We start from the raw sequence: 230,686 nt of genomic DNA on the forward strand, positions 1-230,686 counted from the left end.
GAAAGCGATTAATCAAAGCCGAATTACCGAGATAGATCAGCATATCGGCAAGCAGGTTTCGGAGATCTTAAATATAGTGCAAAATAAAATACGGAAGTTATGATTGCTATCCAACAAGTACACAGCTTCGCTGACGCACTGAAATACAATGAAAAGAAAATGAATTTGCAGGATGTAACCCAGCGCGCAGAATTATTGGATCATAATTTTTTAGACCCGACGAGTGAAGCTGTTTTGAAAGAGGTCAAAATGATCAACAGCCTGCATAGCGGTCGTATGAAGAATGACGGATATCACGTTGCCTTGAGTTTTTCAGAAAATGACAAAGTTTCGGACAAAATGCTTAAATCCATTGCAGATGATTATAAAAAAGGAATGGGATTTAGTGATGATCATTTGTTTTTGCTTTACAAGCATAACGATGGTGAGGATCATAAACATATTCACGTTCACCTTTTACTGCATCGGCTCTCCATTGATCCTGAAACGGGTAAAACAAAATTGGTCAGTGACTCAAATAATTATCAGCGTAGCGAGAAGTTGTCTCGGCAAATAGAGCAAAAGTATGGACTAGAGGTTGTGAAGTCATCAAAAGAAGCACAGGATCGAGCGCCAAATAAAGATGAGCTGGAAATGATCGAGCGTACTGGAAAACTTTCTGATCGGATGCTGATACAAGCGAAGGTTAAGATAGCTTTATCCGATGCCAATTCTTTGAATTCTTTCATCCATAACTGCGCTGAAAATGGAGTTTATCTACTGTTCAATCAGTCTACGACAACTGGCTTCATAAGTGGTGTAACCTATGTAATGGACAATGGATTTATAGCAAAAGGGCAAAAACTGGGAAACCAGTACAAATGGAATAACTTAAAAGACAGAATCAACTATGAACAAAGCAGAGATGGCGCAGCGGCTCGCTCAGCAAACAGTGAAACAAGAGCAAGATTTAAAGATATACTTGAAAAATCAAGTCGAGGAGCTGAAAATCAGCATCAAGAAATTATCAGAACTCCAAATAACGGTAACGGAGAACCAAGCCGTATTACATCAAAAGATGAATACGATGTCCAAAATGTCTACAACGGTAGATTTGACTCCAATTCTGGACGAAATGACAGAAGTGAAGAAACAGAACAAGAGATTGAAGAGGCAGTTTCTAATCAATTTTCTATTGGTGCAAGTGCCGTTATTAGCGGTCTTAGCGGCTTACTTGGTAGTGTTGGCGGTGACGAGGTAGATGAAGATGAAAAACGGCGAAAAAGAAGATTAAAGCGTTAAGCAGTACATAATTATATAATGCTATCATTATATAATTATATCATTGTAACACTATATAAATATATAATGTTACAATGATATTTTGAAGGTGTTTATTATTTAGCTTTCAATAAGTTCGGAGGGATTAGACACTTCAAAAATGAGAACTTTTGCAGCAGAATCGTTTGGTTGGAATGAAAGTGATTTTTCAACGGTTTTTTTGCCATCAATATAGAATTCAAACTTAGCCGTCAGTGGCGTGGCATTTTCGGTCAGATTGGTCGCTATCGTGGCAATGGAGAAAGTGCTAACAGGTGTTGATGTTTTAATGCTTTGACCGGAACTGCTAATCGGTGATATTTCCGCCTGGTGAATAATGCTTGCATCATGAACGATGGAAGGGGTTGAATTGATCCCTTCAAATCTAAAATTGTTAGGCAATCCGCCATCTATGCTGGCTACTTGTAACCCAAAGTTGGCACCATAGCTAGCGTAATTTGTTCCAAAGTTGATCTTTATTTCTATCACTTTTTTGACTGACTTTTGATCTTCAACTTCAGGATTGTCTTTTCCGCAAGCACTGAATAATAGGATCGTTGCAATAATTAGTAATTGATTGAATTTGTTCATATGAATTGAATTTGATAATATAGTTCTGTTTTATGATTTAGCAGCAGTAGCTACAGCCACTGCTTTTGTCCATGTAAAGTGGTCTGCCTCGAGTTTGAAAATGTATTTTCTGATGATTTGTGACTTAACGTTAATTGGTAAATTCGCAGGTCGATTAAAATCTTTGATGATGTGCTGATTGTCTTTCTTTTGTTCTGCCATATCCAGTATTTTAGTAACCAGATAGTTTTTCAGAACTTTTTCTTTCGGTTTTTTCTGCACTTGAAAACGTAATGCAGAACTGATCGAGAAATAAATCAAATTGAATGCTTTGGAGAGCGGATATGCTTCTGCTAAGTATTCAGATATTGAAAGGATTTCAAGATCGGTCAATGCTAGGTTTAGGTTTTCCTTTGCTTGATCATGTACATACTGGGATAGTTCATTATGGTATAACTCTAACCAAAAGAGATTGAGCTCATCGGCATTATAGATGCGTTGTGAAATGCAAGTTTTAATGTATTTACTGACCGAGTCTACTGTATCTTCTAAATTAAATCTCCATTTAGGTAGGTAAAAGGGGATTTTCGAAAGCTTGTCGTATCCTTTTAGTAGACGCACTCTTGTAGCAGTTAAGTCCTCGACAGGAACGAGGATATGTCGATCGATAAGCGCGTGTATTGATGCCAGGAGCTCAGGATTAAAGCTGCTGACATGTAATAATTCACTACGATTATTATAAGACGTGTGAACAAGATCAAAGCTAATTTGATTATCGCTGTAATTCATTAAATTATCATTATCAAATAGAATTAGCAGGTCAATAATGTCATTTAAATCGAGGGAAGTGATCTTTCTCTTTGTTGTAGCAAACGAATCGCAGTAGAATTTCCACCGCTCCAAAAACTCACTATTTTCTTTTTTCTCAGCATTAAGACGTATTTCGGTGCAATATTGGCACTCGCACAACTTTTGCTGTTCATCGTGCCAACAGTTTGGACATATGGCAACATTTTCTTTGTACGACGTTCTCCCTGGAACTTTTCGGTAGATATGGTGACCACAGATACATTTTTCGTTTGTCAGTTCGTATGGAAGGTTAACATATAGACTATTGTTGATCGGAGCATCAGGGAAATCCGCTTTTATTTTTTCAACCTGATCACCTCTTTCATAAGCTTTGATAATCCGCTTAACAATTTGTTGATCAATATATTTTAGCGCAATGCCGTTATGGGGATAATAAAATTGTTCCTGTGCCATATTCTGGTTTATTTCGAGAAATAAAAAAGGCGTGAAACTAAAATCGATCATAGACTGAGGCTTGCGACGGCCTGACAACCAGAAAGACTTAGCCCACGCCCATATAAGGCACGGGCGTAAGCCTATCGAAAGTTGGTTGTCAAATGAAGGTCGCAATTTCAGTCTAACCAATACGATAGCTTACGCTATTTCGTTCAAAAAATTAATGGTATAAATATACGGATTTACGGACATATTGGGGATTTTTTGTTGTCTTAGACGGTATAATCCATAAATTTGGAGATGCAAATTGTCGCCATTTCTGATACGCACGGAAAACATCGAGATCTAAATATCCCTGATGGTGACATTCTTATTCACGCGGGCGATGTTACTCGAGGTGGAACAAAAGAACAGGTCGTAGATTTTCTAAAGTGGTTTGCTGAACAAAAGCATACACACAAAATATTTATTGCAGGGAATCATGATTTCTTTTTTGAAGAGTCGGAGTCAAAAAAGATTAGCAGGATAATCCCTAAAAATATTATCTATCTAAATGATTCCGGTGTGGAGATTAATGATCTAAAATTCTGGGGTTCACCTATTACGCCGTGGTTTAATAACTGGGCTTTTAACCGTAATCGGGGTAGTGAAATTAAGAAGCATTGGGACTTGATTCCGAATGATACAGATGTGCTGATTACACATGGTCCTCCTTTTGGTATTTTGGATGAAACGGTTTATGGAAAAAGGACTGGATGTGAAGAATTACTTTTACGAGTCTATCAAGTGAAACCCCAATATCATATTTTTGGTCATATACACGAGGATTACGGAAATTTCACGAAGGGAGAAACAATATTTATCAATGCCAGCGTGTTAGATGACTGGTATGAGATGAAGAATAAACCAGTAATTTTAGATTTGTAAGGATGATAGATAAAAAAGAACCTATTTCAATGGTCGACGTTCAGTTTAAGAGTTTTGTAGATGCTAAGCGACCCCAAAACGAGGAAGTGCGTAAGCAATTGGATTTTGGTTATTCTTGGGATGGACAAACGGCTTTACTCTTTGAGATCAGACCCCAATGGAATAATCCAACAAATATTTTAGAACTACCGTTTGCCAAACTTCGCTTCATTAAATCTTCTAAAATATGGAAACTCTACTGGATGCGTGGATCAGGTAAATGGGAATCGTATGAACCGAATCCGGACAGCAATAGCCTACAAGAATTGCTTACAGAAATAAAGAATGACGCCTACGGATGCTTTTTTGGATAATAGACGTTAAAAAAAACTACCTCCGCATATCCTTTTTTGTGGCCTGACGATAGTATCGTTTACCATCTTTCGCGCCATCCCAAACGTCTGTAACGCCTTGGATTTTGATTGGAGGGTCTTTCTCTAGACGGATTAATTTTTTACAAACTTTCCTGAATGTTCTGTTCCATCGCCTTTTGTCTTGTTTTTCTGTTTCAGCTGTAGTGATGCCGAATATTTTAGTTTTTCTTACTGATCGAGACATGGTTGTTTTATAAGTTTTAAATCGTAGTCAAATGTATCAATGCAAAGATAAATATGCTTGATAGCTATCCAAATTTTATGCAATACCTCTAATCATAAATACTATCTTTCTTGTAACAAATATTTGCTAAATCTGTTACAGTACAATGGGGTTGTAAATTCTGTAAGTCTCTAAAAATAAGATAGAAAACAAAATTTCAAGATGATCACGTGGCGAGTTGTTTTTCGCTGGGACTGTAAGAATTTTGTAACCCTAAAAAATTCCTATGTCCAAGTTTCACGCGCTCATTTACAATTCGAATAAAGAAACATAATCTAAAGTATGTATATTTACACGAAACGCAGATTATTATGCCGAAGAAACCAATAAACAGATTGAAAGTGGTACTAGTAGAACAAGGCAAAACCAGCAAATGGCTTGCCCAGACGCTTAACAAGAACGAAACAACCGTTTCTCGTTGGTGTACGAATGAAGTACAACCGAGTTTGGATACTTTGTTGCAAATTGCTGCTTTATTAGAAGTTGATATTAAAGAATTATTGAATTCGAGTAAATAATGAGTTCCAAATCGAAAATAACACAGTCTCAATTAGAGCAATACCTGTCCAAAGCTGCCTGGATCCTGAAAGGTCCGGTAGACGCTTCGGACTTTAAAGTTTATATATTTCCCTTGCTATTTTTTAAGCGGATATCCGACGTCTATGATGAAGAGTTTGCTCTGGCGATGGCCGAGTCTGACGGCGATACTGAATACGCATCACTTCCCGAGTTTCACCGATTCGTTATTCCTGAAGGCTGCCATTGGAAAACCGTACGAGAAACCACAGACAATGTAGGGTTGGCTATAGAAAAGGCTCTGAGAGGAATAGAACAGGCCAATCAACAATACTTGTACGGAATATTTGGCGATGCACAATGGAGTAATAAAAGTAAACTATCTGACCGTTTATTAATTGATCTTATTGAGCACTTTTCACAATACGAATTATCTAACTCCAATGTAGAAGCGGATATACTTGGGAATGCCTATGAATATCTCATCAAGCATTTTGCCGACTTGACCAACAAGAAAGCTGGAGAATTCTATACGCCACGGTCTATCGTCCGTTTATTGGATCTCATATTGGACCCCAAAGCCAGTGAGTCGGTTTACGATCCGGCTTGTGGTACAGGGGGCATGTTGTTAGAATGTGTCGATCACTTACGCGAAAAAGAAGAAGATTACAGAACGCTTAAACTGTTCGGACAAGAGAAAAACCTGACATCGAGTGCCATTGCTCGCATGAATATGTTTCTACACGGTATGGAAGATTTTAAAATTGTACGTGAAGATACCTTACGAAATCCTGCTTTCTTTACCTCTGACGGTTTGCAAAAATTCGATTGTGTGATCGCCAACCCACCATTTTCTTTAAAGGATTGGGGAGCTGACAATTGGACAAATGATCCTTATGGCCGAAATATCGCGGGCGTTCCACCGAAAGGAAATGGCGATATGGCATGGGTGCAACATATGATCTCCTCCATGAACGATAAGGGTAGGATGACGGTTGTGTTACCTCATGGTGTTCTTTTTAGAAAAGCCTCGGAACAGCGGATTCGGAAAGCGCTTTTGGAAATGGATCTGCTGGAGGCCGTTATTGGGTTAGGACCGAATATTTTCTACGGTACACAGTTGGCCGCTTGTGTGCTGGTCTTCAAAAAGCAAAAGGAAACTAACAAGCAAAACAAGATTCTATTTATCGATGCTTCGGATCAAATCCGTGTAGGCAGGGCGCAAAACTTTTTGGAAAAGGAACATGTACAACAAATTTTTGATTGGTACCGTAATTTTCAGAACGTAGAAAACTATGTTAAAGTAGTCGATATGGAGCAAATTAAGGAGAATGATTACAATCTGAATATACCGTTATACATAGATAAGATCATAGAAGATAATCTGCCATCCGTAGAGGAGGCTATGCAACAGCTAAAAGAGGCTTGGGAAGAGAGTCAAGTGGCTGAAGAGAAGTTTAAAATACTATTAAACCAACATTTATCCTAAATTATGAATTCACATTTAAATGTATTCAATACATATACAAAGAAAGAACGTGTATATCAACTTGAGAATGACCTTACACGTGCTTTTGCTATTTGTATGCAAGAAGATGTTTTGTTTTTTTACGAAGTATTAAAAGCAGTACTCAATGATGATAAACAGCTTGATCTACTTTTAAGTAATACAGAAGTTGAAAATAAAGTAAATATTAACATACAACAGAATTCTTCAAACATAAATTCATATGAAAAAATTATTGCTGTATCATTATCTGAGTTCGAAATGAATGTGAATCATTTTTTCAATCAAACAAATTTGCATGAATACGATCCTATCTGTGATATAGTAATTGAGTTAAATGATATCGTTATAATAATAGAAGCTAAGCGTGATGGCGTAGATTGCAAAGCACAATTATATAATCAGGCTTATAATGTTGTTAAAAAGAGTAATGATATATCTAAGTTTAGTGAAATTGTAGAATCACGAGATTTAAATTGGAAGAAATTGATGCAAATAGCATCAAAGGTGTCTTCTTTTCAAAAGACAGTCGGTCAAATTAATCGTTTTACTTTAGATTTTATTAATTTAGTTAAAGGCCATAATCCTAATTGGTTACCAGAGACTCCGATTGCAGCCTTGACAGCTAATCAGGGGTTTGCTATTCGTAGAAGAATAGAGTCGGCTATAAATTATTTAGAGGTCAATGATGGTATTAAAAAATTAACCTATAATGATCGGTTAGGTATGGTTTTTACTAAACCTTGGGCTCAAGAGATATTATTTCATATTGCAGATGAAGGTCAATTGGTAGTTACTGTTTATGCAGGAAATACCAAGGCTCAGGGGTGGCATCTTTTCTCTAGGGAAGTAGAAATAGCGAAAACCTTAAATATTGAAGGTAAGGACTATGAATTACAGCAAGGTTATCATATAAAATTAACTTCATTTCAAAAATTCTTTACGGGTTTATGGTTTCGTGATACAGAGTTTAATAAGCCAGGTCTATATTCGAAAGAGAACTATTTTAACTTTACTGGTAGAAGTATTAAAAGTAAAGGGCAATGGACGGCTTTAGAACAACTATTTGATGAATATTTTCTGAGTAGTTACGATTGGAGAGCAAAACTAAATTGGGAGGAGAAGGTAATTAATACAAATAAATCACAATTCGATATTTCTTTTGGATATGAATTGTTTGTAGTTATTCCTTTTGAAGAATTAAAGATGATGGATGACTCAGCGACTAAATTAGATGGACTAGTGAATTTGATTCGAGCGAGTTACAAAGCTTTTGAAGAAGACTTAATTAAATAATGACACAACAACAATTAGAAAAATATTTGTGGGGTGCGGCCACCGCTTTGCGGGGTACGATTGATGCCGGGGACTACAAGCAATATATATTTCCGCTCTTATTCTTCAAACGTATCTGCGATGTGTATGATGAAGAATTTCAGCAGGCGTTAGCCGATTCTGACGGTGATTTAGAGTTTGCTGCTTTTGCGGAAAACCATCGTTTTCAAATTCCGAAGGGTACCCATTGGAATGATGTACGAGAAACCACTACCAATGTAGGTATGGCCATTCAACACGCTATGCGTGGTATAGAAAAATCTAACCCGGATGCATTGGATGGGATTTTTGGAGATGCGAGTTGGACCAATAAAAACCGTTTGTCGGATGCTACGTTGATTAATCTCATTGAGCATTTTTCGCAGCATACGCTCAATCTGGCGAACGTATCCGACGATAAATTGGGCAATGCCTACGAATACTTGATAAAGGAGTTTGCAGATGATAGTGGGCATACAGCAGCGGAGTTTTACACGAATCGGACAGTGGTCAAGCTGATGACTAAAATTATGGATCCGCAACCCGGAGAGTCGGTGTATGATCCCACTTGCGGCTCAGGAGGGTTGCTGTTGAATTGTGCCTTGCATCTGAAAGAAGAAGGAAAGGAATATCGCAACCTAAAATTATATGGACAAGAAATCAACCTGATCACCTCGGCTATTGCCCGGATGAATATGTTTATGCATGGGATTGAGGAGTTTAAGATTGTGCGTGGTGACACCTTGGCAGAGCCAGGATTGATTGAAAATGACCAGCTCAAAACGTTCAATGTCATCTTGGCCAATCCGCCATATTCCATTAAATCTTGGAACCGCGATGCCTTTGTTAACGATCCTTGGGGACGTAATATTTGGGGAACACCACCACAAGGATGTGCGGATTATGCTTTTGAACAACATATTCATAAATCTTTAGATCCAGAAAATGGAAGATGTGTTCAATTATGGCCACATGGTATTTTGTTTAGAGATAATGAGAAGAAAATTCGTATTAATATGATTAAAACGGATACTGTAGATTGTATAATAGCTTTAGGTAAGAATTTATTTTACAATTCCTCAATGGAGTCTTCTTTGTTAATTAGAAATACCAATAAACCTGCGCATAAGAAAAATAAAATTCTTCTTATCAACGCTAGTGAATTCATTATTGAGGAGAAATCAATTTCTTTTTTAAGTGAAGAACACATAGAAAGTATCTTTAAACTATATAAGGATTTTAAAGATGTAGATGGATTAGCTAAAATAGTTGATAGAGAAGATGTTTTGAAAAAAGATGGTTCTTTGTTAGTTTCTCATTATATAGATAATCATAGGGTTTCAAAGGTCCAAAATGATGAGGATTTTGAAACGCTTTATGAAAATTGGTTAAATTCTTCGGTTATTATGAATGATAACTTAACTAAACTTTTTAATGAGAATGCTTAATATTGATAAATCAAATTGGAAAAAAGTGTCGTTGTCGGATGTTATATATAAAACTGAAAACAATGATAAACTTAATGCTAAAAACTTGTTTAAAAAGTTTATTAAGGCTGAGCATTTAGATGCAGAATCTTTAAATATAAAAAACTTTGGCGACCAAGATAATGATGAATTGCCACCAACATTTTACAAAATATTTAAATCAGGTCAAATTTTATATCCTACCAGAAACCCACATCTACGAAGAGCTGCATTAGCACATTTTAATGGGATTTGTGGTGAAAAAACATTGACCTTATCAGTTAATGAAGATGTAGGTGATTATAGATTTATAGCTTTTCTGTTTCATTCTAATTCTTTTTATACACATACAACAAACTGTATTGTAGGCTCAACAAATCCGCATGTTAGATGGCGGGATGTAGCCAGCTACGAACTCCTTCTCCCTCCCAAAGAACAACAAGCCGAATTAGCTGATTTACTTTGGGCTATGGATGAGGTGATTGAAAAGGATTTGTCGCTAATGGAAAAGTATAAGGCTTATTATTTTAAATCCATTAATGAATTAACTTCAAGGAGAAACCAGTACTGTAATAAAGAATATGTGTTGTCTTCTTTAGGTGAAACATATAATGGTCTAAATGGAAAGACTAAGGGTGATTTTGGTGAAGGCGAAAGATATATTAACTATTTAAACGTCTATAAAAATTTTGAAATTGATGAGAATGAATATGATTTAGTAAAAATAAGTGGCTCTGAAAAGCAAAATCAAGTACGGTTTGGCGATATAATATTTACAGGTTCATCCGAGACACCAGATGAAGTTGGAATAACAGCAGTCGTTTTGAAAGACTTGAAGAATTATTATTTAAATTCGTTTTGTTTTGGCTTTAGGTTATTTGATTTTAAAAAACTGGATCCTCGATATGCCAAATTTTTATTCAGGAATAGTGAAATAAGACATTTTTTGAATTTAAGAGCTCAGGGCTCCACTAGATTTAATCTTTCTAAAACTGATTTAAAAAATAAATTAACTCTTTTCTTACCAGATATAGATAAACAGACAGAGATATTTAATCATTTGAATGATTTAGAGTCTAATATTTCTTTGTTAAGATCAAAGCTTACATCTTCAAAGACGCTCCAAAAAACCTTAATCAATCAAATCTTTTAAACCTTTAGCGTATGAAATTTGAGATATATTGTGATGAAAGCGGATTAGAAGCATTGAGCAACAAAGAAGCTCACGCGTATACGGGGATAGGCGGGATTTGGATACCCGCTGACCAACGTGTTGCGTTGAAAGAAGGTTTGGGCGCTATTAAAGCCAAATACAATATCCACGGAGAACTGAAATGGCAAAAAGTGTCGCCGGCTTATTTGAGTATGTACAAAGAGATTGTCGACTTTTTCTTTAATGCAGGCTATATCCGGTTTCGTGTTATTCTAGTTGAAGCAGAAAAGGTGGATCATATTCGCTTTAACAGCGCAGATGCGGAGTTGGGCTTTTATAAATTTTACTATCAGTTGCTACAGCATTGGATTTTTGATTTCAATGAATATGTTGTCTTTGCTGATTTGAAGCAAAATCGCAATAAGGGTCGGTTGAAAGAATTAGAAAAAGCTTTGGATAATTCTAATTACACGTCAGATATTACACAGGTACAGGGCTTGCCGTCACACGAGTCACTAGGTATCCAGTTAGCCGATATCCTTACCGGAATGGTAACGGCAAAGTTTAATAAGGAGTATAAGCCAGAGGCTGCAAAAGCGCAACTCATTCAATACTTGGAAGAAAAGTATCTTTCGCGCGAAATAGCACCTACGGCCAAATGGGAGGAAAAATTCAATGTATTCAAGATTAATCTTCAGGGAGGTTGGTAATGCGTTATAGGAAGATTAAATCATACAACATGACCGAGGAAGAATTGCGAGAGATATGGCGCATTGAATATTGCGAGTGTCTGATCAAGACGTTTGATGATATTGTCGTCCAATTTTTCGCCTCGATGTTTGATCATTGTTTTTTTGAAAGTGCCAACCGACAGGCAAAGGACAAGTCGCTAGTGTCATTGAACAGACTGGAGAAAATCTATTGGATTAAGGATGCGCTGCAGGATCCTGACGCGATACTGAAAGTAGGTTGGGACAGCAAAACGAAATCTTATGACGATAAAAGAAGGGTAACTTTGGTGAAAGGAAATTACATTGTTGTTATTGTCATATTCGCTTCCAAAAAAGCAAGGTTTATCACGGCCTACGAAGTGAATAATGATGATAACTTGAAGAAGATAATCGATGGACCTGATTTTGGGACATAAAAAAAAACGTTGATTTGCTGGTTCAACGTTCAAGACCTTTGTAGATTCCCTACCGATGGTAAAGAACAGTACAAAGATATATACTATATTGCATATATCAAAACATATACGTGGAAATATATAATTAAATTGGGATGTTTAACGAAAGTAATACCGTAGAAGCCTTTGTTCTTAATCAGTTATCTGGCGCTAAAGCTGGTTCAGTCGGTGTGCTGCAAGATCCAGTTATTTCTTATGGTTCAGGTTGGCAGTATATTGCGCCAGATGAGCTGAAACGTGGTGTCAGCGAAGTTTTGCTGGAAGATCGATTAATTGATGCACTTAAAAGACTGAACCCTTCGATTGACGAAAATCCGGAATTGGCGGATGAAGTGATTTATAAACTGCGGGCGATATTACTTTCGGTGGGACAAATTGGTTTGGTCCGCGCCAATCAAGCCTTTCAAAAATGGATGTGCGGCGATGAGTCGATGCCTTTTGGCAAAAACAACCAACATATCCCTATTAACCTGATTGATTTCGAAAACATCGGAAACAATGATTTTGTCGTTACCAATCAATTACGTGTTTATGCCCGGGAAACCAAAATACCCGATATCGTTTTGTTTGTAAATGGTATTCCAGTGGTTGTAGGTGAACTTAAAACACCTATTCGACCATCGATATCTTGGCTAGACGGTGCTCATGAGATTGTGGAAGTTTATGAAAACTCGATTCCACAATTGTTTGTGCCTAATATTCTCAATTTTGCTACCGAGGGAAAATCCTTTGGATACGGTGGAATACGTACTCCATTGCAATTTTGGGGACCTTGGCGTATGGATCTGGAAGAAGATCGCGTAAGTAAATTTCTGGGGATTGGTGATGTAGCCCTTGAAATGAATAATCTTCTGAAGCCAGCGCGGTTATTAGATATACTACAGAATTTTAGCCTGTTCAGCACCAACAAAAGAAAACAGCTGATTAAAATTTTACCACGTTTCCAGCAATACGAAGGTGCTAATAAGATTGTTGAGCGCGTATTGGACGGAAAGGTTAAGAAAGGATTGATTTGGCATTTTCAGGGATCCGGAAAATCCTTTTTGATGGTTTATGCGGCACAGAAGTTAAGAAATACGGCGGAATTGAAAAGTCCGACCGTACTTATTTTAGTGGATCGTACAGACTTGGATACACAAATATCGGGTACATTCAATGCCGCAGATATTGCCAATGTCGTGACAACGGAAAGTATAAGTGATTTGCAACGTTTATTGGAACGCGATACCCGTAAGATTATCGTCTCCATGATATATAAATTCCGGGATGCCAAACCCAATATGAATACACGCGAAAACATTATAGTACTGGTTGATGAAGCCCATCGTACGCAGGAGGGTGATTTAGGCCGACAGATGCGTGCCGCTTTACCAAATGCATTCTTATTTGGGCTTACGGGGACGCCGGTCAATCGAGCGGACAAAAATACCTTTTGGGCTTTTGGATCAGAAACGGATAATGGCGGTTATTTATCACGATATACCTTCCAAGACTCTATTCGGGACGGCGCTACATTACCGTTACACTTTGAACCTCGGCTGGTTGACGTACACTTGAATAAGGAATTATTGGATGAGGCTTTTGAAGCACTCAAATCAGCAGCGGACTTGACAGACGAAGATGCTGATTTACTCAATAAAAAGTCTGCACGTATGGCAGCCTTTCTAAAGGCACCTGAACGTGTAGGCAAAATTGTGGAGGATATAGCTAAACATTTCCGGGAAAAAGTAGAACCTCATGGTTTCAAAGCGATGATCGTAACACCGGATCGATATGCTTGCGTGCAATATAAGGAAGAATTGGACAAGTATTTTCCGGAGGAAGCCAGCAAGGTTGTTATTTCGACCACTGCAAACGATCCGAAGGAGTTTAAAGATAAATGGGCGGTGGATAAATCGCAGCAAGAGAAAGTTGTCGAGGAGTTTAACAAGCCTGAGTCGCCCTTAAAATTCATCATCGTCACAGCAAAGCTTTTGACTGGATTTGATGCGCCTATATTACAGACACTTTATTTGGATAAATCAATCAAGGATGTCACGTTATTGCAAGCCATCTGTCGAACAAACAGGCTATATCCGAATAAGCATTTTGGCAGAATCGTGGATTACTTCGGAATTTTTGATGATGCTGCAAAGGCTCTGCAATTTGATGATAAAACGATGCAATCCATCGTGACGAATCTGAATGAGCTTAAAGACAAATTACCCGGTCTGATGCACAACGCGCTTACTCATTTTGAAGGTATAGACCGCTCTCTGGAGGGGTTTGAAGGTTTGGAAGCGGCTCAAAATGCTATTCGAACGGATGAATTAAAAGATGCTTTTGCGAACGATTTCAAATTGTTGATGAACGTCTGGGAATCGCTTTCACCTGATCGAGTGTTGGATCCCTATCAAGCAGATTATCGTTGGTTGTCGCAGGTATATGCTTCTGTAAAACCAGCCTCGGATCATACCGGTAAATTGCTATGGTTGACTTTAGGTGCTGAGACGACAAGATTGATACACGAAAACTTCACCGTCGGAGAGGTACATGATCTGGAAGAATTTGTGTTGGACGCTGACGTAATTGATAACATCTTCAACAATCCCGATCCAAAGGATGCGAAGAAAATTGAAGAGATTCTTGTCAATCGATTTAAAAAGCATGGTGGAGACCCCAAGTTCCGGAAATTGAGTGAACGTCTGGAAGATTTACGAGCAAAAGCCGAGCAAGGTTTAATTACCTCCATCGAGTTTGTTAAAGAACTGTGTAAACTAGCAAAAGATACGCTTCAAGCTGAAAAGGATCATGAAGCGGAGTTGCTGGAGAAGACACCACAAGCTGCATTGACAGAATTGTTTATCGAGCTTAAAACTGATCAAACTCCCGCTGTAGTGGAGCGTATTGTTAAAGATATTGATGATATCGTTCGTGTCGTTCGATTTCCGGGCTGGCAGACAACAGCCGCTGGCGAAAGAGAAATACAGAAATCGTTACGTAAAGCATTGCTGAAATACCAGCTTCATAAGAATGAAATGCTGTTTCAGAGAGCGTATGAGTATATCAAGGAGTATTATTAATATGATTTGTTAACTAAGTGTTTATTAATTGCTTGTCCAATGATTTGTTTTTTCTTTTTTAACTGACGAGAGAATGAATTTGAACCAAATTGTCTTTTACAACGCTTAATATAGGAAAGATAATTGGATTGTTGTTTAATTGGGATATCACGCGAGGCAAACATAAAATCGCCTCGATCATCAATAATCAACGAGTATCCTCTGCGGAAAACTTGTTTGTTTTCCAGTTTATTAGCATACTTAATCGGGGCATTATAAAGCTTTTTTACCTGGTTAAGATACACGGCGCGCGGTATGGTTGGGTTATGAGATGATAGCCGTGCGGCTCTTCTCGCACGCCGTTTTATAATTTCGATTACTCTGCGGTAGTATTTTGCAATATTCGTAGACTTGATCAGCGTATTGTAACCTCGAAATTCAAATCCCAAATAGGTGAGAGGACTATCTATTATGCATCTGTCACCCTCTATAATTTTAATCGCAGTTATCCGTTTGTCGCCATTTTTATTGTACACCATTTTCCTAAAGATAAATCGTTCGGTTTTCTCTGTACTGATCTTGACATGAAACCGCTTTATTAGTTCATTAACATAGTCGTCAATACTTGTGATTTGATCAGGCTTGCATAATATCAATATATCGTCCGAGTATCTTCGGTAATGTACTCCCAACTTACTTGAAAGTTCATTGATGATCGTTCTATCAAAATCGATTAAATAAAGGTTGGCCAAGACGGCACTGATGGGAAGCCCTTGGGGTATACCGATTCGCTCTTTTTTGCCGTTCTCGTCTTTGTCACTGAAGAAAGGATTTTTGTATACTGGGAGTCGCCCTTCTTTAATTGCTTTCCGGAAATCACTATTCGATTCAAAAAAGCATTTGAAACCTTTTGTCTTTCTAATTCTTGCCAATCTGGATTCATCGAAATGACGTTTACCTTTTTTCTTCAGGTCATTGTACAGCACGTAGCTAAAATTGGTACAGGATCTGAATACGTTAAGGTGATCTTTCGGTAACTCATCTTCGCCCAATATAGAAGCCCATACTTTATAGAGACTGGGATGATGCAAAGAGGAAAAGAAGTTTTTTAAATCTATGGCTAATACTGCTACTTCGCCATCTGCATCTACTCTTCTGTTGACCTCCTCGAATACTTCATGAGCGAAGTGAATATTGCTTTTTCCTTTTTTGTTTTCATCACTTATTGGAACCGTACGGTAGGCCAAGACCGCTTTATCTAGTTCGGGATCTTTTTTTAATTTAGCTTCATACTTTTTGCCTAGTGAGTGCGCATAATATGCATAGATCAAGGCATCAAAGTGGCTTGCGTAATGTAATGGCCTTTTTTTGACAGTTTTGACAGTTCCTGATCCATCGAGTTTCTTGTGACTATGTGCTCTGTACTTTACTGTCTTAATATGATGTTTTTCAGGATTTGGCTTCTTATACTTTCTATCGGAAAGAATGCGGTGTATCAACGGAAAGAAAGCGTAGGTTTCAATATATTGTGGAGAGGTTATCTTCCGATAATAGTCTTCCCAATTACGTTCCATACTAAGTGATGCTGTAATATGCATATAGCCTTTGCTCTGTAGCCAGTCTGGTTTTCTTTTCATAATTTTAATAAGCTTAGCAATGGGCTCTCAATAATGTATTAATGTTTACATAACCACCTTGTCGGTGCGGACCAGGACCCAATAACTGAGTCATTGTAATTGCGATAAATGTGAAAACAAATTCGTATATTGCATGATAACTGTATTAACAGCCACCCTGTCAATGATCGTTGGCTTCGAGCCTCTGATTGAAACATTGTTCTCTTATATGGTGAACATCTGGGAAATCTTACGAGAAGATGACAAAGATATTTGTAAACCATAACCTACTTTGATCTAAAGTAGTAAAGCCATCTTTGGCTCTATGATCCTACCTAATTGTAAACTACTGTTTATCCCATTACTAAGCAACTCAAATCTACTATTATTTATTCATATCCAATGATATATTGCTTATAATTGTATTTGAAATTATAAACCAAAATATGGAAAAAATTACTCGGATCGCAGATGTGCAGGTCGATCCTCAATTGAACGAAACACAATTAGACCTAAATGATTCAATTAATGTGGGTGATCTTGTTTCTACACATGCACATCCGTTTGTAGAAACAAACACTGATGTTAGCGTCACAGTGTATGCACATTTTCTACCACCTATTATGATAGTCGCTGAAAAACATTATAGTCATGTTAAATATGACGCTTCTACAGGTGATAAGGAAAATAATACAACATATAGGTGTTTTTATTATTCAACTCTTTCTGGTGGCTATGAATCTAATTGGTTTAAGCTTAAGGAAATCAAACGAATAGCGATAGAAAAGCAACATTCTTCATTCTTTAATGAAAACAAATCCCTACAAGGGCTCAAAAAACAGCTTTTAGAAAAGAAGGCTATTTTATCAAGCGTCGATCTGGAATTAAACAAAAAGAAATTATGGTCGGATGATAGTAATCCCTCTAAACTAAAAGCAAATAATTTATTGGATTATTTACCACCGTTATGCAGCATTATTGACGTCAAAGAGAATACAGATCATAGCAAGTTTAATGAAAAAACGGGTGCCATAATTCAGAAAAAATCCAGATTCTTAATAAAGTTAAGATGGCTGAACAATACAACCCAGAAATACAGTGAGGAGTATCTTCCACTAGAAACTTTGAGGTTTATCGATGAAGAGCTAACGCTCAGGGATTTTAATGCTAAATCCCATTATATACTTCCTTATCGCTTAAAGTTAGAAAATGATCCCGCTACAGTTGTTGGCAATCAACCTATCATGTTAAAACAAATAGTTTGGAAGCACTATTTCTATGTGTATAAATTTATCAATTTATTTAACAATCAAGTATTTGAATTGGATGTCAAACAAACTCCTTCAATTATTGATCTTTCGCATATATTGAATGTGGAGGAGTTTCAAAAGGATTCATTTAATCTCTTTGATATTGAAAATTTGGACCAACTAAAAGGAGAGTGGTTTGAGATTCAATATACTGATCGGAATGAAAAATACACAAAACGAATAATTCGGTTGAATAATATATATGAAGAATTAGAAGAAGAAGGTAGGAAAAAGAGATTTATAGAAGCGAATTGCCTGTTACGAGACGGAAGAATACGAAACTTTAAAGTATCTAGAATTAGGGGATATCGAAAACTATCTGAGGATTTTTCTAAAACTTTTATTTCGTAGTGTTCGTTATCTGTATTTTTTAAAATTTAATCACCTGAAAATCAATATATAGTACTTTTTGTATTGGGAACTAGTTGCGTACAATTGGAAAACTCGCTATTGATTGTTAGGCCTTAGTGTTAACGTAATTCATCATCCAAATTTCGCTTGACATCCATCAACATAAATACTATTCCCTTTGTCACAAATACTCACTAAATTTGTGACAGTAAAAAAAGTATAAATAGTTGAAAACATCTAAGAGTCAGATAGAAATAAGGATTATAAAAGCTCGATCGGGAGAATTATTCTTCGCTGATGATTTTGTAAAATATGCCTCTTCTGATAATGTTAGAAAAATACTTTCTCGTTTAGAGCAAGATGGTCTTATTGAAAGACTGGCACATGGTATCTATTTCAAATCAAAAAAAGATTCTTTGCTCGGCACCATATATCCTAATATCGGAAAGATTGATATCTTACAAACAAAAAGAGTTGCATTGCTGCAACCCTTACGCTATCCATCTAGCCAATACTTAAATAAAGATACCGCCGGAAACTTCGATCCGTTGCGCATTGATCCATTTGGATTCGTCGCTGCACAAGAAAGCAATTACGCTACCAATATCATCTGGCAACCCCACCCTTCCTAATGCCGTTAGCGAGGCTATTTGCTTGTTTATTTCGGCATTGTCTCGTGTGGCACCGCCCCCGAAATCCGTTGCTATAGCACCTGGAGCTACGGTGTTAACGCGAATTTTGCGGTGGCCCAATTCCAAAGCCTGATACCGTGTTAAACTTTCAATTCCTGCTTTCATAATCGCGTACGCTGCGAAATTCGGGAAACTAAACCGGGCTAATCCTGAAGAGATGTTGACAATGCTGCTACCATCATGCAGCAGAGGAAGCAATTTTTGTGTTAGGAAGAAAGCCGCTTTGAGGTGTATGTTGACCATTTGGTCGAATTGTTCTTCCGTGGTCGTTTCAAAAGCTGCGTGAATACCCGTTCCGGCATTATTCACCAGAGCATGCAGGTGAAGGGTGTCAAATTCTGACGTTAATTTGTCTTGAACGCTGTGTACGAATTCGTCATACGTGTTGCTTTTTGCCACATCTAACGGCAAGGCAATTGCTTTTTGTCCGATGGATTTGATCGCAGCGACAACCTCCTCTGCGCCAACTTTGCCGCTTTGATACGTCACGATGACATCAAAACCTTTTTTTGCTAATGCTATAGCCATGTCTTTACCCAATCCGCGGCTGCTGCCGGTTACGAGTGCTACTTTGTTATTGCTCATTTTATTTTCCTTTGAAGTTGAATTACAAAGTTCATATAGAATTAGCGTAACAGTTTGCAAATAGCAATCCGTTATTTACTAAAATCAATCAATTTCTAAATTTGACGGGCGAAAGCGTGGTGTGTTTTTTAAAAAAGTTGGAAAAATGAGCCACTTCATCAAATCCCAAGGCGTAGGTGATTTCAGAAATATTCCACTGCGTTTGTTTTAATAAGATTTTGGCCTCTTCCGCAATTCTGGCATGGATTATTTCAGTCGTACTTTTGTTGGCGATTTCTTTAAGCACCTTATTCAGGTGATTGGTATGTATGCCGAGTGCATTGGCAAAATCAGTCGGTTTCTTCAGCTGTATCGATTGCCTGTCACTATCTATCGGAAACTGACGTTCCAAAAGTTCGATAAACAGCGTTGATATTCTACTGGCTGCATTCGTCGTCGCATTCGTATCTTTAATTGGCTTTAGTTTTTGCCCAGTATGAATAAGTTCCAGTACGTAGGTGCGCAACAGATCGTATTTATACACGTAATCCGAAGAAAGCTCGGCGTCCATTTTCTTGAAGACAGCTTCAATTTCAATAAATTGACTATCATTCAATTCATAAACAAAATCGCTTCCGGGTTGGTATATCGGCAATTCCTCAATGTTTAGGCCCGTTTTGGATTTGGACAAAAATTCTTTGGTGAATACACAAAACATACCCGATTGGTTGGTGTCTTGTGGTGTGTATCGGTAAGGTATTTTTGGCGAAGCAAATAAAATCCCTTGTGTCTCGATGCATGCAGTTTTGTCTGCGTACTCTACAAAATTTCGACCTTTAATTAAGCTGATCTTATAGTATAAGCGTCGATCATAATTCATTTCACATTTAGGCTTGCTGTCGAAATAAAACTTCGCAATATCAAAAAGATTGATGTGTCCAAAATCGGTATTGGTTTTATTGTCGAAGAAATAATCCAGCTGGCAACTCGTATCGCCAATGATCTGCTTATAAAAATCTTTGATCTCTATTGCGTTCATATCTTGCAAAATTCAAATAAAACAAAGATGCAAAGTTAATTTCATTTGATCAACTAGGGGTGAATTGGATTTCAGCTGTTGAGAAGTGTCTATACCTAATTTTAGCAGATTTTAACAGAAAATGTTTGAGCACGCAACGATCTCAAAAAGATGGCAGGATATTTTTTGTAGATTCGTTTGGATAATCAACATACCTATGGAAATTGCAGCAAAAATAGTTATCGTGATCGTGGCACTTGAACACCTATACATTTTATGGATGGAGATGTTTGCTTGGGAAACCCAAGGCAAGAAGACATTTAAGTCCTTGCCAAGTCATTTGTTTCGAGAAACGAAAGGATTAGCAGCCAATCAGGGGCTTTATAATGGCTTCTTAGCCGCAGGCCTTATCTGGTCTTTAATCATAAAGGATCCAACATGGCAGCACCATATAGCCTTATTTTTCTTGGGGTGTATTATCGTCGCTGCCCTATTTGGCGCGATTACTGCCGAACGAAGTATCTTTTTTAAACAAGGCGTTCCCGCGCTGATAGGATTTATCCTCGTCCTGTTTACATCATGAGCGTTATGCACCGCATAAACATTCAGATTCCCTCAAGACCTTCAACAAAATACGAAGCTATTTGAACCATCATCGCTGTTGCTCGTTCATCATGAACAAACAACATAAAATGAAAAAACTAGTTTACGTATTAGCAATAAGCGCAGCAGCTTCGGGTCTGCACGCGTGTAGTAGCGGTAGTGCTACAGCTAATAATCTATCCGACTCCACGGCCATGTCGACCGATTCAATGCATATGCATACAGATTCCATGGCAATGGACTCTATGACCATGCTGTCTAACGCCATGGATACCAGCTTTGTCAACAAGGCTGCGATCGCTGGTATGGCCGAGGTGCAAATGAGCGAATTGGCGCAGCAACAGGCCAGCCATGCAAAAGTAAAGGAATTTGCCAGCATGATGGTGACTGACCACAGTCGTGCCAACACCGAGCTTAAGCAAATAGCAGGCTCCAAAAATTTAATGCTGCCTGCAAAATTGGACAAAGCCCACATGGACAAACTCGAAATGCTTAAAAAGAAAAAGGGAGCAGAATTCGATAAAGCATACGTGATGGCTATGGTAGAAGGCCATGAAAAAACAGTGGCCTTAATGGAACAAGGAAGCATGTCATTAACCGATGCGGACCTAAAGGCATTTGCTACGAAAACAACACCTATTGTTAAGTCTCACTTGGAAGCTATCAAAAAAATAAAGTCTGAAATGAAATAAGTGACGAAAGATGATAGCCCGCGGCTTGCAGTCACGGGCTATCGTATTTTTCAGTGCTAGCAACCCTTTCCCTCCATGGCATCTATTCTTCTTGCATTCCTGTTTATCTTTTTCATGCTTCAGTTAGTCGTAGCTGCGTATAACTATTACCGGAAACCGCTTCTCCCCCATTGCGCAGAAACATCTACAGATAAAATCTCCATCCTCATCCCTGCTCGCAATGAAGCTAAATCCCTGCCGATTTTATTGAAATCATTAACGCAGCAATCGCACCGCAACTTTGAAGTTATTGTGCTTGACGATGAATCCGATGATGGTACGGCAGATATTGCGTCGCAATACGCAGCCAGCTTCGATAGCTTTTCCGTGGTAAAGGGTGAGCCACTTCCCGCCGGATGGACCGGCAAGAATTTCGCGTGCGCGCAATTGGCAAAAAAAGCATCTGGTGACTACCTCTTGTTCCTCGACGCTGATATCGTCACGCGACCGCATCTGCTTTCCAGTTTAGTAAACGTGATGTCTCGCGACGAACTCACCCTATTGAGTGTTGTGCCGCAACAGCGATTAACGACGTTGGGCGAGAAAGCTACCGTGCCGCTCATGAACCATATGTTGCTAACTTTGCTGCCGCTACCTCTTATCTCGGAGCACGAAATGCCTGTTTTCGCAGCAGCTTGCGGGCAGGTGATGTGCTTCCAAGCAGCGGACTATCAGATTTACCAATATCATGAACGTGTTAAAAATGAGGTGGTGGAAGATCTTCGTATTATGCGTAGCGTGAAAGAGCTTTCTCAAAAAGGAAAGACGCTGATGGCCAACAAGCTGGTGCAATGTCGAATGTACAGCGGTTATCGTGACGCCGTGAACGGGTTTGGAAAAAATTTCTTAGGCCCTTTTTATAATAAAATTGCCTTATTTCTAGCCTATATGTTGCCTATGGTGTTCGGCCCGTTATTCGTATGGAATGCATCAGGGCCCGTTGGTTTACTTATTTTATTGACCATAGTGGGCTGCACCCGCGTATTGACCTCTTTACTGGCGAATGAACATGTATGGTACAACCTCTTGCTATTCCCTTGTATCCTATTAAACTTGTTGATAATTGGTAGCAGAGCCATTTATCTTCATGTCAGCGGAAGAGGAAAATGGAAAGGGCGCACCATCGGAAAACCAACCGTACTGCGCTATCCCAGCGATGGAAAATTATCCGCGTAATACCTGCAAGCACGTGCTAGTAATAGACGATTCGCTACAACGACTGAACCAAAAACAAATTATTGCTATACACCGGGTATGATGGTCCCTTGCCGCACGTATTTCTAATGGCATAGCACGTATCATCCTCAAACCGTAATAATAATAAAATGGTTTTGTTGCTTAACATGAACAAAAAAATTAGGTACACCTGAAAATAAAAATGTCTTTGGATTAGGTGCGAATTTGTATCTCAACGGCAACAATTCCAAACTCACCTTGGAGTACATGCGTGAAAAATTTCGAGACACAAAACGGGATGTGTTAACCCTGCAAGCAATGATTTACTTATAAAATAAACACTAGCTACGATGGATAACGGAAACACAAGAAGCATCATCATCCATGCTTTCTTCGCGTTGTCTGGAGCCGCGCAAACGTTTAGCTGAATTTTAGAAAACCAGCTAAACGTTTGTGCGTAAAATAAGTTGTATACGTTGCCAACACATGAGCAACATCCGTCGATAACCGATCAGCTCCCTATTTTGCTACCGCTTCCGTGTATAGTGCAATTGCGCTAATCCTGTATCAAAAGTTTTCATTTGAATAAGTTGGAGAAGCTTTTCGGTATTTCCATCTTGAAACAAACGCGTACCGCTACCGAGTAAAACTGGAACAATCGAAACAATCAGTTCGTCAATTAAGTCGTGACGCAGAAACTCGTTTATAACGTCCGCACCACCATCACAATAAATTCCGCCCCCGTCTTGGGATCGAAGCGTAGCTATTAGATCGGTGAGCTGACCAGCGAAAAAAACGGTTCGACCAATAGCAGGTCTTGCTGTCCTAGTCATCACATAAACCTCCCGCATGCCGTTATCGTAATGAGTAGGTCCAACTTCGTTAAGTACATATTCGTAGGTTTTTCTGCCCACAATAATCGTATCGATCGTATCGGTAAATTCTTTATAGCCATAATCTTCCCCTTCTTTTTCTACAAGCTTCAGAAAATCAAGATTATCGTTAGGTTGTGCGATGTAGCCATCTAAGCTTGTCGCAATAAAAAGAGATATTTTCCGCATAATTTTCATTTTTAAATCTATTACAAAGTTAACGCCTAATCGTATGTTCCCTTCAGAAAAAAAAACAAAACCCATTTCGTCTGCCCATGGTCCGTTAAGCGGGCATCACCCACTCCCCCCCTTAAATCGGCACAACCATCTGGGAAAAACCCATTCCCGATTAGCGTAAGATTGTCGCTACATAGTTTCCGTTAGGAGTTTATACAGGAATTTACCGCTACGGAAGGTTTAATATGGCTATCGCTTAGGGTGGTTTGCGCGGTCGTATTAAATTTAGTAGCGCAAAAAAATATAACAAAATTTGATACGTCGCCCCTTCCTCCATATTGGATGAAGGGGGTTTGGGATGCTGATGGTCCTCCGAAAATAAGTAGACAGATCCAGTATTGTACCTAAGCAAGATTTCGCTAGCATACACAACAATGTTTCGTGTTTCTTCTTCATTTGAATTAAAAATACCTGAACCAAAACCGCATTTATCGCCCCATTCCGCCATTCATTTCGTCTATTCAAAAAAAATGCGTTCAGATGCTCGAAAAGAAAGAAGCAAACTACGTAGCGTGTACGTAATTTTTGAATGCCACTTTATCTCCATTTTTCGCCTCTTGATGTTTGGCAATCTGCGCATTGTTTTTGTGCCCCCTCCATAGCATCAACTAAAACATAGATATTATGACAAGCAAAGATTTAACATCCGCCATTCAGCAAAACGCTCCAATTTTAAAGAGTATTGCCCTGAAATTCACGAAAGATCCTGAAGAAATACAGGAACTCGTACAGGAGACTTTAGCGCTTTCGCTTAAGTTCTATGAAAAATATTTTAACAATCCGCGTCTGGTGGCTTGGCTATACGTTATCATGAAGAATGTTTACATTAACGGCTACCGTCGCCATCAAAAGAGGGTGCGCTACGAGAACTTTCAGGTCAGTGGGTTTAAAGAAGATGGGTGCATGGAGCCGTCCACAGAAAATCTTGCCGATAAGAGCTTCCTGGAAAAAGATGTAAAAACACTGTTGAGCAAATATCCGGGCGAATACTACGCGCTTTTTTTGAGTTACACCGAAGGATATAAATACCGGGAGCTTTCAGAAATTTATTCCCTGCCGGAAGGAACCGTTAAAACCCGAATTCACCATATGCGTAAATACCTGCAAAAGCAGTTAGCCGTTTACAGACAAACCGCCTAAAAGGCTTCGCTTTGGCAATGACTATAGCATAAGATCGGTCTGCATCGCGTGTGAGGGCCAATCTTATGCTATAGCAAGATGACACATACCCAACGTCGCGGCTTTCAAAAGTATGCAAAGAGCTTTTTTTAACCGTATATGCGGCAATGTAAGGCATACAGTTTTGCCGTCAGCTATGCGCGCACGGATTGCATGTACTTGGGCTACCTATACTGCCCAGCAACATATTTTACGCGACAAACAATTTGTCCTTAATCGTGTTTCTCCATTAAATCGGGTACGACCAACTTATATACCTTCCCGGTATCGAGGGCGTCTTACAAAGAAATACGATATGAGAACATATTATTACCCCACTGCTATCGCTTCGTTTATCGCTGCGATGCTTTCCGTCGTCTGCTTTCTATTGCTCAGGTTTAATGCTGTCGCGTGGATCGAAGAGCTATTGATAACATCCATTATGGTATCAGCCTTAGCGGTGCTTACCGGACTTTACAGCGTGACTATTAAAAAAAGTTGGCAAGCGCCGACCGAACTTCTCATCGGTTTGCTCTTTTTTATATTGTATGTTGCACTTCATTACTCCTTAAAACATATGTGTGTCATTTGCTAAAAGCAAGTGTCAAACGCAGCATCTATCAAGTCACGAGATGGGCGCCCATGAATACATGCGTATATCACCATGGGAAACTCGGACTACTGCCCTACGCCAAATTATCAGGTATAAGAGATTTAGTCCATCCCTTAAGCTGTCCGATGCTGTAAGCGACGTGACGCGTCGCTTGTTGTCACCGCTTCCTGCGCGTTACTTCCTTTTTCTTTTCGCTTCGAATAACGACAACAATGCAAATCGCGATAAATACAATTCCGAATACTATAGGTAATATCATAATCTTATCTTTTGCATCGAACGAGGCTGTGTATGGATAGTTCACGCACGCGCTAAAAAAATGGCTTATCTAATACCCAACCACGATGGGTAATCCTAAGGGCAGGGACAGTGGTGGTATGATCAGCAGCTATTTGCGAAAACCTGCGCTAACGGGTTAATTCCAGAACCCGCTATGCTCCATCTGCTGCTATTATAGAAGGATCTCCGTAGATTTTCGAATTTGTATACCGTATCTCTCGCGAAGCCTATTGAACTGATGTTTCGTACTTTCTTCAAAGCCGCCTATCGGCGACATACAGTCTTCCAATAAGGTAATGCGCGAGGTGACGGATCGATCACTTTCATAATGCGCAAGGATCTGTTCTGCTGATGCCAGCACACAGTGGCTTGACGCTTGCCCTGCGATGTAGATGGCGTCATACTCGCGAATGGCATCAAGCACTTCTTGATTGACGAAGCCATCCCTATCATACTCCGCTTGAATAATGCCATACATTTCGCTATAAGGATCTTGCCCCTTGTAAACCAATTTAGGCGTTACACGACGCGCTGCTGCATGGAAGTAGAGCATTTTTGTAAATTCGCTTTCCAGTTTAGCGCCTGCGGTTCCTTCCAGACAGTGGTATGGCCAGATACAAAGTTGCTTTTTACCGGAAGACTCGAGGTTGAATAGGTATTCCAGCGAACGGTCTGTTTCGCCATTGGCCGCCCGCCACATGCCTCTTGCCACAGCCTCATACGTAATGATGGTGAACGGATCTGGATGTTTATTATCTTGATCAAGCCACCAGGCCGGATGAAAGATCTGCATGATAGCGTGGCAGTCGAGGCTACAAATAACCTGCGACAAGGCGTTTAGATTACGATACATCCATTGGGTTAGCCGTTGAACATCAGCCCTCGAGCCTGGAACGGCAAGACTTCCGATCCCCTCCATAAAGTCATTTTGCACGTCGATAGCGAGCAGCAGTGTTCGTCGGGCTTCCTGCGCGGCTGGCAGACTGCCAGCTGCCTGCCCAAGTGCGAGAATCTCGCCCATCTTTTCGTTACTATCAAAACTAGCGATGTGCTGTACATCCACGATATCGTCGTATGTTGCTTTCATATGGGTTATGCCTATAATTTGTGTTTTGCATGCATGACGATCTGCTCTTCTTTTGTCATACCAAGACGCGTCAGATTTAGTTTATGCCGATCGTCTTCTCCAACCTAGTCCGTAAATATAGGTACTGGGGCGAACTTATGCGCCGATAATGCATAGCGTTGTTTTATTTTTGCGTCGATATCCGCATCACCGGAAGAGCCGTTTAGGATAAATGCATCAATCTGAGCATAGCTCATTCCAAGTTCATCTTCATCAGTTTGCCCTTCCCATAGCCCAGCCGATGGCTTTTTATGGATGATGGCATCCGGCACACCCAAAAATTTTGCTAAGGTATAAACCTCCTGTTTTGTTAAGCGACCTAGGGGGTTCAGATCCACGGCGCCATCTCCCCATTTGGTAAAATACCCAACGGTTCCCTCGGCCATATTTCCCGTCCCGATAACGAAACGGCTGCCTAGTTGAGCAAGTTGGTAAAGGTATGTCATGCGCACGCGTGGGCGGATATTGGCTAGGCTTAGCCCCACATTCGCCACATCAGCCTTCGCTAAAAAGCTTTCGTCTGTAATTTTCAGTGCATCGGCTGCTGGTTGGATATCATAGATATGGTATGGGAAATTAAACTTATCAATAAGTTCCAATGCATGCTGATAACTCTGTGAATTGCTCATATCATTACCATAGGGCATCATCACCAAATAAGTATCTACTTGAGCGAGGTGGCAAAGGCAGGCAACGACGCTGCTATCTATACCGCCGCTCATCCCCAATACAACACCTTTACGATTGGCTCCCTGTACTTGCTGGGCAATCCAACCCGCAATTGTCGTTGCATACTGTTCGACATTGTCATCCTTGATGACAAATGACTTCGTCATTCTATTTTCCATCAATACGTTTTAATTCTATTGTTACTCGTTCTCTTATTTCCTCCAATATTGGGGTTCGCATACATCTCCCGTTTACATAGCTCAAATTAGGCAGATCCCCCCTGCAAGCCCTGCCTCTCTCGGCGGACAATCGCTCCACCTTCTTGATGAACGACAAAGCTTCTAAATAGTTGGGTATTCTTTACTTCCTGCAAAAAAGAATCTTTAATTCCAGTTAGCATACCTTCAATTAAACCTACCCTAAAGCGTAACCATTTTCTCCTCTTCACTTCCCTCCTAATTTTGGTATATTTGTTAGCCAGAGCAGATGAAATGTTTTATTGAAAACGAAGTCCTTGAAAATTATAGCCATTTCTGATACACATGGGCAGCATCGTTCATTAACGTTGCCCAAAGGGGACATGATTATCCATGCGGGTGACTTCAGCCAAGCGGGTCGCCCAGCAGAGGTGATCGACTTTTTAGCTTGGTTTTCCCAGCTAAAATTCCGGCATAAAATATTTATTGCTGGTAACCATGACTTTTTCTTTGAGTCTGCCCATCCAGATGTCATTAATGAGATGATCCCAAAAGGCGTTACCTATTTGTATGATTCGGGCGTCGAAATAGCGGGTGTTAAGATTTGGGGATCTCCTGTCACACCGTGGTTTAACAACTGGGCATTTAACCGGAATCGCGGAAATGACATGAAGAAACATTGGGATTTAATACCGGATGATATTGATATCTTGGTTACACACGGCCCACCTCTTGGTATTTTAGATGAAACTGTGTATGGAAAGCGAACGGGATGCGAAGAATTATTATTGCGGATTCAGCAAGTAAAACCAAAATATCATATTTTTGGGCACATCCATGAGGATTACGGTAATTTCACAGAAGGAGGTACTACATTTATTAATGCCAGTGTGGTAGATCATCGCTATGATCTACGGAACCTACCCGTGGAAATAAACGTGAACCGATGATGGGCAACGTGGAATGTAGATGCCATAGCACGTGCACGAAACTACAACAGCGCAAGCGACTTAATGAGGAGCGCATAGGCAATGGCCATTCCAAACGTAGGCAGACGCATGCAACTCATCATTGCTTTCGATCGCCGAATAGGAAACTAAATATAATAACTAACGCAGTATGATCACATCATTTATAAACATAGGCAGTATCGAAGCGACGATTGTAGCAATAGTCGCATGTACACTCTTGATTTATGCCATTTATCTCATTGTGCAGAAAGAAACCGGCTGGTCGTTATTCTTTTGGATGGTATTTGTCCTTTTCGTCCCACTGGCTGGTGCTATGATTTATTTAGCAAAACACTTGCTTTCTGATCGTCGAAGCACAAATTCTACGCTATAGCAATACGCGCAATTGTTAGTCCACCGCTTGAAGGAGATAGCAAAAGAGCGCATTCCAACCTTTCGAAAATCAATAGGATGTCGGTTACCAATAAAGACTCTTGCTAGGCCTTGTAGCTTTGCCAGTTTGTGGGTGTACGATTGAGTCCAAAAATGTCTTCTGTACTCCATTAATCTTTATGAGCGGTTACACAAATTTCAATACATTTTGAATATTAAATACTAGCCTGTTAGCCCCGGTATGCGTAAAGTTTGCCGTATTTTGTGGGTTTAATCGATCTGGTTCAGCTGACCGAGAGCAATCCAAAGTGCGCAGTGCTGATCAGCAATGAGGGTAGCTGTAATCGATGGCTAGTAATAAAGAATTAGGTTAAAAATCTTTTCCCAATAATTTGAAGCTTCTTATATAACTCCTTATGCTCCTTGATATCAATATGTTTGTCTAATGCTACTACTTCAAAAGTTCCTCTTCTTTTCGTGACATGAAACTTTGCTCGGAAGCCATTGAAGCCGTTTAGTAAGACCGATATAAAACCCGTACTCTTTGCAACTTCTACGGAGTACCACGATTGCGTACCGTCTTTACCGGAAATGGTCATTTGCAGATTTTCTTTCATAAGTCTTGATTTGGTGGAGCAAATTTACGAATTTACTACGGATAGCCTTTACGGTTTTCCTGAACTATTGATTTATATCAATAGCTAATGGCGAAATTTAATGATTTTTTGGAATGAGGATGCCGAGGGTAATTTACGCTCGGATTGTAGCTAGCGGAAGGAAAGATCCTCAACATAGCGTACCGAAATAGATTTTTTTCCGGTAATAGATGTGCATTATCCGGTTTTGTTCGTCGTTGGGTAACGGATATGAATAAAATTTTGTGTATCTTTGTAACCTCATACATAACTGGGGTCGACCGGAATTGACAGGATAGCGATGGTTATGTAAGCATGCAGTGCATTGTTAGTCTAGCACTATAATCTGAACTTTCAACTTTATAATTGGCGAAGAAAACTACGCCTTAGCTGCCTAAGTTAGACTTAGCATAGCTATTTGTCCCGCTGGATCCTGTTCTTTGGTTTAGCAATCGGGGCATCGAACGATAGAACTGGCTGATGTGATTTTACTAAGCATCGGTAAGAAACAGTAAATACGGAGCATGGTATAGGTAAGCGACTCACCTTCCACCTCCCGACAATTAAAGAGAAGCTAAGCATGTAGAAAGCGTAAATCATACTATGTTTGGACGAGGGTTCGAATCCCTCCGGCTCCACAAAAAAGAGACATCGAATAGATGTCTTTTTTTGTGCCCAGAGGATTCGAACTTGTGCTGGGAAGGGTTCGAACAATCTCTTTGCGGACTGGAGTCTGGCGCTGTGGGACGCAAAATATCCCTCCGGCTCCACAAATAAAAGCTCAACTTTCGTTGGGCTTTTGGTATTTACAAACCATGTTGTCTTTATCTTGAACTAAATAACACATAACGGAACTCTATTTAGAACTGCTCGAGCGTTAGTTTATAAGCAGTTTTAATGCCCTAAAGTCAGTCGGTTACGGTAAACCGTAGTGAATTAAACTTCACAACGTATTTATTTGCAATTCACAAATAAATAATCTTATGGCAAAGACAGCTGCATTCCATTCTGTTAAACAGAATGTTTACCACGACAACACAGCTTGTACGGAAGGTAACAACATTGAGAGCGAAAATCGCAGATCAGGTACTGGTGGGAAACCGAAATGTTCTCATTGCGCTCGACTTACATAGAGCGTTATTTTACAGTCTCCTATTAATAGGAGACTGTATTACAACTTTTCACCGAAAAATATCTTTTTTATTACATCCAGCTTTATCTCTATATAACATTACTCATTAAGATCTTCTCTCGACAAAAATTTCATCGTATTTATTCAAACATTTCTATTATCTAAGAAGGATAACAGCGCGATCAAGCTTCCATCTGGAATCCCGCCAACTCCACAAAAAAGAGACATCGAATAGATGTCTTTTTTTGTGCCCAGAGGCTTCGAACTTGTGCTGGGATGGGTTCGAACAATTTCTTTGCGGCCTGAGTGCGGGATTGTGGGACGCAAAATATCCCTCCGGTTTTGTAAAGTCAACGCTGCAACAGATAATCACGTATAGAAAACGAGACTGCGTCATTTTCTATCGAAAACGGTTTATTCCTGTTAAGAAATATCTGGGGATCAATAACGGCGAAACATTATATTCGTTCAAGCACACTAGGTGCATCTATTTAGCCGAAGATGGCGAAAAGCTTCACAATATCATTAAACTGACACGACGGAGGACACTTGCTGAGCTCATGGATTATTTGAAAGATATGGGCGTAATCCTCGGTGATGAGATCAAGTTTAAAAGCAGGAGTATTTGACAAGGAGGCAAAAAGGCCACCCAGGCCGCAATTAAATTAGCTAACGAAATTTATAATAAGAAAGTATGCCCATAGACTACAAACAATATCATCCTTAATGGAAGCTTATTAGCAGATTGATACGATTCAAGCGCGCTAAAAACCGTTGTGAGCTTTGCGATGCTGAAAACTACCAACCTCATCCGGTTACAGGTAGCAAGGTGGTACTGACAGTAGCGCATATGGATCACGACAAAACGAATAACCGCTTCTGTAATTTGAAAGCATTGTGTCAACGATGCCACTTGAATCATGACCTTCCTCAGCACATTGAAAACCGGAGGTACGGTAGGAATTGGAAGGTTAATCAGACGAGATTGGATATTTGATATAAGAACCAATAGTTTAATAAAACGAAGTTACACATGATTTAAAAAATGGAAAGGTAGCCAAGTTCGACCTTGACTACCTTCTGCGGGGGGAGGGGGATTCGAACCCCCGGATCAATTTCTCGATCAACAGGTTTTCAATCTGCCGCATTCGACCACTCTGCCATCCCTGACAATCTATATTTTCATTCTCAGCGATGATTTTGCAAAGATAACGTAATTTTGATATATTCATTAAAATTACGTTGTAGCTATAATGCTAAAAAATCTATTTTGTAAGTAATTAGGCATAAAAAAAGGGAGTGTTACCTCCCCATAAAAGTTAAAACTTGATTTTAATATCAATTTCTACACCTTTTAATACTTCCTTAACGAAGTAATAAGCAGCTACTAAAAGCGAGATTTCTGTCATAATATATTAAATTATGCGAAATGGCACCATTGCCAGTCGCTTCTATGCAGAGTGTGTCTTTCGACACAGCGTCTTTATATCAGCAATGTCATAGTAGCTAAAGCAAATATAGCTAATTATCAGACTGGTGCAAATTAATGTTAGAAACAAAGGAAGGCCTACTGGCCATAGGTTTCAAACATTGATTTGAAAAAGGCTAGCATTATCTGCTAGCCTTATATTTTACAGAAGAAACTTGATATACTCTGTCTTCTTCAACACAGATGAATTCGAAATAGCGATTTAAAACTTTTAATTCCCGATGTGTGTCTTTGTGGTTTCCAGCGAAATAATATGATGAAAAGTCAAATGTAGCACCATGCCAACTTTTATCCGGTTCAAATGCATCAATTTCTATGTCATACATATACTTTTCAATGTATATATCTCCAAAATCCATCGGGCGCTTTTTGCCTTGCGGATAGGTGTTTAAATATTTTTTCATGCCACAAACATAATCGCGAAATCTACGATTCTCAAAATAAATGTAAAATAGTTAGTTATGGCTTTCCGTAAACATCTAACATTAAAAAATCACATCTTACCCCCATGACATTTACACGCATATCTATAACAGATCGATTACCGACTGCCGATCATTTCAGGCATCCACTCGATACTGTCCTATTCTACGTTGTCAATGGCGTAAAGTTCCTGTTTGGTAAGAGCAAAGTACTCTCAACTTCTAAAGAGGAATGGATCGACAAAGGCTTTGTTAACTGGATGGAAGAAACCGAATAAAGCACACTGCCTATTACTTCCTACCACCGCCATATGCCTGCCTTATTTCACTCACATCAAGCCAAAGCAAATCACGACCGGCCACTATACTTATTGGCACATAAGCGCCGATCGGTTCTTCGGATTCGTTTATTTCGTCACCGGCCTCGCAGTCACTCATGATCTTAGCGGTGAAGATGGTATCCGGATCAGAAAATGTTAGGTCTGCCACTAGCGCGACTATCCCATGCCGTTTGAAAAAATCGGCAGCTTCCGCACCTGACACCTGCGTGGTATCTGCTATGACACTATCGAAGCTCGCAAGTTCGGCATCGGCATCATCAGGATAGCGCTCACGAAGAAAGGCTTCGTAAAGTTCTTTATTACCCGTTCTTATTGCTTCGTTACGGATAATCATTCGCTCTGGACTAAAGCTGAAGTGAAATTGATCCGGAAATTCCCAATTGTATATCTTCCTTAGCTCTTCCATCTCAGATATGGAGCAAAAATGCCAATCATCGTAATGCTCTAACAATAGCGGATCACCATCGCTATCCAGCACAATAGCAGTTGTGCAATACTTATTACTTGACTGAAAAAATGCTACGCCAATCGGCTTTCCTCTATAGCTTACCAATGCGTATTCCGAAATAGGAATATCGAAAGAGTTATACTTCACTTTAATACTATCCCCAAATTTGACCAGTAATTCCCTGTTCATTAGTCAAATCTAAAGGATTATTTATCGAATTACATTAAATTGAAATTAGAGAATTAGGGTAAGCGATTGCATTAAATGAGACAATCGTTTGTGTGTAAAATATTGGAACAAATTTGTTACTTTACAATTTCATAGTAGATAACTTCTTCCCCCAGGAGTCCTTTCCCTTCGGATAAACGCGAAGGGGGTTACTAAAAAAATAATTTTTGACTGATTTTTTATAATAGTGAAAGGTGTCTAATTAGGGCATCTTTATACTTTAAGTTTGAACACAATTGTTACAAATAATAAAATTCAAAAATATATGAACGATCAAAAACAAGTGATATATTAGGGAATTAATTTACCAAAATGATATTATGAAAAAGAACCTATTATTATTGCTGGCCGCAGGGCTAGCGCTTACTGCTTGCGAAAAGGAAAACGAGCCAAATTCTATTGAGAAAAATACCAATTTAGAGATGATCAGTATTAAAGGAAATTTATACCCCAAAGATTCCATTATGGTAGAATTTTCAAAAGGCCTTGGCATGGACACGAAGGAATTTGATTTCGAGCAGGATCGAGAATTGTTCGTGTTAAAAAACTATTACTTAGAGCTAACTCCAGAAACATACCTAATCCTAAAATAAAGATGAGAAAACCTTTTATTTTCCTGTTATTCAGTATTTTGATAAATTCAAGGATGGCGCAAGCGCAAACTTCCTTCGAGGATGTAACTAACACCCGAACAACTTTTCTTACGTCATTTTTTGAAACAATTCCTGGATACGAAAGAAGACAATTTATAATGCCAGATGACGGCAATGAGCTAACATATCACGGAATCACTGGTTTCACCCGAACTCCAGAATTGATTCCTTACGCCGTGCAAATTATAGCGACTCTTGTTTACACTGATTTATCTAGGACAAATATTTTAGCGGAAGGGCTCCCTATAACTCTCAACTACCTAGATTTTGCTGCACCAGAAGGAAATGCGACTGTCAGTAAAGGTAAAAGTATTGGCATAACCATACCTGCAACTGTCAACAAAGTTGATGGGTATTTCATGACAAAATACCAAGTTCAACTTCTTCCAAATGGAGCCTGGTCAAATTTTATGTATTCAACAGAAGAACAATCTGTTCCTATTTTCGCTTCATCTAGAATTACCGGACCAAATGCTATCTGTAGCGATGGAGTATTCACTATAACTAACCCTAGAACGGTAACATTGGAGAACGCCAGCGGAGTAGCGACCCTGACTGCCTTAGAAAATAATCAATGGAAGGTTACACGAATTGGCAATGGAAGCGGTAAAGTGCAACTAAAATCGGCTGTGGGATCAAAAGTTTATGTGAAAGACATTAATGTCGGCACGCCTCCTTCCGTATTAAACGGACCATCAATAATAAGAACCAATGGATTGTTTAACTTTTCAATAAGTGAAAGCACAATAGGAGCGAGTATCGAATACACTGTAATGGCTCCGAATGGCGTTGAGTTCACCCCAATAGACGACAAGAACTTCACGCTGAATGTCACAACTACAAGCACGGGCGGTTCTACTCTGATGGTTCGAGTTACGATCAAAACCACAAATAGTTGCGGAACAAGTCAGTATGTAAAAAATATAGGCATACAGATATAGCGTCGCTTAAAACTAAAACAAGAGTTAAAAATCCCACCGAACAAGTGGGATTTCTTGTTGTACCTTCGCGCATGACGATCCCCGAGCTCAAATCATTCTTCGAAGGCAAGACCTTCACGCCCCCAATCCAGATTAGCCCTGACCAAATAGTAGAAGATCCAGTGCAATTTCTCCATACCCAATTCATTATGGTTGATCAATGGTCAGACAAAAAGCCGCGGGATAGATGCCCTGCTTATTTGAGGTTGATGAAGTTTTGGGAGGTGGTGAGGTAGATCGCCGTGCGACAATCCATAAGTAGGAGTTTAAAAAAAATAAAAAATATTTTATAGTCCGTCATTCATATTTTAAACCACTTTTGCGCTCATTTCTGTACCAAGTACACCGGAGATCGTATCTTTAAGCAATATGATCGCCTTGAGCCTAAAATTTGGTTTAAAACAAATTTTTAAAGGTGAATCGATAAGTAACTTTGTTCGCTAAGGTGTGACCCTCCGATTTGTGAGCGGAATTTTGTATAATAAATTATAAAACTTATAATTGCATCAGTCTATTTTTAAGAGGGGTGCAAAGGTAAAAACCAAAGACTAGCAAACAAAAGATTCTTTACACTAATTTTAAACTTTTTGTGGGAAACTTGGTTAAAATAAAAAACTGAATATAACTTTAAATACTTATGAGCGTTACACTAGATGTAAAAGAAACCAATATTTCTGATCTGTGGGAAATCCAACCCTCGAGAGAAGGTAAGTATACGGAGAATGATGTAATAGATGCTTTTTTGAAAGGCAAAAAAACTGGACTAGAAAGTTATCAACGTACGTTAGTAAAAGCTCTTAATGAAAATGTTGACAAATGTGGATCTTACACAGAACAGATTTTGCATCATTTAAAAGAACTTGGCATCGAATCTAAAGACTCCTTCCTTCGAATAAATAAATTTGATCTATTTAACGTCTTAATATGTGTATCTGAAAGAGACTTCTTGAAGGAAGAATTTTTTAGTGTTTACGATTTTGTTACGGATTTTGAGGACGAGAAGAACACCTCCGATAATACATTTGCAATTCAGTTTTCATTTTTAGACTTTCAGACTGACTATTGTATTAATACGATAAACAGTGATGGTTACATCTTAAAATTCAAGAAATAGTAATGAGATTTGAACACGGGGAGCACAACGAGTCTTTATGCGATCATTTGCTTACAAATACTCCTGGAAAATTTAACGACTGGGTAGTAACAACGGCTTTCTACGCTTGCATTCATTTTGTGGAACACAAAATTTTCCCCTCCACAATCGATAGTGAAGATTTTGAAAATTTCGAAAATTATTGTGACGTTCAGCATAATAAGGTCAAAAATCCTTTATCAAAACACGCGTTGAAAGCTGAACTAGTAAAAAAACGTATTCCCTCAATAAGCTCTCAATATCGTTGGCTGAAAGAGGCCTGTATGAATTCTAGATACACCAATTATTCAGTATCAGATGAAAAGGCACGAAACAGCAACCTAATAATGAAAAAAATAAAAGAGGCTTGCAGTAAAGATAGGGCTAAAGCTGCTTAGGCTAATAAACACCATTGTATTACAAAAAAGTCGAGATTATATATCATAATTCTTTTCTGTAATACATCCACGGAATGACTATTTAATTTAAATAATTCACATCTTTTTCCCTCTACCAAAAAGCCACCAAGCTAACCCAATCACTACCAGCAATATAGCAATCGCCCCGCCTATCCAATTCCACAGGATCCCTGTGCCGCTTGGCTGCGAATTGCTCACCGAAGTGGATGACTTCTCACTACGCCTGTGCTCGCTCGTCACAGCAACCTGCTTTTCCTGCTTTTGCTGTTGATTTCCCTCTTTGTTAGTTGTCTGATCCTTATTTTCGGTAATCTTCTCTTTTTCCGTTTTGGAGGTCGTCTCCCCTGGCTGATAAAATTGGACGCGCAAAGTACCTTTCAATGTATCTACAATCATGTTGACCAGCAATCCTGCGCTATCCTTAATAAAGTTATCACCATGCTTTAAATCTTTTTGGTTTACTGTAGCATCGAGTTTGGTTGCTGGTTTGGTTGTAATGGTAGTCGTCTCGCGCTCGGTTAAGATAGTTCCTTTATTAACCGTTTGTATCTTGACTTCTACGGAAGAAGTCGAAGTGGACAATGCTACGCTATCTCGTTTAACCACTTCTTTCAGTTCGTGCGATTGCTTTTGCTTATTCTTTCGCAGCACTCCACAGGAAGCAAAGGTCATTACTATAACGACAAGTGCCAATAATTTACTTACATTTTTCATCGATCACCGTATTAATGTGCTCTAAACTAAAAACCAAGCTGTCAGCGTTTTTACTCAAATCGTCTTGAGGGTTGCCGACATCAATGTCGGCAACTTCCGGTAGCGCTCGCTGTTATACGACGATGTTGCCACACCGAGTGACAACACCGATATCAATATCAATCTTCTTTTCATGGCAACTTATCGTTGATGTTTTTAAACGTTGAATCAGCCTTTTGCTTTATCGTATCTACTTTCTCGGCAATAGGCTGAATTTGGTTCGTAATTTCTGCTTTGTTCTGTAGTCGAACTTTTCCAATTATACGATCGTAGAGCACGTCCTTGTCTTTTAGCCTGTCATCTTGGATTTGAAAAACCATTCTTGCAAGCCATATGATCCCCCCAAGCATAATTGCCATTATACCCGTTACCAGTCCAGTTCTCAATTTACCTGTGAAGCCGAGCATCTTCAGCTCTTTTTCTTGCTTACTTTCTTCTGGCATTGTTTCTCTTTATTGAAATATTAACCGGTGTTATACTGATAAACGATTATGAAGAAGGCAACGCAAAAAGCCAATGTTAGGACGATATGTATTATAGGAGCTTAACATGCACGCATGACTGTTGCATAAAATTCCTGGCATTGTTTTAGGTAAGTAATTGCGCCATCACCAACATAAACGACATTATTAACGGCATTATTATTGGTAAGTACCCATCAATAAACAAATTATAAGACGTATGAATATATTGAGTAAATTATCTATAGTTATTTTTTGTCTATTATCGGTAGCTGCCTGCAGTAAGGGTGATGAGGAAAGTAGTACGGGCGGTTCGAGAATTAAAAACTTTGGGAATAAAGAACAGGTTGTTGCGGCAGTTGGTACGTTCGTACAGGGCTACACAGAAGGGGGAATAAATAATACTATTTTCTACATGGGCGAAGACTACCCAACTGATATTGCCGGTACGTATTATAATATCCCATTTAACCGTGAGGCAGCAGGTTACCGGTATTCTAAAGAAGTAATGGGCCGTACCACCTCAACGTACGAAAGCTATGAATATGTCACTTCTGAAACCGCTTTTAAAGGATATATAGAGGTTTTGGATAATAGACTCAGTAACGATGCCTATAGCAATGTGCGAATAGCAAAATCTCCTCATAATAATGATCGATCGCAGACATTCATTGCGCATATCGATTTAAAAGAAAGATACGATAAGGCGCAAATCCTGATGTTGCATACGATACGAAGCGGTTTTGAAGGTGATCCGAACAATGCGCTTCCGGCGGTCGATGATAACACAGCAGTAACGCACCTACTCGCACAGTTAGAGGCACTTTGATTGAGGACACTGGACGAAAGATGATGTACACGTCATTGTTCCTAACGACGGAGCTAAACAAATGCCAAAAGGTCTCGAGCAAACATGGAGAAAGGAGATCGGGATATAGGACCACGCTTTTACATAGAGCAGTTTGTGTAAAATAAAGATATAATGAAAGCGGTAAAGGTATTGATCAAAAAATGACGACAGTTATCATGCGCATACAACAACCCTACCTACCATCAATAGGTATGGTTGAAACGGTCGGCATACCTAGTGGGAGTTACGGCTATGGTTGATTCTATCGATCAATGCAAGAGCGAACGTAACGAGTGCGGCTAATACAATTATATATTCAGGGAGCTTCTCCATATAATCAAGATTAAGTGACTATGCTTTTGTGCAATTTACATACCAAAATATTACGGCCATACGCCCATTGTATGGACACCCTATTTTAAGACAAACCATTTGAATATAGAGTAGATACATAAATTGCATTTTACGGTAATCCGTAAAATTTGTAAAAGTTTGATTCATACCTTTCACTCACGGAAGAAGCGTTATTAAGAATGACTCAAGCTCCCCCCCTGAGAATCTATAAGATAAGCAATAAAATTACCCACCCTTGTATGAAGAGCATGGTAGATGATTTAATACAAAAAGATATATCATTTGCTGCAAATAAGAGTCTGCAATCAATTTTTGGCATTGACGGAAGTTATGATCTTGTTTTCGATCAGTCTACTACATTATCGAATTCGACCCATGGAACAGCTGCTACTACCGGAGGATATTGGGATAATGATCAAATAGTGGATCTAACAGTAGAAATAAAATTAAATTTAAACACTTTAGCGGGATCCAGCCGGGAATATATAGCTTTGGTTATTATAGACGAGGCTACACATGCATTTCTTTATTCTCAGGGATTTGTTAAAAATTCCACTATATTTCACCATGAGCACATGTGGGTAAATTATACCGATCTTATTTCAGATTATTTAACGACGAACTATAATACACCTGCTGCAGACGCTTATGCAATGGCAACAGAAGGTTTGCGAGAGACTTTTGGCTCTCGACTTTGCGAAGGTATTTATCAAGCAGTTACGAACCGTAAAAATGATCCGAGTAAAGACAGAGCAGAATTGGCAGCTAAATATAGAAAAGGCAATAAGGTGACATCTTGCAGTACTCCATAAATTAAGTTATGAAAAAAATACATATTTCAGTAACAGTAGTAATGTTATTGGCTTCTTGTTCTGTGAACCACAATAAACAAAAAAAAGTTGAAGGCGGATATTCTACAGACTATAGCAAGCAACGTTCAGTACCTAAAGACAGTGTAGAAGTTGAAATTCATATATTCAATGCGGAGGATAACAGTGCTGTGAATTTAGACGGGTCTCAATTTTCATTGAATGAACACGCAAACAAAGTAATCGATGAGAATAAATGTGTAGCAACCTTTGCTGTTAGAGAAGTCCCTTCAATAATATTCTTGCGCGTACGTCGACCAGAAGATAAATGGCCTATGTACTTTAAAATAGAAAAAGCGAAGCTCAAGAAAAATAATAAAGTTTTCTTTAAAGGGTATTTGGAGAATAATACGGGTGCTATCTTATAATTTTAAAATCAACATAAACGGCTGAAAAGAACTAATGATAAAAACACATACTCACTAACTTATATAACACTAATCACAGATATCCACTACGTTGAAGACTCTATTAGGAAACTCTGTTGCTGCAATAATTGCGAAATTTTCATGTCAAAATACCAAATTACAAGCCTTCATTTGAAATGATACATAATAGCGATCCAATGATTTCAGGTTATGGTACAACGGCTGCCGGTGATCCGGTAATCTACTTGAATAGCAACGAACCGACTATCGCTCACGTACCTGACATAGCTATTGTAGCGACTATGCTGCACGAAGCGATTCACGCATACTTACTCGTGTATGATAAAAATGATCCGTCCGCAGCGAAATTGAAATATCCCGAATTATTTACTAACTATCAAAAAAATGAGCGTAACTTTAATAAAACTCATCATACTATTATGGCGAGAGATTTTATATCAGATTTAGCAAAGGCTTTAAAAAGCTTTGGAGAGGCTAATAAATACGATATAGATAAGCAGGTCTACGACGATTTAGCATGGAAAGGGTTAACGAATGGCGATGCAGAAGGTTTCAACTCGTTGAGTGAAACGGATAAATACCGAATTAATAGAAGAATACTTGCTGAGCAATACGGCATTCCAAAAGATGAAATAAACATAGAACAAGTTGGAAAAGCTTTAGGTTGCAAGTAATTTCTTAATTGATGTTATGTTAAATTTACAAACATCAGAGTTTATAAAAGGATATATAAGGAGCTTAAATCCATTGTGAATCGTATAGAGAGAAAAAATTATCAGAAGAATAATAGCGGAACGATATGAAAATTCAGACACAACTAACATCAGACTACATAGTAAAAAACTGGAGTGCTAAAATAATAATACTGGCATTTGCACTCGTTTCATGTCGATCTAACAAATACTCAAATGATTTGCCAAGTATTGATCAATATAATGGAAGTAGCTATACACAAAAGGGATTTGATCACGCAGAAACTGGCGATTCAGCCATTGTATCCGGTCGAATTAGATATTTTGGCAGCGAGAAACCCATTTCCGAAGCTCGAATTGTCTTCATAAATATTCGAAAGGATACGGTGATCAGCGTTAAAACTGATAAAAACGGGAAATTTAAGGGAGGCCTGTCATTTCTAGGTTTCAGCGGAAAGGCAGTTGTCGCCCGTCGAGATATTTTCTTTGAGATTCCTAATATTACAATTTATCCAATTTATAAAAATTATTCGATTGACATTAAAATCCCTAGACCTCTGGAGATAATTAGTCCGGATAAATATTCAAAGAAAGATATGAAAGAATTATCAAAGTATTTTAAAGAACAGAAAAAAGCTAAATAAAAGACTTAAAAAACTGAAGGTTAGATACGATAAAATCCCACCTAACACGTGGGATTTTTTGTTATACCTTCGCGCTTGACAGTACCCGAGCTTAAAGCATTCTTTTAAGGCAAGACCTTCACCCCTCCAATCCAGATCAGCCCTGACCAAATAGTAGAAGATCCAGTGCAATTTCTACATACACAATTTATAATGGTTGATCAATGGTTTTTGGAAAGAAAAGTCTCCCAAGAAACTTCTTATAGATAATCTTGCACAAGATTATCAAAAACAGTTTCCAAATTTGTTATCCAATACCATCTCTAAGGTAAGGGCGAGATATCCCAAGCTAGACATATGTAGATATACATATTTTATTTCAGAAGATCGTTGTTTCACATTTGAGATTCATTTACCAGATTCGGTAACGGTCATATTCGCCATTAGCATCTTTGCGTATTTTCTGGCTTGGAGAAATGATGTTTATCAAAGTGGTTTTGAAAAATATATTTCAAAAGGAGATTCCCCTGTATTGGATAGTATATTTAACGAAGTAATAAATCCGGAAGTAAACAACATGCTGGAATGGGCATCGAAGGAATTTCTTGCTCAAGAAATTGATAAATTTAATCTTGAAAGAATCCTAGGGATCGGCGACTCTCCCATATATGTAGCAAATCTTTTAAGTAGATTTCATTAGGTAAATAAAATAATTTTTTGCCTTCATAAATGATCAATATTGGAATGACCTAAAGAGTCATACGCTATCGCAATACTACCCCCAACGTAATCAGCAATTCCCTGTACATCAACCGGAAACCATATTTATTTTAGCGTGTTAGGTCCGAAACGAAATTAAAGTTGGAATTACAAGCGGTTGCACATTTTGAGCAAACGTTTGCGTTTAAAATAAGTGACGAATTATTGAAACAAATCTGTTACTTTACATCATCTTTAAATAGTAGGTCACTCCCTCCCCGGGAATACCGCCCCCCTTCCAGTAAATGCGAAGGGGGTTCTTAAATGAATAATTTTGGTTGATCGTTTACATAGGCTTAGGGTCGTCGGATTCGACATTTTTTTACTAAATAAACATTATTGCATGGAGTAAATTCAAAATGTTATGAAAAATAATGAACATTCTCAATTACCACCGACTCCCTTACCATAAAAGTAAGGTATGGTGAGGTGGCTACTGCAACGACATTCCTAAAATATCGCCTAACAAATGGGATTTTTAGCGATACCTTTACGCGTCACAATCCCCGAGCTAAAATCGTTCTTTATCCTCTTTCTTCGCATCATTTTGCCATACAGCGGCCAACTCTTCATCTGTCCAATACAAAAGTTCTTCAAGCAGCAAAACATTATCATGTTGAGTATCCAGCCGGTTCAGCCGATTCCATAAATGTCCAAAGCTTCGGTGCGGCACAGCGTCCATTAGTATAGTATATCCTTGAGAAATCCATTTAAATACCTGCTCCCTCGTCAATCCCTGCATAACCATTTCGTACCAGGCGAGACTTTCAGCAATCAATTGCGGATAATCCTTTAACGATCCTTTGATCAAGGATCTCCCCTCTTCTATAGCACCCGTGGAGCGTGCTACCACCACAGCTTGTGTCCTGATATGCTCTAAAATAGCGATGTTCATACCTTTTTCCCGTTTCTCGATAAATAACATTTTTAATAATCAAATATAATATTAATTACTAATATTTTTAGTAAAATTGCATTATGATTCCGCTCGAAGTCCATCTAAAAGAAAAAGTGCTGCACATTGCATATACGACAAAAGACAAACCTTTTGGCGGTAAGGAAATTACATTGTTGGGAAAGAATGGCGTGTCTATCTATATTTTTCGAAAGGAAATGGGTTTTTGGAAACTAACCTACGGCGAATTGTCCGAAGACCTACGTGAAGCATGTATTGATGCGATTATACTCCGCTTTGACCAAGCCGTGGCAGAAATATGCTATCACGAGGGCATGAGGCTGGTTGTCGAGATAAGACCTAAGCCTAAACGATTATGGCATGTATTTATCAATGACGCGTATGCTGCTAGCATCAGGCATGATGGCAGAAACTGGGAATTTCATTTTGATGAGCAATCCTTCCTCGATAATAACCGAATGACTAAATATGTCGGCATGATAGCAATGGGTAAAATTAGGTGGATCGATCGGGACGGACGTGGGTAGATGCGTTTTTAGTAGCCTACACGCATTTTATGTAGCAACATCGATGTGCCATATAAGGACACTTCAACTGCCGAAAACAGATAAACTATTAAAAGCGATCAAAAGATAGTATGATGGGCATAGATTGGCAAGGAAATTGTAAATTCTATACCCAGAAGCCCTTCCCAGGGGCACTATTTCATAAGCAGGCTCTCCATGGTGACATGGAGGGTCATTGAAAATTATTCAATGGCGCACGACTCAAGCCCAACGGCACTCCACTTTTTTATCGAACAACGATATATTTCAAGAAAATATTCAAATGTATTTGCTTGAATAAAAATTAAGACTTAACTTCAAAACATAATACCGCATTTGCTATGAAATAGGAATATAATACCTAAAATTCCAAAAATGAATGTTGAAAAACTGCTTATGAAAATGTTCTGGGAGAACGATTAGTTGATGATCCCTTCGTCACCCGGCGGGGGGATTATTTTATCTTTGTTTATATCAACCTCAATCCAAAACTTCGTAGTTGGTAAAAAAACCAACAGACGGCAGTTTACAAATAAAATCTAGAAATAGTTACATGGCAAATAAATCGCTCCAATGCTGAGCGCATTCCGTCATCCGGAAAGCAATTGACCTGTGTAATAAAAAAATCCCAGAACATTCATCTAAGCATACAGCACGCTATTGTCGCATATTTAGTAATTTAGAATTCGAACACAGGATATAAAAAACACATATGGACTGGAAAAACATCCTACGCAGTCACATCGAGCGCAAGGTAGACCTCGCTGATGAGCAGTTTGATTACATCGCATCGTTCTTCAAACCCATGTCATTCCGAAAGAAAGACAAATTAATACGGCCAGGTGAGCCTGTTCACTTTGAATACTTTGTTTTGAATGGATGCCTTTCAACCTATGTTATAAACGACCAACAAAAGACGCACATCTTACAGTTTGCTATGCGCACCTGGTGGGCATCAGACTACAACGCGCTTTACAATCAGGGGCAAGCCTCATTACATGTCGATTGCGTGAGCGATGCCGAGGTATTGTGTTTAGCCAATGAGGATCGCGAGAAACTGTGTCGAGAGTTGCATAGTATGGAGAGCTTCTTTAGGTGGCGATCCAATGGCGGCTACGTAAGCTTACAGCGACGAATACTATCTCTGTTGAATAACGACGCACAAAGCAGGTACGAGGAGCTGATGCAGCAATACCCAGAGCTCTACAACCTAGTTCCCAAGCATTTGATTGCTGCATATTTGGGTGTCTCGCGCGAAACCCTAAGTCGATTTCAAAGCCATTAACACCGTGACTTAGATCACAAAATCTTTCCATTCAACGATTGTGATCTAGATCACCTATACTATTTGCTGCAAATGCGCAACTTTGTTTTGTATAAACAAGTAAATAATAGCAAAATGGAAAATCAACATGTAAAAGTATTATTTGTCTTAACCTCGCACGAAGAGCTGGGTAATACTGGATTGAAAACCGGATTTTGGGTCGAAGAGTTTGCCGCGCCCTACTATGCGCTGGCTGATGCCGGTGTAGAGATCAGCATAACCTCGCCAAAAGGAGGCCAGCCGCCTATCGATCCCAAAAGTGCGCTCCCAGAATTCCAGACGGAGGCCACCAAGCGCTTTGATGACGACAAGGTATTGCAGGAAAAGCTTGCCAATACGTCCCGCCTAAGCACGGAGAACCAAGAGGACTACGATGCCGTATTTTATCCGGGCGGCCATGGACCACTTTGGGATCTCACCAACGATCAAGCATCCATAAAACTTATCGAAGCGTTTTGGAAAAACGGCAAGCCGATCGCCGCGGTATGCCATGCACCGGGCGTCTTGCGATTCGTTAAAGACAGCGCTGGAAACGCCCTCGTCCAAGGCAAAAACGTAACTGGATTTTCCAATACCGAAGAGGCGGCCGTCGAGCTGACCGATATTGTCCCGTACCTCGTTGAAGACGAATTAAAGAATTTGGGTGCCCGCTACAGCAAGGGAGAAGACTGGGGAAGCTATGTGCTGGTCGATGGGAAACTAATTACCGGACAAAATCCAGCCTCATCGGAAGAGACAGCCAAAAAACTTATGGAGCTGCTTCGGAACAGCTAATTCAACCCAGGCCTCGATGAAAAGAGGCTATCCCACAAAATGGCACACAGCGCATCTAAGTTTCAGGGCAGCGTCGCCGGTGCTGCTTCCTTTCCACGATGAAGCGCTGTTTGGATGGCGAAGACATACTGCAAAAGCATACAAGGGGCTGTTCGAACACCGATGTGGTGTTCGAACAGCCCCTTGCAGAAAAGTATCTCCGTGAAGTTCGGTGCTCGCTAGGTGCAGTGGTTAATGTGCATGGTCGCTACCGGCATGGATTTCAAACTTCAGTTCCAGGATATCGGTACCCGGAAAAGCAGTTTTGTAATCCGAACGGTTCCAATCCACACGCTCTACCTTAGCCTTGACACCAGGTTCTAACTTCCGAAGGATAAACGAAACCTTCTTGGTTGCGCCTTCGTTTTGATGTCCCGCCGTGAAATAAGATACAATACCCGTCATCTCATACTTACCGTTGACGGCCGTTCCATCCACATAGGTGGATTCCCGGGGCTGAAATATGGCACCCGTTTCATTCGACGTATTCGGATTTAAAACAAAATCTCCACCAATAAGGAATGCTTTGTAAAGATCAGCAGTTGCTTTATTCGTGATAAATTGGTTCTGCACTTCCGCACCTTCGTAATTCCAAGCTTTTAGTTCTACTTTGTAAGCCGCGTCAGACGCTAAATGGATATGGCCATTTTGCGTAGCATTCCCCTCCGCATCGAACTGGATGACTAACTTCTCCCCTTCGGTCCCACCGTCGAGCCCGTGAAAATGATCGCCATGTGCTTCTACCGACTCGCCGCTGACTTCGGTAAGCGTTAGCGTGGAACGCTCGATACCTTCTTTGAGCGGTTCAATCTCATTGCCATCCTTACAGGAGCTGGCGACACCCGTAAGAAATGTAATCGCTAACAGGGCCACGGCCAATCTTTGTAGTTGTTTGTTTTTCATGTTGTCTTATCGTTATGATTTATGTAGAGTTGATTCCCATTACTTCGCTATTGCTTCCCATCAAACCCCAAAAACAAACCTTCAAACGCAACAATATTGCAAAAATAGGTAAATCAATTTTTAAATGCAATAATATTGCATTTAAAAGTTTAATAACGGTAACTATCCACATCCCGAGCGCTACACTGCTAACGTGGTGTCAAAAATGGTCGTATCCGTTCAGCATGTCAAAAAGTCTTTTCACCCTTCTTTATTGCAGCTTCGCCCACTTTTCATATGATGAAGAGACCGCGAACGCTACCTTTGCGCAAAAAGTTTCGAACGAAAGAACGATAGCACGCTCTTTCATCCGGCGCAGCCGAGCTACCAAGGTTTTGATGTGTCTGATTGTTGTAGTGAACAGAATTTGGATAATATGCCGCAAGGCACATGATATGTAAACAGGTGTTGACGATGAATTACGATTTAGTATTAGCAGAAATGGAAGACTTTATTGGTCTTTTTTTTGACAAGCATGCGCATCAGTCACATGCCTTCCACAACCGCGCTCATTTGGATGAGGTTGTAGCGGCTGTCGAAGAAATTGCAGATTTTTATAAATTGGCTGCCGAGCATCGATTCATTTTAAAAAGCGCGGCCTACTTTCATGATATAGCTTACATTGCCGAGGGACCGGATGGTCACGAATGGAAAAGTGCCAGAATGGCCAAGGAGTTTCTCGCCTCCTTTTCACTCCCCACCCCTGTGGTGCAAAGCGTTGAAAATTGCATTATGGCGACCCGCAATAAACAACATCCAAACACATTCCTGGAAGCTATTTTATGCGATGCTGATCTTGTGCATATAGGAAAGGAAAATTTCGAAGAGTGCAATCTGAACAGGTATGTCGAGATTTTAAATCTTCGCCATCGAGAATTTGATAGTGGAGTATGGATGGCTATTTCGCTGCATTTCCTGCAGCAGCATCAGTTCTATACCCACTATGTAAGGGCCAAGTATGAAAGCGGCAAGCAAAAAAACATCAGATCCTTGAAACAAAAATTGCAATACGATACCGTGTAACCGCTCAGCAAATCGCGCTTTAATTTACGATACATTTCTAACGTAAACAACGCCCACTATAGTAAGAGCGAGCGGTGTTTTCTAATCTTTTAAGCGGATACGCCACCAACGATGGCCATAATTTGATCGAGATCGAAAGGTTTCGCAATAAAGATATCGGCCCCGGCATCCATGGCCACCTGCTCGCCATCCCTGCTTGCAGACATGCAGGCTACATAGACATTTTCAAGCGTTGGGTCGCTCTTGATCTTGCGTATCAGTAAATCGCCGGAAACAACCGGCATCCATAAATCGACAAGCACAACCTGCGGCTGTATTCGCTTGATGCTATCGTATGCATATAAACTGTTATTCTCCACGACCACACTGTAATCCGCCAATTCAAAAACCATTTCCAACATCTCTGTTATCCCCCGATCATCATCGCAGATAAAAATCTTATTAATCGCCATCAATTCTCTATTTTTCGGTATGTGGTAGAATAAAACTAAATGTAGCGCCCTCACCCGCATCGCTGTCTACCCAAATGGTACCGCCGTGCTGCGTGATGATTTGCTCGCTAATGTAAAGGCCAACGCCTAGCCCTGCAAATTTTTTCTGGATACTATCTACCCGGTAAAATCTGTCAAATACTTTCTTCTGATCTTCCATATTGATACCAAATCCGAAATCTTTTACGGAAAATTTGATATGGTTTTTCAAGGTAGAAAGATAAACCTCGACCCGATCTTTACCAGGCGAATATTTAATAGCGTTTGAAATTAAATTACCAACAACTTGGCTTATATGCGTTTCATCGCCGTCATATTGCGCATTGGTTTCTCCGCGGAGCACGACTTTATGCGAGTCACTATTTAACTGAATATTCTCAATAGTATCCCGCACCATCTTATCGAAGTCGAATGTATCGTGGTGGATATCCAATTTCCCAGACTGTATCTTCGAAACGTCCAGTAGCTCTGCGATCAGCTTTTGTAACCGTTCTATCTGATTGTCGGACTTCTCAATAATATCGGTTAGTTTTGGATTATTCTCGGGCATAAACCGTTTGATCAGTTGCATATAGCCTTTCACCGCCGTCAACGGCGTTTTCAGCTCGTGGCTTGCGATAGAAAGAAAATCATCTTTCCGTTTTTCGATAGCGCGACGATCTGTTACATCTTCAATCGCTAATAAAATTCGATCCTTGAACTTGCCCTGCAGTTCAACGCGGTGGGCATTCAACATCATGATTTTGTGCCCGATGTGCGGAAATTTGTGCTCCACTTCAAAACCGAGCACGGGGTTGCTAGACGGCAACACCTCTTCAAGAAGATTTTTCAACTTTGCAATATCCCACTGTCTGTTTCCCAGATCATAGAGGCGTAGGCCAATAGTTTCAGAACGAGTGACTTTAAAGGTCCGTAAAAACGCTTCGTTGACCGTCAGCACATTCAGGTTTGGATCCAATACCACTAAACTTTCTCGAATAGTTTCCACAATACTATTGAGATACTCTTCACTCATGCGTAGATTCTCCGTACGTTCTGCAACTTTACGTTCGATGGATTCCTTTTCGACAACAAGCTGCTCTTCTACTTTCTTTCGCGCTGTAATGTTGTTTTGTACACCGATAAAATGCGTTACCTCGCCTTTTGCATTCGTAATGGGCGAAATATATAACTCGTTCCAGAACAAGTCATTTTTCTTGGTGTAATTCCGGATTTCAATCCGGATATCCTCACCGTCCTGCAAAGCTTGCCTGATCTGCTCGCGCGCTTCCTGCGACCGATCCCGCCCTTGAAGAAACCTACAGTTATGTCCGATGATTTCGGTAGTGTTATAACCGGTAATCGTTTCAAATGCTTTGTTATGATAAATGATAGGGTTGTCAGGTAGGCGATTGTCCGTAATGATGATGCCTGTCGAACTAGCATCCAAAGCCGCATAAATCAAGGATGTCATCTCTGGATCATCGAAATACGCACTATTTTTTAGAGGATTGTCTGTCATTTTAAACTATCGTGAAAAGGCTTTTAAACTATTAACAACTAGTTGGCCTCAAGTAATAACCCTTGAGGCGAGAAATAGTTTAGGTAACAGCGGTATTTTCCCACAAACACTTTATTCAAAAAAATTTGATATTTAAGAAAGTTTTGTTTTCAAAAATATTAAAAAATATGATATTGTTATTGCCTATTTTTCAAAATCAATTTTCTAACAGCACACGATCCAACACGGACAAAATTTGACCAATATCAAAAGGTTTGGCCAAGAACTGGTCAGCTCCGGCTTCCATCGCGATTTGTTCGCCATTCAAACTTGCCGAGATACATAGGATATAGAGATCATCGAAGTGAGCGTCTGCGCGTAGCTTCCGAATGATAGCATCTCCAGGATAATTAGGCATCCATAAATCGATAATCAGCAGCTTAGGCACATCAGTTTCCAACTGCAGCAATAATTTACTACTATCCACCTCCGTCCATACAGATACACCCACACTTTCTACAATCATTTCTAGCATATCTAGAATCCCCCTATCGTCGTCGCAGACGACCACTTTCTTATTGCCTGTATCCATGGTATTCGATTTAACATTCATTCAAAATTAAAAGCACATTAAACTTCTCTGTATGGTTTGATGATGTAGCAACCGAAAAGTTTAGTGTGGCTGATTTTCAATTCCATGTTATAGTATAATGCGTCTTAAATTTATCTACGCGCCACAGCATGTTCTGGATTTCCCAAACCACAACATAGCCATAAAGGGGTATATTTTGATAGCACCTAGGTATATCGCGCGATATGACCTGCTGCACCCTATCCTCCACCGACACGAAAGCAAAGTAAACAACTTGGAATCCTAAGCCGGACTCCCGTAAATAAACATATAAAGATTTTGAAAGTTGCAGGTCTACAATTTTCGAGAAGCAGGAAACGACGAAGCAATCTAACATGGCTAAACATGCAGATTGCTTCGTCGAACTTTCGCATAAGGATGCTTTTTTATACTATTGCACGGCCTTTTTAGCCACATTTCACAAGGAGAGCTCCTTAATGATATACTATTCGGCTGAACTGTTGCACACTCTACAAAGCAGCGTTTCTACCTAACGATGTTATCATCAGCCTTTACCTCATCCTTAGCTGCTGATGGAGGTACTACAGCAACCTCACGTTCGGTTTCCTGAAGCTCCACATGCACTGCAAACTCCGAAGGCTCTATAGGCACGCCCTTATATGCTGCATATTCCCGGGTGTAGGTAGCGCCCAAATAGAGAATGGCTGCTGTATAATAGACCCATAGTAAAATCAATACAATAGAGCTCGCCGCACCATATGTAGACTCCGTGCTGGAGCTTTCAATGTATAGCCCAATAGCGAATCGACCAATCACAAAGAGTAAGGCTGTGAAAAGCGCACCCGACCGAACGGTTCGCCATTGTATATTGACGTCAGGCAAAACTTTGAAGATAACCCCAAAAAGGATGAAGATAACCCCAAAAGATATAAAAAAGTTAATCGAACTAAATAGGAACACGGTAATATCGGGGAAAAAGCGTTGCAGTCGATCTGTGAAGGCCAAAATAACACCGTTGATAATTAAAGTTACGACAAGTAAAAAGCCCAGCCCTATGACCAGCGACGACGATAAAAGCCTATCTTTCACCAATTTTAGCCAGCCTTTTTTAACCTTCGGCCTTACTTGCCAAATTTTATTGATCGAGTTCTGGATATCTCCAAACACGGTAGTTGCGGTCAGCAGTAGCGTTACAGCACTAATGACTAGCGCGATATTTGACTTTCCAGAAAGCGAAAGATTTGCAATAACTTCCTGCACTTGCTGTGCCGCTGTTGCGCCAACAAATCCTCGTAACTCTTCATACACTTTACCCTGAATGGCATCTTGTCCTAAAAACACCCCGGCAAGCGATATAATTAAAACCAACATAGGCCCTAGCGAGAATACCGTGTAATACGCCAGGGATGCACTATATTTAAGACTATCTTCGCCCATAAAACCGGTTACGGCATTTTTAAGAATGGTAAAATGCGCTTTTAATTTTTCCTGAAATTTTTGCTTTGCCATAAGCTTGTCGTTACTTTTAGTTTTATTAATAACCCAATTTTTAGCCGAAAAGTTTACAAAAAATCTTTCCATCCCAATAAACAATGTACTTTTGGGCATTAAAAATGCAGCGCAGATGTATAATTTTAAAAACGACTATGCCGAAGGCGCACATCCAAGAATTTTGGAACGGCTCGCCACAAGCAATTTCGAACAGGCCTTAGGCTATGGGGACGACCACTATACGCAAGCCGCCAAGCAGCTACTCCGCGAACGTATGGGAAACCCGGAGGCTGCAATCTATTTTGTATCGGGTGGCACGCAAGCAAACTTATTGGTTATCTCGCATCTGTTGCGCCCTTACGAAGCCGTAATAAGTTGCAGAACCGGCCATATTTATGCCAATGAAACTGGTGCTATCGAAGCCACAGGCCATCGAATCATTCCGGTGGAAGGTATAGATGGTAAAGTAAGCCCTGCCTCGGTTGAGGAAGTTATGGAGGCCCACAAGCTAAGGCCCCACGTCGTCAAACCACGCATGCTGTATCTATCTAACGCTACGGAGCTTGGGACGATCTACACCAAAAGCGAGTTAAGCGACCTAGCACAGATCTGCAAAAAATTTGATCTCCTATTGTTTATGGACGGTGCACGCCTCGGTCATGCTTTGAGCGCAGCGGGTAATGACTTGTCCCTAGCAGATGTTGCTGCCAACGTTGATATTTTCTATATTGGAGGCACGAAAAATGGTGCATTACTGGGAGAAGCGATCGTTTTTCCGTCTGACGAGCTGGCTGCCGACTTCGACTATACGCTGAAACAAAAAGGAGCCCTACTGGCTAAAGGAAGAATATTGGGCATTCAATTTCTGACACTTTTTGAAGACCATCTCTATTTCGATTTGGCCGCAAAGGCCAATAAAATGGCTGCGCAAATAGCCGAGACAATCGCGCAGCAGGGATTTCATTTTCTTACAGCACCTTATACCAATCAGCTTTTCCCCATCCTTCCGAAGCAACTTATAAAAGAGCTTTTAAATAATTATGCGTTCTATGTTTGGAAAGAAGTAGATCAGGATCATCAAGCGGTTCGCATCATTACCTCGTGGGCAACGGACGAAAGGCAGGTGGATCAATTTTGCAGTGATTTTAAACAGCTAGCAAGCACCATCCGCTAAATTCATATGCTAAACGCGGCCGCGCTCCTCGTCTCCCACTCTTACTATCGCTGGTTGGTATTGTTGGCTATGTTGACCCAATTAGGATGGCTCATCTTCCACACGAAAAAAGGCTCCCAATTTTCTAAAAAACATTACTACGTCTTGTTAACGTTTACCCTGCTCTACGATGTACAACTTATTATCGGCTGGTTGTTGTATTTGCATAGTCCCTTGGTTGATGCCTTTTTAGACGATGTTAGCGCGGGCGTTAAAAACAGGCAGCTTCGTTTTTTTGGATTAGAGCATGTCAGCGTGATGAGTATCGCTATCCTACTGTTTAATATGGTGACCATACGGGCTTTCAAAAAAATTGGGCGACCAAACATGTTCAAAAGCCTGTTGAAATGGCACGTCTGTATTTACCTACTCATCTTAAGCTCGATTCCTTGGTCTTTTTCCCCGTTAACGAGTCGACCCAACTTCCGCTAGCAAATAGATCAGGCCGCTACATTTTTGACCTGAAAATGTCCTTAAATTTTTACAAAAAATGTAAGCGTATCGCTACGAGATTTCTGTACTTTAGCGCATCAAATGACTAACTCCAATATGCGAAAACTCTGCACAATACTACTGGTCGGCATATCGTTCATCGCGCCAGCACAAGAGCAAAAAAAAGATCATCACAAAGCAAATTATAGCTTGGCGGCAAAATTTTCGCCAACGAAATTGCAAAACCTTATTTTTTCGACGGATGTAAAACCAAACTGGATCAACCACAGTGACCGATTTTGGTACGAGTACCGCAGCCCTTCAGGTAAGCGTTGGTATCTGGTTAATCCACAAACGAAATCCAAACAGCTGCTTTTTGACAATGCTGATGTTGCCGCACAGGTAACGAAAATTGTTAAAAATCCTTTTGATGCGCAGCATTTAAATCTGGAGAACCTCAACTTCACAGACGATGAAAAGAAGATCCGGTTTGAGGTTAAAAGCACCAAAGACACCATAAAAACGAAGGAGGAGTTAGCCAAGCTGAAAAACAAAGCAGACAGCATCAAGAAAAAAGTTTTTTTCCTGGAGTATGATCTTGCAACGAAAAAAGTTACGGAGCTTGATGAAGCGCTAAAGGAAAAACAAAAACCAATGTGGGCGAGCTTTTCTCCGGATACCAGCCGCATTTTCTTTGCCAAGAATTATAACTTGTATTGGATGGATCGGCAGAACTACGATAAAGCCGTCAAAGATGAAAAAGATTCTACCATCGTCGAGCATCAATTTACGACAGACGGTATACAATATTATGCTTGGGGGGGCGATCAATACAGCACAACGACTGGCGGTAGTAAGGAGGACGACGAAACAAAGAAAAGACAGCCTATTCGCCTGATGTGGTCGCCAAACGGACAGCACTTCGCATTGACAAGAAAGGACAATCGCCATCTTAACGCACTGTGGGTTATCAATAATGTGGGGCAGCAACGTCCAACCTTGGAAACCTACAAATATGTGATGCCCGGAGAGACAGATTCTGCGGAAGCAGAACTTTACCTATTCGACAGCAATACGCTCACCTTTAAAAATATACCTGTATCATCTTTTAAGAATCAGACGATAAGCATCTATAATAAAGACGTTGATAAAAGCAGTTACAAAGGAAAGCACTACATCAGCTATTGGCTAGGTGACGATCAGGAATTTTACATTAACCGTTCCAGCCGAGATCTAAAGCGTATCGATATTGTCGCTGTACAGCTCAATGGCCAAACAAGAACGGTTGTGGAAGAACGCTCGAATGTTTATCAAGATATCAAAAAGCCTTATTTTATAAAAAATGGCAGCCAATTTATCCATTGGTCACAACGGGATGGATGGGGTCATTTCTACCTATACAATAAAGATGGCAAATTAGTCCGTCAGCTTACTACAGGAGAGTATAATGCAAATGATGTGACAGGTTTTGATGCGACTACGCAGCTATTTACCTTCACGGCAAACGGCAAGGAAAAAGATGAAGACCCGTACTACCTACACCATTACTCGGCCTCTTTAAACGGTGGTGCGCCGAGGCTGTTAAATAAAGGTAATTTTGATAACCAGATCGAAGTGAGCGAGAGCGGTAAATTCTTTATCAACAACTCTTCACGCGTTAACTCTACGCCGGAGTCCAATCTATACAATTCATCGGGTGGGCTTGTAATGGCGCTGGAGAAGGCCGATCTAAGCCAATTGTTTGCTGCTGGCTACAAGTTTCCCGAACCGTTCACGGTTAAAGCCGGAGATGGCATTACGGATTTGTATGGCGTGATGTACAAGCCGTTTGATTTTGATTCGACCCGCACGTATCCAATCGTAGAATATGTTTATCCGGGACCGCAAACAGAGGCCGTAAACAAAGCTTTTGGTCGTAGCATGGATCGTATCGATCGATTGGCGCAAATGGGCTTTATCGTAATCACGGTGGGCAATCGCGGCGGACACCCTGACCGCTCGCAGTGGTACCACACCTATGGCTATGGCAATCTGCGCGATTATGGTTTGGAAGATAAGAAGGTGGCCGCCGAACAGCTCGCGAGCCGTTACCCGTTCATTGACATCAATCGCGTTGGCATTACCGGTCATTCGGGTGGCGGGTTTATGTCGACCGCGGCCATGTTGGTGTACCCGGATTTTTTCAAGGTTGCCGTATCCGGGGCTGGAAATCACGAAAACAATATCTACAACCGATGGTGGAGTGAGCGTCACCATGGCGTTATGGAAAAAGTGAATGCTAAAGGCGATACGACCTTTACTTACCAGATCGAGAAAAATACCGAACTGGCAAAAAACCTGAAAGGCAAACTCCTTATTGCTACTGGCGATATTGACAACAATGTGCACCCGGCCAACTCCATCCGGATGGCCGAAGCGCTTATCAAAGCCAATAAACGTTTTGACTTCGTTCTGCTGCCCGGGCAGCGCCACGCTTTCGGAAACATGACAGAGTACTTCTTCTGGAAAATGGCAGATTATTTTGCGGAACATCTCCTCGGCGACTCCAATCGCGATGAAGTAGATATAACCGAGATAAATCGCGAACAACCGCTAAAAAAATAAAAAAGGTTAGCAGCATAAAAAGCTGCTAACCTTTTTTATTTTTTTGTAGTGAGTAGTGGGTAGTGGGTATTTAGATTTTAGTATGTAGATAGTAGTACTTAGATTTTAGTATGTAGATAGTAGAAATTTTGACTTTTTACTTTTTAATTTTGATTTTTTAATTTTTACTTTTCACTTGCACCTTCCCCCATTACCGGCATATGTCGCCTTATTTCTGTTGCGTATGTAGAAAGTTGCCTCGGCACTACCCCACAGGGATGCAGCAGAAATTCAGCGACGATTTTTTTGTTTCCTTTTTAAAAAAAAAAGGAAAGCCCTGTCCTGGCAAGGACGGAAAGGTGGTGGGGTGGAATTTGGTATGGGGTAGTGCGAATTGAGTAATGCGTAGTCAGTAGTGCGAATTGAGTTGTAGATATTAGTACTTAGATATCAGTACTTAGATATTGGAAATCTTAACTTTTGAATTTTAACTTTTCACTTGCACTCACTGCTCATTAACAGCATATGTCGCCTTATTGCTGTTGCGTATGTAGAAAGTTGCCTCGGCACTACCCCACAGGGATGCAGCAGAAATTCAGCGACGATTTTTTTGTTTCCTTTTTTTAGAAAAAAAAGGAAAGCCCTGTCCTGGCAAGGACGGAAAAGTGGTGCGGTGGAATTGGTAGTGGGTAGGAAATTCCAAAATTCTAAACTAACTTTGTCATTATCAATTCCTATAAACTTAATCGTCATGAAAATCGTAAAATTCATTTTCAGCCTACTGTTCGGTCTGATGTTTATCAACGCCGGACTCAACAAATTTTTAAACTACATGCCTATGCCGGAACAAACACCGGAACAAATGGAAATATTTCAGGCTATGGCCAAACTGCAGTGGATCATACCATTGGTAGGATTGGTGGAAATTATTGGTGGACTATTATTTATCTTCCCGCGAACACGGGCACTTGGAGCCATCGTTATTCTTCCTGTGATGGTAGGCATCGTCATACATAACTACACATTCGATTCCAGCGGATTAGCTATCTCCGTTCCCCTATTGCTTATAAATATTTGGATGATTATAGACAATCGCAGGAAGTTTATGCATCTGCTCGACAAAAACTAGTCAGCATATAATAGAGGCTGCCGATTGTCTTTGATTAGGCAGCCTCCTTATTTTTATTCGTACCGTTGCGTATCCTGCTGAAGCTGTATCTCCATGCGGACATACGTTATGCCATTTTTTAAAAACGGCTGTCCCGATACCCGCATACCACACTTCGTGTAAAACATTGCAGCCGTTTCGCGGGCGTTGCACCACAAGCTATCGCGATTCCACGTTTGTGAAAAGGCAAAGACATGTGCTAAAATTTTGCGACCAACGCCTTGCCCCTGGTAATCTGTGCGGACGGCAAACTTTCGAAATTGAAACGATTCTTCGTCCGGGAATAGCGAAATTACAGCAATCAACACGTTATTGTGGTAAGCTCCGAAATGAAAAGCATCAAAATCATCAGCTATCATCACATCTTTCAGCGATCCATTTGGATACAGCACTTCTTGCCGCAAGCGCCAGGTGACAGCCGCAGTAACCTGCTCTATGCGTAAATCTTCCAACATCGCGGTAACCCGTACTACGATTTATAGGCGTTGAATAGCGCCATTACCTTAGCTTTATCATAGCCTTTCCCGGCTTCCAAAGATCCGCTGTCGCGTATCCCAAGTACTTTCGCCTGTTCATCCAAGATGATAAAGAAAGGATAACCAAGTTTTCCACCTTCCGGCGCATAACGGTTGAAAACCGCTTCGTTTTTATTTTCCTTCGAATAATTAAGATGGTAGTATACAAAGTTGTCGGCTACCAGCTTAGCTATCTCTTTCTCTTCCTGAATGTAGTTGTTAAAACGTAAGCACCAGATACACCAGTTGCCGCCAGCCTGAATAACAACGCGTTTCCCCTCCTGTTTTGCGATAACCAATAAGCTATCAATATCGGCTTGGGCATCCGCCTCCGGATGGTAGGGTTTTTCAAGAACCACGGTGGCTTCCGTCGGCGTCTGCGCTAGGGTTGCCGTAGAAACGGCAACCATCATAAGTATCCATAGATAAGATAAAAACTTCTTCATAGTATTGCATTATTTATGCATCCAATATAGCAAAAATACGCCGTCCATCCTAAGTTAGCCGCGATGCAAGCAGGCTAATCTTTTCTGGCTTTTTCCAGCTCCTTCACAAAATCTCTGCCCCAGTAGTGGATGTCATAGTACTTCACTTGGTCGTACAATCTTTTTATTCGCGCCGAGCGTTCGTCCTCTGGCATCAAAAGTGCCTTTAGTAAGCTTTCCTTCATGCTTTTTGTATCGTAAGGATTTGTCAGGATAGCATAGGGCAGCTCGACCGATGCGCCAGCGAATTCCGAAAGAACAAGTGCACCGTCTCCTTCTATAATCCCCTGCACAGCAACATATTCCTTGGCCACGAGATTCAGCCCGTCGCGCAGCGGTGTGATCCAGGCAATATCGCTTGTCGCATACAAACTCACGACCTGTTCAAATGGCAACGAGCGGTAAAAATATTGAATAGGCACCCAGTCCATCGTTGCAAAACGGCCATTGATCTCGCCTACTGCCCGATTCACTTCATCGCGAATGTCATCATATATCTTCATTCCCTGCGAAGGTGGCGTACAAATATTGACCAACTCCACCTTTCCACGGTATTCCGGATATTCTTCCAGAAATTCACCAAAGGCTTGAATTTTCTCCAATGGCCCTTTTACATAGTCTAACCGTTCGACAGAAAGAATGGTGCTTATCTCCTGCTCCGATTTTTTCGCTAAGGTAGCTTCAATCTTTTTCCGGATATCGCTTTTCTTCAAAATGCCCTGTACCTTCTCCATATTCACACCGACTGGTTGTGCGCCAAGGCGGATCTGACGACCATCTATTTCGATAACCTTTGTCATTTGATCCACGCCAAGTGCGCAGCTGTAAGTCAGGAACTGCTTAGCGGCATTGATTTTCTTCACGACCTTGAACGGTGTATGGCTGCGCAGTACATCAATAAAGTTTTCTACATAGCGCGGGATATGGAAGCTGATAAAATCGCAAAGCAACAAGCTCCCGATAATTTCCTTTCGCCAAGGAATGATATTAAAAATATCTGCTGCCGGGAATGAGGTGTGATGGAAGAACCCAATCCGAAGATCAGGGCGCAACGACTTAAGGTAAGCCGGTACCATCCATAAATTGTATTCGTGGATCCACACCAAAGCGTCTTGATCAGCCTCTTTTGCGATACGCTCAGCGAAGATTCTATTGATCTTGAGGTAGTGCTCCCAATCGTCGTGATTGAATTTCGCTTTGTCTACAAACGAGAAAATTGTCGGCCAAAAAGCTTCCTTGGAAAATACCCGGTAAAATTGATCGATATCCTCCTTCGGCAGGCTAATCGTCGACGCTACCAAATTGGAATATTTCTCTTCATCGATCAATTCATTGGGCACCTCAGGACGATCTTTCTGCTGCACTTCCTCACCTATCCAAATGCCTGAACGCCCTTTCTCAAATAAACCCAATAACGAGGGAATGATACCATTCGGACTTTTAGGCGAAACCCGAATAGATTTCCCGTTCACCACCTCTTGCTCAAACGGAAGTCTGTGGTAGACAACCACCAGTTGATTGGTTCCCTTTTTTGTTTGCGTAAGCTGCCTTTTACGGACTTGATCAGCGTATTTTTTGAACGGGGCAAAATGCGATAACGACTCGATAATCCCGCCCGCCCCAGGTTCGAAAGCCTGATAAACGAGGTCATCTTGAGCCGTTTGGTCGATCAGACCTTGCTCCGCCTGTCCGACGACCACACCCTTATACCCTGTTTTATATAAAGACAGATCATTTAATGTATCGCCCGCGACGAGTACCTGTTCCGGATCAACGTGTAAATGTTCGACGAGCGCTTTCAATGTACTTCCTTTGTTGACGCCGCGGGGCAAAACATCTAAATATTTATCAACCGAGGTGATGATATCACAATCAAAACTCTCTGCTACCTTATGGATGGCTTCTAAATTTGCATCGCCATCATAGAAGAATGAGCAGCGGCGTTGCTGGGGAACTTCTTGAAAAGTGACGGAAGCCACTTCAAGCACTTTCGAACGGATTGCGTAGGTGGATGGCCATCGCGCTTCAATATCGCCCTGTATAGACTCTACCGATTCCAAGGTCAAGCCATTCACTACGGTCGCGCCCACATCCGCTATAATATAATTGGGTCGAGGAATTAATGGATCATTTAACAGGGGTATAACCGACTCGACACCTCTTCCCGTTACAAAGACGAGCTGTATATCAGTGTGCTGCTTGATAAGTCGGTATAAGCGGAGCCTGTTTTCCATGCTTCCACCTAAAAATGTTCCATCTAAATCCGTCGCTAATAGCATCATATAATATTCCTTTCTAATAATTTAAATTCTGAAGTCACGGCCATATGGTTGTAAAGCACCCTATATGCCGTATTGATAATGGGCATATTTAGCCCTAAGTCTTTTGCCGTCTGATAAAGTCCTTGCGTTGCGGCATAACCCTCTGCCACCATAGACATAGCATTTTGCGTTTGCTCGACGCTATAGCCACGGCCTATGAGTTCACCAAAGCTTCGGTTTCGGCTGTGCGGCGAATAAGCCGTCACGAGTAGATCGCCCAGATAGCTGGAACAGGCTATGCGGTTTTCTGAAACATGCAGTGCTTCCAGTAGCAGTTGCAACTCATAAATAGCGTTAGATACGAGCACAGCCATGAAATTATCTCCATAATTCAATCCCTTAGCCATACCGCACACCAAACCTACCACGTTTTTATAGATCGCAGCATACTCGATACCACAAAGGTCTGTATGCAGATTAATGGCCAAATACCGACTCGAAAAACAAGGTCGAAGCTGCTGAAGAAACGAATCGTTTGCTGAGCAAATGGTCATATAGGTTTTTTTACCCATACCAATCTCCTCGGCATGACATGGCCCCGCGAGTACCGCTTGCCGATAGGCTTCTACACCGAAATGTTGCGCGACAAAAGCGGATGGCAAAACGTTATCTTCACCAACGGTTCCTTTTATGGATGTAATTATTTTTTTCCCTTGAAGAAGGTTGGGGTCAATGGTAGAACAAAGCGAGGGAAAATGTGCACTGGGCACTACGAAGAGTATGGTGGAAGCTTGCTGTAGAACGAGGTTCAAATCCGTTGAAGCTTGTAGATAATTTGTATCTAATTTTACAAAACTTAAATAATCCGGATTGATTCCTTCGTCATTTAAGGCTTCGACCTGCACCTGGCGTCGCAGGTACCAAAATACCCTAACTTTATTCTCTGTCAATATTTTCACTAATGCGGTGGCCCAGCTACCTCCGCCTATTACACTTATTTCTGTCAAATCATCGTTGTTTTTGGGCTAAGCATAGGTTTTTAAATAAGCCCGTTATCTAATACGATACAAATATAGTAAAAATAAACTAATAAGCAAAATAAAGATCAGTTTTGATGGCCAAGGCCGGCATAAAGTTAGCTATTATGACAATCAGCCAACACAAAAGTACCCTATCAAAACCTATGGTATGGTGTAATGGACACTATGTGGCCATCATGCTGTAAAACAATTATTTCACCGCTTTGACAGTAAGCTTAATCTTACGTTTTTGTGCTGCTCGTTCCGGATCGCCCTGCGCGGGGTATGGCGTCAATGCCGTTAGTCGAAACGTATAACGATGGAAAACAGCGGCCTTCGCGTACCCTTTGTCGGGCAGATCGGCCGTCGCAACGACGAGCGTTTGCGGACGGGTAAATGTGCCCATCGCGGTGAGTTCTGCGGCGGCGACTCCGGCCCAAACACACTGTACGCCCTCGGGACAACGACTATCTTCCAGAAGTCGCGCAAAAGTAAGGTTTATCTGTTCACGTTCCAGAAATAGATTTTGTCCTTCTTCTAAAACCAGCATAGTACTATCTTTCGTGGATACGACGCCTGTTGTCGATCGCGGTGATCGGCAAGCCAGTAATAGCATGGCAGTAACGAAGAGAAGGAAAAATCTAAACATAATCAATAGTACGACTATTTACCTGTACTTGCTACATTTTTTTATACCGTATGGTCTTATCTCTTACGGCTATATACCCCCTATCGGAGTGCTAAGGTTCGAAAAGAAAGATCAAATAAATTCATATTTCAAATATATATACCTATACTTGTATCGTATACTTTAGGGGTGTCTGCAATAGCAGGCTGAGATTTTACCCTTGGAACCTGATCTAGTTCATACTAGCGTAGGGAAAAGTAGGACCACTTCTTTTGGGCTTTCTTTAGCCTGTCGTTGGCATACCTAAAGTATTTTTTCTCATAAAAAATAGGTAGGCTATGCAAATTAAAATCAACAATCAGCACCATCAATTACGCGAACCCTTCCCCGCCTCACTACAAGAAGCGTTGGATTTGTTGGTTCCCGATCTTAAACCAAAAGGCGTTGCCGTCGCGTTAAATCAGCGAGTTGTCCCTCGGCCACTTTGGGCACAAACCGAAATTTCCGATCAAGCAGAACTCTTAATAATCACCGCTACCCAAGGCGGCTAACCCCATAAACTATGGATCAACAAACACACATATTATCAACTGCCCCATTCCCTAAATCACGCAAGGTATATGTCCAAGGGGAACTTTTTCCGATAGCAGTTGCCATGCGCGAGATCAGTCTTGATGCCACCAGATTGAGTAGCGGTAGACAAGAAGAGAATAAGCCCGTCACCGTTTACGACACATCGGGTGCCTATACCGATCCGGACGTCGCAATCGACATCCGAAAAGGATTGCCGCGTTTACGCGAGCAGTGGATTATCGACCGGTCCGATGTGGAGCAGTTAACGGAAGGCACATCCGCCTACGGCAGAGAAAGACTCCAGAATACAGCTATTGACCATCTCCGATTCGATTATTGCCATCAACCTAAACGCGCTAAAGCCGGTCGCAATGTGAGCCAGCTTTATTATGCCAAGCAAGGGATCATTACCGCAGAAATGGAATATGTTGCGATCCGTGAAAATCAACGCATCACCGCTACGATGAGTACGGAAGATCCTTTATCTGCGCAACATGCCGGGAATAACTTTGGCGCCAATACACCAAAGCATTGGATTACGCCAGAGTTTGTGCGGCAGGAAATTGCTGCCGGGCGCGCTATTATCCCCAACAACATCAACCATCCGGAAAGCGAGCCCATGATTATCGGCAGAAATTTTCTGGTCAAGATTAACGCCAATATCGGGAACAGCGCGGTAACGTCAAGTATTGAAGAAGAAGTTGAAAAGGCGGTGTGGGCATGCCGCTGGGGCGCGGACACCATCATGGATCTTTCCACCGGAAAAAACATACACGAGACTCGAGAATGGATCTTACGCAACTCGCCCGTTCCGATTGGCACAGTTCCTATATACCAGGCATTAGAAAAGGTTCAGGGTGTAGCGGAAAACTTGACATGGGAAATCTTTAGGGACACCCTTATCGAGCAAGCTGAACAAGGCGTTTCCTACTTTACGATTCACGCCGGCGTACTGCTCCGCTATATCCATCTAACAGCAAAGCGCGTCACGGGTATCGTGTCCCGGGGCGGATCCATTATGGCGAAATGGTGCCTCTTCCATCATCAGGAAAACTTCCTATACACCCATTTCGAAGAGATCTGCGCGATCATGAAGCAGTATGATGTTGCGTTTTCGCTAGGCGATGGCCTCCGTCCCGGCGCTATTGCAGACGCGAATGATGCCGCGCAGTTTGCCGAACTGGAGACCTTGGGCGAGCTCACCAAAATAGCCTGGAAGCATGATATTCAGGTAATGATCGAAGGGCCTGGACACGTACCCATGCATCTTATCAAAGAAAATATGGAGAAACAGCTGGAAACCTGCGACGAAGCGCCATTTTACACCTTAGGTCCCCTAACTACCGACATAGCCCCAGGCTATGATCACATTACCTCGGCTATCGGTGCCGCGATGATTGGCTGGTATGGCTGCGCCATGTTGTGCTATGTAACGCCAAAGGAGCATCTGGGCCTACCGAATAAAAAGGATGTGAAAGATGGGGTGATAACCTACAAGATAGCCGCCCATGCGGCAGATTTGGCAAAGGGACATCCCGGCGCACAATACCGGGACAACGCACTGAGCAAGGCACGTTTTGAATTTCGATGGGAAGATCAATTTAACTTATCGCTAGACCCCGACACAGCACGCGAATTTCACGACGAAACGTTGCCTGCCGATGGAGCAAAAATTGCGCACTTCTGCTCGATGTGCGGTCCGAAATTTTGCTCCATGAAAATAACGCAGGAGATACGCGACAGCGTCGCTGAAGGGCTGCAGGAAAAGTCCGCAGAATTTATTGAAAAAGGAAAAGAAATTTATCTCTAGCCTATGCGAATCATCACGTTGCCCACCTTTCAAAGCGGAGAAATAGCTATTCTCCGCCAACTGTTAGCATGGCCAGATGTATATGTACATGTCCGGAAACCCGATTTATCGGAAACGGACTACGTCAATTATCTATGTGCTTTTTCTGTTGACGAGCGCAAAAAGCTCGTCGCACATCAAGCGTATGATCGAGCAGCAGACTGCGGCGTAGAGCGTATACACTTTTCTACGCTTAGGAGACAGACGTTAGGGCTAACCAGCGCAACAAAGCAGCATATCAGCACATCCACACACAGCTGGGATGAGTTTAACGGCCTTGCGCCTGTTTACGATGCCGCTTTTGTGAGCCCGCTTTTTCCAAGTATTTCCAAACGCGGGTATGGCTTGGAAAATACTATTCCCGAAAGCGGGCGTCGCAACCGCGCTATTAAAGCCATTGCTCTAGGCGGCATATCATCGGCACGACTTGCCACCATGACGGCACATGAATTCGATGATTTTGCTCTATGTGGTGCCCTATGGGAAGCCAACGACCCCCTACGCGAAGCAACATCCTGCCTCGCACTCGCCCAATTATTTAGCGATAGAAGTATACAAAAAAACAACGCATAATGAAGATAAGCCCTATACAATACATTTCCTCGGGAGCTACTGCCGAGCAACATTTTGAAAATATACGGCAAGCACTTGAGCAAGGCGTTGATTGGATACAGCTTCGGCTAAAAAACGCTAAAACCGCCGAGCGGGTTGCGCTTGCTCATCGTATTCTGGATTTGAAGAAACAGTATGCCTTTACCTTGATCATCAACGATGATGTGGAAGCTGCTGTGGAAACGGATGCAGATGGCGTACACTTGGGTCTGGACGACATGGGTATTGCAGAAGCAAGGAGAATGCTGCATGCAGAAAAGATTATTGGCGGCACGGCCAACACATTGGCTGATGTACAATTGCGCATCAGTGAGGGCTGCCATTACATCGGTCTGGGACCGCTTCGCCATACCAATACGAAACAAAAACTGAGCCCTATACTCGGCTTTGAGGGTTATGCCACTATTCTAGATGCCTTAGATCCGGCAATAGCACCACCTATTTTTGCTATCGGCGGTGTCGAAGAACGCGATATCGCTCCACTTAAAAAAATCGGCCTCTATGGCATCGCCCTCTCCAAACATATTCAAGACAACTTCGCCAATCCACACTACATAGTGTATTTAAACAACTTAATTCATGAACACGAAACTAAACATTAGCGGTAGGCTATTTGACTCGAGACTATTTCTTGGCACTGGCAAATTTGGCTCGGCAAAGCTGATGGAAGAGGCTATCCGCACATCAGCTACAGAAATGGTTACGGTCGCGCTGAAACGCATCGACATGGAGACCAATACCGACGAGATACTTAGCCACATACCGCAAGACAAGGTACAGCTGCTACCGAATACCTCGGGCGCACGAACTGCGCAGGAAGCCGTGTTGGCCGCTCAGCTTGCGCGCGAAGCGATGGAAACCAACTGGGTGAAGCTAGAGATACATCCAGACCCCAGGTACCTGCTACCCGACCCCATAGAAACATTACGGGCCTGCGAGGAGCTGGCGAAAGCTGGCTTTATCGTTCTGCCCTACATCCATGCAGACCCCGTACTGTGCAAACGCCTGGAAGATGTGGGCACAGCGGCCGTCATGCCTTTGGGATCGACTATTGGAAGCAACCAAGGGTTAAAAACCATTGATTTTTTAGCAATCATCATTGAACAAAGTACCGTGCCGGTTATTGTAGACGCGGGAATCGGCTCGCCTTCCGACGCGGCCAAAGCCATGGAGCTCGGAGCTGATGCCGTATTGGTCAATACGGCTATTGCCACCGCAAAAGACCCGGCCTTGGTTGCAGAGGCTTTTGCACTAGCCGTTCAAGCAGGAAGAATGGCTTACCAAGCAAGCTTGAGGGCGCCCGCAAACCAAGCGTCTGCAAGCAGTCCGTTAACCAGCTTTTTAACCAAAACATAACGTCATGAACACGACTTTTAGCGATGTCTTTTTGCAGTACCAGTGGGATGATATCAAACAGCAAATCGAAAACTGTAGGGCGGCGGATGTGCAACAAGCGCTATCGAAGAACAAACGGAATCTGCACGATTTTCTGGCACTTCTATCGCCCGCGGCGAAACCCTTTCTGGAGGAAATGGCACAACGTTCTCATCAGTTAACGGTGCAGCGCTTCGGCAAAAACATCCAGCTTTATGCTCCGCTCTACCTAAGCAATGAGTGCCATAATATTTGTACCTATTGTGGTTTCAGCATGGATAATAAAATAAGAAGACGAACACTATCCGGTGGCGAGATCCAGCTGGAAGCGCAAGCACTTCGCCAAATGGGTTTTCAACATGTGTTGTTGGTTTCAGGAGAAGCGAACAACAGTGTAAATACACCTTACTTTTTACAGGCAATAGCACAGATCAAGCCGCTGTTTCCACAAATATCCATCGAGGTGCAGCCTTTGGATCAGGAAGACTATGTCGCGTTACGCCACGCTCAAGTGAATGCCGTATTGGTTTACCAAGAAACCTACCATCAGGAAGTCTATAAAAACTATCATCCAAAAGGCAAAAAATCGAACTTTGATTACCGCCTTGCCACACCCGATCGGATTGGAGCTGCTGGTATGCATAAGATCGGCCTAGGGGTATTGTTGGGTCTGGAAGACTGGCGCGTGGATAGTTTTTTCAATGCGCTCCATATCGACTACCTACAAAAGCGCTACTGGCAGACCAAGTATTCCGTCTCCTTCCCGCGATTGCGTCCGGCAGAAGGTGTAGAGGCACCAAATTTTATGATGGATGATGCAGATTTACTACAGCTCATCTGTGCCTATCGCCTTTGGAATGCTGATCTCGAAATATCCCTATCCACCCGGGAGGAAGAAATTTTCCGTAATCACGTCATTCCATTGGGCGTAACATCCATGAGTGCTGCATCCAAAACAAATCCCGGTGGTTACGTCGTTGAACCAAGCTCCTTGGAGCAATTCGAAATCAGCGATGAGCGTCCGGTAGCTGCCATCGTCAGTCAGATTAGGCAAGCTGGATATCAACCGGTCTGGAAAGATTGGCAGCCTGAATTTATAGGAAATTAAACGTATCAACGATCCATGATGGCCAAACACAAACACGCAAAAAAAAAAGAGAATATGCGATATGGTCTTTAAAAAACATACGATTTATATATGAAACTGACGAAGGAACAAATAATGCGCTATAAAAAACATATATCGTTGCCCGGCATTGGTATGGAAGGGCAATTAAAAATTAAGAAAGCGCGCGTATTGGTTGTTGGGGCGGGCGGCCTCGGTAGCCCACTTTGCTTATACCTTGCCGGCGCCGGCGTAGGCCATTTAGCCTGCGTTGACTTTGATCAAGTAGAAATTCACAACCTGCATCGCCAAGTCGCCCACACCGAACGTACCATCGGCATGCCAAAAGTGTATAGCTTGCAGAAGCAACTCATGCAACTTAACTCTGACATTGTTTTCGTGCCTATTCAGCAACGCGTCTCTGCCAGCAATATTCACGAGCTCATTCATGATTACGATATCGTTATTGATGGATGTGACAATTTCAATACGCGCTATATCGTGAATGATGCTTGTGCTAGCGAGCAAAAGCCGCTTGTTTATGGTAGCGTGTTAAATTACGAGGTACAAATGGCTCTATTTAACCACGAGGGATCGAAAGACTTACGCGCCATATTCCCAGAACCGCCCCATCCGGATGATGTGCCCAGCTGCGACCTAAACGGTGTGCTAGCGACTACGCCCGGTATTCTAGCTTTGATGATGGCGCAGGAAACATTGAAGGTGTTGCTCGGTTTGCCGGTGCTACACAACCAATGGCTTATCATGGACACCCTAAGCTGGGAATGCACGAAAATTTCCTTCTAAAATGGATAAATTGCGTCCCAATCCACATTTAAAAAGCAGATGATTTAATTGAATTAAAAAAATTGTATATTTAGGCTACCATATTAGCTTTAAGATGTTTGCCAAACTAATCGCCATAGACTCGCAAAAAATAGGCACGGTATATTTCCATGCTTTCGTTGTTAAAATGGATAAGGAAGAAGTCGGATTTGCTATGTATATAAATGATCTACCCGTTCCTCTTTTATACTTCTCTAGAGATCAACCCGATAGTATCACCTTCAAGATCAACAACGAGCAGTTTCTATCGATTGTAAAAAACAGCAAATTTAATCGAGACGAACGGAAATCTTTGTACAAAGATTTCGAGTTTTTCCTCCGTATCATGGAGGAACGCGCTACCGCTTATATTTTCAAAACCGCTACGGTCAAGTATATCACCAACTCCAGGGACATTATTCGCTATAAAAATTACTATATCGCCGGCCGTGTAGAGATGTTGTAATGTGCCTTCGCAGGACTTTCTTTTTGTATAACAGGGCTTTGTTTTTTACTTGGATTGTCCAACTTACATCCCATCCGCCGCATGCCGCGGCAAGGCATTACTTTTATAGGCCAAAAGTAACAAAAGCCCGTCGCTTGAAACCTTTGCAGGGAAAGCTTGTGCGGGGGCAAATGTCTACATATTGCAAAGCTTTCGATGCGACATTTTGGTCAATAGTGGAATGTGCAAGTGAGAAGTTAAAAGTCAAAAGTGAGAAGTTAAAAGTCAAAATCCAAAAGTGAAAATTTCTAAAATCTAAGTACTATCATCTACATACTATTATCTAAATACTACTATCTAAGTACTATCATCTATCTACTACTATCTAAGTACTATCATCTATCCACTACTATCTAAGTACTATCATCTATCTACTACTATCTAACTTACATACGCAATACTCATTACCCATTACTCAATACTTTTTATTAAATTTGACTGGCTTTGGGGGTATTCTGAAAAGAATTGAGACAGTCCCTTTGAACCTGATCCGGTTAATACTGGCGTAGGGAAAAGCGTTTGCGATATCTATCTATAATCGACGTTTTCCTATTCCATGCTGTTTCCCCAAAAGCCTGCGGACATTTAACATTATTGTCATGGAACAACAGATTATTCAACAATTACATCAGCTGAGGCAGCAATCGCCATTGGTGCACAACATTACCAACTTTGTGGTGATGAACAATACGGCTAACGCCTTACTGGCCATCGGTGCATCGCCGGTGATGGTTCATAGCTCTCGGGAGGTCAAAGACGTCGTTACCATTAGCGGCGCATTGGTTATTAACATTGGGACACTCAGTGAGGAATGGGCAGACGCCATGCTGATCGCGGCAAAACATGCTGCTCAAATTGGCTGTCCATGGGTGCTGGATCCTGTTGGCGCAGGCATATCACCCTTTCGGAATGAGGTTTTAAAGGAACTGTTAGACCACAGGCCTACCGCCATACGCGGGAACGCTTCAGAGATTATTGCACTGGCAAGCTTTGCACAGACGGGCGGAAAAGGTGTTGACAGCATAGCCCGTAGCGCTGACGCCGTCTCCTCGGGCAAAGTGCTCCAAGAAAAATACGGCGCGCAGGTGTGTATATCGGGCGAAACAGACTACGTTATCGGAAAGGATAGTTGGGCCGAAGTTAACAATGGAAGTATACTGATGACGAAAGTTACCGGCTTGGGGTGCACCGCATCGGCTCTTGTGGCGGCATTTCTTGCGCTGCGTCAAGATCCTTTCGCTGAAGCCTTGGCAGGCGTAAGCCTCTGTAGCCTGGCGGGCGAGTTGGCAGCACGGCAATCCATTGGTCCGGGAACCTTACAACTCAACCTCTACGATACGCTCCATAATCTTAGCGATGATGAGATTCGCATTCATCTAAACGTAAAAGAGCATGCCTATTAATTCGGGCTTTCCCTATCCGCTATACCTTGTTATCTCGGAGCGAGACTGTGCAGGCCGTCCTCTACTTTGGGTAGCCGAAGAGGCTATCCGCGGCGGGGTGGACATCATACAGTTACGTGAAAAAGAGATGTCGAACGATGCTTTTTTAAAGCAAGCCCGTGCCTTAAAGAAGCTGACCGATAAATTTGGTATCCCCTTGGTAATTAACGACGCTGTCGACATCGCTATCGCGGTAGAAGCCTGGGGCGTTCATGTCGGCCAACAAGACAGCGCCCCCTTAGAAATTGCCGAGAAATTTGCAGATCGCCTGCATATCGGATGGTCCTTGGAGGATATTGCCCAGCTGGAGAGCGAGCAGATGGCAGCCGTAGACCACTTGGGTCTTAGCCCCATTTATGCAACAGCAACAAAAACGGATACGATCACAGAATGGGGTATCGACGGAATCAGCGAGGTAAGAAAAATGACCGATAAACCGTTGATCGCAATCGGCCGGATGCATGCAGGGAATGCCGTTGCCGCGTTGGCGGCCGGTGCCAACAGCATCGCCGTGGTATCTTCCATTTGCCAAGCCCCTGATCCGAGAGCTGCCAGTCAACAATTAAAGAATTTACTATTATGATAGATAGGAGAACACAGCGAGTTCCGACGGTGCTAAGCATCGCTGGATTTGATGGAAGCGGGGGTGCCGGTATTCAGGCCGACACCAAAACAATATCGGCGTTAGGCTGCTATGCGATGAATGTACTTACGGCCCTCCCCGTTCAAAACACACAAGGTGTTCGCAACATTTATGACATCCCGACCGATGCGGTGCGGGAACAGTTGGATGCTATATTTGACGATATCCCACCAGATGCCATCAAGATAGGCATGGTACATAGCGTCGCCTTGGTACGCTGCATCAGTGATTACCTGCACGCGTATACGGGTCCGATCACGTTTGATCCGGTTATGGTATCGACCAGTGGACATCAATTGATACAAGAAGACACCATACAAGCATGTATAGCGGAACTTTTTCCGAAAGCGACCGTTATCACCCCCAATTTAGATGAAGTCTCTGTACTCGTGGGGCGCAGTATTAACACGCCGGAAGCCATGCAAGCGGCGGGCACCACGCTGTTGTCTATGGGCTGCAATGCTGTTCTTGTAAAGGGCGGACATTTAAGTAGCGACACGCTTAGCACCTTCCTTATGCAACAATCCGGCCTCACGACGCGATACGAGTCCTCGCGTATAGCAACACAAAACACCCATGGATCTGGATGTACCCTATCGTCGGCCATCGCTAGCTTTATGGCGCAAGGGAAAACGTTGGATGACGCTGTTTCAAGCAGTTTGGACTATGTACACCAAGCAATTCAGGGTAGTAAAAACCTTCGTATAGGAAAAGGCAACGGACCTTTAAATCATTTTTTTAATCCCCAAAAACTCATTCACTATGAAATGGACTGATAAAGCTTGGGAAAGCATACAGCCCCTACTGGATACTATCTTTCACATGCCATTTATTCAAGAACTTCAATCGGGAACATTACCCCTTGCAAAGTTTCAATTTTATATGCAGCAAGACGCTAAATACCTGGAACATTTTGGTCGTGTGCTGGCGGTGCTAGGCAGCAAATCACCGGACAATGTTCAAGCGTTGGATTTTTTTGACTTTGGCAAAAATGCATTAGTTGTCGAAAAGCTGTTGCATGAAACTTATTTCACGCAATTCGGCATGGCAAGCGACCAGGAGATCGTGATGGGGCCAATATGCCATCATTATGTACATTATCTGAAAAGCGTGGCCGCCTTTGAACCTTTGGAGGTCGCCGTGGCCGCCGTGCTACCGTGCTTTTGGATCTACAAAGTGGTGGGCGACACCATTTTTGCAAACCAATCTACCTCGCAAAATCCCTATGAAGCTTGGATCGCGACATACAGCGGAACCGATTTTGCAGACGGCGTAACTTTGGCCAAACATTACGTCGACACAATGGCCGAGCAAACGACCGAAGCCATGCAAACGCGTATGTTCGAGGCTTTCCTCTCCGCTTCACGCCTAGAATATATGTTTTGGGAAGCTGCCTACTTGCAGAAAGGCTGGTGAGACCAAACGCCATCCCGCCAAAACTACAGCGAGCACGATGAACAAAAAAAACCGTCGTAAGCCTTTCAGTAGGGCTTACGACGGTTTTTAACATGTTGGACCGTGTTGTATTAGTTTAATATCACTATTTCGACACGTCTATTCTTCTGCCGGCCTTCTGGCGTTTTATTATCCGACACGGGCTTGCTTTGCCCTAGGCCTTTTGTCGCGATGCGAGCCCCACTGATACCGGCGTCTTCCAAGAATTTTTTGACAGAAGCCGCGCGCTTATCAGACAACCACTTGTTGTAGTTTTCTTCACCAGTAGAATCCGTATGTCCATCAACTCGAAGTTTTTTGGAGGTATCATTCTTCAATAATTTAGCCACTTTACTTAGCTCTACTTTCGCCTTGTCGGTCAAGTAGGATGAATTAGTGGGAAACAATAGGTCAGATGACAATGTAAACTTTATGCCCTCGTCTGTACGGGAAGCATTTTCAAACTCGCTTTTCACATTTTTTAAGCCGTCATCTGTTCCATCTTTGGAAACCACGGCGCCCGGATTAACCATAATCGCTTTTTGCTTGCAAGCGCTAGCAGCAACAGTCAGTGTAAGAAATAGGGCAGCAGTACGTATATGTTTCATGAAATCTCCTTTAGTCGTGCCGTAAATATAATGATTTTACACTTTTTCAGGCATACTTAATTGTTTTTTTGGATGTTTGCCGACAATTTAGACAGCAATTGTTTGATTTCAGGGATCTCTTTGTAAAGATTCCAGATCAATCCCGATCGCGCATTTTCAATACAGACAGCAACAGCGGCTTGGTTTGTTGCAAAATATTCATCCGATACATCATTATCCCGAAGATCTAACCACGCTCGAAATCCATACTCGGTGAAGAAGTTTTCGCTATTATTTTCATAAAGGGCCAACACCGATTTACGACCTTCATTAGGCAGCAAAAACATCGATGCCGGAGCAATTGCCGGATTGACGCGGTAGCTTCCTACACTATCTGTCAACTGATAGAAGCCCCATATATCGGAATCTGTAGAGCCCACTCCTATTTCATTATCTCGACGTTTACGAACTTTGATATAATCGCGAATCGCATCTTCATAGTTGATCTCGGCGTCGGGTAATATCTTTGGGTCTATGGTAAAGAAGGGTTTGTAAAATTCTAATAGGCTGCCCCTCGCATTTCCGAATAGCAAGCGCTCCCCATACATCATGGTATCCTGCAATATCGAAACACGCTCAGCAGAATCATCTACCTCATTTCCCAACGGGTTAAACGCTAATCTAAATGTCTCACGGACCAACGACAGCGTGTCTTTAGCTAAACTATCCATTTTGCTATACGCCGAAGCATACCGCTGATCAATGTTTTTGACGCCATTTTCATAAGCGGACAACGGAATAGGATGCGTGGGAGAAGCCATCGCCAACATATAGGCATTGATCGATTCGTTTACGCCACCCAATGTCGCATATTGCTTGTCAGCATCAACCCCGGAAACACGTTCCTGCAATACATCTTCGTAACCACTTGCCAAAAGACGATCCCATTGCACCGCATCATAAAGCTTAGAGATTTTATCCCGAAGGTTGGTTTCATTCTCGCGGTCGTTATTGAAAAACTGCCGCGCAACCAATAATGACTCAATAAGCGATGATGTCGCTAGCACGTCATAAGTAGGTTCGCTTTCCCTATAGTCCGGCAAACCTGTGCGCCCATCGAAATAAGTAGGAAAAATACCGTAGCGATTTTGGGCCTTTGCAAGAAAGGATAAAATACTATGAATGCGGCCTACAGCCACTTGCCTATTAAGGCGTTCACGCTGCACCCCCACAATTAAACTCAATATAGCATTTCCGCTTTCTTTCACGGATACCAACGCCCGATCTTTCATGCCAAAAGGCAGATACATGCCACTGTTGATATCATAGTTCTCCGTAAAATAATTGACGTGTGCGCCCTGCACAAGATCGAGCAATTCATTTTCATCCAGGCGCTTGGTCTTAACCTCTTTAATTGCTGAAAATGGTGACTCAACGTAGTTATAATCTATCCATGCTATTTTGTAGTAATACGTTTTGTTTAGGTCTGACACATAATCCAAGCAGCTTTGCATCGAAATGGGCCGGATGCCTACGGGTGTGAATGCTTTGCCATCTTCCGAGCGATAGATTTTAATATACCGAATGGAAGGCGTCAGCGGAAGTTGCCATTGTAAATGCACCTGCTTATCATAAGCTACAGCAGAAGACAGGATCGCGGGAGAGGACAACCTAACCTGCGATACGCTTTTAGGAAGAAACTCCATTTGATCAATAAAGAGCTGATGGGTCTTATCCGAAGCATTGTTTTGTAGCAGGCGAACCGCAGTGATGGGCTCGCGCGTCATCAGATTTTTAAACTTTGCTATGGGTATCTTTACGCGCGTCCAAGTATTGTAGTCGAAATCCTCCATATAGGGCAGCAATTCCAAATAATCGGTTTCGTTATGCCGTTGTTTAATACCAATCTTTGGTAAGTCGCCCCGCTGCGTGTGTTCCGTTTTAACAAATAGTTGGAACACCAAAAAATCAGATTGATTAACCTGATAGGTCAATTTCTGCCGATTGTATTGCAAATCCACCTTCCAATCGCCCGCCGGAGCCGATTTGTATTGTAAGGAGAGCGCGTTGCCCGGGGTGAAAAACAGCGTATCGGAAACCAACAAATGCCTATTTAAATTTTCTACCCAAGATTGCCCTTGGTATTCCACTTTGCTCTTTGCATAGATCCCCCTAACGAGGCTATTATCAAACACGACTTCTGGATAGGTATCTGCCTGCACATGCGTAATCGTGCTCGCAAAAGAAATTAATGAGAATATGAATGGATAAAAATACTTCATAGCAACTATTGATTTACGGCAAAAATAAGCAAATATTGAACCATTCGGAGGAAAAGACAATAGCGATGGGAAATGGTAAGAAAAATATTACGCACATTCCTAGAACGTTATCATAACAAGCCTCAAAAAACCTACAAATAATTTTTAGAATAAAGTTTTCTCTCTATATTTGCATCATCGCAAGCGAAAGTAGCTCAGTTGGTAGAGCACAACCTTGCCAAGGTTGGGGTCGCGAGTTCGAATCTCGTCTTTCGCTCAGTTGCCTAGGTGGTGGAACTGGTAGACACGCAGGACTTAAAATCCTGTTCCCGTTAAGGGAGTGCGGGTTCGATTCCCGCCCTAGGTACAAAAAAGAGCAGGCTCAAAAGCTCTTCAAAAAAGATCCCCGATTCTTAAAAAGTGTCGGGGATTTTCGTTTTAACGGATTTTTTGTCGATATAGGATTATTCGATTATTACATTTGAAAATTCGCCAGTATATATATTCAGTGTACACTTTGCATAAGATGTAATTATTGCGTTGAAAGAATTTGTACCTCTATATTTCATTATAATTATCGCCGTTCCGTCGGAATTATCGACATATCGAGTTTCAACATGCTCAAAACTGGAAGGATTTTTCAAGTTGTCCTTTATATATCGTTTAAATTTCGGACACGACCCATCCAACTCCGACAAATGTTTTTCTATCTCGTTTTTCGGATCTTCCGTTTTAGTAGTGTCATTGCTTCCGCTAATGCTTCCAATAATATAAAGGAATGCGATTCCGCCCATTAAGAAATATAAAATCGTTTTCATAGTTGTTCGTATTTTAAACCAGTCTTCGTGTATTTATATAATAATAGAGGGTTCCATAGTTATAGTATGTTGTCTGATATAGAAGATTACGGCACCGGCTTGTAAAATGCTATATTTCAAAAGCTCTAATGCATCAAATTATTCGGAAAAGAATTATTCGATTCCGGCTTTTGCGAGTAGTACAACCTATAAAAACATCTCATGCCACTAAACTAGCAGGCTTATGTATGACATTAATACGGCTTACCGTAAAAGATGGAAATAAAAAATACGCAAAATGAATAGCTCTAAAAGCCAACCGTGGTCTATCACCTTAACTCATCTATCAGTAAGCATCGACTTTACCAAAAAACAGGATGATTACATTATTCTCTTATTGAAGAGATCTGTATCTAAACCGGTTCTTTCCACAAACTGACAACTTGCTCTTCTAATTCAAAGGTCTATCTGTGCACTACTAGCGCCAAATAAAAATGCTAGGAACGTAGTCTCCAAAAGCTTCCTTTTCTGGGTTTGCGCAGGCGTTCGCGAGCCTCAAATTGAAAACTTTTTACGAAGAGGCGCTATTGAACAAAAATATTACCGTTAAAAGATTTGTAATACGGTATATTACATATTACATTTGTATAATGATTCAGACATTCCGGCATAAGGGATTGAAGCTGTTTTGGGAAAAGGATGACAAGTCTAAATTGCCAGCCAACCATATTTCCAAAATACGCCTGATTTTAACGTTGCTCAATGCTGCGAAAGTTGCCGAAGATGTTAACTTCCCAGGATCGGATTTTCATGGATTAAAAGGAGACTTGGCGGGGTTTTATGCTGTCAAGGTCACGGGAAATTACCGCATCATCTTTCAATTTTCGGACGGAGATGCATTCGACATCGGATATGTTGATTACCATTAAATAAAAAGGAGACACACCATGGGAACGCAAGAAATGGCTCCCGCACACCCGGGAGAAGTATTAAAGGGGCTCTATCTGGAACCTTTGGAAAAAACAATTACACAGGCTGCGACAGATTTAGGCGTATCGCGTCGGACGTTATCTATGCTAGTCAACGGGCATTTAGGTATCAGTGCGGAAATGGCATTACGTTTGAGTAAGGCGCTTAGCACCACTCCGGAATTATGGCTGAACATGCAGCAAAGCTATGATTTGTGGGAAGCCAAACAAAAAATAAAAACGCTTAACGTCCATGTTATGCGTAAGCCAAACACGGAAACAATTGCTATCTTTTAACAGGAAAGCCAATACAATAATAACTACAATACACCCTCTATGCCCCTCTGCGATGCACACTCGGGGGGCTTTTCTTTCAAAAGATTATTCTAAAGAAGTCGTACAAAAACAGTCTCGCGGAACCTGAGCCCTTTTAAACGGTTTGATAGCATCTTAAAGCGCATTATATAAGGTGAGGTACTTATCAATAGCCGTACGTTTCTCCGCCGTCAAGCGGAAATCCAGATTTTCGGTCAGGTACTTTTTGTAGTCAAAGTTAGGGTAAATGGGCAGGCCTGCTATGACATCTTCCGGTCTGGAAACACCATCTGCCAAAGCTTGATTGAATGCCTCGATAAAGCTTTCTGGTAATTTTTTATTAGCCACCCAAACGGCATATGCGAACGGTAACCCTGTCATTTCTTTCCAGTAATGGCCCAGATCATAGGCATAAGGAACGGTATCTTTCTTGCCAAATGTCCTGTCACCAATCAAAACATAGGCATCAGCGTCGCCCTCCGTCACGATATCCACATCACGTTGCCAATAGTGTTTCAGTAGGATTCGCGCCAATCCATTCGAGGTGCGCGACTGTACATCAAGCCGCAACGATGTAATCGCTGAGATAGGTTTCTCGGCAAATATAAATACCGAATCCACCGCCCCATCACTGCCTATGCAATAATCACTGATGATATGGTATTCCGAAAGTTTAGTAAGTGCAGCGACCGGAATAATGCCCATATCGACCTCGTCGTCGATAACTTTTCGGGCACACTCGCTAGGATAGTCTACGGATAAATCAAGCTGTTGCATAAGCGCCGAATGTCGGATGCCTTGCAAAAATGGTAGGGTATTCGTATAGGAAACCGCAGACACGGCTATTTTATTCATCTACAAATTTTCTAAGTGTTTAACGTTGTAGTGGTCGACAATGGTAAATCGTTCACCGTCATATTCCAGTACGTAAAGAGCCGTATTGGTGTGCGGAAAATCATCCATCAAGCACACATCCACATCCGTGAGGTGGCACAGCATGATGCGTAACGCGCGTCCGTGCATGCAAACCAGAACGGTCTGTTCATGCTGTTGCGTGAGCATGTGCGCAATCGCTTCCTTCTGCCGCGCGACCAACGTATTGGGCGATTCCCCTTCTTGGATGCTGAGATCAAGCTCGCCATTTCTCCAAGAGGACACTACTTTTTCAAAGCCCGACATAATGGTTTCATCTTGCTCCTTTCCTTCATAGATACCCCAGGAGATCTCGTCTAGACCGATCAGTTCCTCGGTGGGGATACCTTTATCAATAAATCCCTGTACGGTTTGCCGGGTGCGCAAAAGCGTCGAGATATAGATCTTGTCAAATGGCACGCTATTAAACGCATTGTAGAAGGCTTCAGCCTGCTTGAGGCCGGTTTCGTTTAGTGGTGAATTTACGCCACGGCCTTGTACGATACCTCTCAAATTGAGATCTGTTTGACCGTGACGAATAAAATAAAAAGTTTTCTTCAATGTATTGTATGGTTACTCCACTACGGGTAAAGAATAATAGTTTGCTTTGGTATCGGTTTCAAAGACAACGTCTTTATAATCCGTTACCACATTATAAAGCGTATCGCGCTCGATCGGATGTCGACCCACATTTTTAATTAACTCCACAACTTGCTGCGTGCTCATTCCGGGATGTTGTTCTTCCGCACCCGCCATCGAGTAGATCTTCGTGGTATCATCCAATGTACCGTCGATATCGTCTACGCCAAAGGCCAGTGATAGTTGAGCCGTATCGCGCGAAATCATTGCCCAGTAGGCTTTGATATGATCAAAATTATCCATGTATATGCGGGCAATAGCATAGTTTCGCAAATCTTCAATCACGGACACTTCGGGAACGTCCGACATTTGATGCCCTTGGTTACGAAACTTTAAGGGAATAAAGGTTTGGAAACCGCCCGTCTTATCCTGCAACTGTCGCAACTGTTCCATATGATCAACGCGGTGCCAAAATTCTTCAATATGTCCGTAAAGCATGGTTGCGTTGGTGCGCATGCCCAGATTATGCGCCTGCTCGTGAATGTCGAGCCATTGCTCGGCCGTGCACTTATCGCCCGCTATTTTCTCACGTACCTCGGGATGGAATATCTCGGCTCCCCCACCTGGCATAGAATCCAGACCACATGCTTTTAAATACTTCAGCCCTTCGTAATGCGTGAGCTTAGCCTTTTTAAAAATGTAGTAGTATTCAACCGGCGTAAGGCCTTTTATGTGGAGATCAGGACGATGCGCTTTACAGCGTTTGAAAAATTCTGCATAGAAATCGAGGTTTTGCTTCGGCACCACGCCGCCGGTAATGTGTACCTCCGTCACAGGTTCATCATCGTATTTGCGGATAATGTCCATCATGCCATCGACATCCATCTCCCAGCCTTCTTCGCGTTGTTTGATCAGCCGCGAATAAGCACAAAACTTACAATCGTATACACATACATTGGTAGGCTCGATATGGAAGTTCCGATTGAAGTAGGTATAATCGCCGTGCTTCTTTTCCCGGATGTAGTTAGCCAGCACGCCGAGGTAGCCAAGCTCACCCCGCTCGTATAATAAAATGCCTTCTTCCACACCGATACGCTCACCTTCAGAAACTTTAATGGCTATGCTCTTCAAATCAGCATCCAAGTCTTCATTTTGAATTAAAAAATCAAGTTTTTGCGTTGCATTCATTTCTACCTCCTAAGTAAGCAAATGTACCAATTAGCAAAGAAAAAAGCGACCTTCCAATCGCTTTTCTATGTTAATCAATAAATTGCTGCATATCTATTAATCGTTTATATAAACCTTGTTTGTTGATGAGTTCAACATGCGTACCTTCTTCGACAGCCTGTCCAGCTTCGATCACGATAATCTTATCTGCATTTTGGATCGTGCTCAATCGGTGGGCGATAACCACCGTTGTTCTGTTTTCCATGAGTTTATACAGCGAATCTTGAACCAGCTTTTCCGATTCGGTATCGAGGGCAGATGTTGCTTCGTCCAAAAGCATAATAGGTGGATTACGAAGCACCGCCCGCGCTATACAGATCCGTTGCCGTTGCCCGCCGGATAGCTTTGCACCACGATCGCCGATATTTGTTTCGTAGCCGGCCTCAGTTTTCACAATAAACTCATGCGCATTCGCTATTTTGGCCGCCTGCACCACCTCTTCCATCGTCGCTTCGGTATTCCCAAATGCAATGTTGTTAAAAATGGTATCGTTGAATAAAATGGACTCTTGATTGACGGTACCTATCAAGCCACGAAGCGAATCCTGCGTAACGTCGCGCAAGTCGACGCCATCCAATGTAATCCGCCCTGCCTTAACATCCATAAAGCGGGGAATAAGATCTATCAAGGTAGACTTGCCACCACCCGATGGCCCAACCAAAGCAACGGTTTTTCCTTTCGGAATCTCTAAATTAATCTGCTTCAAAATCTGTTTATCCTCGTAAGCGAAGTCAACGTCGTGAAACACGATAGATTGCTTAAATCCGCTGAGTGATATAGCATCCGGCTTATCCGTGACTACGCTACGCTCGTCGATAAGATCCAGTACACGTTCGCCGGCTGCGATTCCATTATGAATGCTCGAGAAAGCATCTGTCAATGCTTTGGCGGGGCGCATCACTTGCGAAAAGATCGCGATATACGTGATAAACTCCGATGCTCTCAAATCACCCTCGCCATCCAGTACCAAGCCCCCGCCGTAGAGGAGAATTACCGCAACCATCAGGACGCCCAGCAGCTCGGAAACGGGTGAGCCCATTTGCTGTCTGCGCACCATCCGACGCATAATTTTTGAATAATATTCACTTTCACCGTTGAAACGATCTTTCACAAAAGAAACAGCGTTAAAAGCCTTGATAATTTTAATTCCGGACAGGGCCTCGTCCAGGTACGAGATCATATTGGCATACGATTTTTGCCCCTCACGAGCTTGCTCGCGCAATTTCTTCACAATCCTAGAAATGAAAAAGGCCGATACGGGTATTACGGCCATGGAAAAAAGGGTGAGCTTGGCCGATAGGGCAAATAGCACAACGATGTAAGCGATTAACTGCAAAGGTTCTTTGAAGGCAACCTGCAAAGTCGAAGTAACCGAAAACTGCACGACCTGTACATCTGATGCGATCTTGGAAATAATGTCGCCTTTTCTACTGTTGGTGAAGTAACCCAAATGCAGATCCATCACGTTGTTAAACACCGATTTTCGCAGATTCAGCAACGTATGGATACGCAGGTTTTCCATAATACGCTGCGAGAAATAACGAAAAACATTGCTGATGAAAACTGAAGCCACGATAACGATGCAGACGTATTTTAGGGCTTCAAAAGGTCCAATATCGTAGTAGAGCTTATCTGCATAGTAGGTAAACCAGCCACCGATATCATCAAAACCATCCGGCTTTTCAGCAAGTTCAGCCGGCGCCAGATTAGCATCTCCCGTTCCTTTAAAAAGAACCTGCAACAGCGGCGCCAACAGCGCTAAATTGAGCGTACCAAATACCACGGTTACGATCGTACAAATGATGTAAGGTATAGCGTATTTTTCAATAGGTTTCGCGAAGGATAACAGTCTAAAGTATGTCTTCATGTATTTTAATCAGGCTACAAAAGTAATAAAAAAGAATGAGGGCGGGGAAATTGGCTTATTTAGGTGCCTTATTCTTGCACAGGCATGATAAATTAGCATTCGTTAAGTAATTATTGCTTTTAATCTGTAATTTAGGCGGTAAATTTCAACATTTACAGCATGCATATTGAGGTAGCCGGCAGGCTAAAACAGACACAGGAATATTACTTTTCGACAAAATTGCGCGAGATAGATGCGATGAACAAAGCTGGTGCCGACGTGATCAACTTAGGTATAGGAAGTCCAGACTTGCCACCGCACCCAGCCGTGATCGAGGTTTTACACGAAGAAGCCAGTAAACCAAATGTCCACGGATATCAAAACTACAAAGGCGCTCCGGCATTGCGGGAGGCTATGGCCGCTTGGTATGCGCGCTATTATAACGTGACGTTAGATCCGCAAACAGAAATCTTGCCGCTGATAGGCTCGAAAGAGGGTATCGTTCACATCTGTATGACCTACCTGCAAGAAGGCGATCAGGTATTGATTCCAAACCCCGGCTACCCGGCATATAGTAGCGCCGTTAACGTTGCGGGCGCTACAGCGCTACCTTACGAATTGAAAGCCGATAAGAATTGGCAGCCTGATTTTGAAGAACTGGAAAAGTTGGATCTTTCTAGCGTCAAGATGATGTGGATAAATTATCCGCATATGCCCACGGGTGCCTTGGCGACAACTGCATTATTTGAGCAACTGATTGCCTTTGCAAAGAAACACCAGATTTTGCTCTGCCACGATAATCCCTATAGCTTTATCCTTAATGAACATCCACAAAGTATTTTGGCGGTAGACGGAGCAAAGGATGTCGCGATAGAGCTGAATTCCTTGAGTAAATCATCCAATATGGCCGGTTGGCGGATTGGCATGTTAGTTGGCGACCAAGCGCGCATCAGCGACGTTTTGCGTTTCAAAAGCAATATGGATTCGGGCATGTTTCTGCCGATGCAACTGGCTGCGGCGAAGGCGCTTCAGCTCGATCAAAGCTGGTATAGAGAGCTTAATGAAGTCTATGCGCGTCGGCGTGAAAAAGTGTATGCCATTATGGATCAATTGCAATGTGCATATGATAAAGCACAAGTTGGTCTTTTCGTATGGGCAAAAATACCGACGACCTATCAAGATGCATATGCATTAAGCGACGAGATACTTTATAATGCTAAGGTGTTCATTACACCTGGTGGGATTTTTGGTGAGGCCGGTGATCAGTACATCCGAATCAGTTTGTGTGCCAAAGAGGAGGTACTAGTTAAGGCATTAGCACGAATAGTAAATGCACAGGCACAACGTTAGTGGTCTTCACGAAGCACGAAAGATCGCTTCGTCATGCGACCTGGCGATGATGAGCGATAAATGATTGATGCAGGGTCTACTGGCGATCACGAGAAAGATCGCTTCGTCCTGCGTTCTCGCGATGACGAGAAAATTGATTTTAAATTTCGACTTTTGACTTGTCACTTTTGACTTATCACTTTTAAATTTTTACTTTTTACTTTAAAAATGAACATAGCCATAGTAGGTATCGGTTTGATCGGCGGATCAATAGGCATCCGATTAAAAGAAACAGGTTTCTGTAAAGAGATCGTTGGCGTAGAGAAAAACGAATCGAACCAAAAAAAAGCTTTACAGCTGGGTTTGGTAGATCGTATTCTTTCTTTGGACGAGGCGTTAGCTTCCTGCAAAATTATTGTACTCACTATTCCGGTTGATGCGATTTTGACGCTGTTGCCTAAGCTTTTGGATCAGGTTACCGATCAGGTGATCATTGATATGGGGTCTACCAAGACAAACATTCTCAACCTCATTGCAGATCATCCCAATCGCGGACGTTACGTAGCAGCACACCCCATGGCCGGAACCGAATACTCCGGTCCGGAGGCGGCCATTCCTAATCTATTTAAGGACAAGGTAATGGTATATGTAGAAGCGTTTAAGACCGATGAAGACGCGTTTGAGCTCGCTGATGCGCTCACCGACCAACTGGAGATGAAAACCTCCTTTATGAACGCCGATGAGCACGACATGCATACTGCCTATGTGTCGCATATTTCTCACCTCACTTCCTTCGCTTTAGCCCTTACCGTGTTGGAAAAAGAAAAGTCGCAAGGTAGGATTTTTGAGTTAGCGGGCTCCGGTTTTCAATCAACTGTTCGTTTGGCGAAATCGTCTCCGGAGATGTGGACACCAATTTTCAAACAAAACCGTTCCAATGTTTTGGAGGTGCTTGAAGAACACATCAAGCAATTGCAAAATCTATACAACAAGATCGATGGCGAAGACTATGAAGGCTTGCATAAATTGATCAAACGATCGAACAAAATTAAACGTATTATCAAGTAGCATGAAATTTCAAGCTTTACAAAATACAGAAATAGCGTTGGAGCCATTACAAGCGGGCGATTTCGACCGCTTGTTTCAAGTCGCGTCGGATCCCGAAATCTGGGCGCAGCATCCCGATTTCAACCGCTATCAGCCCGAAGGCTTCCGCCCCTATTTTGCGAAACTCATGGCAACGGACATGCCCTACCTCATTATCGATAAACGAAATCAAGCTGTTATCGGCGCCACCTCGTACTATCAGTATAATGCAACAGCAAATAGCATAGCCATTGGTTTCACGTTCTTGGAGAAGGCCTATTGGGGCGGTTTCACGAACCGCATGGTCAAAACGCTAATGCTGAACTATGCGTTTCAGTATGTAGATACCGTCATTTTCCACGTGCGCGAACATAATTTCCGTTCACAGGGCGCCTTAGCAAAGCTCGGTGCGGTAAAAACGAAAGAGTACCCTGCCCCCGCCGATCTGAAGACCCTACAGTTTGAATACGTGCTTTCCAAAGCAACGTGGGATAGTAAGTAAAGCGGATCGAATCTTTTCAAAAAATTAAGCCTAGTAATTTGTAAAACATACAACAATACCTTACTTTTGTTACGTTATTAATAAACAATGACTCATTTGTTCACACATCACATCCATGTTCATCATCGCCAGATTGGCGATATGTAATGTTATGTGTTTCTACGTGAAGCAAAGTACCCCGAGTTATACTTCTTTTATTAATAAACGTTATACAACAAAACCCTTTTATTTTGAAAAACCTTAAGATAGCTATCCAGAAATCAGGTAGATTAAACGAAAAATCCGTACAGCTGTTAAAAAACTGTGGCCTTGATTTCGAGAACTATAAAAGCTCCCTCATCACCACCGTCAATAACTTCAATCTGGAAATTCTGTTTTTGCGCGACGATGATATTCCCGGTTACGTAGCGCAAGGTATTGCTGATCTCGGCATCGTGGGTGAAAATGTGATCGATGAAAGCCAAGCACAGGTTACCTACCTCCAACGTTTAGGCTTCGGCCGCTGCACGTTGAAAATAGCCATTCCAAAAGATTCCAACGTACAGGATCTGGCAGATCTAAACGGCAAAGCCATTGCAACCTCCTACCCTATTATTCTACAACAGTTCCTTGATGAATACAAGATCCAAGCGGATATCCGCGAGATATCAGGATCGGTAGAGATTGCGCCGGGGCTAGGGCTAAGTGATGCCATATGCGACATTGTTTCCACCGGTGGAACGTTGAAAAGCAATGGTTTAAAGCCATTCGCGGACGTACGAAACTCCGAAGCGATCTTAATCGGCCGCGAGGGTTTATCGGAAAACCCGATCCTTTGCGAACTGCTACAGCGTATCCAATCTGTGCTACGTGCAAAAGAGACAAAATACGTGGTATTGAACGTCGAAAAGATAAACTTGCCGCAGATTACGGAATTGCTACACGGTGTGAAAAGCCCCACCGTCGTTCCTTTGGCAGAAGAAGGTTGGGTAGCCGTACATACTGTCATTACGGAGGACGACTTTTGGGATAAAATAAACACATTAAAAGCGGCAGGTGCACAAGGTATTGTGGTCATGCCCATTGAGAAAATCATTCTGTAATGTTAAAACAGTACACGTTTAAGGATCTATCGACGCCAACGTTAGAAGCGTTGATAAGGCGCAACGCAGATGACACACATGCCATTCAAGATGCCGTGCAGCAAATTATTAGCGATGTGCGCCAAGATGGCGATGTTGCGCTGCGTAGTTTTGCCTCAAAATTCGATAAGGTCGATCTAGGTAAACTTTACTTGGATAAAGACGATATCGAAGAGCTGGCCATGACGATCACGCGCGATCAGCAGCGGGCATTAGAAATCGCTTTCCAAAATATCCATAAATTTCACAGCAGCCAGTTGCGTCGCGAGCGCACCGTGGAAACGATGCCCGGCGTAAAATGCTGGCGCGAAATCCGTCCAATTGAGCGCGTAGGCTTATATATCCCGGGCGGATCGGCGGTATTGCCGAGCACATTACTTATGCTGGGTGTTCCGGCACGCCTTGCTGGATGTAAGGAAATCATCGTTTGTTCGCCGCCGCAACAAAGCGGTAAAATCAATGGGTTTGTGGCCTACTGTCTGCAGTTGTTAAAAATAGAGCGAATTTATTTAGCTGGCGGCGCGCAGGCCATCGCGGCCATGGCGTTCGGCACCGAAAGTATCCCTAAGGTTGACAAGATATTCGGCCCTGGAAACCAATTTGTTACGAAAGCAAAGAGCATCGTACAAGGCATGGCCAATGTTAGCATCGATATGCCGGCAGGCCCTTCGGAAGTGCTGGTGATAGCGGATGAGACCGCAAACCCGGCCTATGTGGCTGCCGATCTGCTGGCACAAGCCGAACATGGCCCAGATAGCCAAGCCGTGCTGGTGTTTACGTCAGATCCAATCCTCGTAGCAGTGAATACCAAGCTAGACGAGCAACTGCAGATTCTTCCCCGCGCGGAGATTGCGAAAATGGCCATCGCGAATTCTTACGCCGTGAAAGTCGACGACCTGCAAGAAGCTCTGCGATTTTCAAACCAGTACGCACCGGAACATTTGATTTTAGAAACCGACCAGTGGGAAAGCTTGACTCGCCACATTAGCAATGCCGGATCTGTATTTCTGGGACACCTTACACCGGAAAGTGCGGGAGATTATGCCTCGGGCACTAACCATACCCTCCCTACCTCGGGCTATGCCCGCTCCTACTCGGGGGTATCGGTCGATTCTTTCGTAAAAAAGATAACCTTTCAGCACATCAATACAGAAGGTTTAAGCCAGATCGGCTCTACCGTAGAGATCCTCGCCGAGCTGGAGGGGCTACACGCACATAAAAACGCGATCAGCGTTAGAAAATAAAACAAAAAAAGGGCTGCACATTACTGTAGCCCTTTAATTTTAATATATTTGCACCTTCATTTGCGAACTGTAAGATCAACTTTATCGTTCTGAACCTGTTGGCAAATATTAAATCAAACGAATAGCTCATTATGGCAAACAATAAAAAACATATTGTCGTTGTAGGTGGTGGATTTGCGGGAATTAACTTTATCAAATCTTTGGGAAACAACCTGGATTATCAAGTCACTCTCGTAGACATCAACAACTACAATTTCTTCCCGCCGCTTATTTATCAGGTTGCTACGGCGTTTATCGATTCTTCCAACATCAGCTCCCCATTTCGGAAGATGTTTAAAAGACACCGTAACTTCAATTTCCATTTAGGAAAATTGCTAAACATCGATAGCGCTAACAATACGGTGGAAACGGACACTGGCTTGTTGCATTACGATTATCTAGTTTTGGCATTGGGTACCGAAACCAACTACTTCGGTATGGAAAGCGTAAAAGCAAATGCTTTTCCGATGAAGAATATCACCGATGCCTTGGCTATTCGTAATAAGATCCTCGTCAATTTGGAAGAATACATCCAACGCAAAGACGATCCAAACCGCGATGCTTACCTCAACCTTGTTATTGCGGGCGGTGGACCATCGGGCGTGGAAATTGCGGGAATGATAGCTCAACTGAGTGAGCGAATCGTTAAAAAGGAATATCCCGAGCTTCAGGGCCTGACACCAAAGATTCACTTAGTAGATGCGGCACCTGTCTTGCTAGGGCCAATGAGCAAAGTCGCACAGCAGGAAGCAAAAGACGTGTTAGAAAATTTGGGCGTTGAGATTACGTTGAATGTGGCGGTTAAAGACTATAAAGATGACCTGGTCGTCCTCAGCGATGAAAAAAAGATATTGACAAAAACGCTGATTTGGACTTCCGGAGTTATTGCGCGCGAGTTACCGGGCATACCGGCAGAGAAATTTGGCCGCGGCCGTCGGGTGTTGGTTGATCAGTTCAATGCTGTTCAGGGCTACGACAACATCTTTGCTATTGGCGATATCTGTTTCCAAACAACCGATGAGAAGTTTCCAAACGGCCATCCGCAGCTAGCGCAGGTCGCTATGCAGCAGGGTACATTGTTGGCAAAAAATATTGTGGCTAATGATAGCAACAGACCGCGGAAGCCTTTCGCTTATTGGGACAAAGGCAGCATGGCCGTTATCGCGCGCTACAAAGCCGTGGCGGATCTTCCTAATTTCTCTTTCAAAGGTTGGTTTGCTTGGCTCACGTGGTTATTGATACACCTTATCCCAATAGCCAGCTTCCGCAATAAATGGCGGTTATTAGGCAACTGGATTTGGTCTTTCTATTCCGCGAACTCCGGTCTTCGCCTGATCATCCGCAGTGAACGAAAGCGAGACGCAAAAGAGGTACGCACCAATATCACCGGTTAACTCGGTACACATACGATAAAAGGTCGGGCGTAGAGCCCGACCTTTTATTATATACCTGCCTCAAGGCATTTTCAGAATCGCGAAGCGAACTTGACACTGCTCACAGCACGAAGTCTCGCCCTGCGGCAGAGGTTTATTTCTTCTTTTTCTTTGGTTTCTTATCCATTTTTTTCATCACCCCTTCTACAATCTTTTTCACTTTCGACTTTAAACCCTCGTCATTCTTTTTAACCTTTGGCTTTTTCTCTTTTTTGGCATCCACGGTCTTTGCTTTCGATTTTACCTTTTTGGTCTCATTTTTCGCTTTTGCCTTTTTCGTCACCTCCTTCTTCTTCGCCTTTTTCCCGGCAACCGCAGTCCCCTCTTTTACCTTTTCCTTAAAGTCTTCTTTGTAAGCTGCCTCCTTTTCCAGTTTTTTTGTTTCCTTCGTTGATACAGGAGCTTCCTTACTTCCTAGCGAAGCGCTGTAAGTTTTCTTAGCGGTGGAAGCAGCCTTCGGCGTTTCTTTTTGTGCTGCTGCAATATTCTTTGGCGACTCCGTTTTGTCGCTTTTCGCAGCTGATTTAGCTGGAGCGGCTTGCTTTTTACTAGCCGCGGATGCAGCTTTCGGTGCGCTTGTCGATTTCGCAGCCGATGACGGCGTACTTGAAGTTGCTGCTTCCTTCTGAACGGGGTTGCCATTTTTTACTGTTGACGACGTGGTCGTAGCTGTTGTACTGTTTTTTTTGGCAGCAGCCGTTTTAGAAGTATTGGTTGAATTTGCCTTGCTTGCCGTAGTAGCCTTCGCAGGACGTTTACTGGCCGCAGAAGACGTACCGGTCGGCGCAGCCTTTGTCGCTGTCTCTTTAGCTGCTGAATCGGCACCGTCTGCAGGGCTAGGTTTAGCCGCTGCGCGCCTTGCCGGCGTCTTGGCAGGGGTACTAGCGGCTACTGGCTTTGCCGAAGATGCTTTGGCAGCAGCGGGTTTGTCGGCAGCGGCTGCCCGTGCGGATGATAATTTCGCCGCGGGCTTTACTGCTGTTTTTTTAGCGGCGGTCGTACTGGAAGAAGCCGCTTTCGATGATGTAGTGGCTTTCTTAGGTTCTGTCTTTTCGAGCGATGGCGAGGTCGACGTTACTTGTTTTCCTTCCGAGGTTTGCACATTGTCCTCTTTTTTTAAGGGTGTGGTTTCCGTGTTAGCGTTATTTTCTGTAGCCATATCCGTGGTATGTTTAATGAGTAACAGTAAATCAATGAGGTTTGTTTGCGTTAAACTTACCTAAAATCTGCAACAGAAGCAACACCGTCCGCTTTCTACGACCGGCAGGCCATGGTGTTTAAACCCAGTGGTTTCAAATAACACCGCGCCTGCTTCGTGCTGCTCCGCGGCAGCGTGCTCGCTATTATGTTAATACCTTCTTAATATTATTATTATATTTAGGACATATTGCGCACCTATATTTAAAGCTTCAACGAACGTGGTAAAGAAGAAAATGACAAAAAAATTTAATCCTCGAGATATCAGCTGGTTAAGCTTTAATGGGCGCGTATTGCAAGAAGCCGCCGATGAAGATGTTCCACTCTCCGAACGCATTAAGTTTCTCGGCATTTTTTCCAATAATTTAGACGAATTTTTTCGGGTACGCGTTGCTGGGCTTAAAAGGGCGCTGGCATTCAATGAAAAAGAAGCCAAAGAGATCTTTTTTGAGCATCCGCAGACCATTTTAGAAGAACTGCACGATCTGGTCATTAAACAGCAACAAAAATTTGATCACACATGGCGAAAGATCCAAGTGGAGATGGCCAAACAAAAGGTTTTTATTAAAACGGATTTGGAACTGAACGAAGCACAGCAAGCGTTTGTCAGGAATTACTATGAAGAAGAGGTCGAATCGAATGTGATCCCGCTGCTGCTAGACGATGCAAGGTCGATGCCCTACCTTCGCGACAAGAGCCTATACCTCGGTATCGCCATGCGCAAGACAGACTGGGAGTATGAAACGCGCTTTGCAATCATTGAAAATCCGACGCGTACAAATGGCCGTTTTCTTTTACTCCCTTCGCCAAAGGGCGAAAAACATGTGATGCTGCTCGAAGATGTGATCAAATTCAACTTGCCCTATATCTTTTCTTATTTCGGCTTCAACAGCTTCAGTGCCAATGCCTTTAAAATAACGAAAGATGCAGAGTTTGATATCGATAATGACATCAATACCACCTTGGTAGAAAAAATAGAGAAGGGTATAAAAAACAGGCGTAAAGGGAAACCGACACGTTTTGTTTTCGACAAGGACATGGATCCGGCTTTAGTCGAGTTCTTGATAAAAAAATTAAATCTCTCCAAAAAGGACAGCATCATTCCCGGACAAAAGATCCACAACTTCAAGCATTTTATGGGCTTTCCGAAAATCTTCAAATCGGAAAATCACCCCAAAGAACGCACCTCATTTGAGCATCCCGATTTAACAGGACGCCAGCGCGTCAGCGATGTGTTGGCAAAAAAAGATGTGCTTCTCTCCTTTCCTTACCACACCTTTATGCCGGTGATAGATCTCTTGCGGGAATCGGCTATGGATCCTGATGTAGGTTCTATACAGATCACGATCTACCGCATGGCGGAGAACTCGAAAATCGCCAACGCATTGGTTAATGCTGCGCGAAATGGCAAAGAAGTTACTGTTATGTTGGAACTGCGTGCGCGTTTCGATGAAGAGCACAACCTCGAGTGGAAAGAGCGCTTTGAAATGGAAGGCATTAAAGTGCTACTGGGCATCCCCGACAAGAAGGTGCATGCCAAGCTGTGCATCATTAAAAAACGTGTGCACAACAAAACGATCCAATATGGCTTTGTCAGCACCGGTAATATCAACGAAAAAACCGCTAAAATTTATGGAGACTATTGCTTGATGACGAGCAACAGGGCTGTCATGGCAGATATCAACAAGATTTTCGCCGCCCTCAAGAAACCTAAAGTCGATATTTATCAAAGCTTAAAGCCTTGCAAAACACTGTTGGTGTGCCCCACAGATATGCGCAATGCTTTTATCGAGCATCTGGATAAAGAAATCGTGGAGGCCCGTAGCGGTCGAAAAGCCCATGTCATCATCAAGGTAAATTCGCTAAGCGACAAAATACTGATAAAAAAACTATACGATGCTGCGGATGCGGGTGTCAAGATTGAGATGATCGTAAGAGGAATATACTGTGCGATAAACCAGAAAAAATTTAAAGAGCCACTACACGCGATCAGCATTATTGATGAATACCTGGAACATGCGCGCGTGATGTATTTCCATGCCGCCGGCAAAGAGGTTGTCTACATCTCCTCCGCCGACTGGATGACACGAAATCTTGACCACAGAATCGAGGCGGCCATACGGATCAATAACAAAAAAATAAAGAATGAGCTGATCGATATGCTAGCCATTCAATTGAAAGACAACGTCAAAGCCCGCATATTAAATAATGCACTCGACAATAGTTACGTCAGCAATAACAAAGCACCGCACCGCTCACAGGTGGAGCTGCATCGCTATCTCAGTAAAAAAATGAAGCAAGATTAATGCGTTGTTTACGTAGAAACAAGGCTAGATCCTTACCTTTATGCGATGGAAATTACCAAGCGCTTTCACCGTATTATAGCTATATATTTTCAATTGCAAGCCCGGTCTGTTCTTAAAGCGCAAGACTTGGCTGACCGATTTGATGTAAGCCTGCGCACCATCTATCGCGATATGCGTTCGTTGGAACAAGCGGGGATACCTATTTATGGCGAAGCCGGCACGGGCTATTCACTTAGTGAAGGGTATCGCCTACCGCCTACAAGCTTTACGCAGGAAGAGATTATCAGCTTGGTTGCATCCGAAAAACTGATGAAAAAGTTTGTCGACCCACATATGTTTAGACATTTCAGCACGGCGATCGGGAAAATTCGTTCTTACCTGCGCTACAGTGACAAATTAAACATGATGCTGCTGGAGGAAAACACATGGATGTCTTCGCCCGGTCTTACCTTTAACGAGCGCGTTCCAGATGCATTATCTGTTCTGTTCGAATCCATATCTATGCGCAAAACGATCGTTATGGAATACCGCGCCATTTACCGCGATCAAGCTAACACCCGGAAAGTTGAGCCCGTCGGCATCTATCATGAGGGTAATTTTTGGTATTTTGTGGCCTATTGCCAGCTTCGCAAAGCATACCGTCAATTTCGGATTGATCGCATACATAAAGTCAGCAGAACGGACGAGACATTCACACGTGAACATAAGCCGCTAAGCTACTACCTCGACAAAAAAGAAAGCCAGCCCGTATGGAGCATACGCCTACGCGTAGAGCTGGAGTATGCCAAATATTTGCAATGGGATCGATCCTATTATGGTTTCGAAAGCGAGCAAATTGAAAACGAAAGTGTAATCATGACCTTTCAGAGCAGTAACCACGAACAAGAGTTTGCGCGCTGGTATTTACGTTTTGCAGACCATGCCGAAATTCTAGCGCCGGAATCGCTAAAGACCTGCGTTCGTGGCATCGTAAAAAACATCAAGATCTAAAGATCTCTGCCACATTTTTGAAACATCTTTCGTTTGCTAAAAGGATTTTTCTATATTTATCACAGCCTAACGAAAAGAGCATGATCAAAAAAACAATAACCCTAAGCTTGATGTCCCTGTTATTGGCATCCGCAAGTTTTGCACAGAAAAACCCGGTAATTCCTGGTTGGTATGCAGACCCTGAAGGAATAGTATACAACAACGAATACTGGATATTCCCCACTTACTCCGCACCCTACAAACAGCAAATATTCTTCGATGCATTTTCATCGAAGGACTTGGTCAATTGGAAAAAGCACCCGCGCATTATAGATAATAAGGAAGTAAAGTGGGCTCACCAAGCGATGTGGGCGCCCAGTGTGATAGAAAAAGATGGGAAGTACTATTTTTTCTTTGGTGCGAACGACGTGCACGAGGGCGAAATTGGGGGGATTGGGGTAGCTGTGGCCGATCAACCACAAGGTCCGTACAAAGACTTATTGGGTAAACCGCTCATCAATAAGATCGTTAACGGAGCGCAGCCCATTGACCAGTTCGTGTTTAAAGATAAGGACGGCCAATACTATATGTTTTACGGTGGATGGAAGCATTGCAACGTCGTGAAATTGAGTGATGACTTCACAAAATTAGTACCGTTTGAAGATGGTAGCGTATATAAAGAAGTTACACCCGAGAACTACGTGGAGGGCCCATTTATGTTTATTCGCAATAACAAATATTACTTTATGTGGTCAGAAGGGGGTTGGACTGGCCCAGATTATAAGGTAGCATACGCCATCGCAGATAGTCCATTTGGTCCGTTTAAACGCGTGAATACGATATTGGAGCAGGATCCAAAAATTGCTACTGGCGCGGGACACCACTCTGTAATCAAAGTACCTCATGAAGACAAATACTACATCGTTTATCACCGTCGTCCGTTAGGCAAAACGAGTGCACACGAGCGCGAAACCTGTATAGAAGAAATGACTTTTGACGAAAATGGCTTCATCAATCCAGTTAAAATGACGTTTGAAGGCGTAAAGCATGTCTTAAAATAAGGAGAAATTGCAGCCTCCTACATTTGCCCATACAAACGTAGGAGACTGCTACTCATTTCCGAAATATTATCTTTCCATAGTCGTTCTCAGCGCGTTGAAACCTGTAAACACTTAAATTAAAGCGATCGCTACGAGTAAGACAGCCAGGATGAGCAATCGAGCAAGCTCGATCGGCATATGGCATTGATTTTTTATTTGATGCTTAGCGAACATGATCATGGTATAGCAGGTCCACTAACCTCTGTCCCAGAAGAAAGGCGGTTCAATACCCAGCGCTCGCAGATAGACAAAGCCTTGTGCCCGGTGATGTATTTCATTGTCTACGAAATACAATATATTGCTATAGATCGGGAATTTATATTCACCAAAAAGATTGTAATCTTTATGGAAGTCGTCTTCTGGAATCTGATTAAATAGATCAATAATTTTAGGCGTGTCTTCATCCCAGCGGGCTAACAATTCGGCTTTGTTATTTAGCGCGATATCATGATTGTAAGGTTCTTCCGTTTGCTGCACGATGCCACGAAGACCCGGCTCAGCGATCGAAAGCAATTCCTTTATGAGGTCGGCGAAGGTGCGCATCCCTCCTATGCTGAATGAAAAAAGTTCGTTGTCCGGAAATTTCTCGATGGTGCGACGCGTAAGTGAACGATGGCCTAACCAATGCTCCAAAAATTCTGCTTTTGTTAAAATGACTGTAGTGCTCATAAGAATTTGTATTAAGTTGTTAAAAAAGTACATTCTCCGCAGGGCTTCCTAACCCTGTTTCGTTATGATACTTCAAAATTACGAGCAAAAATGACAACAGCTTGTCAGCAGGGTTTTACTTTTTTTAAATAAACTTTTTCGTTACCAGGGCAGGTGCAAATTCGCTTTAAAAGTATGGCTGTTGCTATTGAAAAGAAGCGTTGGTCTATCGGCGTAGGAAGTAAACACCCGGCTTTTAAAATGGTCTATAAGCGGCATCCGTTCCTGCGATGTAATATGAGGATTAACATGGTTGATCACCTCGAGTTGCAATGCCGTAGCAAACGTCCTTACCTTAATCTTTAAGGGAAATTTCTCCATGGAGTTATAGCCCTCTTTCAGTGCATGTAGTACCAAGGGAAAAAGAAAAAATACAGGTATCTCTTTGTCCGCCTCCATTTTTACATCAAACTTGAGAAAGAGTTTATCCCCTAGAATGCGTTTATAAAATGTACTGTATTCTTGCAGTAACGCTATTTCTTGAGATGCCGACCAATATTGATCTTCCTCGACAAGCGACACTCGCGCTAGATACTGTGCGAAATCCTGTTTTAATTGGGCATCATCCTGTTGGAAAATAGCGGAAGCCAAATGGCTATCTAATCGAGATTCATGGAAACACAGCTTTGCTTCCAGATCTATCCGAACCAAATCGACCTCAATCTTGCTGCCGAAAATCTTATCTAAAAAGTTTCCCATAGCACTATTCTATGCCGCTGACCCCGCCGGAGACCACAAGTTTCATCGCATCGGTAGCCGTCATATTCAGCTTTTGAACCTGCGTAGATTTAACCACGACAACCTGCCCGGCTACAGAATATGAATAAGGGAAGTACACAATAACTTCGTCCGGCAAACCTATTTTACCCAAATCACGCTGCGTTAGGAAGCCAATTTTTTTTAATCCGGTTTCGTTAACCAACACGAGGACCGGCTCGTTGAATTTTTTTGCATCGCCTACAAACGCCTCTGTAAAATCTTTGATGGAGGAATAAAGCGTGTTGAACAATGGAATTTTGTTGATCGATCGTTTTAGCCAAGCACGAATAGGTTCGGTGACCAAGTTGGTGAAGATTAGCCCAACCAAAATAAGCATGCATAATACCGTCAGAATACCGATGCCCGGTATGTATAGCGGATGACCTTCTTCATCTTGCAAAAAATGAGAGGTCAAATTCAACGCGTTATCCACGGCAGCAACGGCCCATATAATCAGAAAGACGGCGCCGGCCACAGGCACAACAACCAACGCGCCCTTTATCAAATAATACAATAGTTTCTGAGAAACTTTCTTTATCATAGCTAATCCTTTAATTATCCGTAAAAATACACTCTTTTTACTCGTGATGAAATATTTACCAGCAACTCATACGGAATGGTGTCAATAGCCGATGCCGCTTTCATCACATCCGGAAACACAACAACTTCATCGCCTTCGTTAGCGATGACATCTGTGACATCGAGCATACACATATCCATACAGATAGAACCCACGGTGTGGACGAGCTGCCCGTTGATGGACATCGTACCGACCCCCTGGCCAAACCTTCTGTTATATCCATCCGCGTAGCCAATCTTTACGGTGGCTATCCGGCTGTCTCGATGCAGCACACCTTTGCGGTCGTAGCCTACCGTTTCTCCCGCGGGTAGACGCTTCACCTGCGTGATCGTCGTCTTCAAAACACTCACCATTTCCAGATCCAGTGCATTGCTCATGTCTACACCATAGAGGCCAATCCCCAATCGAACCATGTCCATATAGGCTTCTGGCCAGCGTACAATCCCGGATGTATTGGCAATGTGCCGTAGCGGTTTAACGCCTAGCCGCTGCTCAAGGGTATCGGCACACTGATCAAAGACTGCAATCTGTTGTTGGGTAAAGGCATCATGCTGGCTATTGCCAGATGCCACCAAATGCGATAAAACACTGACCGGAACGATCTCTACCGAGTCGCGCAATATGCTGATAAGTTCCTCGATTTCTGAAGGCATAAAACCCAAGCGGTGCATGCCCGTGTCTATTTTTATGTGAACTGGATAGTTAGCCACCTTCCGCCGCTTCAGGAAATGTATAAAGGCTTGCAACACGCGAAAACTATAAAGCTCGGGCTCTAAACGATGCGCCAATAACGACTCAAAGATCTGCTCATCCGGACTTAATACCATGATAGGAAGCTCAATGCCGTGCTGACGTAGCTCAACCCCCTCGTCCGCAAAAGCGACCGTGAGGTAATCCACCTTATTATATTGTAATAGATTGGCGACTTCATAACTGCCGCTACCATAGGAAAACGCTTTGACCATCACCATTAACTTTACCTCTTGCGGCAGTTTTGCGCGATAAATCTGTAGGTTATGTTCGAGTGCATTGAGGTTGATTTCTAGAACAGTCTCGTGCGACTTCGCTACCAAATGCTTACTGACGTCTTCCAGGTGAAACACACGTCCTCCTTTTATTAGGATAGATTCGTCCTGAAAACGCATACTTTGCAGGGCCAGCAGCAAGGCTTCTGTAGAAGCAAAGAGCTCTACAGCACCCGACAACTGATCCAGTAGGAAGGATAAACCTGCGCCCACCAAAATAACTCGGTCGAGTTGCTGCTTTTGTAAGAGCTGTACGAGCTTCTGCCGAAGCTTATCGTCCAAGCCTTCCATATCGGAAAGGATCAAGGTTTTTCTCCGATGTTGCTGCTGTTGGAAAAGAAAGTCTAAAGCGATCTGCAGAGATGCCAGATCGTTGGAATAGGTGTCATCGATGATAGAACATCCGTTTTTACCCGTCTTCAATTGAAGGCGCATGTCCAATGGGCGCAGTTGGGCCAATTTGTGAGCGATAGCATCTAACGAATAGCCGAAAAAAAGCAACGCCGATAGGCAAATCAAAATGTTTTCAATAGATGCTTTGTCGCGAAACGGGATCGTAAATGTCGCAATTTCGTTTCGGTAAGCAATCTGCATCCTAGTATCCAACCGGCCATGGTCTTCCAGGCGAAGAATCCTCACTTCATCGTGATCTTCCGAGCCAAAACTAAAATGTGCAACCATCTTCGGCAAAAATGCACCAATGTTATATCGGGAAGGAAAGATCACCTGCTTGGATCTCTTAAACAATAGCAACTTCTCCTCGAGCTTCTGTTGTTTTGAGGAAAAACCACTTGCATGGGCTGCGCCAATGTTCGTAAATATGCCTACATCCGGAATAATCATATTTTCCAGCAAAGACATTTCGCCAGGCAGGCTTATGCCTGCCTCAATTAATGCGATATCGTAATCGTTAGATAAGTTCCAAAGCGCTAAAGCCACGCCGAGTTGCGAATTATAGCTTTTCGGGCTTTGATACACACGCTTATCCTTTTGCAACAACTGTGTCAACCATTCTTTAACCACCGTTTTTCCATTGCTACCCGTTATGCCTATAACAGGTTTGCGAAATTGCAAACGATGGAAACGAGCTAACTCTTGCATGGCGTGCAGCACATCGTGCACCCAAATAAAATTTGCCTCTGGAAAACTACTTGTGTCGATCTGCTGCTGCGATACCACAAACGCACGGACTCCTTTCTGATAAGCATCCTGAAGAAACAGATGCCCATCCCGAACGTTTTTCAACGCAAAGAAAAGGCTATGTCCACCGTTGCGTATTTTACGCGTGTCATACGCCAGGTCGACAATTTCGAGTTGTGGATCTGCGATTTGTATGCGTTCGTGTCGAACAGCCGAATAGATTGTCGCTATTGTGTACATAAATAAATGATGCAAACAAATTTCATCAATATTTTCAAGAAGTGCACCATTTTTTCAAGATTTGCAAGATGGACGAATGGAACAAGGAAAAGAAGAAGTTTACACCACAGCAAGCGAGGCAAAAGGCCGAGGGCTACTGCGCCTACCAAGAACGTGCACAGCAGGAGGTTCGCGATAAATTGTATGAGTGGGGACTACACCAAACCGATGTCGAACACATCATTTCCACATTAATAGAAGAAAACTTTCTGAACGAAGAACGATTTGCAAAGGCGTATGCGTTGGGAAAATTTAGAATGAAGGGTTGGGGAAAAATCAAAATTAAGCAGCATCTGAAAGGAAAACGCGTATCAGATCCGCTTATTCGCATCGCTTTACGAGAAATTGGGCCCGACGAATATGAGGAAAAGATCAAGGAAGCAATAGCGAAGCGAATAAAAACAGATATATCGAAGCTATCCTTCGCTGAAACTGTGAAATTAAAGACTTTTTTGCTATCAAAAGGGTTTGAAATCGATGTAATAAATAAAATAATATCAACTTATGAATAGATAAATTACAAAAAGGACATAAAAAAGTATATTTTTTTGAATTTTTTCAAATAAAAACTTGTTTTTATAAAAAATAGACCTATTTTAGCATCAATTAATCAAATGTCTATCTAACAACAAACGTTTTTATGAAAAAAAACAACTTTTTAAAAACAATTTTAAGCATCACAGCACTTTCTGCCTGTGTATTTACCACAAACGCGCAAGATAACAGTGCAACGTTCTCCCTAAGCCTAACTTCCGACCAATTTTTCGGCGTAGCGCCGAGTGCCGGCGTAGAATACAAGCTTTCTGATAAGATTGGACTATCTGCTTACGGAATTTTTTGGGGTGCTGGTACCGCAGCAGCTTGGGGTAACTGGACAGAATTCGGTGGTGGGGTAAATCTTTACTTAGCGGACGGGATCACGTTGAACCCTAACATCGGCTTCACTTTTGGCGATTTGCTATCCAAAGGTGCTACTTCAGGACAGCTCGGCGGAATCGCGGGTGATGGTATTGTTCCGAATTTATTTTTCAACGTAGACAAACCTAAATTCGAGAGTGAAATCTATGCCGGATATTACGCGCCGCTGCGTGATGAGGCTCCGGAAGGTGCTTCGACATTAGCTTACCTCCACTATTGGGCAAATGCCGGCTACAAAGTAAGCCCTAATTTCTCCGTAGGTGGACACTTTGAACATTTAAGACGTACCAAAGATGATGTAAACGGCGTAGCAGACTATTATCAATGGTTAGGTCCATACATCCAGCTGAATGTGCCTCGTGTGGCAAGCTTTATCAGATTTTCTGCCGGACCAGAATTGAAAAATGATCTGCAGGCTAAAGATTCCTTCTATAAATTATCCACTGGCTTTTCGTTTTAGCCATCATACTCTTTGTTTTACAAAACAGGAAAGCGGATTCATTCCGCTTTCCTGCTATAACGACACTCCATATGATAAGGGATATGCCGGGCAAATCCCGCCACCCGGAAACGTAAGGCTTGACAACCGCCGGGTGGCATTTTTTATATATCAAAAGAGCTGCGTATAGTCCGATATATATACGGAGTGAAGAGCCATGAATGGCTATAACAAAGCGCATGATTTTTTTTAAATATATTTTGCTGCACTCCATAATTCTTCTATATTTGCACCACGTTAAGCGAAAGTAGCTCAGTTGGTAGAGCACAACCTTGCCAAGGTTGGGGTCGCGAGTTCGAATCTCGTCTTTCGCTCAGTTGCCTAGGTGGTGGAACTGGTAGACACGCAGGACTTAAAATCCTGTTCCCGTTAAGGGAGTGCGGGTTCGATTCCCGCCCTAGGTACTTCAAAAATCTTGACAGAAGAAGCTTATCGTTTCTTGCTTCAATAGTCTGAGCGAGAAACACATGTATTCTCTTTGACAAGTATCATTTTTATCTATTTACCAACCGGTTTTCGGGATGTAGCGTAGCCCGGTATCGCGCCAGCATGGGGTGCTGGAGGTCGTCGGTTCAAATCCGGCCATCCCGACATAAAAATACCATTTATTTAAAAGCCTCTTTGATCTATTGAGGGCATTGAAAAAGTCCCTTTAGAAAAAGGCTAAAAAAAAGGAGTAGAGAATATCAGTTTTCTGCTCCTTTTTTCGTATCTTAAAGTAGCCTTTAACGGACATCAGGATGCTCTCTACCCAACAGAAATTACAGTTCAGTTCCTATTCAGGATTGTACGATATCATTGTTCCAAAAGACAATCTACTTCGAAAAATCAACGATCTTATCGATTTCAGTTTTATCCATGAGGAGCTTTTGGAGAAGTATTGCCTGATCAATGGGCGTACAGCGGAGAGCCCTATTAAGATGTTCAAGTACCTTTTGTTAAAGACGATCTACACCGTTTCGGATGTTGATGTCGTTGAGCGTTCCAGATACGATATGTCTAAATACTTTCTGGAAATGGCCCCTGAGGAGGATGTGATCAATCCAAGTTCGCTTACCAAATTCCGTAAACTACGATTAAAGGATATGGATCTATTGAAGCTGTTGATCAACAAGACCGTAACGATCGCTCTTGAAAAGGGTATTATCAAATCGAAATCCATCATCGTAGACGCGACCCATACCCATTCCAGATCGAACCCATATACAGCATTGGAAGTACTCAGGGAGCGCTCCAAGTTATTAAGAAAAGCGATATATCAGATTGATGAGGATTACAAGGAGAATCTGCCAGAGAAGAACGAATCGAGCGACTTGGAGCAAGAGCTTGCCTATTGCAGGGAATTACAGAGGGTGCTGGATCAGGATCAATCTATGAGTGAAATACCGGCTGTAAAGGAAAAGTTGAACCTGTTGAAGGAAACTATTGATGACACAAAAGAATACTATCTGCTCTCTAAAGATGATCAGGCTAGGCTTGGACACAAATCAGTGGACAGTAGTTTCTTTGGTTATAAAACGCATCTGGCGATGACAGAGGAACGCATCATCACAGCAGCGGTGGTTACCACGGGCGAGAAAGGTGATGGACCGGAACTACCCCGGTTACTGGAGATCAGCCAGCAAAATGGAATGCAAGTGGACACGATAATAGGTGATGCCGCATATTCTGGAAAAGACAACCTTCGGCTGGTAAAAGAGCAGGACATTGATATCATAGCTAAATTAAATCCGGCAGTCAGCAAGGGATTCAGGAAAGAAGGCGATCACTTTCACTACAATAAAGATGCAGGAATGTTTGTCTGTCCAGCAGGCCACCTGGCAATCAGGAAGGCCCGTCAGGGCAAAAAGAACATTGGTAAAAATCAAGCAGACACGTATTACTTTGATGTGGAGAAATGTAAAGTTTGCCCTTTCAGAGAGGGATGTTACAGGGAAGGCTCAAAAACAAAGACCTATTCAATAACCATTAAATCCGAACTCCATAAAGAACAGATGGCTTTCCAGCAAACCGATCATTACCGGAGCAAGTCTAAGGAAAGGTATAAAATTGAAGCCAAGAACAGTGAGCTCAAGAATGTCCATGGTTATGGCAGAGCTGATTCCTATGGCATCCAAAACATGGAAATGCAGGGTGCAATGGCCATCTTCACTGTAAACTTGAAAAGAATCCTGAAATTGATCTAAAAAGGAGGAATATTACCTCAAAAAGAGCCTAGATGGGATGCTAAAAACTCAAATAGCAAGTCCTATCCGACTAAATCTTCAGCAAGGCAATTAAAAAACAAACTTCCAGAAATCCTTTAAACAAAAATGACCGAGTAAGGTAAACCCTGTACTCAGTCATTTCTTTAGGACTCATTAAAAACTTGAGACTTTTTCAGTGCCCTCGATCTATTCAAGAGGCTTTTGTAATTAAGCGAATCTTTTTTGGGAAGTTCGAAAGGTAAATCCTAACGATTTATTTGATTCGTGATCTTTTCAAATAATTTAATATCAATTTTTTAATTTTCAACAGTGGAGATATTCGTTTTAAAATGATATCTTTATGAAAACCTCAAGAATGAAATTAGCCGCTGATAGCCTTGAATACTTACATGGTCAAATCGACTCCTTAAATAAGGTTGCCGAAAATCATAAAGTCACATTAAAGTTGAATGAGGTATCCGTTCAAACTGCCTTGATCGCAGCTACTACAGCTCTCACCACTTTATTTTTGGGCTTTTTGATTAAAGACTATCTAATCCCTTTGATAGTAGAAAACCGTGTAAAAAGAAAAAAAGGGCAAGAACTATTTATAAAATCCAAACGAAATCTTTTTTCTTCAGCAAACTCTTTCAATCACAGGCTAAAGGAGATTTTCCAAACAAGATCTCATTATTTATGGCAGCAAACGCCACTGATAGGATTTTATGATTATAAGTACCGTAGTACAGTGTTCAGGCTTTGCACACTATTGGGGTGGATTCGTATTTACCGCATCCAAGAGCCGAATATTGTTATCAAAAAAAAAGCCAAAACAAGCCATCAAATTATCGAACGGATACGGGCAATTGAGTCCAGCCTTGCTGATGGACAGCGTGTCGAAATGTATGTTGTTAAAGCTATATTTCAGCATGTGAGCAAAGACACCAATGCAGTCCCACAAGTAGATTTGGAAAATTTCGCCGTAGAAATTGACCACCTTGTTCATGCAACATGTAGCATGAAAAATATTCTCCGGCTTAACCAAGGCGACAATGCTACGAAAGACAACTTTATTGAAGACCTTTCCAAATTAGCACAACCTGTCAATATTGCTTTGACTGAACTTCAAACTGTCAAGGATAAAATTGTTGATGAGGTATCTGTAAAATTGGGACTTATTTACCGTGACTGGCAAGATGCTATTGGCGATCTAATGCTGTTGAAAAATGGGGAAGAATATCAAACGATTAGTTATAAAACATTCGAAACCTATTGGGATCAGGCTAATACGACCCTCGAAAAGAAATGGCTGAAACGAGCTGAAGTAATGTTTGACAATCTTAATCTTACTGCAAATACCAAAAGCGATTCCCGAATTGAACAGATACCGTTAATCTATTCGTCGATATATGAACTCCAAAAAACTCTTTACGATATTAAAATAGGCTCTGACCCAATTAGTAAAGCGAATTTTGAAAAGATAAGCGCTACAATAAAGTAAGATGGAAGAAATGCCAGAACTTAACAAAGAGGCTATAGAAAATGCTATCCGGGCTATTGAACAAGCTGATTTAGGCACAATAACCATAAATGAGCTTTCTAAAATACTTGAGCCTTTATTTATAGGTTATCAGACTACCGTACCGATATTTCATCCACCGATTCACATCTTTCGGGGCAGAGCTTGTGGTAAACCAACTAATCTGAAAGATTTAGTTTACCCACCATTAGACGTTATTACAACGATGGGAAGAGCAAATGATATTGGCGAACAAGTATTTTATGGCAGTGTTGGTCGTGGTGTGCCAATAGCGGAACTGAACTTAAAAGTTGGAGACACTTTCATGTTATCGTTCTGGCGAACAACAGATCAAATTTTATTAAACCACATCGGCTTTACAATGCAGGCATTTGCTGAACTGGATAGCTCGAGGAGCATAGATGATCTTCATCAAGTTTACACCTTCGTCGAACAAACCGGCTCTGCTAATGAGTTAAACCAAGTAGTTTATAATTATTTGGCCTCAGTTTTCACCAAAAGTGTTGAAAAATTAGGTTTAAACTATTATAAACTAAGTATCGCTATCGCTAAACATTTGATGGACGCTGAGATTTTTGACGGGATTATGTTTCCGACTGTAGCAAGATCTGCTAAAGCCGAAAACGTAGTACTCAAACGTACGACGACGGACAATAAACTCAAGCTTGTTTATGTTCAATTCTGTGAAATGACAAGCATTTCACAAAATGGAGATTACAATTTTGATCTTTTGGATACTGCAACGGAATATGATAGAGAGGGGAGCCTTCTTTGGACAGGAAGATCATTGTCATTTTCTTCATCAGGTAACGCCTCATTTAAATACGATAATGATGATTGGTTTGCGACAGACTCACAAGGCAATCCACTTTACCCTACCGCTGACGGAGAGCTGCTTGTTCCCTTGTCTCCTTTTGAACGTCTGCACAGTGGTCATATGTCAAAGTGGATTGCCTTAAGTATTAATCATAAATATAGTAGTCAAACTGAAGTTAATATTCCCGTACGAATAATTATCGGATTTGATTTGGAAGCGGGTGAAAGGTATTTTTCCTGTTATGTAAGTGAAAATCAAAACCCAATGGGGCTAGTTCATTGTATCATCCAAAATCATGAAAAATATACCACGCTCAATCCTGAGAATGCAGAACTTTTTTTGAACGATAATCCCAAAGGAACAAATCAGTTACCCTTTAAAAACAAGTTTATAATTTTTTCCTGCTCGAATTTTGATGCAGACGAATTACGCAATAATTTCCCTAATGATTATCAAATCGATGTATACTTTGATAACAGCCAGGTTTAGAAAAAAATCATCAAGAAAGCAGACTAATAAAGCTTTCTAGCGTAAACATATTCGATCAGAAACTTCGTAGCCTTCGCCTCTTGCGCGTTGCAAAAAGAATTTAGCAAACAGATGCTTTGAAACTGATCCGTTTTAATTCAATCAATTCTTCTTCGGGCAGATCAACGGAAAACAACTTTAGAAGTTCCACTTGTAGATTGCTCAATGGCGGATTTAACTCTTTGCGCCGTCAAAGAAATAAACGATCAACATCAATGCGGGTACTTTTCCTGTGTTTCGCGGTGTGTGCGACACTCGCCCATCAAAGAAAATGGAATCTCCGGCAGCGAGCGAGACTACCCGATCCGGGAAAACATACTCCACCTCACCCTGAATAATATATTTGTACTCAAAAGCCTCCGTTTCTACCATTGGTCGAGACGCATTTGGGGCAAGCTCTAACAACACAATGTCTAGTGTAGATTTTTCAATCGAGGAGGCGAAAATGCGGCTGTAATGAAAACCCTCCGCCTGCTCCTTTTCAAATGCCTCGTAGTTTTCTTTCTTACGGACGATGATCGGACCTTCGTTTGCAGTAGATTTAAAATCCTTAAAAAATTCATTCAGATCGACTTCTAACGAATTTACGATGTTAATAAGTACGAAAAGCGATGGCGCTGTACGATTATTTTCGATCTGGGAAATTAAACCTTTACTCACTCCTGCTCTATCCGCAAGGTCTTGAATGGTGATTCCCTTTTCTTTCCGAATCTCTTTAATTTTAGAACTGATTTTAAATATGGTATTGTCTTCCATGTGTAAACGGCGGTCAGGTTTTACTGTTGATAAACTTACCAAATATAACATTTTTGGCAAGAAATCGCTATACGCCAGATCGACACCTCACTTCCAAACCGCTTATAGAGCTATCCGCATTTTCAACTCTCCTGATTAATACGGCGATAGATCAAACTAGCCCGTCTGATCTATCGGATGTGACGTGAAAATTTACGGTAACTTTATAATGCGGATATCATCGTGAAGCGCTGTTCGGCGCAGGATATTATCTGTCGTGATAACATGACCAGCACTATCCTTTCCTGCCTCGCGATACACGCCCCATTTGATATATCCTTTCTGACCTTTATCGAGCTGTACCCCTGTGAACGTCGTCGCATTTAAATTTTCGAATTGCAAGGTGTAGGTGCTTTGTCCAGGTAGCCGGGTATATACCTTCATCCAGCCATCACCTTGATCGCCCCATAGCACGTCTATTCGAAAATCTATCCATTTGTTAATATGCTGCCGAAAATCTGGTACGATAGTCGCTTGTCCTTTCGCACCGTAGCGAGCCACAATAGCATGTCTTTTTGTAAGAAACCGAATAGGAACGGGATCTCCACCAGAAACTTTAAGCTGAAAGATGTTGTCACCATAGGGCGTATTTGCCGGATTCCACAATTCCCACTCTACCAAATTCACGCTAAATTCATAACGTCTTTTGTCTCCCGGAAAAAATAGTGCCGCTGGCATATTTATCGCATCCGACTCGCTCCGATAGGCTTCGTTGGAAAAATATCCAGGATCGCCTAAAACCACCTTGTGTGCAATGGCGTAATTGCCGCTACGACCTGGCGATGCAATAGATGCAGCATCTGTTGCGGGCGCGTTGGTCGGATTTATCCACGCAAAGCCACCATTTTCCTCCTGCGTTTCGTAGTCAATTTGTAAAATCGTGTCTGATACTGAACCTGCTATCAAACCAGCCGTTACACCCTTAAGCGTCGACGGCTCCGTTTGGTTTGGAAAATTAAATGTGGAGGTTTGCTTGCAGGATAGCAACAAGACGGCAAGGAAGCAGGCTTCCAAGGCGAACATTAATGGTTGATTCTTTTTCATATTCGTTTTATTTGGTTGTGTGTGGGTAGACGCTGATTAAATCCGCATCAATAACCGGGGTTATTTCGATTTATATTTTTATTGACATCTGTTTCATTGGATGGAAAGGGCCACAACTCGTGCTTACCCGCCCTGAAATTTATACCAGCCTCGTAGGAATAGTTGGCACGGATCGCTCTCAAGGCAGCGGTTGTTTCTTGAATTTTAAATGCAAGAAGATTCCAACGAATTAGATCTGCACGGCGCATCCCTTCAAAACAAAGCTCCCAGCCCCGTTCGCTTACTACGGCCTGAAAAAATGCATCCTTGGAAAGTCCTGCCTGCAGCTCTACACTAGATGCCGTTGGTTTGGGAACCAATCTTGCTACAGCAGTTGCGCCTCTACCGCTCCCATTTACACTCCTCACGGTAACGGTCGGTGCTGCTGTGTAGCCTTTGCCGGCATTCAGCACCACCACGTTGCCGATGGCTCCTGTGCCCGCGACAAGGGTTGTTGCGGCAATGGAAGCATCGCTTCCCCCACCGCCTTCCACACTAAACAGCACATTTATTGGCGATCCATACCCCGTGCCCGCATTGGTCATCGCTACGGAAATTTGTGATCCGGCATTATCAATACCAAAGGCCCGCCTCCGAACTTGGTTGATAGCCTCATAAGCTACCGCATTCGGCCCGTCATTCAATTCGTTTTCGACCTCTGCACGCAGAAGAAGTAAATCTGCGTAGCGCATAACCACCCAGTTGATGTGCGTATAGGCTCTTTCTAGCGGGCTATTGGTTTGGTACTCCCGACTCCATTTTCCGGGAGCCCAAGTTTCATCTTGCCTTGCAGTAAACAAAGGAACACGATTACCTAAGGCGTTGATGGAGTAGCTGGCGATAGAAAAGTCTCTGCGCAGATCGCCTGCGTGGAAACTGGCATAAAAAGGTTTCATGGCACGCCATCGCGGGTTTGTGCTGCCGTAGACACCGTTTGCGGTGATAGGCGCATTGTAATGGCCCACCCAAGAAGCGTTGCCACGCTGTCCGGCAGGATTGTAAAAAGCGATTTCGAATATATTTTCCGTGGGATCAAAAACGTGCTGGCTTTGGTTTTTGAATATTTGCGAATACACCGGGTTCAGCTTGTAAACTTGGGCGGCTATAACCTCGTCGATCAGCCCCTTCGCCAGCTCGTAGTATCTTCTGTAATCTGCGGGGCGTTCCATTTGCCCATTAGCTCGTAGCGAATACCCGCCCGCAAGAAGGGCTACTTTTGCCAACATCGCTTTAGCTGCCCATCTATTCACGCGCTCATCCTTTGGCAGTTCGGCGGGCAGCAGCTCCGCCGCCTCCTGCATGTCTTTAATAATTTGAGCATATATTTCATAGCGATCCACTAAAGCTCCCCGTAACTCATCACCCGCTTGCGAACGCTGCGTTTTAAAGGGCACGTCGCCCCAAAGACGGACCAACTCAGCAGCGTAAAACCCGCGCAAAAACTTGGCCTCGCCCAGCATACGATTGAGGTTGTTCTTCGCTGCTGCTGAGCCCGAATTAAACTGCTCCATCTGCGGTATTTTTTCGATAACCACGTTCGCCCGGTCTATTCCGTTATAGAGTTTGGACCATACGGTGTAAAACGTAGGATTTTGGCTTATCCCTAAATAATGACCAATATTTCGATAGTCGTCCGCGCCAGGGGCCATTTGGCCGACATCGGTCGCTGCATCAAAAACCAGGGGAATGAACCAACCGTAGGTGTCTAAACTTGACATAATTTCATACACGCCCAATGTGGCCATATAGGCCTCGTCTTCGTTTGCAAAAAAAGTGCTGCTGGTAAAATAAGAGTAAGGATCTACCTCCAATGTTTTTGTGCAGGCCGTAATAGAAGCCGCGGCAGAAAGCAGTAGGCTCCAAATGTAAATATTCAATCGATTGGAAAAGCGTTTCATAGTTGGTTTTGTTTGAATTATAGAGAAAGATTTAAGCCGGCAACGAACGACATAGCGCGCGGATAAGCGCTAAAATCTACGCCCGGCGTTAACGCCGTCCGAATCACACTTACCTCAGGATCGTAACCTGAATATTTGGTGAAGACGTGCAGATTGTAAGCCGTACAATAAAGCCGAGCGTTAGACAATTTCACTTTACTGACCCAAGATTTTGGAAACGTATACCCTAAGCTGACGTTGTTGATACGCAGAAAGGAGCCGTCTTCGATAATATCATCGTACAACCGTCCCGTATTATTCCCATTCCATGCCGGATTAGTTTTGCCTTGGTTCACCGTAGCCAATTGAACGGGATCTGTAATACGATTACCATTTCTATCAATGGTCGTCCATCGATCTGCAAAACGTGCAAACCGGTTGGCATACTCGGTTTGCAGATTGGCATTGTTCAATACATTCGCATTGTAGATGTCATGCCCAACGGTAAAGTTGATGAAAATGCTCAGATCAAACCCCTTATAGCTAAATGTATTGTTTAGTCCGCCGCTGTATGCAGGGTTTGCATTGCCAATAACCGTTCGGTCAAGCTCATTAATTAGCCCATCAGGTTGCCCATTAGGTCCGCTGATATCTTTAAATTTTATGAAACCGGGCTGCACGGCTATATTATCGCTCACCACGCCATCTCTTAGCGTGTAGGTGCCGGCAGTAGGGTCAAAATTGAAATCTTCAACCTGGTAAAGGCCGTCTCGCTGGTAGCCATACATTAATCCCACAGGACGACCCACCTCGAGGATATAATCCGATATTGTCGTGTAGCTATTCGTTAATAAAGAGGTTTCCCCATCACTTAGGCTGAGCACTTTGGTGCGGTTAAATGCGATGTTGAAGCTTGAATTCCATTTAAAATTACCGCGATCAATATTGGTGGTATTCAGGGTCAATTCCAAACCTCTGCTGGATGTTGTCCCGATATTTTGAAACTGCGTCACAAACCCCGAGCTTGACGGTATACGGGTGTTATAAAGCAAATCTCTCGAACGGTTATCGTACAACTCAGCTGTCAACGTGAAGCGCTGTTTAAGAAATCCGATGTCTAAGCCTAGGTTTTTGGATTCAACGGCTTCCCATTTCAGACCGGGGTTTGGCAAATTGCTCTGAAAGGCTGCTGCCACGACTTCATTGCCCAAGGGATAGAAGCCTGAGGTAAAGATGCCTAGCGCAGCGTAGTTTGCAATACGGTTATTCCCTGCCATACCGTAGCTTAGCCGTAACTTAAGATCCGAAATCGCTGTTAGGTTTGTCATAAACGCTTCGTTGATAATGCGCCACGAAAACGCCGCTGAAGGAAAAACACCCCATTTATTGGCGGTGCCGAACTTAGACGATCCGTCGGCCCGTAGACTCCCTGTGAATAAATATTTATCGCGTAGCGTGTAATTAGCCCGGCCAAAGAAGGATAGCATCTTATCATCCTCAGCGAAGGTTTGCGGAAAGCCGGCAACGGTGCCTAGGCCTAGATTATCCCAACCTAAGTTTACGCTTGGAAACACCGAAGCACTAGCTAGCAGCCCTTCGCTGTAATTGTAGATATATTCTTGCCCTACCGTAACGTCCAACCGATGGATATCAGCGAACGTATCTTTGTAATTTAAGGTGTTATTGTAGTTAAACCGTCGATAAAGATTATGCGATACACTGCCAAAAGGCCCGCCGCTACGCAGAGCAGCGATTCCTCTGGCATCGTTAAATTGCTTACTCTTTACCCCCCGGTCTGTATAGCCAACTAAGCCTTTGTAATTAAGCTTGTTATTAAAATTATATTGGAGTGTGAAATTGGCATTCAACGCCTTACTTATTGATTCCCGCAACTGTGATTCAACTGTGATTAAGGGGCTTTGAAAAGCTGGAGATTCTGGATTATCCAACGGATCCGTCTCGAAATCCAGTAAGCTTTCATCATTTCCAAATCGCCCGATAACGGGCCTGTATTGTAGCAAGGTCTGTAACATACTCAATCGTGCGTTGCCTCCCTCCTGCGTTCCCATTCCGGTGATTTTCTGATCGGAATAATTAATAATTCCATTCACCAAGATCTTGTTGTTTGCATTATGACTTAAGGTCAGCTTGGCGATATTTTTTGTGGAGCCGCTGTTACGCAAGAGTCCCTCATCATCATTCAACGCATAAAATATATTGAACTTGGTTTCTTGGCTTCCGCCACTGACGCTTACTTTATGGTATTGATTCACGACGGCCTGCCCAAAAAGTTCGCGTTGCCAATTTATTCCAGCACGGTTTCCATACAACAGCTCCAACGAATCGAAGCTACCATAGTTTGTGGTGAACCGTTCCAGTAGTAACGGATCACGGAGTGCATTTTCATACAACAAGGTGGTATAATCGTAGGGATTCATAACGGCAATTTCCTTGCTTATCTTTTTAGCACCGATGTAATTGTCGTAATTGATTTGTAACCGCCCGCTTTTCGCCTTTTTTGTTGTCACCAGAACAACTCCATTTGCGCCTTGCGCTCCGTAAATTGCTGTTGCGGACGCGTCTTTCAATACATCAACAGATTCAACATCCATCGGATCAAGAAAAGCGAGTCCTTCGGTTTGGGGAATCCCGTCTACCACGTAAAGTGGCTCGTTGCTTTGTGTAATAGATGTCCCACCCCTGATTTTTATCGATGGTTCCGCACCGGGTGTTCCGTCAGACATAGCCACCTGGACGCCGGCCAGACGTCCCTGCATCGCTTGCGCAACACTCTGGACCGGAATCTTTGCAATTTCCTCACCTTTTACTGAGGATACAGCGCCCGTCAGATCTTTCCGTTGTACTTGTCCATAACCAATGACAACGACCTCGTCCATCGTATTTTCAGTCTCCTGTAGCGCTACATCTATAATCCGCTTACCATTTACAGATTCCTCTGCTTTGTTATAGCCTACAAAAGAGAACAGCAACGTAGCTGTGGATGAAACTTCGATCGCATATGTCCCGTCTTTATTCGTAACCGTCGACGCAGCTTTTCCATTTTCCTGCACTGTTGCTCCTGCAATGGGCAGGCCATCACTCCCTGTTACTTTTCCACGAATGTTAACCAACTGCTGCGCATGCACGCTAACATGGAGACAAATGATCACGAGTAACCAAACGTATCGTTTAACCATAATAGTAGATTTTTTTAAGAATTGGCATTTTAGCTTATCCCACAAAGATATAGCCCCGCGTAAAAAAGCACCTTCAATAATGAGTGAGAAACTTTCAATATTGTGTTAATTTAAAAGCTGCGATCCAGCGAAACATAGATACATAGCCGCTTTTGAACCATCATCAAATGGCTGAGCAGCACATTCTTCCTAGCAAACCGATCAATACAAAACTGAAATAGATTTCAACAAAATTGAAACTAAACAAATGCCGAACACCCTAACTTTATCGAAATCTAAATTTTGTAGCTAACGCATATGAACAAATCATTATCCCTCTTTTTTAGGCGAACGATTGTTGCTTTTTCTGTAAGTACGGTATGTTACTCGCCTGCCTTCTGTCAAAATCGAAAAACGGAAAACAATTGGGTTTCCGACGCAGAACAACTCGCCGTATACCAATTAAAAAAAGCAGCATCTATTTACAACATCCATCAGAATCCACGGTCCATCAATGCAGATGGCAGCGTTCGTTTGGTAACGATACGCGACTGGACAAATGGCTTTTTTCCCGGCAGCCTCTGGTATGGGTATGAGCTGTCTCAAGAGCCTGATCTCGCTGCTGACGCACGACGCTTTACTTTAGCGTTGGATTCTGTGCAGCATATCACCAATACACATGATCTGGGTTTTATGTTATACTGCTCCTATGGCAATGCTTACAGGCTAACCGCTGACTCGACCTATTTACCTGTACTGCGGCAAGGCGCAAAGCATCTCTACGCGCGCTACAATCCGCATGTTGGCGCCATTCGCTCCTGGGATTTTGGCCCTTGGGAATTTCCCGTAATCATTGATAATATGATGAATCTGGAATTCCTGTTTTGGGCATCTCAACAATTTCATGTAGCCAGTTACTTCGAGGCGGCCAATCAACATGCAAAAACCACGCTTCGACACCACTTCCGACCGAATAGCAGTTCGTATCACCTCATCAATTATGATGCAACATCGGGAAAGGTAATCAGTAAGGAAACGCACCAAGGTTTAACCCACGAATCTTCCTGGGCACGGGGGCAGGCTTGGGGTCTATACGGCTATGTCATGGCTTACGAAAATACGAAGGACCCATTATTTTTAAAACAGGCGGAAAAAATTGCTAAATTTATCATGCAGCATCCTCGTATGCCTGACGACAAGATTCCTGCTTGGGATTTTGATGTGCACAACGCGTTGGAAAAGCAAGGCGCCCCTCGTGATGTATCCGCTGCCGCCGTCATTGCATCCGCACTCCTTCAATTAAGCAAGCAAGCACCCAACGGGCAGCTTTACATGCGCTATGCCGAAGATATTCTTCGGACATTGTGCTCGGAAAAATACTTGTCAAAAAAAGACGAAAACGCTTACTTTATATTGAAGCACAGCGTAGGAGCTTTTCTATACAACTCTGAAATCGACACCCCTATAAACTATGCCGATTACTATTTTTTGGAAGCCCTTGTGCGTTACAAAGCGCTAATAAACCGACAAGTTACCTTTATAAACCAGGTTGATAACGGATTAAATCCAATGGTATGAAATATAAGATTTGTATAGCCGCATCCCTAACGGGTATGATTTCTTTCGGTAAAGCAGAAGCACCCATTCAGAAATGGCAATCGATAACATCGCATAGCTCACCAAGCGCGGACTCGGCAGTCTATAACATTACGGCTGCAGACTTCATGCATATTGATCTGGATTATGCGGGACTAGAGGAAGTAAAAAAATATGTAACAAAAAAGCACTATGGAAAAGCAGCAGAAAAACTACTGCATTACTACAGGGAGCGTCACTCGGTAAACCATATTCGGTACAATCGAGAAGATAAAACTAAGTATGCTGGTAAACAACTTTCTACAGAGAATCAAACAATAGCAGATAACGCACTTGTCCATAAACTCAAGCCCCATAAAGGATATCCGTACTACGATTATGGCCGAAATGATATCAACTGGCAGTATCAACCGGTACAAGACCAACTTATTCGCACCTTTTTACATCGAACAAACTGGTGGGAACAACTGGGTTTAGCCTACTGGTCATCGGGCGATGAAAAGTATGCAAAAGCCTGGATGAACCAAACGACCAGCTGGATAGACAATAACCCGTTGGGGCGGTACCCGGATGAAAAAAACTTTGCGTGGAAAGCCTTCGTGGTTTCCTTCCGCTTGAATAACTGGTCAGCCTATTTTAACATGTTTATAGATTCCCCTAGCCTAACGCCGGCTTTTTTAATGGCTTTTCTAAATAGCTACCAGCAGCAGGCGGACTATGTAAAAGCAAACTATACCGATATTGGCAATCATCTATTATATGAAGCTTTGCATATGCTATATGCAGGATGCACATTCCCTGAATTTAAGAACGCTAGCAAATGGCGGGAAAGTGGCATACAGGTGCTGAATACAGAAATGCAAAAACAAGTGTTGGCTGATGGTGTACAATTTGAGCTTTCAACATCCTATCATATTGGTGCGATCGAGATCTTTACAGATGCCCTCCGTATCGCACAAAGCAATGGCATGGAACACGAGTTTCCAAAACGCCATCAAGAGAAAATCAGGAAAATGATTGCAGCGGTCGCGAATTACTCATTCCCGGACTACACCTATCCTTTGTATGGAAATTCATTTGAACCTACAAAATCAGTCATGTTGGCACGCTACCAAGACTGGTTAGCGCTTTTCCCGAACGACCCTGAACTTCAGTACTTTTCGACCGAAGGCAAGCGGGGTACACCCCCAAAGCACTTATCCTTTGCAATGAAAAATTCAGGATTTTACAGCTTTAGAAATAGCTGGCTACCTACTGCAACCGTTATGCAAATAAAAGCCGGCCCTCCTGCCTATTTTCATGCTCACCCGGATAACGGCACCTTTAATCTTTGGGTAAAAGGGCGAAATTTCACGCCCGATTCAGGAAGCTATATTTATAATGACAATGCTAAAACCAATAACAAGAAAGATTGGTACAGGCAAACCCGGGTTCACCAGACACTGACCTTGAACAACGAAAACATTCTTAATGATGCTCACTTACACCGATGGGCGACGCAAAAGGACTACGAAGTGCTATCTTTTACAAACCCCAGCTACCCGACATTGGCCCATCAACGGACAATCTTCTTCATCGATCAACACTTCTTTTTAATTATTGACCGTGCTATGGGGGAGGCCGATGGCGTGCTAAATATTCATTTTACACTGGCGGAGAAAAGCAATCCGCTGGTCGATCAACAAAGAAATAAGCTGGTCACGCGATACGCTGATGGAAACAATTTACTTATTCAGTCGCTCGACTCTACCTCGGTTAAGCTGACCACGGAGAAAGGCTTTGTGTCGTATCGCTACCAAGAAGAAATCGAGCGACCAGCATTTTCCATCAATAAAAACAAAAACAAACGGACAGCATCCTTCATGACTTTAATGCTGCCGTTTGACGGACAACAGGCACCGGCTACCGTTGTCACGGCAAACGCCGGGCATAGTACAGATAGTGGAAAGATCGATTTGTCGGTTAATATCCATGGTAAGATTATACATATCCAAGAACAACTTTAACTCGCCTAACATCATGAACAAACCAAGTTTTATATACATCTTCCTTCTCTTTCTGTGCCCCATATTTGTGTTGGCACAGTCACGTGTAAGCAAAGAAAGCTTCTCCGCAATTGATCTCACCTACCCGGGATTAGAAAAGGTTAATGATCATTATAAAAACGAAGAATACGATAAAGCGGCGATGGCCCTACTATCGTATTTTCGTAATCGACCGTTGAAGGGCCACCCAACATTCGGTAGCGAAGAGCTTCAAAAACTGAAAGAGAACCCTCTGGAAAAGGCTGATCTGCAAAGGGCCGATAACGCGCTCAAGCACCACTTTCAACCGCATAAGGGTTACGATTTTTTTGATTATGGCACTGATATCAATTGGCAATATTGGCCAGTAAAAGATAATGAAGTGCGATGGCAACTCCATCGCGTAGGCTGGTGGGAATCCATGGGCAGAGCCTATCAAGCGACAGGTGATGAAAAATATGCAAAAGAATGGATTTATCAGTTTAGCGATTGGGTGAAGAAAAACCCGCGCGGTCTATCAGAAGACAACGATTTTTACGCTTGGCGGCCGTTAGAAGTTTCTGATCGTATAAAAAGTCTTCCCGTCACGTTTTCCTTATTTATCGAATCACCAGCATTTACTTCCGAATTTCTGATGGAATTTCTAAATAGCTACCAGGAGCAAGCGAACTATATACCTGCACATTACTCGGCTATCGGCAATCACTTGTTGTTTGAAGCAGAGCGTATGGTATTGGCGGGATGTTTCTTTCCGGAATTTCGTCAGGCGGCCGATTGGCGTCTGGGAGGCATCAGCGTATTAAATACCGAAATTAAGAAGCAGATCTTTGACGATGGCGTGCAGTTTGAGCTATCCCCCACCTACCACACGGCAGCAATCGATATCTTTCTTCGTGCACTCTACACAGCACAACTAGCCGGTTTAGGGCAGGAATTTCCTAGCGATTATCGCAACACTGTGAAAAAAATGATAACGGCCACCATCAACTTCTCGTTTCCCGACTACAGCTTCCCTATGTTTGGTGATAGCTGGCTAACAGATAAAAATGGGAAAATAGCGCAGTACGGTTTTTGGCGCAAATCTTTTCCAGACAACCCTGTGTTCACCTACTTTGCTACGGAAGGCCGCCAAGGAAGTAAACCAAATTACCTGTCCACGGCATTAAAAGACGCTGGCTTTTACACGTTCAGGAACGGTTGGGATAGTCTTGCTACGGCTATGGTCGTCAAAGCTGGACCGCAAGGTTACTTCCATGCGCAACCAGATAATGGTACATTTGAACTCTGGGTAAAAGGTAGAAATTTTATGCCCGATGCTGGGTGTTATGTATACAGCGGGGATAAAGAGATTATGAAAATGCGTGAATGGTACAGACAGACTAAAGTGCACCAGACGCTAACGCTAGATAACCGAAACATGGAAGCGACGGAAGCTCAGCTTGTGCATTGGTCGACGAGCGATAGCGTTGATCAGCTAACCTTTACGAACCCAAGCTATGCAGGTCTTAGTCACGAAAGAACAGTTTTATTTGTTAATAAGCAGTTCTTCCTCATCCTTGATCGTGCTGAAGGCGCAGCTGTTGGCCAGCTTGATGTACATTATCAGTTAGCAGAAAACTCCCATCCGGTTATAGACAAGCAGCAAAAGAGATTCTTTACTCAATATAGCGATGGAAATAACCTATTGGTGCAAGAATTACTGATCAAGTCACCGTCCGCATTAGTTACAGAAGAGGGTAAAGTTTCGTATCGCTATCGCGAAGAAATAGCACGGCCAGCCTTTGCTTTCCAACGCCAGAAAGGAAAAAACACCTCCTACTTTATGACCATAGTCCTCCCATTCGACGGTGCGAAACCTCCGAGCGTGAAGCTGCTCGAACACGACATGGAAAAACAGCTTATCCGCGTTTCCGTGAATAGCAAAATTTACAATGTGAACTTCCAACAATAAATTGAAATCTTTATGAAAATCGTCTTGAACTGTTTGTTGCTATTCTTTGGAAGTAATATACTGCTATATGCACAGTCTAGTAGCTCCCGCCCAAACATTATCCTGATCATCACAGATCAACAGACGGCAAATGCATTAAGCTATGTTGGCAATAAAGATGTACATACGCCCGGTATAGATGGTTTGGCTCGCGACGGTATGTTATTTAAACGTTCATATGTATCTTATCCGGTATGCGGCCCTTCGCGAGCGAGTTTGATTACCGGCAAGATGCCTGTGCAGATTGCTGTGGCGGACAACGGGCCAGATCACGGGCCAAATCTCGCAGAAGAGCACCTCCAATTTAGTCTCGGTCGTCTTCTCGCAGATGAAGGTTATGAATGCCTGTATGCTGGGAAATGGCACGCCCCGACCCAAGTAAATCTGCCCGCTGAAGGCACTGGTTTTACAAAAGTTTGCGATATGGATGACACGCAGATTGTGCCGAGAAGCATTCCGTATTTTCAAAAGAAACGAGATAAGCCGCTCTTTTATGTTGCTTCGTTCCTTAATCCACACGAGATCTGTGAATATGCTCGTTCGGAATTTCTCCCTACCGGCCCGGTGGAGGCAGGTAACGCGAAAGCATATCCGCAACTACCCTACAACGCAGCGATACCAGCGTACTTTCCAGAGGCGGTGCTGCTGAATCGGGAGGCCGACCCGCGGTCATACCCAACGAAACGCTATACGGATGACGATTGGAGAGCTTATCTAAACGCGTATTACCGCTTAGTAGAACGTGTCGATCATGAAATTAGTAAGCTAGTTGCTGCCCTTAAAGCGAACAACCTCTATGATAATAGCCTTATTCTACTTGTAAGTGATCACGGTGATGCCGTGGGCGCACAACGCGGAAATCAAAAACGAACCTTACAGGAAGAAGTCATTCGTGTACCCTTTATTGTGAAAAAGCCTGGCCAGAAAGAAAATGGAGCCATCAACAAAACGGCGTTAGTCAACACCTCGTTGGATATTTACCAAACCATCTTGGATTATGCCGATATACAGCCCAAGCAAGCCCTTTTAGGCAAAAGCCTTCGACCAATACTGGATGGACACCAAGACACCCTTCACACGGAGGTCTTTATCGAAACCCTCCTTGACGGCGTACAAACTCGGGGTTGGGCCGTCGTCACTAAGGATTTCAAATATGTGCTGTACCGCAATTTCCGCAACAACGAGCAGCTCTTCAACCTGACAAGCGACCCTTACGAAATACAAAACCTTATTGTCAATACTGCCTACGAAACAACAGCCGCCTCATTTCGGAAAAAGCTATACGATTGGGCAGTGAAAACGAATGATCACTTATTGCAGCGCCTTTTGGTGCGTAATGAGTAGTGCGTATAGCGTAATGCGTAGTGCGATATGATGTTGAATAAAAGTAGGAGGAACGAGGACGAGCGATTTTTGCGTTTGCAAAAATGCAGATTGCCGCGTCATACTTCCTCGCAATGAAGCATTTTTGGGCTTAAACGTCATTGCGAGCCTGAGGAACGAGGGCGCGGCAATCTTTAGTATGGAATAGTACGTAGTGAGATATAACGGGTGATAAAGCGATTTTGTCATTGCAGTACGAGGTTTTAGCGCGCGTCTTTAACATCTCTTACGACTTCTAGTTTACAACTCGTCACTTATGACTTTTTAACCGAGCGCAGCGAGCTCATCGAAGATAATTTTGACTTGTCACTTTTGACTTTTAAATTCTTAATTGTTTAAGAATGACCCCAACGGGGTCAAATGTATATAGCCAAAAAATTCGTCACGATCTTCGACCCCACTTGGGGTCGCACTACGAACGAACAACATATATGGGATCCTCTACGGGGTCGGTTTTAACTTTCAAAGGATTGCTATAGATATGTGACCTCTACGAGGTCAATTAGTAAGATTAATGTTTACGTTGTCGGTATCACAATTCTTTGTTTTAACTTTTTAACCGAGCGTAGCAAACTCATAAAAGATAATTTTAACTTTTAAATTTTGACTTTTTAATTTTAAAAGTATTTGCCTTGCCGCGGCGCCTTCACATTCCAAGATTATTATCCCCGCTTCCCTCTTGCATATTCCGAAGGTGAAACGCCAAAATAGCTTTTGAAGCTAGTGGCAAAATAAGACACCGTATTAAAACCTACCATCGTACTGATTTGGGTAACGGAATAGTTGCCCTCCAGTAATAACGTAGATGCTGCCAGAAAGCGAATTTTGCGAACAAAATCTACCGTTGACTCACCCGTGATTGCTTTCATTTTTATATGCAGCGTGGAACGGCTCATTGCCATCGCATCAGCAAAATTATCAACGGAAAATGTAATATTGTCCAAGTTTCTCTCCACAATCGATTTTGCCTTTTCCAGAAAGGCACGATCCAGTTCATTAAACGTCAGTTTCTGCGGCTCAACAGTTAAGCTTTTGCTGTAAAATTGTTTGATACGGTAACGCACCTGCAACAAGTTGCGAACTTGTAAACTTAGCTTTTGTAAGTCAAATGGCTTCTTTACATAGACGTCGGCCCCGGCCGTAAGTCCGCCAAGCTCATCGCTATCAAAGGCTCTGGCAGTCAGCATCACGACGGGAATATGACTCGTAGCTACCTGTTGCTTAATGTGTTTACAAAACGACAATCCATCCAGCAGGGGCATCATCACATCGGTGATAATAAGATCCACTTCTAGTTGATCAAGTAGTGCCAATGCTTCTTCTCCATTACCGGCAGCAGATACGTCTGCAAATTGTCGAAAATGGTCGATCAAAAAATCCCGGACATCATCATTGTCGTCTACAATAAGAATCTTTACTCCGTCTGGCGTGCCGGCAATAGCATAAGCGGGCGCTTCTGCATCCTCAGCGAGAGTATGCGGTGTCCATTCGTGACTAGCTTCAGTGTACGAAGCTACAAAATCCGCACTGCCTTTCTCCGAGTCCCGGTAGGTAGCGTCATCCAATGAAAAGCGAAGTGTAAAGGCGGTGCCTTCTCCAAAGGTACTTTCTACCGCTACATAAGCATGATGCATATCCATTAGACGCTTCACCAAGGCCAGACCAATACCCGTTCCTCGTGCATCGTTGCTCTCTTGAAAAAATTCGTCGAAAACCCGATCTACCGTCTGCGGTTTCATTCCTATACCGGTATCTAGAATTTGGAAAAACACCTGTTTGTCAATCTGCTCAACGCGCATCGTCACAGAACCTTCGGTGGTGAATTTAATCGCATTAGAAAGCAAATTGCTAAATATCAAATCAAAGTAAAGAGGATCATACCACATTTCTTCCAGGGGAGTTCTCGTGTCAAAGGATAGTGCAATATCCTTTTGCGCTGCCACGCGTCGAAACATATCAACCAGCTGTTGCAATTGGGGAAGCGGATTGCCCTTAACAACTTTCAATGCAAATAAGCCCAAATCAGCCTTCCGATAATCCATAAATTGGTCCACTAAATGGGTCAACTTATCGGCATTTCGTGCCATCAGATCCAACTGTTTTTTTGTACGCTTATCTGTTGAGGCATGGCGAAGTTCTTCCAGAGGTGACTTGATCAACGTAAGTGGCGTTCTGAATTCATGAGAAATATGTGTGAAAAAGCGAAGCTTCGCCTGATTTAGCTCTTCAGATTTCTCTTGTTGGATCTTCTCCAACGCCAACTCATTTTCAAGCTGCTGTTTATTTTTCCAGCTTTTGAACCAGTACCATCCAATCGCTAGCAAGGCCAATATGACGCCTACTTTAAATATCCAGGTATCCCACCAATGTGGTTGCACCGTAATGTGGAGCAACGTTACCTCATCACTCCATCTACCATCGCTATTCGCCGCCCGCGCTAAAAAGCGGTATGATCCAGCATGCAGATTTGCATAGGTTATGGGATGTGGGAAATCGGTATATATCCATTCCTTATCCTCCCCCAGAAGCTTATAGGCAAATTTGTTGTTTTGCCTGGAGAGGAAGTTATTCACGGATAAGGTCAGCGTGAACGATTGCTGATCAGGTTCTAAAATGATGTCCTTCGTATAACTGATGTCTTCGTGTAATACCATCGATGCATCATCGGGCTTTACGAGTTCACCAAATAGATGAAATTGACTAAGGTATGGCGCCGGTACATACGGGTTTACGCGCAATCTATCCGGATAGAAATGTGTAATCCCATTCACGCCACCCATATAAATTTCGTATTGACGGGTCATCAACCCCGCATAGTAATTAAATTGATCGCCTTGTAACCCGTCGCGATACGTATATTTCCGAATCACTTGAGGCTCCGTCGTCAACGAAGCGATCCCCTTGTTGGTGCTAATCCAAAGTTGTTTACTTTTATCCTGTAAGATACTGTATACGTTATTGTTCGGGAGGCCGTCATCGGTATCAAAAACCGTTATGCTCGCTTTGTCTTCGTTTATCTTACCTAACCCACGATGCATCCCCACCCATAGCTGTTGCTGATCATCTTCAAAAAAACAGTTTATCCGATCGTAACGTTTATTGTTGGCAATGGCGAAGCTCTTCAGCTCATTCTTGCGGGTATCGTATAGATAAACTCGTCGATCTGTACCTATCCACAGTCTGCCTCGATTATCGCTATACAGTGCATACACTGGGCCTGAGCGGATATCGTTCCAATCGTTACTGACTGCAGCAGATACGTTGGCTGGCTTTGATAGCGTTGTGTAGCGCTCTGAAGCCTTATTAAATACATACAAGCCTGCAAGCGTCCCAATCCAAAGCTTACTATTTCCGGCGTCGGCAATACAGTAAACATGGCGAGCAGACTCGATCCCTGTTGGATTGGGGAAATTTGTTATCCGTTGTGTAGGTACATTTAATTTAGCTAATCCACCCCCGTGCGTTCCCATGTAGACATTTGGGCCATCAACAAACAATGCCTTGATCATATTGGAACGTAATCCATTCTGCATGGAATAATAAGAAAATTGGCCCGTACGACGATTTAGCCGATTTAAGCCTTTTTCATTGGTCCCTATCCAGAGGTCTTGCCCCTCACCTTCTGCCATGGGGCCGATAATGTTATCGTTTAAACTATTGCCCTGCGGCATCTTCTCCAGCAATCCGAACTGCTGTTGTTTTACATGGAAATAATTAAGCCCGCCAAAATACGTGCCCAGCCAAATGCCATTTTGATGATCTCGAAAAATACAACGAATGGAGTTGTGACTGACCTTAGGCTGGCCCGACGATTCCGAATGAAAATTGTTGAACCGGTCTTCCATAGGATTATAGATGCTTAACCCATGTAAGGTGCCTATCCAAAGCTGGCCTTCGTCGTCCAACCGCAATCGTCGGACGTAGGCCGATATCAAGCTCTTGGCATCAGCACCGGGAAGGTATTGCCGTGATCGGCCATCCTTTGCAAACCAATATAGCCCGTCCCCCTCAGCAGCAATCCATATACCCTTATCGGTTGTGGCAAGATCCTGAATATTCGCATGGATACGTATCGCACTAGGACGAAGTTTCTTCCCTTCCAATAGCAAAAGTCCGTTGTTTGTGCCGACAAGCAACGAGCCCTGATGCATTTTCACAAAAGAAAATGTGAAACCTGCGCTGGCTTCGCAGATTTTGGTCACTGTATTCGTTTTTTGATCAAATCGGTAAATAGTATGCAAACTATTCAAATAAAACACCTTATCTTCCGTTTGCTCTATGCGCTCAATTTCTTCATCCAAAAGCCAATGCCGAAAGGTGTTTTTGCGTATATTAAGCAACGTTATCCCGCGTTTTCCTCCAATCAACAACTGATCGTCCTTTACGGATTTCACGGCCCTGATGTAATCGGACGACAGGGAATTTGAATCACGCTCGTTATGTCGATAGATCGTGAAGCGGTAGCCATCATACTTATTAAGCCCATCGGCTGTTGCAAACCACATATTGCCAAGACGATCTTGCGCAATATCATAGACCGTGCTGTGTGATAAGCCATCTTCCGTAGAAATTTTTAAAAACGCTCTAGGTTGCGCTACTAATGGACTGTCTTTTCCAATTGTGCTTGTTATCGTGAAACTCCATAGGATGAAAAGAATCACTCGTTGTTTATACATGTGAAAGCCTGCTGTTAGATTTATAAAAAATGGCTACAAATACTAAACAAAGATACACTAACTGTAGCTGATTTGAAATCTTATCGGCAACGTTTATCGCCGCTTCAACGTTATGATTGCGATAAGTCAATAAGAAACTTACTTGGTTTGCGGTTTTGCCAATCCGCATGCTCCACAGCAACAGGTTCGTCGTATGCCGCGGTAAGAACTGTTTTGATAACGCATTTTTTTACGGTTTGCCAATCGCTCCGACCCGTCCGCTGCTCGCCGCAGCATGCCGGTACTTTTGAAGAGCAAAAGTACCCAGAACTCCGTGGCTTGAAACCTTTGTGGGAAGGGCTTATGCTATGGCAGGTTCCTCCAGATCGCAGGGCTTTCGAGGCGATATTTCGTTTAATGAGGGAAAGTGCAGGTAGCTTACGCTTCAACGATCGCTATCAATTAGAATTGTATGTTGAATCATACGCTGCGCGTCGCGGCAAAAATTACGTTAAAATTCGCATTTCCAAAAGTGGGGTACTTTCGAAAATGCGAATAGCGTAACAATCGCTTGTGTTAATATTCAACTTCTATAATCGATTTTAACGGTATAAGAATACCATTTTTAATCTGTATATATTGCTCGGTAAGTGACCAAACGGTGGTTTCAATACGTTTAGGGCCATCCTGTGTTTGAAAAACAATAGTTGTTTTGGACTTAAATTCATTCCCCAAACGTTGCGCAGCTAATAATTTGTGCTGCAAGCTAGCTGTTTTATCTACCTCCGCCGGAACGATCTTATAATCCATTATGTGTTCCTTCTCTATAATCTGTCCAATCATATTCCTAAAATTATTAATAAATACCCGATACGAGATTTCCTCGACTGATTAAATATAATTATTTGTCATTTATTTTTAGAAACAGCAACAAATTATTTACATTATTAGGAATTTTATGACATTTATTTTATGCAGACAGAAATTTATTCAAAAACAGTCACGCTCAACTTTACGCAATGCTATGCCAATGGTCGGTTGAAGTACAGTGAATTGAACAATTTACTGCAACTTACGGCTTCTGAGCATGCGGAGATATTGGGCTTCGGATACCAAGCAATGGCATCGCAGAGCCAATCTTGGGTATTAAGCCGCATACGGATGGAAATAGACCGCTTGCCTAAATTTTTGGAAGAGATTACCGTGAAGACTTGGGTGCAAGATTTTTTAGGCAATAGATCGATTCGGAATTTCGAGGTGTATAGAAAGGATAAAAAGATTATCGGTGTATGTAGCTTTTGGGCAGTATTTAATACGCAATTAAGGCGGTCGGAAAACTTGGCAATCAAGGTCGATCCGGCAATTGTACTCCCTGAACGAAGTGCTACGCAGGAATCCTTTAAACGAATAGAGCAAGATACCGATTACGATCAAACGAGTTCTTACCTCTCCAAGTTATCTGACTTAGATATTGTAAACCACGTCAACAACGTCAAATATACAGACTGGTGTTTCGATCTTTTGCCTGCCGAGACTGTTTTGAAAAAAACCTTCCGCAGCATAGATATCAATTACCTGAAGGAACTTAAGCTGGCAGAAGCCGTAGACATCCACCAGCGTGTGCATCCCGAAAGCGCACATTTTGCTATCACGCGAGCCGATAAAACGATCTTCTTGATGCAGGCAAATTTCTGATACAAAAGATTTTAAAACGGTATACATGCGTATAAACGTCCTTACAAAAGCATAAGTGAGCAACTGTGCTTCTGACAGTGCTCACTTATGTATGTAAATCACCAACCGTAACGTCCTCACCCCACTTTTAGGCTTGAACGAACGGCCTCTGGCAAAGCTTTAAAATGCAAATGCCAAATCACCTTTTTTATACGGGTAATTGCCGTCAAACCGGCCTGGGATTTTCACGTAGCGTTGTGCTTTGGTCATACCCACTTCAGAAGTGAAGAAACCGGTTAAGGTTAATTGCTTCAACATATGGAAAAAGTCGTTAGCCTCACCCTCTTTTCTATTCTTCTGGTACTCCGTCGCTTCTTTGTCGTATTTGTTGACAAATTGCAGCTGCTCCTCTTTCGACAGTTCTTGGAAAGGTTTGTTGAACTCTTTCTTCGAACGGTCGTCAACCTTAGCTAAACCTTCCATGAACGCTTTCTGATCAACCTCGTCGTAACAATCGCGAATCATGACGGGAATAAACTCACCAACACCCGCTTCTTTCGCACCTGGCGTGGATGTTTTAGGCAAAATTGCTTCCGCAAGATCGCCCAAAAAATTCATCTTATCTTTTTCAAATAATGTTGCTACGTCTTTGGAAGCTGGTCTGGTACATCCTTCCAAGAAAAGATTTGCGCCGATTACCGAGCCGCCAACCAACATAGCTACACGTTGAAGTGCCTCTCTTCTATTCATTATCTGCTATTTTAAATATTATAATTCATTTCCCAACCCTTACGGTATTGGCGTTTCACAAACTGATTGACCACGTCAAAGTTAGTGACTTTCATTTGATTGTTGTCCCACAACAATTTCAGATTTCTTCCCGGATATTGGTTATCAATACGCAAGTCTGCTCCACGAATAGCTAAGTTAGCCATCAATAATGCTTCAGTTAAAGGACCGGAAATCTCAAACGGCGCACTTACTTCCATTTTACCATAACCTGCTATAGCAGCCTCGACCCATTGTGCATAATGTCCGTTAGCTTTGCCTTCTACACGGGCATACTTTTGGGCCACTTGCTCTTTCCGGGTTGTGGGCAATAAACGTGCGTTCTCTCCGTAGGTGTCTGCAAGGATTTTTCCTTTGCTACCGATCAAAAGAATACCGTTACCACCGTCGCCAAATATTTCATTCGGCCCTAGTTCGTCCGGACGTGTAGGTTGTATACCACCGTCCATCCAATGTAAGGTAACTGGTCCACTCGTTTTTGGCGTTTTTGGAAACGTCATCGTCACATGGCTTGATGGCGGACAGCTCTCTGGATAGTACGCACGCTTAAACTCATCCGCATAAACGGTACCAACTGTTGCTTGAACATCTTGGATATATTTCAATCCCAATGTACTGAACGGAACTTCCAACAAGTGACAGCCCATATCGCCAAGTGCACCTGTACCGTAATCCCACCAGCCTCTCCAGTTGAATGGCACAAGCTTTTCGATGTAGTCTTTCTTCGGCGCAGTTCCCAACCACAGCTCCCAGTCTAGTTCCTTGGGAATCGGAGCGGTTTGGTTTGGCCACGGAATACCCGAAGGCCAAACAGGGCGGTCGGTCCAACAATATACGGTATGTACATCGCCAATAAGGCCCGCCTCATACCATTCCTTTATCTCACGGGGGCCATCGTTGGATGCACCTTGGTTTCCCATTTGTGTGACAACCTTGTATTTTTTGGCTGCTTCGGTCAGTGCCCGTGCTTCCCAAATATCATGTGTTAAAGGCTTCTGCACGTATACGTGTTTGCCCAACTGCATGGCTGCCAGCGTTTGTATCGCATGGTTATGATCTGGAGTAGATATCGACACGGCGTCAATATGCTTGTGCTCCTTATCCAACATCTGGCGATAGTCTTTGTAATATTTCGCTTTCGGAAATGCCTTAACGGTGTTGGCAGCGCGTCTATCGTCGACGTCACACAAAAAAGCAATTTCTGCTTTCCCGCTCTTGTAAAAGGAAGCGATGTCGCTCTGCCCTTTACCGCCTACCCCGATGCCTGCAATCATTAATTTGTCGCTAGGTGCAATGAAGCCCTTACCGCCTAATACGTGGCGTGGAACCACCATAAAACCTGCCGCCGCGAGCGCTGCGTTTTTGATGAAATCTCTACGAGAGTTATTCGTTTCTTTCATTATAGCTATTCTAAGTTTACGTTGATATTCGTTTTTTTACAGGTTCCCCTTTTTCAACTCACTGACAGCAAAGTCAACAGCGCGCGCCGTTAGCGCCATATAAGTTAATGATGGATTGACGCAAGCCGCGGACGCCATAGCTGCGCCATCGGTGACAAATACGTTTTTGGCATCCCATACCTGGTTGTGTTTATTCAACACGGAATTTTTTGGATCTGTACCCATACGGGCCGTGCCCATTTCGTGGATACCCATACCGAACGTATACTCGTTGTCATAGGTATACACATCCTTCACGCCGATTCTCTCCAACATCTCTTTCATATCCTCTTGCATATCTGGGCGCATCTTTTTCTCGTTGTCTTTGATCTCCATGTCCATCGACAAAACCGGAAGACCCCATTTATCTTTTTTGTCTTTGTCCAAAAAGATTCTGTTTTCATGATAAGGAAGAATCTCGCCAAAAGCGGTAAAGCCCACAGACCACGATCCTGGTTCAAGCATGGCATCTTTCCAGTCGCCACCCACACTCATCTCTGCTATTTCACCAGACCAACGCCCACGGCTAGCCGCTCCCTGGTAGCCAAAGCCGCGTACGTAATCCCGTTTTTTATCATCGCCAGGAACATTTTGAAAGCGCGGCACGTACAAGCCCGTAGGGCGACGTCCAAACACGTATTTATCTTCGTAGCCTTCAACACGACCACCAGCACCACAACGGAAATGGTGATCCATCGCGTTGTGGCCTAATTCGCCAGAGCTACTTCCTAAACCACCTTCCCAAACGTCGGTCGCCGAATTCATCAATACCCAAGTAGAGTTGAATGCGGAAGCACATACGAAAATGACTTTTGCAAAGTATTCATAGGTTTTACCTGTTTCCGCATCTACGATTTCAACCCCTTTTGCTTTTTGGGAATCCTTGTCATAAATAATTTTGGAAACAATGGAAAATGGACGTAACGTTAAATTACCCGTCGCCATCGCTGGGGGTAATGTTGAGGATTGCGTACTGAAATATGCGCCAAAGTTACAGCCTAACCAGCATTGGTTTTGGTACTGGCAGTTGATGCGACCATGGTGTGGCTTTGTAATATTGGCCGTACGCCCCATAATGAAGTGCCTTTTGCCTCCATACTCTTTTTTCAAACGATCTGCGAGATCCTTTTCCACGATGGTGAAATCCATTGCGGGTAAGAAATCGCCATCCGGCAATACATCAAGGCCATCGCGGTTTCCGGAAATACCAGCCCATTTTTCAGCATAACTATACCATGGAGCGATATCTGCGTAACGAATCGGCCAGTCTGTACCATGTCCGTCTTTTACATTTGCTTCGAAATCCAAGTCGGAAAAACGATAGCTTTGACGGCCCCACATAAGCGATCTGCCCCCTACGTGGTAACCGCGAAACCAGTCAAAACGCTTCACCTCCGTATATGGACTTTCTTTCTCGTTTACCCAGAAGTCCAAATTCTTTTCATTTAACGGGTAATCGCGTTTTAATACAGGATAATCAGCTTCCATCTGCTTGGTGCGTCCTCCTCTATGCGGATACTCCCAAGTGTTTTTGTTGGCGTGGTAGTCTTTCACGTGTTCTACGTTTCTACCGCGCTCCAGCATGATGGTCTTTAACCCTTTTTCTGTTAATTCTTTTGCAGCCCAGCCTCCACTAATTCCGGAACCAATGACAATTGCGTCATAAACATTATCTGCCATACCTCTTCTATTTAGTTTGATTTTTTTATACCGTTTTATTTTCTATTTTTTCGTTCTTAAAGAAAATGAAGAACAAAAGGAAGACTACGAATGCGATACCGGCTGGAACTAACCAAACTTGTTGCCAGAACGCGCCCACATCTGTCGTTTTAACGTCGGCATACATTGTTCCAATGTAGCCCGCTACCCAAAACCCAATCAATTGTCCAACGCCATAGGTCGCCAACGTGATCAAACCTTGTGCTGCACTTTTATATTTCACGCCAGCTTTCGAATCGGTGTAGATTTGCCCCGACACGAAAAAGAAATCGTAGCATATACCGTGTAAAGCGATACCGATCAACAGCATGTACATGCCCGAACCTGCATCGCCGTAAGCGAATAGTAAATAGCGGATTGACCAAGCCAGCATCCCGATCAAAATGGTGTTTTTGAATCCAAAGCGGGTAAAGAATATAGGAAGAAGCAATAAACATAGGGCTTCCGATATTTGACCAATGGTCATAAACCCCGTTACATTTTCCATCCCCACCTCGCCTAGGAAATTATTGGCGTTTTGGTAATAAAATGCTAAAGGAATACAGATCAGTATAGAAGACACGAAGAACACTAAAAAGTTCTTATCTTTCAATAGCTTAACCGCATCCAAGCCAACAATCGATGCAAATGAAGGCTTTTCTGAAGCATCAATTTTCGTAGGAGGCGTCTTCGGCAATGTAAAGCTAAACAAGCCTAAAATCAAAGAGCCAATAGCAGCCATTAGAAATGTGTTTCTCAACAAACCGTTTGCCACCCCCTCGCTGGAGTCCCAGTGAAACAGAAAGGAGATGCTTAATCCAGCTGCGATCCAACCAATAGTACCCCAGATACGAATATTGGAAAATTGCTTCTCCGGATTGGTCAACTGCCTGAATGATACTGAATTTACCAACGCCAACGTCGGCATAAACAAAATCATGTATGCAAATACATAAGGGAAAAACGCCGCTATATCTGTCGCTTGATACATCAAGTACATTAAGACCGCGCCGATCAAGTGCAATACGCCCAAAATACGTTCGGCGTTGAAAAAGCGATCGGCTATCATCCCGATAATAAATGGAGCAATAATAGCGCCCCAGGACTGCGTCGAGAACACATTAGCAATCTCAAAACCAGACGCATTTAAGTTGACGGGAAGAAATCTACCCAAGGTAACGAACCATGCTCCCCAAATAAAAAATTCGAGGAACATCATAAAAGACAATTTGAACTTTATTGATGTTGACATCTATTGATAGGTTTATAGTATAAATATATTACTTCTCTGTAAATAACAGAAATATTTTGCTGCTAAATTCATTTAGTTTAGAAATTATCCACTTCTCTGTAAGCTGCCACGAGCGCCTTTTCGCCCTCCACGCCTGATTTTGACATGCCATGTTCCATGCCCACGATGCCCGAGTAACCCTTATTTTTTAACCATTTGAAAACGTTTTTGTAATTGATCTCGCCGGTAGTAGGTTCAAGCCTGCCCGGGTTATCGCCCACTTGGATGTATCCGATTTCACTCCAACACAACTCCATGAGGTTGATCAGGTTACCCTCATTCTTTTGCTGATGGTAGGCATCGTACAAAATCTTACACGAAGGGCTATCCACAGCCTTGCAGATCTCGTAAGTCTGGTCGGTGTAGCGCAGAAATAAGTTGGGTGTATCGCTCAAAGGCTCGAGAACCATCGTGATACCATGTGGTTCAAAGATCGCGGCACCTCTTTTCAAGGCCTCTATTACGTTCGCCGTTTGCACGCCCATAGGAAGGTTACGCTGAAAGTCGCCCGGTACAACTGTAGCCCATTTCGCGTTGACACGCTTTGCAACCTCGACCGATTCACGGCAACCTTTCAAAAAGATATCAACAAACTCTTGCTTGCCGGCAGCTAGCGTATTCGCTCCATTTCCGCCCTTTGGCACAACAAAAACGCCCATACGCATACCCAAGCGCGTCAGCGTTTCTCCAATTCGTTTCTGCTCTTCCACGGGGCGTTCCGGCATCCCATTATCTTCGATGCTACGAAAACCGAGATCATGCATATACGTAATCTCATCGATCATGTTCTTACCTGCAGTGCTGGTAAACATTCCCTGATGTGGGGCGTAATCCAATTTAAAGGGAGCGCCTTTAATTGCTTCTTTTTTCTCCGCCATGAGGTCGTTAGTTAATAACACGGAACTGCTCAACAGCGCAGCACCACTTTTTATAAAATCTGATCGCTTCATTTGCTAGTCTCCTTTTTTATAAAATTTGAAAAGCCTTTCGAAAATGCCTCTTTATACATATTTCCCTCTTTATAAATAATATAGATTTCTACTCCTTTTCTCCGGTTGGCAAAAGAGACAGCTTGTTCTGGAGACAATGCCATAAAAACATTATCATAAGCGTCTGCCTCCATGGCGGTCTTGGCAATAACGGTGACACTAGCCACATTATTTTGCACGGGATAGCCATCTTTCGGATTGATATGATGGTGAATGCTTTTCCCTGCATAGTCAAATGCCTTCCGGTAATTGCCTGATGTAGTAACAGCGCGATCCGTCAATGCTAAGACGAAGCGCGAAGCATCTGCACCCGCAGGCCGTTCAATCGCAATCTCAAAAGGCAGACCGGAATCTTTAAGCCCTTTCGTCTTAATTTCTCCACCGAGTTCTACCAGATAATTGCGGATTCCACGTTGCTCCAGCTCGGCGGCCAACACATCAACTGAGTATCCTTGCGCTATGCCATTTAGATCGATAGCAACACGCGGATCTTTCTTGTACAGCTGCTTGCCTTTCAGCGATAGCTTATCCATCCCCACAAAAGATAACACGCTATCCACAGCCTCTTGTCGAGGTGACGCCGATGCACGCTGGACACCGAAACCCCAAATGGCAACCAACGGCTTGACCGTAATATCAAAAACACCTCCAGACTTTTTATTAACCGTAAAAGCGTAGCGAACAACATGTTGCATATGCCTATCTATTGCAACACTTCTACTGGTAGAATCATTAAAGCGACTAATTAACGAGCTCTTCTTGTAGAGTGACATCGATTGATCAATAACCGTAAGCGCACTATCGATCGAGCCTTTGCTGATGAGCGCTTTCGGTGCATAGTAGTGCACATGGTATGTGGTTCCTTGCGCACGCCCATCCACCGTAAATTTCAACAGTCTGGCATCCGCAGCAAATCCACACAACAGCATAATCGATATCGTTAAAAAGCGCTGCAACTTTAGATATATAGTTCGGTGTTAATGCCCGGGATAGCAGCAGGATACTCGCCATTTTCATTTGGAACGATCTTCGGGTTTGCATTCCAAGCGTAGCTCGTCGGCGAGAGATCAATCGTGGAGGTCAATGCTTTATCCCACTTGATCACCTTGCCCGTATAGCATGCTATTCGGCCGATGATGCCCGTCAATGTACTATAGGCTCCATACTCGGTATTATCAAACTTATACTCATTCTTGGCTATCGCTTCAAACAGTTCCTTATGCTCTTGTTGATAAGGGTTTGGATTTCCCTTCGTATCGTGCCGGTAGATTTCGTTTCCTTTGGCATCCCACAGGATTGCTTGGTTACCAGCCGATAAATAGACGCGACCTTTAGAGGCCTGAAACGTTTCATCTACGCGGTTGGATATGCCCTCGAAGTGGCGGCACTGGCTGTATACCACGGTGCCATCATCATACGTAAGCTCTACCGCAAAATTATCATAAATTTCACCATACTCTTTTCCTGTGCGGTGCGCGCGGCTCCCCGTACCCTGAATAGAAACTGGATATTTCCCTTTCACCCAATTCGCTACGTCGATATTGTGAACATGCTGTTCAACAATATGATCGCCGCACAGCCAGTTAAAATAATACCAGTTTCGCATCTGATATTCCATTTCTGTTTGGCTGGCTTGGCGAGGGCGCACCCATACCCCGCCGCTATTCCAATACACCTGCCCGGCATACACGTCGCCTATTGCACCGTCTTGAATACGTTTTATAGCCTCTCTGTAGTTTGCCTGATAGCGACGTTGCAGACCAACGACAACGTTTAGTTTCTTATCTCTAGCTTCTTTTGCAATAGCCAATACCTTGTGTATACCTGGAATATCAACCGCTACGGGCTTTTCCATAAAGACATGTTTTCCGGCTTTCACGGCCTCTTCAAAGTGCACGGGACGAAAACCCGGAGGCGTAGTTAACAATACCACGTCCGCATCTTTAATAGCCGATTTGTATCCATCAAAACCAACATAGCGGCGGCTGGCGGGCACATCCACTTTGTCACCGAATTTTTCTTTCAAGGTGGCATACGTCGATTCTAGATTATCTTGAAAGGCATCAGCCATCGCTACCAACTTGATGTTCTGTCCTGATGCAAAGGCATCGAAAGCAGCTCCTGTTCCCCGACCGCCACAACCAATAAGTGCTATTTTGATCTCATCCGTTCCGGCAGCAAAAACGCTACCTACTGGGGTCGAAGCTAAAACCGAAGCTCCAGCCAATGCTGACCCAGCTTTGATGAAGTCTCGTCTTTTAAAAGTATCCATAGTTATCTCCGTTTATAAGGTTATTCGTTAGAAATCTTTGATCGGCGCTTTATCATAATAGGTCATGATATCTTCCTGCGATGGTTGCACAGCAGGCCGCACAAGTCGTAGCCCAACGAAGGGAGCTTCAGGAAACCACCAATTGGATTTCGGGATCTGCGGATCCAACTGTTTCCATATCGGGTCTGAAGCGCCGCGAGCTGCCGAGCGCAAATCTTCCGCAGGGCTTTCAAAAGAGCCGCCGCGAACACTATGTGCGTAAAGCGCAGTGGGTATAGCTACAGGGTTTTCGCTAACTTTCCCTGAAAATTGCTTGTAAAAATCAGCGTTGTATTGGTCGTAAGTCCACTCGGCCACATTGCCCAGCATATCGAAAAGTCCCCAAGCATTCGGCTTCTTTTTTCCTACGGGAGCCGTTTGCGCATCGCTATTGCTCGTAAACCAAGCGTACTCGGGCAGTGCCGCTGCGTCGTCACCAAAATAATAGTCGGTTTGCGATCCCGCTCGGCAAGCATATTCCCATTCAGCTTCGGTAGGGAGTCTATAAAAAATGCCGGTGCGCACGTACAGCCATTTACAAAACTGTATCGCGTTGTAGTGTGTCATAGCTAAAGCGGGATGCCCCTCTTTGCCCATTCCAAAGGTCATGTCTAGATAAGGCTTGGTAGGCCGCGTCACCGCATCTACCTTTCCATCTACACTACCTTCAACGGTTTGGCTTACTTCTAAATCTTTATAGACGAAGGGTTCGTAAAGGTCCCAAGTGACTTCGTAAGTACCCATCCAAAAAGGTGATAGCTTTACTTTATGAGCGGGCTTCTCATCCTCTTTCCCCCCACGATCGCTGCCCATCACAAATTCACCGCCGGGAATGGCTTCCATGGAAAATTGCAGATTCGTACCGTCTAGCTTCTGAACGTAACGTTCATGCTTTGTTTGCGCACTCGCAAAAAGGCATGCTATTACTAAACCGGAAACGATTGCGCTTTTTCTTACGATAGTTATCATCATCAATCTAGATCTTTGTAATCGGAACTAAATATAGAAAATATATTGTAAAATATACACTAAGTGGTTTTTACAACAAGCAAGTTACAAAACTAAAGTTAAGCATTGATAGGATAGCCACGTGGTAACTAAACCCGCTAATATGCTCATTCCAATTACCGTATGTCCGAACTTCGTATTGAGATTGAATTGTTGCAGCAATAAGCTGGTTGCTACAAGACTTGGCATAGCCATTTCGAACACAGCAACTTGCGCAATTTCTCCACGGATATGTAAGAAATAGCATATCGCCAATAGCAACATCGGCCCAAGGCCTAATTTATAAAGCAACGAAAGCGATACGATATAAAGTTCGGACTTGTAGAATGAAAATGACAACTGCATGCCGATAGAAAATAAAGCTAATGGTGAAACGGTGCTAGCCAACTGTGCAAAAAATGGTGCTAAAGGCTGCATATCGAAGAAGCGGGGCAACAGCAGTGCACCTATACATCCCCATAATGGTGGAAAGGATAAAACTTTTTTAACTATTTGCGAAAATGTCACCATATTGCCACGGGATGAGCTTCCTCGTATAGCGATAATCGTCCCGACTGACGACAATAAAAAGAACGTCATTTGATCACTAATGATAGCCCAACTTATTTGCTTTTCACCAAAATAAGTGGCTACCAACGGAAAACCGACGAAAGAGGTGTTGCTAAACCCCGAAACTAGCATGAGGGTATGCGCTGTCCGACGGGACAAACCGAGCCTCTGCCGCAGCAGCATAACAAATAAGATGGCTCCGATTAAGATAAAAACAGGAGCCAACAAGGATAGTAAAAGGCGATTATCCCATGTCAAACCCGGCAAATATGTAAAAGAGGTGGCAGGCAGACCAATGTAGATAATCCAGGCGTTGATGCTTTTAAATCCGTTTGCTGCGACAATTTTACGCTCTTTCAGCACATAGCCCGCAAAGAGACAGAAGATAATAATAAGGAAGTTTGACATAAATTCGTAAATAGTACAGAATCTCCATCTAAAAACGAAGATACGGTCTCGGCTTTTCGCAAAAATTAATAACTTTGCAACCCAAAATTATCGATTATTTAGGAAGTAAAATTGAAAAATATATATTTAATAACGGGTCTGTTTTTTTCTGGTTTATCGTGTCTTTGGGCACAAACGGATTCGGTAACGCAGCCGAAGCGTGTAAAAAACCCATTAATCATTGAGTTAGAAGTAGAGAACGGCGGGATACTGGCTTCTAAAGAAGTTAAGGAGACCGCGTTTCAAAGTGCATTTTATAATGGCGTGAACCTGAAGGTAGGTTGGAAAATACAAAATTCCGATGATCAATATTTTACGTTGTATAATAACCCTATCTACGGTGTCGGCTTATACAGCAGCACTTTTAATACGTATATCATAGGTAGTCCTTATGCTATTTATGGCTTTATGCAGTCGCCATTTGGCAACTTAGCGAACAAACGATGGGGTTTTGACTATCGCATTGGTCTGGGAATTTCCGGGAACTTTAAGCCTTACGACGAGGAAACAAACCCGTTGAACGTGGTTATCGGAGCGAAGAACAATGTGTTTATCGATTTGGGTATCCGCGCGCAATACAAGATAAACCCAAATTGGCGAGCGGGGTTGGGCTTAGCTTTCCATCACTTTTCGAACGGAGCCATGCGGCTACCCAATAAAGGGGTGAACCTCATTCCATTAACAGCATCCATAACCTTCCAGCCGAATGGTGAAACCGTTTTGCCAGATAAGAGCTACATAGCGCCTTACAACGAGCGCGTGTTGTTTCATGTAAATTATGGCCTAGGCTGGAAGCAATTGGAACGCGATAACGACCGACGCTTTTTCAAATCCACATTCAGTGCATACGCCAGCAAGCATATATCGCACAAGTGGCGAATGGGTGCTGGACTGGATCTATTCTATTCCGAATCCGGGAACAGCGATCAGATAGCCGGCGATAAAAGTGGGAAACTGAGTGCTAAACTGTCTTATGGTCCATCCTACTACCTAGCACATGTGCTAACGCGAAATTTAGTATTGAATGGTAACGTGGGGTATTACCTGCACAAGCAATACTTCAATGGAGAGATTACGCGCATATTTCTTCGAGCAGGTGCTCGCTATTACGTCTATAAGAATATTAATGCTGGCGTGTCTATTAAAGCACATAAGGGTAAAGCAGACTTTATTGAATGGACGATGGGGTATACGTTTAATAGGAAGTAGTCTTAGCTGAAGGTCGCTGTGCTTTTACAATCGCTTAGGCCTACACACGACCCTTCCGCCGCATGCCGCGGCAAGGCAAATACTTTTGTAGGGCAAAAGTATTCAAAACCCGTCGCTTGAAACCTTTGCAGGGAGGGTTTGTGCTGTGGCCAATGATTACATATTGCAAAGCTTTCGATGCGACATTTTGGTTAATCGAGGGGGTGCAATTGAAAGTGGAAAGTGAGAAGTCAAAAGTGATAAGTCTAAAAATACGTCTTTGCGAAGTAGGACGTGGCAAAGACGTATTTTACAAAAGTAAGATTGCAGCGCCGTCGTGCCTCCGGCTCGCAATGACGCCCACTTTGTCACACGCCATATCACACTACTCGTTACTACATACTAAGTACTATAATCTACCTACTATTATCTATTCTCACTACGCACTACGCATTACTCACTACTTATTATCACATCACCAATTTGCGAATGCTTTTCGCAAGATTTCTATCTACCGTGATATAGCCGGGGTAGTATATATTGCTATTGCCAATTTTCATAGAAGGCTTGATTTTTAAAACCAAAAAGCCCTCGCCTTCGCGCGTAAAAATTTCATTAAGCACATTTTCTAATCCTTTTTCCTGTGTCGCACCAAAGATGTTTGCTTTGAACGTTAACGGTACTACCGTGCTTTCACCGGTTGCTAGTTGAACGTTTTGGTTCACATCACCTTCGAATAAAGGTTTTCCTTGGATCTCGATCAGGTATTTAAAAGAATTGATGGAGGTTTTGCTAGCCGTAGGATTACTGATCTTCATATTAACGCGCGCCTCCAGGGGCAGGTCCTTACGCAACATGGCCAGCGCCACGGCGGGTAGAGAAGCTAAATTAACGCTATTTCCCTCCGTGTAGCTATTCACCGATCGACCGGCTAGCCGCACATCCTGTAAAGATTCTACCGTATAATCACATTTGGCCAACGCATCAATATTATTTTTGCTTACCGCACAGCCGCCCATGCAAATAGCCAATACGGCTAAACACATCCAAAATAAATTTCTTCTTCCCATAACTTCCACTATATTATTTTTTTCTACCACCAAAATTGTAAGTCACACCCAGCGTAAAGACGGCATTACCGGCTTTCAGATAATCGTTGTCCACTACGTTGAAATTAAAACCGTTTGTGTATTGTAATTGTAAGCCTTTATGAAGCTCTAGCCGCGTAAAAAACAATGGCTCAATGAAAAAAGCCTCTTCCTTTGGACTGTCCACATTGTTAATCGTAAAGCTTCTCATCCCTACCCTACTAGCGCGGATGGCTGTACCGTAATTTAGTTCACGTTTTTTACCAAAAAGATTCAGCTTCTGTTTGCGCGTCGATGAATAGTTTACCTGCACGAAGATCTTGTCAAAATCCATATCCCGCGTCTCTACGGGTTGCATGCCCGTAGTTGTTGCTCGGCGGTCTACCTCTGTGGAGGACCCAACACCGTAGCCTCCATAAACTTCGAAGACCTGTCGCTTCTCCTTCCCTATCTTCGTGAAGTAGCCAATGGCGCCTTCTACAGATTGCTGCCGGAAAAGCTCGTTGCTGCTCTCGCCGCCGCTATCGATATACGATCCGTTAGCAATGACGGCCACATGTTTACCCACCGCTACACCGGCATTACCACTGATATTCCCCTTAATATTGCTGTGGGCAGCCAGATAAACCTCGCCCTGCTCACGAAACATGGGCGTTGCGGGTACATTTGGCATATATATCGAGCTGCAAGCCCCCAAAGACCACGCAATGGGTAGGGCTAAAAGATGTGTTTTTTTGATACGCATAACTATTTTCACCAGTCTTACGTAATAATTATTGTGCCAAAATAAATCACAAAAAATAAAGGAAGGTCTAAAAGTGCTACGCAAGGCTGAAAAAAAACACCGCATAGCTAGCGCATATGAGGCAACAATTTGCATGTTGCTCGAAGCGTCGTAAAGGCCGCTAGGCAGCTTAGACAAGACCGGCGCGTTCCAGCTCAACCTGCATCTCCTGCTGCAAGAGCAGGGCTTCCTCACGGGCACGCTCCGCAAAATCAAGACCTTTAGAGGCGTAGATGATCCCGCGGGTGCTATTCACGAGTAAGCCACAGTTGCTGTTCATCCCATAGCGGCACACCTCTTGAAGCGAGCCCCCTTGTGCACCAACGCCCGGAACCAACAGAAAGTGGTCGGGCACGTGCTTACGGACCGTCAAGAAAGCCTCTCCACGGGTAGCGCCAACGACAAACATCGTATTATCAACAGTGCCCCACGAGCCTACTTTCTGCAAAACAGTTTCAAACAGCTGTTCGCCTTGTTCGTTCGTGATATTTTGAAAATCTGTACTCCCCACGTTAGAAGTAAGCGCTAAAACGATAGCCCACTTATCCGGCGAGGTCAGGAACGGAGTTACGGAATCATGGCCCATGTAGGGTGCAATAGTAATAGAATCAAAACCAAGACCCGAAACCTGCTGATCAAAAAATGCCTGCGCATACATCGCGGAGGTATTGCCGATATCACCACGCTTTGCATCTGCGATACTGAAGCAATTTTTTGGAAGAATTTCCCAGGTTTTTTGTAGGGATTGCCAACCTTTGACGCCGTAGCATTCGTAAAAAGCGATGTTTGGTTTATAGGCCACACAAAGATCTTCAGTAGCTTCGACGATCGCTTTGTTAAAGCTAAATATTGGATCTTCTTCTGCCAGGAGATGTTCTGGTATTTTAGTGATGTCCGTATCTAAACCGACACAAAGAAAACTTTTCTTTGTCTTTATCTCGCGAACCAACTCCGCTCTCGTCATTTTACTTGTTAATTAAGGTTGTTATAAAATCAAAAACTTGCTTACGCGAATAATCTGCCATTCCCTCATGATGGGCTGCGACGTTGCCCTCCTTATCCAAAATCACGGTGGTCGGTATGGATTGGCCCAACCAGTTTGAAGGGATTTCACTTTCCGGGTAGTAGATCGGAAGATCCATTTTTCCCTGTTTCATAAACTCGTGTGCTTTCTCCGCCTCCCCATCGATCTCGACCAACATGAAAACTACGCGGTCATCATCCTTAAATTTATCTTTCAACGCTTGGATAGACGGCATTTCCGCTTTACAAGGCGGACACCAAGTAGCCCAAAAGTTTAGGAACACAACTTTACCGGCCAGATCGGATATCTTAACCACTTTCCCGGCATCATCGGTAAAAGTTACCTGTTGTGTTGTGCTTGCTGATGCTGCATCGTCAGGCGTCACCGTATCTTGTGGAGCTTCCAAATCAGGTTGAAATAGGCCCAACTTCATCAACCCCTGCTGAAACCAAGATCGACTAGTGGGAATAATCATGGCCGCGATAAGCAGGACAAATACGATGTTGCCTACGATTTTCCATGTTCGTTTTTTATTCGTCATCCTTATACTGCTTAGCTATCAAATTTTTCCAAAAGTTTAAGCAACGTTGCAAAGTCCTTCGGATAGGGTGCCTCAAAAGCGTAATCTTTTCCGTCGATACTGAAGCTAACGTGCTTTGCGTGCAAAGCGAATCGCTTCATGACAGGCAACTCTTCCTGATCCTTAGCCATAGTAAAACCGCGTTTCTTAATTTGCGATAAGAATACAGGCTTGCCGCGGTACATACTGTCACCAACAATCGCCGCATGTTGCGTTGCCAAGTGAATCCTGATTTGGTGCATTCTGCCCGTAACAGGTTTACACTCCACTAACGTATAATGCTTGAAATATTTGATGGAATTAAAGATGGTTTCAGCAGCCTTACCATTCGCCCGATCAATAGAAACGCTTTTATTGCCTTGGTTCAATATCGGCAGATCGACAACCAGCTGTTCGAAGGTGTGTGTACCGCCAATCACGGCATGATAAACCTTGTTTACGCGGCGATGCTCGAAAGCCATAGATACCGCCCGATAAGTCTGCGGATTTTTAGCTATCAGCAATATGCCCGAAGTTTCTTTATCTAACCGATGACATACCTGTGCATCAGCATGATAGCGCTTAGCCAGCCTGAGTATATTTACCTCTCCCCCCGTTCTATCATCCAACGACGCCACAAATGGGGGTTTGTTGATCACGATAAGGTCATCATCCTCGAAAATAATTAGGTCTTGAAATTTCGGGAATTTAAATAAACGATTTTCGCTTTCCTGCATATCCACAAAAGTACAAATTCTAGGATAGATAAAAGAGGGCGGTCTCCCAATATGGTATTATTTAGCATATTTCTATTTTAATTATTTAGTTTTGCTGAATCAAAGAGAAGAAAATGTCAGTAAATAAGATTATAAAACGCGTAACCACAAATACCATATTGGGCATGAAACAGACTGGTGAGAAGATCAGCATGTTGACGGCTTACGATTTTTCCACGGCAAAGGCGCTTGACGAGGCGGGAATCGACATTTTATTGGTGGGAGATTCGGCGGCCAATGTGTTTGCCGGGTATGAGACTACGCTGCCCATCACGTTAGATCATATGATTTACCACGCCAGCGCGGTAGCGCGCGGCACTAAACGAGCTTTGGTGCTTGTAGACCTGCCATTCGGCGAGTATCAGGGAACGCCGGAAGATGCATTTAAAGCTGCCGTACGCATGATGAAAGAATCTGGTGCACACGCGCTGAAGCTCGAAGGTGGGGTAGAAATTTTAGAAAATATAAAAAAGATTATCGACGCGGGTATTCCCGTTTGCGGACATCTTGGGCTCACGCCGCAAGCCATTAATAAATTTGGCACCTTCGGTGTGCGCGCTCAGGAAGAGGCCGAGGCAGCAAAACTAAAGTCAGATGCCTTGGCACTGCAAGAAATTGGCTGTTTTGCTGTGGTTTTGGAAAAGATCCCCGCCAAATTAGCCCAAGAAGTTTCTGCTTCTCTTTCGATACCCACTATAGGTATTGGGGCCGGAAACGGCTGCGATGGCCAGGTATTGGTGGTAAATGACATGTTGGGTTTTACCAAGGATTTTAAACCTAAGTTTCTGCGACGCTATATGGATATGTATGGCGGTATCGTTCAGGCCGCAAGTCAATATGCTGCTGACGTAAAGGCAGGCAGTTATCCTAACGAACAAGAACAATATTAAAATACGATGCGCATCCTCCTGATTGTTGTACTCCTTGCGGTATTGCTGTATTACCTCTCCCGTCGGTTTTTTATGAAGAGCCCGGTAGCAGCCGTTGCAAGGCCCATGCAGCAGCATAACCTACAACGGGTGGACAGCGACACTCGCCTTATCGGCAGAGCTGGAAAAAACACCATGCTTACTGTCGGGATAGGCTTTGTATTATTCTTTGTTATTCTTCTGTTAGGTTTCAAAATCAAGATCTTATGGATAGCACTTCCACTAAGTCTTTACCTCATCGGACAACTTTTTGTATACAGCAATCACCTCAAAGCCATCCGCAAATATGGAATATACTATGATCCGCTACTAGCGGATGTACTTGTGTATAACAATGCCGGTGAAAGTATCCAATTTAACCTGTTAAGAGATATACAGGGCGTTACAGAAGTAAAATCGGTGCAAGCGAATAAAGGTACGCTGTTCGGATATTACAAATTACGTACGACAAAAGGCGAACTTGTTATTCCTTACTTGATCGAGCAGCACAATGCGCCTATCAACAGGCAGTTTTTTGAGGCCCTGAACCAACATTATAGGATCGAAGTGGAGACGAGATTATTCCCGATTATTTAATACATAAAAAAAGCACGCTCGCGTGCTTTTTTTATGTTATGCTATAGCATCAGCGTTTATCGCTTTCCACAGCATATCCTTCAACTGTGTGATATTTTTGCCTGCTACGGATGAAATGAAGATAGCAGGAACTCCTTTGGGGAGGGTCTCTGCCATTTCTGCTTCCAACTCATCATCCAGCATATCTGCTTTCGTAATCGCCAACAAGCGGGGCTTATCTATCAGTTCGGGATTATAAGCCGTCAATTCACTCAGTAAGATTTGATACTCTTCTTCAATGCTTCTGTCGGTATCTACCGGCACCATAAAGAGCAAAACTGAATTTCGTTCAATATGACGTAAGAAGCGATAACCCAACCCTTTTCCTTTCGATGCACCTTCAATGATACCCGGAATATCAGCCATAACAAATGATTTGTTATCACGGTACCCTACAATTCCCAGATTAGGCACCAATGTGGTAAACGGGTAATTTGCAATCTCCGGTTTAGCAGCCGACACAACAGACAACAGCGTAGATTTGCCCGCATTTGGGAAGCCGACCAGACCGACATCTGCCAAAACTTTAAGCTCTAGGATTATCCACTGCTCTTGCCCGGGCAACCCAGGTTGGGAAAATCGCGGCGTTTGCTGCGTGGACGATTTAAAATGCCAGTTTCCTAGACCACCTTTACCACCGGGTGTTAGAATCTTCGTTTCCCCATCTTCCGTGATATCAAATAATACCTCACCCGTTTCGGCGTCTTTTGCGATCGTTCCCAGCGGCACTTCAAGAATTTCATCGGTGCCTGTTGCACCACTCCGCAATGCAGATCCTCCCGGTTCACCGTTCGCTGCGATAATGTGCTTACGGAATTTCAAGTGCAATAGCGTCCAATGCTGCGTTGATCCTTTCAAGATGATGTGGCCGCCACGTCCACCATCTCCGCCATCCGGCCCACCTTTCGCGGTAAACTTATCGCGATGTAAGTGTGCAGAACCGGACCCGCCGTGTCCAGAACGGCAGCACACCTTCACATAATCAACAAAATTTGAGCCCTGGGCCATAATCCTCTTCTTTTAACTTAGTATTTATCGATGATGTACGTCAACGACTGAAAAATGGTATCAATCTCGCCTATACCATCTACTTTAGCAAGCTTACCCTGCTCTTCGTAATACGGAAGTACGTGAATCGTTTTACTGAAATACTCCTCAATACGTTTCTTTAATTTATCCGCGGCGTCATCTGCACGGCCTGAAATCTCTTGGCGTTTGGCAATCCGCTGCGTCAGCTCTTCCTCCGTAACATCTAACGCCACAACTCCTGTGATACGTTGACCGATCGAAGTCAAAAACGCATCCAATGCCTCTGCCTGCGCAACCGTACGCGGGAAACCATCGAAAATGAAACCCTTCGCTTCCGCATTGTCTTTGATCACCTCTTCCAGCATAGCAATGGTAATGGAATCAGGCACTAAATTGCCTTCAGCAATGATTTGACTCACCTGCTTCCCAAGCTCAGTCTGATTTTTAATGTGGCTGCGGAAAATATCACCCGTTGAAATGTGTACCAATTGGTATTTCTCGATAAGTTTTTCTGATTGAGTACCCTTACCAGCACCTGGAGGACCGAATAAGACAAGGTTTAGCATAGTTTTAGTATATTTTGTTCTATGTTCGAAAAAAAAGCCTAATCCAATGAGAATTAGGCTTCGTGTACTATGTGCGCTCAAAGGGAGTCGAACCCCTAACCTCCTGATCCGTAGTCAGGTGCTCTATCCAATTAAGCTATGAGCGCGGCAACCATCACTTTCGGACCTGTAGCCCTTTCCGTTTTGGTGATGCAAATATAGGGAAATGGATTTGCTCTGCAAATTTTTTTTCAACTTTATACCCCTCTCACAGCCGTTGTCACTGTAAACGCAATGCAATAAGCGCTTTAAATAGTCTTAACATGATACAGAGTGAACCTTGCAAATTTGACAAGTTTAATAGATAAGAAAAAACTCCCGCAGAAGCGCTTATACGCAATGGAAGAAACTGAAAGAATGAATATGATGGAGACGTTGTGAAAAGAAAAGTGTGCGCTCAAAGGGAGTCGAACCCCTAACCTCCTGATCCGTAGTCAGGTGCTCTATCCAATTAAGCTATGAGCGCATTTTCCGAAATATAGACAACAACAGGGTTGTTGTCGTTTTCAGTGATGCAAATATCGGCACTTTTTCTTTTTTTCCAAATTATTTTTCGAAAAAATGCCCGTAGAACTGACATATGGTATGTATATTGTTGATTTAAAACGTAATTAAATTTTGCATTAATCTCTACAACATGGCTGAACGCTTAATAAAAAGCAGTAAAATTCGGATCGGTGACATCAGTATCTCCTATTATCATAAAAAGGCAAAGACCGAGTCGGACAAAACCATCATTTTCCTGCATGGCTTTCCATTCAATAAAAATATGTGGCGTGCACAGCTGGACACGCTTCCAGACCATGTATCAGCCATTGCCGTGGACATTCGCGGTCACGGAAATAGCACAGCCGGCCACGGTTTCTTCTCCATTGATGTTTTCGCGAAAGACTTACGGGTGTTTATGGAAAAACTAGATATTCAGCAAGCCATCCTCTGCGGTGTATCTATGGGCGGCTATATTGCACTCCGTGCCTATGAACTTTTCCCAGAACGCATTATTGGGCTTGTGCTTTCTGACACACATAGCAAGGCAGACAGCAATGCTGCAAAGCAAAGACGCTTCGATAGCATACAAGCGGTACTGAACCATGGACGCAGACCCTTTGCCATAGGCTTTGTCGAAAATGTATTCACGTCGCAAAGCATTGAAGACATGCCGGAAGCAACGGAACTGATCAAAAGCAGCATCCGGCGAAACAGTATCAGTACGATCTGTGCAACTTTACTTGCCTTAGCATCGCGCACTGACACATCAGCAAGTCTGTTTCAGATTGAAGTCCCTTGCCTGTTAATTCGTGGTGCGGAAGACAAGATAACATCAAAGCAAGATATGATTGATATGGCAAATGCTATTCCGAACAATCGATTTATCGAGATAGATAATGCCGGGCACCTTCCCAATCTGGAAGATCCGAGGCGATTTACGGAGTTGCTGACGGAGTTTCTCGAAGAGGTTTAAGCGAAGTGTCCTTCTCTAGTTCTAGGATATCGTGTGCCAAATTATACCCCATATCGATGAGCTCGATCGAACGATGAAAATCCCATATACCCGCCGAGTCGTGTGGGATAGTGATGGTAAAATCTGGCTGGTAATGGGCCAATGTTAATATGCTGAGCCGCCTGCGCATGGCGAAATAGGATTCCTGCAAAAGTGCGACAGGGTTGAGTTTAGCGACGAGCCCTGTTTCCTTGTTAGGGCGACCATCCAGATTGACAGCGATGATGATATTATCTTTTTTTGTCACATGGTTGAGTGGCAAGGGATTGAGGACACCGCCATCCACCAAAAATCGATCGTCGTAAACCACACCTGCGAAAACTCCCGGAATAGCTATAGAAGCGCGTATAGCGGTATAGATGCTTCCTGTTGTAAAAACGACCTCTTCTTCCCGATCTAAATCTGTCGCCACGGCCGTGTATGTAAAAGGCAAATCCTCGATGTTTACATCGTCAAAAACAGTGTGTAATTTGTCTATAATGCGTTGGCCTTTCAACAGTCCAAATCGCGGATTGGTAAAATCCAGTAAACGAAACACCTGCCCTTTCGTAAGCGTTTTCATCCAATCCCCAAGTTCCACGACGCGGTTGCAAGCATAAGCAGCACCGACCAATGCGCCGATGGAACAACCAACAATTTCGTCAATAATATAGCCTTGCTCAACAAGATATTGAATAACGCCAATTTGCGTAATACCCCGCGCTCCGCCACTGCCAAGCACCAACGAAACCTTTTTCTCCTCGTTTATTCTTTGCATGCCCTAAATATATACAATTATCAGCGTTTGATGTATGTCATAATTTTGTCGATTTGCAGCGTCCGACTTGTTCGATAGTTTAATATAGTTAATTTTGCTAACACTGTTAACAAATTGTTTAAACACGAATGGGAATTACCGAGCGAAGATTACGGCAACAAGATGAGATCAGGCAACAGATTATAGCAGCGTCTTGGCAAATCATATCGGCTGAAGGCTGGCAAGCATTTTCAATCCGGCGCATTGCAGATGCTATCGAGTACAGCGTCCCCGTGATCTATAAACATTTTGAAAATAAAGAGGCGATTCAGGAATACTTCATAAAAGAAGGATTTGCAAACCTGACGATAGATATGCAGCAGGCCAAGCAGAAAGCTGGTACTCCCGAAGCGTGTATTGAAGAGATGGCTTTTGCATATTGGCGTTTTGCTGCAACTAAAACGGCCTATTACCGCATTATGTTTAGCTTGGGTATACCGCACTGTGAAACGGTAAATAGTGTGGTAGAAATGAAGCAAATGTCGACACTGATGTTCGAAGCGATTGCCAACTTAGCGAAAACCTACGAACATCAAGACATCTATTTAAAGCTAAAAACGTTTTGGTCGATGCTTCATGGTTTTATATCCATAGAATTACTGTCTAACAGTATTATCCCGGCAGAGCCTACGCCCATGTTTGCAGATGCTATAGAGAGTTTTAAGTTTACTTTAATTAATAAAAAATAAGAAAATGAGTCTAGTAGAAAATTTACACTGGCGATACGCTACAAAAAAAATGAACGGCGAGTCCGTAGCTCAAGAAAAAGTTGATTATATTATTGAGGCGGCTCGCTTAGCGCCAACGTCATCGGGTTTACATCCCTTTCGAGTAATCGAAATTTCTGATCCGGAGCTTAAAGCCAAGATTCAGCCCATCGCATTTAATCAGTCACAAATCGTGGATGCTTCCCACCTATTGGTATTTGCGGCATACGATGAATACACCTTGGAGCGCGTAAATTCCGTTTTTACGCAGCAGGAGAACGAACGCAATTTGCCCAAAGGGTATGCGGACGACTATAAAAACATGTTGCTGAGCAACTTCCAACAGCAAGACAAAGAGCAACACTTTCAGCACGCGGCACGTCAGGCATACATCGGGTTTGGATTGGCAATAGCAGCGGCTGCAGAACAAAAGGTAGATGCTACGCCAATGGAAGGTTTCAATAATGCAGATCTTGATGAGCTTCTCGGGCTTGCCAAGTTAGGATTGAAATCGGTCACTATATTAGCCTTAGGCTATCGCGACGTTACTAACGATTGGTTGGTCAATTTGAAGAAAGTACGTGTCTCCAAAGAAGACTTCGTGGTTCAACCCAGCTAAAAACTAAACAGTATATTGAAACAAAGCGAAAAGGGCCTTCCAGCAATGGGGCCCTTTTTATTTTACCTAGCCTACGCAATGGTGTAGGTTTCCATTTTAAGCGCTAGCGCGATATAGTCTTACTGAAATGCCCGTTCATTTGGGATCCGCTGAAGAATTTCCAATAGGAATTTCCAAAACTTCTGGACAGACGCTATCGAAACGCGCTCCTGTGGCGAATGCGCACCTCGTATAGTTGGCCCAAATGAAATCATATCCAAATTGGGGTAATGGGCACCTAAGATTCCACATTCCAGCCCGGCATGGCAAGCGACGACATCCGATGGTTCATTAAAAAGACCGTAGTAGGTATCTTTTAAGACCTCCAATATCGCTGAGTTAGGATTTGGTGTCCATCCAGGATAATCGCCAGAGAACGTCACCTCTGCGCCAATTAACTCAAAACAACTTTTAATGGCGGTAGCCAAATCCCACTTCGAAGATTCTACAGATGATCGCGTCAAGCATTTGACGATAGCCTCCCCTTGTTTCACCGCCACACGCGCGATGTTATTCGACGTCTCCACCAAGTCGGCGAAATCTGCACTCATCCGGTAGACGCCATTTGGTGCAACATACAACGCCCGTAGCAGTTTTTCCTGAATCGCCAATGGCATAACTAACATGCCCTCGTCTTGTATGCGGGCCAGGCTAATCTGTAACCCCGGATCTGCGGTAGCAAATTCACTTTTTACTGCCGCGATCGCGCTGTTGAAGTCCAACATGATCTCTTCCTCCCTATCATTTTCGAAAGCCACCATGGCAATTGCTTCGCGCGGGATAGCATTTCTAAGTCCTCCGCCATCAATAGACGAAACACGCAGGCCGAAAGGCGCTAAATGATATAAGATCCTGTTCAATATTTTATTGGCATTTCCCAATCCTTTATGGATCTCCATGCCTGAGTGGCCACCTTGAAGTCCTTTTACCTCCAAGCGATAATGCAATGCACGCAGGGAAAGGCGTTCTTCCGGATAAGAAATACGCGCCGTTATATCCACGCCGCCCGCGCAGCCAATATCGATTTCGGTATCCTCTTCCGTATCCAGATTCAAAAGGATGCTCCCCTTCAATAGCCCAGCTTGTAAGCCCTTCGCACCAGTCATCCCCGTTTCTTCATCGACAGTGAATAAGGCTTCCAGTGGCGGATGAGCGATATCAGGTGCTGAAAGGATCGCCATAATGGCAGCAACGCCCATTCCGTTGTCTGCACCTAGCGTGGTACCTTCCGCCCGCACCCACTCACCATCGACCAGCATACGAATACCTTCATTCGCAAAATCAAATTCGGTATCGTTGTTTTTTTGATGCACCATATCCAGGTGCGATTGAAGAACGACGGTTTGCCGGCCTTCCATACCTGCTGTAGCGGGTTTTCGTATCACCACATTGCCTACACTATCTTTTACAGTTTCCAGCCCAAGGCTTGCTCCAAAGTCCAGCATAAACTGAATAACACGTTCTTCCTTTTTCGATGCCCGGGGCACGGCGTTTAGCGCTTCGAAATGATGCCATACCGCTTTTGGCTCCAATTGCTCTAACATAGTTTTAATTTCGTTGTTCGCCCCAAAAGTAAGCATTCTACCCTACAAACCACATGTTGTAACTTCTATTAAAACAATTTCGGCTCACAGGCGCTTATATATAAAAAATAGCTATATGTCTGTACAAGTTGAGCGAAAGCCAATCATTTTCAGCCCCGATTCTAAAAGGGTCTTAGCCCGTTTCTTCCAATTAAGTGAAGAGCGATCCATCAAAATTATTAAACGCATTACGTCCCTATCTCGCACGAGTCAAAACGAGCTGCTAAACCAAATACTTCGCAGTTTTTCTAAGCGTCACCGTAGCGTGGTGTCTATACTGGAGAAAAATTTCAAACGCGTTTCGCCCGTTTTAAAAAAGATAGCGCTGGATGATCATGAAATAACCTACAAAGAACGATTGATCATTGGAGCGTATTTCACGATGGAATATTCTATCGAAGCGGCGGCATTTTTCAACCCTTCGATTATCGAAGATCCTGACCAATCGCAATTACGCGAAGGTGAAAAACGAATCATCTTGAGTTTCAGAGCTACGGGTGAAGGTCACGTATCATCAATTGTCTTCCGCTCCGGAATCATTGACAAAAACTTCGATATCCAGCTTGATGAAGTGGGGCGACTATTGGAGAAACCGAAGCAAATAAAAAACCATCAATACGAAAAGACGGACTTTATAGCCAAACTGTCTGCCTTGCACGCGCCGGAGGAAGAAATGCTGTCCATCATCGAAGGAAAGCTATCAGAGACCTTTACCTACGAAGAGTTACGCAAATACGTAAGAGAAATAAAGGAAGAGCATACCTTGAGTGTGGATAGCGACACCTTAACCAACCAGATGCAATGGCTAGCCTCTTCGCACTATGAAATGACCTATTCGCTGGATACGGCGATCTCAGAGCGCGTTATCTTCCCGATTGCCGAGACCGAAATACGCGGTATCGAAGACGCCCGCTTTGTAAAGTTTGAAGATGAAAAAGGAAAGATAACGTATTACGCAACCTATACGGCCTATGACGGTTTCTCGATCCTGCCGAAGCTACTTTCCACGAAAGATTTTATTCATTTTAAGGTACAACCTATCAATGGCAAGATAGCCAATAAAGGAGCTGCGCTATTTCCTCGGAAGATAAATGGAAAATATGCTATGCTGTGTCGAGTGGATGGCGAAAACAACTACATCTCCTTCTCGGATAGCATCACAAACTGGCATGAAGAGATCATCCTATTGAGCGAGCCAGAAGAACCTTGGGAGTTTATCCAATTGGGAAATTGTGGCTCACCGATCGAGACGGAGAAAGGATGGTTGGTCATAACGCACAGCGTGGGGCCTATGCGCATGTACACCGTAGGCGCCACCTTATTGGATCTGGAAGATCCGACGAAAGTTATCGGACGGTTGAAAGATCCGATTCTTTCGCCGAATAGCATAGAACGCGAAGGTTACGTACCGAACGTTGTCTATTCTTGCGGCCAGATGGTGCACAACGGCAACTTGATCATTCCCTATGCCATGTCTGACTACGCATCAACCTACGCTACAGTCAATTTGGAAGAATTGCTTAACGCACTGAGCAACTCTGTATAGTTTTTAAAAGCACGATTCATGTGGACGCTAGATAGCCAAAACGTGATCGTGCTTTCTGCTCCTTGATTTCTATTCACACCGAAAGCCTCCAATCCATCACAACAACCACCGGTTTCTGCATCATAAAGCCGCAGCTGTAAGTCATTTTCCCCTTGAAACCATTGAAAGGAACTGTAAATACGCTCTAGGTAGCGCTGGTTGTTAGTCGTACGATACATTTCTTCGTACATCAGCATCGTCGAATAGACCTCGATAGGCTGCTGGCCAAATGCCGCAATGTCGCTATGCTCTCCATACCAACCATCGTTCCCGATCAAGGATAAGTGGGAGGCTCGAAAAAGTACAGCATCCAGAAATTCACCCGCATCCACCGCTATGGTTTTCAAATGTTCGTCGTGTAAAACGCTGTATGCACGCAAGAGAGCTAGAGGCAGAATAGCATTATCGTAGGACACAACTTTTTCAAACCAAGGCCAGCGCTCATTACTATTGCTTTCATACTCGCTCCGCATAAACGAAACGAGTTGACGCAGCTCGTTGAGCAATTCCTGGTTCTGAGGCTCGTGTTCTAAATAATGTACTAGGCCTAAGACGATATACCCGACCGCGCGCAAGGAGCGGAATGTCTTAAAATGCGGGATAGCGCGCACAAACACCTCTTTCCCGATCTGCCTGTAGCTGGAGTTGGTATGCGAGCGAACAAGATATCCGATTGCCCAAATTCCTCTCCCAAAAGCATCCTCAGATCCGATATCTTCCAAAAAACGGTTGTCGAACCCCATAAAGTTTTTAAACAAACCATCGGGCCGCTGTGCATAATAGATATAGCTGATGTAGGTCGATACAAGCGCATCTACATCGCGTGTAGGTTCATCTTCCTTTACCATCAAAAGCAATAAAAGTGCACGCGCATTATCATCCAAACAGTAGCCGTGGTGATAGTTTGGCGTAGCATAGGTGGCGTGTTGAACAATCCCTACCGAATTGGTGAGTCGTTTGACGTGCGACAGATCAAGTACCGGATTAACATCCTTAAGTCTTGCCGAATAAGGGTGATTTTCACCATCAAAATCCTGCGTCACTTGCGTAAACAGTTCTTTATAGGTCAACGCAATCTTCTTCCACGATAGCGTGCTTTTAAACGCTGAAACGGCCGTCCGTATCTCAAGCAGATGACTTTCATGCAACAGCAGATCAAGAAGAATCTGTTGCAGCTGCTGCGCATTTTCCTTTTCAAACAGCACCCCTTTTCCGGCTGCCAACAACTCTTTAGCGTGCCAATAAGGCGTTGACACCACGCATGTGCCCGCCCCAATCGCGAACGATAACGTGCCGCTGCTTATCTGTGCCTCGTTGAGGTAGGGCGTTATGTAAATATCACAGGCAGATAGATAGGTTGTCAAATGCGTTTCTTCCATAAAAGAATTATCAAACTGCACGTGCTTGCCCAAGTCCAGTTGTTCAACCAGCTGCTCTAGATACTCCCTGTACTCTTCTCCGTCGTGCTTCAAAACATTGGGATGGGTTTTCCCCGCAATGATGTAGAGCAGATCAGGCACTTGCCGAACTACATCTGGCAAGGCACGTAATACAGTTTCTATACCTTTGTTGCGGCTTAAAAAACCAAAAGTCAGCAATAGTTTACGGTCTGATAGCGCAAGAATATCTTTTGCTTCGGCCTGCGTATATGGAAAATCGGGAACGCCGTGCGGGATAACAGCAATTTTCGGTAGCGCAATGTCATACACCTCCTGCAACAACTTCACGCCCAAGCTGGATGTGACGATAAGCTTATCCGCTACGCGCGCTATATCCTGCAAAATATTTTTTTCGTCGGTAGACGGATTATCCAATACCGTATGCAAGTTAACAACAAGTGGTATCTGTAGTTTTTTTAAGATAGATAAGATATACACCCCACTATTTCCTCCGTATATACCGTACTCGTGTTGCAAAACACACAATGCATATCCACCGCCGTTTATGATCTGGAGTGCTGCAAGGTAATCGGCAAGGTTGTGCTGACCGATTTCGTGTTTAACCTCTTCTGGATACCTTGTGTTACCGGGCGTTTCCGATAAAGCGAACACATGCTGTTCTATTTGTTTTTCGTGATCTTGGTGGGCTATCGCCGCGAGTAGGTCTGTAGAGAATGTCGCGATCCCGCATTGGCGAGGGCTGTAAGTACTGATATAAGCTATTTTCATGGTAAGTTTCCTACCCTATAGAATGGTATTTTTAGGCATTTTGTTTTCAAAAAGATGCTTCGCTCTATTTTCCGTATCTTCCAATCTTTAAAATACGTAAACGATGAAGACATCCAAAGAAAAAATGATTGCCGGTGAAGTCTATCAAGCTATGGGCAGGGAATTGTTCGACGAGAGACAACACGCGAAAGAACAACTACACATTTTCAACAACTTAGAGCCCTCGAAGGTTAAGGCTAGGAATCAGATCGTGAAAAAACTATTTGGAAAAACGACTAACTTATTCTTTATCGAGCCGCCTTTCCGTTGTGACTATGGCTACAATATATTTTTAGGGGACAACTTTTACGCTAACTTCAATTTGACGATTTTGGACTGTGCGCCGGTGCGCATTGGTGCGAATGTGATGATCGGGCCTAATGTATCTATTTTTACGGCCGGCCACCCGGTTCATCCGGAGCCGCGCGTTGCAGGATGGGAGTTTGCAAAGCCCGTAACGATCGAAGACAACGTTTGGATTGGCGGCCACAGCGTGATCAATCCTGGCGTAACGATCGGGAAAAATAGTGTCATCGGCTCCGGGTCGGTAGTGACCAAAGACATCCCCGAAAATGTAATTGCTGTAGGCAATCCCTGCCGCGTGATCCGCGACATCACCGAGAGTGACAAAACCTATTTCTACAAGGAGGAAAAATTTCCTGTTTTGGAGACGGGCGAAGAATCTTAACTTATGCATCAGCAAGGTACGGGATGGTAAAATGCAAACTATACCATCCCACAAATGCTTATTTTACTTTTGATAAACGATGCATCTCGTCAACCAAAACCGGAAGGCCCGGATAGACCATATCATGGCCGTAGCCATCGAACTCCATCAGTTTCACATCGGGATGACCCACGATCAACAGCATTCTTTTTAAGTAAGCGTTTTCCTCATAACGGCCCAACATTTCTTTTTCGCGGTCTCCGGTCAACAGCACAATCGGGGCGGCATCCCTCCTAACCCAAAAAATTGGCGAAAGCTCGTCTATCGTCGCTTGCTTTTCGTCGATTCCTTTTTCCTTGCGCGCGGTGAAGTGCGTCACGGCTTGACCGCTGAACGGAATGATACCTTTTAAGGTATTTGCATCGATACCTTCTTCTTGAAGGTAAAGCTTGTTTAGCCCAAGCATCAACGCCAAATAGCCACCGGCAGAATGGCCAGAGATAAATACCTTACGCTTATCACCGCGGTATTTTTCTGCATTTTTCAGCGTATACGACACTGCTTTTGCAGCATCCTGAATAATCTCTTCTACTTTCACCTGCGGCGAGAACCGATAGCCAACGCCTATTACGACAAAGCCTTTAGACTTTAGAAACGCAGGTATTTCTTTTTGGCCGCCCGTTAATCCGCCACCATGAAACCAAAGCACAATCGGCATAACATCACCCGAGGTGGGATAATGCACATCGAGCTTACATTGTGCTTTTTGATAGTCGGAAACAGGCTTTTCCACGTATTGGATATTCTCTTCGGTTTTATAGGAGCGGTCTTGCGCGTTCGCCGAAAAGAATAATGTTACAGCAATAAATAAAGGCAGTATTGTTCGCATTGTTTTTCATGTTTAGCTTCCAATGTAGCAAAAAGCAGGCAAAAGCCAAAATGAAAAGCGTGTAAGAGCCGTGCCCAGGGGACTCCCTCCTACTTACTTCTTATCAAATAGATCAGCAATATACCGGATAGAATAAAGCTCATCGTGAAGCCAAGCCAAGAGAGTATGGGCATACCCCAAAGCAGATATCCGACACGCCCATGGGCTAAAATGCTGGCACCAACGCCAAAAGTCATCGCTAGGATAGAAAGCAAAAACTTGTTACCGATACGATGAAAAACGAGTTGCATCCGGTCAAATTCCTGAATCTTATGATTTAGTGTCAGCTTATCCGATTTTGCCTTTTCCAACAAGGTTAGAAGATCCTCGGGCACCTCAGTGAGCACCTCTTTCATAAATTTGGCTTTCTCCAACAGCTGCTTTTTAATGTAGTCGGCAGACATCTTCTGCTGTGCAATTTTTTTAGCGAATGGTTTGATACTTTCAGGCACATTTAGCTCTGCATTTAACTGCCTTCCCGTTCCTTCCAAAATGGACACGCCTCGGAGCAATAGGTACACAAAGTCTGGTAGCAAAATACTGTTGGATTGCAAAATATTGTTCAGTTTGTGGAGCATAATGGAAATATCAATATCGTCCAGCGCATTCTCCTCGATCATTTGGAAGATTTCATAGGCACTTCGCTCCAACTGCCTTTCATCTTCAATGTCATGTACAATGGCCAATTTTTTGATATTTCGTATAAGATCTTTTGCATCATTCATTAAGAAATTGATGACCATAGCCTCGATAATATCCCGATCATGTGGTATCATGAAGCCCATAGATCCGAAGTCTATAAAAACAATCTGTCCTTTGCTATTGACCATCACATTGCCGGGGTGTGGGTCGGCATGAAAAAAGCCATGCTGCAGTACCTGTTCCAGGTACAGATCCAAGCAATTTTGGAGAATATCTTTCGGTGAGAATCCATTTTTTGCGAGACCATGCAGGTCGTTGATCTTCATTCCGTCTATATACTCCATGCAGATAATCTCGTCGTTAGCGTAAGCTCGATAGACTTTGGGTATATACAGAGCGCTATTTCCGCGGAAATTTCGCCGAAAACGCTCTATATTGTTGAGTTCATTGGTAAAGGACAACTCGTTCAGCAAGGAATTGGCAAACGATTGAACAATTTCATATAGGTTTATTTTCTGAACAATTTCATATTTGGTACGCAGGAGCTTCACCAAGTCTGTGATAAAGTCCAGATCGGCGCGGACAAGCCGGTTAATGCCGGTACGTTTTATTTTTAAGATGACCTCACTGCCATCATTAAGGGTTGCACGATACACTTGCGCGATAGAAGCCGCAGCCATCGGTACCGCTTCGAGGTTTGCAAAATGCGCGTCGACGTCTATACCCAATGAGCTGGTTAATTTCTCACGTAGATCCATCGTCTCTGCGGGTACGTCGTCCTGCAGCTTCACAAGCTCTTGCCTCAACTCTTCCGGAATAATGTCTGCACGATTGCTTAGCAATTGTCCCAACTTGATGAATGTAGGGCCCAGCTCTTCTATCGCTAAGCGAATCCGTTGATTGAAATCTTCTTCGAAAATACGCTTCGTGTGCGTATTCCACAGCAGCACACTATCAGGAATGATGCGATCGATGTTAGACCGCGATATCACCTCTTCGAAACCATGCTTGGACAAAATGCGTAAGATCTGCCCAATACGTTTCAGTTTGTGCATACTATACATAGGCTAGCGGATATAGTTGTCCAAACCAATGGCGTGCGACACTTTTTCACTCAAGCTGGTGATATCCGACTTTAAACCGAACATAATGGTAAGAAACTGCGCAGAATTGCCTTCTATCTTTCTAAAATGTTGTAAATATCCAACCTCCGCCCCGAGGAAGAAACCTGGAAATTTATAGTCTGCACCCACCCCCATCTTACCGGCAACAGACATGGAATATTTGTTATCCATTTTGAGCACCTGCCCGACCAACTCCCCTCGAGGTTCGCTGACTACTCCTAGCGCTGGCCCCAGGTAAACAAAAGTATTCAGCCGCTTAAATTGCCGACGCCTACCGGCGGCCATACTTAGCATGTAGAAATTCGCCCGCCCATTTTCGACCATATGGTTGTATTTCGGATCGGGGATTTGCTGGTTATACCCGTAGGTCAGGAGATACAAGGTTGGTGTGAGAAAATAACGCGGATCTTTTAGGGAAATGTCGAGCCCCATACTACCGGAAAACAGCTTGGTCGTAAACACCTCACTCGACTTGCCGACCGGAAATGATAAGCCCGTGCCTCCGAGGTAGTATATTTTATGATAATGGATTGTGTCACGCTCGTTTTGTGCATATGCGTGTTGAACAAACATGCCCAACAACAGCACGAAGATTAGCTTTTTCATGAAACCAACTATATTGTTATCCTCTAACAATAAATCAGTTCAAAAGTTTTCGGGATGAAACGATCGCTACAAGAAACTTTTGCTTTGGGGCCCCTGATTGAAAAGAAGATCAACAACACTTAAATCAGGAAGGAATCCATGGCGTTCTTCAAACACCTGATAATACGCGGGCTGCTCGGGCCAAAACTTCTCGCGTTTCGGATGGATAGCCCCACGAATATCCTTGTATTCGACCTGCGTGGCAAAGCTTTCAGTCAGCTCGATAGCCAGATCCATCTTTAAGCATTTTAGGATCAGGCCTAACTGCGCCCGATTAAAATCGAAAAGGAAATCATGCTTACGGTCGTAAAACTGGTAAAAATCGTCTTCATAGTACTCGAAATAAGGCGAGCTGCGGTAGGCTGTCTGAAGACTCAGCCAGTGCAGGCGCTGCCAATCATGCTCGTAGTTGATGCGGATGTCTTTCATCGGCACATGCTCTTTACGCCCATGAACAATCGGTACGATAAGATCTAAAATACCATTCGCGGTAGCAATCTTGGCACGCGTTCTGTAGCTTTGCTTTGCGTAGTGCTCGTGCTGTTCCAGCAACAAAACAGGGCTGCCCTGCTGTTTGATAGCATGGAAATAGGACACAGGAGGTAAATAAAATGCAGGCAGAAGCAAGTGTGAACTCATCGATTTTAACTATTTTAGGCAAAAGTAAACTTATTTAGGGATATTTGCAGGAAATACTGGGGAATTTGACCATATTCATGAGAAAAAAAAGCATAACAGCACTACTCTACATTTTATCATGGCTACCATTTTGGCTGTTGTACACACTGTCCGACATGCTGTATTATGTCCTATTTTATCTTATCCAATACCGCAAAAAAGTTGTTCTTGAAAATATCCGGAATTCTTTCCCGGAAAAATCACCTGCGGAGCAGGTAAATATTGCCAAGAAATTTTACCGCTATCTACCTGATCTGGTTGTGGAAGCTGTTAAAATGCGGCGTATGACGGAAAAAGATGTTAGAAACCGTATCGAATTAATCAACCAAGATGAGGTGGATCGGCATTTTCAGCAAGGCAAGGGCGTGATAGGGGTTACCGCGCATTACGGAAATTGGGAGCTGGGCATATATCGGCTATCCATCATGACGAAATTCCCACGGCTGGTGATTTACAAACCCCTAAGCAACAGCGATTTTAATGACGTCTATAATGCATTGCGCTGCCGGTTTGGCGCAACGATGGTTCCCATGAAACAGATCTTAAGGCATATTGTACAACTTCGACACGAACCCCATATCAGTATGTTTGTTGCAGATCAAACCCCCATGTACCAAGATTCGGATTACTATATGAATTTTCTGAACCAAGAAACCTTAGTGTACACGGGTACGGAACGCATCGCGCGATTGACGAAGAATCCTATCGTCTATTGCCATATAGGACGTAAAGAAAAGCGAGGACATTATTATTGCAAGTTTACGACGCTGGTGGAAAACCCGGATGATTATCCTCCACATGAAATTACGAAGAAACACAATCTCTTTACCGAAGAGATGATCAGAAAGCAACCAGAATACTGGCTGTGGTCGCACAGACGTTGGAAAAGAAAACGCAGAACATGAAGCATTACCCCCATGTAGCCGTCGTTATCCTGAATTGGAACGGGCGATTTTTTTTAGAGAAATTTTTACCATCCGTATATAACAGCACCTATCCCAACGTAACGTTTGTTTTGGGAGATAATGCTTCTACGGATGATTCGGTAGCTTTTGTCAGCGAATATTATCCGACAATACGCATCATCCGGAATCATCAAAATCTGGGCTTTGCCGGCGGGTACAATGCGGTGCTTTCGCAGGTAGATGCCGACTATTATGTTTTGCTCAACTCTGATGTTGAGGTTACGCCATCCTGGATTGAATCGGTTGTTGCGCATTTAGAATCACAGGAAGGCATGGTGGCTGCGCAACCCAAAATTAGGGCGTACCACGCCAAGGGCCACTTCGAGCATGCCGGTGCGGCGGGAGGCTTCATCGATCAATACGGCTATCCATTTTGCCGAGGCCGACTTTTTCACGTCGTGGAGCACGACCAACAGCAGTATAACGAAAACTGCGAGATCTTCTGGGCATCTGGCGCAGCCCTTTTTATCCGCGCTTCGGCCTGGAAAGAAGCCGAGGGCTTTGATGCAGATTTTTTTGCGCATATGGAGGAGATCGATCTATGCTGGCGCTTAAAGCGCATGGGTTATCGCATTGGTTATGTTTCGGACTCCACCGTGTACCACGTTGGCGGTGGAACGCTTAGCACGAGTAATCCAAAGAAGACCTATCTCAACTTTCGTAACAACCTCACTATGCTACAGAAAAACCTACCTTTCTTTACGGCTTGCTGGGTTATCTTTGCACGGATGTGGCTCGACCTGCTCGCCCTATTGAAGTTTCTGGCAGAGCGTAAACTGCGCGATGCTTGGGCAGTTAGCCGTGCCCATCAGCACTTTTTCCTGTATTTTTTTCGCCATGCAAAAAAACGAAACCGATACACGGCGCAAGAGAACAAAAGAGGCCGCTATACAAAAAGCATAATTTGGGCCTTTTACGTGAATAAAATACAAAAATTTAGCCAGCTAAAAGGCGATAATTTTAAATAACAGCGATAGAACGGAACGCGAGCAAACGACCCGTTATCCAGAACATGAAGATGCTTTGCGCTTTATGTGAAAAACGGCTCTTTTCATTTATTTACGCCTATTTTTACTAAATTTGCTCCCTATGTCAATGGATGTACAACAGAGAATTGCACAACTTACTCAAGAGCTCAACAGCTACAATTACCAATATTATGTATTGGCTAATTCCGTTATTTCCGATTACGATTTTGATCAGAAATTGAAGGAGCTGGAAGCGCTGGAAAGGGAGCATCCGCACTATGTAGATCCAAATTCACCTACGCAAAAAGTTGGCGGAGATATCACCCAGAAATTCAATACCATTCGCCACCGCTGGCCGATGATGTCTTTAGGAAATACCTACAGCGAGCTAGAATTGCGGGAGTTTGATGAGCGCGTGCGCAAAGCCGTGGGCGACCAAGTGCAATACGTTTGTGAGTTGAAATTTGATGGTCTTTCCATTTCGCTTACCTACGACAATGGGAAGTTGGTGCAAGCCGTGACGCGTGGTGATGGAACGCAGGGCGATGAGGTCACCAACAACGTGAAGACGATTCGTAGTGTGCCACACCATCTTAAAAAAGGAGATTATCCAGATGTTTTTGAGATTCGTGGCGAGATATTCATGCACCGCGCTGCTTTCGAAAGACTCAACAAACAACGAGAAGATCTAGGGTTGCAAACCTATGCCAACCCCCGAAATTTTGCATCCGGGACGATAAAACTACAGGATCCGAAAGAGGTGGCTAAGAGGCCGCTTGATTGCTTCCTTTATTTTCTGTACGCAGACAATAGAAATAAGCTTTTTAACAGCCATTGGGAGAGTATAGAGGCAGTCAAAAGTTGGGGGTTCCAAATCTGCGAGCACACAAAATTGTGCAATAATATCGAAGAGATCATTGCCTTCATCAACCATTGGGACGAGGCTAGACATACCTTATCATACGACATTGATGGCATTGTTATTAAAGTTAATGACTACGCGCAGCAAGAAGAACTGGGCTTTACGGCAAAATCGCCCCGCTGGGCCATCTCTTATAAATACAAGGCTGAACGGGTGGAGACCATGCTGAAAAGCGTGACTTACCAAGTAGGCCGCACTGGTGCGGTAACGCCGGTAGCAAATTTGCAACCTGTGTTGCTGGCAGGCACTACTGTAAAGCGCGCATCGTTGCACAACGCCAACGAAATTGCTCGCCTGGACCTACATGAAGGCGATACCGTCTATGTAGAAAAAGGTGGCGAAATTATTCCGAAAGTTATCGGGGTTAACAACGAAAAAAGAGCCACAGGAACAGCGCCCGTTGTTTACCCCAGCGTATGCCCCGAATGCGGCGAAGCGTTGGTACGACAAGAAGGTGAGGCGGTACATTATTGCCCGAACGAGGAAGGATGTAGGCCGCAGATCGTTGGCAAGCTTCAACATTTCATTGGTCGTAAGATGATGGATATCCAAGGGATGGGTGATGAAACAATGGAGACTTTTTTTAAATTAAATCTCCTTCGAAAGATTGCAGACATCTACTCCTTAAAAGATCATCAAGACGAACTGAAAGGTTTAGCTCGCTTTGGCGAGAAATCGATCGACAACATGCTTGCCGGCATTGAGCAATCAAAGGAAAAGCCATTCGAAAAGGTGCTGTTTGCGCTGGGCATCCGGCATGTCGGCGAAACCATTGCAAAAAAGTTAGCTTTACATTTTAAAAATATTGATAATATAATTGCTGCTAGTGCTGAAGAAATGGCAGCGGTGCAAGATATTGGTGCCCGCATAGCAGAGAGCGTATTTACATATCTCCATGATCCACAACATCTGATCGAAATTGGGCGCTTGAAAGAGGCCGGATTAAATTTCGCTATTGTAGAAAAGGAAACGGTTTTGGCTGGCACGAGCCTTAGCGGTAAAACGTTCTTGATATCGGGGGTGTTTGCTGATTTTTCCCGCGAGGAGTTGGCTGCCTTAATCGAGTCGCATGGCGGAAAAATGTTATCTGGCATTTCAGCAAAGCTGAACTATCTGGTCGCTGGTGAAAAAATGGGTCCCTCGAAACTGGCCAAGGCAGAAAAGCTAAACGTCCCCATCATTTCAGACCAGGACATTTTAAACATGATTACTCCATAACAAACTTTAGATAATATACAATGAATGAGCTTCAAGGAGCAGGTGTAGCATTGGTTACCCCTTTTAATGCAGATGGATCGATCGATTTTGAGTCGCTAGGGAAACTGATAGACTTTCAAATCGATGAAGGGATGAATTACTTGGTGTCATTGGGGACAACGGGTGAAACAGCTACGTTAACTGCAAAGGAGAGAGAAGAAGTCTGGGCATACACGGCGAAGCACGTCAATGGAAGAGTGCCGCTTGTCGCCGGTATCGGAGGTAATAACACCGCAGAAACTGTCAAGCAGGTAGCCGATTTCAACCACAGTGCGTACTGTGCTTTGCTTTCTGTATCGCCCTATTATAATAAGCCTACACAAGAAGGAATCTACCAACATTATAAGGCTGTTGCAGCCGCTGCGAAGCTTCCCGTCATATTGTACAATGTTCCTGGACGCACGGGAAGCAACATGTCGCCCGCAACAACCGTACGCTTGGCAAACGATTTTAATAACATCGTGGCAACAAAGGAAGCATCGGGAAATTTTGCACAGTTTAGCCAAATACTACGTGATAAACCTGCGAATTTTCTTTTAATTTCCGGAGACGACCCGGTTACATTGCCCATGATGGCACTTGGCGCTGTCGGAATAATTTCTGTAGTTGGCAATGCCTACCCTGCGAAAGTAAGTAAACTTACGGCGCTGTGTACCGCTGGCGATTATATCGCTGCTCGCGGCCTGCACGAAGAACTACTTAGCATTACGGACCACTGTTTTGCAGAAAGCAACCCCTGTGGCGTCAAATACATCCTGAAAAAATTAGGTATCATCACATCCGACACAGTACGCCTACCGCTGGTGCCCATAAGTAGTGCGTTACAAGAAACGATTGACAAAGAAATCGCGGGTCTTACCTAGGTCTTCGGTTTTTGGCAAGTATACAATTTTCGGCATATATACAAAATGAGCTATAGGAATGGCTCATTTTGTATTTTTAACAGCACGAGTGATTCATTTCTCCGTTAACATGGGTTAAGCCAGTAAGAGAGCGGCACTAAGAATCCGAATTACCAGAGATTGCAATGAGTACCGCCCCAGCGATAATCGCTAAACTTCCTACCACGATTTGCCAGGTTATCTTCTCTTTCAGAAAAATTACGGCCAAGACAATGGCAATAACAAGCGATGTTCGTTCGATAGTAACTACGTATGATGCTGGTCCCAAAGACAGGGCTTTATACGAGAGCAATGTTGACAGTGTCGTGCAGATTCCAGCACAGATCAGATAAATCCAGGTCCGTGCTTCGATTTTCATGTAATCCGAAAAATTACCTTGATAAACGACTACTGCCCAAGTTATACAGACGATAAATAGGGCCTGAATAGCAAAGGCTAAGCTAGAGTCTACGTTTTTCAACCCAGCCTTTGTTAAAACGATGACCAGTGCTGCCGATACCGCAGCCAATAAAGCGTATATAATCCACATGATTTTATGTTAGTAACGCACAATTGTTAAAACGGTTGGCTTACCACGTATTTAACTAAATACAGCACAGTCGTCAGTAGATGTTAACGACTGGTTGCGCAACCACCCTGCCTCATTCAAAGGCGTGACAGCCATTGTTAAAAAGCTGTTCTTCGGTAATAAGTCCCCATTTGGTACGCTATAAATACCCAATATATAGATTGAAAAAACGAGCGGAGCATGAACTGCGTTTCATTACTGAGTTTAATGCATATTCAAAGCAATACGGATTAGCTTCAAAGTAATATGAGATGAGCAATGGACGTTAAATGTCCATCTCCTGCCTCTAGTACTTCTTTTAAATATCCCGTATACTTTTGAATTTTTACTTTTTACTTTTTACTTGTTACTTTTTACTTTTTAATTTATATATAAATGATGAATACCAACTTTTTTAAGAACGATCGACTAAAAAAATACGGATGGCTCCCTACGATGTGTTTGCTATGCTTATTTACCGTCGCCTGCGTGGACTTATCTAAACCGCAGGATGATGATCAAGCTGCTACAGGTACAGCCAGTGAAACAGGCTCGGCGTCATCCAACGCGCAAACCGGCCAGGAAGGAACGACAGCAGCCGGCGACAACGAGTCGACCACGGACGTCGCAGTTAACCCGACGGATTTTGAAGGAAGCTACGAAGGAACTATTCCATGCGAAGATTGTCAAGGCATTCGTACCAAGATCGTCATTAACAATAATGAGACATTTCAAATCAGCAGTGAACATTTAGGTACAGATAAAAAGCTGAACGATAATGGTCGATTTAAAGTGTTGGAGAATGGCTCCATTTTACATCTTCGAGGTAAGGATACCGACCTGAAGTTGAAAATTGCGAAAGATAAGTTGCTGCATTTGGATAATAAAGGCGAGGTTATCGAGGGTGAAGCAGCAAACAAGTTTGTATACAATAAAGTTTAATATAGAACTTTTTTCTATCGTATTGCAGCGATATTCGGGTGCACAGGTTGAGCTTGTGCCTTGGGTGGAATTGGCGGATTGCGAGAATGCCTATGACTGATTTGAATACGTGTATTATGGTATGATAGGTAGCAAACAAAGTAAGTAAGATGCCCTTAAAGCTTTTGAACGCTTTAAGGGCATCTTACGTTAAGCGCACTATCTCTCCCGGTTCAATGTGAGCGTAGACAATATGGGGAGATGATCAGACGCGTATTTCTCACTGATCACCTGGTGCGATACGACTTTCCAATTCGAGGCCTTATCGAGCATAATGAAGTCAATAGCCTTTTTAGGGTTTACCACGGGAATGGTGAATGGACAATTTGCGCAGGTTGGGCTTAAGCTTTCCTTCAACGTAGTAAGCGGTGCACTATCCTCCGTTGCGTTGAAATCTCCGGCTACGATGCTGGGCATCGCTTTTTTCTTCAAATTATCAACAATGTACTGCGCTTGCAAAACACGATTTTGTTCGTCTTTTTGCGCATCCAGATGCACCGTTGCAAAGCGTATTTCAGTGTGTTGATCCAGCTGGACATAAATCTCAGCCATGATGCGAGGCTCGCCCTTGAAACCAGAAACGGCAGGCAACCTGTGTATCCTTGTCGAACGGATGGGATACTTGGATAATAGCACCTGCCCATACCCCCCATCATCATAGTCCATAGCTTTGGCAAAATAATAATGCATGCCCAACTTTTCGGCAATAAGCTTTGGTTGATCCATCTTTCCGCTGCGCTTCGTCAACTGATCGACCTCCTGCAAAGCCACAAGATCAGCATCGGCAGCCCGAATCACCTTTACAATAGCATCGATATCAATCAGCGAATCTTTGGATGGTGGATTAGCATGATGGATATTGTAACTCATCACTTTAAGCGGCAAACCTTCGGTCAATTTTTTTGAGCTTTGACCGCTGCTTACGGTATAGCATACGGATAAACTGCATATGAGCAGATAACGCAATAGCATGAAATTCATGGTGGATAGTTATTTATGAGCTTGCTATGCTCCAGTTTTTATTTATCCTTACCGCTAGCTGGCGGCAGGCATGTAATCTTGTGCTGACTAATCGTTGATCGCTAAGCAGGGCCTCTATGCCAATAGGCGACGAAACCATCGCTCCATCGCCCATTGCAGATTCATCTACCTATGTAGCAAATCGTTTACCAACCTGGATTTTGTCCGAGGTTGTTGTTTCGATCATACTGCGTTTGCGGCACGGGCCACAAATAATTTTTAGGCGTTTCAAACGCCCGGTTCCATTGCACGGATAGGTAGCCATCTTCACTCTTACGGTACGTCGATGAACTGAGTTGCGGAAACCAAGAGGCTTTAACGCCTTCTATATCATTACCGAGTAGCTCACCCTGTTTCCAGCGCCGCACATCGAAATAGCGGTGTCCTTCAAGCGCCAGTTCGACCCTACGCTCACGACGGATCTCCTCGCGCACATCCATGTTGTGCTGCGCCAAGAAAGCTAGATCCATACGGGTCATACCTACACGATCACGCAATAGGTTGACTGACATATCCAAATCTGCCTGGGTCAGATTATTTTGCTCAAGTCGTGCTTCGGCATAATTTAGCAATACCTCGGCATAGCGAATATGATGAATATCGTTATCATCCCGGTTGTAGTTGGGAACGGCGGTAGGTTCTACATATTTCTTAAAATAGTAGCCTGTTGTGGTTACGGAACCGCGTCCATCTTGGCTAAACTTGGGCACTTGGAAAATGGAAGGATCTGGGTTTTGTGCCACCGGACGTCCATCGTAGCGCCCACCCCATTTATCACCAGGAACTAAGATAGTCTGTGTCATGCGTGGATCCCTGTTTTTAAATACGTCTGCATAAGACGCATCGTTGTAAAGCGGCGACTTATCAATGGGCAAGCCGTCTGCGCACAGATAAGATTCCACCAATGAGCGGGTCGGCACGAAACGTGCAAATTGGTCGGGCACCTGAATCTCGCGACTTAAGTTGTGCATGATCACATCTGTTAAATGCAGGCGTGCAAAGATTGTCTCTTTGTTTCTCCCACCCGCAAGCTTACCGGCTCGTGTGAAAAGTTCGCCATATGCCGTGGCTGGATTGCCACTGGTATAAAGCTGATAAACGCCCATGTCCATTACCGCCTTGGCCGCTTGCTCGGCCAGTTCAAAACGCCCATAGGTAAGAGCTATTCTTGATTTCAGCGCCAAAGCTGTACCACGGCTCACGCGACCTAGGTTTTCGCCCGATGGTATGGCTTGAGGAAGGACTGCCGCTGCCTCATCCAGTTCCTTCAAGAGGAAATCGACGACGACGCTTTGCGCGGTGCGCTCGCCGAAAAGCTCCGGATCATCAGGATTCAATGTTTTAGTAATGAGTGGAATGTCGCCGTAAAACGAGGTCAGGAAACTGTAGGCTAATGCGCGAATCACACGCACCTCTCCTGCCAAGCGCTCTTTAGCTCCGGGCTCACTCTCAGTTGCGCCTTGATAGTTTTCCAGAAAGGCGTTGCACTCCCGAACATCGCGGTACATATTGGCCCACTCGCTATTCACCGTCGGCTGCGTAACGGGGAATACCCCCGATCCTATATCCTTATATTGGTTCGTTGTAGGCCACATCGTGTTTTCCGCAAGATTTTCCATATCAACAAAGTTTTTGGCTTTTACACGGGAGTAAATTCCCGTAGCAGCCATTTCTAAATGTTCTTGGGTCTTCCAATAGGTCTCATTGACAATTTCATCCTGCGGCACCCTATCCAGAAAATCGCTGCATGATGCGAAAAAGCTAACTCCTCCTAAAAAGATGGCAAGCTTCGTATATTTTTTATAGTGAAATTTCATCGTTAGCTATTTTAAATTTAAGTTCAGTCCGATAATAAAGGTCTTTACCTGCGGATAATAGTCTCCAGAGTTTCCTGTCGGCACCTCAGGATCATAGCCGTAAAAGAAGTCCGTTTTGGTAAGCAAATTATCGGCGGAAGCGTAAATGCGGAATTTACTGATACGAATTTTTTCTGTCCAATCCGGAGAGAAGGTATAACCTACCTGCACATTTTTCAATCGCAGATAAGAAGCATCTTCTACCCATTTGGAAGACAGGCGCGTGTTGTGCGTGCGCATATAGACAAAGCGGGGGTAGCTTGCGTCGGTATTTTCAGGAGTCCAACGATCAAGATGGACGTCCTGTGGCATTGCGCTGTTATTGATGAAGGGATGGCGTGCGTTTCCTGTCAAATAGCCATCCGCCTTGCCCACACCCTGCAAAAAGAAGCTGAAATCAACGTTCTTGTAAGATAAATCACCGCGGAAGCCATACGTATAGCGCGGTATTTCGCTTCCTAATACATGCCTATCAGCACCCACGGTAATCTCCGTTGCATTCGGATCGGTAGGAATATAAATTAAGTCACCAGGCCCCACTAGATCGCCGCGTTGAAATGGAAATTTAGGAACGTATTCTCCATTGACTACATCAAAATCACTCACTTGCGCAATCCTGTCGGCTCTAAAGCCGTATAGCGCATCAAAAGGAGCCCCTACAATACGCACCTTGTCTCCTAAGCTCACTGCATAGTCGTCCAGACGGGTGACTTTGTTGCGTACATCCGAAAGGTTAACGTTTGCGCGATACCCAAAATCGCCAATTTTATCCTGCCAGCTTAGGGCCAGTTCCCAACCACGATTTTCCATCGCGCCAGCATTTTGCGCAGGATAATTCCCCCCTACGCCAATGACATCAGGCAATGGTGTATTCAACAGGAGCGCATTCGTCTTATTGACGAAATACTCAGCGGTAACATTTAATCGACGCGATAGAAATGCAAGATCCAAACCTGCATTTAATTTTTCAGAAGACTCCCAAGACACCAGTTCATTGGGGATAAAATTCTGGCGAAAGCCTACCCGCCCAACATTTCCAATGGGATTATTAGACGTGATTTGCGCAGAAGCAAGGATAGCCATAAATGGATGGTCACGACCTACCTTATCATTACCTTGTGTTCCGTAGGAAAACCGTAGCTTACCAAAGTTCCAGAAGCTTTTCAGCGGCTCAAAAAAGCGCTCCTCTGTAAATACCCATCCTGCAGAAAAAGAGCCAAACCAGTTCCAGCGAACATCCGGGTGAAAACGCGAGGATCCATCACGGCGAAAGTTTCCTTCGAGGAGATATTTATTATCAAAGTCGTAATTTACCCGCCCGAAAAATGACATCAACGCATTCTGCCCGCTCCCACTGCTATTCAGCTGGTTTTCCGTACCAATTGCCAGGGAAGGCAAATCAACCGGAAGATGTGTCCGCGACGCACCGAAATCATTCCCTACGTTTTCTTCCAACGAATAGCCCAACAATCCTTTAATATTATGTTTTTCTTTGATCGATTTGATATACGTAGCTGTTCCTATAAAAGTCTGATAGGTACCGGAATAATGATCCATATTCACCCTGTTTGGGAAATTTGTTTGATAGATCAAGGCGTTGTCATCGGGGCTGTAATAGTTAATGGTCTTAAGCAAGGTGGTCCTTTTCGAGTTGTATTTCACCAATCCATATTGACCCTTCAAATCCAATCCTTTAAAGAGGTTCAGCGTGGCACTGATGTTGGCTGTAATCTCTTGCGAGGTAAAGCTGTTTGTCCCGCCGTCCGTGGCAATGGCCGCTGGATTGGACTGGCCACCGTGATAGCCCCAACTTCCGTTTGTGAATCGTACGGGCACTAATGGGCGAATACTGGTTGCCGCTGAAAGGGCGCTTAATCCGTTGGCACTGCCATCATACGAGCGATCCACATAGCCTAAATTTCCGTCTACATTTAATCGATCCAGCAGTTGTGTATTTACCCGAAGACGCGCGTTGTGTCGGTGCGCTTTAAAGTTATCACCCACCACCAAGCCACCTTCATTCAAGTAGCCATAAGATGCGTAATACTGCGTTTTGTCTGCTCCACCATTCATACTGAGGTTATGATTTTGTTGTGGCGCACTGGACCGATACACTTCGGAAATCCAATCGGTATTGGCAAAATAATTGGGATCAGATCCATTCCTCGCGATCTCAATTTGCTCGGGCGTGTAGGTCGGGTTCTGTCCGGCATTGACATTGGCCTCATTTTGCAAGGTCATATAGTCTGCAGATCCAAGAAATTTGGGAAGCGCGGTTGGTGTTTGCCAGCCCATATAGCTGCTTAGGCTAATATTTGGCGTGCCAGATGTACCTTTTTTTGTCGTCACCATGATCACGCCGTTCGCGCCCCGCACACCATATATCGAAGACGATGCGGCATCCTTCAACACCGAAACACTTTCAATATCATCTGGATTGAGGATATTTAGATTACCGCCCGGTATTCCATCAATGACGATAAGGGGATTAGCATCACCCCAGGTTCCTACACCGCGAATGCGGAACTGTGGCGCGCGATTGCCAGGCGCCGTATTGCCGGTGCTGCGTACGGTAAGTCCCGGCAACTGTCCTTGTAATCCTTGCCCAACATTGGCAATGGGTCTGTTTTCCAACTCTTCACCCGAAATGGCGCTAACAGCGCCTGTTAGGTTGGCTTTCTTTTGTGTGCCATATCCAACGACGACCACCTCTTCGATATCACCCATCTGTGGTTGTAACGTGATCACCAGCGTTGGTTGCCCTTGCGTTTCTACCTCCTTTGTTGCGTAGGCGATATGTTCCAGAATAAGGGTCGTATTGCCTGGATCCAACGCCATGGTAAACGTACCGTTTTCGTCGGTATTACTTCTTTTAGCGGCCTGCCCCTTAATAGAAATTGTGACCCCCTCGATAGGCTTACCCGCTTCGTCACGAACCGTTCCGCGGAGCATGGTTTGCAACGGTTTCAAAATAGGAATATTTGGCCTATCCATTTTTTTTACAAGGATATAATCGTCCACAATTTTATAGTCCAAGCCCCTTTTGCGTAAGACCATATCCAATCCGGTATGCAGGTCTACGGCATCCAAATAGGCATTTTCAATGTGGATTTCACCAATCTCCGCATTATCATACACAAATCTATAGGGGATCTGTCTTTCGATTTTAGCAAGTAAGGTGGTTAAGCTGGCTCGTCCTTCGCGCAGCGAGATGCGCTGGCCGAAGGTTGATGCGCTCACTGAGGTCAGTGAAAGGAGGAGAATTGCTACAGCAAATTTCATAATTCCTAGAAGTCGATAAAGTTTATTTCGGTTAACGCCATAAACTTTTAAATCAAAATGCATACTTTAGTTCGATTTTAGTTCTGTAATAATAATGATGATGTCAAGAGTCTGTTTACGCAGGACGAGAATCGCCTTCAGGGAGTGTTCCCGCACTTCCTGATCTTTTTAATCGCCCTACTTTTGCGCTTTTCTGTCTACATAGGTGGTTTCATTTTAACATGGATAATCAGTTTATTGTCTTTGTATTTCCCTTCCAAACCGAGGTATTTTAGCATGTCCAACATCTTAGATAGTTCCAGATCCCGGGAAATTTTACCATTGATTTGGTGATGTGAGTGCATTCCGCTCACGGCGACATCCACGTTATACCAACGCGAAAGTTCTTCGGCAACTTGATAGGCATCCGCGTTCTGAAAGTGGAACAATCCATTTTTCCAAAGCAACACATCCTCAATATCTTTCCGCAGTACCATTTCGGTTGTCCCGTTTGCCCGCACGGCCGCTAATTGTGATGGTTTCATACGCACAGCCGTTTTGGACGTTTTTAAACGGATGCTGCCCTCCAATAACGCGATCTTACTTTCCCGCCTAACGTAGGTATTGACGTTAAACTTAGTGCCCAATACCTCAATCTCGCCAAACGTACTTTTAACGATAAATTTCTGCGTTTTTCGTTTGGCGACTTCGAAATATGCTTCCCCACTTACCGTCACCATACGATCCGCTTTTTCCATTCCCAAATTAAAGGTCAGGGAAGATGCTGCATTTAACCAAACTCTACTCCCGTCTGGCAAAACAAAATGCACGATGCCGCCTTTAGGTGTATTGATCACGTGCGTAGCATCCGTGCCAACCTGAGACAGGCTTTGGTATTGCAATTCTCCCGAGGACAGGCGTACAAGTTTAAAATTGCTTCCCAACACATCTTGTCCGGCTTTGATCGAATCCAAAGCAATCGAACGGCCATCTTCGGTTGTGAGTATAGCACGCTCAGCGGCCGGTTTCACATCTGCACGTATACCGCGCGAATTCGCCAATACTGGCTTTTCGGCATCCCCCGCTCCCCGATCCCACAACGTTATTGTTGCGTAGCTTAGCAACAGCAGACAGGCTGCCGCGGCCAACCACCGGTAAGGCCGCCAACGCTGCCATAAACTCTGTGTCTCCGGATCAGCAACCTCCCTTTCTACAATTCGTTGGAAAATCTCATCTTCTTCTGCGCGACTGAAATATCGATCTGTTGATGCTATTTCGTCCATATGCTCATCAAGCAATCGATTAAAAAGTATGTGCTGTTCGGATTCGGGAATTACGGCCAATAGCGTGTTTAACAACAGCAACTCGTCGTCGCTTATGCTGCCATCGATCTGTTTTTTCAGTAAGTGGATAAATGTGCTGGTTTCGTCTTGCATTCGTCGTATAAAGCATGCGCTTTTATACAAGACAACACCCGATTAAAAAAGGGGGTATTGTAAGGGTAAAAAAATAAAAAAAATAGAAACGATGGAATCGCGGTTGTTAATCAGATATTTTTGGATGGAATCAGACGCAATTTGTAAGTATTTCTTGACCGACTCACGAGAGATTTGCATTTCTTCTGCAATCTCCACATATTTTTTTCGATCGTGTCGACTGAGCTGATATACGCGCTTCTGCTGCGGAGGCAATCTATCAATGGCTTTATTCAACCAGTTGTAATGCAATTCTTCGTCGTGCTCTGCCGGTAGCTGTTGCAATTCCGATTCATGGTCTAAGGCGAATTTCCGCTCGATGGCCGTGCGCCGAACGGTTTGCTTCAGCGCGTTTAGAGATAGACGCCTTGCTATGGTTACCAAGTAGGCTTCCATATTGAGAATGCTACAGATAGTAGCTCGGCTATGCCAAAGCGTCAAGAAGGTATCATGAACGACTTCCATCGTTTGCTCTTTCATAGCGATGGTTCGGCCTACCTCGTGCGCCACCCGATTGACGTATAGGCTATACAACGCCTGAAAAGCCTGCTCATCGCCCTGACGAATAGACTCATATAACTCGATTGTACTTGTATCGTTGCTTAGGTTTTGCATACACTATTGACTCCGTGCAAAGCTAATATAAGAGTTTTTCAATTCCCCTGTTTACATTATTAATTTTATATTAACAATTACCTCCAGCAGCGCCTGCGATGAAGCTGTTTCCAACAAGCATCGCTTTTGCGAAACCCGATCAGGAAAAGATAGCGCCAGCTCTACCAAGCTGCCGAAGACAAATACGCCCTCTGGATGAAAAAAAGATATTTATTCCAGTTTTATGAATTATTTATACCCTGTGATCAGCAAATTAATACGCGAAATAGTATTGGGATGAAAATTACAACTTCTTGGTTCTTAATTTGCTAATAGGTTCTAGTAAAAATGAAAGTTCCTAAACACAGGATAGGAATATTTGCAATGAAAAAGATATACACAAGTGAGGGGTTATGGATGTAAAAAAAGTTGTAGTCTGTGATGACGACCGACATATTTTAGAAGTATTGAAACTTATTGTCGAATTTTCTGGAGCCGAGGTATTGGTCGAAGACGATAGTGCAAAGCTGTATGGGCGGCTGCACCAAGACGTCCCAGATTTGTTAATCATCGACCTTTGGATGCCAAATCTTTCTGGGCAAGAAGTCATTAGTAGGATTAGACGCGATGATTCGATGAGAGATATGTACATTTTATGCCTATCGGCTAGTGATGATGGCGAGGAAGTAGCTATGCGCGCTGGCGCTAATCAATTCTTACCAAAACCATTTGATATGACGGATATCCTTCAAATTATTGAACGGAACTGTTCCGGCAACCGAGCTAGCGCTTAGTCTAAACATTGCGGACTGAAATCTTAAACGCTACTTCGGATAGGATGCGATCGTAACAGCTTATAGTGCCTAGCCGGAAGAATTGTTATTGTTGTTCTTATATCCTGAACGTCTTCAATAGCTAGCTTTATGAAGATAGCTTACGGAACATTATTTGTCAGGTGCGTAGCGTATGTTTTTAACTTAAGATGTGCTCAAGGGGTTTGTTCGAAAGACTTTTATTAGTTATCGGGAAATATCTCATGGTAATATTCTTCCAGCTGATGCAGCTCATTAACTTCCCAAGGGAATTCATCGGATAGCCGACCCAACATATGCTTCTCGCCAGCTTCATCCTTAACAAGCGCAAAGGTACAAACCTCATTATGATTGTGAAAAATGCCCACGCCAACTAAAAAGCCATCGCATTGCACAATATAGTATTCGGTTACGTTGCCCCCTTCAAAACTTATCATGGTTTGCAAAGCCTCGCCATTTGCTTTTAAATCTGTTCTCTTCATAAGCATTTTCCAATCTAGGTTTTGGAAACTTGAATATACGTAAAAATACCAGATTTCGCAAGGGGCAGGGAATCGTCCAGCAATTACTTATAAATCTATTCATGGGACTAAAAAGAAATTACACTGTCTAGTAGGACAGGTTTTGCCTATCTGTATAGATGTTGGAACGCGATAAGGATCATAATCGCTGAATATGGCTAGGCTTTGCTGAAAACAGTTTTACTACCGAGTTTGTTTAGCGTTGCTCGACCATACATATTCGTTTTACCAAACAGCCCGCTTTGCTTAAACCAATTTGCCAGTTCCTGAGCACGTAAAAAGTGTTTGATATCGTTGTGTTCAGAAAGATGAAAATCACATCTGACCGCCCGCCGATGGCCACTCCCAAACACTATGGTATGCACCTGCCACCTCCACATAGTCCAGAAAACCTTTGTAAAAATCTTGTTCGCCAATAGTACCGCTGTCGCCCACCACAATCAATTTTTTCTTGGCGCGTGTCATCGCTACATTCATCCGGCGTTCATCGGCAAGAAAGCCAATCCGCTGTTCGTTGTTTGATCGTGTTAAACTGATGTAGACAATATCCTTCTCTTGCCCTTGGAAACCATCAATCGTATTCACTTGAATAAGACTTTGGAAGGGTTTTAGTTCATCATCCTGCTCGACGAGCGTTGTCAACCATTGTGCTTGCCGGCGGTAGGGCGTAATGACGCCAACGGTTGGCATATTTGATCCCGAATATAAATCTGCACACGCTTTTAGTGTTTCCCGAAGGTGTGATCGCACAAACTGGGCCTCTTCGGTATTCCAGATAGCACCGTCTTCTTCTGCCTCTTCATACCCCGCTCCTGCCGTGTCGATGAACAGGATCGGCGCATCATCGTTTCTAAGCGTCCATGCCGCAACATCGGTAGCTGCCTGCAATTGATTGTTATACAACCGCAAAGATGGGTAAGCCATAATTTTTGCATGCATTCGATATTGCACGTTTAGCAACGATACTTGTGCGGGGTAGCGGGCAACCAATTTTTCAAATAGCGTGATGTAAAGGCCTTGATACGCTTGGCTTGACGATTTCACTGTTGGGGGCAATTGGCAATGATCACCGGCAAGGACTACACGCTTTGCCTTCAACAAAGGAATCCAGCATGCAGGTTCCAAGGCCTGTGCAGCCTCGTCGATGATGACCGTCTCATAACATCTTTCCTGAATACTGTGGTGATTTGCACCGACTAACGTAGCGGTAATCACCGAGGCATTATCAAGAATATCGTCCATGATAAAATCCTGAACCTTATCTATTTCTTTCCGTATTTTATGGGCTTCAGCGAAGAGCGCTTTACGTTGCTCGCGTTCATTCTTACCGAAATTACGCTTGTATTTATGGCCCATATCAAGGTACGCTCGTGCCTGTTTCTCCAAGGTTTTACATTCCTTGTTCGCGCGATGATTTTCGATCTTCGCATCTAATGTCAAGTCCTGAAGATGGGAAGATACTCTTACCGGATTACCGATACGCACCACCGAAACGCCTAACGCATCTAAACGCTCTGTCAAGACATCAACGGCGGTATTGCTTGGCGCAACCAACAAAATTTGTTTTACGCCATTGGACAGTAGGGCTTTTACAGCTTGGGTGAGCGTAGTCGTTTTGCCCGTGCCGGGCGGGCCATGGACAATCGTTAGTGCATGCCCCGCCAAAACTTGCTGTATCGCGGCATTTTGACTAGCATTGAGCGCCTCATTCTGGTAAAAACCCGGAACTGCCCCTGGGTCGAGATGCTGTTCGCCGGTCAGCATACGCACAAGGCCGCCCTCCTTCGCATCATCTTTTATCTTATTAGCTTGTTGGAGTGCGGTGTGCATCTCGCGGTAGGAATTTTCATCGAATAGCAGATCGACACCTAGCTTTCCTCGCCTACTCCAGTCTGGCAGCTCGTCCAGACGAAAAGCAATCCGCATCGTATCATTACTCACATAAGCTACCGTACCGTTTACCCGATCTTCGTTGGGCGCATAATTGGAAAACAAGGCTACCGGCATGCCGAACCGGAAGCGATGCGATTCTCCTAGGCTATTTGTCCTTTTGATCGTGATGCTTAAATAGTCGCCTCGCCCTATTTCGGTATCCGTCACCATCACGGGAAACCAAGTGACGCCCTGCGTACGCCGATCGTTTACTGACCGATTAAGCAATAGCGTCTCATGCATATTTCTATCGAAATCCTCTTCTTTCCGCAGTAAGGCGACAAGCTCATCAAAATAATCATCCATACGAAACCAATAGTAGTAAACCCGCAAATTAACGGATTTTTACGAGATTTTGTTTGGCCAAGATTGAATATTAGGCCAGATTGGTTCAGCCTTGTTCGTAATCCGAATGGACGTAACGCGTGTGTCAACACTTTTAGAATAAAACTGTGTAATATGATACAAATCGACAAAAGGTTGAAAGGGAATAGTACGTTGTATTTACTTACTTTGAGTATAAACTTAATGTACTTATGATGTATAAATTTCTTTTAATTCTACTATCTGCGTTGTTCTCAACAGGACTACTCGGACAAAAAAAGCTATTGACGGATTTTCCTGACGGTTACAGGCCAGAGCAAGTAGGCAAACGTTTGGGCTACCGCTTTACGGAAGGAAAACATATGCTGCATGCCGGCAAGTGGATCAGCTATCCTGAAACCTTCAATTGGGCTGGTGCGATCAAATTTGCGGCATTGACAAAAGATGAGAAGCTTTCAAAACTTCTTCAAGATAGGTTTGAGCCTTTATTCACAACGGAGAAAAACCTGCTCCCACCCATGAACCATGTGGACTTAAACATGTTTGGCAGTTTACCGCTCCTGCTTTTTCAAACGACAAAAGAACAGCGCTACTACCAACTAGGCTTGCCCTATGCTGACACACAGTGGATGCTGCCCAACAACGCAAAGCTTCAAGAAAAGGAATGGGCAGATAAAGGATATTCTTGGCAAACCCGTTTGTGGATCGATGATATGTATATGATAACCATCGTACAAACGCAGGCCTATCAGGTCACCAAGGATCAAAAGTACCTCGACCGTGCGGCCACTGAGATGGTGCTGTACCTCGACGAATTGCAGCGCCCCAATGGATTGTTCTATCATGCGCCGGATGTTCCATTCTACTGGGGCCGTGGAAATGGCTGGATGGCCGCCGGAGTTACTGAACTACTTCGCTATCTTCCTAAAAACCATAAGCACAGACCGCGTATTTTGGAAGGATACCAACTGATGATGAGCAGTTTGAAGAAATACCAAACGGCAGATGGTATGTGGAACCAATTGATTGATGAAGCAGATTCCTGGGCCGAGACTTCTGGTTCGGCTATGTTTACCTATGCGTTCATCACTGGTGTAAAACATGGCTGGCTAGACGCCGCCGAATATGCTCCGGCCGCTCGCAAAGCATGGATGGCGCTCGTTTCGTATATAAACGAAAAGGGTGACGTGCGCGAGGTTTGTGTAGGTACAAACAAAAAGAATGACAAGCAATATTACTACGATCGGCCAAGACATGTGGGAGACTACCACGGCCAGGCGCCCTATCTTTGGTGCACCGTTGCACTCCTGGAAGACGTAAAAAAGTAAACTTCATTCATCCTGATCGCGCTCAGCACGCGGGTGCGGTCAGGATTCCTTTTCCAACGAGTTTCTGTAGCCTTGGGGCGAAATATTAAAATAGCGCTGAAAATTTTTATTGAATAAACTTTGACTGCTGTAGCCCACTATCTTCGAAATTTCAGACATGGTAAATTCGTTTTGTGCGATCAGCTTGGTCGCCTTTTTCAAGCGGGTCACATCGATCAGTTCCTTTGGGGTGAGGTCGGATATCGATTTAATTTTACGATAGAAGGTCGGTCGGCTCATATGCATATGGTCTGCCAATTGGTCAATATTTAATGCTGTATCGTCAAGGTGCTTACGAATGTAGGTGTCGAGCTTTTTTAGAAAGGCCTCGTCTGTCTTGGAATAAGCCATGACACGTACATCTTCGAAGGGGGAACTAGCAAAATGCATTTTTATCTTTAAACGATTGCCTAACAGGTTTGCGATTTGCAATTGCAGCAGTTCCGGTGAAAACGGCTTTTGTATATACAGGTCAGCCCCCACTTCGAGGCCTTCGATATGGGCATCATAACTGTTTTTAGCCGTTAACAAAACAACCGGGATATGGCAATAATCTACATTTGATTTTATCAGTTTGCACAGTTCGAAACCGTCTATCCCGGGCATCATAATATCGGATATGACCAGGTCAATAATCTCGCTGTCCAGTGCACGGCGCGCATGATCACCGTCAATTGCCGTGTAAAGACTATAGCCATCGCCAAGAACCAAGCCTAGAAAATCTAGAATTTCCTCATTATCATCCACTATCAGAATTTTGTGCCTCATACCTGCTACATTTTTTTCCAATTACTTAATTCAAATTCTATTTTTTGACGTAAGGGTAGTCTAAGCTCAAAAACTACAAGGCTTTCTTCGTCCGGCAGTAACCTAAGTGAACCATGATGCAGTTCGGTTAGCGATTTTGCCAGGGAGAGCCCTATTCCTGTTCCCGGCCTATTGTTTCCCCGTAATCTGAAAAACGGCTCAAAAACGCGTTCGCGGAGGGTTGCTGGAATACCTTTTCCATCATTACGAATGCTAATGATAAACTCCTGCCCCCCGTCGTCTGCAACAAACAGGGCAACATGCGCCATGGTACCCGCATATTTGATGGCATTGGATAGCAGGTTGGTCACAATCTTCACCAAAGCTTCTTTATCTGCGAAAGCTTGCAAAGGGTCATCGGGGATAGTTATCGTCAATTTGATATGGTGCTGGTTGGCCTCCGGCATAAAATTGGCAACTTGTTCCGTAAGCAGCGCACGAATATCTGTATTCACAAAGTTCAATCCAAACTGATCGATCTCCGTTTTTCGGAAATCCAATAATTGACTAGTAAGCTCTACCAATCGTTTTGCGTTGCGCTGCACCATAGCCAAGCTTTTTTTCATCGATTCTTCCTTTGCCCGCCCAGCAAGCAGCTCAATAGGGCCTGCGATAAGCGTGATGGGCGTTTGAATTTCATGGGCAATGTTAGTGAAAAACTCAATTTTGGCACGATACACATCTTTTTCCTTCTCGTGCTCAAATAGCTTTTGCTTTTGAAGATTTTTACGTTCCAAATACTGATGATAGGTATGCACTGCGTACCAAATGACGAAGATACCCGCCAACACATAAAGCGCATACGCATAGCCAGTTCGCCAGTACGGGGGTAATATTTTGATATGTAAATGACGCTCCTCACCGATCCAGCTGTCGACGTTACATTTCGCACGAACGGTGAAGGTATAATCTCCTGGCGATAAATCGGTAAAATAAGCCTTGCGATTTCGACTGAGGTAGGTTCCTTTGCTATCAATCCCACTCATAAAGAAGGCATAGCGCGTGACCTCCGGAGACGAGTAATTTAGGGCGGCAAACTCGATGCTGAAATTATTTTGCAGGTAACTCAACACTACCGTATCTGTATACAATACCGAGCGGCTAAGGGGGCTATTTTCTGCTTCGGGTACCACCTCCCTGTTGTTTATCTGAAAGCCTGTAATGTAGGTCGCCGGGCCAGCACTTGTTTGTTGAAAATCCTTCGGATCAAAAACGATTAAACCTTTTACCGATCCGAAATACATCTTGCCGGCGGGATCTTTGTAAGCCGAGCTGAAATTAAACTGATCGGTGATCAATCCATTCGCCTTCGTATACGTTTTAATGTTGCCCGTCTGCCGATCGTAGCAGATCAGACCTTTCAGGGAGCTTATCCACAGCCGCTTTTCATCATCTTCCAGCACCCGAAAAAGCATATTGGTCGGTAAGCCATGCTCCATTGTAATCTTTTGCTGCAGTTTCCCGTCGGGGCTAACCTTCATGAGTCCGCCACCGCCCGTAGTAAACCATAGGCCATGGTCGCTATCTTCGTAGATGCCATAAACTGGAAACTCATCAACATACTTCCCGTTAACTTGGTCAGCAAAGCGAATATTGCCTTTGTTTCCTGTTTTAGGATGATAGAAGAACGTTCCCCTGTTGATACTGCCCGTCCAAATCCGGCCTTGCGAATCTTCCGTGATGTCGAAAACGTAGCTGTTGGTGGGAACCTCTTTAACGCGGGCAAACGTCTTCGCTTTTCGGTCGTAGGTAAACAGTCCAGAGCCGCCGTATCCCGTACCCACCAGAATGGTATGATCTCGCGTTTCATGTACAGACAACACGAAATCACTTGACGGCCCCTCTTTTTCACCGATTAATTTAAAACGATCTGTCACCAGGCCACGCCGTACATCCAAAATTTCCATACCATTGTAAAAGGGGCCGAAAAACAGCTGATTACCCGATGCCAGCATTCCGTGAATATTTGGATAGGGAACTATTCCTTTATGGTTTGCAAACAGGTAGTTCGTAAACTGACCATCCTGCATGTTTAATTTGTTCAATCCGCCATCTTCGGTTCCGATCCAGAGATTTCCCCTATCGTCGGGGCATATCTCTCGCACGGCACTTCCAGAGATGGCATTGACACCAGCGACAGGATAGTATTTTTTGAACCGGGCGTTCTTTTTGGAATAATAATTCAAGCCCCCAAAAAAGGTACCTGCCCACATTCCTCCCTCGCGATCCTGATACACACTGTAAACCGCATTATCCGCAATAGCGTAGGGATCATCGGCGTGCTTGCGTAAATTCACGCAATGTTTCGTGCTTAAGTTATAGATGTAGATACCCGATTCTGTAGCTACCCAGCATTCGTTACGCCCAGATAGGGCTAAATCTCGCACATAAATATCCGCATTGGTTCGCGCACCCAAATCTAGCGATGTTAACGCACCCGTAGCCAAGTCGTATGACTTTAGGCCTTGCTTGAAGCAGCCGATCAAAACCGTTTGGTCATCGGCAAATAAAATCTTGCTAATGGATCTTAAATTTTCAGGGATGTTTTTTCCCAGCACGGATCGTGTCGATGTTTGCTTTTTTTCAATATCGTATACGGTAATAGACCCTTGATGATTACCGATCCATAGCCTGTTTCTACTATCGTCAATGCTGATACACGAGGCCTGAATTTTCAGGTTCTCCACCCGTTTTTGATCAATGTGGTAAACATGGAGTTCGGAATTTAGTGAAAACCACAAGTTGTTATGCCGGTCTACTTGCAAGTGGCTGACATAGTTAGGACTGACTTCTTGAAGCATATGAAATACCTCTTTATAGGGGTCATATCGAAAGATTCCACGACCCGTGCCAATCCACAACATGCCATTCTTATCCTCTGCCAACGCAGTGATAATATTGTTTCCTAAGTACCCAAATTTATCATTCTTATTGCGAAAGCTTTTGAAATTATATCCGTCGAATCGGTTTAAGCCTCCCCTCGTGGCCACCCAGAGCAGCCCTTTGCTATCCTGCATAACAGCAGAAACGGAATTATGCGCTAAGCCATCTTCCGTTTGGTAATGCTTGAAATAATACTGATCCTGTCCTCGACATAAGGACATCATAGCAAGTAATAATACTTCAATAAGAATCAATAAGGATAGGTTTCGCATAGTTTATAATATCCAAATATATACAATTCGTTGGAGAAGTTACAACTCCAAAATTCGTCGTCTAGCGGCTTTAAGGAATGGTAAAGATAGCTCCTGAAAAGGCGGCCCAATCGATTCGTTAGCCCGAAAATGCATTTTGAGACGCATCGACAAAAAGATGAGCAAATTTTACAATAGTCATTTCTTTACTTTGAACTATAGTTAACAAATTAATAAACACACGGCCATACTTTTCCTCAAGTCCTGCGCCTGTACTCCTTCCGAGGGTGTAGCTATACACCGCCGCGCCGCGGGAACGCTGGGCATGGAAATGAAAGGCTGAACGAGGAGATAATCTACGTAAACATGATGCGATGCGCGACAACATCCAATTCTTGTCGACAATAACCTAACGTTGTAAAACTTCTAAATATAAACCTATGATAAACACCTACATGCTACGGCATACGAGTAAGTTTTTGAGACAAAAAGACATCTTGCTACTGCTGTGCTGCTTCCTATTTCCAGTCGTCACTTGGGCGCAAACCGTCTCCATCATGGGCACAGTAAAGGATACGCAGACGGATACGCCCATACAAGGTGCTGCTATTAAAATCCAAAACAGCGATGTAGCGACTAGTTCGGATCTTGAGGGAAAGTTTACGTTGGATGTGCCTGCTAACGCCGTTTTATTAATCTCCTCTGTAGGCTATGCCCCCCAGACGATCGCTTTGGGCAATAGAAGGACGCTACAGATAGACCTCACGCCGACCAACGAATCACTCGAAGAAGTTGTCGTGGTGGGATATGGCGCCATGCAGAAAAAAGATCTCACCGGGTCGATTATCCAAATTCGGCCGGATAAAATTGCGAATGAAAATCCTAAAACCGTTCAGGACATTCTACGGGGCACGCCCGGTATCCGCGTAGGATACAATGCATCCGCGAAAGGCGGCGGCGGTATCAACATCCGTGGGCAACGGTCGGTGTTTGATGCCGGAAACCGGAATAGCCCGCTTTTAATTTTGGATGGTATGCCGTTTTATGGCGAGCTTTCGGAAATAAACCCAGACGATATTGAACAAATCGACGTGTTGAAAGATGCCTCCGCGGCAGCTATTTATGGTTCAAAATCAGCAAGTGGTGTTATCATTATCAGCACTAAAAAAGGTAAGCAAGGAAAACCAGTCATCAACCTGACAACAAATATAGGCACGACGACCGTCGCCAGAATTCGGGAGCGTTTTAGCACAGAAGGCTACTTACAGCATCGTGAAGATTGGCTTACCAAAAACACCTACGGTGTAAATCCGGAAACGGGTGACTACGAAGCCTATCAGGGCGGCGGTTACAACAATAGGCCCGGCTACTTTGTTCGTCCAGACCGCTTACCATCGTCCGTCTCTATCGACGATTGGCGAGCCTACGACCAGAATGTGGGCGATCAGTCTGACTTAAGTATATGGGCACGAAGACTCGGATTTAACGGGAACATACTCCAAAATTTTCTAGACGGCAAAACGGAAAATTGGCGTGACCGTACCTATCGTAACGGTTTTGATCAAGATTACAACATCAGCGTAAGCGGAGCAAGTGAACGCACCAATTATTACCTTTCTATGGGCTACCTGAAAAACCAAGGTGCAGAAGTGAGCGATGCCTACCGTGCGGTTCGCGCCAATATGAAAGTCGACACAAAAGTGACCGATTGGTTTGAGGTTGGTGCAAACGTCAATTTCCAAGATCGATCCGATGGCAATGTTGGCATAGATCTGGATCAATCCATGCGTAACAGCCCTTTCGCTGACTATGCGGATGAAATGGGTAATCCTACGCAGTTTCCATTGAGCGCGGAATATAGCCAGCGCGGCTACAACTATGATTTTCAAAGACAATATCTGGAATTAGATAAAGGCTATACAGTGTTAAACAGTATTGTTTATGCGAAGATCAAATTGCCTTTCAACATTACGTATGCCTTTAATGCGTCGCCTCGCTTCCAGTTTTTTTACGACCGCTATTTTATGTCTGCCGAACTGCCCGGCTCAAATCCCGCCACACGAGGAGCGAATCGCGAACAAGCGAAACGCCTGGACTGGTCGCTAAATAATACCATCACATGGGATAAAACCTTCGCGGACAAACATCGCTTTACCGTAACACTCGTGCAGGAAGCGGAGGAGCTGCGACTATGGCGCGACCGAATCGAAGCACGGAATATCTTGCCATCCGATGCATTAGGCTTTCATAATGTGGGCTATGGTTCCAAACAAGATAGTAATTTTTCCAACGAAGACACGCAAGAAACCGCTGATGGCCTCTTAGGACGTATTTTTTACTCCTACGATGACCGATATTTGCTGACGGCCTCTATCCGCCGCGATGGCTCTTCCGCATTCGGAACGTCTAACCCCTATGCAAGTTTCCGCTCGATATCCGGTGCATGGTCCTTTACCAACGAAAAGTTCTTCAAGTGGGGTCACATCATGAATTCCGGCAAGTTACGCCTTTCTTACGGCGAGAACGGAAACCGTGCGCTCGGCAACCCCTATTTTGCCCTAGCTAACCTCTCGGCTGGTGGCGGCAAAATGCATGGGTACATCAATCCATCTGGTGATTTATCGCTATATCGTTATTTGATGATGGATAGGCTGGCCAACCCCAATTTACGCTGGGAAAAAACCGACTCCTGGAACTTAGGCCTTGATTTTGGGTTTCTAAATGATCGTATTTCAGGTACGTTCGAATATTACAAAACCATTACACAAGACATGATCATGACGGAGCGCCTGGCTAGTTTCACAGGCTTTCAAGGCATAGCAACGAACCTAGGGCGTGTGGATAACAGTGGGGTTGAGCTGGCCCTAAATACCGTTAACATCAGGAAAGATAATTTCCAATGGTCTACCACGCTTGGCTTCTCGTACAACAAAAATACCATTAAACACCTCTACTATGACTACGTCGATGTCTTGGATGATCAGGGTAACGTAGTCGGCCGCAAAGAGTCTGATGACCTGCAGAACAATTGGTTTATCGGTAAGCCTATAGGCGTCATATGGAACTACCGTGTGACCGGAATCTGGCAAGCCAATGAAGTGGAAGAGGCCGCTCGTTACGGCCAAAAACCGGGCGATCCGAAAGTCGCCAATAACTATACGGCAGATGATGTCGTGAATGCCAATGGGACGGTAACACACGTATACAACAATTTTGATAAGGAATTCCTTGGTCAAAGCATCGCGCCCTACCACTGGTCAATGCGTAACGAATTTATACTTTGGAAGAACTTAAACTTTTCCTTCAACATCTATTCTTACGCGGGGCACAAGAGCCTATTTGGCGACTACCTCAATAACGATGATAATGGTGGGCGAATGCAATACGGGATGGCAAACTTGCCCGCAAAAGAATACTGGACACCGGAAAATCCCACCAACGAATATGGACGTATCGAGGCCGCAGGCCCTACGGGTGCCGCTTCCGCAGGAAAACTATACGACCGCACATTCATCCGACTTGAAAATATATCAGTGGGTTACACCTTGCCACATGCTTGGACATCCCGTTACAATATAAACCGCGTAAAAATTTTCGGAACGATTCGGAACGTTGCTACCTGGGCGAAAGACTGGGAATATGGTGACCCGGAAGCAAACCCTGCCTTCGACCAAGGTGGCGGCTTAGCCACGCGATTGTACAACCTTGGTCTTAACTTAGTTTTTTAATCCCTACGCTCTTGCGTTTATTAATTATTCGACGATGAAATTTAAAAGAGTAAATACGATATCGCTTACCCTACTGCTAGGCGGCATGTTACTAGCCAGCAGCTGCAGTCGTGATTTTTTGACACCGAAGCCTTTGTCTTTTTACGAGCCGAATGCCACCTTTACTACAGAAGCCGGATTAATGTCTGCCATGGCGATATCCGACAGGCACCTCAAGTTGTATTGGGCCACAGATCATAACGAGATGCTCACCATGGGCACCGAATATATCTTCTCCGAGCTTATGGTTGCAGCAGCCACAGACAAACGCAATATGCTTTGTGATGTCGCCAACATGTTGACGCCAACGAGTGAAACCTCCTACCAAAACATCGACCGCACAAACAGTATCTGGTACCTTTGGGAAGAAACATATAAGGGTATTATGTTTGCCAATACGATTATCCACTATGTGGATGGGGTTCAGGAAATTGATGAGGCAACCAAAAATGCCTATAAAGGCCGGGCGTACTTTCACCGGGCCTTCCGGTACATGGCGCTCGTTTTTCAATTTGGCGACGTGCCTTTAGTAGCCAGTCTTTTGGAAGCGCCTAAACAGAATTACCGAAGCACCCAACGCGACGCCATCCTCCAAATGCTTACCCACGATATGGAACTCGCCGTACAATGGGTGCCCAACCAAAGTGAGATCGGGCTAGTAGGTATGGTGAATAAAGGCGCATGCCGTATGCTTTTAGCCAAATGCTACCTTGCAATAGGCGAATATGCAAAAGCCAAGGAACAATTGGATATCATTATCAACGAATCGGGCTACTCGCTTATGGAGAACAGCTTTGGAACGTTTAACGACGGCGGCGAGGCGCGTACATGGCCCATAACCAGAAATGTGATATGGGATCTGCATCGCCCGGAAAATAAGCTGATCGCAGCCAACCGAGAGGTCATTATGGGCATGCCCAACCGGGGTGCCGAAGCTGAGTCATTCGTAAAGATGCTTACTATGCGCATCCTCTACCCTTTCGTATTCGACAACCGCATACAGACAAAAGACGGAAAGCAAGCTTTACTAAACATTCGCCGTAATACGGGAGATTACAACGCTACTTACGATTACATGCGAGCTTTCGGACGCGGTATCGCTACCTTTCGCCCTACCAGTTTTCAAACAAAAGCCCTCTGGCATGTTAATGGCGCCATGGATGCTACGGATTTGCGCCACAGCTCAGCAGCTGGAAATTGGATCCGGATGGAAGACTATAAAGTCAACAACAAAGCATCCACCGAGTTTGGGAAGCCACTCATGCTATTCGACAACGGAAGATTGTTGTGCAGTGACACGATACGTCGTTGGTTTGATGTGCCTCATTACATCTTTTCCTTGGACGATCCCGTTAGCGAAGCGAATATCGTAGGATCAGACGGACATCGTGGGGCCACTAACGGGGCCACAGCAGACTGGTACCTGTATCGTTTGGCAGAAGCCTATCTCCTGCGTGCCGAAGCCAAATATTACCTCAACCCGGGCGATGGAACGATTAAAGACGATTTAAACATCATCAGACGACGTGCACAATGCACGCAACTGTATCAAGGTGCCGTCACTATAGGTGATATTATGAACGAGCGCGCTCGTGAGCTGTATTGGGAAGAATGGCGCAATGTGGAGCTAAAACGGGTATCACTATGCCTAGCAAGAAGCGGACGCCCAGATGAATGGGGAAACACCTATTCACTAGAAACTTTCGATAAACAGACAGGAACAGATGCCATAGGCGGAAGCTATTGGTACCAGCGCATTGTGCACTACAGCATGTACAACAAAGGACCTATCCAAATCAATTCTACAGGAAATAGCAACCCGAATTATACAATGGATAAAAAGAATATGTACTGGCCGATCCCCGAAGCAGCCATTACCGGTAATAAACGCGGCCAGTTGAGTCAAAATTTTGGCTACGATGGCTATAATGCCGCCACGCCGAAGTGGGAAAACTGGGAAGACGCTGTTGCCGACGAAAAAGAAACACAATAAGCGGGAAGCGGTTCCGCGACCCTATGCCTAAGCGTAAACACGCGTATCATGCATCAAAAGCTTGATACGCGTGTTAGTTTTCGGCTTTTCTGCCGCGCCAGCGCACTAGAAAGGCACATCCATGAGTAAGCCAGTATCGTGCTGGGCTTTCATCCACTGCCGTAACTTCTTTCGCATTCTTTCCATGATTTTGTTATACGCCGGATCTCCCGCAAGATTGTGTAATTCGTCCGGATCCTGCTGCAGATCATAAAATTCAAATTCCGGATGCCCGACAATACGACCGGTCAAAAAGCGAGCCTGTTTATCAGTCGCGGCACGCCTATGCCACGATGTAAACACCTGCCCTTTATTGGAGGTATTGGTCATATATTTAATATGATAGATACTTTCCGGATTAAGATTCCAAATCAGCTTGTACCGTTGATCACGCACACTACGGATGGGAAAAGCAGGTCCTTCGGGAATATTGTTATGGATGCCGTAGGCAAAATCACGGTGTTTCCCTTTGGGGTTCTTCAATACGGCGCGAAAGCTTTTTCCATCAAGCGCACGCAAAGGCTTTCCGCCGGCAATATCAATGAGCAAGGGCGTGATGTCCTCATATTGCACGATAGCCTCTGTTATGGAGGGAGCTTGAACAACCTTTGGCCAGCGGATCAGCATGGAGCTTCTTTGGCCATTATCATACAAGGTCCATTTCCCTCCTGGAAACTGCGGGCCCTGCTCGCCCAGGAAGATCACGAGGGTATTGTCTAATCGACCTTGCGAGTCTAGCAAAGCCAACACATCACCCACTTGGTTATCCAAACGGCGTACCTCGGCGAGGTACTTCGCGAATTGCCTTCGCGTGGGCTCGGTATCGACCCAGTGCGCCGGCAATTTTAGCTGCTGTGGGTCAAATTCATCAGGGTCGCCAACAGTCCAAGGCGCATGCGGATTAATGCTCATTAAAAACAAACAATATGGAGATTCTTCCTGCATGAATTTCGCGATGCTGTCCAGAAAATAATCGTCTGTTTCTGCCACACAATTTGGCTCAAAACCGGAGATGATGGTAAATGGAAACGACGACTTGGGTTTCGTCATATGATCTTTTCCACTCAAACCAACCCTGTAGCCCAAGTCCGTCAAATAATGCGCAACACTTTTTATGTTATCGACCACAGGCTTATGATTTTGATAAGCACCATGTCTGGCGGGATAAAGCCCTGTAAAAAGGGAAGCACGGGTTGGTACACACATAGCTTCCGATGCAATCAGGTTGTTGAACTGTAAACCTTCTTCTGCCAGCCTATCAATGTGGGTTGTCTTCAAATTTTCTCCGCCATAACAGCTGAGCTGCCTACTGTCCAAATCGTCCGCCATAATAATAACGATATTGGGCTTCGAAGCTGACACGGCTTTTGCACGGTCGGCAACCAGAGATTGTGAACATGCACTATGACAAGTGAAAAAGAAGGTGAAACAGCTTAGTGTGAGCATGTAAAATCGATGGATGTTTTTTCTGTCTGTATACATCATGATGAACTAATTGTTAATAGATAAAATATGTCGAATCGGCCATCGTTGAAATGTTCAATACGCTGTTTAGTAGCCTATTTCATTTTCTGAATCCCGATGCGACTTGATTAGGCATAAGGCCCAAGCCGATGTCATCGCTATAAAGTAACAGCACTTCTACCCAGTTCGCAATTACATCATTAAACATTGAGACAAATTAACTATCAATTGATACGGAACAGAAACTTTATATCAAGTGTATTCAAGATATTTGTTAAGTAATATAACGAACTACCAACTTATAAACAAGTAAGCCAATGGCTTACACCATAACATTTATGAAAAAAAAAGCTAACCACGGATACGACGTCATGTTACGTTTCAACGAAAAAATTTTCAACATAATTCATAAACATATTACTTTTTATTAATAACAATCAGTAGCCATGTAGCATAAGGCATCTTGTGCTAACATCTGCGGCCCTGTCATTTCTAAAATTAGATAGAAAAAATAGGTAAAAATTATACGAATAAACGTTTGTATGCCCAGCATTCTGCTGCAGGCACGCAACGAGAAATGCATAAATCTTAACCACGATTATAAATCTAAACAGTACTACTAATGCGTAAAACCGATTTACAAGGTACACGTAGTGACCAAAAGAAGAGGCGGTACAGACTCCTGAAAATAGCCTCCCTACTGCATGTGCTCTGCGCCACCACGGCTGTAGCATCAGACAACAAAATCCATTTAAGTTCAGAAAGCACTGCCGAACATACCCCGGCAGCGACGCACTGGCAACAGGAAAGAGACATTCGCGGTATTATTAAGGATGATAAAGGCAATATTCTAGCCGGGGTATCCGTAACAGTAAAAAATAAACCCAGTGTAGGCACAACGACCGATCTCAATGGCCGTTACGTACTAAAAGTTCCAGCCGATGCGGTGCTTGTTTACACCTTAATCGGGTTTACGACCCAAGAATATACGACCGCGGGGCGTGATGTGATCGACGTGACGCTAAGCGAATCTGAAAATGTCATCGAGGAAACGGTTGTCACCGCGTTTGGACAACGCCAACGCAAGAACGACCTTATAGGTTCCGTATCATCCATCAATCCCGAAGAACTGCGCATCCCCAGTAGCAACCTTACCGGCGCTTTGCAGGGGCGCGTAGCAGGTGTCATATCATTCCAGCGAAGTGGCGAACCCGGGTTGGATAATGCCGATTTTTTTATCCGAGGCGTCGGCACCTTTGGTGTCAACCAGCGACCACTGATATTAATCGATAATATGGAGGTATCCACGGATGATTTGGCGCGTATACCGGTTGATGATATCGCCAGCTTTTCAATCTTGCGTGATGCCACCGCTTCTGCCGTTTACGGATCGCGGGGAGCGAATGGAGTGATCCTTGTCACCACCAAACTGGGTAAGGAAGGTAAACCGAAGATCACATTCCGAGCGGAACAAAGGCTCTCCTCACCCACCAACATGCCAAAAATCGCAGACCCGGTTACGTTCATGAACATGCACAATGAAGCCGTATTAACCCGTAACCCGCTGGATCCACCGCTGTATTCCGAAGAGAAGATTGCCATGACGGCCGCAGGTGAAGATCCTATACGCTACCCTGCCGTAGATTGGCTCAGCGAAGTGACAAAGCCGAACACCCGAACACAAAATTATAACCTCAGCATATCCGGGGGTGGGCAGGTCGCCAGCTATTTGGTAAGTGGAAACCTCACGCAAGATGACGGTCTTATCCGCGTAAACCCGATTAACAATTTTAATAACAATGTCGATTTCAAGGTTTATAACCTGCGTAGCAACATCAATATCAACGTCAGTAAATCTACGCAGCTGATGGTGCGTGCCATTGCGAATTACAGAAATTACAGTGGCCCGCCGGAAGGGGGAAGCTCTTCTTTCCGAAACGCACTGCGCGCCAACCCTGCCCTATTTCATCCCGTATATGAGGTGGGGCCGCAACAATCCTATATTCGCCACCCGCTGTTTGGTAACTTCGAGGATGGCAGCGGAAATATGTACCTCAACCCCTATGCGCAAATTGTTCGCGGATATTCCGAATGGTCTGAAAGTAATATGCAGGTACAGATTGAACTAAAACAAGATCTTTCGCAATGGATTGAAGGTTTGAGCTACCGCGGCTTAGCTAATGCATCCAGAGGGGCTTATATGGAATATCGAAGACAATACAATCCGTTCTATTACGCTCCAACCTCTATTGACCCTGCGACAGGCCAATATTCCTATCTAAATCTTAACCCGCTAGACGGCACCGAATACCTGGATTACACCGACAACGGGCGCGGTCAGGAATCGCTCTTCTACATGGAGAATGCGATAAACTACGCACGTACGTTTAACGAAAAACATAGCGTTACCGGTATGTTGATTTCGACCATTCGAAACCGCATCACGCTTCCTCGAGATGAGGCCGGAACGGTCATTAATACGCTACCCTACCGCAACGCCAGTTTTTCTGGAAACTTTACCTATGTATTTGATAACCGTTACCACGCGCAGTTTACCTTCGGCTACAACGGTTCGGAAGTATTTGCCAAAAACCACCGTTGGGGCTTCTTCCCCTCGGCAGGTGTTGCGTGGACGATACATAACGAAAAATTTATGGAGCCCCTACAGCATATTGTTAGTACCGCAAGATTACGGATGACGCACGGCTTGGTCGGTAATGACAATATTCATGATACTCGCTTTTTTTACCTGTCGCAAGTAGCTTTGAACAACGCCGCCCGCCGCTATAGCTTTGGTGTAAGCACAGGCAATGAAAACTACAACAGAAATGGGGTGAGCATAGAACGCTATGCAAACCCATATGTAAAGTGGGAAATTTCTCAACAAACGAATTTAGGAATCGACCTTGGTCTGTTTAACGGCAAGTTCACCTTTACGGGTGATATGTTTCGGCAAATACGTCGCGATATTGTACAGGACCGTGCGGCTCTTCCCTCCTCGATGGGTCTGGCCGCTACCGTACTGGCCAACCTCGGAAAATATAAAAGTCAAGGCTTTGATGCCGAGCTCACGTACATGCAAAGCGTAAATCAAAACCTATGGTTCCAAGGTCGTGGTACATTTACATTTGCCAAAGGTAAATACCTCTATTACGAAGAGCCGAACTATGAATATCCTTACCTAACGCGTATCGGTACTGACGCTAATCAGCGTCGCGGTTACATTGCCGAGCGGCTATTTATCGATGACGAAGAGGTTCGAAACAGCCCGCAGCAGTTGTTTGGAGAAATGGTGATGGGAGGTGACATTAAATACTTGGATGTCAATGGAGATGGTGTCGTTAATTCCAACGACATGGTTCCTATCGGCTTTCCGACAACACCGCAGATTAACTTTGGCTTTGGACTGACCACGGGCTATAAAAATTTCGATTTTTCCTTTTTCTTCAGCGGTATGTCGCGCACATCTTTATTTATCAACCCGTTGTCCTGGGATCCGAACAACCCGCAAAATAGCGGTTCGGCGCCATTTGGTAGTCTCACAGCACCCAATGCAGTATTGCAAGCCTGGGCAGACAGCCACTGGTCCGAAGATAACCGGGATATTTATGCATTGTGGCCACGGCTGAGCCAAAATCCATTAGCCAATAATACGCAGAATAGCACACACTGGATGCGCAACGGCGCCTTTCTACGCCTCAAACAAGTCGAACTATCGTATACGCTAAATTCGGATTTTACGCGGCGATACAAGATTGATCGCTTCCGTATATACGCCAGTGGTACCAACCTATTTAATCTAAGCTCTTTTGATCTGTGGGATCCCGAAATGGGCGGAGCGGGACTGCGCTACCCTATCCAACGCGTATTCAACCTTGGCCTGCTAATGACTTTATAAAAATTAAAATGACTAACCGAGCTATGCATATGAAAACTAACATAAAAGCACTTCTTTTTTTGGGCGTCATGCTCTTCGGGAGCTGCAATAAATTCATGGATATTGTCCCTGATAATGTGGCCCAGCTAGAGCAAGCATTTACCATGCGCACTATGGCAGAGCGCTACCTCTTTACCTGCTACAGTTGGATGCCTAAAGGCTACCACTTAAGTTCAAACCCAGCGCTACTTGCTGGCGACGAATTTTGGTTAAATTCGGTGACTAACTTCTCGCAAGGTAGCTGGCCAAACTGGTACATCGCTAGAGGTGGGCAGAATACCAACAGTCCCCTACTCAACTACTGGGACGGTAATAGCCAAGGAGGTAACGGCGACGAACAAATTTCCCTGTGGCGCGGCATTCGCGATTGCAATATCTTTTTGGAAAATATACAAGGTGTTCCCGACATGGACCAGACAGAAAAAGATCGCTGGGCAGCAGAAGTTCAATTTTTGAAAGCTTACTACCACTACTATCTTTTGCGTTTGTATGGCCCGATTCCTATTGTTGACATCAACATTCCCACGTTTGAAGATCCTGCCAACATTATTTTTGAACGCGCTTCAACAGATCAGGTGTTTAATTATATCATCGCAAAGATAGATAGCGTGATGCCCGCGTTAATGCCTGACTTATCGTTGCCGGCACAAGAAAATGGTCGGGTCACACAGGTCGTTGCCAAAGCGATGAAAGCCGAAATTTTGGTCACTGCGGCAAGTCCACTGTTTAATGGCAACACGGACTACCCTGCTTACAATAACGCTGCAGGCCAACCACTCTTTAATACCACCTTCAGTCCGGAAAAGTGGCGTGTAGCAGCACAAGCGTGTAAAGAAGCGATAGATGCAGCACACGCAGCGGGCCGCTCGCTACAAAAGTGGGTTCCCGCACCTACAATGGCCAAGGTGCCGCAGCAGAGCACAATTAACCAAATGAATCTGCGCCAAGCCGTAACGGAAAGACAAAATAACTCCGAGGCCATCTGGATAAATAACCGCAGTTCCGCAAACACAGATCAACAAGCGAAGGCATTTATGCCTCGAAGCATTGATCCGGCACGCATTACCAACCAATCTATGGGCGGCTATCTAGCGCCCACGCTGAATATGGCCTTGAAGTTCTACAGTAAGAATGGTGTTCCTATTGAGGAAGACTTCACTTACGACTACGCCAAGCGCTTTGATCTGCGCATGGTGCCTATCGGCGAGTCTGTCTATTCCTACAATCTGATGCCAGGTTATACCACCGTGGGCATGCATTTTGATCGAGAAGATAGATTTTATGGCGCATTATCGTTTGACGGCGGTCGTTATTTTATGAACAATAATAACAACGATTCCTTGGCTTACGCAACGAATGCAAGGCCGGGTGGAAATATTGCCGCTACAAATTCACCCACACAATATTCAGGTACAGGATACACACCCAAAAAACTCGTCAGTTACATGAACACCATTGGTGAAAACAACAATTTCACCACCTATTTATATCCCTTTACGATGATGCGGCTCGGCAACCTATACCTGCTTTATGCAGAAGCCCTGAATGAAATTGATGGCCCTACTGAAGAAGCCTTTACTTACCTGGACCGCATACGGGAGCGTAGCGGACTGCGGGGCGTGGTGGAATCGTGGGCAGATTTTTCAATCAATCCCGGCAAGCCAAATTCGCAAGAAGGGCTACGAGAGATTATACACCGCGAACGCACGATAGAACTAGCCTTTGAATCGCAAAGATTTTGGGATTTAAGACGTTGGAAAACCGCACAGATTGAATTAAATACGCCCATTTATGGCTGGGATATACGGCAAATTACTCCCCAAACCTATTATCGAAGGGTCGTGATGTTCAATCGTACGTTTACGCAACGCGACTACTTCTGGCCAATAAGCATCGCAGAGATACGGCGAAACCCAAGGCTCTTGCAATCGCCGCTTTGGCTGTAATTACTGCATCGTTTTACTTACTAAAAAAGACTATTATGAACACGCTACATACACTTATACGATATACGATCGGCGCATGCCTCACCTTGCTTATCGCTGCATGTGAGGACAAGCAGGAGCCCGCCCCCTCGCGTATTGGGGAAAAACCAGATCCTATAGTGAACTATCAGATCCAAAGTATTGCAGGCGGGGCAATCATCAGCTATGACCTTCCAAACAATAAAGACCTTCGCTATGTAAAAGCGGTCTATACCCTCGGCGACGGCAGCATACGTGAAAATAAGGCATCTATCTACAAGAACAGCATCGTAGTAGATGGCTTTGCCCAAGCCGGTGACTACCCCGTAAGCCTGATCACGGTCAGCGTCGGCGAAGTAGAATCAGACCCGCAACCGCTGACCGTTAAAACGCTCACCCCTCCTTATTTGAAGACATTAGAAGCATTGGGAAGAGATGGAAACCTGCTTCCCACTTTTGGCGGAATACGGCTGAATTACGAAAATAGTGCCGAAGCTCCCTTAGTTATCCATGTACTCGCAAAGAATGCGCTAGGCCAGTGGGAACGGGCAACGGATCACTACACTAAGCGAAATGCCGGCCTATTTAATGTCCGTGGTTACTCCGCTGAAGCCCGCGAATTTGGCGTTTACATTACAGACCGTTGGAATAACCGGTCTGATACCCTCGTGCGCACTTTTGTACCTGTATTTGAGGTGATGATGAACAAGTCGCTTTTCAAAACGTATAACCTACCTACGGACACCTATGCCGCGCACACGGGCTTTAGATCAACCGATGTACTTTGGGATGGGGCCGATCGTGTAGCAACGACCATATTACATACCAAGCCAGGTTCCGGAATTCCACAGCACTTCAGTTTTGATATGGGTGTAAGCGCCATGTTGAGCCGCTTCGTCATGTATTCGCGCTTGAGTAACGAATACCGCTTTAACCATCCCAAAGTGTTTGAATTATGGGGATCCAGTAACCCAAGCACGGATGGAAGCTTCGATTCTTGGACATTAGTAGGCACATTCACATCCATCAAACCCTCTGGTTTGCCATTAGGCGAACAAACGGCAGATGATATCAACTATGCACGTGCCGGGGAAGAATTTGACGTCGAATCACAAACAGCACCTTACCGATACTGGCGTTTTCGGACATTAGATACGTGGGGTGGAAATTCGGATGTTGCGTTGGGCGAGTTGACCTTTTATGGACAAACCCAGTAATACAAGCAGTGAGATAAAGCAGATACATCATTACGATTAAATACAATGAAACGAACAAAAAACTACATAGGCATGGCGGTCCTGATCTGGACCGTGGTGCTGCTGTGCAGATGTACACCAATCGATTATTATTACAGTGACTTTCTCGAAAATGCCGAGAAGGTATACCCCGGACGCGTGGACTCTATTTCCTTCAAGCCGGGATACAAAAGGGCCGCAATAAAGTCGCTAATCAGTACCGACTCACGCGTAACAAGACTAAAAATTTCGTGGGGGCTAAACGAAACTTTTGAAACAGCTATCAACGTCGATGATATCGCGCGATACAAAGAAATTCTGATTCCGAACATTGAAGAAGGAATATATACATTCGATATTCGTACTTTCGACGCGGAAGGTAACCAATCGATGCGGGCCGAGATTTTTGGGCGCGTATATGGTCCGGATTATTCAGGCAATCTAAACAACCGAATTATTGAACAAATACGGAAAGATGGGCTGGATCTCGTCGTCAACTGGATCCCTGAGTCAGGCGACACTACACTCCTCGGAACGGAAGTTGCCTACCTTACGCCCGCCGGAGATTCGGCGAAGGTGTTTACCGACGCTGCAATTCACCAAACAAGGCTTCCAAACTATAAAGCGAATACGCGGATAAACTACCGTACGCTTTATCAGCCGACGGCATTGGCCATCGATACGTTCTCCGCAGCAACACAACATATAGATCCGGTCAGCTACATTCCGACGGAGCGCACACTGCATCCACGGACAAACTGGTCCGTTGTCGCGTTCAGCTCGGAGGAACCTGCGAACAATCGATCCGCAACAAAAGCCATAGATGGCGATGTCGCCACCTTCTGGATTACGCGATATTCCGTCAACCCAACCGATTACCCGAACCATTTCATTACCATTGATATGAAAGATGCTCTGCAGGTAGATGGCTTTTTCTTCGCGCAGAAAAATGGCGACAGAAAAGTCCGGGAGCTAGAAATTCTTATTAGCCAGGACAACCAAACTTGGGAAAGCATGGGCAGACATCTTTTGGCCGCTGTCGACCGCACGAACCAATACATTGATTTGAGCGCGCGCAAAACATTCCGCTACTTCAAGATTGTTCCCTTAAGTGGTCACGACGCACAAAAGCAACCCGGATTGGCTGAAATAGGAACTTTTACCGTTGGTAATTAATAGCAAAGGTTAGGGTCTTTTCACTAAATCTTAAAAAATGAAAAAAACGATGATCAAATTAGGCTGTTTACTTGCATTATTATCTGCCGTATCTTGTGAAAAGATAGGCGAATTGACGAGCGCTATTCCACAAGACAACGTAATCCTGGAAGATAGTTTCGTAAATCCCATACTACCTAGAGGCGCCGATCCTTGGGTAACGCAGAAGAACGGAAAATATTACTTCACCTACACCCAGGGTAGTAAACTGGTGCTGTACGAAACAGATCGGATTTCCGAACTGGCCCTTGCCAAAAGCCACGATGCCTGGATTCCGCCAGCTGGCACGGCATACTCCAAAAATCTGTGGGCGCCAGAGCTGCACGAAATAAATGGCAAGTGGTACATTTACTTTTCAGCAGACAATGGCAGCAATGCAAACCACCGCATGTATGTGGTAGAAAATGAGTCGCCAAACCCTATGGAAGGGGAATGGGTTTTTAAAGGAAAGGTAGGTGATACCACAAACCAATGGGCGATAGACGGTACCATACTGCATCACAACAATCAAATGTATATGCTTTGGTCTGGCGGTAATGCCGGCGCCCCACCGCAAGATATCTACATAGCAAAGATGAGTGACCCCTGGACTATTGTGGGTCAGAAAGTACGTATCGCAACGCCAACATACGCGTGGGAAAAATTTGGCAATCCCATCAATGAAGGCCCGCAAATATTGCATAATCCGGCAAATGATGTTTTGGTCGTTTACTCGGGTAGCGGCTATTGGGTAGACAATTACTGCTTGGGGTTACTACGGCTTAAAACAAATGGCGACCCCATGAATCCAGTCGATTGGACGAAGAAAGCAGAGCCTGTTTTTTCCATGTCGGCAGAAAGCGGAGCTTATGGCCCTGGGCATAATGGGTTCTTCCAATCGCCGGATGGCACGGAAGATTGGATCATATACCATGCGCGCAGCCTTCCAAATGGCGGAAGCAATAATGGCAGAAATGCGCGTATTCAGTCTTTTCAATGGCTAGCCGATGGCACGCCTAACTTTGGTGTCCCCGCTAAGATCGGGCAGGCCCTCACACGGCCTGCCGGCGAACTATTACGTGAGCTGTATGTCAAGGATGATTGGGCTGTGCTGGGATTTAGCTCGGAAGAAATAGTCAATAACCGTCTTGCCAACCGCCTGATTGACAACAACCTTTCCTCGTATTGGATAACCCGATACTCCACTAACCCGACAAACTATCCCGACCACTGGATTTCGATAGATATGGGAAGGGATCTTGATGTAGACGGTTTTGTAATCGCGCAGAAAAACGGCGACAGGAAGGTAAAGACGCTGAGCATTGCAGTCAGCAATGACAACAATTCTTGGCAACCTTTAGGCGACTTTGAACTACAGAATATCGAGGGCAGAAATCAATATCTAGCCCTGCCGAGCAAAACCCGCTTCCGGTATTTTAAACTTACCCCACGAACAGGTCACGATAATCAACAGCAGCCCGGTTTGGCCGAAGCAGGAACATTCCGTTATCAAAACCCTTAGTGCGTAGGCATAAAAAATAAATGCCAACATATACGTGCCGGTAGCGCGCATGTGCTTGTGAAGGAGCAAGTATGCGCGCGTTATCGGTTTCTTTGCGCACCGCCTGTGTCACCATCTCGCTTTATACCTATGCCCAACACAAACAAAATCAAATACAGCATCTTGGTTGTTGACGACAACCAGGATATGATAGAATTTTTGGAAGACGCACTAAGCGATCGTTACCGAATTATCAAAGCACAAGACGGAGCAGAAGCCATTCGCTGTATGGATGATGGGCCGATAGATCTTATCGTGAGTGACGTTATGATGCCATTGGTTGACGGTTTTGAACTATGTAAATATGTTAGAGAACAGGTGCAACTACAGCATACACCATTCATCATGCTCACCGCGAAAAATACATTGAAATCTAAAATCGAAGGTTTGGAACACGGAGCAGACGTGTACATGGAAAAACCTTTTATGCCCGACCTCCTTCTGGCTCATATCGATAGTTTATTGCGAAACCGACAGCATATCCGCTTTCATTATAACCATTCACCTGCGCATACGCTACCACGCGATAGTGCAAGCGAACCCGGAGCGGAATTTTTAGACAAATTAAATCTTTTTATCACCGAGAACATCGCGTCAAGAACCTTGTCTGTAGATTATTTGGCAAACTGTATGCATATGAGCCGACCGACACTCTTCCGTCGCATCAAATCCCTATCAAACCTTTCTCCAAACGAGCTCATCAATACAGCGCGCCTCCATAAGGCTGCTGAGCTCCTGCTCCAAAGCAGTTACAAAATATATGAAATATCCGTGATGTTGGGCTTTAGCTCATCCTCGCATTTTGTGCGCAATTTTGTACGCCAGTTCCACATCAGCCCGAAAGCCTACCGAAGGGGACAGCAGGCAAAAGAGCTTCAGTGAACATAAAGCTTCTATGTCTGTTCGATCAGCCATCGGGTTCGATGCCATAGCGAAAAAAATGAGCTTATTATCACGCGTTTACAACAATTAATTCAAAATATCATTATCTTAGCGTAGTTAGTTAAACGTTTTAGTATAAACCTGTAGTTATGCACTCAGCCTAACCGCACAATAAACCACCTATGAGAAGAAGAACATTTCTACATGCCTTAAACCTAGGCATAGCATCTACGACATTGTTCGGCAGCGATCTATTTGCTATGGAAAAAGACCGTGCCAACGATAAAGAATTGGCCTATCACCGAATTAAAGACATCCGATTTTCGAATGTGCAGCTACACTATCCGAGGTTAGTTGGAAAAAACGCGCGTTTAGATTTGCATGGGCACGGCCCCAAGATTGACATTTGCACCATACATACCGACAAAGGCGCGGTGGGATGGGCATCGCTTCGAGGATCGCGTAAAGAAGCAGAGATGCTCGCCAAGGAACTTATCGGAAAGTCAGTGGCCGATGTCTTTCAAACCAACATCGGTCTTACGGTGGCCAAATTCATTCCCTTCGATATTGCTTTGCATGACTTGGCAGGCGTTATTCTGAATAAGCCGGTCTTTGCTTTGTTGGGTCGCGAAAAGCCTATTATTCACGATTGCTATAGCGGCATGTTGTATTTTGATGATCTGGAACCTCGAGAAAAACCGGCAGGTATAGACAAGATCGTAGAAGAGTGTAAACAAGATTATGATTTAGGGTATCGGCAGTTTAAGCTGAAGATCGGTCGCGGTCACCGTTGGATGCCATCCGATGAGGGGTTGAAACGAGATATTGATGTTACCAAGCAGGTTGCAGCCGCATTTCCAGACTGCAAAATCTTGGTAGATGGCAACAATGGCTTCACGGCAGATCGATTTATCCAATACCTGCAGGGTATTGCAGGCATTAATTTATTCTGGATTGAGGAACCCTTCCACGAGACAGAGGCTGACTATACAAAATTAAGAGCTTGGTTAAAGAAAGAAAATATACAAACCTTGTTGGCCGATGGCGAGGCAGACCCCGATCAACGACAACTTAAACAACTGATTGAGAAAAAACTTCTTGATGTACATCTAACAGATATTGAAGGCTTAGGCTTTACAAACTGGAGAAAGCTTATGCCAGAACTGAAACAAATGGGCGCCCAAGCCTCTCCCCACGCGTGGGGCTCACTCCTCAAAACCTATTATACCGCGCATTTATCGGGTGGGTTGGGCAATACCGCTACTATCGAAGGGGTAAGCAGTATGTCGGACGATGTCGATTTATCGGGCTACGTGCTACACGAAGGCAAACTCACACCGCCTAGCGGCGCTGGCTTTGGTATGAAGCTTCTCAAAAAAGTATAAGGGAAAAATATGATCTGAACGTATTGCGGAAGTTTCCGTGGCCAGCGAAATAGCCGCAATACCTCATATTTACGTACACTATTACTAGCTTAGTAACGATCGAATAGAATACGGCCATGATGAACTTTAAAAAAATTTTACCTCGTATCGGCATGTGTTTGGTATGGTTTGCCCTCATCACGCAGTTTATACTCATGCTGCTGAATCGCGAAGTGTCAGTTTTCGAATTAATTATCCGGTTTTTCAGCTATTTTACGATTACAACAAATCTTTTGGTAGCGCTCTATTTTACCAACCTAGTCTGGCCCGAAAATGGCTTTTGGCGAGATCGCTTACGCAGTGGCAGCGCGGCGACCGCAATCACCACCTGCATACTTATAGTCGGTATAGTTTACCAAACACTATTAAAAGACCTGTGGCGACCTACCGGTTTACAGCGCGTAGCTGACCAACTTTTGCACGGTATTATACCACTATTTATGCTCGGCTATTGGTTAGTGATTGTAAAAAGCCAAAATATCGGACTGAAATCGGTTTACAGCTGGTTACTGTATCCAATAGGGTACTTGGCATTTGCATTAGGTCGTGGTTATTTATCCGGCTTCTACCCCTATCCGTTCCTGGAGATTAAGAAAATTGGCTTCACACAAACAGCAATAAACATTGGGCTGATAGCACTTGGCACCATCATGATGCTTACCCTTCTTACTGCTATCGGTAGAGGAATACAAAAGCTGAAGGGGCCAGCAACTCGTCATCAGTGAATGACCTTGATTCATTGCATGGCCGTTTGAACGTTTACAATAAAACTAGTACCTTTGTTTTATTACGATGTTGCAACGGTTTATATACATAATGGTTTTTGTGATGGGCTTATTCTTACAGCCGCTCTCCTCCTTCGCTTGCGAAGAGGAAAACCCACATGCGCCGATGTCTTGTTGCGATAAAGATCAAGAAGTAGATCGCAAATCGGAGCAAGGCTGCTGTACAAACCAGCCAGAAAACTCGGAAGCCGATAAACACAAGTGCGCAAGCGACGCCTCGTGCCATTGCCCAATCGTTAAAACGCCAATCTATTTCGTGTCTATCGCACAGGTTGAAAACCAACACGAATTCGGTATGCATCATAGCTACCCGCGTGTGCACACAGCCAGTCCAAAATCTGGATTTGCAGCGACTTGGTTACTTCCTAAAATAGCTTAAATTTTCGTCGCCTAGCCATAGGTATGTCTTGTTGTATCATTAAAAATGTATGCGACAGATACAAACACACGATTATTTTTTACATTTTTATTCCATATAATATCATGAAATTATCCCCATATACAGTAGTAATGGCGTTAACGCTATTAGCACATACAACCTTCGCACAAATTAAAAACAGCAAGCTCGCTACCGTAGACATTAACGGCAATTGCGGCATGTGCAAATCCAACATCGAAAAAGCAGGCAATAAAGATAACGAAGCTACCGTCGTTTGGAATAGTAAAACTGGTCAAGCATCGATCACTTACGACGCGACAAAGACCGATGAAGATGCAATCTTAAAACGAATTGCATTATCCGGCTACGACAACGAGCGTTATCTAGCACCTGATGAAGCATACAGCGCGCTCCACAGTTGCTGCCAGTACGAACGTACACAAAAGTCGGATGACACTGCAGTAGCTCCAGCAGAACATGTGCATGGTGCAAGCAATACTGCCGCCAAACCCACAGATGCGGAACCTGCTCAAGTCAGCGCAGCCACTGCCCTAGACAAGCTGATGCTACCCTACGTCAAGCTCAAAAATGCATTGGTAGATGCAAACACGCAACAGGCTGCCCTAGCTGCCAAGGAACTTGACGACAATCTACGCGTGTTCGATAGCCAAGCGTTACCGGCCGAGCAACTTACGGTATGGACGAAAGAAGGTAAGAACCTAACCCAAGCCGTTGCAACTTTACGAGCGGCGCAGTCCATTGATCTGCAAAGGCAACAGTTTTCGAAACTATCCCATGTACTTTACAAATTTGTCAAAGCAGGCAAAAAATCCGGTACAATTTATTACCAGTTTTGCCCGATGTATAACGATGGTAAGGGTGCTCACTGGCTGAGCGAGAAGAGCGCAGTGGAAAACCCGTACTATGGCTCAGAAATGCTTAGTTGTGGAAAAACAGTAGAAACGTTGTAAGGTAGCATATGTGGACTCTAACAAGCGCAGCAAAATGGCTGCCGCTCCTATTTTTTTGTTTAGGTGTGAACGCCTATGCCCAGCAAACCGTTCGCTACGACCTTTATGTCAAGGATACACTTGTCAATTTCGCGGGAAAGGAAAAGCGGGCCATCGCAGTTAACGGACAGCTGCCTATGCCTACGCTCAGCTTTACCGAGGGAGATACGGCGGAGATCATCGTACACAATATGCTTAAGGAGCATACATCCTTACACTGGCACGGGGTATGGCTACCCAATAAGGAAGATGGGGTACCTCACTTGACACAGCAACCCATAGCTCCTGGCACGACACACACCTACCGGTTTCCAATCATACAAAACGGCACCTACTGGTATCACAGCCATTCGGGACTACAAGAGCAGATCGGCATGTATGGCTCTATGCTGTTTAAGAAAAGGCAGGATGACCCTACTTTCAGAAAGGGTATTGACGATCTACCCAGTGTTTCGGTTGTGTTGAGCGAGTGGACCAACATGAATCCGCACACGGTAGACCGTCTGTTGCATACAGGCAACGATTGGTTTAGTATCAAAAAAAACACCGTACAAAGCTACGCGGAAGCGATTGCTGCAAAACGGTTCAAAACCAAGCTTACAAACGAATGGAAACGGATGGAGGCGATGGATGTAAGCGATGTTTTTTATGAGCAATTTCTGATAAATGGCAAAGCCGAGCAGCAACTTTCCCAGTTTAAGCGAAGAGATAAGGTTCGATTACGGATCGCAAACGGCGGTGCGTCTAGCTATTTTTGGCTGACATACGCCGGCGGAAAAATGATGGTGGTCGCCACCGATGGTAATGATGTAGAGCCCGTTGAGGTTGACAGGCTTATTATCGGCGGATCGGAGAGTTACGACATTGTGGTGGAAGTGCCTGCGGCAAATACTTCCTATGAGTTGTTGGCCACCGCGGAAGACAGAACAGGGTCTGCCTCGCTGTTTATTGGGGAAGGTATCAAGCAGCTCACTAATCGGTTGCATCGATTGCAATACTTCGAAGGTATGCAGATGATGAATGACATGATGAAAATGAATGGCGATATGAATGATATGGGCATGGATATGAGCTTGCAAAAAATGGATATGAATGCCGTGATGTATCCAGAGCGGCTGAAGTCGGCTCCGCAACCGTCTTCAGCAGATACCAAGAATACCCACAGCGACCATGCAGAGGCCGACTCACAACATGACCACCATCAACACACGCAGCAAACCAACAGCGGGAAGGTTACTTTAAACTACAATATGCTGCGCGCTCCGCAGCCCACCCTTTTAGATAGCCTAGCACAGATTAAGACCCTGCGTTTTGAGCTTACCGGAAACATGAATCGCTATGTATGGAGCATGGATAACCGTGTCTTATCCGAGTCAGATAAAATCCCCGTCAAGCAAGGTGAAATTCTGCGCATCACGCTGTACAACAATTCCATGATGCGGCACCCCATGCATTTGCATGGCTTTGATTTCCGAGTGTTGAACGAAAACGGTGACTACTCCCCAATGAAGAATGTACTCGACATTATGCCCATGGAGACGAATGTTATCGAGTTTGCCGCAGATCGAGATGGCGAATGGTTTTTCCATTGCCACATTCTCTACCATATGATGGCAGGGATGAATCGCGTTTTTAAAGTCGGTGAGTATAAAAACCCACTGCTTCCGAATCCGGAAAAGGCCTACAGGGCCCTGCAGAAAGAAAGTAACATGTGGCACTTTATGGCCGATAACGACTTCGCCACGAATGGAAATGATGGCTCGGCTATGCTGCAGAACGCACGCTGGAGTGTCGGAACAGAGTGGCGACTCGGCTACAACGATATGCATGGCTATGAAGTCGAGACCCATGTAGGCCGCTATTTCGGCAAGATGCAATGGCTAATGCCTTTCGTGGGGTTTGACTGGCGATATAGAAGGCTTGGCATGGACGAGCACGAGACCAATATCTTCGGACAAACAAACAAAAAAGACGATCGCGGGGCTTTTAGTCTCGGGGTGATGTATACGCTGCCGATGCTCGTCAACCTACAAGCCGAAGTTTACCATGATGGGATCGTCCGTTTAGCGCTGATGCGTGAAGATATCCCTATTTCCAGAAGGCTACGTGCCGGTTTTATGGTTAATACCGACCGGGAATATATGGTGGACCTACGATACATTCTCCATAAAAACATGGGCATACGTTCCCATTACGATAGTGATATGGGATTTGGTGTTGGTTTGGCAATTAATTATTAAATAGTTAACGATAAGAGAAAAGGCTTGTTTTTTCGGTTTGTCCAAAGCACATACCTTCCGTCCTTGCCAGGACAGGGCTTTCCTTTTTTTTCTAAAAAAAGGAAACAAAAAAATCGTCGCTGAATTTTTGTTGCATCCTGTGGGATATTGCGAAGGCAAGTAACTACAGACGCAACAAAACTGATGCGACATTTCGTTCAATAATGGGAAGAAGCGATAAGGCATGGGGAACCTAAACTTCTCGCATTACTCAATACGCTATACGCATTATGCACTACTCTTTACGCAAAAGAGCGAGGAACAACCGTCCTCGCTCTTTTTAGGTGCAAAACCGTTAATCCGTATTACAAGCGTTGTATACGGATGTTACGTAAAAATACCTCCGAGCCGTGGCCTAAAAATCCAATATGACCCTTCGTATTTTTTAGTCCGGGATGATTTTTTCCATCCAGTGTTCCGTTTTTAGACGCTTCGGCAAGATCACCATCTAAAATTATCACGCCGTTTAAGGTCACTTTGATTTTATTTCCTTGCACCCGGATCTCTTGACTATTCCACTCGCCTATAGGTTTCATTGCCGTACGCTTGGCCGGTATAATTCCATAAGCAGATCCATGATACTGGTAAGTTTTCAAATTTTTATAAACATCTGCGTCGTTGTCCAAAATCTGAATTTCCGTCCCTACATAAGCGGCATCACCCTCTATCGGTGTGCGAATACCGACACCGTTATTTGCACCCGGCGTTAGCTTGAAGTCAAAACGGTATACGAAATCAGCAAATTCCTCTTTGGTATACAGATTTTTCCCAAACTTTGCATCCGGGTTAGCTCGGATAAATCCTTCCGGATTAATTTCATAGGCCGAAGTTTCCGTCCATTTATCCAAATTGTTACCATCGAACAGCATTTCAAAGCCCTCTTTCTTTTCGGCGTCTGATAAGCTGTACACCTCTTTTCGCGGCAACTCTTTGAGATAGATATCACGGTACCAAACCTGCGATCCGTGCGCCTGTAGCTCGATCTGCTCTATCGGGAAAATAGGCTGACTGCGGTCCCAGTAATTTTCCAACGTGACATTGTCGACCACTAGTTCGCCGTTTAGCCATACCGAAACCTTCTCACCCTGCATACGAATCTTAAACGTGTTCCATTCGCCTAAGGCGTTGTCAGCTACTTTCGAAGGGTCTTTCGGATTTTTTGCGTTATTGTAAAGACCACCCGAGCCTACTTGTGCACCTACGTCAGTGCGCGAGATATCCCAGATCTGCACCTGCGGCGTTCCGCGTAGATATATACCTGCATCGGGCTCTTTTCCATTTGGATCCAATTTCCAGTCTACCAACATCTCAAAATCGCCGTATTGCTTGACCGTGGCGATATTGTCGCCATGACCGCTAAATACCAAGTCTCCGTTGACAGCCTTCCAACTTTCGCGCATCTGTTTATCAGCCGCAGCCTGGCGTTCAGCCAGCACTTTGGCCGACATTTTAGATCGTTTAATGGGATCATCGACCAAACCTTTCCATCCCGTTAAATCCTTTCCGTTAAATAAAGAAACAAAGCCTTCACCTTTTGGCATTTCAGCTAAGTGTCTTACAATAGCCTCCCGCAGATACGAGCTTTCACTTCCAGAAAGGTTAGCCATGGCTTTCTCGAGAATATTACGCACATCCGCCCCCACGAAATCAGGGTTGTCCATAGCAATGTTCATCGCGGTATTGGTTGCCGCCGCTTTCAATTCTGCATCATCCAAAAATTGCGACGCAAATATCATCGCTTGGTAGGTTTCTGTTGCCTGAAGACTCGCTAACACTTGCCTTTTTTGTGCAGCGTTTTGCGCCCAGGCGAAAGCATCTTTCAAATACAGCGTCTTTTGTGCTGCCGTATGATCGCTTGCATTGATCTGCTTTACTAGACCACCGAATAGCGTAGCGAAATGATCAGCTTTTTCAGTTCGACTCAGCGCGATGAGTGTCGGAAGGACCTCGGGGTTAGACCATGCTGCAAGAGACTGTAGCGCCTGTGCCTTCAACCCTTCATTCGGCAGGTAATTTTGTACGGCACGCATGGCTTCCGCACCGCCCACCCCAGCAAAAACTGGAAAATAGTTAGCCGCAGACGGAGCAGACGAACGTGATATGTTGGCCGCCAACCGTTGTATTTTGGCCTCCTTATCTGGGCTAGCATGCAATACCATCACCAAAGCCTGTTGCACATAGGCAGCATCCGCCGCCGGAGTAGCAGAAAGCAGTTGTACAAGCGCCTCAAAATCGTCAGGCTGTGCGACGGTTGGCAAGGCCTTTAGCGCAGCCTGTTTAACCGGCGCATCCGCCGATGCTACCAGTGGCAACACCGCTTTCGATGCCGATGCATCGGTACGCTTAGACAAGATGTCCAAAAGCACGAATTGCGTTTTTGTATCCGCAGATGGGAGCGCCTTGGTAATCAATGGAACAGTTTGCGGATCTTTGCTTGATAACAATAGCGCCGTAATAGCTTCCACAGTAGCCTCATCAGCAGTTTTAATTTCGCCGATCAGCATTCCTGCGTTTTCCGTTCCGCCCAGCGATGATAGGGCATTTAGTGCCGCGATTTTGGCGTGTGTATCCTGTATTATCGGTAAACGATTTTGTAATGCCGCTATGCTGGCTTTATCGCCAGTTTCAGCTAAATACCGAAATATGCTTTCCTGAACATCCGGCGAGGCACTTTTCAATGCTGCCACTAGCTTCTTGCTTTCCGCTGCAGAAGGCTTTTCACTTAGCAAAGACAACGCTGTACTGCGGTACAACGCATTATCAGAAAGGGCAGCTTTGAGCAATTGCTTTCTAGCTTTGGTAGGATTGATTTCCACCAGAAGTCCCAAGGCACCGGCCTGCAACGTTGCCGATCCTTGCGCCGCGGCACCTTTCATGACGGTGTTCGCGACAGAAAGAGCCAGTCGCTGGTTGCCTTCGCGCAGCAAATTGTGCGCGTAATCCAAGGTCAGGCCACCGATGTTCGTTTTGTCAAAACTGTAGTTTACCGCTTTTAGCTTATTGAGTAACACTGGCGCGGATTTGGGATCCGCTATTTTACTTAATGCCGTGTATACGCCGCGTTGAAAATTTTCATCATCATATTGTTTCAACGTCGCCGTGATGGCGGCTTCATCATTTTTGGATCGAAGATCACCTAAGGCAGAGACAATCGCTTTCGCTATCTTTTCCGATGACGCGTCTTGAAGTGCCGATGATAGCGCGTTGATCGCTTCAGGTGTGCGCACGCCATTTAAAGCTAATGCGGCCTTATCAACGAGGTACTCATCTTTCAAATAAGGAGCAATGGCTGCTATAGCCTCATTCTTAGACGTCTGCTTCATTAATTGCAGCACAAAAGCCTTATGCTCCTTATCCTGCAAGCGCTCCAGCGCCTGGACAAGCCCCTGGGAAAACTGCTCGCGCAAGCTTTCTTTTCCCTGTTGCATCACGTAAAAACCATACGAATTAGCAGCATAGGTAATCGGCACATTCTCCAGCGAGTTCCCGCTCATTCCAGTTAATAAATTGGCTATATCTTCTGCCGAGAAACCTTCCAGTTCTTTCATCGCGGCCAGAAATTTTGCTTGTTCTTCTGCCGGCTGTTGTGCCAGCACATCGGCTATTTTAGTCACCGAAGTTCTGTTCGCAGGCTGTTGCGCATAGGCTGCCACCTGCAGGAACAACAGTGCAGATAATGTATTAAATACTTTCTTCATTTTTTAGATGGGTTAGATGGTCCAAGGCCCTCGCATAGGTTGATTAATCAAACGGTTGGCACCTTCATCGTTTACAAATTCCTGTTTTTGCGAGTCAAAATGTAATGTACGGTTTAGACGCAAAGCAGCGAGTCCCAAGTTTACAAGCGTGGCCGAATAATAGCCATTCTGTTCATTCAATGCAAATTTTTGGCGGGTGCGGCAGGCTTCTACGAAGTCCGTAACCTGAGCCGCAGGTTCGGGATATTGAGATAATTTGCGCTCCATGTCCGGGATATCGGAAACAAAGCCTTTATAGAGCTTCCCTTTCGGTCCTTCTATATAGGCCTGCCCTTCCTCTGTGCCCGCACCATCCAAGATAATCTGGCAGCCATCAGCATAGGTATAAGTAATCTTACGCCAGGTCCCTACGGCATCGTAATGTTGCTGCGGTGCGTCGACCTCTACTTTGATCGGGCTTTCCTCGTCTTTGCCTAAAAAGTATTGCACAGGGTCTAAATAATGTTGCCCCATATCGCCTAAACCGCCTCCATCATAATCCCAGTAGCCTCTAAACGTCGTGTGCACGCGATGTTGGCTATATGGCTTATACGCAGCCGGCCCTAACCACATATCATAATCCAGCTCTTTCGGAGCCTGTTCAATCGGAAGATTCTCTTTCCCAACCCAGTAAAATTTCCAGTCGAAGCCGGTATGTTTACTGATGGTAACCTTTAATGGCCATCCCAACATACCTGTATCGACAAGTTTTTTGATTTTTTTCACAGGCACGTTCATGCCGTAAAAATTGGCATCAAAACGAAACCAAGTATTTAGCCTAAAAATATTGCCATGTTGCGCTATCGCTTCTTTTACTTTTTTTCCTTCACCAATAGTCCGTGTCATCGGTTTTTCACACCATATATCTTTCCCGGAACGTGCAGCTTCCACAGCCATAATACCGTGCCAGTGCGGGGGAGTTGCAATATGCACAATATCGACTTCCGGATTCTGGATCAACTCGCGGTAATCATGGTGTTCTTTTACTCCACCCCCGAGCTCCTTTTGCGCGAGCGCTAAGTGGCGGGTGTCCACATCACAAATCGCGACAGTCTTTGTACCGGCGTATCCAAAATGTCCACGGCCCATAGATCCCGTGCCAATAACACCTTTTGTTAAATGATCACTCGGAGCCAGAAAGCCGTTACCACCCAGCACGTGGCGGGGCACGATGGTAAACGCAGCGGCTCCAATCAACGTCTTTCTGATGAAATCACGCCGTGAAGTGTTTTGTTCTTTCATTTTTAATAGTTAGTATAATTAGCTTCCAATCTAGCAAATTTTATACACAATACCTAAATTGTCACATAATTGTTGATATTTTCCTGGTATTGCATCGCTAATCAGCATATCTATCTTGCCGAAACTAGATATCTTACCTAAACTTTTGCAGTCGAATTTCGATGAATCAGCCAATACAATCACTTGGTGTGCCGACTCTATCATTTTTCTATTTAGCAAAGCTTCTTGCGCGCTAGTTGTTGTGATACCAAACTCGGCATCAATGCCGTCTACGCCTAAAAAAAGTTTCGAACAGAAAAAGTCACCTAACAACGCCTCGGCATGGCTTCCCATAATAGAAGCGGATGTCTTTCGTACAGGACCTCCCAACTGTATCACCTCTACTGTTTCGTGTTTTATAAGCTCCATCGTAACATTGATAGCCGAAGTGATGACCGTAAGTCGTTCCTGCGGAACAATCGCCTGCGCGAAAAACTGCATCGTAGTGCCCGACGCGATAATGATCGAGTCGTTAGGCTCAACTAATTTCGCAGCTTCCATGCCAATACGCTCTTTAGCGGCTGCATGCAATTGCGCTTTCTCGTTAATGGATCGGTCTTTCTGATAGGGATTCACACTCGTCGCACCGCCATGGGTGCGCAATAACATCTGTTCATCTTCTAAAAATTGCAAGTCTTTCCGGATCGTTACCGATGAAACTTTCAGCTCGTCACAAAGGCTGACAACGGAAACATGACCTTCCTTTTCTATTCTTCGAATGATAAATTGATGCCGCTCTACATTGTTCATACACCGAATATACGGATTTAGACAAAAAACGAAAGGCGAACAAGCTTTTTTATTTCGAAAAGTTTCGTTTGTTTACGTTTTTTAGTATTTTTACCTTGCAATACAATAAATAACGAAAGAAATCAAAATGAAATTTACACGAAGTGAAGCCATTGGCGCAGTTGAGGAAAGAGCAGATTGGGATATTGTCATCATTGGCGGTGGAGCGACTGGCTTAGGTATAGCGGTAGATGCTGCCGCTCGTGGCTATAAAACATTGTTACTAGAAAAATATGATTTTGCCAAAGGCACGTCCAGCAAAAGCACCAAATTGGTGCATGGCGGTGTACGCTACCTAGCAAATGGCGATGTGAAGCTGGTATTTTCTGCGCTAAAAGAACGTGGGCTTATCTTCAAAAATGCGCCTCATGTCTCTTTCGTCCAGAGCTTTGTTATCCCCTCCTACTCCTTCTTTAGCAAAATGAAATTTCTTATCGGGCTAAAGCTGTACGACTGGATGGCCGGGAAACTTCGAATTGGTAAATCCAGCTTGCTCAGTAAAAATGATGTGCTCGCAAAACTTCCTAAAATAAAAACCAAAGGTTTGCAGGGTGGCATCCTGTATTACGATGGGCAATTTGACGACGCCCGCCTGGCCATAAATTTGGCACAGACGGCAGCTGAACAAGGTGCGACCGTGCTCAATTACGCTGACGTAATGGCCATCACAAAAGATGAAAGTAATATTGTCAATGGCCTACACTTTAAAGATAGCCAAAGCGGAAAAGATTACCGTATAAAAGCAAAGGCCGTCATCAATGCAACAGGGATATTTGTAGACGAAATCCTGAAACTGGACAGTGCCGAACATAAAAATTTAGTACGACCTAGCCAAGGCGCCCACATCGTAATCGATAAAAAATTCCTCGGAGACCAAGATGCCTTGATGATACCCGAAACGAGTGATGGTCGCGTGCTTTTCGGCGTACCTTGGCACGGCATGGTATTGCTCGGTACAACGGACACGCCGCTCAATGCGCATCAGATTGAACCACGTCCGCTAGAAGATGAGATAAATTTTATTCTAAATACTGCACATGCATATTTAGAAGGTGCGCCCACCCGTGCCGATATTAAAAGTATATTTGCTGGTTTGCGTCCTTTGGCGGCTCCGACAAATGGCGATAGCAGCAGCACCAAGGAAATTTCTCGCGACCATAAGCTAATTAAAAGCGCATCCGGAATGATAACCATTACCGGTGGCAAATGGACTACCTACCGCAAAATGGGTGAAGAGACTGTTGACCTCGCTATCCGTAGCGCAAACTTGACGCCAGCAACCTGCAAAACGCAATCGCTTCACGTGCACGGCTACAGCCAAGAGAAACACGATGGTCACTGGCAAGTGTATGGCGCTGACTTGGCGCATATTCAGCAGTTGATAAAGAACGATGCCCGTTTGGCCGAAAAAATTCACCCTGCTTATGACTTCCGCCTGGCCGAGGTGGTTTGGGCATGTCAGCACGAAATGATCTGTAAGGTCGAAGATTTCTTAGCGCGCCGCATTCGGCTGCTCCTACTCGATGCAAAAGCCTCTTGGCAAGCAGCCCCAGCGGTAGCGAAACTTATGGCCGAACAACTTGGAAAAGACGAGCAATGGGTCAAAAATGAATTGACAGACTATGAGCAACTCGTTCAACGATACAGTATATAAATAGCACAGAGTTAAAGAATACCACATAAACCAGTAAGCATGAAAAAAGAGTTTATTTTAGCGTTGGATCAGGGCACCACCAGCTCACGCGCAATCTTGTTTAATAAAGAGGGTAAGATTGAAAACGTTGCGCAAAAAGAATTTACGCAGATTTTCCCGAAGTCGGGTTGGGTGGAACACAACGCACAAGAGATTTGGTCTACACAATTGGCGGTGCTCACCGAGGTGATCGCCCAATCGAAAGTAAAGCTGGACGAGATAAAAGCAATCGGCATCACCAATCAACGGGAAACCACGGTCGTATGGAATAAGAAAACCGGAGAACCCATCCATAACGCTATTGTATGGCAAGACCGCCGGACGGCAGAATACTGCCAAGCAATAGCAGAAAGAGGGCTTGCCGACACTATTCAACAAAAAACAGGCCTTCTTATCGATGCCTATTTCTCTGCTTCAAAAATAAATTGGATGCTTACCCACGTGGAGGGTGCCCGAGAACTCGCAGAGAAAGGCGAACTGGCCTTCGGAACGATAGACTCTTGGTTGGTGTACAACCTGACCAGCGGCAAGAAACACATTACAGACGTCACCAATGCCTCGCGCACGCTGCTCTATAATATCCATACCTTATCATGGGATGAAGAATTGCTCGCTATCTTCGATATTCCGGCATCTATGCTCCCCACTGTGTGTAGCAGTTCGGAGATTTATGGCGAAACCAGCACAGAACTGGGCAGCCGTCCCATCCCGATTGCTGGTATAGCCGGCGATCAACAGGCGGCGCTCTTCGGGCAGCTCTGCACGCAGGAAGGCATGGCGAAAAACACCTACGGAACAGGCTGTTTTTTATTAATGAATATCGGAAACAAACCCGTCATCTCCACCCATAAATTGGTGACAACCATAGCCTGGAAAATTGGAGACGAGGTACAGTACGCATTGGAAGGCAGCATATTCATTGCTGGCGCCGTGGTACAATGGCTGCGGGATGAGTTGGGCATTGTTAGGCATGCGCGTGATATTGAAGCGTTGGCTACGAAGGTCGATACCACCGAAGGCGTATATGTTGTACCCGCTTTTTCCGGTCTCGGCGCTCCACATTGGAATGCCGATGCAAGGGGTACCATTTTAGGTTTGTCCAGAGGCTCAAACGATGCCCATATAGCGCGAGCTGCACTCGAAAGCATTGCTTATCAAACCTATGATATCCTACAAGCTATGGAGAAAGATTCCAAAGCCCCCATTAAAGAGCTGCGTGTAGATGGCGGAGCAACGCAAAACAACTTCGTGATGCAATTTCAGGCGAATCTTCTTAAAACAAATGTCGTACGTCCAGCCATTACTGAAACTACCGCCCTTGGGGCGGCATTCTTAGCGGGCCTGGCAGTAGGTTTTTGGGAAGATATTGATCACCTAAAAACCTTATGGCAGGAAGATAAAACGTTCACCTTCCATGAGCAGGATGATTATAGCCAGCAGCTGAGGGAATGGAAAAGGGCAACAGAGACTGTTAAATTCTGGGCAAACTACAAATAGACTGATTGTAAACTTTAAAACCATATTTTATGACTCCTTTTCTCGCAGAACTTATCGGAACGGCCGCCATGATCTTATTAGGTGGCGGCGTTGTCGCCAATGTGGTACTCAAAGACACTAAAGGAAATAGTTCAGGTTGGATCGTGATCTGTACGGCATGGGCAATGGCTGTATTCGTTGGCGTTACGATCGCAGGCCCTTATAGTGGAGCACACCTCAACTGTGCCGTTACTGTTGCAAATCTTGTTTTGGGGAAGCTTGACCTCACGACTTCGCTCCTTTATATTGCGGCCCAATTTTTAGGTGCGATGATTGGCGCTTCGCTTGTGTGGCTAGTATACAAAGATCATTTTCAGCGCACGGAAGACGCTGCCACGAAACAGGCGGTGTTTTGCACATCTCCAGCTATTCGCAACCTTCCGATCAACCTGATCAGTGAAATTGTCGGAACGTTTGTTTTGATTTTTACGATTCTCCATTTTACGGAGCCAATGATGGGTGACAAAACTCCGATAGGATTAGGCTCTATAGGTGCTATTCCCGTAGCCTTTCTGGTGTGGGTGATCGGGCTTTCACTTGGCGGGACTACCGGCTATGCGATCAATCCTGCACGTGATCTTGGTCCTCGTATTATGCATGCACTCCTTCCTATCCGCAATAAAGCTAGCTTCGATGCCGCATACGCTTGGGTACCCGTCGTCGGGCCAGTAATAGGCGCGCTCTTCGCTGTGCTATCGTATGTTATGATCTACGGATAGGATGCTATAGTTCGGACGAAAAATGCGTTTTAGATCTTTAGATACCATCGTGTAAAACACTACCGCCCAATCTTTAATGGGATTGGGCGGTACAAAAATTGTCCAATACATACGCTTTTGTTCCCATCGTAGTACTCCTTTCCAATTTGTTTTCTACCTCTTGCTCAAGGTCGTAGATTATGTTAAAACCTTTACTGCATACAGTTGGCAAAAAACTACGTAAGCTTCTTGATCTCGGAAACCGAAAGACCTATAATATCAGAGATCATCGTTACATCAAAACCGTTCTGCAACATTTTTCTAGCCGATTCTTTTTTATCCGCTTCTGCTAGCGCGCGCTCCTCTAGCTTACCTTCAAGTTTACCTTCAAGATGCCCTTCAAGTTTACCTTCAAGTTTACCTTCAAGACGTCCTTCAAGCTTACCTTCCTGCATAGCTTTGTCTAGTAAATATTCTCTTGTTCCCATAGTAGTACTCCTTCCTAATTTGGTTTCTACCTCTTGCTCAAAGGTAATGAATAATGTTGTATCTTGAAAACTAACATAGCGCGACAAAAAATCGTAAATACCCTGACGGCTAAGCTTATCCATATCTCGTTTGATCATCTCGTCATAAAGATCGTGCTTGATTTGCATCAACTGCTCATCCGTAACATCACGCTGTAAAATCGCCTGGAGTGCCGTAAGAACAACGACAGCGAACGGATTGCTATTTGCGCGAAGCGTAACCGCGTCATGATCCAGAATCTTATAGCAATTAAACCTATACTGCAAACTAGTCCCCATAAATTCCTGAACATACACCCCCGGTCGATAATCTTTATGACCATCGGCAAGGATAGCTACAGCCGTAACTGGCACATGATACTTATCTGTAATGCGGTAAAAGTATTGGAACATCCGCGCAGCAAGATCGCCCTTACCCTTGCTAGACTGCACTTCGATATGGCAAAGAACGTACTTCTCGCTACCATCCAACAAATAAACCTTCACTAACTTATCGACATAGCGGACGCCACGGTTGTTGACCTGCGGAGGAAAAAGGCTTTCGAACTCCTTATCTAAGTATGCAAAACCGCGTTGGAAATCAAAAACCTCCGTAGCATTAGGAAAGAAAAAGGTAAGAAAATGTGCAAAGGTGTCCTCAATCACGGACTTCCATAACGGATCATCGATACGACGATCGGTTCGTTTCGTTGAGCTCATACAATTTGTTATAAATGGTTACTACCCCAAATATAAATGAAAAAGATATATGAAACTAATATTTTTAGCACAAACCATTAAATACATAGCCCTCCCGGCCAACGCGAGTGGAAAAATAGTTTTAAGGTATTTTTGAAAAACTAGAAATAAAGGAGCTTTTGCCGTGATAAAACTATTGTGGGACTCTTTTTGTTATTAAGGAAATAAATTGACATGAAGCCGCTACTGGTTTAGGGAGGGTTTGTTCAAACTGAACCTTACAGCTTCAATGAAGGATACAAAAAAAACGTAGATGAGGAAAGCATTTTTCGGCGTATTGAACAAGATAAATAAGGCGGCTTTGCCCAAACTGAGCCAAAAAGATCCAGCTAAATTGAGTAAATGGCAGCAGGCCATATTGGCCTACCGCTATTATGTACTTACTCAATCGTTGGATTGATTTTTCTTTGGGATACTTGCTAAAATCGTACCGTCAGACTTGATATGCATTTCGGTTTGTGGATATGGGATAGAAATCCCTTTAGCATCTAGAGCCAACTTGATTCGTTCTTGCATCTCATTATGTGTTGTCCAAAATTGATCTTTATTTACCCACCCACGGATCGTTAGGTTTACCGCGCTATCAGCCAATTCACTAACAAATATTTCGGGTTTAGGCGTTTTTAAAATACGTTCATCTGCGGCGATCAATTGCTCAATTGTCTCTTTTGCATCTTTGATGTTATCATCGTAGGATATACCGATAATAAATTGAAACCTTCTAGAAACGATTTTAGTAAAGTTCTTAATTACCGAATTGGCTAGCGTACCGTTCGGACTAAAAACCCGGATGCCCTCGCCACTAATTAACGTGGTGTATAAGATATCAATGCGATCTACCGAACCTTCAGACCCATTGTTGCTGGAAATATAATCGCCAACTTCAAATGGGCGAAAAAGGAGGATCAAAACGCCACCGGCAAAATTAGACAAACTTCCTTGCAACGCTAGGCCCACCGCTAAGCCAAAAGCCGAAAGTGCCGCAATGAAAGAGGTTGTCTGTATACCCATCGTACTCGCAACGGTTAGAAGCAGCAAACAATACAGAGAAAATTTGATCAAACTACTTAAAAAACTACGGATAGAACGGTCGACATTTCTGCGTTCAAACCGGCGTTCTATAATCCGGAGTGCTAAACCAATAAGGTAGCGGCCCACCACCAAAATAATCAGTGCTATTGCGATTGCGGGCAACTTGAGGATCACCACATCAATCAGTCTTTCAATACTGCTTTCAAATTTTTCCATATAACAAATTTAAAATTTTATCAGTTTTACCCAACACATTTGTCAATTTTAGCCTATCTTTAAGGTATGTCTTGGATATATTTGGACAACAACGCCACCACTAAAATCGACCCTTCCGTTTTGGAACACATGCTCCCCTTCCTGCAAGAATCTTATGGAAACGCGTCGAGCGTGCAACATCGAATGGGGCGAGAAGCCAACGAGGCCATCGCATTAGCGAGGCACCAAGTAGCCTTCAAGTTGGGTTGTAAAGACAATGAGATCTTTTTCACATCAGGTGCGACCGAGGCGATAAATACCGTACTCCGCGGCGTGGCTGATGCATACCTTCGAAAAGGAAGGCATATTATTACTTGTGCTAGCGAGCATAAAGCAGTGTTGACCACCTGTGCCCTTCTGGAAAAACGTGGAATAGCAGTAACTTACCTACCCGTCGACATGCAGGGCCAAATAGATCTGCAGTTACTTGAGGACAGCATTCGGGACGATACCGTGTTGGTTAGTATCATGGCGGCTAACAATGAAACGGGAGTTATTCACCCCATCCGGGAGATAGCGGAAATCTGTCAGCGTAAGGACGTGCTGTATTTTTGCGACGCAACGCAATACATTGGAAAGAAAGATTTAGACCTTCGTGAAATACCCATTGATATCCTTACTTTCAGCGCGCATAAGATCCACGGGCCTAAAGGTGTGGGCGCACTCTTCATTCGCCGCAAGAGTAAACCGATCCAAATCCCAGCGCTTATCAGTGGCGGCAAACAAGAACACGGGCTGCGTGGTGGCACATACAATGTACCCAATATCGTCGGCTGTGGAAAGGCTGTCGAAATAACCAAAAACAATGCCCAGATCAAAATATATCGCGACCTTCTGGAAAAAGAACTGCTATCTCGAGTCCCGCAGTGCTTTGTACATGCGGCGGAATCGCCCCGACTAGACAACACGAGCTTCATAGCCTTCCGCCATATCAAATCTGCAGAACTAATGACGAGCATGCCGCAGATCGCGCTTTCTTCAGGCTCGGCTTGTGCCTCAGGGCTACTCGATCCCTCGCACGTATTAACAGCTATGCAGGTAGCGGATGACGACGCATTCAGTAGTTTACGCTTTAGTTTGAGCAAATATACAGAGCGAGACGAAATTTTGCGCGCAGTGGAGGAGGTCGTAACAACGGTGGAACAAATAAGATCGCTCTCTCCTATTTGGAAACTGTTCCAAGATGGCCTGATAGACTGATTTTTTTGACAATTGGATAACTCATTTATATTGCAAGTATATGGAAGATTAACGTTCTTTGTATCGTAGAGACTATTAACGCAGATACCATGGTAACAATTACAGATAAAGCAAAAAACCGAATAGAGCAGATCATGCAAGAGGAAAGCTATGATGCTAATTATTTTGTTCGTGTAGCGGTGGAAAGTGGTGGCTGCTCTGGCCTCTCATACAAGTTGAACTTTGACAATGAAGAAAAAAAGGGCGACCAGTTTTGCGAGGATAAGGGCGTAAAGATATGCTTGGATATCAAATCCTACCTATACCTCGCCGGAACCGAGCTGGATTACTCTGATGGGCTTGGTGGTAAAGGGTTTGAATTTCATAACCCCAACGCCAGCCGCACCTGTGCATGCGGAGAAAGCTTTTCCGTGTAATACATAACATACAGTAATTAGAAAAAGGGAGTTGGTGAATATCAACTCCCTTTTCATGTAAAAAGTCAAAAATATATCCGCCCTCCTTAATAATTTCATTACTTTTACCACTATACATTAAAAATATATCAATCATAAATCCAGCCCCCTAGGGGAATTGAGGAACAGCATTTTTATGGGACGTAACTTATTAAAAACCGAGCAGGCGATCACGTTTGTTAAGGAAACCTTTTCGCGTAAACTAATCGAAGCGTTAAATTTAATACCGGTATCTTCACCACTTGTGGTGCTCGATGGTACGGGAATTAATGATGATCTAAACGGCATAGAACGACCGGTCACTTTTCCGATAAAGTCACTAAATGAGCAGCGCGCGGTAGTCGTACATTCTTTAGCCAAATGGAAGCGTGTACGACTCAAAGAACTGGAGATTGAAAAAAACGAAGGTATACTAACGGACATGCGCGCCCTACGCCCGGATGAAGACTACACACCTATACACTCCATCTATGTAGATCAATGGGATTGGGAAAAACACATCGACGCAGCAGATCGTACATTTTCCTACCTCAAACAAACGGTATTGCAAATTTATCAATCTCTTTACGATACAGAGCGTGAAGTAGCGGTAAAATATCCAGCGATAGAAGCTGTCCTACCAGCTAGCATCCATTTTATTTCAGCCGAAGAACTGTTGCTTGCCTATCCAGACCTTACGCCGAAGGAACGCGAAAATGCCATCACAAGAGCACACGGGGCCGTATTCGTTTATGGCATTGGGGGTGCGCTTAGCAACGGCTTTCCCCATGATGGCCGCGCTGCTGACTATGACGATTGGAGTTCGGATAACGAAAATGGTTATAAAGGTTTGAACGGCGACATCCTGGTGTGGAACCCTGTTCTGCACACGGCCTTCGAGCTTTCTTCAATGGGGATTCGCGTCAACAAAACAGCCCTCGCCCACCAACTTGAAGTGCGCAACAGCAGCGAGCGTGCGCAGCTCTCTTTTCATAGCATGCTACTGGGCGACAAACTTCCCGAATCCATCGGTGGAGGGATAGGGCAATCGCGCGTATGTATGTTTATGTTGAAGAAAGCGCATATTGGCGAGGTGCAGGTAAGCATATGGAATGATGAGCAACGTACTTTGCTATTGGAGCAAGACATCAATCTGCTTTAATTCTAGGGCTTTCGCTAAACAAATTGATATGCCTTTCGTTCTTAGCGAAAGGCATTTATTATGATACAGCGTAATTTTTATTTTGCATTGCTGCTGGGCTTATCGCTTGGCGCATGCCAGAATGAGACTCAAAGAAAAAAAACAGGCGGAAACGAAGAACATCCGGCAAAAGAGCAGTTGACAGCGGACAGTAAGCAGCCCATTATTTTCGAACGTCGAAAGGTCGTTGGTGTCAAAGACACGCTTACATTTGATGTACAGCATGCGGCCAATCTTACTGCGACGATTAAAACCATAGACGGTTCGGGCAACAACATTCGGATCAACCAGATTGTTTTTCCCGATGGAAGCACCGATGGCCCGTTTGGCGAAAGCATGACGGACAGTCTTACAAAAGCCGGAACGTATAAGCTTATCATTGGCGAGAGCCAAATGCAAGAAAACCGCTATTCCGGAGCATATACCGTGACCGTGGAACTGAAATAACACGATATGTTGCTCATAATTCTATTAAATTTAGTTAATTTGCAACTTCAATTTGAATAGATAAAAAAATATGATCATACAACCACGTGTAAGAGGCTTTATTTGTTTGACATCGCACCCAGAGGGTACTGCGGAACATGTTAAGCAACAGGTAGCCTACGTAAAATCGAAAGGCAAAATCGAAAATGGGCCGAAAAAAGTATTGGTTATTGGTGCCTCTACAGGCTTTGGTTTGGCTTCACGTATTACCGCCGCATTTGGATCTGATGCAGCTACGATAGGCGTATTCTTTGAGAAGCCTGCAGCTCCTGGTAAGCCGGGTACCGCCGGTTGGTATAACAGCGCGGCCTTTGAGCAGCAAGCAACCGAAGCTGGGTTGTATGCAAAAAGTATCAATGGTGATGCATTTTCTGACGAAGTAAAAAAGCAAGCCATTGCATTAATCAAACAAGATCTTGGTCAAGTTGACCTCGTGGTGTATTCGTTGGCATCCCCACGGCGCACGCACCCGAAAACTGGCGTAGCCCATGCTTCTGTCTTAAAACCGATCAGCCAACCTTTCACCAACAAAACCGTTGACTTCCACGCAGGCGTGATATCTGACATCTCCATCCAGCCTGTAGAAAGCGAAGACGATATTGATAATACGATTGCGGTGATGGGCGGTGAAGACTGGAAATTTTGGATCGAAGAATTAAAAGCAGCAAACGTGCTCGCCGATGGCGTGAAAACGGTGGCCTATTCCTATATCGGCCCTGAGCTGACTTACCCTATCTACAGAAACGGCACGATTGGAAAAGCAAAAGATGATTTGGAAGCTACGGTTCCTGTGCTTAACGACCTATTAGCAGACTTAAATGGAGTAAGCTATGTATCGGTAAACAAAGCACTCGTTACACAATCAAGTTCTGCTATACCTGTAGTACCTCTTTATATCTCTTTGTTGTATAAAGTGATGAAAGAGAAAGGGATTCATGAAGGCACGATCGAGCAAATTCAACGCCTATTCGCAGAGCGTCTTTACACAGGCGCTGCACCTGCATTGGATGATAAAGGTAGGATACGCGTAGACGATCTTGAAATGCGAGAAGATGTACAGGCAGAGGTCGCTAAACTCTGGGAAAAAGCTACAACGGAAAATTTGGAAGAAATATCCGATATCGCAGGTTATCGCGATGAATTCTTCCATCTATTTGGCTTTAACTTCAGCAATGTAGATTACGAGGCCGATACAAACGAAGTTGTCGAGGTACCGAGTATCAAAGGCTAGTATGCTTGCATCTATAGAAAGGCAGTAGCGGAATCACTACTGCCTTTTTTTGTACTTTTCTAATAATCATTCTCTTTTACTATCCGACCTTCATGTTGAACATTATGAAAAACTACCTCTTGTTGATAACGGTAATGATGCTATCAATGCAGCTTTTTGGACAAGCTTACAAAGTTAGTTATCAGCGCACGTACAACGATAAGGCATTGCCAAATGATGATCCCTTGACCGTGTTTACCTCGAAGGAACAGACCGTAATCACAAGTGAAAAGGCGACGCAATCTTTGGCCCCCTACCCCTTCGAAACTTTTTTCGTGGATCGTAGCCATCCTTCGCATTACTATCGACTCACGCGCTTTTCTGCAGACAAGGATCTGGCAACTTTAGATACTACTATTTTAAGCCGTAACACATTGACCTTAACAGAAGAAACAAAAAGAATTCTGGGCTACCTTTGTAAAAAAGCCATCACCTCCGTTAATTCCAATAGCATCGAGATTTGGTATACCAATGCGTTAAGCGTGAAGGGCGCACCGACAGAGCTTGGCCAAAACTTGGGTTTGGTATTGGAATATGTGCGTAACGGCAATTCAAAAATAACCGCAACGGAAGTCAAAAAGATAGATCACATACCCAATCATGTGACTCTTCGCAAATTTAGCAAACTGGTAGACGCACTAACCTATCAAGATGAGGTGTGGAAGAGCAGATTCATTCGAATTCCTATATTTCAAAATGAGCAGATAAACTTTTCCGAGAAAGTTACATCAGACAGCATCTTACGATTTGCAAGCGGAACGGTCATTGTAAAGAAGGTGAAAGTCCCGGAACTGAAAACCGGCAGCCAAGCCTTTGTGCAGCTTATCGAAAGATCAAATGGTGATGCCTATGACCGGACAGGTTCGGTGTTTATGATCGCCGAGGACCAGGCACAAAGCTTTTTAGATGGGATGAAAAATGGGATGAACACATTGCCAATGTACAGCAACGGTGATGGCGAAAACTATCCCGGCATGGTGCGCACAGCAGGCTACTCTCCCATTTACGAATTGATGCGATTTTTCACACCATTCGGCGTTTCGCACTTCAACGATAGATTAACACTTAAAGACAAAACATGGCAGGACGCTGCGCTCTATCGGCAAGATGTCTCTGAATTTTTAAGTGTGATGAGTGGTAAAGAGATTTACATTGGCACCTACATAGGCAATTATGACAAGGGCGGGCATCGCGTAAGCCTAGAGCTGACAATACATCCTGGCAGCTCGAAAATGGAATACCCACAGGTATTATCGATCTTTAACAGCACCAATGTCATGGAGATGGGCGGACAGACGTACGCACGCTTTTTCAGTCAGGAAAAAGGGTTGGAGGTATCCTTCGAGCTGGATAAAGATGCACACGATGTGCAGCTGCGCTACATCACGACTGGCCATGGCGGCTGGGGCGAGGGCGACGAGTTTGTGCCCAAGGAAAACAGTATCTACCTGGACGAAAAGCTGACATTTCAGTTTACGCCCTGGCGCACAGACTGCGGATCGTACCGCTTGTATAACCCCGTATCCGGTAATTTCCAGAATGGACTGTCCTCTTCAGACTTAAGTCGCTCCAACTGGTGCCCAGGAACCATCACGCCTCCTAACTATATTAACTTAGGAAACTTAAAAGCCGGCAAACATACGATCCGAGTGCATATACCACAAGGCGAACCCGAAGGAAGCAGCTTTAGCTTTTGGAATGTTTCCGGTGCGTTGCTCTATCGCTAGCACAAACATTTTAACCGGTAGAACTATTAAAACTGTACGAATTTTATTTTTAAATACTTTTTATATTTATTCTTACATATTTATTAATTGCATGTTGATGGTTATAGTATGTAGAACGGGCGTACAGCGTAGTGCTTAGTGAGTAAGGCAAAATTAAGCGTCTTTGCGAGGAGGCACGACGAAGCAATCTTTCTGGGCGGTCCTGCGAAGTGCGTAGTGAGCAAGGCGAAATTAAGCGTCTTTGCGAGGAGGCACGACGACGCAATCTTTCTGGGGCGGTCCTGCGAAGTGCGTAGTGAGCAAGGCGAAATTAAGCGTCTTTGCGACGAGGTATGACGAAGCAATCTTTCTGGGGCGGTCCTGCGAAGTGCGTAGTGAGTAAGGCGAAATTAAGCGTCTTTGCGAGGAGGCACGACGAAGCAATCTTTCTGGGCGGTAGTGAGTAGTGCGTATAGCGTATTATGGAATGCGAAAATGAGCGTCTTTGCGAGGAGGCACGACGAAGCAATCTTTCTGGGCGGTAATGAGTAGTGCGTATAGCGTATTATGGAATGCGAAAATGAGCGTCTTTGCGAGGAGGAATTATCATTCTTGCATTTTAACTTTTTACTTTTATTTTCAATTGCACCTTCCTCTATTAAACGATATGTCGCCTCATTTTTGTTGCGTCTGTAGTTACTTGCCTTCGCACTGTCCCACAAGGATGCAACAAAAATTCAGCGACGATTTTTTTGCTTCCTTTTTTAGATAAAAAAGGAAGGCCCTGTCCTGGCGAGGAAGGCAAGTAACGCTCCATACTGTATTCAGGCCAAAAATTACACCTTTAACGACCGCGCTTAAACAACAACGAATCTAGACTAAACCGCCCGGGTCCAAGCAGAAAAATAGCTAAATACCCGACGAAAAAGGCGCTAGCCAATTCATACTTGCCGAAAATTTCCCAGTTATGCACAGACATAATAACCAATATGGTGATAAGCAAAGGGATAGTAGCCAGCCGTGTAAACAGACCGAAGACCAAAAATATCGAGCAAAAGAACTCGGCAAAGATGGCTAAGCTCAACGAAAGCGTACTACCCAAACCCAAAAAGCTCATAAATTGTCCCTTACGCTCGCTAAACTCTACGAGTTTGGCATAGCCGTGATGAGGAATCATAAGCGCGCCAAAGCCAATCCGCAGGATCAGCGCGGCAAGATTCGATGCTGCAGTTCCTTTGGGTACGGTGAGAAAAAACTTTTTCATATTAATACGCGCTTGCTTGGTCCAACAAAGTTAATTCTTCCTTCGCAAAGGATAGCCCTGCTGCGTCCACAAAGGGTTGCAGATGGAGGGCTTTCGTGGCGCTAGCAATGGGCGCTGCTACAGTAGGCTGTTGCAGTAACCAAGCAAGCGCGACAGCTGACGGCGTAGTGTTGTGCTGTTCGGCGACGTACTGTAAAGCCTTTATGATCTTTTCGCCGCGTGCATTCCAATATTGATCTTTGACCCCCTTGCCACGTACCGACTTATCAAAATCTTCTTCACTCTGGTATTTGCCCGTCAAAAATCCGCTGGCCAAGGAAAAGTAAGGAATGACAGATAGCTCGTAAACCGATGCGATATCTTTATAGGCGGTCTCAAAATTTTCACGCGAGTATACGTTATATTCGGGTTGTAATGTTGCGTAACGAGGGAGCTCAAAACTGAGACTGGTTTCCAGCGATTCGCGCAATCTATCGGGCGACAAATTTGATGCCCCAATGTAACGCACTTTGCCGGCTTTGATCAGTTCTTCGTAGGCACGCAATGTCTCCTCCACAGGTGTTTCTTCCTGATCAAAATGCGTTTGGTACAGATCGATATAATCGGTTTGCAAACGCTTTAAAGAACGTTCGACCTGTTCAATAATATGTTGACGCGTTGTATTCGGCTTGGGGCTGTCTGCAAAAGCTCCGCCCACCTTCGTCATCATCACGACACGATCGCGGTTACCGCGATCCTTCATCCACTGTCCTAATATAGTTTCTGACTCCCCGCCTTTGTTTCCTGAAACCCAATATGAATATTGATTTGCCGTATCCACCGCGTTAAAACCAAAATCTACGAAAGCATCTAAAATGTCAAATGAGCTCTTTCCATCCAATGTCCATCCGAAAACATTTCCACCAAATATGATCGGTGCAATAGCTAAATCTGTATGTTTTAATATCTTTTTTTCCATAACTAAACCTTCATTTTATCCAACCCAATGTACGCTTTTTACCGTTTTTGGCGAAAATAGCACATCCATATTTTTGTCATAAATCCGAATAAATTCCTACTTTTGTGCGGCAATAATGCCACCGTATGTCGTATAAGAACATCCCCTTCCTCCATTCCTTCCAATCGGATGTTACCCATATCCAAAAGCCTACGCGCTTTACCTTCCCGTTTAGTTATGAACCACACCCCCTCAGTCAGCTAGCTGCTCGTGAACTGCAAAACTATCTTGAGGTGCAGCAAGATTTCAGCCATAATTTTGGCTTGCGGGAAATGGATGGCCTCGTTATTGGGAAGATGTTTGGCGTTTTGGTCGTCGAAATGGAGCATGGCGATCTCGGCTACATAGCCGCGGTGTCAGGAAAACTGGCCAACAGCAATCAACATGAGTTTTTTGTGCCGCCAGTATTTGATATGTTAACCAAGGATAGTTTCTTTTTGATGGAAGAGGAACAGATTAACTTCTTAAACCGCCGCATCGAAACGCTAACAAGTGATGATACGCTGCCGCAGTTGCAGGCAGAATTGAACGCGCTCCAACAGCAGGCACAGACAGCGTTAGCCGCTTTCCGCCAGCATATGAAAAAGGAAAAGACTGGACGAAAAGAAAAACGGATACAATATAAAGCATCACTATCGGCTGAGGCATACCAAATATTAGAAGAAGACCTTATTAAACAGAGCTACCGCGACCAGCATGAATACGATGTGCTGAAGTTGCATTGGAAAGATACGATCGATGCAACCCAGCAGCTATTCCAACAGCGAAGGAACGCGATAGATGAACTGAAAAACGAACGTAAAATACGCTCGGCAGCTTTACAACGAAGGCTATTTGACCAATATAGATTTTTAAACGCATCAGGAGAAGCACGAAGCGTACTTGACATCTTCGCTGCAACCAAGCAGCTCATTCCACCGGCCGGCGCAGGAGAATGTGCAGCACCAAAACTGCTGCAGTACGCTTATAAAAACAAGTTGAAACCGATTTGTATGGCAGAGTTTTGGTGGGGAGCCTCCCCCGCCTCCGAAGTCCGCAAACATAAAAACTATTACCCCGCCTGCAAAAGCAAATGCGAGCCCATCCTCGCCCATATGCTCCAGGGACTATCGGTTGATAATAATCCGCTACTAGACAATCCAGCGCGGGGGCAGCAGTTTGATATTATTTTCCAAGATGATGATATTATCGTGGTGAACAAACCCGCGGAATTTCTATCTGTTCCTGGCATTCATATCCAAGACTCGGTTTACACGCGCATCCTGGAAATGATGCCTGCTATTTCCGGGCCGGTAATTATTCACCGACTGGACATGTCTACATCGGGTATTCTGGTACTAGCAAAAAATAAAGAAGCCCATAAGATCATTCAAGACCAATTTATTCGGCACACGATCGTGAAACGCTACACCGCCTTGCTCGATGGCCTAATTCCTATCGGTAGCGGAGAAATCGATCTCCCACTCCGTGTCGATTTGGACGATCGGCCGCGCCAAATGGTGTGCTACGAACATGGCAAACCGGCACAGACGAAATACACCGTCATCGGTCATGAGCAAGGCAAAACACGCATACATTTTTATCCCCTGACCGGGCGGACGCATCAGCTTCGCGTGCATGCAGCCCATAGCTTAGGGCTCCATACCGCAATTGTGGGCGACGATTTGTATGGCAAGCGTGACAAACGCCTGCACCTACATGCTGGCTTTATCCAATTTGAACATCCACGAACTGCTGAGACCGTAACGTTTGATATACCTGATCCCTTCTAGTTAGCCAAGCCATGATACAATAATCAAAAGAAAGTCACATTCTTTTTCAAGTCATTTTTCCCTTTTAAAATCATTCGAACAATCATTACTTTTGTCGCAATTCCTAAAGAGTTGACTTAGATAGTTTAAAAGTCAATTCGATAGTTTCAAACTGTATTGTTATGTTTACGACCACTATACGGGTAGCCCAACGGGTAGCGACATCGCTATTGGTGCTCCTTTTCTTTTCTACATTATCTTTCGCACAAGATCTGCACATAAAGGGTCGCGTGATGGATGTCACAAATAAGCAACCTATCGGTTATGCTACGGTAGCCGCAATTGGTGCTACTAGCGCAACCTCGACGGATGACAATGGTAGTTTCGCATTGAAGGTTGAACCTGGCTTTGGCAAACTACGCATATCCTACGTAGGCTACGAACCGCAAGATATAAGCATCACGGCTGATAGCTACCAAGAACTCACGGTGTATCTAGTACCTGAAGAGAATACGTTGGAGGCTGTCGAGGTTAAGGCGCCGCGACGTTCCAAATATTCAAATAAAAACAATCCGGCCGTAGAATTGATCCGCCAGGTCATTGCGCATAAAGACGAAAATCGAATAGAGGCTTACGAGTATGCCGAATTTCAACAGTATGAAAAGATCTCTTTAGGATTGAGCAACCTGTCCGAGAAATTTAAAAACCGAAAAGTGTTTAAAAACTATCAGTTTTTATTTGAAAAAGAAGACGCAGAAAATGGCGCGACAAAAGGTTATACCCTCCCCGCCTTTATTGAAGAACGGCTTTCGCAGTTTTATACGCGTAAAAAGCCAAGTACCAGCAAACAGCTCATTCTTGCTGAGCAACGGGCGCAATTTGACCCCAAGTTCATCGATAACAACGGCATGAGTGCCTATTTTAATAAGCTCTATCAAGATATTGATATTTACGATAGCAATATCGAACTGGTAACTAACCAGTTTTTGAGTCCTATAGCAGGTTCGTCGCCCACATTCTACAAGTTTTATATCACCGACACCGTAAAAACAGAAACTCCTTACTTAGTAGAGCTTAGCTTTTTTCCGCGCAATAAAGCCGATCTGCTCTTTCAAGGTAAACTATACATCACGCTTGATGGCCGTTATGCCGTTAAACATGCCGAGTTAAGCGTAGCCCACGACATTAACCTGAACTTTGTGCGCGATTTAGACGCCAAGCTCGATTATGAACGCGATAGCAACAACCGGTACTACCTGAAAACGAGCTCGCTGGGATTGGACTTTTCCCTGACCGAAAAAGGCACGGGTATCAAGG

Annotated in this window: 197 protein-coding genes, 7 tRNA genes, 1 other RNA gene and 2 riboswitches (2 of these 207 only partly in view); of the genes, 120 read left to right on the forward strand and 85 right to left on the reverse strand. The window is 43.8% G+C overall.

From position 1 onward, the window contains the following. Both B0I21_RS14325 and B0I21_RS14330 read left to right on the forward strand, forming a co-directional pair. Positions 1-103: the 3' end of a hypothetical protein gene (locus B0I21_RS14325; RefSeq protein WP_133641172.1), read on the forward strand. It extends 236 nt beyond the left edge of the window; only the last 103 of its 339 coding nucleotides appear in the window; its start codon lies beyond the left edge, outside the window; the stop codon is at positions 101-103. Then, positions 100-1,281, forward strand: a complete 1,182-nt coding sequence (locus B0I21_RS14330; RefSeq protein WP_133641173.1) for a relaxase/mobilization nuclease domain-containing protein — start codon at positions 100-102, stop codon at positions 1,279-1,281. The genes B0I21_RS14325 and B0I21_RS14330 overlap by 4 nt, the downstream gene beginning before the upstream one ends. Positions 1,282-1,380: 99 nt before the next feature. On the opposite strand, the gene B0I21_RS14335 is transcribed toward B0I21_RS14330, so the two are convergent. Beyond that, positions 1,381-1,890 (reverse strand): beta-barrel fold lipoprotein, encoded by a 510-nt coding sequence (locus B0I21_RS14335; protein WP_133641174.1) that lies wholly within the window; start codon positions 1,888-1,890, stop codon positions 1,381-1,383. A 30-nt stretch (positions 1,891-1,920) separates the two neighbouring features. Further along, the gene (locus B0I21_RS14340) at positions 1,921-3,132 is read right to left on the reverse strand and encodes a hypothetical protein (RefSeq protein ID WP_133641175.1); all 1,212 of its coding nucleotides are present in this window, start codon (positions 3,130-3,132) and stop codon (positions 1,921-1,923) included. Positions 3,133-3,414: 282 nt separating this feature from the next. Between B0I21_RS14340 and B0I21_RS14345 the strand changes: the two genes are divergently transcribed. The 10 genes from B0I21_RS14345 to B0I21_RS14390 all read left to right on the forward strand — a co-directional run bounded on the left by B0I21_RS14345 (position 3,415) and on the right by B0I21_RS14390 (position 14,881). After that, entirely contained in the window at positions 3,415-4,041 is a 627-nt protein-coding gene (locus B0I21_RS14345; protein ID WP_133641176.1) for a metallophosphatase domain-containing protein, read from the forward strand. A 2-nt stretch (positions 4,042-4,043) separates the two neighbouring features. Beyond that, complete coding sequence (locus tag B0I21_RS14350) at positions 4,044-4,394, forward strand: DUF3024 domain-containing protein (protein ID WP_133641177.1); 351 nt, start codon at positions 4,044-4,046, stop codon at positions 4,392-4,394. A gap of 594 nt (positions 4,395-4,988) precedes the next feature. Continuing rightward, on the forward strand, positions 4,989-5,195 hold the full coding sequence (locus B0I21_RS14355; RefSeq protein WP_133641178.1) for a helix-turn-helix transcriptional regulator: 207 nt from the start codon (positions 4,989-4,991) through the stop codon (positions 5,193-5,195). Next, on the forward strand, positions 5,195-6,682 hold the full coding sequence (locus B0I21_RS14360) for a type I restriction-modification system subunit M (RefSeq protein WP_133641179.1): 1,488 nt from the start codon (positions 5,195-5,197) through the stop codon (positions 6,680-6,682). Before B0I21_RS14355 ends, B0I21_RS14360 begins: the two co-directional genes overlap by 1 nt. Positions 6,683-6,685: 3 nt before the next feature. Next, on the forward strand, positions 6,686-7,996 hold the full coding sequence (locus B0I21_RS14365; RefSeq protein WP_133641180.1) for a hypothetical protein: 1,311 nt from the start codon (positions 6,686-6,688) through the stop codon (positions 7,994-7,996). Then, the gene (locus B0I21_RS14370; protein ID WP_133641181.1) at positions 7,996-9,462 is read left to right on the forward strand and encodes a type I restriction-modification system subunit M; all 1,467 of its coding nucleotides are present in this window, start codon (positions 7,996-7,998) and stop codon (positions 9,460-9,462) included. Before B0I21_RS14365 ends, B0I21_RS14370 begins: the two co-directional genes overlap by 1 nt. After that, positions 9,449-10,633, forward strand: a complete 1,185-nt coding sequence (locus B0I21_RS14375) for a restriction endonuclease subunit S (protein ID WP_133641182.1) — start codon at positions 9,449-9,451, stop codon at positions 10,631-10,633. Before B0I21_RS14370 ends, B0I21_RS14375 begins: the two co-directional genes overlap by 14 nt. A gap of 11 nt (positions 10,634-10,644) precedes the next feature. After that, positions 10,645-11,343: a DUF3800 domain-containing protein gene (locus B0I21_RS14380; RefSeq protein WP_133641183.1), complete on the forward strand. Its 699-nt coding sequence runs from the start codon at positions 10,645-10,647 to the stop codon at positions 11,341-11,343. Between the two features lie 29 nt (positions 11,344-11,372). Continuing rightward, a complete protein-coding gene (locus tag B0I21_RS14385; protein WP_133641184.1) occupies positions 11,373-11,780 on the forward strand; it encodes a hypothetical protein in 408 nt (135 codons plus the stop codon). A gap of 134 nt (positions 11,781-11,914) precedes the next feature. Next, on the forward strand, positions 11,915-14,881 hold the full coding sequence (locus B0I21_RS14390; RefSeq protein ID WP_208292359.1) for a type I restriction endonuclease subunit R: 2,967 nt from the start codon (positions 11,915-11,917) through the stop codon (positions 14,879-14,881). Here the strand turns inward: B0I21_RS14390 and B0I21_RS14395 are convergent. Continuing rightward, a complete protein-coding gene (locus tag B0I21_RS14395; protein ID WP_133641186.1) occupies positions 14,878-16,497 on the reverse strand; it encodes a reverse transcriptase domain-containing protein in 1,620 nt (539 codons plus the stop codon). The genes B0I21_RS14390 and B0I21_RS14395 overlap by 4 nt on opposite strands. A gap of 425 nt (positions 16,498-16,922) precedes the next feature. Here B0I21_RS14395 and B0I21_RS14400 point away from each other — a divergent pair, with 425 nt between their 5' ends. Together B0I21_RS14400 and B0I21_RS20405 are read left to right on the forward strand one after the other, a co-directional pair. Then, the gene (locus B0I21_RS14400) at positions 16,923-18,137 is read left to right on the forward strand and encodes a hypothetical protein (protein WP_133641187.1); all 1,215 of its coding nucleotides are present in this window, start codon (positions 16,923-16,925) and stop codon (positions 18,135-18,137) included. A gap of 227 nt (positions 18,138-18,364) precedes the next feature. Next, the gene (locus tag B0I21_RS20405; RefSeq protein ID WP_243836147.1) at positions 18,365-18,769 is read left to right on the forward strand and encodes a DUF6088 family protein; all 405 of its coding nucleotides are present in this window, start codon (positions 18,365-18,367) and stop codon (positions 18,767-18,769) included. On the opposite strand, the gene B0I21_RS14405 is transcribed toward B0I21_RS20405, so the two are convergent. Both B0I21_RS14405 and B0I21_RS14410 read right to left on the reverse strand, forming a co-directional pair. After that, a complete protein-coding gene (locus B0I21_RS14405; protein WP_133641188.1) occupies positions 18,653-19,414 on the reverse strand; it encodes an SDR family NAD(P)-dependent oxidoreductase in 762 nt (253 codons plus the stop codon). The genes B0I21_RS20405 and B0I21_RS14405 overlap by 117 nt on opposite strands. Before the next feature lie 88 nt (positions 19,415-19,502). Then, positions 19,503-20,432: a helix-turn-helix domain-containing protein gene (locus B0I21_RS14410; protein WP_133641189.1), complete on the reverse strand. Its 930-nt coding sequence runs from the start codon at positions 20,430-20,432 to the stop codon at positions 19,503-19,505. Positions 20,433-20,628: 196 nt separating this feature from the next. On the opposite strand from B0I21_RS14410, the gene B0I21_RS14415 reads away from it, so the two are divergent. From B0I21_RS14415 to B0I21_RS14425, 3 genes are all read left to right on the forward strand, one after another. Beyond that, positions 20,629-20,994, forward strand: coding sequence for a DUF1304 domain-containing protein (locus B0I21_RS14415; RefSeq protein WP_133641190.1), 366 nt, complete (start codon positions 20,629-20,631; stop codon positions 20,992-20,994). 109 nt (positions 20,995-21,103) lie between these two features. Continuing rightward, positions 21,104-21,706 carry a DUF4142 domain-containing protein gene (locus B0I21_RS14420; protein ID WP_166637863.1) on the forward strand — a complete coding sequence of 201 codons (603 nt, stop codon included), beginning with the start codon at positions 21,104-21,106 and terminating at the stop codon, positions 21,704-21,706. A 75-nt stretch (positions 21,707-21,781) separates the two neighbouring features. Next, positions 21,782-22,921 (forward strand): glycosyltransferase, encoded by a 1,140-nt coding sequence (locus B0I21_RS14425; protein ID WP_133641192.1) that lies wholly within the window; start codon positions 21,782-21,784, stop codon positions 22,919-22,921. A gap of 527 nt (positions 22,922-23,448) precedes the next feature. Here the strand turns inward: B0I21_RS14425 and B0I21_RS14430 are convergent. Then, positions 23,449-23,982 (reverse strand): dihydrofolate reductase family protein, encoded by a 534-nt coding sequence (locus B0I21_RS14430; RefSeq protein ID WP_133641193.1) that lies wholly within the window; start codon positions 23,980-23,982, stop codon positions 23,449-23,451. Between the two features lie 672 nt (positions 23,983-24,654). Here B0I21_RS14430 and B0I21_RS14435 point away from each other — a divergent pair. Then, positions 24,655-25,170, forward strand: coding sequence for an RNA polymerase sigma factor (locus B0I21_RS14435; protein ID WP_133641194.1), 516 nt, complete (start codon positions 24,655-24,657; stop codon positions 25,168-25,170). Between the two features lie 334 nt (positions 25,171-25,504). Then, entirely contained in the window at positions 25,505-25,783 is a 279-nt protein-coding gene (locus tag B0I21_RS14440; RefSeq protein WP_133641195.1) for a hypothetical protein, read from the forward strand. Between the two features lie 469 nt (positions 25,784-26,252). Here B0I21_RS14440 and B0I21_RS14445 read toward each other — a convergent pair whose 3' ends face one another. The 3 genes from B0I21_RS14445 to B0I21_RS14455 all read right to left on the reverse strand — a co-directional run bounded on the left by B0I21_RS14445 (position 26,253) and on the right by B0I21_RS14455 (position 28,323). Next, on the reverse strand, positions 26,253-27,167 hold the full coding sequence (locus B0I21_RS14445; RefSeq protein WP_133641196.1) for a cysteine hydrolase family protein: 915 nt from the start codon (positions 27,165-27,167) through the stop codon (positions 26,253-26,255). Positions 27,168-27,271: 104 nt separating this feature from the next. Beyond that, positions 27,272-28,054: an NAD(+) synthase gene (gene nadE / locus B0I21_RS14450; RefSeq protein WP_133641197.1), complete on the reverse strand. Its 783-nt coding sequence runs from the start codon at positions 28,052-28,054 to the stop codon at positions 27,272-27,274. A gap of 86 nt (positions 28,055-28,140) precedes the next feature. Continuing rightward, positions 28,141-28,323, reverse strand: a complete 183-nt coding sequence (locus tag B0I21_RS14455; protein ID WP_133641198.1) for a hypothetical protein — start codon at positions 28,321-28,323, stop codon at positions 28,141-28,143. Between the two features lie 66 nt (positions 28,324-28,389). Between B0I21_RS14455 and B0I21_RS14460 the strand changes: the two genes are divergently transcribed. After that, the gene (locus B0I21_RS14460; RefSeq protein WP_133641199.1) at positions 28,390-29,022 is read left to right on the forward strand and encodes a metallophosphatase domain-containing protein; all 633 of its coding nucleotides are present in this window, start codon (positions 28,390-28,392) and stop codon (positions 29,020-29,022) included. Positions 29,023-29,191: 169 nt separating this feature from the next. After that, complete coding sequence (locus tag B0I21_RS14465; protein ID WP_133641200.1) at positions 29,192-29,416, forward strand: hypothetical protein; 225 nt, start codon at positions 29,192-29,194, stop codon at positions 29,414-29,416. Positions 29,417-29,780: 364 nt separating this feature from the next. On the opposite strand, the gene B0I21_RS14470 is transcribed toward B0I21_RS14465, so the two are convergent. Further along, positions 29,781-30,032: a hypothetical protein gene (locus B0I21_RS14470; protein WP_133641201.1), complete on the reverse strand. Its 252-nt coding sequence runs from the start codon at positions 30,030-30,032 to the stop codon at positions 29,781-29,783. A 291-nt stretch (positions 30,033-30,323) separates the two neighbouring features. On the opposite strand from B0I21_RS14470, the gene ssrA reads away from it, so the two are divergent. Beyond that, positions 30,324-30,691: a transfer-messenger RNA gene (ssrA, locus tag B0I21_RS14475) on the forward strand. A 2,102-nt stretch (positions 30,692-32,793) separates the two neighbouring features. Here ssrA and B0I21_RS14490 read toward each other — a convergent pair. Next, the gene (locus B0I21_RS14490; protein ID WP_133641202.1) at positions 32,794-33,075 is read right to left on the reverse strand and encodes a hypothetical protein; all 282 of its coding nucleotides are present in this window, start codon (positions 33,073-33,075) and stop codon (positions 32,794-32,796) included. A gap of 104 nt (positions 33,076-33,179) precedes the next feature. Between B0I21_RS14490 and B0I21_RS14495 the strand changes: the two genes are divergently transcribed. Then, positions 33,180-33,371, forward strand: coding sequence for a hypothetical protein (locus B0I21_RS14495; RefSeq protein ID WP_133641203.1), 192 nt, complete (start codon positions 33,180-33,182; stop codon positions 33,369-33,371). A 13-nt stretch (positions 33,372-33,384) separates the two neighbouring features. On the opposite strand, the gene B0I21_RS14500 is transcribed toward B0I21_RS14495, so the two are convergent. Then, positions 33,385-34,071 carry a hypothetical protein gene (locus tag B0I21_RS14500; RefSeq protein WP_133641204.1) on the reverse strand — a complete coding sequence of 229 codons (687 nt, stop codon included), beginning with the start codon at positions 34,069-34,071 and terminating at the stop codon, positions 33,385-33,387. A gap of 359 nt (positions 34,072-34,430) precedes the next feature. Between B0I21_RS14500 and B0I21_RS14505 the strand changes: the two genes are divergently transcribed. The 5 genes from B0I21_RS14505 (at position 34,431) to B0I21_RS14520 (ending at position 37,273) form a co-directional block, all read left to right on the forward strand. Continuing rightward, positions 34,431-34,703 carry a hypothetical protein gene (locus B0I21_RS14505; RefSeq protein WP_133641205.1) on the forward strand — a complete coding sequence of 91 codons (273 nt, stop codon included), beginning with the start codon at positions 34,431-34,433 and terminating at the stop codon, positions 34,701-34,703. A 2-nt stretch (positions 34,704-34,705) separates the two neighbouring features. Continuing rightward, complete coding sequence (locus tag B0I21_RS14510) at positions 34,706-35,704, forward strand: hypothetical protein (RefSeq protein ID WP_133641206.1); 999 nt, start codon at positions 34,706-34,708, stop codon at positions 35,702-35,704. A 71-nt stretch (positions 35,705-35,775) separates the two neighbouring features. Continuing rightward, a complete protein-coding gene (locus B0I21_RS20590; RefSeq protein ID WP_394346362.1) occupies positions 35,776-35,979 on the forward strand; it encodes a DUF6965 family protein in 204 nt (67 codons plus the stop codon). Between the two features lie 401 nt (positions 35,980-36,380). Further along, positions 36,381-36,857 (forward strand): hypothetical protein, encoded by a 477-nt coding sequence (locus B0I21_RS14515; RefSeq protein ID WP_133641207.1) that lies wholly within the window; start codon positions 36,381-36,383, stop codon positions 36,855-36,857. Positions 36,858-36,859: 2 nt separating this feature from the next. Continuing rightward, on the forward strand, positions 36,860-37,273 hold the full coding sequence (locus tag B0I21_RS14520) for a hypothetical protein (RefSeq protein WP_133641208.1): 414 nt from the start codon (positions 36,860-36,862) through the stop codon (positions 37,271-37,273). 96 nt (positions 37,274-37,369) lie between these two features. Here B0I21_RS14520 and B0I21_RS14525 read toward each other — a convergent pair whose 3' ends face one another. Both B0I21_RS14525 and B0I21_RS14530 read right to left on the reverse strand, forming a co-directional pair. Then, positions 37,370-38,008, reverse strand: coding sequence for a hypothetical protein (locus B0I21_RS14525; protein ID WP_133641209.1), 639 nt, complete (start codon positions 38,006-38,008; stop codon positions 37,370-37,372). A 170-nt stretch (positions 38,009-38,178) separates the two neighbouring features. Then, positions 38,179-38,490: a hypothetical protein gene (locus B0I21_RS14530; protein ID WP_133641210.1), complete on the reverse strand. Its 312-nt coding sequence runs from the start codon at positions 38,488-38,490 to the stop codon at positions 38,179-38,181. A gap of 238 nt (positions 38,491-38,728) precedes the next feature. Here B0I21_RS14530 and B0I21_RS14535 point away from each other — a divergent pair, with 238 nt between their 5' ends. The 6 genes from B0I21_RS14535 to B0I21_RS14560 all read left to right on the forward strand — a co-directional run bounded on the left by B0I21_RS14535 (position 38,729) and on the right by B0I21_RS14560 (position 42,985). Next, positions 38,729-39,337: a hypothetical protein gene (locus tag B0I21_RS14535; RefSeq protein ID WP_133641211.1), complete on the forward strand. Its 609-nt coding sequence runs from the start codon at positions 38,729-38,731 to the stop codon at positions 39,335-39,337. Positions 39,338-39,951: 614 nt separating this feature from the next. Beyond that, positions 39,952-40,524 (forward strand): hypothetical protein, encoded by a 573-nt coding sequence (locus B0I21_RS14540; RefSeq protein WP_133641212.1) that lies wholly within the window; start codon positions 39,952-39,954, stop codon positions 40,522-40,524. Positions 40,525-40,532: 8 nt separating this feature from the next. After that, complete coding sequence (locus tag B0I21_RS14545) at positions 40,533-40,949, forward strand: hypothetical protein (protein ID WP_133641213.1); 417 nt, start codon at positions 40,533-40,535, stop codon at positions 40,947-40,949. Between the two features lie 176 nt (positions 40,950-41,125). Further along, positions 41,126-41,644 carry a SprT family zinc-dependent metalloprotease gene (locus B0I21_RS14550; RefSeq protein WP_133641214.1) on the forward strand — a complete coding sequence of 173 codons (519 nt, stop codon included), beginning with the start codon at positions 41,126-41,128 and terminating at the stop codon, positions 41,642-41,644. A 125-nt stretch (positions 41,645-41,769) separates the two neighbouring features. Next, positions 41,770-42,306: a carboxypeptidase-like regulatory domain-containing protein gene (locus tag B0I21_RS14555; protein ID WP_133641215.1), complete on the forward strand. Its 537-nt coding sequence runs from the start codon at positions 41,770-41,772 to the stop codon at positions 42,304-42,306. A gap of 196 nt (positions 42,307-42,502) precedes the next feature. Continuing rightward, positions 42,503-42,985, forward strand: coding sequence for a hypothetical protein (locus tag B0I21_RS14560; RefSeq protein WP_133641216.1), 483 nt, complete (start codon positions 42,503-42,505; stop codon positions 42,983-42,985). Positions 42,986-43,555: 570 nt separating this feature from the next. Here the strand turns inward: B0I21_RS14560 and B0I21_RS14565 are convergent. After that, positions 43,556-43,939, reverse strand: coding sequence for a hypothetical protein (locus B0I21_RS14565; RefSeq protein ID WP_208292360.1), 384 nt, complete (start codon positions 43,937-43,939; stop codon positions 43,556-43,558). Positions 43,940-44,022: 83 nt separating this feature from the next. Between B0I21_RS14565 and B0I21_RS14570 the strand changes: the two genes are divergently transcribed. The 3 genes from B0I21_RS14570 (at position 44,023) to B0I21_RS14580 (ending at position 46,603) form a co-directional block, all read left to right on the forward strand. Further along, positions 44,023-44,487 (forward strand): hypothetical protein, encoded by a 465-nt coding sequence (locus tag B0I21_RS14570; protein WP_133641218.1) that lies wholly within the window; start codon positions 44,023-44,025, stop codon positions 44,485-44,487. A 730-nt stretch (positions 44,488-45,217) separates the two neighbouring features. Next, entirely contained in the window at positions 45,218-45,790 is a 573-nt protein-coding gene (locus B0I21_RS14575; protein WP_133641219.1) for a Crp/Fnr family transcriptional regulator, read from the forward strand. 114 nt (positions 45,791-45,904) lie between these two features. Beyond that, positions 45,905-46,603, forward strand: a complete 699-nt coding sequence (locus tag B0I21_RS14580) for a type 1 glutamine amidotransferase domain-containing protein (RefSeq protein WP_133641220.1) — start codon at positions 45,905-45,907, stop codon at positions 46,601-46,603. A 231-nt stretch (positions 46,604-46,834) separates the two neighbouring features. Here B0I21_RS14580 and B0I21_RS14585 read toward each other — a convergent pair whose 3' ends face one another. Continuing rightward, positions 46,835-47,545: a hypothetical protein gene (locus B0I21_RS14585; protein ID WP_133641221.1), complete on the reverse strand. Its 711-nt coding sequence runs from the start codon at positions 47,543-47,545 to the stop codon at positions 46,835-46,837. A gap of 453 nt (positions 47,546-47,998) precedes the next feature. Here B0I21_RS14585 and B0I21_RS14590 point away from each other — a divergent pair, with 453 nt between their 5' ends. Then, positions 47,999-48,607: an HD domain-containing protein gene (locus tag B0I21_RS14590; RefSeq protein ID WP_133641222.1), complete on the forward strand. Its 609-nt coding sequence runs from the start codon at positions 47,999-48,001 to the stop codon at positions 48,605-48,607. An 89-nt stretch (positions 48,608-48,696) separates the two neighbouring features. On the opposite strand, the gene B0I21_RS14595 is transcribed toward B0I21_RS14590, so the two are convergent. The 4 genes from B0I21_RS14595 to B0I21_RS14610 form a co-directional block, all read right to left on the reverse strand. Beyond that, positions 48,697-49,059, reverse strand: a complete 363-nt coding sequence (locus B0I21_RS14595) for a response regulator (RefSeq protein ID WP_166637864.1) — start codon at positions 49,057-49,059, stop codon at positions 48,697-48,699. A 7-nt stretch (positions 49,060-49,066) separates the two neighbouring features. Then, entirely contained in the window at positions 49,067-50,599 is a 1,533-nt protein-coding gene (locus B0I21_RS14600) for a PAS domain-containing sensor histidine kinase (protein ID WP_133641224.1), read from the reverse strand. A 196-nt stretch (positions 50,600-50,795) separates the two neighbouring features. Beyond that, entirely contained in the window at positions 50,796-51,170 is a 375-nt protein-coding gene (locus tag B0I21_RS14605) for a response regulator (RefSeq protein ID WP_166637865.1), read from the reverse strand. Between the two features lie 525 nt (positions 51,171-51,695). Continuing rightward, complete coding sequence (locus B0I21_RS14610; RefSeq protein ID WP_133641226.1) at positions 51,696-52,679, reverse strand: YihY/virulence factor BrkB family protein; 984 nt, start codon at positions 52,677-52,679, stop codon at positions 51,696-51,698. Between the two features lie 115 nt (positions 52,680-52,794). Here B0I21_RS14610 and B0I21_RS14615 point away from each other — a divergent pair, with 115 nt between their 5' ends. The 4 genes from B0I21_RS14615 (at position 52,795) to B0I21_RS14630 (ending at position 58,018) form a co-directional block, all read left to right on the forward strand. Next, positions 52,795-53,835 carry a threonine aldolase family protein gene (locus B0I21_RS14615; protein ID WP_133641227.1) on the forward strand — a complete coding sequence of 347 codons (1,041 nt, stop codon included), beginning with the start codon at positions 52,795-52,797 and terminating at the stop codon, positions 53,833-53,835. Between the two features lie 6 nt (positions 53,836-53,841). Beyond that, positions 53,842-54,306 carry a hypothetical protein gene (locus B0I21_RS14620; protein ID WP_133641228.1) on the forward strand — a complete coding sequence of 155 codons (465 nt, stop codon included), beginning with the start codon at positions 53,842-53,844 and terminating at the stop codon, positions 54,304-54,306. A 117-nt stretch (positions 54,307-54,423) separates the two neighbouring features. After that, complete coding sequence (locus B0I21_RS14625) at positions 54,424-56,910, forward strand: S9 family peptidase (RefSeq protein WP_133641229.1); 2,487 nt, start codon at positions 54,424-54,426, stop codon at positions 56,908-56,910. Between the two features lie 730 nt (positions 56,911-57,640). Further along, the gene (locus B0I21_RS14630; protein ID WP_133641230.1) at positions 57,641-58,018 is read left to right on the forward strand and encodes a DoxX family protein; all 378 of its coding nucleotides are present in this window, start codon (positions 57,641-57,643) and stop codon (positions 58,016-58,018) included. Positions 58,019-58,071: 53 nt separating this feature from the next. Here B0I21_RS14630 and B0I21_RS14635 read toward each other — a convergent pair whose 3' ends face one another. The 5 genes from B0I21_RS14635 to B0I21_RS14655 all read right to left on the reverse strand — a co-directional run bounded on the left by B0I21_RS14635 (position 58,072) and on the right by B0I21_RS14655 (position 62,986). Further along, on the reverse strand, positions 58,072-58,512 hold the full coding sequence (locus B0I21_RS14635) for a GNAT family N-acetyltransferase (RefSeq protein WP_133641231.1): 441 nt from the start codon (positions 58,510-58,512) through the stop codon (positions 58,072-58,074). Positions 58,513-58,526: 14 nt separating this feature from the next. Then, positions 58,527-59,018, reverse strand: coding sequence for a thioredoxin family protein (locus B0I21_RS14640; protein ID WP_133641232.1), 492 nt, complete (start codon positions 59,016-59,018; stop codon positions 58,527-58,529). Between the two features lie 74 nt (positions 59,019-59,092). Beyond that, positions 59,093-61,339: a glucosylglycerol-phosphate synthase gene (gene ggpS, locus B0I21_RS14645; RefSeq protein ID WP_243836148.1), complete on the reverse strand. Its 2,247-nt coding sequence runs from the start codon at positions 61,337-61,339 to the stop codon at positions 59,093-59,095. Beyond that, a complete protein-coding gene (locus B0I21_RS14650) occupies positions 61,336-62,325 on the reverse strand; it encodes an NAD(P)H-dependent glycerol-3-phosphate dehydrogenase (protein WP_133641233.1) in 990 nt (329 codons plus the stop codon). The genes ggpS and B0I21_RS14650 overlap by 4 nt, the downstream gene beginning before the upstream one ends. A gap of 223 nt (positions 62,326-62,548) precedes the next feature. Next, the gene (locus B0I21_RS14655; protein ID WP_133641234.1) at positions 62,549-62,986 is read right to left on the reverse strand and encodes a hypothetical protein; all 438 of its coding nucleotides are present in this window, start codon (positions 62,984-62,986) and stop codon (positions 62,549-62,551) included. Between the two features lie 154 nt (positions 62,987-63,140). Beyond that, positions 63,141-63,236: riboswitch (TPP riboswitch) on the forward strand. Positions 63,237-63,303: 67 nt separating this feature from the next. On the opposite strand from B0I21_RS14655, the gene thiS reads away from it, so the two are divergent. From thiS to tenA, 12 genes are all read left to right on the forward strand, one after another. Beyond that, positions 63,304-63,516, forward strand: a complete 213-nt coding sequence (gene thiS, locus B0I21_RS14660; RefSeq protein WP_133641235.1) for a sulfur carrier protein ThiS — start codon at positions 63,304-63,306, stop codon at positions 63,514-63,516. A gap of 11 nt (positions 63,517-63,527) precedes the next feature. After that, entirely contained in the window at positions 63,528-65,348 is a 1,821-nt protein-coding gene (thiC, locus tag B0I21_RS14665; RefSeq protein WP_133641236.1) for a phosphomethylpyrimidine synthase ThiC, read from the forward strand. Between the two features lie 3 nt (positions 65,349-65,351). Next, on the forward strand, positions 65,352-65,960 hold the full coding sequence (locus B0I21_RS14670; protein ID WP_133641237.1) for a beta/alpha barrel domain-containing protein: 609 nt from the start codon (positions 65,352-65,354) through the stop codon (positions 65,958-65,960). Then, a complete protein-coding gene (thiE, locus tag B0I21_RS14675; protein WP_133641238.1) occupies positions 65,960-66,601 on the forward strand; it encodes a thiamine phosphate synthase in 642 nt (213 codons plus the stop codon). The genes B0I21_RS14670 and thiE (B0I21_RS14675) overlap by 1 nt, the downstream gene beginning before the upstream one ends. Next, positions 66,579-67,355, forward strand: a complete 777-nt coding sequence (locus B0I21_RS14680; protein ID WP_133641239.1) for a thiazole synthase — start codon at positions 66,579-66,581, stop codon at positions 67,353-67,355. Before thiE (B0I21_RS14675) ends, B0I21_RS14680 begins: the two co-directional genes overlap by 23 nt. Before the next feature lie 4 nt (positions 67,356-67,359). After that, complete coding sequence (gene thiH / locus B0I21_RS14685; protein ID WP_133641240.1) at positions 67,360-68,481, forward strand: 2-iminoacetate synthase ThiH; 1,122 nt, start codon at positions 67,360-67,362, stop codon at positions 68,479-68,481. A 90-nt stretch (positions 68,482-68,571) separates the two neighbouring features. Continuing rightward, positions 68,572-69,285: a HesA/MoeB/ThiF family protein gene (locus tag B0I21_RS14690; protein ID WP_133641241.1), complete on the forward strand. Its 714-nt coding sequence runs from the start codon at positions 68,572-68,574 to the stop codon at positions 69,283-69,285. 94 nt (positions 69,286-69,379) lie between these two features. Then, positions 69,380-69,769 carry a hypothetical protein gene (locus tag B0I21_RS14695; RefSeq protein ID WP_133641242.1) on the forward strand — a complete coding sequence of 130 codons (390 nt, stop codon included), beginning with the start codon at positions 69,380-69,382 and terminating at the stop codon, positions 69,767-69,769. A 475-nt stretch (positions 69,770-70,244) separates the two neighbouring features. Continuing rightward, positions 70,245-70,337, forward strand: a riboswitch (TPP riboswitch). A 70-nt stretch (positions 70,338-70,407) separates the two neighbouring features. After that, positions 70,408-71,211 (forward strand): hydroxyethylthiazole kinase, encoded by an 804-nt coding sequence (gene thiM / locus B0I21_RS14700; protein ID WP_133641243.1) that lies wholly within the window; start codon positions 70,408-70,410, stop codon positions 71,209-71,211. Next, the gene (thiE, locus tag B0I21_RS14705; RefSeq protein ID WP_133641244.1) at positions 71,201-71,833 is read left to right on the forward strand and encodes a thiamine phosphate synthase; all 633 of its coding nucleotides are present in this window, start codon (positions 71,201-71,203) and stop codon (positions 71,831-71,833) included. Before thiM ends, thiE (B0I21_RS14705) begins: the two co-directional genes overlap by 11 nt. Further along, positions 71,830-72,669, forward strand: coding sequence for a bifunctional hydroxymethylpyrimidine kinase/phosphomethylpyrimidine kinase (thiD, locus tag B0I21_RS14710; protein WP_133641245.1), 840 nt, complete (start codon positions 71,830-71,832; stop codon positions 72,667-72,669). Before thiE (B0I21_RS14705) ends, thiD begins: the two co-directional genes overlap by 4 nt. Beyond that, positions 72,656-73,309, forward strand: a complete 654-nt coding sequence (gene tenA, locus B0I21_RS14715) for a thiaminase II (protein ID WP_133641246.1) — start codon at positions 72,656-72,658, stop codon at positions 73,307-73,309. The genes thiD and tenA overlap by 14 nt, the downstream gene beginning before the upstream one ends. 110 nt (positions 73,310-73,419) lie before the next feature. Here tenA and B0I21_RS14720 read toward each other — a convergent pair whose 3' ends face one another. Both B0I21_RS14720 and B0I21_RS14725 read right to left on the reverse strand, forming a co-directional pair. Continuing rightward, positions 73,420-73,935, reverse strand: a complete 516-nt coding sequence (locus tag B0I21_RS14720; protein WP_133641247.1) for an OmpA family protein — start codon at positions 73,933-73,935, stop codon at positions 73,420-73,422. A 56-nt stretch (positions 73,936-73,991) separates the two neighbouring features. Next, on the reverse strand, positions 73,992-76,196 hold the full coding sequence (locus B0I21_RS14725) for a glucoamylase family protein (RefSeq protein WP_133641248.1): 2,205 nt from the start codon (positions 76,194-76,196) through the stop codon (positions 73,992-73,994). A gap of 183 nt (positions 76,197-76,379) precedes the next feature. Between B0I21_RS14725 and B0I21_RS14730 the strand changes: the two genes are divergently transcribed. From B0I21_RS14730 to B0I21_RS14745, 4 genes are all read left to right on the forward strand, one after another. Continuing rightward, a tRNA-Gly gene (locus B0I21_RS14730) sits at positions 76,380-76,452 on the forward strand. A 5-nt stretch (positions 76,453-76,457) separates the two neighbouring features. Beyond that, positions 76,458-76,542 (forward strand) — tRNA-Leu (locus B0I21_RS14735). A 1,080-nt stretch (positions 76,543-77,622) separates the two neighbouring features. After that, positions 77,623-77,901 carry a type II toxin-antitoxin system RelE/ParE family toxin gene (locus B0I21_RS14740; RefSeq protein ID WP_133641249.1) on the forward strand — a complete coding sequence of 93 codons (279 nt, stop codon included), beginning with the start codon at positions 77,623-77,625 and terminating at the stop codon, positions 77,899-77,901. Positions 77,902-77,919: 18 nt separating this feature from the next. Next, positions 77,920-78,237: a HigA family addiction module antitoxin gene (locus tag B0I21_RS14745; RefSeq protein WP_208292361.1), complete on the forward strand. Its 318-nt coding sequence runs from the start codon at positions 77,920-77,922 to the stop codon at positions 78,235-78,237. A 153-nt stretch (positions 78,238-78,390) separates the two neighbouring features. On the opposite strand, the gene B0I21_RS14750 is transcribed toward B0I21_RS14745, so the two are convergent. The 4 genes from B0I21_RS14750 to B0I21_RS14765 all read right to left on the reverse strand — a co-directional run bounded on the left by B0I21_RS14750 (position 78,391) and on the right by B0I21_RS14765 (position 82,840). After that, complete coding sequence (locus B0I21_RS14750) at positions 78,391-79,110, reverse strand: menaquinone biosynthetic enzyme MqnA/MqnD family protein (RefSeq protein ID WP_133641250.1); 720 nt, start codon at positions 79,108-79,110, stop codon at positions 78,391-78,393. After that, positions 79,111-79,728 (reverse strand): histidine phosphatase family protein, encoded by a 618-nt coding sequence (locus B0I21_RS14755; protein ID WP_133641251.1) that lies wholly within the window; start codon positions 79,726-79,728, stop codon positions 79,111-79,113. Between the two features lie 12 nt (positions 79,729-79,740). Then, entirely contained in the window at positions 79,741-80,934 is a 1,194-nt protein-coding gene (locus tag B0I21_RS14760) for a radical SAM protein (RefSeq protein ID WP_133641252.1), read from the reverse strand. A gap of 70 nt (positions 80,935-81,004) precedes the next feature. Further along, a complete protein-coding gene (locus tag B0I21_RS14765) occupies positions 81,005-82,840 on the reverse strand; it encodes an ABC transporter ATP-binding protein (protein WP_133641253.1) in 1,836 nt (611 codons plus the stop codon). A 159-nt stretch (positions 82,841-82,999) separates the two neighbouring features. Between B0I21_RS14765 and B0I21_RS14770 the strand changes: the two genes are divergently transcribed. The 6 genes from B0I21_RS14770 to B0I21_RS14795 all read left to right on the forward strand — a co-directional run bounded on the left by B0I21_RS14770 (position 83,000) and on the right by B0I21_RS14795 (position 89,534). Beyond that, positions 83,000-84,169, forward strand: coding sequence for a pyridoxal phosphate-dependent aminotransferase (locus B0I21_RS14770; RefSeq protein ID WP_133641254.1), 1,170 nt, complete (start codon positions 83,000-83,002; stop codon positions 84,167-84,169). A 207-nt stretch (positions 84,170-84,376) separates the two neighbouring features. After that, positions 84,377-85,216 (forward strand): prephenate dehydrogenase, encoded by an 840-nt coding sequence (locus B0I21_RS14775; RefSeq protein ID WP_133641255.1) that lies wholly within the window; start codon positions 84,377-84,379, stop codon positions 85,214-85,216. A 1-nt stretch (position 85,217) separates the two neighbouring features. Beyond that, complete coding sequence (locus B0I21_RS14780; RefSeq protein WP_133641256.1) at positions 85,218-85,736, forward strand: GNAT family N-acetyltransferase; 519 nt, start codon at positions 85,218-85,220, stop codon at positions 85,734-85,736. Between the two features lie 230 nt (positions 85,737-85,966). Next, a complete protein-coding gene (hisG, locus tag B0I21_RS14785; RefSeq protein WP_133641257.1) occupies positions 85,967-86,818 on the forward strand; it encodes an ATP phosphoribosyltransferase in 852 nt (283 codons plus the stop codon). Next, positions 86,818-88,101, forward strand: coding sequence for a histidinol dehydrogenase (hisD, locus tag B0I21_RS14790; protein ID WP_133641258.1), 1,284 nt, complete (start codon positions 86,818-86,820; stop codon positions 88,099-88,101). Before hisG ends, hisD begins: the two co-directional genes overlap by 1 nt. Positions 88,102-88,232: 131 nt before the next feature. Next, positions 88,233-89,534 carry an NAD(P)/FAD-dependent oxidoreductase gene (locus B0I21_RS14795; RefSeq protein WP_133641259.1) on the forward strand — a complete coding sequence of 434 codons (1,302 nt, stop codon included), beginning with the start codon at positions 88,233-88,235 and terminating at the stop codon, positions 89,532-89,534. Positions 89,535-89,667: 133 nt separating this feature from the next. Here B0I21_RS14795 and B0I21_RS14800 read toward each other — a convergent pair whose 3' ends face one another. Beyond that, positions 89,668-90,732: a hypothetical protein gene (locus tag B0I21_RS14800; RefSeq protein ID WP_133641260.1), complete on the reverse strand. Its 1,065-nt coding sequence runs from the start codon at positions 90,730-90,732 to the stop codon at positions 89,668-89,670. A 274-nt stretch (positions 90,733-91,006) separates the two neighbouring features. On the opposite strand from B0I21_RS14800, the gene ppk1 reads away from it, so the two are divergent. The 3 genes from ppk1 (at position 91,007) to B0I21_RS14815 (ending at position 95,106) form a co-directional block, all read left to right on the forward strand. Further along, on the forward strand, positions 91,007-93,076 hold the full coding sequence (gene ppk1, locus B0I21_RS14805; protein WP_133641261.1) for a polyphosphate kinase 1: 2,070 nt from the start codon (positions 91,007-91,009) through the stop codon (positions 93,074-93,076). Between the two features lie 45 nt (positions 93,077-93,121). Continuing rightward, positions 93,122-94,066, forward strand: coding sequence for a helix-turn-helix transcriptional regulator (locus B0I21_RS14810; RefSeq protein WP_133641262.1), 945 nt, complete (start codon positions 93,122-93,124; stop codon positions 94,064-94,066). A gap of 80 nt (positions 94,067-94,146) precedes the next feature. Further along, positions 94,147-95,106 (forward strand): glycoside hydrolase family 43 protein, encoded by a 960-nt coding sequence (locus B0I21_RS14815; RefSeq protein ID WP_133641263.1) that lies wholly within the window; start codon positions 94,147-94,149, stop codon positions 95,104-95,106. 234 nt (positions 95,107-95,340) lie between these two features. On the opposite strand, the gene B0I21_RS14820 is transcribed toward B0I21_RS14815, so the two are convergent. The 4 genes from B0I21_RS14820 to B0I21_RS14835 form a co-directional block, all read right to left on the reverse strand. After that, complete coding sequence (locus B0I21_RS14820; RefSeq protein ID WP_133641264.1) at positions 95,341-95,814, reverse strand: DinB family protein; 474 nt, start codon at positions 95,812-95,814, stop codon at positions 95,341-95,343. Positions 95,815-95,955: 141 nt separating this feature from the next. Continuing rightward, positions 95,956-96,552, reverse strand: a complete 597-nt coding sequence (locus B0I21_RS14825; protein ID WP_133641265.1) for a hypothetical protein — start codon at positions 96,550-96,552, stop codon at positions 95,956-95,958. 4 nt (positions 96,553-96,556) lie between these two features. Beyond that, positions 96,557-97,153, reverse strand: a complete 597-nt coding sequence (locus tag B0I21_RS14830; protein WP_133641266.1) for a DUF502 domain-containing protein — start codon at positions 97,151-97,153, stop codon at positions 96,557-96,559. A 14-nt stretch (positions 97,154-97,167) separates the two neighbouring features. Beyond that, positions 97,168-99,597, reverse strand: a complete 2,430-nt coding sequence (locus B0I21_RS14835; protein WP_133641267.1) for a bifunctional UDP-N-acetylmuramoyl-tripeptide:D-alanyl-D-alanine ligase/alanine racemase — start codon at positions 99,595-99,597, stop codon at positions 97,168-97,170. Positions 99,598-99,665: 68 nt separating this feature from the next. Between B0I21_RS14835 and B0I21_RS14840 the strand changes: the two genes are divergently transcribed. The 8 genes from B0I21_RS14840 to B0I21_RS14875 all read left to right on the forward strand — a co-directional run bounded on the left by B0I21_RS14840 (position 99,666) and on the right by B0I21_RS14875 (position 106,085). Next, positions 99,666-100,148: a regulatory protein RecX gene (locus tag B0I21_RS14840; protein WP_133641268.1), complete on the forward strand. Its 483-nt coding sequence runs from the start codon at positions 99,666-99,668 to the stop codon at positions 100,146-100,148. 128 nt (positions 100,149-100,276) lie between these two features. Continuing rightward, on the forward strand, positions 100,277-101,014 hold the full coding sequence (locus B0I21_RS14845) for a DUF6733 family protein (protein ID WP_133641269.1): 738 nt from the start codon (positions 100,277-100,279) through the stop codon (positions 101,012-101,014). Positions 101,015-101,294: 280 nt separating this feature from the next. After that, positions 101,295-101,367 (forward strand) — tRNA-Gly (locus tag B0I21_RS14850). A 5-nt stretch (positions 101,368-101,372) separates the two neighbouring features. Further along, positions 101,373-101,457 (forward strand) — tRNA-Leu (locus tag B0I21_RS14855). A 113-nt stretch (positions 101,458-101,570) separates the two neighbouring features. Beyond that, positions 101,571-101,644: transfer RNA gene (locus B0I21_RS14860), tRNA-Pro, on the forward strand. A 149-nt stretch (positions 101,645-101,793) separates the two neighbouring features. Then, on the forward strand, positions 101,794-103,239 hold the full coding sequence (locus B0I21_RS14865; protein ID WP_133641270.1) for an IS1182 family transposase: 1,446 nt from the start codon (positions 101,794-101,796) through the stop codon (positions 103,237-103,239). A 361-nt stretch (positions 103,240-103,600) separates the two neighbouring features. After that, positions 103,601-104,740, forward strand: coding sequence for a hypothetical protein (locus B0I21_RS14870; protein WP_133641271.1), 1,140 nt, complete (start codon positions 103,601-103,603; stop codon positions 104,738-104,740). A gap of 1 nt (position 104,741) precedes the next feature. Continuing rightward, the gene (locus B0I21_RS14875; RefSeq protein WP_133641272.1) at positions 104,742-106,085 is read left to right on the forward strand and encodes a hypothetical protein; all 1,344 of its coding nucleotides are present in this window, start codon (positions 104,742-104,744) and stop codon (positions 106,083-106,085) included. 213 nt (positions 106,086-106,298) lie between these two features. Here the strand turns inward: B0I21_RS14875 and B0I21_RS14880 are convergent, their stop codons facing one another. From B0I21_RS14880 to B0I21_RS14895, 4 genes are all read right to left on the reverse strand, one after another. Continuing rightward, complete coding sequence (locus B0I21_RS14880) at positions 106,299-106,880, reverse strand: helix-turn-helix domain-containing protein (protein ID WP_133641273.1); 582 nt, start codon at positions 106,878-106,880, stop codon at positions 106,299-106,301. A 192-nt stretch (positions 106,881-107,072) separates the two neighbouring features. Continuing rightward, a complete protein-coding gene (locus tag B0I21_RS14885) occupies positions 107,073-107,963 on the reverse strand; it encodes a heparin lyase I family protein (RefSeq protein WP_243836149.1) in 891 nt (296 codons plus the stop codon). A gap of 47 nt (positions 107,964-108,010) precedes the next feature. Next, the gene (locus B0I21_RS14890; protein ID WP_133641274.1) at positions 108,011-109,900 is read right to left on the reverse strand and encodes a RagB/SusD family nutrient uptake outer membrane protein; all 1,890 of its coding nucleotides are present in this window, start codon (positions 109,898-109,900) and stop codon (positions 108,011-108,013) included. A 17-nt stretch (positions 109,901-109,917) separates the two neighbouring features. Next, positions 109,918-113,076: a SusC/RagA family TonB-linked outer membrane protein gene (locus B0I21_RS14895; RefSeq protein ID WP_133641275.1), complete on the reverse strand. Its 3,159-nt coding sequence runs from the start codon at positions 113,074-113,076 to the stop codon at positions 109,918-109,920. A 297-nt stretch (positions 113,077-113,373) separates the two neighbouring features. On the opposite strand from B0I21_RS14895, the gene B0I21_RS14900 reads away from it, so the two are divergent. The 4 genes from B0I21_RS14900 to B0I21_RS14915 are packed head-to-tail and all read left to right on the forward strand — an operon-like array spanning position 113,374 to position 120,009. Next, positions 113,374-114,633: a glycoside hydrolase family 88 protein gene (locus B0I21_RS14900; RefSeq protein WP_133641276.1), complete on the forward strand. Its 1,260-nt coding sequence runs from the start codon at positions 113,374-113,376 to the stop codon at positions 114,631-114,633. Next, a complete protein-coding gene (hepC, locus tag B0I21_RS14905) occupies positions 114,630-116,657 on the forward strand; it encodes a heparin-sulfate lyase HepC (RefSeq protein ID WP_133641277.1) in 2,028 nt (675 codons plus the stop codon). Before B0I21_RS14900 ends, hepC (B0I21_RS14905) begins: the two co-directional genes overlap by 4 nt. A 13-nt stretch (positions 116,658-116,670) precedes the next feature. Then, positions 116,671-118,626: a heparin-sulfate lyase HepC gene (gene hepC / locus B0I21_RS14910; protein ID WP_133641278.1), complete on the forward strand. Its 1,956-nt coding sequence runs from the start codon at positions 116,671-116,673 to the stop codon at positions 118,624-118,626. A gap of 12 nt (positions 118,627-118,638) precedes the next feature. Next, the gene (locus tag B0I21_RS14915; RefSeq protein WP_133641279.1) at positions 118,639-120,009 is read left to right on the forward strand and encodes a sulfatase family protein; all 1,371 of its coding nucleotides are present in this window, start codon (positions 118,639-118,641) and stop codon (positions 120,007-120,009) included. A gap of 701 nt (positions 120,010-120,710) precedes the next feature. Here the strand turns inward: B0I21_RS14915 and B0I21_RS14920 are convergent. Next, positions 120,711-124,724 carry a hybrid sensor histidine kinase/response regulator transcription factor gene (locus B0I21_RS14920; RefSeq protein WP_133641280.1) on the reverse strand — a complete coding sequence of 1,338 codons (4,014 nt, stop codon included), beginning with the start codon at positions 124,722-124,724 and terminating at the stop codon, positions 120,711-120,713. A 555-nt stretch (positions 124,725-125,279) separates the two neighbouring features. Further along, positions 125,280-125,546: a hypothetical protein gene (locus tag B0I21_RS14925; protein ID WP_133641281.1), complete on the reverse strand. Its 267-nt coding sequence runs from the start codon at positions 125,544-125,546 to the stop codon at positions 125,280-125,282. A 129-nt stretch (positions 125,547-125,675) separates the two neighbouring features. Here B0I21_RS14925 and B0I21_RS14930 point away from each other — a divergent pair, with 129 nt between their 5' ends. Beyond that, complete coding sequence (locus B0I21_RS14930) at positions 125,676-126,398, forward strand: acyl-[acyl-carrier-protein] thioesterase (protein ID WP_133641282.1); 723 nt, start codon at positions 125,676-125,678, stop codon at positions 126,396-126,398. Between the two features lie 159 nt (positions 126,399-126,557). On the opposite strand, the gene B0I21_RS14935 is transcribed toward B0I21_RS14930, so the two are convergent. The 9 genes from B0I21_RS14935 to B0I21_RS14975 form a co-directional block, all read right to left on the reverse strand. After that, positions 126,558-127,127 carry a gluconate 2-dehydrogenase subunit 3 family protein gene (locus B0I21_RS14935; RefSeq protein ID WP_133641283.1) on the reverse strand — a complete coding sequence of 190 codons (570 nt, stop codon included), beginning with the start codon at positions 127,125-127,127 and terminating at the stop codon, positions 126,558-126,560. A gap of 11 nt (positions 127,128-127,138) precedes the next feature. After that, complete coding sequence (locus tag B0I21_RS14940) at positions 127,139-128,566, reverse strand: Gfo/Idh/MocA family protein (protein WP_208292362.1); 1,428 nt, start codon at positions 128,564-128,566, stop codon at positions 127,139-127,141. A 36-nt stretch (positions 128,567-128,602) separates the two neighbouring features. Continuing rightward, positions 128,603-130,285 carry a GMC oxidoreductase gene (locus tag B0I21_RS14945; RefSeq protein ID WP_133641285.1) on the reverse strand — a complete coding sequence of 561 codons (1,683 nt, stop codon included), beginning with the start codon at positions 130,283-130,285 and terminating at the stop codon, positions 128,603-128,605. A 25-nt stretch (positions 130,286-130,310) separates the two neighbouring features. Beyond that, positions 130,311-131,555: a nucleoside permease gene (locus B0I21_RS14950; RefSeq protein ID WP_133641286.1), complete on the reverse strand. Its 1,245-nt coding sequence runs from the start codon at positions 131,553-131,555 to the stop codon at positions 130,311-130,313. A gap of 77 nt (positions 131,556-131,632) precedes the next feature. Next, positions 131,633-132,544 carry a hydroxypyruvate isomerase family protein gene (locus B0I21_RS14955; protein WP_133641287.1) on the reverse strand — a complete coding sequence of 304 codons (912 nt, stop codon included), beginning with the start codon at positions 132,542-132,544 and terminating at the stop codon, positions 131,633-131,635. Further along, complete coding sequence (locus B0I21_RS14960) at positions 132,541-133,512, reverse strand: FAD:protein FMN transferase (protein WP_133641288.1); 972 nt, start codon at positions 133,510-133,512, stop codon at positions 132,541-132,543. The genes B0I21_RS14955 and B0I21_RS14960 overlap by 4 nt, the downstream gene beginning before the upstream one ends. A 29-nt stretch (positions 133,513-133,541) precedes the next feature. Next, a complete protein-coding gene (locus tag B0I21_RS14965; RefSeq protein ID WP_133641289.1) occupies positions 133,542-134,855 on the reverse strand; it encodes a Gfo/Idh/MocA family protein in 1,314 nt (437 codons plus the stop codon). A 27-nt stretch (positions 134,856-134,882) separates the two neighbouring features. Beyond that, positions 134,883-135,866 carry a formylglycine-generating enzyme family protein gene (locus B0I21_RS14970; protein ID WP_243836150.1) on the reverse strand — a complete coding sequence of 328 codons (984 nt, stop codon included), beginning with the start codon at positions 135,864-135,866 and terminating at the stop codon, positions 134,883-134,885. Between the two features lie 81 nt (positions 135,867-135,947). Beyond that, positions 135,948-136,859, reverse strand: a complete 912-nt coding sequence (locus tag B0I21_RS14975; protein WP_133641290.1) for an AEC family transporter — start codon at positions 136,857-136,859, stop codon at positions 135,948-135,950. Between the two features lie 111 nt (positions 136,860-136,970). Between B0I21_RS14975 and B0I21_RS14980 the strand changes: the two genes are divergently transcribed. Beyond that, positions 136,971-138,107: an acyloxyacyl hydrolase gene (locus B0I21_RS14980; RefSeq protein ID WP_243836152.1), complete on the forward strand. Its 1,137-nt coding sequence runs from the start codon at positions 136,971-136,973 to the stop codon at positions 138,105-138,107. Between the two features lie 449 nt (positions 138,108-138,556). Here B0I21_RS14980 and B0I21_RS14985 read toward each other — a convergent pair whose 3' ends face one another. From B0I21_RS14985 to B0I21_RS15005, 5 genes are all read right to left on the reverse strand, one after another. Then, positions 138,557-139,156, reverse strand: a complete 600-nt coding sequence (locus B0I21_RS14985) for a hypothetical protein (RefSeq protein WP_133641291.1) — start codon at positions 139,154-139,156, stop codon at positions 138,557-138,559. 13 nt (positions 139,157-139,169) lie between these two features. Continuing rightward, a complete protein-coding gene (locus B0I21_RS14990) occupies positions 139,170-139,919 on the reverse strand; it encodes a hypothetical protein (protein WP_133641292.1) in 750 nt (249 codons plus the stop codon). A 169-nt stretch (positions 139,920-140,088) separates the two neighbouring features. After that, the gene (pyrF, locus tag B0I21_RS14995; RefSeq protein WP_133641293.1) at positions 140,089-140,922 is read right to left on the reverse strand and encodes an orotidine-5'-phosphate decarboxylase; all 834 of its coding nucleotides are present in this window, start codon (positions 140,920-140,922) and stop codon (positions 140,089-140,091) included. 1 nt (position 140,923) lies between these two features. Further along, positions 140,924-141,523, reverse strand: coding sequence for a TlpA family protein disulfide reductase (locus B0I21_RS15000; protein WP_133641294.1), 600 nt, complete (start codon positions 141,521-141,523; stop codon positions 140,924-140,926). 11 nt (positions 141,524-141,534) lie between these two features. Continuing rightward, on the reverse strand, positions 141,535-142,278 hold the full coding sequence (locus B0I21_RS15005) for an RluA family pseudouridine synthase (protein WP_133641295.1): 744 nt from the start codon (positions 142,276-142,278) through the stop codon (positions 141,535-141,537). Positions 142,279-142,391: 113 nt separating this feature from the next. Between B0I21_RS15005 and panB the strand changes: the two genes are divergently transcribed. Then, positions 142,392-143,207 carry a 3-methyl-2-oxobutanoate hydroxymethyltransferase gene (panB, locus tag B0I21_RS15010; protein ID WP_133641296.1) on the forward strand — a complete coding sequence of 272 codons (816 nt, stop codon included), beginning with the start codon at positions 142,392-142,394 and terminating at the stop codon, positions 143,205-143,207. 6 nt (positions 143,208-143,213) lie between these two features. Next, complete coding sequence (locus B0I21_RS15015; RefSeq protein WP_133641297.1) at positions 143,214-143,822, forward strand: hypothetical protein; 609 nt, start codon at positions 143,214-143,216, stop codon at positions 143,820-143,822. A gap of 36 nt (positions 143,823-143,858) precedes the next feature. Here B0I21_RS15015 and obgE read toward each other — a convergent pair whose 3' ends face one another. From obgE to B0I21_RS15035, 4 genes are all read right to left on the reverse strand, one after another. After that, entirely contained in the window at positions 143,859-144,869 is a 1,011-nt protein-coding gene (gene obgE / locus B0I21_RS15020; protein WP_133641298.1) for a GTPase ObgE, read from the reverse strand. Positions 144,870-144,886: 17 nt separating this feature from the next. Beyond that, positions 144,887-145,456: an adenylate kinase gene (locus tag B0I21_RS15025; RefSeq protein WP_133641299.1), complete on the reverse strand. Its 570-nt coding sequence runs from the start codon at positions 145,454-145,456 to the stop codon at positions 144,887-144,889. Positions 145,457-145,528: 72 nt separating this feature from the next. Beyond that, positions 145,529-145,602 (reverse strand) — tRNA-Arg (locus B0I21_RS15030). Between the two features lie 285 nt (positions 145,603-145,887). Then, positions 145,888-145,961, reverse strand: a tRNA-Arg gene (locus B0I21_RS15035). Positions 145,962-146,132: 171 nt separating this feature from the next. Here B0I21_RS15035 and B0I21_RS15040 point away from each other — a divergent pair. Then, positions 146,133-146,957: an alpha/beta fold hydrolase gene (locus B0I21_RS15040; protein ID WP_133641300.1), complete on the forward strand. Its 825-nt coding sequence runs from the start codon at positions 146,133-146,135 to the stop codon at positions 146,955-146,957. Here B0I21_RS15040 and B0I21_RS15045 read toward each other — a convergent pair. Then, positions 146,920-147,753 (reverse strand): patatin-like phospholipase family protein, encoded by an 834-nt coding sequence (locus B0I21_RS15045; RefSeq protein ID WP_133641301.1) that lies wholly within the window; start codon positions 147,751-147,753, stop codon positions 146,920-146,922. The genes B0I21_RS15040 and B0I21_RS15045 overlap by 38 nt on opposite strands. Positions 147,754-147,881: 128 nt before the next feature. Between B0I21_RS15045 and B0I21_RS15050 the strand changes: the two genes are divergently transcribed. Next, positions 147,882-148,481 (forward strand): TetR/AcrR family transcriptional regulator, encoded by a 600-nt coding sequence (locus B0I21_RS15050; RefSeq protein ID WP_133641302.1) that lies wholly within the window; start codon positions 147,882-147,884, stop codon positions 148,479-148,481. Between the two features lie 4 nt (positions 148,482-148,485). Then, positions 148,486-149,118, forward strand: coding sequence for a nitroreductase family protein (locus B0I21_RS15055; protein ID WP_133641303.1), 633 nt, complete (start codon positions 148,486-148,488; stop codon positions 149,116-149,118). 119 nt (positions 149,119-149,237) lie between these two features. On the opposite strand, the gene B0I21_RS15060 is transcribed toward B0I21_RS15055, so the two are convergent. Then, positions 149,238-150,701 (reverse strand): aminoacyl-histidine dipeptidase, encoded by a 1,464-nt coding sequence (locus B0I21_RS15060; RefSeq protein ID WP_133641304.1) that lies wholly within the window; start codon positions 150,699-150,701, stop codon positions 149,238-149,240. 115 nt (positions 150,702-150,816) lie between these two features. Here B0I21_RS15060 and B0I21_RS15065 point away from each other — a divergent pair, with 115 nt between their 5' ends. Continuing rightward, on the forward strand, positions 150,817-152,286 hold the full coding sequence (locus B0I21_RS15065) for a glycoside hydrolase family 130 protein (RefSeq protein WP_133641305.1): 1,470 nt from the start codon (positions 150,817-150,819) through the stop codon (positions 152,284-152,286). Here B0I21_RS15065 and B0I21_RS15070 read toward each other — a convergent pair. Beyond that, on the reverse strand, positions 152,232-154,493 hold the full coding sequence (locus tag B0I21_RS15070) for a glycosyltransferase family 4 protein (RefSeq protein ID WP_133641306.1): 2,262 nt from the start codon (positions 154,491-154,493) through the stop codon (positions 152,232-152,234). The genes B0I21_RS15065 and B0I21_RS15070 overlap by 55 nt on opposite strands. Positions 154,494-154,596: 103 nt before the next feature. Between B0I21_RS15070 and B0I21_RS15075 the strand changes: the two genes are divergently transcribed. Further along, positions 154,597-155,220: a sugar O-acetyltransferase gene (locus B0I21_RS15075; protein ID WP_133641307.1), complete on the forward strand. Its 624-nt coding sequence runs from the start codon at positions 154,597-154,599 to the stop codon at positions 155,218-155,220. A gap of 58 nt (positions 155,221-155,278) precedes the next feature. Here the strand turns inward: B0I21_RS15075 and B0I21_RS15080 are convergent, their stop codons facing one another. The 4 genes from B0I21_RS15080 to B0I21_RS15095 form a co-directional block, all read right to left on the reverse strand. Next, the gene (locus B0I21_RS15080; RefSeq protein ID WP_133641308.1) at positions 155,279-156,088 is read right to left on the reverse strand and encodes an alpha/beta hydrolase; all 810 of its coding nucleotides are present in this window, start codon (positions 156,086-156,088) and stop codon (positions 155,279-155,281) included. Positions 156,089-156,177: 89 nt separating this feature from the next. Beyond that, on the reverse strand, positions 156,178-157,824 hold the full coding sequence (locus B0I21_RS15085) for an ABC1 kinase family protein (RefSeq protein ID WP_243836155.1): 1,647 nt from the start codon (positions 157,822-157,824) through the stop codon (positions 156,178-156,180). Positions 157,825-157,836: 12 nt separating this feature from the next. Further along, positions 157,837-158,499 (reverse strand): hypothetical protein, encoded by a 663-nt coding sequence (locus tag B0I21_RS15090; RefSeq protein WP_133641310.1) that lies wholly within the window; start codon positions 158,497-158,499, stop codon positions 157,837-157,839. Between the two features lie 66 nt (positions 158,500-158,565). Next, positions 158,566-159,177, reverse strand: a complete 612-nt coding sequence (locus B0I21_RS15095) for a WbqC family protein (protein ID WP_133641311.1) — start codon at positions 159,175-159,177, stop codon at positions 158,566-158,568. A 77-nt stretch (positions 159,178-159,254) separates the two neighbouring features. Between B0I21_RS15095 and B0I21_RS15100 the strand changes: the two genes are divergently transcribed. From B0I21_RS15100 to dapA, 4 genes are all read left to right on the forward strand, one after another. Continuing rightward, on the forward strand, positions 159,255-160,121 hold the full coding sequence (locus B0I21_RS15100; protein ID WP_133641312.1) for a lysophospholipid acyltransferase family protein: 867 nt from the start codon (positions 159,255-159,257) through the stop codon (positions 160,119-160,121). Then, positions 160,118-161,149: a glycosyltransferase family 2 protein gene (locus B0I21_RS15105; RefSeq protein ID WP_133641313.1), complete on the forward strand. Its 1,032-nt coding sequence runs from the start codon at positions 160,118-160,120 to the stop codon at positions 161,147-161,149. Before B0I21_RS15100 ends, B0I21_RS15105 begins: the two co-directional genes overlap by 4 nt. Before the next feature lie 121 nt (positions 161,150-161,270). Further along, entirely contained in the window at positions 161,271-163,289 is a 2,019-nt protein-coding gene (gene ligA / locus B0I21_RS15110; protein WP_133641314.1) for an NAD-dependent DNA ligase LigA, read from the forward strand. Between the two features lie 20 nt (positions 163,290-163,309). Further along, positions 163,310-164,191: a 4-hydroxy-tetrahydrodipicolinate synthase gene (dapA, locus tag B0I21_RS15115; RefSeq protein WP_133641315.1), complete on the forward strand. Its 882-nt coding sequence runs from the start codon at positions 163,310-163,312 to the stop codon at positions 164,189-164,191. A gap of 136 nt (positions 164,192-164,327) precedes the next feature. Here dapA and B0I21_RS15120 read toward each other — a convergent pair whose 3' ends face one another. Beyond that, positions 164,328-164,759: an EamA family transporter gene (locus tag B0I21_RS15120; protein WP_133641316.1), complete on the reverse strand. Its 432-nt coding sequence runs from the start codon at positions 164,757-164,759 to the stop codon at positions 164,328-164,330. A 507-nt stretch (positions 164,760-165,266) separates the two neighbouring features. Here B0I21_RS15120 and B0I21_RS15125 point away from each other — a divergent pair. Beyond that, entirely contained in the window at positions 165,267-165,719 is a 453-nt protein-coding gene (locus B0I21_RS15125; protein ID WP_166637866.1) for a copper resistance protein NlpE, read from the forward strand. A 198-nt stretch (positions 165,720-165,917) separates the two neighbouring features. Here B0I21_RS15125 and B0I21_RS15130 read toward each other — a convergent pair whose 3' ends face one another. The 5 genes from B0I21_RS15130 to B0I21_RS15150 all read right to left on the reverse strand — a co-directional run bounded on the left by B0I21_RS15130 (position 165,918) and on the right by B0I21_RS15150 (position 173,985). Beyond that, positions 165,918-166,739, reverse strand: coding sequence for an endonuclease/exonuclease/phosphatase family protein (locus B0I21_RS15130; protein WP_133641318.1), 822 nt, complete (start codon positions 166,737-166,739; stop codon positions 165,918-165,920). A gap of 185 nt (positions 166,740-166,924) precedes the next feature. Beyond that, a complete protein-coding gene (locus B0I21_RS15135; protein WP_133641319.1) occupies positions 166,925-168,595 on the reverse strand; it encodes a RagB/SusD family nutrient uptake outer membrane protein in 1,671 nt (556 codons plus the stop codon). Between the two features lie 6 nt (positions 168,596-168,601). Then, positions 168,602-171,979 carry a SusC/RagA family TonB-linked outer membrane protein gene (locus B0I21_RS15140; protein ID WP_133641320.1) on the reverse strand — a complete coding sequence of 1,126 codons (3,378 nt, stop codon included), beginning with the start codon at positions 171,977-171,979 and terminating at the stop codon, positions 168,602-168,604. Between the two features lie 134 nt (positions 171,980-172,113). Continuing rightward, positions 172,114-173,331, reverse strand: coding sequence for a FecR family protein (locus tag B0I21_RS15145; protein WP_133641321.1), 1,218 nt, complete (start codon positions 173,329-173,331; stop codon positions 172,114-172,116). Positions 173,332-173,373: 42 nt separating this feature from the next. Then, on the reverse strand, positions 173,374-173,985 hold the full coding sequence (locus B0I21_RS15150; RefSeq protein WP_133641322.1) for an RNA polymerase sigma factor: 612 nt from the start codon (positions 173,983-173,985) through the stop codon (positions 173,374-173,376). A 392-nt stretch (positions 173,986-174,377) separates the two neighbouring features. Between B0I21_RS15150 and B0I21_RS15155 the strand changes: the two genes are divergently transcribed. Continuing rightward, positions 174,378-174,758, forward strand: coding sequence for a response regulator (locus tag B0I21_RS15155; RefSeq protein ID WP_133641323.1), 381 nt, complete (start codon positions 174,378-174,380; stop codon positions 174,756-174,758). Positions 174,759-174,979: 221 nt separating this feature from the next. Here B0I21_RS15155 and B0I21_RS15160 read toward each other — a convergent pair whose 3' ends face one another. Next, positions 174,980-175,258 (reverse strand): hypothetical protein, encoded by a 279-nt coding sequence (locus B0I21_RS15160; protein WP_133641324.1) that lies wholly within the window; start codon positions 175,256-175,258, stop codon positions 174,980-174,982. A gap of 354 nt (positions 175,259-175,612) precedes the next feature. Then, positions 175,613-177,535, reverse strand: a complete 1,923-nt coding sequence (locus B0I21_RS15165) for an AAA domain-containing protein (RefSeq protein WP_133641325.1) — start codon at positions 177,533-177,535, stop codon at positions 175,613-175,615. Positions 177,536-177,765: 230 nt separating this feature from the next. On the opposite strand from B0I21_RS15165, the gene B0I21_RS15170 reads away from it, so the two are divergent. After that, the gene (locus tag B0I21_RS15170; protein WP_243836156.1) at positions 177,766-178,881 is read left to right on the forward strand and encodes a glycoside hydrolase family 88/105 protein; all 1,116 of its coding nucleotides are present in this window, start codon (positions 177,766-177,768) and stop codon (positions 178,879-178,881) included. A gap of 39 nt (positions 178,882-178,920) precedes the next feature. On the opposite strand, the gene B0I21_RS15175 is transcribed toward B0I21_RS15170, so the two are convergent. Beyond that, positions 178,921-179,688: a response regulator transcription factor gene (locus B0I21_RS15175; protein ID WP_133641326.1), complete on the reverse strand. Its 768-nt coding sequence runs from the start codon at positions 179,686-179,688 to the stop codon at positions 178,921-178,923. Positions 179,689-179,693: 5 nt separating this feature from the next. Further along, complete coding sequence (locus B0I21_RS15180; RefSeq protein ID WP_133641327.1) at positions 179,694-182,882, reverse strand: ligand-binding sensor domain-containing protein; 3,189 nt, start codon at positions 182,880-182,882, stop codon at positions 179,694-179,696. Between the two features lie 419 nt (positions 182,883-183,301). Here B0I21_RS15180 and B0I21_RS15185 point away from each other — a divergent pair, with 419 nt between their 5' ends. Next, positions 183,302-186,589 (forward strand): SusC/RagA family TonB-linked outer membrane protein, encoded by a 3,288-nt coding sequence (locus B0I21_RS15185; protein WP_133641328.1) that lies wholly within the window; start codon positions 183,302-183,304, stop codon positions 186,587-186,589. Between the two features lie 34 nt (positions 186,590-186,623). Then, a complete protein-coding gene (locus B0I21_RS15190) occupies positions 186,624-188,621 on the forward strand; it encodes a RagB/SusD family nutrient uptake outer membrane protein (RefSeq protein WP_133641329.1) in 1,998 nt (665 codons plus the stop codon). A gap of 105 nt (positions 188,622-188,726) precedes the next feature. Here the strand turns inward: B0I21_RS15190 and B0I21_RS15195 are convergent, their stop codons facing one another. Further along, the gene (locus B0I21_RS15195) at positions 188,727-190,145 is read right to left on the reverse strand and encodes a sulfatase family protein (protein ID WP_243836157.1); all 1,419 of its coding nucleotides are present in this window, start codon (positions 190,143-190,145) and stop codon (positions 188,727-188,729) included. Between the two features lie 601 nt (positions 190,146-190,746). On the opposite strand from B0I21_RS15195, the gene B0I21_RS15200 reads away from it, so the two are divergent. From B0I21_RS15200 to B0I21_RS15250, 11 genes are all read left to right on the forward strand, one after another. Further along, positions 190,747-194,022, forward strand: a complete 3,276-nt coding sequence (locus tag B0I21_RS15200; protein ID WP_133641330.1) for a SusC/RagA family TonB-linked outer membrane protein — start codon at positions 190,747-190,749, stop codon at positions 194,020-194,022. 29 nt (positions 194,023-194,051) lie between these two features. Next, positions 194,052-196,007 (forward strand): RagB/SusD family nutrient uptake outer membrane protein, encoded by a 1,956-nt coding sequence (locus B0I21_RS15205; RefSeq protein ID WP_208292363.1) that lies wholly within the window; start codon positions 194,052-194,054, stop codon positions 196,005-196,007. Between the two features lie 35 nt (positions 196,008-196,042). Beyond that, positions 196,043-197,242 carry a DUF5000 domain-containing lipoprotein gene (locus tag B0I21_RS15210; protein ID WP_133641332.1) on the forward strand — a complete coding sequence of 400 codons (1,200 nt, stop codon included), beginning with the start codon at positions 196,043-196,045 and terminating at the stop codon, positions 197,240-197,242. Between the two features lie 45 nt (positions 197,243-197,287). Next, positions 197,288-198,436: a DUF4998 domain-containing protein gene (locus B0I21_RS20410; protein ID WP_133641333.1), complete on the forward strand. Its 1,149-nt coding sequence runs from the start codon at positions 197,288-197,290 to the stop codon at positions 198,434-198,436. A 37-nt stretch (positions 198,437-198,473) separates the two neighbouring features. Further along, positions 198,474-199,976 (forward strand): family 43 glycosylhydrolase, encoded by a 1,503-nt coding sequence (locus tag B0I21_RS15220; protein ID WP_133641334.1) that lies wholly within the window; start codon positions 198,474-198,476, stop codon positions 199,974-199,976. A 129-nt stretch (positions 199,977-200,105) separates the two neighbouring features. Next, on the forward strand, positions 200,106-200,897 hold the full coding sequence (locus B0I21_RS15225) for a response regulator transcription factor (RefSeq protein ID WP_133641335.1): 792 nt from the start codon (positions 200,106-200,108) through the stop codon (positions 200,895-200,897). 182 nt (positions 200,898-201,079) lie between these two features. Further along, a complete protein-coding gene (locus B0I21_RS15230) occupies positions 201,080-202,282 on the forward strand; it encodes an enolase C-terminal domain-like protein (RefSeq protein WP_133641336.1) in 1,203 nt (400 codons plus the stop codon). Between the two features lie 116 nt (positions 202,283-202,398). Next, positions 202,399-203,046: a Pr6Pr family membrane protein gene (locus B0I21_RS15235; protein ID WP_133641337.1), complete on the forward strand. Its 648-nt coding sequence runs from the start codon at positions 202,399-202,401 to the stop codon at positions 203,044-203,046. A gap of 103 nt (positions 203,047-203,149) precedes the next feature. Further along, positions 203,150-203,485 carry a hypothetical protein gene (locus tag B0I21_RS15240; RefSeq protein WP_133641338.1) on the forward strand — a complete coding sequence of 112 codons (336 nt, stop codon included), beginning with the start codon at positions 203,150-203,152 and terminating at the stop codon, positions 203,483-203,485. 104 nt (positions 203,486-203,589) lie between these two features. Next, entirely contained in the window at positions 203,590-204,456 is an 867-nt protein-coding gene (locus B0I21_RS15245) for a DUF3347 domain-containing protein (RefSeq protein WP_166637867.1), read from the forward strand. 8 nt (positions 204,457-204,464) lie between these two features. Next, positions 204,465-206,735, forward strand: a complete 2,271-nt coding sequence (locus B0I21_RS15250; RefSeq protein WP_133641340.1) for a multicopper oxidase domain-containing protein — start codon at positions 204,465-204,467, stop codon at positions 206,733-206,735. A 344-nt stretch (positions 206,736-207,079) separates the two neighbouring features. Here B0I21_RS15250 and B0I21_RS15255 read toward each other — a convergent pair whose 3' ends face one another. Genes B0I21_RS15255 through B0I21_RS15265 form a run of 3 tightly spaced genes read right to left on the reverse strand, consistent with a single transcriptional unit; the run spans position 207,080 to position 212,542 of the window. Then, complete coding sequence (locus tag B0I21_RS15255; protein ID WP_133641341.1) at positions 207,080-210,472, reverse strand: DUF1080 domain-containing protein; 3,393 nt, start codon at positions 210,470-210,472, stop codon at positions 207,080-207,082. Between the two features lie 12 nt (positions 210,473-210,484). Beyond that, positions 210,485-211,753 (reverse strand): Gfo/Idh/MocA family oxidoreductase, encoded by a 1,269-nt coding sequence (locus B0I21_RS15260; protein ID WP_133641342.1) that lies wholly within the window; start codon positions 211,751-211,753, stop codon positions 210,485-210,487. Between the two features lie 30 nt (positions 211,754-211,783). Continuing rightward, positions 211,784-212,542 (reverse strand): DeoR/GlpR family DNA-binding transcription regulator, encoded by a 759-nt coding sequence (locus B0I21_RS15265; protein WP_133641343.1) that lies wholly within the window; start codon positions 212,540-212,542, stop codon positions 211,784-211,786. Between the two features lie 127 nt (positions 212,543-212,669). On the opposite strand from B0I21_RS15265, the gene B0I21_RS15270 reads away from it, so the two are divergent. Genes B0I21_RS15270 through B0I21_RS15280 form a run of 3 tightly spaced genes read left to right on the forward strand, consistent with a single transcriptional unit; the run spans position 212,670 to position 216,529 of the window. Next, the gene (locus B0I21_RS15270; RefSeq protein ID WP_133641344.1) at positions 212,670-214,235 is read left to right on the forward strand and encodes a glycerol-3-phosphate dehydrogenase/oxidase; all 1,566 of its coding nucleotides are present in this window, start codon (positions 212,670-212,672) and stop codon (positions 214,233-214,235) included. A 39-nt stretch (positions 214,236-214,274) separates the two neighbouring features. Then, entirely contained in the window at positions 214,275-215,771 is a 1,497-nt protein-coding gene (gene glpK, locus B0I21_RS15275) for a glycerol kinase GlpK (RefSeq protein ID WP_133641345.1), read from the forward strand. A 29-nt stretch (positions 215,772-215,800) separates the two neighbouring features. Continuing rightward, positions 215,801-216,529 (forward strand): MIP/aquaporin family protein, encoded by a 729-nt coding sequence (locus tag B0I21_RS15280; RefSeq protein WP_133641346.1) that lies wholly within the window; start codon positions 215,801-215,803, stop codon positions 216,527-216,529. 215 nt (positions 216,530-216,744) lie between these two features. Here the strand turns inward: B0I21_RS15280 and B0I21_RS15285 are convergent, their stop codons facing one another. Further along, complete coding sequence (locus B0I21_RS15285) at positions 216,745-217,734, reverse strand: RpnC/YadD family protein (RefSeq protein WP_133641347.1); 990 nt, start codon at positions 217,732-217,734, stop codon at positions 216,745-216,747. A gap of 292 nt (positions 217,735-218,026) precedes the next feature. Here B0I21_RS15285 and B0I21_RS20200 point away from each other — a divergent pair, with 292 nt between their 5' ends. Then, a complete protein-coding gene (locus B0I21_RS20200) occupies positions 218,027-218,173 on the forward strand; it encodes a hypothetical protein (protein ID WP_166637868.1) in 147 nt (48 codons plus the stop codon). Here B0I21_RS20200 and B0I21_RS15290 read toward each other — a convergent pair. After that, a complete protein-coding gene (locus B0I21_RS15290) occupies positions 218,158-219,021 on the reverse strand; it encodes a mechanosensitive ion channel family protein (protein WP_133641348.1) in 864 nt (287 codons plus the stop codon). The genes B0I21_RS20200 and B0I21_RS15290 overlap by 16 nt on opposite strands. A gap of 66 nt (positions 219,022-219,087) precedes the next feature. Between B0I21_RS15290 and B0I21_RS15295 the strand changes: the two genes are divergently transcribed. From B0I21_RS15295 to B0I21_RS15320, 6 genes are all read left to right on the forward strand, one after another. Then, a complete protein-coding gene (locus B0I21_RS15295) occupies positions 219,088-220,260 on the forward strand; it encodes a cysteine desulfurase family protein (RefSeq protein WP_133641349.1) in 1,173 nt (390 codons plus the stop codon). An 89-nt stretch (positions 220,261-220,349) separates the two neighbouring features. Continuing rightward, positions 220,350-220,676 carry a HesB/IscA family protein gene (locus tag B0I21_RS15300; RefSeq protein WP_133641350.1) on the forward strand — a complete coding sequence of 109 codons (327 nt, stop codon included), beginning with the start codon at positions 220,350-220,352 and terminating at the stop codon, positions 220,674-220,676. Positions 220,677-220,851: 175 nt separating this feature from the next. Next, complete coding sequence (gene asnA / locus B0I21_RS15305; protein ID WP_133641351.1) at positions 220,852-221,856, forward strand: aspartate--ammonia ligase; 1,005 nt, start codon at positions 220,852-220,854, stop codon at positions 221,854-221,856. Positions 221,857-221,916: 60 nt separating this feature from the next. Then, entirely contained in the window at positions 221,917-222,342 is a 426-nt protein-coding gene (locus B0I21_RS15310; RefSeq protein ID WP_133641352.1) for a hypothetical protein, read from the forward strand. 70 nt (positions 222,343-222,412) lie between these two features. Then, positions 222,413-223,612 carry an enoyl-ACP reductase FabV gene (gene fabV / locus B0I21_RS15315; RefSeq protein ID WP_133641353.1) on the forward strand — a complete coding sequence of 400 codons (1,200 nt, stop codon included), beginning with the start codon at positions 222,413-222,415 and terminating at the stop codon, positions 223,610-223,612. 104 nt (positions 223,613-223,716) lie between these two features. Continuing rightward, positions 223,717-225,378, forward strand: coding sequence for a PNGase F N-terminal domain-containing protein (locus B0I21_RS15320; protein ID WP_133641354.1), 1,662 nt, complete (start codon positions 223,717-223,719; stop codon positions 225,376-225,378). Positions 225,379-226,201: 823 nt separating this feature from the next. On the opposite strand, the gene B0I21_RS15325 is transcribed toward B0I21_RS15320, so the two are convergent. Next, positions 226,202-226,621, reverse strand: coding sequence for a DoxX family protein (locus B0I21_RS15325; RefSeq protein ID WP_133641355.1), 420 nt, complete (start codon positions 226,619-226,621; stop codon positions 226,202-226,204). A gap of 1 nt (position 226,622) precedes the next feature. After that, entirely contained in the window at positions 226,623-227,579 is a 957-nt protein-coding gene (locus B0I21_RS15330; RefSeq protein WP_133641356.1) for an aldo/keto reductase, read from the reverse strand. A gap of 125 nt (positions 227,580-227,704) precedes the next feature. On the opposite strand from B0I21_RS15330, the gene B0I21_RS15335 reads away from it, so the two are divergent. Then, the gene (locus tag B0I21_RS15335; RefSeq protein ID WP_133641357.1) at positions 227,705-229,390 is read left to right on the forward strand and encodes an RluA family pseudouridine synthase; all 1,686 of its coding nucleotides are present in this window, start codon (positions 227,705-227,707) and stop codon (positions 229,388-229,390) included. Between the two features lie 161 nt (positions 229,391-229,551). Next, positions 229,552-230,686: the 5' portion of a DUF5686 and carboxypeptidase-like regulatory domain-containing protein gene (locus B0I21_RS15340; protein ID WP_133641358.1), read on the forward strand. It continues 1,445 nt past the right edge of the window; the window shows 1,135 of its 2,580 coding nt (coding positions 1-1,135); it begins with the start codon at positions 229,552-229,554; the stop codon falls past the right edge of the window.

Origin of the sequence: Sphingobacterium paludis (assembly GCF_004364125.1) — a bacterium.
GTDB lineage: Bacteria > Bacteroidota > Bacteroidia > Sphingobacteriales > Sphingobacteriaceae > Sphingobacterium > Sphingobacterium paludis.

Excerpts from the sequence above, each read along its gene's own strand:
- B0I21_RS15165 (WP_133641325.1), bottom strand. The coding sequence starts at position 177,535 with ATGGATGATTATTTTGATGAGCTTGTCGCCTTACTGCGGAAAGAAGAG.
- B0I21_RS20590 (WP_394346362.1), top strand. The coding sequence starts at position 35,776 with ATGACGATCCCCGAGCTCAAATCATTCTTCGAAGGCAAGACCTTCACG.
- B0I21_RS15175 (WP_133641326.1), bottom strand. The coding sequence starts at position 179,688 with ATGAGGCACAAAATTCTGATAGTGGATGATAATGAGGAAATTCTAGAT.
- B0I21_RS15220 (WP_133641334.1), top strand. The coding sequence starts at position 198,474 with ATGAAAAAAACGATGATCAAATTAGGCTGTTTACTTGCATTATTATCT.
- B0I21_RS15145 (WP_133641321.1), bottom strand. The coding sequence starts at position 173,331 with ATGCAAGACGAAACCAGCACATTTATCCACTTACTGAAAAAACAGATC.
- B0I21_RS14880 (WP_133641273.1), bottom strand. The coding sequence starts at position 106,880 with ATGGAAGACAATACCATATTTAAAATCAGTTCTAAAATTAAAGAGATT.
- B0I21_RS14540 (WP_133641212.1), top strand. The coding sequence starts at position 39,952 with ATGAAGAGCATGGTAGATGATTTAATACAAAAAGATATATCATTTGCT.
- B0I21_RS14395 (WP_133641186.1), bottom strand. The coding sequence starts at position 16,497 with ATGAAAAGAAAACCAGACTGGCTACAGAGCAAAGGCTATATGCATATT.
- thiE (WP_133641238.1), top strand. The coding sequence starts at position 65,960 with ATGAAGATAAGCCCTATACAATACATTTCCTCGGGAGCTACTGCCGAG.
- B0I21_RS14470 (WP_133641201.1), bottom strand. The coding sequence starts at position 30,032 with ATGAAAGAAAATCTGCAAATGACCATTTCCGGTAAAGACGGTACGCAA.
- B0I21_RS15025 (WP_133641299.1), bottom strand. The coding sequence starts at position 145,456 with ATGCTAAACCTTGTCTTATTCGGTCCTCCAGGTGCTGGTAAGGGTACT.
- B0I21_RS14815 (WP_133641263.1), top strand. The coding sequence starts at position 94,147 with ATGATCAAAAAAACAATAACCCTAAGCTTGATGTCCCTGTTATTGGCA.
- B0I21_RS14840 (WP_133641268.1), top strand. The coding sequence starts at position 99,666 with ATGGACGAATGGAACAAGGAAAAGAAGAAGTTTACACCACAGCAAGCG.
- B0I21_RS14915 (WP_133641279.1), top strand. The coding sequence starts at position 118,639 with ATGAAAATCGTCTTGAACTGTTTGTTGCTATTCTTTGGAAGTAATATA.
- B0I21_RS14770 (WP_133641254.1), top strand. The coding sequence starts at position 83,000 with ATGCATATTGAGGTAGCCGGCAGGCTAAAACAGACACAGGAATATTAC.
- B0I21_RS20200 (WP_166637868.1), top strand. The coding sequence starts at position 218,027 with ATGAGGAAAGCATTTTTCGGCGTATTGAACAAGATAAATAAGGCGGCT.
- B0I21_RS14380 (WP_133641183.1), top strand. The coding sequence starts at position 10,645 with ATGAAATTTGAGATATATTGTGATGAAAGCGGATTAGAAGCATTGAGC.
- B0I21_RS14590 (WP_133641222.1), top strand. The coding sequence starts at position 47,999 with ATGAATTACGATTTAGTATTAGCAGAAATGGAAGACTTTATTGGTCTT.
- B0I21_RS15325 (WP_133641355.1), bottom strand. The coding sequence starts at position 226,621 with ATGAAAAAGTTTTTTCTCACCGTACCCAAAGGAACTGCAGCATCGAAT.
- B0I21_RS14370 (WP_133641181.1), top strand. The coding sequence starts at position 7,996 with ATGACACAACAACAATTAGAAAAATATTTGTGGGGTGCGGCCACCGCT.
- thiC (WP_133641236.1), top strand. The coding sequence starts at position 63,528 with ATGGATCAACAAACACACATATTATCAACTGCCCCATTCCCTAAATCA.
- B0I21_RS14580 (WP_133641220.1), top strand. The coding sequence starts at position 45,905 with ATGGAAAATCAACATGTAAAAGTATTATTTGTCTTAACCTCGCACGAA.
- B0I21_RS14890 (WP_133641274.1), bottom strand. The coding sequence starts at position 109,900 with ATGAAACGCTTTTCCAATCGATTGAATATTTACATTTGGAGCCTACTG.
- B0I21_RS14340 (WP_133641175.1), bottom strand. The coding sequence starts at position 3,132 with ATGGCACAGGAACAATTTTATTATCCCCATAACGGCATTGCGCTAAAA.
- B0I21_RS14780 (WP_133641256.1), top strand. The coding sequence starts at position 85,218 with ATGAAATTTCAAGCTTTACAAAATACAGAAATAGCGTTGGAGCCATTA.
- B0I21_RS14875 (WP_133641272.1), top strand. The coding sequence starts at position 104,742 with ATGGAAGAAATGCCAGAACTTAACAAAGAGGCTATAGAAAATGCTATC.
- fabV (WP_133641353.1), top strand. The coding sequence starts at position 222,413 with ATGATCATACAACCACGTGTAAGAGGCTTTATTTGTTTGACATCGCAC.
- B0I21_RS15065 (WP_133641305.1), top strand. The coding sequence starts at position 150,817 with ATGTCTGTACAAGTTGAGCGAAAGCCAATCATTTTCAGCCCCGATTCT.
- thiM (WP_133641243.1), top strand. The coding sequence starts at position 70,408 with ATGGAACAACAGATTATTCAACAATTACATCAGCTGAGGCAGCAATCG.
- thiD (WP_133641245.1), top strand. The coding sequence starts at position 71,830 with ATGATAGATAGGAGAACACAGCGAGTTCCGACGGTGCTAAGCATCGCT.
- B0I21_RS14990 (WP_133641292.1), bottom strand. The coding sequence starts at position 139,919 with ATGCGTATCAAAAAAACACATCTTTTAGCCCTACCCATTGCGTGGTCT.
- B0I21_RS14375 (WP_133641182.1), top strand. The coding sequence starts at position 9,449 with ATGAGAATGCTTAATATTGATAAATCAAATTGGAAAAAAGTGTCGTTG.
- B0I21_RS14970 (WP_243836150.1), bottom strand. The coding sequence starts at position 135,866 with ATGATGATAACTATCGTAAGAAAAAGCGCAATCGTTTCCGGTTTAGTA.
- B0I21_RS14765 (WP_133641253.1), bottom strand. The coding sequence starts at position 82,840 with ATGAAGACATACTTTAGACTGTTATCCTTCGCGAAACCTATTGAAAAA.
- B0I21_RS14725 (WP_133641248.1), bottom strand. The coding sequence starts at position 76,196 with ATGAAGTATTTTTATCCATTCATATTCTCATTAATTTCTTTTGCGAGC.
- B0I21_RS14595 (WP_166637864.1), bottom strand. The coding sequence starts at position 49,059 with ATGGCGATTAATAAGATTTTTATCTGCGATGATGATCGGGGGATAACA.
- B0I21_RS14385 (WP_133641184.1), top strand. The coding sequence starts at position 11,373 with ATGACCGAGGAAGAATTGCGAGAGATATGGCGCATTGAATATTGCGAG.
- B0I21_RS14800 (WP_133641260.1), bottom strand. The coding sequence starts at position 90,732 with ATGGCTACAGAAAATAACGCTAACACGGAAACCACACCCTTAAAAAAA.
- panB (WP_133641296.1), top strand. The coding sequence starts at position 142,392 with ATGTCAGTAAATAAGATTATAAAACGCGTAACCACAAATACCATATTG.
- B0I21_RS14360 (WP_133641179.1), top strand. The coding sequence starts at position 5,195 with ATGAGTTCCAAATCGAAAATAACACAGTCTCAATTAGAGCAATACCTG.
- B0I21_RS15050 (WP_133641302.1), top strand. The coding sequence starts at position 147,882 with ATGGGAATTACCGAGCGAAGATTACGGCAACAAGATGAGATCAGGCAA.
- B0I21_RS14555 (WP_133641215.1), top strand. The coding sequence starts at position 41,770 with ATGAAAATTCAGACACAACTAACATCAGACTACATAGTAAAAAACTGG.
- B0I21_RS14440 (WP_133641195.1), top strand. The coding sequence starts at position 25,505 with ATGAGAACATATTATTACCCCACTGCTATCGCTTCGTTTATCGCTGCG.
- B0I21_RS14355 (WP_133641178.1), top strand. The coding sequence starts at position 4,989 with ATGCCGAAGAAACCAATAAACAGATTGAAAGTGGTACTAGTAGAACAA.
- B0I21_RS14640 (WP_133641232.1), bottom strand. The coding sequence starts at position 59,018 with ATGAAGAAGTTTTTATCTTATCTATGGATACTTATGATGGTTGCCGTT.
- B0I21_RS15095 (WP_133641311.1), bottom strand. The coding sequence starts at position 159,177 with ATGAGTTCACACTTGCTTCTGCCTGCATTTTATTTACCTCCTGTGTCC.
- B0I21_RS14365 (WP_133641180.1), top strand. The coding sequence starts at position 6,686 with ATGAATTCACATTTAAATGTATTCAATACATATACAAAGAAAGAACGT.
- B0I21_RS15285 (WP_133641347.1), bottom strand. The coding sequence starts at position 217,734 with ATGAGCTCAACGAAACGAACCGATCGTCGTATCGATGATCCGTTATGG.
- B0I21_RS15180 (WP_133641327.1), bottom strand. The coding sequence starts at position 182,882 with ATGCGAAACCTATCCTTATTGATTCTTATTGAAGTATTATTACTTGCT.
- B0I21_RS14775 (WP_133641255.1), top strand. The coding sequence starts at position 84,377 with ATGAACATAGCCATAGTAGGTATCGGTTTGATCGGCGGATCAATAGGC.
- B0I21_RS14820 (WP_133641264.1), bottom strand. The coding sequence starts at position 95,814 with ATGAGCACTACAGTCATTTTAACAAAAGCAGAATTTTTGGAGCATTGG.
- B0I21_RS14335 (WP_133641174.1), bottom strand. The coding sequence starts at position 1,890 with ATGAACAAATTCAATCAATTACTAATTATTGCAACGATCCTATTATTC.
- hepC (WP_133641277.1), top strand. The coding sequence starts at position 114,630 with ATGAAATATAAGATTTGTATAGCCGCATCCCTAACGGGTATGATTTCT.
- B0I21_RS15270 (WP_133641344.1), top strand. The coding sequence starts at position 212,670 with ATGAAATTTACACGAAGTGAAGCCATTGGCGCAGTTGAGGAAAGAGCA.
- B0I21_RS14575 (WP_133641219.1), top strand. The coding sequence starts at position 45,218 with ATGGACTGGAAAAACATCCTACGCAGTCACATCGAGCGCAAGGTAGAC.
- B0I21_RS14625 (WP_133641229.1), top strand. The coding sequence starts at position 54,424 with ATGCGAAAACTCTGCACAATACTACTGGTCGGCATATCGTTCATCGCG.
- B0I21_RS14425 (WP_133641192.1), top strand. The coding sequence starts at position 21,782 with ATGGCATCTATTCTTCTTGCATTCCTGTTTATCTTTTTCATGCTTCAG.
- B0I21_RS14350 (WP_133641177.1), top strand. The coding sequence starts at position 4,044 with ATGATAGATAAAAAAGAACCTATTTCAATGGTCGACGTTCAGTTTAAG.
- B0I21_RS15255 (WP_133641341.1), bottom strand. The coding sequence starts at position 210,472 with ATGAAGAAAGTATTTAATACATTATCTGCACTGTTGTTCCTGCAGGTG.
- B0I21_RS14795 (WP_133641259.1), top strand. The coding sequence starts at position 88,233 with ATGGCAAACAATAAAAAACATATTGTCGTTGTAGGTGGTGGATTTGCG.
- B0I21_RS14630 (WP_133641230.1), top strand. The coding sequence starts at position 57,641 with ATGAAAATCGTAAAATTCATTTTCAGCCTACTGTTCGGTCTGATGTTT.
- B0I21_RS14520 (WP_133641208.1), top strand. The coding sequence starts at position 36,860 with ATGAGATTTGAACACGGGGAGCACAACGAGTCTTTATGCGATCATTTG.
- tenA (WP_133641246.1), top strand. The coding sequence starts at position 72,656 with ATGAAATGGACTGATAAAGCTTGGGAAAGCATACAGCCCCTACTGGAT.
- B0I21_RS14515 (WP_133641207.1), top strand. The coding sequence starts at position 36,381 with ATGAGCGTTACACTAGATGTAAAAGAAACCAATATTTCTGATCTGTGG.
- B0I21_RS15160 (WP_133641324.1), bottom strand. The coding sequence starts at position 175,258 with ATGAAGAGAACAGATTTAAAAGCAAATGGCGAGGCTTTGCAAACCATG.
- B0I21_RS14740 (WP_133641249.1), top strand. The coding sequence starts at position 77,623 with ATGATTCAGACATTCCGGCATAAGGGATTGAAGCTGTTTTGGGAAAAG.
- B0I21_RS14895 (WP_133641275.1), bottom strand. The coding sequence starts at position 113,076 with ATGGTTAAACGATACGTTTGGTTACTCGTGATCATTTGTCTCCATGTT.
- B0I21_RS14610 (WP_133641226.1), bottom strand. The coding sequence starts at position 52,679 with ATGGCAAAGCAAAAATTTCAGGAAAAATTAAAAGCGCATTTTACCATT.
- B0I21_RS15000 (WP_133641294.1), bottom strand. The coding sequence starts at position 141,523 with ATGACGAATAAAAAACGAACATGGAAAATCGTAGGCAACATCGTATTT.
- B0I21_RS14955 (WP_133641287.1), bottom strand. The coding sequence starts at position 132,544 with ATGAAGCGATCAGATTTTATAAAAAGTGGTGCTGCGCTGTTGAGCAGT.
- B0I21_RS14865 (WP_133641270.1), top strand. The coding sequence starts at position 101,794 with ATGCTCTCTACCCAACAGAAATTACAGTTCAGTTCCTATTCAGGATTG.
- B0I21_RS14940 (WP_208292362.1), bottom strand. The coding sequence starts at position 128,566 with ATGAAAGAAACGAATAACTCTCGTAGAGATTTCATCAAAAACGCAGCG.
- B0I21_RS14405 (WP_133641188.1), bottom strand. The coding sequence starts at position 19,414 with ATGAGCAATAACAAAGTAGCACTCGTAACCGGCAGCAGCCGCGGATTG.
- thiH (WP_133641240.1), top strand. The coding sequence starts at position 67,360 with ATGAACACGACTTTTAGCGATGTCTTTTTGCAGTACCAGTGGGATGAT.
- B0I21_RS14830 (WP_133641266.1), bottom strand. The coding sequence starts at position 97,153 with ATGATAAAGAAAGTTTCTCAGAAACTATTGTATTATTTGATAAAGGGC.
- B0I21_RS14975 (WP_133641290.1), bottom strand. The coding sequence starts at position 136,859 with ATGTCAAACTTCCTTATTATTATCTTCTGTCTCTTTGCGGGCTATGTG.
- B0I21_RS15130 (WP_133641318.1), bottom strand. The coding sequence starts at position 166,739 with ATGAATTTCATGCTATTGCGTTATCTGCTCATATGCAGTTTATCCGTA.
- B0I21_RS14945 (WP_133641285.1), bottom strand. The coding sequence starts at position 130,285 with ATGGCAGATAATGTTTATGACGCAATTGTCATTGGTTCCGGAATTAGT.
- thiE (WP_133641244.1), top strand. The coding sequence starts at position 71,201 with ATGCCTATTAATTCGGGCTTTCCCTATCCGCTATACCTTGTTATCTCG.
- B0I21_RS14605 (WP_166637865.1), bottom strand. The coding sequence starts at position 51,170 with ATGGATACAGGCAATAAGAAAGTGGTCGTCTGCGACGACGATAGGGGG.
- B0I21_RS15015 (WP_133641297.1), top strand. The coding sequence starts at position 143,214 with ATGCGCATCCTCCTGATTGTTGTACTCCTTGCGGTATTGCTGTATTAC.
- B0I21_RS15170 (WP_243836156.1), top strand. The coding sequence starts at position 177,766 with ATGATGTATAAATTTCTTTTAATTCTACTATCTGCGTTGTTCTCAACA.
- B0I21_RS14925 (WP_133641281.1), bottom strand. The coding sequence starts at position 125,546 with ATGATTGGACAGATTATAGAGAAGGAACACATAATGGATTATAAGATC.
- B0I21_RS14810 (WP_133641262.1), top strand. The coding sequence starts at position 93,122 with ATGGAAATTACCAAGCGCTTTCACCGTATTATAGCTATATATTTTCAA.
- B0I21_RS14565 (WP_208292360.1), bottom strand. The coding sequence starts at position 43,939 with ATGAACATCGCTATTTTAGAGCATATCAGGACACAAGCTGTGGTGGTA.
- B0I21_RS14430 (WP_133641193.1), bottom strand. The coding sequence starts at position 23,982 with ATGCGGAAAATATCTCTTTTTATTGCGACAAGCTTAGATGGCTACATC.
- B0I21_RS20410 (WP_133641333.1), top strand. The coding sequence starts at position 197,288 with ATGAAACGAACAAAAAACTACATAGGCATGGCGGTCCTGATCTGGACC.
- ppk1 (WP_133641261.1), top strand. The coding sequence starts at position 91,007 with ATGACAAAAAAATTTAATCCTCGAGATATCAGCTGGTTAAGCTTTAAT.
- B0I21_RS14655 (WP_133641234.1), bottom strand. The coding sequence starts at position 62,986 with ATGTTTAGATTTTTCCTTCTCTTCGTTACTGCCATGCTATTACTGGCT.
- B0I21_RS15245 (WP_166637867.1), top strand. The coding sequence starts at position 203,590 with ATGAAATTATCCCCATATACAGTAGTAATGGCGTTAACGCTATTAGCA.
- B0I21_RS14505 (WP_133641205.1), top strand. The coding sequence starts at position 34,431 with ATGAAAAAGAACCTATTATTATTGCTGGCCGCAGGGCTAGCGCTTACT.
- B0I21_RS14965 (WP_133641289.1), bottom strand. The coding sequence starts at position 134,855 with ATGGATACTTTTAAAAGACGAGACTTCATCAAAGCTGGGTCAGCATTG.
- B0I21_RS14900 (WP_133641276.1), top strand. The coding sequence starts at position 113,374 with ATGAACAAATCATTATCCCTCTTTTTTAGGCGAACGATTGTTGCTTTT.
- B0I21_RS15055 (WP_133641303.1), top strand. The coding sequence starts at position 148,486 with ATGAGTCTAGTAGAAAATTTACACTGGCGATACGCTACAAAAAAAATG.
- B0I21_RS14920 (WP_133641280.1), bottom strand. The coding sequence starts at position 124,724 with ATGTATAAACAACGAGTGATTCTTTTCATCCTATGGAGTTTCACGATA.
- B0I21_RS15280 (WP_133641346.1), top strand. The coding sequence starts at position 215,801 with ATGACTCCTTTTCTCGCAGAACTTATCGGAACGGCCGCCATGATCTTA.
- B0I21_RS14510 (WP_133641206.1), top strand. The coding sequence starts at position 34,706 with ATGAGAAAACCTTTTATTTTCCTGTTATTCAGTATTTTGATAAATTCA.
- B0I21_RS14495 (WP_133641203.1), top strand. The coding sequence starts at position 33,180 with ATGACATTTACACGCATATCTATAACAGATCGATTACCGACTGCCGAT.
- B0I21_RS14935 (WP_133641283.1), bottom strand. The coding sequence starts at position 127,127 with ATGAATAGAAGAGAGGCACTTCAACGTGTAGCTATGTTGGTTGGCGGC.
- B0I21_RS15290 (WP_133641348.1), bottom strand. The coding sequence starts at position 219,021 with ATGGAAAAATTTGAAAGCAGTATTGAAAGACTGATTGATGTGGTGATC.
- B0I21_RS14695 (WP_133641242.1), top strand. The coding sequence starts at position 69,380 with ATGTTTGCCAAACTAATCGCCATAGACTCGCAAAAAATAGGCACGGTA.
- B0I21_RS14930 (WP_133641282.1), top strand. The coding sequence starts at position 125,676 with ATGCAGACAGAAATTTATTCAAAAACAGTCACGCTCAACTTTACGCAA.
- B0I21_RS14670 (WP_133641237.1), top strand. The coding sequence starts at position 65,352 with ATGCGAATCATCACGTTGCCCACCTTTCAAAGCGGAGAAATAGCTATT.
- hepC (WP_133641278.1), top strand. The coding sequence starts at position 116,671 with ATGAACAAACCAAGTTTTATATACATCTTCCTTCTCTTTCTGTGCCCC.
- B0I21_RS15210 (WP_133641332.1), top strand. The coding sequence starts at position 196,043 with ATGAACACGCTACATACACTTATACGATATACGATCGGCGCATGCCTC.
- B0I21_RS15190 (WP_133641329.1), top strand. The coding sequence starts at position 186,624 with ATGAAATTTAAAAGAGTAAATACGATATCGCTTACCCTACTGCTAGGC.
- B0I21_RS14550 (WP_133641214.1), top strand. The coding sequence starts at position 41,126 with ATGATACATAATAGCGATCCAATGATTTCAGGTTATGGTACAACGGCT.
- B0I21_RS14760 (WP_133641252.1), bottom strand. The coding sequence starts at position 80,934 with ATGAATGCAACGCAAAAACTTGATTTTTTAATTCAAAATGAAGACTTG.
- B0I21_RS14525 (WP_133641209.1), bottom strand. The coding sequence starts at position 38,008 with ATGAAAAATGTAAGTAAATTATTGGCACTTGTCGTTATAGTAATGACC.
- B0I21_RS15185 (WP_133641328.1), top strand. The coding sequence starts at position 183,302 with ATGATAAACACCTACATGCTACGGCATACGAGTAAGTTTTTGAGACAA.
- B0I21_RS15330 (WP_133641356.1), bottom strand. The coding sequence starts at position 227,579 with ATGGAAAAAAAGATATTAAAACATACAGATTTAGCTATTGCACCGATC.
- glpK (WP_133641345.1), top strand. The coding sequence starts at position 214,275 with ATGAAAAAAGAGTTTATTTTAGCGTTGGATCAGGGCACCACCAGCTCA.
- B0I21_RS14545 (WP_133641213.1), top strand. The coding sequence starts at position 40,533 with ATGAAAAAAATACATATTTCAGTAACAGTAGTAATGTTATTGGCTTCT.
- B0I21_RS15230 (WP_133641336.1), top strand. The coding sequence starts at position 201,080 with ATGAGAAGAAGAACATTTCTACATGCCTTAAACCTAGGCATAGCATCT.
- B0I21_RS15310 (WP_133641352.1), top strand. The coding sequence starts at position 221,917 with ATGATACAGCGTAATTTTTATTTTGCATTGCTGCTGGGCTTATCGCTT.
- B0I21_RS15085 (WP_243836155.1), bottom strand. The coding sequence starts at position 157,824 with ATGCACAAACTGAAACGTATTGGGCAGATCTTACGCATTTTGTCCAAG.
- asnA (WP_133641351.1), top strand. The coding sequence starts at position 220,852 with ATGGGACGTAACTTATTAAAAACCGAGCAGGCGATCACGTTTGTTAAG.
- B0I21_RS14400 (WP_133641187.1), top strand. The coding sequence starts at position 16,923 with ATGGAAAAAATTACTCGGATCGCAGATGTGCAGGTCGATCCTCAATTG.
- B0I21_RS15235 (WP_133641337.1), top strand. The coding sequence starts at position 202,399 with ATGATGAACTTTAAAAAAATTTTACCTCGTATCGGCATGTGTTTGGTA.
- B0I21_RS15045 (WP_133641301.1), bottom strand. The coding sequence starts at position 147,753 with ATGCAAAGAATAAACGAGGAGAAAAAGGTTTCGTTGGTGCTTGGCAGT.
- B0I21_RS14600 (WP_133641224.1), bottom strand. The coding sequence starts at position 50,599 with ATGACAGACAATCCTCTAAAAAATAGTGCGTATTTCGATGATCCAGAG.
- ligA (WP_133641314.1), top strand. The coding sequence starts at position 161,271 with ATGTCAATGGATGTACAACAGAGAATTGCACAACTTACTCAAGAGCTC.
- B0I21_RS15250 (WP_133641340.1), top strand. The coding sequence starts at position 204,465 with ATGTGGACTCTAACAAGCGCAGCAAAATGGCTGCCGCTCCTATTTTTT.
- B0I21_RS15135 (WP_133641319.1), bottom strand. The coding sequence starts at position 168,595 with ATGAAATTTCACTATAAAAAATATACGAAGCTTGCCATCTTTTTAGGA.
- B0I21_RS14985 (WP_133641291.1), bottom strand. The coding sequence starts at position 139,156 with ATGGGAAGAAGAAATTTATTTTGGATGTGTTTAGCCGTATTGGCTATT.
- hisD (WP_133641258.1), top strand. The coding sequence starts at position 86,818 with ATGTTAAAACAGTACACGTTTAAGGATCTATCGACGCCAACGTTAGAA.
- B0I21_RS14870 (WP_133641271.1), top strand. The coding sequence starts at position 103,601 with ATGAAAACCTCAAGAATGAAATTAGCCGCTGATAGCCTTGAATACTTA.
- B0I21_RS14530 (WP_133641210.1), bottom strand. The coding sequence starts at position 38,490 with ATGCCAGAAGAAAGTAAGCAAGAAAAAGAGCTGAAGATGCTCGGCTTC.
- B0I21_RS15090 (WP_133641310.1), bottom strand. The coding sequence starts at position 158,499 with ATGAAAAAGCTAATCTTCGTGCTGTTGTTGGGCATGTTTGTTCAACAC.
- B0I21_RS15100 (WP_133641312.1), top strand. The coding sequence starts at position 159,255 with ATGAGAAAAAAAAGCATAACAGCACTACTCTACATTTTATCATGGCTA.
- B0I21_RS14960 (WP_133641288.1), bottom strand. The coding sequence starts at position 133,512 with ATGCTGTTGTGTGGATTTGCTGCGGATGCCAGACTGTTGAAATTTACG.
- B0I21_RS15295 (WP_133641349.1), top strand. The coding sequence starts at position 219,088 with ATGTCTTGGATATATTTGGACAACAACGCCACCACTAAAATCGACCCT.
- B0I21_RS14845 (WP_133641269.1), top strand. The coding sequence starts at position 100,277 with ATGAAAAAAAACAACTTTTTAAAAACAATTTTAAGCATCACAGCACTT.
- B0I21_RS14835 (WP_133641267.1), bottom strand. The coding sequence starts at position 99,597 with ATGTACACAATAGCGACAATCTATTCGGCTGTTCGACACGAACGCATA.
- B0I21_RS14690 (WP_133641241.1), top strand. The coding sequence starts at position 68,572 with ATGAAACTGACGAAGGAACAAATAATGCGCTATAAAAAACATATATCG.
- nadE (WP_133641197.1), bottom strand. The coding sequence starts at position 28,054 with ATGGAAAATAGAATGACGAAGTCATTTGTCATCAAGGATGACAATGTC.
- B0I21_RS14435 (WP_133641194.1), top strand. The coding sequence starts at position 24,655 with ATGACAAGCAAAGATTTAACATCCGCCATTCAGCAAAACGCTCCAATT.
- B0I21_RS15105 (WP_133641313.1), top strand. The coding sequence starts at position 160,118 with ATGAAGCATTACCCCCATGTAGCCGTCGTTATCCTGAATTGGAACGGG.
- B0I21_RS14885 (WP_243836149.1), bottom strand. The coding sequence starts at position 107,963 with ATGAAAAAGAATCAACCATTAATGTTCGCCTTGGAAGCCTGCTTCCTT.
- B0I21_RS15005 (WP_133641295.1), bottom strand. The coding sequence starts at position 142,278 with ATGCAGGAAAGCGAAAATCGTTTATTTAAATTCCCGAAATTTCAAGAC.
- B0I21_RS15040 (WP_133641300.1), top strand. The coding sequence starts at position 146,133 with ATGGCTGAACGCTTAATAAAAAGCAGTAAAATTCGGATCGGTGACATC.
- B0I21_RS14410 (WP_133641189.1), bottom strand. The coding sequence starts at position 20,432 with ATGAACGCAATAGAGATCAAAGATTTTTATAAGCAGATCATTGGCGAT.
- thiS (WP_133641235.1), top strand. The coding sequence starts at position 63,304 with ATGCAAATTAAAATCAACAATCAGCACCATCAATTACGCGAACCCTTC.
- B0I21_RS14490 (WP_133641202.1), bottom strand. The coding sequence starts at position 33,075 with ATGAAAAAATATTTAAACACCTATCCGCAAGGCAAAAAGCGCCCGATG.
- B0I21_RS14535 (WP_133641211.1), top strand. The coding sequence starts at position 38,729 with ATGAATATATTGAGTAAATTATCTATAGTTATTTTTTGTCTATTATCG.
- B0I21_RS15075 (WP_133641307.1), top strand. The coding sequence starts at position 154,597 with ATGAAGACATCCAAAGAAAAAATGATTGCCGGTGAAGTCTATCAAGCT.
- B0I21_RS14720 (WP_133641247.1), bottom strand. The coding sequence starts at position 73,935 with ATGAAACATATACGTACTGCTGCCCTATTTCTTACACTGACTGTTGCT.
- obgE (WP_133641298.1), bottom strand. The coding sequence starts at position 144,869 with ATGGCCCAGGGCTCAAATTTTGTTGATTATGTGAAGGTGTGCTGCCGT.
- ggpS (WP_243836148.1), bottom strand. The coding sequence starts at position 61,339 with ATGATGCTATTAGCGACGGATTTAGATGGAACATTTTTAGGTGGAAGC.
- B0I21_RS14420 (WP_166637863.1), top strand. The coding sequence starts at position 21,104 with ATGAAAAAACTAGTTTACGTATTAGCAATAAGCGCAGCAGCTTCGGGT.
- B0I21_RS14500 (WP_133641204.1), bottom strand. The coding sequence starts at position 34,071 with ATGAACAGGGAATTACTGGTCAAATTTGGGGATAGTATTAAAGTGAAG.
- B0I21_RS15150 (WP_133641322.1), bottom strand. The coding sequence starts at position 173,985 with ATGCAAAACCTAAGCAACGATACAAGTACAATCGAGTTATATGAGTCT.
- dapA (WP_133641315.1), top strand. The coding sequence starts at position 163,310 with ATGAATGAGCTTCAAGGAGCAGGTGTAGCATTGGTTACCCCTTTTAAT.
- B0I21_RS15300 (WP_133641350.1), top strand. The coding sequence starts at position 220,350 with ATGGTAACAATTACAGATAAAGCAAAAAACCGAATAGAGCAGATCATG.
- B0I21_RS15205 (WP_208292363.1), top strand. The coding sequence starts at position 194,052 with ATGAAAACTAACATAAAAGCACTTCTTTTTTTGGGCGTCATGCTCTTC.
- B0I21_RS15260 (WP_133641342.1), bottom strand. The coding sequence starts at position 211,753 with ATGAAAGAACAAAACACTTCACGGCGTGATTTCATCAGAAAGACGTTG.
- B0I21_RS15060 (WP_133641304.1), bottom strand. The coding sequence starts at position 150,701 with ATGTTAGAGCAATTGGAGCCAAAAGCGGTATGGCATCATTTCGAAGCG.
- B0I21_RS14825 (WP_133641265.1), bottom strand. The coding sequence starts at position 96,552 with ATGGGAAACTTTTTAGATAAGATTTTCGGCAGCAAGATTGAGGTCGAT.
- B0I21_RS15070 (WP_133641306.1), bottom strand. The coding sequence starts at position 154,493 with ATGAAAATAGCTTATATCAGTACTTACAGCCCTCGCCAATGCGGGATC.
- B0I21_RS14680 (WP_133641239.1), top strand. The coding sequence starts at position 66,579 with ATGAACACGAAACTAAACATTAGCGGTAGGCTATTTGACTCGAGACTA.
- B0I21_RS15195 (WP_243836157.1), bottom strand. The coding sequence starts at position 190,145 with ATGATGTATACAGACAGAAAAAACATCCATCGATTTTACATGCTCACA.
- B0I21_RS15080 (WP_133641308.1), bottom strand. The coding sequence starts at position 156,088 with ATGCGAACAATACTGCCTTTATTTATTGCTGTAACATTATTCTTTTCG.
- B0I21_RS15320 (WP_133641354.1), top strand. The coding sequence starts at position 223,717 with ATGAAAAACTACCTCTTGTTGATAACGGTAATGATGCTATCAATGCAG.
- B0I21_RS14950 (WP_133641286.1), bottom strand. The coding sequence starts at position 131,555 with ATGTCAACATCAATAAAGTTCAAATTGTCTTTTATGATGTTCCTCGAA.
- B0I21_RS14635 (WP_133641231.1), bottom strand. The coding sequence starts at position 58,512 with ATGTTGGAAGATTTACGCATAGAGCAGGTTACTGCGGCTGTCACCTGG.
- B0I21_RS15335 (WP_133641357.1), top strand. The coding sequence starts at position 227,705 with ATGTCGTATAAGAACATCCCCTTCCTCCATTCCTTCCAATCGGATGTT.
- B0I21_RS14570 (WP_133641218.1), top strand. The coding sequence starts at position 44,023 with ATGATTCCGCTCGAAGTCCATCTAAAAGAAAAAGTGCTGCACATTGCA.
- B0I21_RS14415 (WP_133641190.1), top strand. The coding sequence starts at position 20,629 with ATGGAAATTGCAGCAAAAATAGTTATCGTGATCGTGGCACTTGAACAC.
- B0I21_RS14585 (WP_133641221.1), bottom strand. The coding sequence starts at position 47,545 with ATGAAAAACAAACAACTACAAAGATTGGCCGTGGCCCTGTTAGCGATT.
- B0I21_RS15200 (WP_133641330.1), top strand. The coding sequence starts at position 190,747 with ATGCGTAAAACCGATTTACAAGGTACACGTAGTGACCAAAAGAAGAGG.
- B0I21_RS14330 (WP_133641173.1), top strand. The coding sequence starts at position 100 with ATGATTGCTATCCAACAAGTACACAGCTTCGCTGACGCACTGAAATAC.
- B0I21_RS14620 (WP_133641228.1), top strand. The coding sequence starts at position 53,842 with ATGCTAAACGCGGCCGCGCTCCTCGTCTCCCACTCTTACTATCGCTGG.
- B0I21_RS14345 (WP_133641176.1), top strand. The coding sequence starts at position 3,415 with ATGCAAATTGTCGCCATTTCTGATACGCACGGAAAACATCGAGATCTA.
- B0I21_RS14615 (WP_133641227.1), top strand. The coding sequence starts at position 52,795 with ATGTATAATTTTAAAAACGACTATGCCGAAGGCGCACATCCAAGAATT.
- B0I21_RS15265 (WP_133641343.1), bottom strand. The coding sequence starts at position 212,542 with ATGAACAATGTAGAGCGGCATCAATTTATCATTCGAAGAATAGAAAAG.
- B0I21_RS15140 (WP_133641320.1), bottom strand. The coding sequence starts at position 171,979 with ATGCATTTTGATTTAAAAGTTTATGGCGTTAACCGAAATAAACTTTAT.
- B0I21_RS14465 (WP_133641200.1), top strand. The coding sequence starts at position 29,192 with ATGATCACATCATTTATAAACATAGGCAGTATCGAAGCGACGATTGTA.
- B0I21_RS15155 (WP_133641323.1), top strand. The coding sequence starts at position 174,378 with ATGGATGTAAAAAAAGTTGTAGTCTGTGATGACGACCGACATATTTTA.
- B0I21_RS14750 (WP_133641250.1), bottom strand. The coding sequence starts at position 79,110 with ATGAATAAAATAGCCGTGTCTGCGGTTTCCTATACGAATACCCTACCA.
- B0I21_RS15225 (WP_133641335.1), top strand. The coding sequence starts at position 200,106 with ATGCCCAACACAAACAAAATCAAATACAGCATCTTGGTTGTTGACGAC.
- B0I21_RS15240 (WP_133641338.1), top strand. The coding sequence starts at position 203,150 with ATGGGCTTATTCTTACAGCCGCTCTCCTCCTTCGCTTGCGAAGAGGAA.
- B0I21_RS15120 (WP_133641316.1), bottom strand. The coding sequence starts at position 164,759 with ATGTGGATTATATACGCTTTATTGGCTGCGGTATCGGCAGCACTGGTC.
- B0I21_RS14745 (WP_208292361.1), top strand. The coding sequence starts at position 77,920 with ATGGGAACGCAAGAAATGGCTCCCGCACACCCGGGAGAAGTATTAAAG.
- B0I21_RS14445 (WP_133641196.1), bottom strand. The coding sequence starts at position 27,167 with ATGAAAGCAACATACGACGATATCGTGGATGTACAGCACATCGCTAGT.
- pyrF (WP_133641293.1), bottom strand. The coding sequence starts at position 140,922 with ATGACGAGAGCGGAGTTGGTTCGCGAGATAAAGACAAAGAAAAGTTTT.
- B0I21_RS14390 (WP_208292359.1), top strand. The coding sequence starts at position 11,915 with ATGTTTAACGAAAGTAATACCGTAGAAGCCTTTGTTCTTAATCAGTTA.